222 protein-coding genes, 2 tRNA genes and 1 riboswitch (2 of these 225 only partly in view) are annotated in these 223,876 nt (G+C 63.1%); of the genes, 117 read left to right on the top strand and 107 right to left on the bottom strand.

The window, feature by feature from the left end; genetic code table 11:
• The 3 genes from EN807_RS02120 to EN807_RS02130 all read left to right on the top strand — a co-directional run.
• Window positions 1-638: the 3' portion of a LysR family transcriptional regulator gene (locus EN807_RS02120; protein ID WP_135933700.1), read on the top strand. It extends 283 nt beyond the left edge of the window; the window shows 638 of its 921 coding nt (coding positions 284-921); the start codon falls outside the window, past its left edge; its stop codon occupies window positions 636-638.
• Between the two features lie 75 nt (window positions 639-713).
• Window positions 714-1,736, top strand: coding sequence for an LLM class flavin-dependent oxidoreductase (locus EN807_RS02125; protein ID WP_135933701.1), 1,023 nt, complete (start codon window positions 714-716; stop codon window positions 1,734-1,736).
• On the top strand, window positions 1,733-3,004 hold the full coding sequence (locus tag EN807_RS02130; RefSeq protein WP_135933702.1) for an LLM class flavin-dependent oxidoreductase: 1,272 nt from the start codon (window positions 1,733-1,735) through the stop codon (window positions 3,002-3,004). Before EN807_RS02125 ends, EN807_RS02130 begins: the two co-directional genes overlap by 4 nt.
• Window positions 3,005-3,029: 25 nt before the next feature.
• On the opposite strand, the gene xdhC is transcribed toward EN807_RS02130, so the two are convergent.
• The 4 genes from xdhC to uraH form a co-directional block, all read right to left on the bottom strand.
• A complete protein-coding gene (xdhC, locus tag EN807_RS02135; protein ID WP_135935753.1) occupies window positions 3,030-4,100 on the bottom strand; it encodes a xanthine dehydrogenase accessory protein XdhC in 1,071 nt (356 codons plus the stop codon).
• A gap of 74 nt (window positions 4,101-4,174) precedes the next feature.
• Window positions 4,175-6,523, bottom strand: coding sequence for a xanthine dehydrogenase molybdopterin binding subunit (xdhB, locus tag EN807_RS02140; RefSeq protein ID WP_135933703.1), 2,349 nt, complete (start codon window positions 6,521-6,523; stop codon window positions 4,175-4,177).
• Complete coding sequence (gene xdhA / locus EN807_RS02145; RefSeq protein WP_135933704.1) at window positions 6,523-8,004, bottom strand: xanthine dehydrogenase small subunit; 1,482 nt, start codon at window positions 8,002-8,004, stop codon at window positions 6,523-6,525. Before xdhA ends, xdhB begins: the two co-directional genes overlap by 1 nt.
• A 3-nt stretch (window positions 8,005-8,007) precedes the next feature.
• A complete protein-coding gene (uraH, locus tag EN807_RS02150; RefSeq protein ID WP_135933705.1) occupies window positions 8,008-8,382 on the bottom strand; it encodes a hydroxyisourate hydrolase in 375 nt (124 codons plus the stop codon).
• A 193-nt stretch (window positions 8,383-8,575) separates the two neighbouring features.
• Here uraH and puuE point away from each other — a divergent pair, with 193 nt between their 5' ends.
• The 13 genes from puuE (at window position 8,576) to EN807_RS02215 (ending at window position 23,105) form a co-directional block, all read left to right on the top strand.
• The gene (gene puuE, locus EN807_RS02155; protein WP_135933706.1) at window positions 8,576-10,009 is read left to right on the top strand and encodes an allantoinase PuuE; all 1,434 of its coding nucleotides are present in this window, start codon (window positions 8,576-8,578) and stop codon (window positions 10,007-10,009) included.
• A 46-nt stretch (window positions 10,010-10,055) separates the two neighbouring features.
• Complete coding sequence (locus EN807_RS02160) at window positions 10,056-10,919, top strand: bifunctional allantoicase/(S)-ureidoglycine aminohydrolase (protein WP_135933707.1); 864 nt, start codon at window positions 10,056-10,058, stop codon at window positions 10,917-10,919.
• On the top strand, window positions 10,916-11,419 hold the full coding sequence (locus tag EN807_RS02165; protein ID WP_135933708.1) for an ureidoglycolate lyase: 504 nt from the start codon (window positions 10,916-10,918) through the stop codon (window positions 11,417-11,419). The genes EN807_RS02160 and EN807_RS02165 overlap by 4 nt, the downstream gene beginning before the upstream one ends.
• Window positions 11,419-12,012 (top strand): nucleoside deaminase, encoded by a 594-nt coding sequence (locus EN807_RS02170; protein ID WP_135933709.1) that lies wholly within the window; start codon window positions 11,419-11,421, stop codon window positions 12,010-12,012. The genes EN807_RS02165 and EN807_RS02170 overlap by 1 nt, the downstream gene beginning before the upstream one ends.
• Before the next feature lie 83 nt (window positions 12,013-12,095).
• The gene (locus EN807_RS02175; RefSeq protein WP_135933710.1) at window positions 12,096-14,081 is read left to right on the top strand and encodes a CocE/NonD family hydrolase; all 1,986 of its coding nucleotides are present in this window, start codon (window positions 12,096-12,098) and stop codon (window positions 14,079-14,081) included.
• A gap of 155 nt (window positions 14,082-14,236) precedes the next feature.
• Window positions 14,237-15,823 (top strand): ABC transporter substrate-binding protein, encoded by a 1,587-nt coding sequence (locus EN807_RS02180; RefSeq protein ID WP_127316980.1) that lies wholly within the window; start codon window positions 14,237-14,239, stop codon window positions 15,821-15,823.
• Between the two features lie 16 nt (window positions 15,824-15,839).
• The gene (locus tag EN807_RS02185; protein ID WP_127316981.1) at window positions 15,840-16,799 is read left to right on the top strand and encodes an ABC transporter permease; all 960 of its coding nucleotides are present in this window, start codon (window positions 15,840-15,842) and stop codon (window positions 16,797-16,799) included.
• 10 nt (window positions 16,800-16,809) lie between these two features.
• Window positions 16,810-17,634 carry an ABC transporter permease gene (locus tag EN807_RS02190; RefSeq protein ID WP_127316982.1) on the top strand — a complete coding sequence of 275 codons (825 nt, stop codon included), beginning with the start codon at window positions 16,810-16,812 and terminating at the stop codon, window positions 17,632-17,634.
• Window positions 17,634-19,286 (top strand): ABC transporter ATP-binding protein, encoded by a 1,653-nt coding sequence (locus EN807_RS02195; protein WP_189522324.1) that lies wholly within the window; start codon window positions 17,634-17,636, stop codon window positions 19,284-19,286. The genes EN807_RS02190 and EN807_RS02195 overlap by 1 nt, the downstream gene beginning before the upstream one ends.
• 7 nt (window positions 19,287-19,293) lie before the next feature.
• Complete coding sequence (locus EN807_RS02200; protein WP_135933711.1) at window positions 19,294-20,133, top strand: alkaline phosphatase family protein; 840 nt, start codon at window positions 19,294-19,296, stop codon at window positions 20,131-20,133.
• A 278-nt stretch (window positions 20,134-20,411) separates the two neighbouring features.
• Window positions 20,412-20,978: a sigma-70 family RNA polymerase sigma factor gene (locus tag EN807_RS02205; RefSeq protein ID WP_127316985.1), complete on the top strand. Its 567-nt coding sequence runs from the start codon at window positions 20,412-20,414 to the stop codon at window positions 20,976-20,978.
• The gene (locus EN807_RS02210; protein ID WP_135933712.1) at window positions 20,975-21,643 is read left to right on the top strand and encodes an anti-sigma factor; all 669 of its coding nucleotides are present in this window, start codon (window positions 20,975-20,977) and stop codon (window positions 21,641-21,643) included. Before EN807_RS02205 ends, EN807_RS02210 begins: the two co-directional genes overlap by 4 nt.
• Window positions 21,633-23,105, top strand: a complete 1,473-nt coding sequence (locus tag EN807_RS02215) for a S8 family serine peptidase (protein WP_135933713.1) — start codon at window positions 21,633-21,635, stop codon at window positions 23,103-23,105. Before EN807_RS02210 ends, EN807_RS02215 begins: the two co-directional genes overlap by 11 nt.
• A gap of 274 nt (window positions 23,106-23,379) precedes the next feature.
• On the opposite strand, the gene EN807_RS02220 is transcribed toward EN807_RS02215, so the two are convergent.
• Together EN807_RS02220 and EN807_RS02225 are read right to left on the bottom strand one after the other, a co-directional pair.
• Entirely contained in the window at window positions 23,380-24,333 is a 954-nt protein-coding gene (locus EN807_RS02220; RefSeq protein WP_135933714.1) for an alpha/beta hydrolase, read from the bottom strand.
• A gap of 109 nt (window positions 24,334-24,442) precedes the next feature.
• A complete protein-coding gene (locus EN807_RS02225) occupies window positions 24,443-25,285 on the bottom strand; it encodes a CPBP family intramembrane glutamic endopeptidase (RefSeq protein ID WP_135933715.1) in 843 nt (280 codons plus the stop codon).
• 206 nt (window positions 25,286-25,491) lie between these two features.
• On the opposite strand from EN807_RS02225, the gene EN807_RS02230 reads away from it, so the two are divergent.
• The 3 genes from EN807_RS02230 to EN807_RS02240 all read left to right on the top strand — a co-directional run bounded on the left by EN807_RS02230 (window position 25,492) and on the right by EN807_RS02240 (window position 27,774).
• Window positions 25,492-26,286, top strand: a complete 795-nt coding sequence (locus EN807_RS02230; RefSeq protein WP_135933716.1) for a CPBP family glutamic-type intramembrane protease — start codon at window positions 25,492-25,494, stop codon at window positions 26,284-26,286.
• A 100-nt stretch (window positions 26,287-26,386) separates the two neighbouring features.
• Complete coding sequence (locus EN807_RS02235; protein ID WP_246684002.1) at window positions 26,387-27,400, top strand: Tat pathway signal protein; 1,014 nt, start codon at window positions 26,387-26,389, stop codon at window positions 27,398-27,400.
• The gene (locus EN807_RS02240) at window positions 27,397-27,774 is read left to right on the top strand and encodes a hypothetical protein (protein WP_065006780.1); all 378 of its coding nucleotides are present in this window, start codon (window positions 27,397-27,399) and stop codon (window positions 27,772-27,774) included. The genes EN807_RS02235 and EN807_RS02240 overlap by 4 nt, the downstream gene beginning before the upstream one ends.
• A 199-nt stretch (window positions 27,775-27,973) precedes the next feature.
• Here EN807_RS02240 and EN807_RS02245 read toward each other — a convergent pair whose 3' ends face one another.
• Window positions 27,974-28,996 (bottom strand): substrate-binding domain-containing protein, encoded by a 1,023-nt coding sequence (locus tag EN807_RS02245; RefSeq protein ID WP_135933717.1) that lies wholly within the window; start codon window positions 28,994-28,996, stop codon window positions 27,974-27,976.
• A gap of 363 nt (window positions 28,997-29,359) precedes the next feature.
• Between EN807_RS02245 and EN807_RS02250 the strand changes: the two genes are divergently transcribed.
• From EN807_RS02250 to ugpC, 5 genes are all read left to right on the top strand, one after another.
• On the top strand, window positions 29,360-30,715 hold the full coding sequence (locus EN807_RS02250) for an ABC transporter substrate-binding protein (protein ID WP_135933718.1): 1,356 nt from the start codon (window positions 29,360-29,362) through the stop codon (window positions 30,713-30,715).
• 235 nt (window positions 30,716-30,950) lie between these two features.
• Complete coding sequence (locus tag EN807_RS02255) at window positions 30,951-31,964, top strand: sugar ABC transporter permease (RefSeq protein ID WP_127206654.1); 1,014 nt, start codon at window positions 30,951-30,953, stop codon at window positions 31,962-31,964.
• Window position 31,965: 1 nt separating this feature from the next.
• The gene (locus tag EN807_RS02260) at window positions 31,966-33,120 is read left to right on the top strand and encodes a carbohydrate ABC transporter permease (RefSeq protein ID WP_127316995.1); all 1,155 of its coding nucleotides are present in this window, start codon (window positions 31,966-31,968) and stop codon (window positions 33,118-33,120) included.
• A 4-nt stretch (window positions 33,121-33,124) separates the two neighbouring features.
• The gene (locus EN807_RS02265; RefSeq protein ID WP_135933719.1) at window positions 33,125-34,789 is read left to right on the top strand and encodes an alpha-glucosidase; all 1,665 of its coding nucleotides are present in this window, start codon (window positions 33,125-33,127) and stop codon (window positions 34,787-34,789) included.
• 24 nt (window positions 34,790-34,813) lie between these two features.
• Entirely contained in the window at window positions 34,814-35,926 is a 1,113-nt protein-coding gene (gene ugpC, locus EN807_RS02270) for a sn-glycerol-3-phosphate ABC transporter ATP-binding protein UgpC (RefSeq protein ID WP_135933720.1), read from the top strand.
• A 95-nt stretch (window positions 35,927-36,021) separates the two neighbouring features.
• On the opposite strand, the gene EN807_RS02275 is transcribed toward ugpC, so the two are convergent.
• The 3 genes from EN807_RS02275 to EN807_RS02285 form a co-directional block, all read right to left on the bottom strand.
• Entirely contained in the window at window positions 36,022-36,240 is a 219-nt protein-coding gene (locus tag EN807_RS02275; protein ID WP_135933721.1) for a DUF680 domain-containing protein, read from the bottom strand.
• A 72-nt stretch (window positions 36,241-36,312) separates the two neighbouring features.
• Window positions 36,313-36,534 carry a DUF680 domain-containing protein gene (locus EN807_RS02280; protein ID WP_135933722.1) on the bottom strand — a complete coding sequence of 74 codons (222 nt, stop codon included), beginning with the start codon at window positions 36,532-36,534 and terminating at the stop codon, window positions 36,313-36,315.
• An 88-nt stretch (window positions 36,535-36,622) separates the two neighbouring features.
• Window positions 36,623-36,826: a DUF680 domain-containing protein gene (locus EN807_RS02285; protein ID WP_135933723.1), complete on the bottom strand. Its 204-nt coding sequence runs from the start codon at window positions 36,824-36,826 to the stop codon at window positions 36,623-36,625.
• 524 nt (window positions 36,827-37,350) lie between these two features.
• A riboswitch (cobalamin riboswitch) is annotated at window positions 37,351-37,554 on the top strand.
• Window positions 37,555-37,766: 212 nt separating this feature from the next.
• Here EN807_RS02285 and EN807_RS02290 point away from each other — a divergent pair.
• Together EN807_RS02290 and EN807_RS02295 are read left to right on the top strand one after the other, a co-directional pair.
• Window positions 37,767-39,014, top strand: coding sequence for an aromatic ring-hydroxylating dioxygenase subunit alpha (locus EN807_RS02290; protein WP_135933724.1), 1,248 nt, complete (start codon window positions 37,767-37,769; stop codon window positions 39,012-39,014).
• A gap of 23 nt (window positions 39,015-39,037) precedes the next feature.
• On the top strand, window positions 39,038-40,168 hold the full coding sequence (locus EN807_RS02295; RefSeq protein ID WP_135935755.1) for a hybrid-cluster NAD(P)-dependent oxidoreductase: 1,131 nt from the start codon (window positions 39,038-39,040) through the stop codon (window positions 40,166-40,168).
• 117 nt (window positions 40,169-40,285) lie between these two features.
• Here the strand turns inward: EN807_RS02295 and EN807_RS02300 are convergent, their stop codons facing one another.
• The 5 genes from EN807_RS02300 to EN807_RS02320 all read right to left on the bottom strand — a co-directional run bounded on the left by EN807_RS02300 (window position 40,286) and on the right by EN807_RS02320 (window position 44,814).
• Window positions 40,286-41,032, bottom strand: a complete 747-nt coding sequence (locus EN807_RS02300; RefSeq protein WP_135933725.1) for an FAD-binding oxidoreductase — start codon at window positions 41,030-41,032, stop codon at window positions 40,286-40,288.
• Window positions 41,029-41,640: a molybdopterin-dependent oxidoreductase gene (locus EN807_RS02305; RefSeq protein ID WP_135933726.1), complete on the bottom strand. Its 612-nt coding sequence runs from the start codon at window positions 41,638-41,640 to the stop codon at window positions 41,029-41,031. The genes EN807_RS02300 and EN807_RS02305 overlap by 4 nt, the downstream gene beginning before the upstream one ends.
• Window positions 41,641-42,065: 425 nt before the next feature.
• Entirely contained in the window at window positions 42,066-42,797 is a 732-nt protein-coding gene (locus tag EN807_RS02310) for an MBL fold metallo-hydrolase (protein ID WP_135933727.1), read from the bottom strand.
• A 16-nt stretch (window positions 42,798-42,813) separates the two neighbouring features.
• On the bottom strand, window positions 42,814-43,980 hold the full coding sequence (locus EN807_RS02315; protein ID WP_135933728.1) for a diphosphate--fructose-6-phosphate 1-phosphotransferase: 1,167 nt from the start codon (window positions 43,978-43,980) through the stop codon (window positions 42,814-42,816).
• A 120-nt stretch (window positions 43,981-44,100) separates the two neighbouring features.
• Entirely contained in the window at window positions 44,101-44,814 is a 714-nt protein-coding gene (locus EN807_RS02320) for a L,D-transpeptidase (RefSeq protein WP_189522442.1), read from the bottom strand.
• A gap of 267 nt (window positions 44,815-45,081) precedes the next feature.
• Here EN807_RS02320 and EN807_RS02325 point away from each other — a divergent pair, with 267 nt between their 5' ends.
• The 3 genes from EN807_RS02325 (at window position 45,082) to xylB (ending at window position 48,573) form a co-directional block, all read left to right on the top strand.
• Complete coding sequence (locus EN807_RS02325; RefSeq protein WP_135933730.1) at window positions 45,082-45,705, top strand: LysE family translocator; 624 nt, start codon at window positions 45,082-45,084, stop codon at window positions 45,703-45,705.
• Window positions 45,706-45,714: 9 nt separating this feature from the next.
• A complete protein-coding gene (locus EN807_RS02330) occupies window positions 45,715-47,037 on the top strand; it encodes a tetratricopeptide repeat protein (RefSeq protein WP_135933731.1) in 1,323 nt (440 codons plus the stop codon).
• Window positions 47,038-47,118: 81 nt separating this feature from the next.
• Window positions 47,119-48,573, top strand: a complete 1,455-nt coding sequence (gene xylB, locus EN807_RS02335) for a xylulokinase (protein ID WP_135933732.1) — start codon at window positions 47,119-47,121, stop codon at window positions 48,571-48,573.
• A gap of 35 nt (window positions 48,574-48,608) precedes the next feature.
• Here xylB and EN807_RS02340 read toward each other — a convergent pair whose 3' ends face one another.
• Window positions 48,609-48,971, bottom strand: a complete 363-nt coding sequence (locus EN807_RS02340) for a nuclear transport factor 2 family protein (protein WP_135933733.1) — start codon at window positions 48,969-48,971, stop codon at window positions 48,609-48,611.
• Between the two features lie 113 nt (window positions 48,972-49,084).
• Between EN807_RS02340 and xylA the strand changes: the two genes are divergently transcribed.
• Entirely contained in the window at window positions 49,085-50,410 is a 1,326-nt protein-coding gene (gene xylA / locus EN807_RS02345) for a xylose isomerase (RefSeq protein ID WP_135933734.1), read from the top strand.
• A gap of 185 nt (window positions 50,411-50,595) precedes the next feature.
• Complete coding sequence (locus EN807_RS02350) at window positions 50,596-50,805, top strand: hypothetical protein (RefSeq protein ID WP_135933735.1); 210 nt, start codon at window positions 50,596-50,598, stop codon at window positions 50,803-50,805.
• A 6-nt stretch (window positions 50,806-50,811) separates the two neighbouring features.
• Here EN807_RS02350 and EN807_RS02355 read toward each other — a convergent pair whose 3' ends face one another.
• The gene (locus tag EN807_RS02355; protein WP_135933736.1) at window positions 50,812-51,792 is read right to left on the bottom strand and encodes a GlxA family transcriptional regulator; all 981 of its coding nucleotides are present in this window, start codon (window positions 51,790-51,792) and stop codon (window positions 50,812-50,814) included.
• 110 nt (window positions 51,793-51,902) lie between these two features.
• Here EN807_RS02355 and EN807_RS02360 point away from each other — a divergent pair, with 110 nt between their 5' ends.
• From EN807_RS02360 to EN807_RS02390, 7 genes are read left to right on the top strand one after another with little or no spacing between them, the layout of a single operon-like run.
• Entirely contained in the window at window positions 51,903-52,814 is a 912-nt protein-coding gene (locus tag EN807_RS02360; protein WP_135933737.1) for a 3-keto-5-aminohexanoate cleavage protein, read from the top strand.
• Between the two features lie 28 nt (window positions 52,815-52,842).
• Complete coding sequence (locus EN807_RS02365; protein ID WP_135933738.1) at window positions 52,843-53,472, top strand: HD domain-containing protein; 630 nt, start codon at window positions 52,843-52,845, stop codon at window positions 53,470-53,472.
• Window positions 53,469-54,542 carry a 3-hydroxyacyl-CoA dehydrogenase NAD-binding domain-containing protein gene (locus EN807_RS02370; RefSeq protein ID WP_135933739.1) on the top strand — a complete coding sequence of 358 codons (1,074 nt, stop codon included), beginning with the start codon at window positions 53,469-53,471 and terminating at the stop codon, window positions 54,540-54,542. Before EN807_RS02365 ends, EN807_RS02370 begins: the two co-directional genes overlap by 4 nt.
• A gap of 4 nt (window positions 54,543-54,546) precedes the next feature.
• A complete protein-coding gene (locus tag EN807_RS02375; protein WP_135933740.1) occupies window positions 54,547-55,710 on the top strand; it encodes an acyl-CoA dehydrogenase in 1,164 nt (387 codons plus the stop codon).
• 3 nt (window positions 55,711-55,713) lie between these two features.
• Window positions 55,714-57,792 carry an acetate--CoA ligase family protein gene (locus EN807_RS02380; protein WP_135933741.1) on the top strand — a complete coding sequence of 693 codons (2,079 nt, stop codon included), beginning with the start codon at window positions 55,714-55,716 and terminating at the stop codon, window positions 57,790-57,792.
• Window positions 57,785-58,567 (top strand): carnitinyl-CoA dehydratase, encoded by a 783-nt coding sequence (locus EN807_RS02385; RefSeq protein WP_135933742.1) that lies wholly within the window; start codon window positions 57,785-57,787, stop codon window positions 58,565-58,567. Before EN807_RS02380 ends, EN807_RS02385 begins: the two co-directional genes overlap by 8 nt.
• Before the next feature lie 46 nt (window positions 58,568-58,613).
• Complete coding sequence (locus EN807_RS02390; RefSeq protein ID WP_135933743.1) at window positions 58,614-59,555, top strand: alpha/beta hydrolase; 942 nt, start codon at window positions 58,614-58,616, stop codon at window positions 59,553-59,555.
• A 301-nt stretch (window positions 59,556-59,856) separates the two neighbouring features.
• Here the strand turns inward: EN807_RS02390 and EN807_RS02400 are convergent, their stop codons facing one another.
• The 5 genes from EN807_RS02400 to EN807_RS02420 form a co-directional block, all read right to left on the bottom strand.
• The gene (locus EN807_RS02400; protein ID WP_135933744.1) at window positions 59,857-61,515 is read right to left on the bottom strand and encodes an FAD-binding dehydrogenase; all 1,659 of its coding nucleotides are present in this window, start codon (window positions 61,513-61,515) and stop codon (window positions 59,857-59,859) included.
• A 40-nt stretch (window positions 61,516-61,555) separates the two neighbouring features.
• A complete protein-coding gene (locus tag EN807_RS02405; protein WP_135933745.1) occupies window positions 61,556-62,542 on the bottom strand; it encodes a Gfo/Idh/MocA family oxidoreductase in 987 nt (328 codons plus the stop codon).
• A gap of 147 nt (window positions 62,543-62,689) precedes the next feature.
• Window positions 62,690-63,265: a YceI family protein gene (locus tag EN807_RS02410; RefSeq protein ID WP_135933746.1), complete on the bottom strand. Its 576-nt coding sequence runs from the start codon at window positions 63,263-63,265 to the stop codon at window positions 62,690-62,692.
• Between the two features lie 69 nt (window positions 63,266-63,334).
• On the bottom strand, window positions 63,335-63,913 hold the full coding sequence (locus EN807_RS02415) for a cytochrome b (protein ID WP_135933747.1): 579 nt from the start codon (window positions 63,911-63,913) through the stop codon (window positions 63,335-63,337).
• Between the two features lie 46 nt (window positions 63,914-63,959).
• Entirely contained in the window at window positions 63,960-64,850 is an 891-nt protein-coding gene (locus EN807_RS02420) for a LysR family transcriptional regulator (protein ID WP_135933748.1), read from the bottom strand.
• Window positions 64,851-64,946: 96 nt separating this feature from the next.
• Between EN807_RS02420 and EN807_RS02425 the strand changes: the two genes are divergently transcribed.
• On the top strand, window positions 64,947-65,942 hold the full coding sequence (locus EN807_RS02425; protein ID WP_065009193.1) for an aldo/keto reductase: 996 nt from the start codon (window positions 64,947-64,949) through the stop codon (window positions 65,940-65,942).
• A gap of 64 nt (window positions 65,943-66,006) precedes the next feature.
• Here EN807_RS02425 and pheT read toward each other — a convergent pair whose 3' ends face one another.
• The 8 genes from pheT to infC form a co-directional block, all read right to left on the bottom strand.
• Window positions 66,007-68,415 (bottom strand): phenylalanine--tRNA ligase subunit beta, encoded by a 2,409-nt coding sequence (gene pheT / locus EN807_RS02430; protein ID WP_135933749.1) that lies wholly within the window; start codon window positions 68,413-68,415, stop codon window positions 66,007-66,009.
• A complete protein-coding gene (locus EN807_RS02435; protein WP_135933750.1) occupies window positions 68,412-68,837 on the bottom strand; it encodes a GFA family protein in 426 nt (141 codons plus the stop codon). The genes pheT and EN807_RS02435 overlap by 4 nt, the downstream gene beginning before the upstream one ends.
• Entirely contained in the window at window positions 68,834-69,919 is a 1,086-nt protein-coding gene (gene pheS, locus EN807_RS02440; protein WP_135933751.1) for a phenylalanine--tRNA ligase subunit alpha, read from the bottom strand. Before pheS ends, EN807_RS02435 begins: the two co-directional genes overlap by 4 nt.
• A 95-nt stretch (window positions 69,920-70,014) precedes the next feature.
• On the bottom strand, window positions 70,015-70,416 hold the full coding sequence (gene rplT, locus EN807_RS02445) for a 50S ribosomal protein L20 (RefSeq protein ID WP_006201247.1): 402 nt from the start codon (window positions 70,414-70,416) through the stop codon (window positions 70,015-70,017).
• A 38-nt stretch (window positions 70,417-70,454) separates the two neighbouring features.
• The gene (gene rpmI, locus EN807_RS02450; protein WP_135933752.1) at window positions 70,455-70,658 is read right to left on the bottom strand and encodes a 50S ribosomal protein L35; all 204 of its coding nucleotides are present in this window, start codon (window positions 70,656-70,658) and stop codon (window positions 70,455-70,457) included.
• A gap of 160 nt (window positions 70,659-70,818) precedes the next feature.
• Complete coding sequence (locus EN807_RS02455; protein ID WP_135933753.1) at window positions 70,819-71,475, bottom strand: isoprenylcysteine carboxylmethyltransferase family protein; 657 nt, start codon at window positions 71,473-71,475, stop codon at window positions 70,819-70,821.
• 145 nt (window positions 71,476-71,620) lie between these two features.
• Window positions 71,621-72,265 carry an isoprenylcysteine carboxylmethyltransferase family protein gene (locus tag EN807_RS02460; RefSeq protein WP_135933754.1) on the bottom strand — a complete coding sequence of 215 codons (645 nt, stop codon included), beginning with the start codon at window positions 72,263-72,265 and terminating at the stop codon, window positions 71,621-71,623.
• Window positions 72,266-72,392: 127 nt separating this feature from the next.
• Window positions 72,393-72,929, bottom strand: coding sequence for a translation initiation factor IF-3 (gene infC, locus EN807_RS02465; RefSeq protein ID WP_077374810.1), 537 nt, complete (start codon window positions 72,927-72,929; stop codon window positions 72,393-72,395).
• A 234-nt stretch (window positions 72,930-73,163) separates the two neighbouring features.
• Between infC and EN807_RS02470 the strand changes: the two genes are divergently transcribed.
• Entirely contained in the window at window positions 73,164-73,940 is a 777-nt protein-coding gene (locus tag EN807_RS02470) for an alpha/beta hydrolase (RefSeq protein WP_135933755.1), read from the top strand.
• 2 nt (window positions 73,941-73,942) lie between these two features.
• Here the strand turns inward: EN807_RS02470 and EN807_RS02475 are convergent, their stop codons facing one another.
• Complete coding sequence (locus tag EN807_RS02475; RefSeq protein WP_135933756.1) at window positions 73,943-74,956, bottom strand: 1-aminocyclopropane-1-carboxylate deaminase; 1,014 nt, start codon at window positions 74,954-74,956, stop codon at window positions 73,943-73,945.
• 170 nt (window positions 74,957-75,126) lie between these two features.
• On the opposite strand from EN807_RS02475, the gene EN807_RS02480 reads away from it, so the two are divergent.
• The 3 genes from EN807_RS02480 to EN807_RS02490 all read left to right on the top strand — a co-directional run bounded on the left by EN807_RS02480 (window position 75,127) and on the right by EN807_RS02490 (window position 77,179).
• Window positions 75,127-75,591 carry an Lrp/AsnC ligand binding domain-containing protein gene (locus EN807_RS02480; RefSeq protein WP_065009192.1) on the top strand — a complete coding sequence of 155 codons (465 nt, stop codon included), beginning with the start codon at window positions 75,127-75,129 and terminating at the stop codon, window positions 75,589-75,591.
• A 242-nt stretch (window positions 75,592-75,833) separates the two neighbouring features.
• The gene (locus EN807_RS02485; RefSeq protein ID WP_135933757.1) at window positions 75,834-76,319 is read left to right on the top strand and encodes a DUF2852 domain-containing protein; all 486 of its coding nucleotides are present in this window, start codon (window positions 75,834-75,836) and stop codon (window positions 76,317-76,319) included.
• A 101-nt stretch (window positions 76,320-76,420) separates the two neighbouring features.
• Window positions 76,421-77,179, top strand: coding sequence for a M48 family metallopeptidase (locus tag EN807_RS02490; RefSeq protein WP_135933758.1), 759 nt, complete (start codon window positions 76,421-76,423; stop codon window positions 77,177-77,179).
• Window positions 77,180-77,188: 9 nt separating this feature from the next.
• Here the strand turns inward: EN807_RS02490 and EN807_RS02495 are convergent, their stop codons facing one another.
• A complete protein-coding gene (locus EN807_RS02495) occupies window positions 77,189-77,407 on the bottom strand; it encodes a hypothetical protein (protein WP_135933759.1) in 219 nt (72 codons plus the stop codon).
• Window positions 77,408-77,518: 111 nt separating this feature from the next.
• Between EN807_RS02495 and EN807_RS02500 the strand changes: the two genes are divergently transcribed.
• The 5 genes from EN807_RS02500 (at window position 77,519) to EN807_RS02520 (ending at window position 82,761) form a co-directional block, all read left to right on the top strand.
• The gene (locus EN807_RS02500) at window positions 77,519-78,178 is read left to right on the top strand and encodes a phosphoribosylanthranilate isomerase (protein WP_135933760.1); all 660 of its coding nucleotides are present in this window, start codon (window positions 77,519-77,521) and stop codon (window positions 78,176-78,178) included.
• A gap of 85 nt (window positions 78,179-78,263) precedes the next feature.
• Window positions 78,264-79,514 carry a tryptophan synthase subunit beta gene (trpB, locus tag EN807_RS02505; protein WP_135933761.1) on the top strand — a complete coding sequence of 417 codons (1,251 nt, stop codon included), beginning with the start codon at window positions 78,264-78,266 and terminating at the stop codon, window positions 79,512-79,514.
• A 2-nt stretch (window positions 79,515-79,516) separates the two neighbouring features.
• A complete protein-coding gene (gene trpA / locus EN807_RS02510; protein WP_135933762.1) occupies window positions 79,517-80,356 on the top strand; it encodes a tryptophan synthase subunit alpha in 840 nt (279 codons plus the stop codon).
• Window positions 80,357-80,392: 36 nt separating this feature from the next.
• Window positions 80,393-81,319: an acetyl-CoA carboxylase, carboxyltransferase subunit beta gene (accD, locus tag EN807_RS02515; protein ID WP_135933763.1), complete on the top strand. Its 927-nt coding sequence runs from the start codon at window positions 80,393-80,395 to the stop codon at window positions 81,317-81,319.
• A 116-nt stretch (window positions 81,320-81,435) separates the two neighbouring features.
• Window positions 81,436-82,761 (top strand): folylpolyglutamate synthase/dihydrofolate synthase family protein, encoded by a 1,326-nt coding sequence (locus tag EN807_RS02520; RefSeq protein ID WP_127314562.1) that lies wholly within the window; start codon window positions 81,436-81,438, stop codon window positions 82,759-82,761.
• Between the two features lie 193 nt (window positions 82,762-82,954).
• Here the strand turns inward: EN807_RS02520 and EN807_RS02525 are convergent, their stop codons facing one another.
• The 15 genes from EN807_RS02525 to EN807_RS02600 all read right to left on the bottom strand — a co-directional run bounded on the left by EN807_RS02525 (window position 82,955) and on the right by EN807_RS02600 (window position 101,910).
• The gene (locus tag EN807_RS02525; RefSeq protein ID WP_135933764.1) at window positions 82,955-83,449 is read right to left on the bottom strand and encodes an RES family NAD+ phosphorylase; all 495 of its coding nucleotides are present in this window, start codon (window positions 83,447-83,449) and stop codon (window positions 82,955-82,957) included.
• Between the two features lie 8 nt (window positions 83,450-83,457).
• Window positions 83,458-83,808, bottom strand: a complete 351-nt coding sequence (locus tag EN807_RS02530; RefSeq protein ID WP_135933765.1) for an MbcA/ParS/Xre antitoxin family protein — start codon at window positions 83,806-83,808, stop codon at window positions 83,458-83,460.
• Window positions 83,809-83,933: 125 nt separating this feature from the next.
• Window positions 83,934-84,215: a cupin domain-containing protein gene (locus EN807_RS02535; RefSeq protein WP_135933766.1), complete on the bottom strand. Its 282-nt coding sequence runs from the start codon at window positions 84,213-84,215 to the stop codon at window positions 83,934-83,936.
• A gap of 130 nt (window positions 84,216-84,345) precedes the next feature.
• A complete protein-coding gene (trxA, locus tag EN807_RS02540) occupies window positions 84,346-84,669 on the bottom strand; it encodes a thioredoxin (protein ID WP_027152031.1) in 324 nt (107 codons plus the stop codon).
• Window positions 84,670-84,743: 74 nt separating this feature from the next.
• Window positions 84,744-88,256, bottom strand: coding sequence for a double-strand break repair helicase AddA (addA, locus tag EN807_RS02545; protein ID WP_135933767.1), 3,513 nt, complete (start codon window positions 88,254-88,256; stop codon window positions 84,744-84,746).
• Window positions 88,253-91,372 carry a double-strand break repair protein AddB gene (gene addB, locus EN807_RS02550; RefSeq protein WP_135933768.1) on the bottom strand — a complete coding sequence of 1,040 codons (3,120 nt, stop codon included), beginning with the start codon at window positions 91,370-91,372 and terminating at the stop codon, window positions 88,253-88,255. The genes addA and addB overlap by 4 nt, the downstream gene beginning before the upstream one ends.
• Window positions 91,369-92,118, bottom strand: a complete 750-nt coding sequence (locus EN807_RS02555; RefSeq protein ID WP_135933769.1) for a nucleotidyltransferase family protein — start codon at window positions 92,116-92,118, stop codon at window positions 91,369-91,371. Before EN807_RS02555 ends, addB begins: the two co-directional genes overlap by 4 nt.
• Window positions 92,115-93,626, bottom strand: a complete 1,512-nt coding sequence (tsaE, locus tag EN807_RS02560) for a tRNA (adenosine(37)-N6)-threonylcarbamoyltransferase complex ATPase subunit type 1 TsaE (protein ID WP_135933770.1) — start codon at window positions 93,624-93,626, stop codon at window positions 92,115-92,117. The genes EN807_RS02555 and tsaE overlap by 4 nt, the downstream gene beginning before the upstream one ends.
• An 8-nt stretch (window positions 93,627-93,634) precedes the next feature.
• On the bottom strand, window positions 93,635-96,199 hold the full coding sequence (locus EN807_RS02565; protein ID WP_135933771.1) for a PAS domain-containing sensor histidine kinase: 2,565 nt from the start codon (window positions 96,197-96,199) through the stop codon (window positions 93,635-93,637).
• Window positions 96,200-96,387: 188 nt separating this feature from the next.
• Window positions 96,388-97,788 carry an adenosylhomocysteinase gene (gene ahcY / locus EN807_RS02570; RefSeq protein WP_135933772.1) on the bottom strand — a complete coding sequence of 467 codons (1,401 nt, stop codon included), beginning with the start codon at window positions 97,786-97,788 and terminating at the stop codon, window positions 96,388-96,390.
• Window positions 97,789-98,035: 247 nt separating this feature from the next.
• Window positions 98,036-98,332, bottom strand: a complete 297-nt coding sequence (locus EN807_RS02575; RefSeq protein ID WP_128342085.1) for an HPr family phosphocarrier protein — start codon at window positions 98,330-98,332, stop codon at window positions 98,036-98,038.
• The gene (locus EN807_RS02580; RefSeq protein WP_029347440.1) at window positions 98,329-98,730 is read right to left on the bottom strand and encodes a PTS sugar transporter subunit IIA; all 402 of its coding nucleotides are present in this window, start codon (window positions 98,728-98,730) and stop codon (window positions 98,329-98,331) included. The genes EN807_RS02575 and EN807_RS02580 overlap by 4 nt, the downstream gene beginning before the upstream one ends.
• Window positions 98,731-98,892: 162 nt before the next feature.
• Window positions 98,893-99,339: a serine kinase gene (locus EN807_RS02585; RefSeq protein WP_095484473.1), complete on the bottom strand. Its 447-nt coding sequence runs from the start codon at window positions 99,337-99,339 to the stop codon at window positions 98,893-98,895.
• A 3-nt stretch (window positions 99,340-99,342) separates the two neighbouring features.
• A complete protein-coding gene (locus EN807_RS02590; protein ID WP_135933773.1) occupies window positions 99,343-101,124 on the bottom strand; it encodes a sensor histidine kinase in 1,782 nt (593 codons plus the stop codon).
• An 84-nt stretch (window positions 101,125-101,208) separates the two neighbouring features.
• Window positions 101,209-101,910: a response regulator transcription factor gene (locus EN807_RS02600; protein ID WP_127314573.1), complete on the bottom strand. Its 702-nt coding sequence runs from the start codon at window positions 101,908-101,910 to the stop codon at window positions 101,209-101,211.
• Between the two features lie 344 nt (window positions 101,911-102,254).
• Here EN807_RS02600 and EN807_RS02605 point away from each other — a divergent pair, with 344 nt between their 5' ends.
• From EN807_RS02605 to EN807_RS02620, 4 genes are all read left to right on the top strand, one after another.
• Window positions 102,255-103,865, top strand: a complete 1,611-nt coding sequence (locus EN807_RS02605; protein ID WP_135933774.1) for a phosphoenolpyruvate carboxykinase — start codon at window positions 102,255-102,257, stop codon at window positions 103,863-103,865.
• Window positions 103,866-103,969: 104 nt separating this feature from the next.
• The gene (gene arfB / locus EN807_RS02610; protein WP_135933775.1) at window positions 103,970-104,407 is read left to right on the top strand and encodes an alternative ribosome rescue aminoacyl-tRNA hydrolase ArfB; all 438 of its coding nucleotides are present in this window, start codon (window positions 103,970-103,972) and stop codon (window positions 104,405-104,407) included.
• 169 nt (window positions 104,408-104,576) lie between these two features.
• A complete protein-coding gene (gene lysM / locus EN807_RS02615) occupies window positions 104,577-105,056 on the top strand; it encodes a peptidoglycan-binding protein LysM (protein WP_135933776.1) in 480 nt (159 codons plus the stop codon).
• A 130-nt stretch (window positions 105,057-105,186) separates the two neighbouring features.
• Window positions 105,187-105,804: an alpha-ketoglutarate-dependent dioxygenase AlkB gene (locus EN807_RS02620; protein ID WP_135933777.1), complete on the top strand. Its 618-nt coding sequence runs from the start codon at window positions 105,187-105,189 to the stop codon at window positions 105,802-105,804.
• Window positions 105,805-105,849: 45 nt separating this feature from the next.
• On the opposite strand, the gene EN807_RS02625 is transcribed toward EN807_RS02620, so the two are convergent.
• The 10 genes from EN807_RS02625 to hisB form a co-directional block, all read right to left on the bottom strand.
• Window positions 105,850-106,338 carry a GtrA family protein gene (locus EN807_RS02625; protein WP_189522325.1) on the bottom strand — a complete coding sequence of 163 codons (489 nt, stop codon included), beginning with the start codon at window positions 106,336-106,338 and terminating at the stop codon, window positions 105,850-105,852.
• 85 nt (window positions 106,339-106,423) lie between these two features.
• A complete protein-coding gene (coaA, locus tag EN807_RS02630) occupies window positions 106,424-107,383 on the bottom strand; it encodes a type I pantothenate kinase (RefSeq protein WP_135933778.1) in 960 nt (319 codons plus the stop codon).
• Window positions 107,384-107,407: 24 nt separating this feature from the next.
• Window positions 107,408-107,734, bottom strand: a complete 327-nt coding sequence (locus tag EN807_RS02635) for a phosphoribosyl-ATP diphosphatase (RefSeq protein WP_135933779.1) — start codon at window positions 107,732-107,734, stop codon at window positions 107,408-107,410.
• Window positions 107,735-107,824: 90 nt separating this feature from the next.
• Window positions 107,825-108,616 (bottom strand): imidazole glycerol phosphate synthase subunit HisF, encoded by a 792-nt coding sequence (gene hisF, locus EN807_RS02640; protein ID WP_135933780.1) that lies wholly within the window; start codon window positions 108,614-108,616, stop codon window positions 107,825-107,827.
• Window positions 108,616-109,452, bottom strand: a complete 837-nt coding sequence (locus EN807_RS02645) for an arginase family protein (RefSeq protein WP_135933781.1) — start codon at window positions 109,450-109,452, stop codon at window positions 108,616-108,618. Before EN807_RS02645 ends, hisF begins: the two co-directional genes overlap by 1 nt.
• The gene (hisA, locus tag EN807_RS02650) at window positions 109,449-110,198 is read right to left on the bottom strand and encodes a 1-(5-phosphoribosyl)-5-[(5-phosphoribosylamino)methylideneamino]imidazole-4-carboxamide isomerase (protein ID WP_095517448.1); all 750 of its coding nucleotides are present in this window, start codon (window positions 110,196-110,198) and stop codon (window positions 109,449-109,451) included. Before hisA ends, EN807_RS02645 begins: the two co-directional genes overlap by 4 nt.
• A gap of 2 nt (window positions 110,199-110,200) precedes the next feature.
• The gene (locus tag EN807_RS02655; RefSeq protein WP_127314582.1) at window positions 110,201-110,491 is read right to left on the bottom strand and encodes a DUF1330 domain-containing protein; all 291 of its coding nucleotides are present in this window, start codon (window positions 110,489-110,491) and stop codon (window positions 110,201-110,203) included.
• A 4-nt stretch (window positions 110,492-110,495) separates the two neighbouring features.
• Window positions 110,496-111,146, bottom strand: coding sequence for an imidazole glycerol phosphate synthase subunit HisH (gene hisH, locus EN807_RS02660; protein ID WP_127314583.1), 651 nt, complete (start codon window positions 111,144-111,146; stop codon window positions 110,496-110,498).
• A gap of 1 nt (window position 111,147) precedes the next feature.
• Window positions 111,148-111,621 (bottom strand): DUF2628 domain-containing protein, encoded by a 474-nt coding sequence (locus tag EN807_RS02665; protein ID WP_135933782.1) that lies wholly within the window; start codon window positions 111,619-111,621, stop codon window positions 111,148-111,150.
• A 3-nt stretch (window positions 111,622-111,624) separates the two neighbouring features.
• Window positions 111,625-112,224, bottom strand: a complete 600-nt coding sequence (gene hisB, locus EN807_RS02670) for an imidazoleglycerol-phosphate dehydratase HisB (protein ID WP_065011535.1) — start codon at window positions 112,222-112,224, stop codon at window positions 111,625-111,627.
• A gap of 224 nt (window positions 112,225-112,448) precedes the next feature.
• On the opposite strand from hisB, the gene hslV reads away from it, so the two are divergent.
• The 7 genes from hslV (at window position 112,449) to EN807_RS37355 (ending at window position 118,027) form a co-directional block, all read left to right on the top strand.
• Window positions 112,449-113,000, top strand: coding sequence for an ATP-dependent protease subunit HslV (gene hslV / locus EN807_RS02675; protein ID WP_135933783.1), 552 nt, complete (start codon window positions 112,449-112,451; stop codon window positions 112,998-113,000).
• Between the two features lie 73 nt (window positions 113,001-113,073).
• Window positions 113,074-113,589, top strand: coding sequence for a GNAT family N-acetyltransferase (locus EN807_RS02680; protein WP_135933784.1), 516 nt, complete (start codon window positions 113,074-113,076; stop codon window positions 113,587-113,589).
• Window positions 113,590-113,627: 38 nt separating this feature from the next.
• Window positions 113,628-114,227, top strand: coding sequence for a DUF2585 domain-containing protein (locus EN807_RS02685; RefSeq protein ID WP_135933785.1), 600 nt, complete (start codon window positions 113,628-113,630; stop codon window positions 114,225-114,227).
• A gap of 4 nt (window positions 114,228-114,231) precedes the next feature.
• Window positions 114,232-115,545 (top strand): ATP-dependent protease ATPase subunit HslU, encoded by a 1,314-nt coding sequence (hslU, locus tag EN807_RS02690; RefSeq protein ID WP_135933786.1) that lies wholly within the window; start codon window positions 114,232-114,234, stop codon window positions 115,543-115,545.
• A 255-nt stretch (window positions 115,546-115,800) separates the two neighbouring features.
• A complete protein-coding gene (locus EN807_RS02695) occupies window positions 115,801-116,760 on the top strand; it encodes a DUF1402 family protein (protein WP_135933787.1) in 960 nt (319 codons plus the stop codon).
• Between the two features lie 566 nt (window positions 116,761-117,326).
• A complete protein-coding gene (locus EN807_RS02705) occupies window positions 117,327-117,587 on the top strand; it encodes a DUF4437 domain-containing protein (protein WP_348640240.1) in 261 nt (86 codons plus the stop codon).
• Between the two features lie 62 nt (window positions 117,588-117,649).
• Window positions 117,650-118,027, top strand: coding sequence for an SDR family NAD(P)-dependent oxidoreductase (locus tag EN807_RS37355; RefSeq protein WP_135933789.1), 378 nt, complete (start codon window positions 117,650-117,652; stop codon window positions 118,025-118,027).
• Window positions 118,028-118,427: 400 nt separating this feature from the next.
• Here the strand turns inward: EN807_RS37355 and EN807_RS02720 are convergent, their stop codons facing one another.
• From EN807_RS02720 to EN807_RS02730, 3 genes are all read right to left on the bottom strand, one after another.
• Window positions 118,428-119,657, bottom strand: a complete 1,230-nt coding sequence (locus EN807_RS02720) for an FAD-dependent oxidoreductase (RefSeq protein WP_135933790.1) — start codon at window positions 119,655-119,657, stop codon at window positions 118,428-118,430.
• A 5-nt stretch (window positions 119,658-119,662) separates the two neighbouring features.
• Window positions 119,663-119,977, bottom strand: coding sequence for a MocE family 2Fe-2S type ferredoxin (locus tag EN807_RS02725; RefSeq protein ID WP_135933791.1), 315 nt, complete (start codon window positions 119,975-119,977; stop codon window positions 119,663-119,665).
• Window positions 119,978-120,040: 63 nt separating this feature from the next.
• Complete coding sequence (locus EN807_RS02730) at window positions 120,041-121,150, bottom strand: fatty acid desaturase family protein (RefSeq protein WP_189522327.1); 1,110 nt, start codon at window positions 121,148-121,150, stop codon at window positions 120,041-120,043.
• Window positions 121,151-121,322: 172 nt separating this feature from the next.
• Between EN807_RS02730 and EN807_RS02735 the strand changes: the two genes are divergently transcribed.
• Window positions 121,323-122,354, top strand: a complete 1,032-nt coding sequence (locus EN807_RS02735; protein WP_135933792.1) for a LacI family DNA-binding transcriptional regulator — start codon at window positions 121,323-121,325, stop codon at window positions 122,352-122,354.
• An 81-nt stretch (window positions 122,355-122,435) separates the two neighbouring features.
• On the opposite strand, the gene EN807_RS02740 is transcribed toward EN807_RS02735, so the two are convergent.
• The gene (locus tag EN807_RS02740; protein ID WP_135933793.1) at window positions 122,436-122,729 is read right to left on the bottom strand and encodes a hypothetical protein; all 294 of its coding nucleotides are present in this window, start codon (window positions 122,727-122,729) and stop codon (window positions 122,436-122,438) included.
• On the opposite strand from EN807_RS02740, the gene EN807_RS02745 reads away from it, so the two are divergent.
• From EN807_RS02745 to EN807_RS02770, 6 genes are all read left to right on the top strand, one after another.
• Window positions 122,729-123,670: a sugar ABC transporter substrate-binding protein gene (locus tag EN807_RS02745; protein ID WP_135933794.1), complete on the top strand. Its 942-nt coding sequence runs from the start codon at window positions 122,729-122,731 to the stop codon at window positions 123,668-123,670. The genes EN807_RS02740 and EN807_RS02745 overlap by 1 nt on opposite strands.
• A 162-nt stretch (window positions 123,671-123,832) precedes the next feature.
• Window positions 123,833-124,909: an ABC transporter permease gene (locus EN807_RS02750; protein WP_065011676.1), complete on the top strand. Its 1,077-nt coding sequence runs from the start codon at window positions 123,833-123,835 to the stop codon at window positions 124,907-124,909.
• Window positions 124,910-124,911: 2 nt separating this feature from the next.
• The gene (locus tag EN807_RS02755) at window positions 124,912-125,679 is read left to right on the top strand and encodes an ATP-binding cassette domain-containing protein (protein WP_135933795.1); all 768 of its coding nucleotides are present in this window, start codon (window positions 124,912-124,914) and stop codon (window positions 125,677-125,679) included.
• A 129-nt stretch (window positions 125,680-125,808) separates the two neighbouring features.
• On the top strand, window positions 125,809-126,810 hold the full coding sequence (gene iolG / locus EN807_RS02760) for an inositol 2-dehydrogenase (protein ID WP_135933796.1): 1,002 nt from the start codon (window positions 125,809-125,811) through the stop codon (window positions 126,808-126,810).
• A gap of 26 nt (window positions 126,811-126,836) precedes the next feature.
• On the top strand, window positions 126,837-127,631 hold the full coding sequence (locus EN807_RS02765) for an SDR family oxidoreductase (protein ID WP_127314598.1): 795 nt from the start codon (window positions 126,837-126,839) through the stop codon (window positions 127,629-127,631).
• Window positions 127,632-127,832: 201 nt separating this feature from the next.
• Window positions 127,833-128,924, top strand: coding sequence for a 3-deoxy-7-phosphoheptulonate synthase (locus EN807_RS02770; protein WP_135933797.1), 1,092 nt, complete (start codon window positions 127,833-127,835; stop codon window positions 128,922-128,924).
• Between the two features lie 209 nt (window positions 128,925-129,133).
• Here EN807_RS02770 and EN807_RS02775 read toward each other — a convergent pair whose 3' ends face one another.
• The gene (locus EN807_RS02775; protein WP_135933798.1) at window positions 129,134-130,243 is read right to left on the bottom strand and encodes a Gfo/Idh/MocA family oxidoreductase; all 1,110 of its coding nucleotides are present in this window, start codon (window positions 130,241-130,243) and stop codon (window positions 129,134-129,136) included.
• 155 nt (window positions 130,244-130,398) lie between these two features.
• Here EN807_RS02775 and EN807_RS02780 point away from each other — a divergent pair, with 155 nt between their 5' ends.
• The 9 genes from EN807_RS02780 (at window position 130,399) to phnN (ending at window position 140,036) form a co-directional block, all read left to right on the top strand.
• Window positions 130,399-131,244, top strand: coding sequence for a MurR/RpiR family transcriptional regulator (locus EN807_RS02780; protein ID WP_189522328.1), 846 nt, complete (start codon window positions 130,399-130,401; stop codon window positions 131,242-131,244).
• Between the two features lie 130 nt (window positions 131,245-131,374).
• Window positions 131,375-133,309, top strand: a complete 1,935-nt coding sequence (iolC, locus tag EN807_RS02785) for a 5-dehydro-2-deoxygluconokinase (RefSeq protein ID WP_135933800.1) — start codon at window positions 131,375-131,377, stop codon at window positions 133,307-133,309.
• Between the two features lie 35 nt (window positions 133,310-133,344).
• A complete protein-coding gene (gene iolD, locus EN807_RS02790) occupies window positions 133,345-135,195 on the top strand; it encodes a 3D-(3,5/4)-trihydroxycyclohexane-1,2-dione acylhydrolase (decyclizing) (RefSeq protein WP_135933801.1) in 1,851 nt (616 codons plus the stop codon).
• A 150-nt stretch (window positions 135,196-135,345) separates the two neighbouring features.
• On the top strand, window positions 135,346-136,263 hold the full coding sequence (gene iolE / locus EN807_RS02795) for a myo-inosose-2 dehydratase (protein ID WP_135933802.1): 918 nt from the start codon (window positions 135,346-135,348) through the stop codon (window positions 136,261-136,263).
• A gap of 30 nt (window positions 136,264-136,293) precedes the next feature.
• Entirely contained in the window at window positions 136,294-136,512 is a 219-nt protein-coding gene (locus EN807_RS02800) for a DUF3329 domain-containing protein (protein ID WP_029347375.1), read from the top strand.
• 6 nt (window positions 136,513-136,518) lie between these two features.
• The gene (gene iolB, locus EN807_RS02805) at window positions 136,519-137,331 is read left to right on the top strand and encodes a 5-deoxy-glucuronate isomerase (protein ID WP_135933803.1); all 813 of its coding nucleotides are present in this window, start codon (window positions 136,519-136,521) and stop codon (window positions 137,329-137,331) included.
• Between the two features lie 151 nt (window positions 137,332-137,482).
• Window positions 137,483-138,190, top strand: a complete 708-nt coding sequence (locus EN807_RS02810) for a DUF1045 domain-containing protein (RefSeq protein WP_135933804.1) — start codon at window positions 137,483-137,485, stop codon at window positions 138,188-138,190.
• A gap of 80 nt (window positions 138,191-138,270) precedes the next feature.
• The gene (locus EN807_RS02815) at window positions 138,271-139,410 is read left to right on the top strand and encodes an alpha-D-ribose 1-methylphosphonate 5-triphosphate diphosphatase (RefSeq protein WP_135933805.1); all 1,140 of its coding nucleotides are present in this window, start codon (window positions 138,271-138,273) and stop codon (window positions 139,408-139,410) included.
• Complete coding sequence (gene phnN, locus EN807_RS02820) at window positions 139,407-140,036, top strand: phosphonate metabolism protein/1,5-bisphosphokinase (PRPP-forming) PhnN (RefSeq protein ID WP_189522329.1); 630 nt, start codon at window positions 139,407-139,409, stop codon at window positions 140,034-140,036. The genes EN807_RS02815 and phnN overlap by 4 nt, the downstream gene beginning before the upstream one ends.
• Window positions 140,037-140,244: 208 nt before the next feature.
• On the opposite strand, the gene EN807_RS02825 is transcribed toward phnN, so the two are convergent.
• The 3 genes from EN807_RS02825 to EN807_RS02835 all read right to left on the bottom strand — a co-directional run bounded on the left by EN807_RS02825 (window position 140,245) and on the right by EN807_RS02835 (window position 143,954).
• Window positions 140,245-141,240, bottom strand: coding sequence for an ABC transporter permease (locus EN807_RS02825; RefSeq protein ID WP_135933806.1), 996 nt, complete (start codon window positions 141,238-141,240; stop codon window positions 140,245-140,247).
• A gap of 84 nt (window positions 141,241-141,324) precedes the next feature.
• Window positions 141,325-142,869, bottom strand: coding sequence for a sugar ABC transporter ATP-binding protein (locus tag EN807_RS02830; RefSeq protein ID WP_135933807.1), 1,545 nt, complete (start codon window positions 142,867-142,869; stop codon window positions 141,325-141,327).
• 122 nt (window positions 142,870-142,991) lie between these two features.
• Window positions 142,992-143,954 (bottom strand): sugar-binding protein, encoded by a 963-nt coding sequence (locus EN807_RS02835; RefSeq protein ID WP_127319143.1) that lies wholly within the window; start codon window positions 143,952-143,954, stop codon window positions 142,992-142,994.
• 594 nt (window positions 143,955-144,548) lie between these two features.
• Between EN807_RS02835 and EN807_RS02840 the strand changes: the two genes are divergently transcribed.
• The gene (locus EN807_RS02840; RefSeq protein ID WP_189522330.1) at window positions 144,549-145,688 is read left to right on the top strand and encodes a LacI family DNA-binding transcriptional regulator; all 1,140 of its coding nucleotides are present in this window, start codon (window positions 144,549-144,551) and stop codon (window positions 145,686-145,688) included.
• Window positions 145,689-145,981: 293 nt separating this feature from the next.
• Complete coding sequence (locus EN807_RS02845) at window positions 145,982-146,914, top strand: polysaccharide deacetylase family protein (protein ID WP_135933808.1); 933 nt, start codon at window positions 145,982-145,984, stop codon at window positions 146,912-146,914.
• 175 nt (window positions 146,915-147,089) lie between these two features.
• Here the strand turns inward: EN807_RS02845 and EN807_RS36335 are convergent, their stop codons facing one another.
• A complete protein-coding gene (locus EN807_RS36335; protein ID WP_246684003.1) occupies window positions 147,090-147,260 on the bottom strand; it encodes a winged helix-turn-helix transcriptional regulator in 171 nt (56 codons plus the stop codon).
• Window positions 147,261-147,400: 140 nt separating this feature from the next.
• Between EN807_RS36335 and EN807_RS36070 the strand changes: the two genes are divergently transcribed.
• On the top strand, window positions 147,401-147,805 hold the full coding sequence (locus EN807_RS36070; RefSeq protein WP_210239965.1) for an NAD(P)-binding domain-containing protein: 405 nt from the start codon (window positions 147,401-147,403) through the stop codon (window positions 147,803-147,805).
• A gap of 50 nt (window positions 147,806-147,855) precedes the next feature.
• On the top strand, window positions 147,856-148,284 hold the full coding sequence (locus EN807_RS36075; protein WP_210239966.1) for a hypothetical protein: 429 nt from the start codon (window positions 147,856-147,858) through the stop codon (window positions 148,282-148,284).
• A 398-nt stretch (window positions 148,285-148,682) separates the two neighbouring features.
• Here EN807_RS36075 and EN807_RS02860 read toward each other — a convergent pair whose 3' ends face one another.
• On the bottom strand, window positions 148,683-148,892 hold the full coding sequence (locus EN807_RS02860; RefSeq protein ID WP_065009132.1) for a hypothetical protein: 210 nt from the start codon (window positions 148,890-148,892) through the stop codon (window positions 148,683-148,685).
• Window positions 148,893-149,330: 438 nt separating this feature from the next.
• Here EN807_RS02860 and EN807_RS02865 point away from each other — a divergent pair, with 438 nt between their 5' ends.
• Complete coding sequence (locus tag EN807_RS02865) at window positions 149,331-149,693, top strand: hypothetical protein (protein ID WP_135933809.1); 363 nt, start codon at window positions 149,331-149,333, stop codon at window positions 149,691-149,693.
• Window positions 149,694-149,835: 142 nt separating this feature from the next.
• Window positions 149,836-152,391: a protein translocase subunit SecDF gene (gene secDF, locus EN807_RS02870; protein ID WP_135933810.1), complete on the top strand. Its 2,556-nt coding sequence runs from the start codon at window positions 149,836-149,838 to the stop codon at window positions 152,389-152,391.
• Window positions 152,392-152,541: 150 nt separating this feature from the next.
• Here the strand turns inward: secDF and EN807_RS02875 are convergent, their stop codons facing one another.
• Together EN807_RS02875 and EN807_RS02880 are read right to left on the bottom strand one after the other, a co-directional pair.
• Window positions 152,542-153,792 carry an MFS transporter gene (locus tag EN807_RS02875; protein ID WP_135933811.1) on the bottom strand — a complete coding sequence of 417 codons (1,251 nt, stop codon included), beginning with the start codon at window positions 153,790-153,792 and terminating at the stop codon, window positions 152,542-152,544.
• A 3-nt stretch (window positions 153,793-153,795) separates the two neighbouring features.
• The gene (locus tag EN807_RS02880; protein WP_210239967.1) at window positions 153,796-153,984 is read right to left on the bottom strand and encodes a hypothetical protein; all 189 of its coding nucleotides are present in this window, start codon (window positions 153,982-153,984) and stop codon (window positions 153,796-153,798) included.
• A 72-nt stretch (window positions 153,985-154,056) separates the two neighbouring features.
• Between EN807_RS02880 and EN807_RS02885 the strand changes: the two genes are divergently transcribed.
• Window positions 154,057-154,725: a metalloregulator ArsR/SmtB family transcription factor gene (locus EN807_RS02885; RefSeq protein WP_135933812.1), complete on the top strand. Its 669-nt coding sequence runs from the start codon at window positions 154,057-154,059 to the stop codon at window positions 154,723-154,725.
• Here EN807_RS02885 and EN807_RS02890 read toward each other — a convergent pair.
• Complete coding sequence (locus EN807_RS02890; protein ID WP_246684004.1) at window positions 154,677-155,210, bottom strand: DUF4440 domain-containing protein; 534 nt, start codon at window positions 155,208-155,210, stop codon at window positions 154,677-154,679. The two genes, EN807_RS02885 and EN807_RS02890, sit on opposite strands and share 49 nt — an antisense overlap.
• Window positions 155,211-155,433: 223 nt before the next feature.
• Window positions 155,434-155,580, bottom strand: a complete 147-nt coding sequence (locus EN807_RS35385; RefSeq protein ID WP_189522331.1) for a hypothetical protein — start codon at window positions 155,578-155,580, stop codon at window positions 155,434-155,436.
• 228 nt (window positions 155,581-155,808) lie between these two features.
• On the opposite strand from EN807_RS35385, the gene EN807_RS02895 reads away from it, so the two are divergent.
• Entirely contained in the window at window positions 155,809-156,783 is a 975-nt protein-coding gene (locus EN807_RS02895; protein WP_135933813.1) for a LysR family transcriptional regulator, read from the top strand.
• A 90-nt stretch (window positions 156,784-156,873) separates the two neighbouring features.
• On the opposite strand, the gene EN807_RS02900 is transcribed toward EN807_RS02895, so the two are convergent.
• On the bottom strand, window positions 156,874-157,671 hold the full coding sequence (locus tag EN807_RS02900) for an SRPBCC domain-containing protein (RefSeq protein ID WP_135933814.1): 798 nt from the start codon (window positions 157,669-157,671) through the stop codon (window positions 156,874-156,876).
• Window positions 157,662-158,270, bottom strand: coding sequence for a helix-turn-helix domain-containing protein (locus EN807_RS02905; RefSeq protein WP_135933815.1), 609 nt, complete (start codon window positions 158,268-158,270; stop codon window positions 157,662-157,664). Before EN807_RS02905 ends, EN807_RS02900 begins: the two co-directional genes overlap by 10 nt.
• A 213-nt stretch (window positions 158,271-158,483) precedes the next feature.
• On the opposite strand from EN807_RS02905, the gene EN807_RS02910 reads away from it, so the two are divergent.
• A complete protein-coding gene (locus EN807_RS02910) occupies window positions 158,484-158,876 on the top strand; it encodes a GFA family protein (RefSeq protein ID WP_065011571.1) in 393 nt (130 codons plus the stop codon).
• 105 nt (window positions 158,877-158,981) lie between these two features.
• Here the strand turns inward: EN807_RS02910 and EN807_RS02915 are convergent, their stop codons facing one another.
• Complete coding sequence (locus EN807_RS02915) at window positions 158,982-160,490, bottom strand: winged helix-turn-helix domain-containing tetratricopeptide repeat protein (RefSeq protein WP_135933816.1); 1,509 nt, start codon at window positions 160,488-160,490, stop codon at window positions 158,982-158,984.
• A gap of 205 nt (window positions 160,491-160,695) precedes the next feature.
• Between EN807_RS02915 and EN807_RS35390 the strand changes: the two genes are divergently transcribed.
• Both EN807_RS35390 and EN807_RS02925 read left to right on the top strand, forming a co-directional pair.
• Complete coding sequence (locus EN807_RS35390) at window positions 160,696-160,878, top strand: DUF1127 domain-containing protein (RefSeq protein WP_189522445.1); 183 nt, start codon at window positions 160,696-160,698, stop codon at window positions 160,876-160,878.
• 325 nt (window positions 160,879-161,203) lie between these two features.
• The gene (locus EN807_RS02925) at window positions 161,204-162,139 is read left to right on the top strand and encodes an alpha/beta hydrolase (protein WP_135933817.1); all 936 of its coding nucleotides are present in this window, start codon (window positions 161,204-161,206) and stop codon (window positions 162,137-162,139) included.
• On the opposite strand, the gene EN807_RS02930 is transcribed toward EN807_RS02925, so the two are convergent.
• Complete coding sequence (locus tag EN807_RS02930) at window positions 162,136-162,666, bottom strand: dihydrofolate reductase family protein (protein ID WP_135933818.1); 531 nt, start codon at window positions 162,664-162,666, stop codon at window positions 162,136-162,138. The two genes, EN807_RS02925 and EN807_RS02930, sit on opposite strands and share 4 nt — an antisense overlap.
• 118 nt (window positions 162,667-162,784) lie before the next feature.
• Window positions 162,785-163,744, bottom strand: coding sequence for a LysR family transcriptional regulator (locus EN807_RS02935; protein WP_135933819.1), 960 nt, complete (start codon window positions 163,742-163,744; stop codon window positions 162,785-162,787).
• 97 nt (window positions 163,745-163,841) lie between these two features.
• Here EN807_RS02935 and EN807_RS02940 point away from each other — a divergent pair, with 97 nt between their 5' ends.
• From EN807_RS02940 to EN807_RS02950, 3 genes are all read left to right on the top strand, one after another.
• A complete protein-coding gene (locus tag EN807_RS02940; RefSeq protein ID WP_135933820.1) occupies window positions 163,842-164,690 on the top strand; it encodes an SDR family oxidoreductase in 849 nt (282 codons plus the stop codon).
• A gap of 119 nt (window positions 164,691-164,809) precedes the next feature.
• Complete coding sequence (locus EN807_RS02945) at window positions 164,810-165,232, top strand: RidA family protein (RefSeq protein ID WP_135933821.1); 423 nt, start codon at window positions 164,810-164,812, stop codon at window positions 165,230-165,232.
• A 419-nt stretch (window positions 165,233-165,651) separates the two neighbouring features.
• Window positions 165,652-166,944, top strand: a complete 1,293-nt coding sequence (locus EN807_RS02950; protein ID WP_135935762.1) for an NAD(P)/FAD-dependent oxidoreductase — start codon at window positions 165,652-165,654, stop codon at window positions 166,942-166,944.
• Window positions 166,945-167,114: 170 nt separating this feature from the next.
• Here EN807_RS02950 and EN807_RS02955 read toward each other — a convergent pair whose 3' ends face one another.
• Window positions 167,115-168,986, bottom strand: a complete 1,872-nt coding sequence (locus EN807_RS02955) for an adenylate/guanylate cyclase domain-containing protein (protein WP_135933822.1) — start codon at window positions 168,984-168,986, stop codon at window positions 167,115-167,117.
• Window positions 168,987-169,111: 125 nt separating this feature from the next.
• On the opposite strand from EN807_RS02955, the gene EN807_RS37585 reads away from it, so the two are divergent.
• Window positions 169,112-169,378 carry a hypothetical protein gene (locus EN807_RS37585; RefSeq protein WP_189522332.1) on the top strand — a complete coding sequence of 89 codons (267 nt, stop codon included), beginning with the start codon at window positions 169,112-169,114 and terminating at the stop codon, window positions 169,376-169,378.
• 62 nt (window positions 169,379-169,440) lie between these two features.
• Here the strand turns inward: EN807_RS37585 and EN807_RS02965 are convergent, their stop codons facing one another.
• The 4 genes from EN807_RS02965 to EN807_RS02980 form a co-directional block, all read right to left on the bottom strand.
• Entirely contained in the window at window positions 169,441-171,330 is a 1,890-nt protein-coding gene (locus tag EN807_RS02965; RefSeq protein ID WP_065006810.1) for an adenylate/guanylate cyclase domain-containing protein, read from the bottom strand.
• 484 nt (window positions 171,331-171,814) lie between these two features.
• Window positions 171,815-171,891, bottom strand: a tRNA-Arg gene (locus tag EN807_RS02970).
• Window positions 171,869-172,774: an alpha/beta fold hydrolase gene (locus EN807_RS02975; protein WP_281405188.1), complete on the bottom strand. Its 906-nt coding sequence runs from the start codon at window positions 172,772-172,774 to the stop codon at window positions 171,869-171,871. Before EN807_RS02975 ends, EN807_RS02970 begins: the two co-directional genes overlap by 23 nt.
• Window positions 172,771-173,667: an NAD(P)/FAD-dependent oxidoreductase gene (locus EN807_RS02980; protein WP_135933825.1), complete on the bottom strand. Its 897-nt coding sequence runs from the start codon at window positions 173,665-173,667 to the stop codon at window positions 172,771-172,773. The genes EN807_RS02975 and EN807_RS02980 overlap by 4 nt, the downstream gene beginning before the upstream one ends.
• 117 nt (window positions 173,668-173,784) lie before the next feature.
• Here EN807_RS02980 and EN807_RS02985 point away from each other — a divergent pair, with 117 nt between their 5' ends.
• Window positions 173,785-174,432: a TetR/AcrR family transcriptional regulator gene (locus EN807_RS02985; RefSeq protein ID WP_135933826.1), complete on the top strand. Its 648-nt coding sequence runs from the start codon at window positions 173,785-173,787 to the stop codon at window positions 174,430-174,432.
• Window positions 174,433-174,620: 188 nt separating this feature from the next.
• On the opposite strand, the gene EN807_RS02990 is transcribed toward EN807_RS02985, so the two are convergent.
• Together EN807_RS02990 and EN807_RS02995 are read right to left on the bottom strand one after the other, a co-directional pair.
• Window positions 174,621-174,697: transfer RNA gene (locus tag EN807_RS02990), tRNA-Arg, on the bottom strand.
• A 151-nt stretch (window positions 174,698-174,848) separates the two neighbouring features.
• Entirely contained in the window at window positions 174,849-176,336 is a 1,488-nt protein-coding gene (locus EN807_RS02995) for a HAMP domain-containing sensor histidine kinase (protein ID WP_127315450.1), read from the bottom strand.
• A 305-nt stretch (window positions 176,337-176,641) separates the two neighbouring features.
• Here EN807_RS02995 and rpmH point away from each other — a divergent pair, with 305 nt between their 5' ends.
• The 5 genes from rpmH (at window position 176,642) to yihA (ending at window position 180,536) form a co-directional block, all read left to right on the top strand.
• A complete protein-coding gene (gene rpmH / locus EN807_RS03000) occupies window positions 176,642-176,776 on the top strand; it encodes a 50S ribosomal protein L34 (protein ID WP_008833937.1) in 135 nt (44 codons plus the stop codon).
• Between the two features lie 16 nt (window positions 176,777-176,792).
• A complete protein-coding gene (gene rnpA / locus EN807_RS03005) occupies window positions 176,793-177,146 on the top strand; it encodes a ribonuclease P protein component (RefSeq protein WP_135933827.1) in 354 nt (117 codons plus the stop codon).
• Between the two features lie 13 nt (window positions 177,147-177,159).
• Window positions 177,160-178,983 carry a membrane protein insertase YidC gene (gene yidC, locus EN807_RS03010; RefSeq protein ID WP_135933828.1) on the top strand — a complete coding sequence of 608 codons (1,824 nt, stop codon included), beginning with the start codon at window positions 177,160-177,162 and terminating at the stop codon, window positions 178,981-178,983.
• A gap of 258 nt (window positions 178,984-179,241) precedes the next feature.
• The gene (locus EN807_RS03015; RefSeq protein WP_135933829.1) at window positions 179,242-179,880 is read left to right on the top strand and encodes a CatB-related O-acetyltransferase; all 639 of its coding nucleotides are present in this window, start codon (window positions 179,242-179,244) and stop codon (window positions 179,878-179,880) included.
• A complete protein-coding gene (gene yihA / locus EN807_RS03020) occupies window positions 179,877-180,536 on the top strand; it encodes a ribosome biogenesis GTP-binding protein YihA/YsxC (RefSeq protein ID WP_135933830.1) in 660 nt (219 codons plus the stop codon). The genes EN807_RS03015 and yihA overlap by 4 nt, the downstream gene beginning before the upstream one ends.
• A gap of 34 nt (window positions 180,537-180,570) precedes the next feature.
• Here yihA and EN807_RS03025 read toward each other — a convergent pair whose 3' ends face one another.
• The gene (locus EN807_RS03025; protein WP_135933831.1) at window positions 180,571-181,275 is read right to left on the bottom strand and encodes a TetR/AcrR family transcriptional regulator; all 705 of its coding nucleotides are present in this window, start codon (window positions 181,273-181,275) and stop codon (window positions 180,571-180,573) included.
• 161 nt (window positions 181,276-181,436) lie between these two features.
• Between EN807_RS03025 and EN807_RS03030 the strand changes: the two genes are divergently transcribed.
• Both EN807_RS03030 and EN807_RS03035 read left to right on the top strand, forming a co-directional pair.
• Complete coding sequence (locus EN807_RS03030) at window positions 181,437-182,618, top strand: HlyD family secretion protein (RefSeq protein WP_135933832.1); 1,182 nt, start codon at window positions 181,437-181,439, stop codon at window positions 182,616-182,618.
• Window positions 182,619-182,640: 22 nt separating this feature from the next.
• On the top strand, window positions 182,641-184,233 hold the full coding sequence (locus EN807_RS03035) for a DHA2 family efflux MFS transporter permease subunit (RefSeq protein WP_135933833.1): 1,593 nt from the start codon (window positions 182,641-182,643) through the stop codon (window positions 184,231-184,233).
• A 44-nt stretch (window positions 184,234-184,277) separates the two neighbouring features.
• Here EN807_RS03035 and msrB read toward each other — a convergent pair whose 3' ends face one another.
• The 4 genes from msrB to EN807_RS03055 form a co-directional block, all read right to left on the bottom strand.
• Window positions 184,278-184,781 carry a peptide-methionine (R)-S-oxide reductase MsrB gene (msrB, locus tag EN807_RS03040; protein ID WP_135933834.1) on the bottom strand — a complete coding sequence of 168 codons (504 nt, stop codon included), beginning with the start codon at window positions 184,779-184,781 and terminating at the stop codon, window positions 184,278-184,280.
• Between the two features lie 215 nt (window positions 184,782-184,996).
• Window positions 184,997-185,554 carry a fasciclin domain-containing protein gene (locus EN807_RS03045; protein WP_135933835.1) on the bottom strand — a complete coding sequence of 186 codons (558 nt, stop codon included), beginning with the start codon at window positions 185,552-185,554 and terminating at the stop codon, window positions 184,997-184,999.
• Between the two features lie 214 nt (window positions 185,555-185,768).
• On the bottom strand, window positions 185,769-186,467 hold the full coding sequence (locus EN807_RS03050; protein ID WP_135935763.1) for an anti-sigma factor: 699 nt from the start codon (window positions 186,465-186,467) through the stop codon (window positions 185,769-185,771).
• Window positions 186,464-187,003 carry a sigma-70 family RNA polymerase sigma factor gene (locus EN807_RS03055; protein WP_135933836.1) on the bottom strand — a complete coding sequence of 180 codons (540 nt, stop codon included), beginning with the start codon at window positions 187,001-187,003 and terminating at the stop codon, window positions 186,464-186,466. The genes EN807_RS03050 and EN807_RS03055 overlap by 4 nt, the downstream gene beginning before the upstream one ends.
• A gap of 129 nt (window positions 187,004-187,132) precedes the next feature.
• Here EN807_RS03055 and EN807_RS03060 point away from each other — a divergent pair, with 129 nt between their 5' ends.
• Together EN807_RS03060 and argB are read left to right on the top strand one after the other, a co-directional pair.
• Window positions 187,133-188,629, top strand: a complete 1,497-nt coding sequence (locus tag EN807_RS03060; protein ID WP_135933837.1) for an amidase — start codon at window positions 187,133-187,135, stop codon at window positions 188,627-188,629.
• Window positions 188,630-188,728: 99 nt separating this feature from the next.
• Window positions 188,729-189,622 carry an acetylglutamate kinase gene (gene argB, locus EN807_RS03065; protein ID WP_135933838.1) on the top strand — a complete coding sequence of 298 codons (894 nt, stop codon included), beginning with the start codon at window positions 188,729-188,731 and terminating at the stop codon, window positions 189,620-189,622.
• Window positions 189,623-189,680: 58 nt separating this feature from the next.
• On the opposite strand, the gene EN807_RS03070 is transcribed toward argB, so the two are convergent.
• Window positions 189,681-190,157, bottom strand: a complete 477-nt coding sequence (locus EN807_RS03070; RefSeq protein WP_029347288.1) for an Lrp/AsnC family transcriptional regulator — start codon at window positions 190,155-190,157, stop codon at window positions 189,681-189,683.
• A gap of 133 nt (window positions 190,158-190,290) precedes the next feature.
• Here EN807_RS03070 and phhA point away from each other — a divergent pair, with 133 nt between their 5' ends.
• Window positions 190,291-191,127, top strand: coding sequence for a phenylalanine 4-monooxygenase (gene phhA, locus EN807_RS03075; protein WP_135933839.1), 837 nt, complete (start codon window positions 190,291-190,293; stop codon window positions 191,125-191,127).
• Between the two features lie 28 nt (window positions 191,128-191,155).
• Here the strand turns inward: phhA and EN807_RS03080 are convergent, their stop codons facing one another.
• The 3 genes from EN807_RS03080 to EN807_RS03090 all read right to left on the bottom strand — a co-directional run bounded on the left by EN807_RS03080 (window position 191,156) and on the right by EN807_RS03090 (window position 193,672).
• The gene (locus tag EN807_RS03080; protein WP_135933840.1) at window positions 191,156-192,595 is read right to left on the bottom strand and encodes a GMC family oxidoreductase; all 1,440 of its coding nucleotides are present in this window, start codon (window positions 192,593-192,595) and stop codon (window positions 191,156-191,158) included.
• Window positions 192,592-192,747, bottom strand: coding sequence for a hypothetical protein (locus tag EN807_RS03085; RefSeq protein WP_135933841.1), 156 nt, complete (start codon window positions 192,745-192,747; stop codon window positions 192,592-192,594). The genes EN807_RS03080 and EN807_RS03085 overlap by 4 nt, the downstream gene beginning before the upstream one ends.
• A 163-nt stretch (window positions 192,748-192,910) precedes the next feature.
• Entirely contained in the window at window positions 192,911-193,672 is a 762-nt protein-coding gene (locus tag EN807_RS03090) for a GGDEF domain-containing protein (RefSeq protein WP_135933842.1), read from the bottom strand.
• A 160-nt stretch (window positions 193,673-193,832) separates the two neighbouring features.
• Between EN807_RS03090 and EN807_RS03095 the strand changes: the two genes are divergently transcribed.
• The gene (locus EN807_RS03095) at window positions 193,833-194,540 is read left to right on the top strand and encodes a pyrimidine 5'-nucleotidase (protein ID WP_127315467.1); all 708 of its coding nucleotides are present in this window, start codon (window positions 193,833-193,835) and stop codon (window positions 194,538-194,540) included.
• 46 nt (window positions 194,541-194,586) lie between these two features.
• On the opposite strand, the gene EN807_RS03100 is transcribed toward EN807_RS03095, so the two are convergent.
• A complete protein-coding gene (locus EN807_RS03100; protein WP_127315468.1) occupies window positions 194,587-195,426 on the bottom strand; it encodes an LOG family protein in 840 nt (279 codons plus the stop codon).
• Between the two features lie 143 nt (window positions 195,427-195,569).
• Between EN807_RS03100 and dapD the strand changes: the two genes are divergently transcribed.
• From dapD to EN807_RS03130, 6 genes are all read left to right on the top strand, one after another.
• Window positions 195,570-196,424 (top strand): 2,3,4,5-tetrahydropyridine-2,6-dicarboxylate N-succinyltransferase, encoded by an 855-nt coding sequence (dapD, locus tag EN807_RS03105; protein ID WP_135933843.1) that lies wholly within the window; start codon window positions 195,570-195,572, stop codon window positions 196,422-196,424.
• Window positions 196,425-196,451: 27 nt separating this feature from the next.
• Window positions 196,452-196,823, top strand: coding sequence for a DUF805 domain-containing protein (locus tag EN807_RS03110; protein ID WP_029347278.1), 372 nt, complete (start codon window positions 196,452-196,454; stop codon window positions 196,821-196,823).
• Window positions 196,824-196,844: 21 nt separating this feature from the next.
• On the top strand, window positions 196,845-197,567 hold the full coding sequence (locus EN807_RS03115) for a hypothetical protein (protein ID WP_127315470.1): 723 nt from the start codon (window positions 196,845-196,847) through the stop codon (window positions 197,565-197,567).
• Window positions 197,568-197,992: 425 nt separating this feature from the next.
• Window positions 197,993-198,823 carry a GGDEF domain-containing protein gene (locus tag EN807_RS03120; protein ID WP_135933844.1) on the top strand — a complete coding sequence of 277 codons (831 nt, stop codon included), beginning with the start codon at window positions 197,993-197,995 and terminating at the stop codon, window positions 198,821-198,823.
• 280 nt (window positions 198,824-199,103) lie between these two features.
• On the top strand, window positions 199,104-200,303 hold the full coding sequence (dapE, locus tag EN807_RS03125) for a succinyl-diaminopimelate desuccinylase (protein ID WP_135933845.1): 1,200 nt from the start codon (window positions 199,104-199,106) through the stop codon (window positions 200,301-200,303).
• 2 nt (window positions 200,304-200,305) lie between these two features.
• Window positions 200,306-200,911: a transporter gene (locus EN807_RS03130; protein ID WP_135933846.1), complete on the top strand. Its 606-nt coding sequence runs from the start codon at window positions 200,306-200,308 to the stop codon at window positions 200,909-200,911.
• A gap of 142 nt (window positions 200,912-201,053) precedes the next feature.
• On the opposite strand, the gene truA is transcribed toward EN807_RS03130, so the two are convergent.
• Genes truA through def form a run of 4 tightly spaced genes read right to left on the bottom strand, consistent with a single transcriptional unit; the run spans window position 201,054 to window position 203,824 of the window.
• Window positions 201,054-201,812 carry a tRNA pseudouridine(38-40) synthase TruA gene (truA, locus tag EN807_RS03135; RefSeq protein ID WP_127315474.1) on the bottom strand — a complete coding sequence of 253 codons (759 nt, stop codon included), beginning with the start codon at window positions 201,810-201,812 and terminating at the stop codon, window positions 201,054-201,056.
• A gap of 18 nt (window positions 201,813-201,830) precedes the next feature.
• A complete protein-coding gene (locus EN807_RS03140; protein ID WP_127315475.1) occupies window positions 201,831-202,340 on the bottom strand; it encodes an N-acetyltransferase in 510 nt (169 codons plus the stop codon).
• Entirely contained in the window at window positions 202,337-203,266 is a 930-nt protein-coding gene (fmt, locus tag EN807_RS03145) for a methionyl-tRNA formyltransferase (RefSeq protein ID WP_189522446.1), read from the bottom strand. Before fmt ends, EN807_RS03140 begins: the two co-directional genes overlap by 4 nt.
• 15 nt (window positions 203,267-203,281) lie before the next feature.
• Window positions 203,282-203,824, bottom strand: coding sequence for a peptide deformylase (gene def, locus EN807_RS03150; RefSeq protein WP_135933848.1), 543 nt, complete (start codon window positions 203,822-203,824; stop codon window positions 203,282-203,284).
• A 105-nt stretch (window positions 203,825-203,929) separates the two neighbouring features.
• On the opposite strand from def, the gene EN807_RS03155 reads away from it, so the two are divergent.
• On the top strand, window positions 203,930-205,204 hold the full coding sequence (locus EN807_RS03155; protein WP_135933849.1) for a DNA recombination protein RmuC: 1,275 nt from the start codon (window positions 203,930-203,932) through the stop codon (window positions 205,202-205,204).
• A 4-nt stretch (window positions 205,205-205,208) separates the two neighbouring features.
• Here the strand turns inward: EN807_RS03155 and EN807_RS03160 are convergent, their stop codons facing one another.
• The gene (locus EN807_RS03160) at window positions 205,209-205,613 is read right to left on the bottom strand and encodes a GFA family protein (protein ID WP_127315479.1); all 405 of its coding nucleotides are present in this window, start codon (window positions 205,611-205,613) and stop codon (window positions 205,209-205,211) included.
• 127 nt (window positions 205,614-205,740) lie between these two features.
• Here EN807_RS03160 and EN807_RS03165 point away from each other — a divergent pair, with 127 nt between their 5' ends.
• From EN807_RS03165 to sugE, 3 genes are all read left to right on the top strand, one after another.
• Window positions 205,741-207,327 carry an adenylate/guanylate cyclase domain-containing protein gene (locus tag EN807_RS03165; protein ID WP_135933850.1) on the top strand — a complete coding sequence of 529 codons (1,587 nt, stop codon included), beginning with the start codon at window positions 205,741-205,743 and terminating at the stop codon, window positions 207,325-207,327.
• Window positions 207,328-207,587: 260 nt separating this feature from the next.
• Window positions 207,588-207,713, top strand: a complete 126-nt coding sequence (locus EN807_RS37360) for a hypothetical protein (protein ID WP_082982715.1) — start codon at window positions 207,588-207,590, stop codon at window positions 207,711-207,713.
• Window positions 207,714-207,904: 191 nt separating this feature from the next.
• Complete coding sequence (gene sugE, locus EN807_RS03175) at window positions 207,905-208,219, top strand: quaternary ammonium compound efflux SMR transporter SugE (protein WP_135933851.1); 315 nt, start codon at window positions 207,905-207,907, stop codon at window positions 208,217-208,219.
• A 184-nt stretch (window positions 208,220-208,403) separates the two neighbouring features.
• On the opposite strand, the gene EN807_RS03180 is transcribed toward sugE, so the two are convergent.
• The gene (locus EN807_RS03180) at window positions 208,404-208,832 is read right to left on the bottom strand and encodes a DUF6481 family protein (RefSeq protein ID WP_065011625.1); all 429 of its coding nucleotides are present in this window, start codon (window positions 208,830-208,832) and stop codon (window positions 208,404-208,406) included.
• Between the two features lie 231 nt (window positions 208,833-209,063).
• On the opposite strand from EN807_RS03180, the gene EN807_RS03185 reads away from it, so the two are divergent.
• The 3 genes from EN807_RS03185 (at window position 209,064) to EN807_RS03195 (ending at window position 212,589) form a co-directional block, all read left to right on the top strand.
• Window positions 209,064-210,125 carry an LLM class flavin-dependent oxidoreductase gene (locus EN807_RS03185; protein ID WP_135935764.1) on the top strand — a complete coding sequence of 354 codons (1,062 nt, stop codon included), beginning with the start codon at window positions 209,064-209,066 and terminating at the stop codon, window positions 210,123-210,125.
• A 137-nt stretch (window positions 210,126-210,262) separates the two neighbouring features.
• Window positions 210,263-211,432, top strand: a complete 1,170-nt coding sequence (locus EN807_RS03190) for an AI-2E family transporter (protein WP_135933852.1) — start codon at window positions 210,263-210,265, stop codon at window positions 211,430-211,432.
• A gap of 155 nt (window positions 211,433-211,587) precedes the next feature.
• On the top strand, window positions 211,588-212,589 hold the full coding sequence (locus tag EN807_RS03195; protein ID WP_135933853.1) for an LLM class flavin-dependent oxidoreductase: 1,002 nt from the start codon (window positions 211,588-211,590) through the stop codon (window positions 212,587-212,589).
• A gap of 312 nt (window positions 212,590-212,901) precedes the next feature.
• Here EN807_RS03195 and EN807_RS03200 read toward each other — a convergent pair whose 3' ends face one another.
• The 6 genes from EN807_RS03200 to EN807_RS03225 all read right to left on the bottom strand — a co-directional run bounded on the left by EN807_RS03200 (window position 212,902) and on the right by EN807_RS03225 (window position 220,074).
• On the bottom strand, window positions 212,902-213,363 hold the full coding sequence (locus EN807_RS03200) for a MarR family transcriptional regulator (RefSeq protein WP_135933854.1): 462 nt from the start codon (window positions 213,361-213,363) through the stop codon (window positions 212,902-212,904).
• Window positions 213,360-213,944 carry an amino acid synthesis family protein gene (locus tag EN807_RS03205; RefSeq protein ID WP_135933855.1) on the bottom strand — a complete coding sequence of 195 codons (585 nt, stop codon included), beginning with the start codon at window positions 213,942-213,944 and terminating at the stop codon, window positions 213,360-213,362. Before EN807_RS03205 ends, EN807_RS03200 begins: the two co-directional genes overlap by 4 nt.
• Window positions 213,937-214,818, bottom strand: a complete 882-nt coding sequence (locus EN807_RS03210) for a UPF0280 family protein (RefSeq protein ID WP_135933856.1) — start codon at window positions 214,816-214,818, stop codon at window positions 213,937-213,939. Before EN807_RS03210 ends, EN807_RS03205 begins: the two co-directional genes overlap by 8 nt.
• Window positions 214,818-216,359 (bottom strand): 6-hydroxynicotinate reductase, encoded by a 1,542-nt coding sequence (locus tag EN807_RS03215; RefSeq protein ID WP_135933857.1) that lies wholly within the window; start codon window positions 216,357-216,359, stop codon window positions 214,818-214,820. Before EN807_RS03215 ends, EN807_RS03210 begins: the two co-directional genes overlap by 1 nt.
• Window positions 216,356-219,130: a molybdopterin-dependent oxidoreductase gene (locus EN807_RS03220; protein ID WP_246684005.1), complete on the bottom strand. Its 2,775-nt coding sequence runs from the start codon at window positions 219,128-219,130 to the stop codon at window positions 216,356-216,358. The genes EN807_RS03215 and EN807_RS03220 overlap by 4 nt, the downstream gene beginning before the upstream one ends.
• Before the next feature lie 80 nt (window positions 219,131-219,210).
• On the bottom strand, window positions 219,211-220,074 hold the full coding sequence (locus tag EN807_RS03225; protein WP_135933858.1) for a xanthine dehydrogenase family protein subunit M: 864 nt from the start codon (window positions 220,072-220,074) through the stop codon (window positions 219,211-219,213).
• A 304-nt stretch (window positions 220,075-220,378) separates the two neighbouring features.
• Here EN807_RS03225 and pncA point away from each other — a divergent pair, with 304 nt between their 5' ends.
• On the top strand, window positions 220,379-220,978 hold the full coding sequence (pncA, locus tag EN807_RS03230; protein WP_135933859.1) for a bifunctional nicotinamidase/pyrazinamidase: 600 nt from the start codon (window positions 220,379-220,381) through the stop codon (window positions 220,976-220,978).
• A gap of 41 nt (window positions 220,979-221,019) precedes the next feature.
• Window positions 221,020-222,450, top strand: coding sequence for a sodium:proton antiporter (locus tag EN807_RS03235; RefSeq protein WP_135933860.1), 1,431 nt, complete (start codon window positions 221,020-221,022; stop codon window positions 222,448-222,450).
• Here the strand turns inward: EN807_RS03235 and EN807_RS03240 are convergent, their stop codons facing one another.
• Together EN807_RS03240 and EN807_RS03245 are read right to left on the bottom strand one after the other, a co-directional pair.
• On the bottom strand, window positions 222,451-223,170 hold the full coding sequence (locus EN807_RS03240; RefSeq protein ID WP_135933861.1) for an ABC transporter ATP-binding protein: 720 nt from the start codon (window positions 223,168-223,170) through the stop codon (window positions 222,451-222,453).
• Window positions 223,167-223,876, bottom strand: partial view of an ABC transporter ATP-binding protein gene (locus tag EN807_RS03245; protein WP_135933862.1) — the 3' portion only. It continues 16 nt past the right edge of the window; only the last 710 of its 726 coding nucleotides appear in the window; its start codon lies beyond the right edge, outside the window; it ends in the stop codon at window positions 223,167-223,169. Before EN807_RS03245 ends, EN807_RS03240 begins: the two co-directional genes overlap by 4 nt.

Below are 223,876 nucleotides of genomic sequence, written 5' to 3' on the forward strand. Positions count from 1 at the left end.
AGGTGACAGCGCCGCTCGGCCTCGGCCGGCGGCTGGTGGCCTCGGGCATCCCCGATTTCCACGACAAATACCCTGATATCGAGGTGCGGCTGAGGCTTTCAGACCACAATGTCGACATCATGAAGGAGGGCATCGACGTTGCCTTCCGGCTGGGCATTATCGAGGATTCCAGCCTCAGGATGCGCGGCATCATGGAATGCGAGCGGGTGCTGGTGGCGGCGCCGAAATATCTTGAGGCGCGCGGTGAGCCGACCGAGCCGCAGGAATTGATCGGCAAGAAGCACGACTGCCTGATGCTTCGCTATTCGGGTTCGCGCGAATACGTCTGGACGCTGCAGACGGCCGACGGCCCGCGGAAATTCGAAGTGCATGGGCCTTATGACACCGATGATGGCGACGTGCTGACCGGCTGGGCGCTGTCCGGCCGCGGCATCATCAACAAGCCGCGCTTCGAGGTCGAGCCGTTCATCCGCGACCGGCGGCTGAAGGTGATCCTGCCCGACACGCCGCCGACACCGGTGCAGTTCGCCGCCGTCTACCCGCACAAGAAGCTGCAGGACCCGAAGGTGCGGCTGCTGCTCGATTTCATGGCCGAGCGCTGCCAACGGCTGATCAAGGACATTCTGGCAGGCAAATGATCGCCGGCTGGCCGGTTGCGTCCCGTCAAGCCGGCGAAGATAGTCCCAGCGGAATTCACTCACCAGGGAAGACCGATGGCCAGCGGTGCCAAAATGCATCTCGCCGTTTCACTGTTTCCGGAAAGCGCTCTTTCCCCTCCATCCGACGCCGGTCCGGATTTCACTCTTCTGGCCCGGTTTGTGCAAAAGGCCGAGACGGCCGGGCTGGATATGGTGCTGCTTGCCGATTCCGCGCCGGCTGCAGGCGGCGACGCACCGAACCGCCAAGTGCCCTTCGAAGCGACGACCCTGCTGGCAGCGCTTGCGACGATTACCAGCAGGATCGGCCTCGTCGCCGCGGCGTCGACGGTCGCCCACCAGCCCTACAACCTCGCGCGCCGTTTCGCATCGCTCGACGTCATCAGCCATGGCCGTGCCGGGTGGCACGCGAGCATGGTCCCCGATCCGCGCGAGGCGACCAATTTCAGCCGTCCGGAAGGGTTTTCCAGCGACGATTTCCGCCGACGCGCGGAAGAATTCATCGGGATCGTGCGGGGCTTGTGGAGAGGCTGGGATGCGGATGCCCTGCTGTTCGACCAGCGCGGCGGCCGCTTCTTCGATCCCGAAAAGATGCACCTGCTCGACTACAAGGGCGAGTTTTTCTCTGTGCGCGGGCCACTGAACGTTGCACGCTCGCCGCAGGATACCCCGGTGCTCGTCATGTCAGTCCTGTCGGAGCCTGACATGGAGATCGCCCCCCGCTTCGCCGATGTCATCCTGCTGGACGAGCCATCGATCGCGGGCGCGAAGCCCGACGATCTGAAGCGCCACGCGCTTGCGTTCGGGCGCAGTCCTGGCGCGACAAAGGTGCTGATGACCGTCGCGCCGGGTGCTGACATGGCCGCCAGGCCGGACCTGATCGCGGACAGGCTCGAAGAGCCCTTCCGATCGAAAAGCTGCGATGGCTTCAACATACTCATTCCACCGACGCTATCTGTGCTCGACGATTTCGTCGACCTCGTGCTGCCGGAGCTTCGCCGTCGCGGCCTCCTCCGGTCGGATTATCCCAGCGCGACGCTGCGCTCCCATCTCGGACTTGCTGGGAGAGATGAACGATGACCGCCCATCGACGTCAGATGAAGCTCGGGGCGTTCCTGTGGGCAACAGGCCACCACATTGCCGCCTGGCGCCACCCAAAAGCGCATGTGACGGCAGGCGTCGAGATCGAGCACTACATCCAGCTGGCGCGAACGGCGGAGGCGGCGAAATTCGACATGATCTTCTGCGAGGACGCCGCCGGCGTGCGCGAGGCCGATATCAACATCGCCAGCCAGACGTCACGCTCGATCGGCTTCGAACCGATCAGCCTGCTTTCGGCTCTTGCGGTCCAGACCAGCCGCATCGGCCTCGTCTGCACGGCGTCGACGAGCTACAACGAGCCTTACGGGCTGGCGCGGACCTTCTTGTCGCTCGACCATCTGAGCAGCGGCCGCGCCGGCTGGAACCTCGTCACCTCGGCCAGCCACATCGAGGCCGCCAATTTCGGCTCGACCGGCCTGCGCCCGCATGCCCACCGCTACGAGCGCGCCCGTGAATTCGCTGCCGTGGTTGCCGCACTCTGGCGAGGCAAGCTTGACGGGGTTTCCGGACCGGGTCACGACGGCAGAAGCTTTTCGGTGCGCGACCCACTCGACCTGCCGCGCTCGCCGCAAGGCGCACCAGTCATGGTTCAGGCCGGAGCATCGGACGAGGGCCGGGATCTTGCCGCCCGGACCGCCGACGTCGTGTTCACGGCGGCGCAGACATTCGAGGAAGCGAAGGCCTTCTACGATGATCTCATGGGGCGTCTGGCGACCTATGGGCGCGAGCCGGACGACATCAAGATCATGCCGGGCGTCGCGCCGGTCGTGGCGGCAACCGAGGCTGAAGCCCAGGAAAAATACGAGGAATTGCAGGAGCTGATCCCTGACGATGTCGGCGTCGCGCTGCTTTCCAGCTATCTCAGTATCTCAGATCTGTGGCGCTATCCCATCGATGGGCCGTTGCCGGAGCTGCCGCCCAGCGAAGGCATGCAGAGCCGGCAAGCGCTCGTCATTGAGCAGTCGCGCCGGGACAACCTCTCCATTCGGCAGCTTGCGCGCCATTTCGCCGGCGCTCGCGGCCACTGGCGCGTCGTCGGAACGCCGGCCCAGATCGCCGACGAGCTCGAGGCACGCTTCGAGGGCGGCGCGGCCGACGGGTTCAACGTCATGCCCTCCTATTTTCCCGGCGAACTCGACGCCTTTGCCGCGCTCGTCGTGCCGGAGCTGCAGCGGCGCGGCCTGTTCCGCACCGACTATGAAGGCAGCACGCTACGCGACCATCTGGGTTTGAGACGGCCGGAGTGAGCAGCACGCTGTGGGCGCTTGGCCGTCAGCCGGCCATCGCTTTGCCACGAGAGGCGGGGTGCGGAGCTGCTGATGCCATGGCATGCGCGGCCAGCGCCATCATGATCTCGGCTGCGGCCAGTGCCGCGATCACTTGCGGGCGCTTGTCCTTAACCGCATCACCGCCGATCGGCGAGACCAGGCGGGCAAATTCCGCCTCGCTGCCGTCCGCCGACTTCAGGAACCAGCTCCTGAACGTCGCCTTTTTGGTCTTCGAGCCGATCATGCCGACATAGGCGGCATCCCGGCGTTTCAGCGCCTCGGTGGCGATCAGGAAATCCAGCGCGTGGTCGTGTGTGAGGATCACAAAGGCGGCCCCGGCCGGGGCCTTGCGCACCATCGTCTCGGGCATAGGCGTCAGGCTGGTTTCGACGGTGTCCGGCATGCCCTCCAGCGCCTCGACCCGCGTCTCGACAACGACGACACGGACCGGCAGCAAGGCCACTGCCGAGGCCAACGCCTGGCCGACATGACCACCACCGAAGATATAGACATGCGGCAGCTGCGCCGCCTCGGCATCCGCCGCAGTAACCAGCTCTCGCGCCAGCGCGGCATCGACCAGCCGGATCAACACCTCGACCCTGCCGCCGCAGCACTGGCCGATCTCCGGCCCGAGCGGGATGTCGAGCATGGCGCTGACATCCCTTCCCCTTGAGGGGAGGGTGGCGGCGCAGCCGTCGGGTGGGGCTGCCGCGGCAGTGCTTGACGCTCTGGCGGTGCCTTCTGAGACGACCCCCTCTGGCCGCTTCGCGGCCTGCCCTTCGCTATGGCTCCGGGCGTTCGTCGCTGAAAAAGCCAAATCGTTGGCTTTTTCTCGGCCATTGGCCGACCTCTCCTCACCCCCCTCAAGGAGGGAGAAGAGCAGCTGCCGCGCCTTGTCGATTGCCATGTATTCGAGTTGGCCGCCGCCGATCGTGCCAAAACTTGCCGCGCCCGAGACGAGCATGAAGGCGCCCTTCTCGCGCGGCGTCGAACCTTTTGTCCCGGCCACCTCGACCAGGGCGACCCGGCCGGCGTCGGCAAGAAAGGCTTTCAAGCTTTGCACTTTCGAGGTCATCATTCGCATTCCCTATCGGGAAATATAGAGTTTTTCGGCCTGAATTGCACGCTTTCTGGGTTCGGAGGCCGAGTTCACGTGCCGGTCTTGGCTTCCCTCTTCAGCCGTTCGATCGCCATCAGCACACGCTCCGGCGTCGCCGGTGGATCGAGGCGCGGGCAGATCCGGTGGTCGGCAACGCTCGCCACCGCATCCGACAGAGCATGCAGCACCGACATGCCGAGCGGGAGCGGCGGCTCGCCGACCGCCTTGGAGCGGTGCACCGTCGGCTCGCTCGCTTCCGGCCAATCGGCCAAAGTCACGTTGAAGATCTTCGGCCGGTCCGAGGCCAAGGGGATTTTGTAGGTCGAGGGCGCATGGGTGCGCAGCCGGCCATTGTCGTCCCACCAAAGTTCCTCCGTCGTCAGCCAGCCCATGCCCTGGATGAAACCGCCCTCGACCTGGCCGAGGTCGATGGCGCGGTTCAGCGAGCGGCCGGTCTCGTGGAGGATGTCGGTGCGCTCGACCATGTATTCGCCGGTCAGCGTGTCGACCGAGACTTCCGAGCAGGAGGCGCCATAGGCGAAATAGTAGAAGGGACGGCCCTCCCCCTTGTCGCGATCCCAGTGGATTTTCGGCGTCTTGTAGAAGCCCGCCGCCGAAAGCTGGATGCGGGCCATGTAGGCCTGCCTGACGAGATCGGCGAAGGCGATCTCCTGGTTGCCGATGCGCACCCGGTTGGGCAGGAAAAGCACTTGGTCCCGCGGCAGCTGGTATTTTTCGGCGGCGAAATTGGTCAGCCGCTCCTTGATCTGCCGGGTTGCATTCTGCGCCGCCATGCCGTTGAGATCGGAGCCGGACGATGCGGCGGTCGCCGAGGTGTTCGGCACCTTGCCGGTCGTCGTCGCGGTGATCTTGACCTGGTCGAGGTCGATCTGGAACTCTTCCGCCACAACCTGCGCCACCTTTACGTAGAGGCCCTGCCCCATTTCGGTGCCGCCATGGTTCAGATGCACCGAACCGTCGGTGTAGACATGCACCAGCGCGCCGGCCTGGTTGTAATGCGTAGCGGTGAACGAGATGCCGAACTTGACCGGCGTTAGCGCCAATCCGCGCTTGATAAAGCGGCTGTTGGCGTTGAAGGCTTCAATGGTGCGGCGACGCCGCACATAGTCGCAACTCGCCTCCAGTTCGGCGACGATGCGGTGGATGATGTTGTCCTCGACCGTCTGGTGATAGGGCGTGATGTTGCGGTCTGAGGTGCCGTAAAAGTTCTTCTTGCGGATCTCGAGCGGGTCCTTGCCAAGGGCAAAGGCGACCTCCTCGATGACACGCTCGGCCCCGACCATGCCTTGCGGCCCGCCGAAGCCGCGGAAGGCGGTGTTCGACACGGTGTTGGTGTAGAGCGGCGCCGATTGAGCATGAACCGCCGGCCAGAAATAGGTATTGTCGCAGTGGAACAGCGCGCGATCGGTGACCGGGCCTGAAAGGTCCGCCGAGAAGCCGCAGCGCGCCGCGAACATGAAATCGACGCCGAGAATATTGCCCTCGTCGTCGAAGCCAACCTCGTAATCAACGAGGAAGTCGTGGCGCTTGCCGGTGGCGATCATGTCGTCGTCGCGGTCGGGCCGGATTTTCACCGCGCGGTGGTGTTTTTTCGCAGCAATCGCCGCGAGCGCGGCAAATTGGTTGCCTTGCGTTTCCTTGCCGCCAAAGCCGCCGCCCATACGGCGGATCTCGACCGTGACGGCATGGCTTGGCACGCCGAGCGCATGGCTGACCATGTGCTGGACTTCGCTCGGATGCTGGGTCGAGGAATAAATCGAGACGTCCTGATCCTCGCCGGGAATGGCCATGGCGATCTGGCCTTCGAGATAAAAATGGTCCTGGCCGCCGACCCGCATCTGCCCTTTGACTCGGTGCGGCGCCGCCTTGATCGCAGCCGCTGCATCGCCGCGCCTCAGGGTCAGCGGCGGCGTGACCAGCTTGTCCTTGCGGGGATCAAGCACGCCGATGTCGGTGACGAAAGGCAACTCCTTGTATTCGACCTTGGCCAGCCTTGTGGCGCGGCGCGCCTGCTCCCGGGTTTCGGCTATGACGCAGAAGATCGGCTGGCCGAAGAACTGCACCTTGCCGGCGGCCAGCACCGGCTCGTCGTGACGGCCGGTCGGCGAAATATCGTTTTCGCCCGGCACGTCGCTTGCCGTCAGCACGTCGACGACGCCGGGCGCGGCGCGCACCTCCGACAGGTCCATGCTGGCGATGGTGGCGTGCGTGGCCGTCGAAAGCCCAAGGCAGCCGTGCAGCGTGCCTGCCGGTTCCGGCATGTCGTCGATATAGATGGCGGTGCCGCGGACATGCTTGTGCGCGGAATCATGGCGCTGGTCGGTGGCAACGCCGCCGGAGATCTTTTGCGCCTTGAGGTTGGGAGCGTGCGTGGTCATTACGCCGCCTCGTACCGCGATATTTGGATCGGCGCCTTGGTGCCGCTGGTCTCGGCGAAGAAGCGCAACAGCAGGTTCCGCGCCGCCAAAGCCCGGTATTCGGCGCTCGCCCGCATGTCTGTCAGCGGGGTGAAGTCCCTGGCGTACTCGGCCATCGCCTGCTCGACCGTCGCCTCCGTCCAGGGATTGCCGAGCAGCGCCTTTTCCACGCCAAAAGCCCGCTTCGGCGTTGCCGCCATGCCGCCATAGGCGATGCGAATATCCGTCACCATGCCGTCGCTGGCCAGGGTCAGCAGGAACGCGCCAAGTGCTGAGGTGATGTCCTCGTCGCGACGCTTGGTGATCTTGTAGACGGCAAACTTCGTGCCTTTCGCGGGTACCGGGACATGCACGGCCTCGACGAACTCGCCCGGCTGCCGGTCCTGCTTGCCATAGCCGATGAAGAAGTCTTCGAGCGGGATCGTCCGCCGCGTGTTGCCCCGGCGCAGCGTCAGCTGCGCGCCCAAAGCGATCAGCGGCGGCGGCGTGTCGCCGATCGGCGAGCCATTGGCGATGTTGCCGCCGATCGTACCCATATTGCGCACCTGATCGCCGCCGATGCGATCGAACAGCGGCCCGAGCGCCGGGATGCGTTTCGCCAGCGTCGAAAACGCCTCCGTATAGGTGACTCCGGCGCCGATCGAGATGACGCCCTTGTCTTCGGAAATCGCGCTGAGCCCGTCGAGATTGCCGATGAAGATCGCCGGCGAAATCTCGCGCATATGCTTGGTCACCCACAGGCCGACATCGGTCGAACCGGCAACGACGGTGGCGCCCGGCTCCTTGGCGAGCGCGGCGGCAAGGTCGTCGGCATTGGCCGGCACGACCAGCCGCTGCTTACCGGCGCCGATCTCGATGCGCGCACCGTCTTTCATGGCCGCAAGCTTCTCGGCGATCGCCTTGCGCTCTGCCGCCAGCGGGTCCTTCGCCACCTTGCCGTAACTGGAAATGGCGCGCGCCGCCCGCACGACCGCCTCGTAGCCGGTGCAGCGGCAGAGATTACCCTGCAGCGCCTTTTCGATGGCCGCATCCGACGGCTCCGGCGACCGCATCCACAGAGCGTAAAGCGACATGACGAAGCCCGGCGTACAGAAGCCGCATTGCGAGCCGTGGAAATCGACCATCGCCTGCTGCACCGGATGCAGCCTATCGCCGTCGCCACGCAGATGCTCGACGGTCACGACATGCGTGCCATCGAGCGAACCGAGGAAGCGGATGCAGCCATTGACGCTTTCATAGACCAGTCGGCCGGCTGAGAGCCTTCCGACCAACACGGTGCAAGCACCGCAATCGCCTTCGGCGCAGCCTTCCTTGGTGCCGCGCAGCGTGCGCTCGAGCCGCAGCCAGTCTAGCAAGGTCTCCTCAGGCGCAACCCTGGCCAGCGCAACATGCTCGCCATTGAAGATGAAGCGTATCTCATTGCGTGTCTTGAGCCCGGCCATGTGTCAGCTCCCTCGATAAGTCGAATAGCCATAGGGCGATATAAGCAGCGGCACATGATAGTGCACCGGCTCGGCCATGCCGAAGCGGATCGGCACGCTGTCGAGGAAGGCCGGTTCCGGCAGCCTCAATCCCTGCCGGCGCAGATAGTCGCCGGCCGCGAAGACCAGCTCGTATTCGCCGGTGCGGAATTCCGCGTCGGCAAGCAGCGGCGCGTCACAGCGGCCGTCGGCATTGGTGACCGTCGTCTTCAGATGCGTCCGCATATCGTCGTTGATGCGGTAAAGCTCGATCGACAGGCCTGCCGCCGGCCGGCCGGTCGCGGTGTCGAGGACATGGGTCGTCAGACGTCCGCCTTCGGCTTTCGACGTTTCCGCCACTGGCTGCTCCCATTCCAGGTACAGTCGAACATGCCCGATACAGACGAACATGTTTGACGAATTGTGCGCCAATTAAAGGCGATGCATAAGTCCCGGTCGAGCGGAGTGCTGCAAAAACACTTTCAAAATTTTCGGGGGAATGCGCAAGCGGCGCTTTCGACTATCCTGATCACACAACCCGGCAGGAGCAACGATGCGGTACGAACGAGACATGCGCGGCTACGGCGCCAATCCGCCGGATCCGAAGTGGCCCGGCGGGGCGCATGTCGCAGTGCAGTTCGTCGTCAATTACGAGGAAGGCGGCGAGAACTGCGTCCTGCATGGCGACAAGGCTTCGGAAGCCTTCCTGTCCGAGATCGTCGGCGCCGCGCCATGGCCTGGGCAGCGTCACCGGAACATGGAATCGATCTACGAATATGGCGCCCGCGCCGGCTTCTGGCGATTGCTGCGCCTGTTCACCAAGGCTGAGGTGCCGGTCACCTGCTATGGCGTCGCCACAGCGCTGGCGCGCTCGCCCGACCAGGTCGCAGCGATGCAGGAGGCCGGTTGGGAAATCGCCTCGCACGGGCTGAGATGGATCGACTACCGCGACCATGCGCCGGAGGACGAGCGCCGCGACATGGAAGCGGCGATCCAGCTGCACTACGAGGTCACTGGGGCGCGGCCGGCAGGCTGGTACACCGGCCGCACGTCGATCAACACCGTGCGGCTGGCGGCGGAAGAAGGCGGCTTCGACTATGTGTCGGACACCTATGACGACGAGTTGCCCTACTGGTTCGAGCATGACGGGCCGGACGGGTCGGCAAAGCCGCAGCTCATCATCCCCTACACGCTCGACGCCAACGACATGCGTTTCGCCACGCCGCAGGGCTTCAACTCGGGCGACCAGTTCTTTGCCTATCTCAGAGATAGTTTCGACACGCTCTATGCCGAGGGCAAGGAGGGGCGGCCGCGCATGATGAACATTGGTCTGCACTGCCGCCTCGTCGGCCGGCCGGGCCGGATCGCGGCGCTGAAGCGCTTCGTCGACTACGTCAGATCGCACGACAGGGTCTGGCTGGCGCGGCGCATCGATATCGCCAGGCACTGGAAAGAGACCCATCCGTTCCGGCGGCCGGCGCTGCGCCCGTCGAAAATGGAGTTCGAGGCCTTCGTCCATGCATTCGGTGGCGTATTCGAGCATTCGCCGTGGATCGCCGAGCGCGCCTACGAGTTGGAACTCGGCCCAGCGCATGACAGCGCCGGCGGTCTCCATAATGCGTTGTGCCGTGTCTTTCGCGGCGCCAGCGAGGCCGAGCGGCTCTCAGTGCTCAATGCTCATCCCGACCTCGCCGGCAAACTGGCGCAGGCCAAGCGGCTGTCGGCGGAATCGACGAGGGAACAGGCTTCCGCCGGGCTCGACGCGCTGACCGACAAAGAGCGCGAGTTGTTCTCCAAACTCAATGCCGCCTACGTCACTTCCTTTGGCTTTCCCTTCATTATCGCGGTGAAAGGCAAGACCAAGGCGGAAATCCTGGCGGAGTTCGAGGCGCGCAGCGGCAACAGCCACGACGTTGAATTCGACACCGCCTGCAAACAGGTCGAGCGTATCGCGCTGCTCCGCCTCCAGGACATGCTCCCACAATAGGCTTGGCTTCCGCATAGGCTTTGGCTTCGCAATAGGCTTTGAACTCATGGACACGATCAAGATGGCCGACCGATTCTACTACGCGCCGCAGGGCGGCCACCCAGGCCAGAGTGAGCTGCTGACCGGCCGGGCTATCTTCTCCGAGGCCTATGCCGTCATTCCAAGGGGAGTGATGCAGGACATCGTCACCAGCGCCCTGCCGTTCTGGGAAAAGACCCGCGTCTGGGTGCTGTCGCGCCCGCTGTCCGGCTTCGCCGAGACGTTTTCGCAATATATCGTCGAGGTCGCGCCCGGCGGCGGCAGCGACCGGCCTGAACCGGATGCCGGCGCCGAGGGTGCCTTTTTCGTGGTCGAGGGCGAGCTGACCGTTTTGCTGGCTGGCGAGAAACATGTCCTGCAGCCGGGTGGCTTTGCTTTCCTGCCGCCGGCCAGCGGATGGACCGTTCGCAACGAGAGCGGCGCTGTTGTCCGCTTTCACTGGATCCGCAAGGCTTACGACGCCGTCGAAGGCATCGATGTTCCGCAAGCCTTGTTCGCCAACGAACGGGACATTGCGCCCACGCCGATGCCGGGCACCGAAGGCAGATGGGCGACGACGCGCTTCGTCGATCCGGCCGACATGCGCCACGACATGCATGTCACCATCGTCACGCTTGAGCCGGGCGCCGTCATCCCGTTCGCCGAGACTCATGTGATGGAACACGGGCTCTACGTGCTGGAGGGCAAGGCGGTCTATCGCCTCAACCAGGACTGGGTCGAGGTCGAGGCCGGCGACTATATGTGGCTGCGCGCCTTCTGCCCGCAGGCCTGCTATGCCGGCGGTCCGGGCCAGTTCCGTTACCTGCTTTACAAGGACGTCAACCGGCAAGCCAACCTTGGCGGCGCCGGCGTCGCGAGGCGCGCGCCATGACCCGCATCTTCGCCCGGCCGCTGACCCGCGAGACCTTCGCCGAATTCGGCGACGTCATCGATATGGGCGGCGACAATCACTACCCGATCAATGGCGGCAAGGCCGAGCGCTTCCACGACCTCGCCACCGCGCAAGCGTTGGGGCCGAATGCGTGTGTACTGATCTCCATGGTGCGCGGCACGCCTTACGATTTTCCGCTGAAGCTCACCATGGTCGAGCGACACCCGTTCGGTAGCCAGGCTTTCATCCCGCTGTCGCCACGGCCGTTCCTGGTCGTCGTTTGCCATGATGGCGAGGACGGCCCGGGCGAGCCGCACGCCTTCATCACCGCGCCCGGGCAGGGTGTCAATTACCCGCGCAATCGGTGGCACGGCGTGCTGACGCCGATCGGCGAGGCCCAGGACTTTCTCGTCGTCGACCGCGGTGGCGACGGCTCCAACCTCGAAGAGTGTCATTTCTCGCACGCCTATGAGATCGATCTCCCTGACGGGACCGCCTGATGGCCGACGTCTCGCTGATCGATCGCCTGCTCGACGTCATCGAGCACGACATCGTGCCGAAGACGGCGGAAGGCGTCACCCACGGCAATAAGCTGTTCGGCGCGGCAATCCTGAGAAAGGACGACCGCTCGCTGGTGCTCGCCGAGACCAACAACGAGACGGAAAACCCGCTCTGGCACGGCGAGGTGCACTGCCTGAAGCGGTTCTACGAAATGCCGAAGGCCGAGCGCGTCGATACCAAGGACGCTATTTTTCTGGCCACGCATGAACCCTGCTCGCTCTGCTTGTCGGCGATTACCTGGACCGGCTTCGACAATTTCTACTATCTGTTTTCGCACGAGGATTCGCGCGACAGCTTTGCCATCCCGCACGACCTGAATATCCTGAAGGAGGTCTTCACCCTCGACCCCGGCGGCTACAATGCCGAGAACGCCTACTGGAAGAGCTTTTCGATCCGCAGAATGGTGCGATCGCTGCCCGAGGCCGAGCGCCAGCGGCTGGAAACGCGGATCGGCAAAATCTCCACACGCTATGACGAATTGTCCGGCGCCTATCAGGCGAGCAAGGCCGACAACGACATTCCGCTGAGCTGACGCGGATTGACCAGCCGAATTCGTTGGCTGGCCCACGACGCGGCAGGCCTGGGCTCCATCATGCGGCCTGCCAGGAGCGCCGCATGAAAACCGTCACTGAATTTCCCCGCAAGGTCGTCGAATTTCCGGACATGGGCATCGTCATGCCGGATGGCTGCCGGCTGTCGGCGCGGGTGTGGATGCCGGCCGATGCCGGCGACGATCCGGTGCCGGCGATCCTCGAGCACCTGCCTTACCGCAAGCGCGACGGCACGATCTTTCGGGATCAGCTGACGCATCCCTATTTCGCCGGCCACGGCTACGCCTCGATCCGCGTCGACATGCGCGGCAATGGCGATTCCGAAGGGCTTATGGACGACGAATATTCCGAGCAGGAATTGCAGGACGCCTGCGACGTGATCGCCTGGGCGGCTTCCCAGCCCTGGTGCAACGGCAATGTCGGCATGATGGGCATCTCCTGGGGCGGTTTCAACTGCCTGCAGACTGCAGCCAAGCAGCCGCCGGCGCTGAAGGCGGTGATCAGCCTGTGCTCGACCGTCGACCGCTATGCGGACGACATCCACTACAAGGGCGGCTGCCTGCTGATCGAGAATTTCGGCTGGGCCTCGACCATGCTGTCCTATTCCTCGCGGCCGCCGGATCCGTTGCTGGCCGGCGACAATCGCTGGCGCGACCTGTGGCTGACCCGGCTGGAGAACCAGCCCTTCCTGGCGCCGCTATGGCTGAAGCATCAGCACCGCGACGCCTATTGGAAGCGCGGCTCTATCTGCGAGGACTATTCCGCCATCCAAGCCGCGGTGCTGTCGATCGGCGGCTGGCATGACGGCTATCGAAATACCATTTCCCATCTCGCCGCCAATATCGAGGCGCCGGTCAAAGGGATCGTCGGTCCCTGGATCCACAAATACCCTCACTATGCCGCACCCGAACCGCGCATCGGCTTCCTGCAGGAGGCCTTGCGCTGGTGGGACCGCTGGCTGAAGGACATCGACACGGGCGTCGAAGCCGACCCGGCCTACCGCGCCTATGTCATGGACAGCGTCCGCCCGGCACGCTGGCATCCCGAGCGGCCGGGCCGCTGGGTCGCGGAACAAGAATGGCCGTCGTCCCGTATCGAGGCGCAAGCGATCGAGCTGATCCCAGAAGGCAGTGAGCCGGCCATCGTCGCTTCGCCGCAAAGCTGCGGCCTTGCCGGCGGCGAATATTTTCCCTTCACCTTCGGCCCGGAACTGCCCGGCGACCAGCGCCCCGACGATGCGCTGTCGGTATGTTTCGACCAGCCGGTGCTGACTGAGGCGATCGACATTGTCGGTGCGCCGGAAGTGCTGGTCAGGGTTTCGTCGGACCGGCCTCAAGCGAACATCGCGATCCGGCTGTGCGACGTGCATCCCGACGGCGCGTCGGAGCTGATCTCCTATGGCGTGCTCAACCTGACGCACCACAACTCGCACGAATTCCCGCAAGCGCTGGTGCCAGGCGAAACCGTCAGCGCCCGGGTGGTGCTCGACCAATGCGCCTATCGCGTGCCATCAGGCCATCGCCTGCGTATTGCCGTTTCGAACGCCTACTGGCCGATGATCTGGCCATCGCCGGATCCGGTCCGGCTCAACCTGTCGGCGGCAACGCTGAAGCTGCCGCTGCGCCCGCTTGCGCAAGGCGATGAAGTCGGTTTCCCCTCACCAGAAGCAGCCTCGCCCTGGGCAACCGAAACGGTCCGCGCCGCCAATTCCGAGCGTCATATCGATCGCGACGAAAAGACCGGAATCATTACGCTTTCGATCGTCGACGATTTCGGCGAGGTGCGCGATCTGGAGCATGGCCTCGCCAATGGCAGCATTGCCCGTGAGACATGGGCGATCCATCCCGACAATCCGCTGTCGGCGTCGGGCAAGACGCATTGGACGCAGACGCTGTCGCGAAATGGATGGTCGGTGCGCACCGAAACATCAGCCGAGATGCGGTCCGACGCGCAAAACTTCATGGTTAGCGCCAGAATCGAAGCCTATGAAGGTGAGGAACTGGTTTTCGAGCGAAATTTCGAAGAGAAAATCCCGCGCGCAATGCTTTGAGCGCTTATGCGGATTGGTCCAATTGCGACGTACGATTTACGCCACGGCATGTCGCATTCGGTCTTGCTTACGGCCTTCCCTTGCGGTCATTATTCTCTTCACAAGAAACCATAAAAACGACCATAAGGTCGAACCAACAGAGTGAGGAACTCAACATGTCGAACGAACTGGAATTTCTAAGCCGGCGCGTCGCATCCGGCAAACTGAGCCGTCGTGACTTTCTCGGCCGCGCCGCCGCGCTCGGCGTCACCGCGACCTTTGCCAATTCGCTGCTTTCAAGTGCAGCGCGCGCCGCGGGTCCGGTCAAGGGCGGCACGCTGAAGGCCGGCCTGGTCGGCGGCGAGTCCACCAACAGCCTTGATCCGGCCCTGTTCATGACGCAGGTGCCGTTCGCCTTCGGCAAGATGTGGGGCGAACTGATCGTCGAGCTGTCTCCGGAAGGCAGTCTTGAGAACCGCATCGCCGAGGAGATCGGCTCGTCGGACGACGCCAAGGTCTGGACGCTGAAGATCCGCGACGGCATCGAATTCCACAATGGCAAGACGGTGACCGCCGAGGACGTGGCGGCCACGCTCGAACGCCATTCGGACGAGAAATCGAAGTCGGGCGCGCTCGGCTACATGAAGGGCATCGAGAGCATCAAGGCCAGCGGCAAGGAAGTCGTGCTGACGCTGAAGGAAGCCAATGCGGACCTGCCCTATCTGCTCAGCGACTACCATTTGATCGTCCAGCCCAATGGCGGCAAGGACAAGGCCGATGCTGGCATCGGCGCCGGGCCTTACAAGATCACCACCAACGAGCCCGGCGTGCGCCATGGCGGCGAGCGCTTTGCCAATTACTGGCAGGGCGACAAGATGGGCCATGCCGACCAGATCGAGATCATCGTCATCAACGATGCCACCGCGCGCACCTCGGCCCTGCAGGGCGGCCAGGTCAACATGATCAACCGCGTCGAGCCGAAGATCGTCGACCTGATCAAGCGCCTGCCCGGCGTCACCATCCGCAACCATGCGGGGCCGGGTCACTACGTCTTCATTATGCATTGCAACACGGCGCCGTTCGACAACAACGACCTGCGCATGGCGCTAAAGCTGGCGATCGACCGCGAGGAGATGCTTGACAAGGTTCTCAGAGGCTATGGTTCGCTCGGCAACGACTTCCCGATCAATGCGTCCTATCCGTTGTTCACCGAAATCGAGCAGCGCAAGTATGATCCCGACAAGGCCAAGTTCCACTTCAAGAAGTCGGGGCACGACGGGGCGGTGCTGCTCAGGACCTCGGACGTCGCCTTCCCCGGCGCCGTCGACGCCTCCCAGCTTTTCCAGCAGAGCGCCGCCAAGGCCGGCATCCAGATCGAGCTCAAGCGTGAACCGGGCGACGGCTATTGGAACGAAGTCTGGAACAAGCAGCCCTTCTGCGCCTCCTACTGGGGCGGCCGCTCGACGCAGGACCAGATGTATTCGACCGCCTATCTGTCGACGGCCGACTGGAACGATACCCGTTTCCTGCGCCCGGATTTCGACAAGATGGTGCTGGCGGCCCGCGCCGAGCTCGACGAGAACAAGCGCAAAGCGATGTACCACGACATGGCTGTCCTTGTGCGCGACGAGGGCGGCCTGATCCTGCCGATGTTCAACCAGTTCATCGACGCGACGGGCGCCAAGGTCGCCGGCTGGGTCGACGATCCGCATCAGGAGCTGATGAACGGCTACGCACTGGCAAAGTGCTGGCTCGAAGCCTGAGCCCGGCCTTGCGGATATGTCCTCACCCATCGTGAAACTGGTGGCCCAGCGCATTGCGCTGGGCATCCTCTTGCTGTTGGCCGTATCGGTCCTGATCTTCGCCGGCACCCAAATCCTGCCCGGCGATGTCGCGCAAGCCATCCTTGGGCAGTCGGCGACACCGGAATCGCTCGCCAATCTGCGCGAGCAACTCGGCCTCAACGATCCCGCCTTTATCCGCTATTTCCGCTGGCTCGGCGGCGTCGTGACCGGCGACCTCGGCACGGCGATGTCGAGCGGTCAGGATATTGCGACGTCGATCCAGGGGCGGTTATGGAACACGCTGTTCCTCGCCTTCTGGGCGGCGGTCGTGGCCGTGCCGCTGGCGATCATCCTCGGCCTGATTGCAGTGCGCTACCGCAATGGCTGGGTCGACAAGCTGATCTCCGGATTGGCGCTTGCCTCGACGTCGTTTCCCGAATTCTTCATCGGCTACGTGCTGGTTTATTTCTTTGCCGTGAAATACCAGATCTTCCCCGGCATTTCGACCGTCTATGACGGAATGCCTTTCGGCGAGCGCATGCAGGCGATCATGCTGCCGGCGGCGGCACTGACGCTGGTGGTGCTCGCCCACATGATGCGCATGACGCGCGCCGCGATCCTCAATGTCATGCAGTCGGCTTATGTGGAAACCGCCGAGCTCAAGGGGCTTTCGGCATTTTCCGTCATCCGCAGGCATGCCTTCCCCAATGCGATTGCGCCGATCATCAACGTTGTCATGCTCAACCTCGCCTATCTGATCGTCGGCGTCGTCGTGGTCGAAGTGATCTTCGTCTATCCGGGCATGGGGCAATACCTCGTCGACCATGTCACCAAGCGCGACGTGCCGGTGGTGCAGGCGGTCGGCCTGATCTTCGCCGCCGTCTACATCAGCCTGAACATCATTGCGGACATAGCGGCGATCGTCGCCAATCCGCGTCTCAGACATCCGAAATAGGGGAGCGGGCATGCTCGACATAAAACGCATCCCCATCCCTGCGCTGATCGGCCTGCTGCTGACGGCACTGTTCGTGCTGGCAGCGATCTTCGCGCCCTGGATCGCGCCGTACGGCAATGGCGAGATCGTCGGCGACGTCTGGGGACCGATGTCGGCGACACATTGGCTGGGCACCGACAATCTCGGCCGCGACCTCCTTTCGCGCATGATCTACGGCGCCCGCGTCACGCTGTTCATCGCGGTGCTGGCCACCGCGCTGTCCTTCTCGCTTGGCGCCATCCTCGGCTTCTCCGCGGCGGTTTTCGGCGGCTGGTTCGACACGCTTATGTCGCGTCTCGTCGATCTCCTGATGTCGATCCCGACGCTGATCATGGGCCTCGTCGTGCTGTCGGTGCTGCCAACCAATCTGGTGACGCTAATCTTGGTCATGGGTATCCTGGACTCGACCCGCGTCTACCGCCTGTCGCGAGCGGTCGCCGTCGACATAAACGTCATGGATTTCGTCGAGGCGGCCAAGCTGCGCGGCGAAGGCAGCATGTGGATCATCTTCCGCGAGATCCTGCCCAATGCGTTGTCGCCGCTGGTTTCGGAACTCGGCCTGCGCTTCATCTATGCGGTGCTGTTCCTGTCGACGCTGTCCTTCCTCGGCCTTGGCGTGCAACCGCCTAGCGCCGATTGGGGCGGCATGGTCAAGGAAAACAAGGACGGCATCGTCTTCGGCATAGCGGCGGCACTCATCCCTGCGGCGGCGATCGCGATGCTGGCGATTTCCGTCAACCTTGTCGCCGACTGGGTGCTCAACCGCACGACAAGCCTCAAGGGAGGGCGCGGGTAGTGGCCGACCAGCGACCAAAGTCCATGCTGCTCGACATCCGCAATCTGCGCATCGAGGCCACGGTGTTCCCGCCGGGTGAGGCGCCCAAGAATATCGTGCTTGTCCACGACGTCTCGCTGACGCTCGAGAAGGGCAAGGTGCTCGGCCTGATCGGCGAGTCCGGCGCCGGCAAGTCGACCATCGGCCTGGCGTCGATGGGCTATGGCCGCGGCGGCGTGCGTATCACCGGCGGCGAGGTCATCCTCAACGGCCGCGACATCCTCAAGGGCGGCAAGGAGGGCTTTCGCAAGCTGCGCGGCCGCGAGGTCTGCTATGTCGCGCAATCGGCTGCCGCCGCCTTCAACCCGGCGCACAGACTGATGGACCAGGTGGTCGAGGCGACGCTGCTGCATGGCACGGCGACACGGGCGGCGGCCGAAAAACGCGCCATCGCGCTGTTCAAGAAGCTCAGCCTGCCGAACCCCGAAAGCATCGGTGAGCGCTTTCCGCACCAGGTGTCGGGCGGCCAGCTGCAGCGCGTGATGACGGCGATGGCGCTGTGCTCCGAGCCCGACCTGATCGTCTTCGACGAGCCGACCACGGCGCTCGACGTGACGACGCAGATCGACGTGCTGGCGGCGATCAAGGACGCCATCCGCGACACCCATGTCGCGGCGCTCTACATCACCCACGACCTCGCCGTAGTCGCCCAGGTCTCGGACGAGATCATGGTGCTGCGTCACGGCCGGCTGGTCGAATGGGGCGGCACCCGCCAGATCATCAAGGAACCGCGCCAGGAATACACCAATGCGCTGGTCTCGGTGCATGAGATCGAGCACCAGGAGCAGAGGCCCGGCACGACGCCGTTCCTGTCTGTCAAGAACATCACCGCCGCCTATGGCCGCAGCCATATCAAGGTGCTGAAGAACGTCTCGGTCGACATCTATCCGGGCCAGACGCTGGCTGTCGTCGGCGAGTCCGGTTCGGGCAAGTCGACACTGGCGCGCGCCATCACCGGCCTTCTGCCGCCCGAAGAGGGCACCGTCACCTTCGATGGACGTCCGCTCGCCAACCGGCTCGCCGACCGGCCCAAGGAGGATCTGCGGCAATTGCAGATGATCTACCAGATGGCCGACGTGGCGATGAACCCACGCCAGACCGTCGGCACCATCATCGGCCGGCCGCTCGAATTCTATTTCGGTCTGCGTGGAAGACAGCGTGACGCCCGCGTCGCCGAGCTGCTCGACAAAATCGAGATGGGCAAGGGTTTCATCGACCGCTACCCGGCCGAGCTTTCCGGGGGGCAGAAGCAGCGCGTCTGCATCGCCCGCTCGCTCGCCGCCAAGCCGAAGCTGATCATCTGCGACGAGGTGACCTCGGCGCTCGACCCGCTGGTGGCCAACGGCATCCTGAAGCTGCTGCTCGAGCTGCAGAAAGAGGAAAACGTCGCCTATCTGTTCATCACCCACGACCTCGCCACGGTGAAGTCGATCGCCGATTCGATCGCGGTGATGTATCGCGGCGAGGTGGTGCGCTACGGCGCTAAGAGCCAGGTGCTGGCGCCGCCCTTCGATGCCTACACCGACCTTCTCTTGTCCTCGGTCCCCGAAATGGAGATCGGCTGGCTGGAAAAGGCGATCAAGGGACGGCGCATGGCCAGCGCGGGGAACTAGCACCCCGGTGGCGCTGACGACAAAACTTCTGCTGATCATCCTCGACGGCGTGCCTTACCGCAACTGGCGCCGGCTGATGGGCAATCTCGAAGGCTGGGTGCAATCGGGCGAAGCGCGCATCTGGAAGATGCGTTCCGTGCTGCCGTCGACCTCGGCCTGCTGCTATGCCTCGATCCACACCGGCGTGGCGCCGCAGGTGCATGGTATCCTGACCAACGAGAACCGGTTTCGCGTCGAGCAACCGGATATCTTCTCCGAGGTGAGCAAGGCCGGTGGCAAGACCGGCGCGGTCACCCATTCCTACTGGTCCGAATTCTTCCGGGCCTATCCTTTCGATCTGGTCGAGGATATGGAATTCGACGAGCCGGGCGGGCCGATCACGTATGGCCGTTTCCACACGATGACCGGCTACAACGCCCGCAACCAGATGACGCCGAGCGACATCGACCTGTTCGCGACGCTGACCATGCTGACCAGGCGCCACGGCATCGACTACGGCATCCTGCATACCTGCACACTGGACTCGATGGGCCACCGCTTCGGCCACGACTGCCACGAGATGGACCATGCCGTTTATGCGATGGACGGCATGCTGGCCACCTTCCTGCCGCGCTGGCGGGAAGCCGGCTACGAGGTGATCGTCACCGCCGATCACGGCCAGACCGATCGCGGCCATCATGGCGGCCATGACAACGAGATGCAGGATTTTGCTCTGTATTATTTCGGACAGGGCAAGGGTCCGGAGGCCGATACGCTGCTCGATCAGCTGCAGCTTGCGCCGACGGTGCTTGCGCGCCTTGGCGTGCCGGTCCCCGCGACAATGAAGGCACGGCCGTTTTTGAGCTGATGGAGGCGACCACCAACGTTCGCGTCCCCTCTCCCCGTCGCTTACGGGGAGAGGGTAAGGGTGAGGGGCAGCGCGAACGCTCAGTGTGAACAGCGAGCGCTGGCGCCGCCCCTCATCCCCCTGCCGGGACCTTCTCCCCGTATAGAGACGGAGAGAAGGAGATCTCTGGCAACGTGGCCGCTCTTCGGCTAGCTTTCAGAGAATCCGGGCGGAAAGCGGTGAACCTTTTTGGGCCGATCGGCGACAGAGCAGACAGGAGCCAGGCGGCTCGACCGGCCATGATGGCAGCGACGGAGACCGATCGCGCGCTTGTCGGCCGGGTCGCGCAGGGCGACCGTGCCGCCGTGCGGCTCCTGTTCATGCGCCACCACGCGCGGGTCTATCGCTTCGTGGTGCGCCAGACGGGATCGGAAATGATGGCCGACGATATCGCCAACGAGGTGTTTCTCGAACTCTGGCGCCAGGCGCCCGGCTTTGAGGGTCGCTCGGAAGTCTCGACATGGCTGCTCGGCATCGCCCGCTTCAAGGCGCTGTCGTCGCTGCGCAAGAAAAAGGAAGACTGGATCGACGACGATGACGCGGCCCAGATCGCCGACGGCGCCGACACGCCGGAAGTCGTCACCATGAAGGAAGACAAGGGCGCCGCCTTGCGGCGCTTTGTCGATGCCTTGCCGGAAGAGCACCGCACGGTGATCGACCTTGCCTATTACCATGGACAGTCGGTGAGCGAGATCGGCGAGGTGCTCGGCATTCCGGTCGCCACCGTCAAGACCAGGATGTTCTACGCCCGCAAGAAACTCGGCGAGGCCCTCAAGGCCGCCGGTTACGACAGGGGGTGGCCATGAGCGCCGCTGAAAAGATGTCGCGCCGCGATGAAATGGAAACGCTGCTGCCGTTTTATCTGAACGGCTCGCTTGAAGGTGCGGAGCTCGAAGCCGTCGAGGAATGGCTGGCGACCGACCCGGCAGCGCTTGCCGCACTCGGCGAGGCCGAAGCCGAATTCTCCAGCACCGCTGCATCCAATGAGGCGATCCGTCCGCCGACCGATGCGCTCAGCCGCTTCGCCCGGGCGCTCGACGCCGAGGCCGGCCCGGTGCGCGCGCCGGCGGCATCCTCCTGGCTGGCGCAGATGTGGGGCCGCTTCACCGCGGTGCCGGCCGGTTTCGCCTGGGCTGCAGCCGCGGCTCTGCTGGCGCTTGTTGTCGTGCAGTCGTTTGAGCAGCCCGGCGGCATGGACAGCGATTTCGAAATTGCCGGCCAGCAAGGCGATCTGGCGAAAATGCCGTTCGCGCTGGTGAAGTTCAAGCTGGATGCGAAGATGGCCGACATTGTCGCTTTTCTTGGCGAACACCAGCTGAAGATTGCCGGCGGGCCGACCGCCGACGGCGTGTTCCGCCTTGGCATCCCGGCCACGACTGCAGCAGACTATGAAAAAGTGCTCGGCCTTGTTGCCGCCCAGCCTTTTGCGGAGGCTGTGGTCGAGGGAAGGAAACCGGTCGATGGTGGCTAGGGCGGTCGTCCGATTTGCGGCGCTCCTGGTGGCGGCGGCAACAATCGCCGCAGCGCCTGCCTTGGCGCAGACAAATGACCCGAACCTCACGCAGACGGAAATCGACTGCCTCAACCGAGGGACGGCGGCGGCCGACTGCGTCGACGACGACACAAAGGATGGCGGCGGCGAAAAGCCTGGCGCCGGCCCCACAGGTGCTGTCTTTCTTCCCGCGCTGATCGTCGACCTGTTCCCCAATCCGGTCGGCGGCGGCCAGGCTCCGCTGCCGACGCCCGATCCGCGCCGCGATCCGGCCAGCGGTGCGCTGCCGCAGCCGGTCCCGCCCGCCGGTGCGACAGCGATACAAGCCGCGGCAGCGGGCGGGCCGATCGTTTCGCCCACCGATCTCGTCGCGGCCGAGCCGCCGCGCGCCGTCATCGGTGATTTCGTGCCCGACGAGGTGCTGGTGACGGTGGTTGGCGATGCCGTCCAGCAGATCGCAGCTTCCTTTGGCCTCGAGGTGCGCTCGCAGCGCCAGTCTCAGCTGCTTGGCACCACGCTGGTGCGCTTCGGTATTCCCGATGGCCGGCCGGTCGGCGTCGTGCTGGCGCAGCTTGCCGCCGACGGCCGCACCTTGCGGCGCGAGCCCAACCATATCTACGCGCTGCAGCAGGCAGCCACCGTCGTCAATTATGCCTTCGAACGCATCGCGCTCGATTCGAGAGAGGCCAGTGGCGAGAATGTACGCATCGCCGTCATCGATACCGCCATCGACGATACCAATCCGGCGCTGTCCGGCGTCATCGCCGATCAGTTCGACGCCATGCCCGACGTGCCGATCGAGGCGCGCGATCACGGCACCTCGATCGACGGCCTGATCGCCGGCGTCGGCGCACTCAAAGGCATGGCGCCGGGCGCCAGGATCTATCACGCCCGCGCCTTCGAGGGCGGCAAATCGACCATGGACATCATCCTGGCGGCGCTCGACTGGGCGGCGGAGCAGGATGTCCGCATCATCAATATGAGCTTCGTCGGCCCGAAGAACGATCTGCTCGGCGTCGCCTGCCGCAATGCCCGGGCGCTCGGCATCGTGCTGGTCGCCGCCGCCGGCAACAATGGACCGAAGGCGCCCTACGGCTACCCGGCCGCCTTCGACGGCGTCATCGCGGTGACCGCCACCGATGCCAAGGACGGGCTGATGCAGCAGGCCAATCGCGGCGCCTACGTCTTCCTCTCCGCTCCCGGCGTCGAGATGGTGGCGCCGAGCGGCGCCGGTTCGGATGTGGTCACCGGCACCTCGTTTGCCGCAGCCATCGTGACCGGCGCCATCGCCAACCTGTTGCATGCTGCGCCGGACCGTTCCGCCGACTGGGTCGAGAAGGCGCTGGCCGCCACCGCCAGGGATCTCGGCCCCAAGGGACGGGACAATGATTTCGGCTATGGCCTGTTGGACACAAAGGCGGCCGAGGCAGCGAAGGAATAGGCGTAGGCTTAAACGCTTCTGCTTTTATGCATGTCGAAACTCAATCAACTGGCTGCCGCCAACGACCGAAATGGGTGGAACTTTGTCGTTCGCCCGATCCGCCTCAACGGGCAGGGTGCCCAATTAGCGGTCCTTCGCACATCGCGTCTGACAATCAAACACATCCAGGTGCGGCTGATCCGGGAAACTTCCACCGAAGGTCTCGGAATGCGCTCGGGACGGCAGACAAGCTGGTCGCCAGTCATGAGGGATCCCCCTGCAACATTCACATCGGTCAATACCTCCGCATGAAAGACGCGACGGAGCGCCAGACTTGTTCGCTGTGACCGACGAGGAGATGGCCGCCTCGCGGGTACAGGAGCAGTTTTCCGGCTGGGACATTCGCTACCACATAGCGGGCGGAGGCCGCGGTTCCGTAAAGATCGTCCTCGGCGCTGATGGCCAGCACGGGACAGGCGATCTTCTCCAACTCCATCGGCGGCGGATTGCCGGCCGTGCGGGAATCGAACAAGAGCCCCTCGGCCCGCCGGCTCACCGGCAGGACGTGTTTAAGAGCGGCGCGCACGCGCGCCTGTTCCTTTTGGCTGGCGGCATGGACCAGAGCCGGCTCTGTGGCGAGAATGAGGCGCGTCATCGCATCAGGCGCAAGCCGGATGGCGCTCCAGAAAAGGAAATCGGAGCGCAACGCGGTCATCATGACGGTCTCCGCGAAACGGCTTTCGGCCCCCGACTCGTTCGGCCGCCGGTCGGGCGCATAGGATGCGGGAACGAGAAGCACCAGCGCCTCGCAGCGCTCGGGGTGCCGGATCGCGAATTGCATCGCCGACAGCGCACCCGCCGACCCGCCGAAGACGACAACTTTGTCGAGACCCAGATGGTCCAGGAGATCGACAAAGGCGTCCGCCTGCTGTTCCAGCGTGAAGTCCGCGGGGGCCGGCGTGCGCAGATAGCCGAAGCGCGAGGGCGCGATCAGGCGAAAGCCATGGTCCGCGAGGGGGCCGACAAACTCCAGCCCCTGATCGAAGCCGCCGCCGCTGCCATGGATGGCGAGGACCGGATGGCCGTTGCCAAGGGAGGCATACTCTATGGATCCGAAGGACGTTTCGACCAACTGGCTTCGCCCCAGCAGGCGAGCCTCGAGCTCCCTCATGTCGCGGTCGAACAGGAACCAGATCGCCGCCGCAGACGCGACCAGCACGATCAAGAGGGCCAGGAGCAGGCTGCGCATTCGATGTGACCCCGACGGCAAGAACAAGGCGCGGCTCACCGGCTCGCAACAGCGACCGGCGGCACCCGCCGAAGCGTAGCCTGCTTGATTCGACGCGACGCGCCTTGATCTACCGCAACGGTTTGTCGCTTCCGGGAATCACATCGGTCGCCGCTCCTGCGCGGCTGAACATCCGCTTGCGGTCGATCCACACGACAGCCGCGGCGACGGCGGCGAAGAGATACATATCCCAGGGCCGCCCGTCCGGCCAAAGGGGATTGTTGAGCTGGAAGTGGAACAGCGCGGCGAGCAGGATGGAGCCCCGTGCGGCATTGAACATTGCCGTGAGGATGAGGCTGACGGCGACGGAGCCTATGAGGAAGGGCATGAAGCTCCACTCGCTCTGCACCAGCCCCGACAGATAAAATGCCGGCAGGTGCCAGACGCCCCAGATCAGCCCGAGGACGAGTCCGGCCCGGACCGGCGCCATCCTGCGCTGGAGGAGCGGCTGGGCAAATCCACGCCAGCCGAATTCCTCCGCCGGGCCGAGGACCAGCATGAAGGCGGTTGCCGCCAACAACGGGCCCGCCTCCGGCAGGCTTCCGGCCCAGCCCGCCAGCGTGCCGCCCAGGGCCGCGCCAAGGAAAGAGACGGCTGGAATGCCGAGGAGGAGAAAGGCCCACCAACCCGCCGCCATTCGCCACAGCAACAGGCGCGAAAGAAACGCCTTCAGCCCGGCTATCCCGCCGTGGTGGAGCACCAGAACCACCGCCGCGATGGCCGGGGCGTAGACGGCCAGGATGAACAACGGATGGCTGCCGCTAACCGGACCGAAGTTAGCTTCGATCCGGTCGGGCATGGCCAGGTAGAGCCCCATCAGCCCCCAGGCCATTCCAAAGGTGATCAGCAGGAACGGCAGGATGGCGCTCGCATCCTGACTGGCTGCCGCGCGACGGGATGCGGCGTGGGACATGGCATGCTCCGCAGATCGATCGCCGACAATCTACCTGTCCGTTTTCCCGAGGCCATTGACCTGGCTCAACTGCGCGTATCCCGACCGGGCGGGAAGCCAGACGGCAGCGCGGAGTCCGGCTGTCTGTGGGTCTTGATGGAAATCAACGCAAGGCCGCTCATCCATTGATAGTCACTGGCGGCAGTTGTTCAGCCGGGAGACTCGGAATGCCGGTCAAGGTGCGAAACGCAATAATCCTGGCGCTTGCCTTCTATGTCGTCTGGACGGCCGCGACCTTCTTTCTCGAAGGGCGTATCCAAACGCTGCTGAGGCCCGAGGCCGTTTTTGACCGGCTCGCCTATGTGGTGGTCGCCAATCTTGCGATCGGCATCGTAGGCGCGCTTCTCATGCTGAGGTTCGTGATCTCCTCCGGCGGCGTGAACCAGGAGCATACGGGTTTCGGTCGGCGCTCACCTTCGATTCCGTGGATCGCGATGGGCGCTGCCCTTGGGCTCGGCCTTTATTTCATTCAGGGAGCGCCTTCCACGAACCCGATGGTGATCCTCAACGCCTATGCCCAGGTGTTTGTCGTTTCCGTCGCCGAGGTGCTCGTGTGCTGGGCACTGGTGGGCGGCGTTCTCAAGGGGGTTTTCGGCGGCTCCCGCTGGGTCGCTGCTGCAGGTGCCGCGGTGGTCGCAAGCTTGCTCTTCGGTGTCTACCACTTCGCCCACAGTCCTCCGTTCGACACGATCGGCATGGTCGTGCTTCTCACAGTTGTGGGCCTCGCGACGAGCGCGTTCTTCTTCGCCTCGCGAGATGTCTACGCGACCATTGCCTTCCACAATTTCCTGGGCGTCTACGGTGTCGTGCAGGCGCTTGCTGCAGCCGATAAGCTCGGCGGCTATGCAGTCCCGCAGGTGCCGCTTCTTGCCACAGCGATCTTCTCGCTCCTCATCCTGGTCGCCGCCGACGCGCTGATTGTCCGCCGGTTGCAACTGCCGCAGGCGGGTGCTCTCCGGTGACGGCGTCGGTCAACCATAGCCAAATGGGGGCTCCATGATTTCGCGCCGATCTATCCTGATTGCCGGGGGAGCTGCCGCAATTGCCGGAGGAGGCGCTCTCATGCTGAACCGAGGACCTGATTACGACGCCGCCACCGCTGCGCTTTGGTCACACCGAGACCCGGCCGAGTTCATGGGGCTCGTGCACTACACCACACTCGCCGCCAACAGCCACAATGCGCAGGCTTGGCGCTTCCGCCGGACGACCGAGGGGGTTGCGATCCTACCCGACATGGCACGCGCCCTGCCAGTGGCCGATTCCGATCACCACCACCTCTACGCTTCGCTGGGTTGCGCAGCAGAGAACCTGATGCTGGCGGCGGGCGCTGCGGGGCGGTCCTCGGCGATGGAATTCGCTACCGATGGCGAGGCGCGCATCGAGATCGCGCTCGGGCAGGTGGGAAACCGCGACGGGCTGTTCGACGCGATCCTCGAACGCCAGTGCACGCGGTCGGATTTCAGCGGGCGCCCGGTACCCCGCAGCGATCTCAGCGCAATGCAAGTTGCGGCGCGCGTTGCCGGGTGCGAATTGCTGCTGATCGAGGATCGCGCGAAGATCGAACAGGTTCTGGAACTGATCCTTGCAGCAAACGCTACCCAAGTCTCGGACCCGGCCTTTGCCGAGGAGCTGGGATCCTGGTTGCGCTTTAACGCCCGCGCGGCAATCGAGATGGGTGACGGGCTCTATTCCGGCTGCTCGGGAAACCCGTCGCTGCCGACCTTCCTCGGCCGGATCATGTTCGGTGTTTTCTTCAAACCCGATGCGGAGAACGACCGGTACGCAAGACAGGTACGGTCGAGCAGCGGGCTTGCCGTGTTCGTTTCGGAGCGCGACGATCCCGCACACTGGGTTCGGGCGGGGCGCAGCTACCAGCGATTTGCCTTGCAGGCGACCGCTCTCGGCATCCGGCACGCGCATCTGAACCAGCCGGTCGAAGTGCCGTCTGTCCGCCGGGAACTGCAGTCCCTTCTCGGGCTTGGCAACCGCCGGCCCGATCTCGTGCTGCGATTCGGCTACGCGCAGCCGATGCCGCGCTCGCTGCGGCGTCCTGTTCGGTCGGTGATCGCCCCATGAGGGCCATTCGTCTCGGCGCGCTCTACTTCGCCTCTGTCTTCGCAGTCGGCTTCGCGCTCGGCACGATCCGCATGCTGGTCCTGGTTCCGCAGCTGGATGAACTCGGCGCCGTGGCGGTCGAGCTGCCGGTGATCCTGACCGCCGCATGGATCATCTGCGGTTGGCTGCTCCGTGGCCGCAAACTATCGCTATCCGAAGCCGCGGGCACGGGCGCGGTGGCCTTCGTGCTGCTGATGCTGACCGAAGCGGCGCTATCGGTGGTGCTTTCGGGGCGCACGGTCATCGGGCATATGGCGCTCTATGCGGAGCCCGCCCATCTGCTCGGCCTTGCTGGACAGATCGCTTTTGCGCTTTTCCCTGTGATACGCAGCTGACAGTGCGGCCTCGAATACCAGTGGCCGGAAGGGAGCTCGCGGAGGCCCGCGAAACGCCATGGCGGTGAGGTCCGCTATCTGGAAGCAAATAAGAGCCCGGAATGTCCGACTTTGGGTCGTAAGGCGTGAGTTCGGCCAAAGCCAGCGAACTTCCGCAGAGGGTCGAACTCCGTCGTTCAGAGCGATTAGGATTTGACCCTTACGTCGGCGCGCCGGCGACCGATCCCCTTACCACCAGATCGACCGGCCAGACTTCGCCGCGGGCGCCCTCCTCCAATCCGGAAATCCGCGCCGCCAGCCGCTCGGCGACGCGCGCGCCGGCCAAACGGATCGACGAACGCGTCGTCGACAACGGCACCGAAAAATTCTCCGGCTTCAGCCAGGGGAAAACGTCGTCATGGGCGATCAGCGACAGGTCGCCGGGGATGGTCAGGCCGAGATCGCGCGCCGCGCGCACGACGCCTAGCGCCATGATCAGGCTGGAGCAGGCGATCGCCGTCGGCGCATCGCTCCGCTCGAGCAGCCGTCTGGCGGCGCGGTAGCCGTTCTCCTCGGTCATGGCGAGGGAACAGACATGGCCTTCGCCAAGCGCCAGACCGCTCGCCGCCAGCGCCCGGCGCACGCCACGCTCGCGGTGAATGGCGAAGGTCTCGCGGTCGTCACCGTTGATCAGCGCCAGCCGCCGGTGACCGAGTTGGACGAGTAGCCGTGTCGCTTCGTGGAAGGCGCCCTCATTGTCGATGTCGGTGAAGGGGTAGTCGAAATCCAGGCCCTCGCTGCGGCCATGGACGATGAAGGGGATGCCGAGCGTGCTGACCAGCGCCACTCGCCGGTCGGCCGGCCTCGGCGAGGAGATGTAGACGGCGTCGACCTGCCGGTTGGCGACGATACGCCGGTAGGTCGTCTCCTGGTCGTCGGCATCGGCCGGTGACAGAACCAGGTCGAGTTCGTGCGAACGGGCGTAGTCGCCGAGACCCGACAGGAATTCGACGAAATGCGGGTCGATGTCGACGGTTGTCCCGGTCGGCAAGACATAACCGATCATCCCGGTCTTGCCGGTCGCCAGCCGGCGCGCGCTCGGGTTGGGGCGGTAGCCGTGGCGCTTGGCGGCGTCGATCACCCGCCGGCGCGTTTCCTCGTTGACTTCCGGGTAGCCGTTGAGCGCACGGCTTACCGTTGTCTGCGAAAGCGCCAGCATGTGGGAAAGCTGTTTGAGGTTCACCGGAGGCCTCCAAGCCTCAAAGCGCTTTTAACAATGGATTGTCGGCCCCGCCACGGCAGCGCTGCTGCATCTAAGACCATAAGCACTGTTTCTGACCGGTTTGAAGCAAAATTTGCTGCTGCAGCGCCAAAAAACCATACTGCATCGCAATTTAGTTGCTCCTTATGTCGGCAGAATTAAATCGATTAGCTTATCTCCCTCTTGACTCCTGATCCATTCAGTGGCGTGATCGAAATGACCAAAGCGCTTTGGAAGGCTCTTCGAAAGGTTGCGGTTCCTTTCCGACTGAGTCACAGTCCTGCGGCGTCGGCGGACGGAATGGAGGTTCCGTCCGGTGTTTGTCACCACTGGGAGGGAATACCTATGACGAAAATGCTTCTGCTGAGCGCCGCTTTTGTCACGCTCGCCCTGGGCGCACCGGCGCAAGCCGAACTGAAGTTCAAGCCGGGTGAGGACCCCCGCTTCAACTGGGCGAACTACGAAGAGCTCAAGAAGGTCGACCTCAAGGGCGAGACGCTATCGATCTTCGGGCCATGGCGCGGCGAGGACGAGGGCCTTGTGCGCACCGTTCTCGACTATTTCTCGGAGGCCACCGGCGCTGAGATCAAATACTCGTCGTCGGAAAATTACGAGCAGCAGATCGTCATCGACACGCAGGCCGGCAGCCCGCCCAACATCGCGGTGCTGCCGCAGCCGGGCCTGATCCAGGATCTGGCGTCCAAGGGCCTGCTGACGCCGCTCGGCGACGACACCGCCAACTGGATCAAGGACAATTACGGCGCCGGCCAGTCATGGGTCGATCTCGGCACCTTCAACGACAAGGACGGCAAGCCGGGCTTCTTCGCCTTCCCCTACAAGGCCGACGTGAAATCGCTGGTCTGGTACTCGCCGGACAATTTCGAGGAAGCCGATTACGAGGTGCCGAAGACGCAGGAAGAGCTCGCCGAGCTTGAAAAGAAGATCATCGCCGACGGCGGCACGCCATGGTGCATCGGGCTCGGTTCGGGCGGCGCCACCGGCTGGCCGGCGACCGACTGGGTCGAGGACATCATGCTGCGCACGCAGACGCCCGAGACCTACGACAAGTGGGTGAAGAACGAGATCCCATTCAGCGATCCCGCGGTGGTCAACGCCATCGACATTTTCGGCAAGATCGCGACCGACGACAAGATGGTCGACGGCGGCGCCAAGGCGGTGGCGGCGACCGACTTCCGCGACAGCCCGAAAGGCCTGTTCTCGGTGCCGCCGAAATGCTATTTGCACCATCAGGCGTCGTTCATCCCGACCTTCTTCCCGGAAGGCACTGAGATCGGCCAGGACGCCGACTTCTTCTACTTCCCACCTTATGCTTCCAAGCCCGACCTCGGCACCCCGGTGCTCGGCGCCGGCACGCTGGCCATGATCACCAAGGATAGCAAGAGTGCCCGCGCGTTCATCGAATTCCTGAAGATGCCGCTCGCCCATGAGATCTGGATGGCCCAAGGCGGCTTCGTGACGCCATTCAAGTCGGTCAACAAGGACGCCTATGCCAGCGACGCGCTGAAGAAGCAGGGCGAAATCCTTGCCGAAGCCTCGACCTTCCGCTTCGACGGGTCCGACCTTATGCCGGGCAAGATCGGCGCCGGCGCCTTCTGGACCGGCATGATCGATCTCGTCGGCGGCAAGTCCGCCCAGGATGTCGCCACTGACATCCAGAAGAGCTGGGACGCGATCAAGTAGGCGGTCCCAGCTGAACGTGCGGACTGCCGATCCTGAATGGATCCGGGCCTCAGTGGCCCGGATCCGACCGGCGGCCCGCGCCGCAGCAATCTTTGTTTATGAGCACATTCCGGCATGACGCGCGACCAGCAAGACCCCGCCTTGCATCCGGTCGCGTTCCAAACAACTGAATCGGCGCATGATCCGTCGCCAAAGCCATTCTCGACTGGCGGATCATGCGCAGAGGGAGGGACCCGTGGCGGCTCAGATTTTCTCGGCCATATTCGTCATCATCGTCGGCGTCGGCGGCTGCGTCGCCTACTTCTGGGGCGCCAACAAGCTGGTGGACATCATCTTCCCGTCGCGCGGCGTTGCAGGTGCTGCAGCCATCGACAATCTGCGCCGGCAGGGGATGATCCGGCCGTGGCTGTTCGTCGGCCCGGCCATGATCATCCTAACCATCTACCTGATCTACCCGGTCGTGGAGACGCTCAGGCTGTCGTTCCTCGATCGCGGTGGCGCCAACTTCGTCGGCTTCGCCAATTATGAATGGGCGTTCGGCGACCGCGAGTTCCGCACTTCCATCCTCAACAACATCATCTGGCTGGCGGTCGTGCCTGCCGCCTGCACTTTCCTCGGGCTGATCATCGCTGTCCTCACCGACAAGATCTGGTGGGGCACTATCGCCAAGAGCCTCATCTTCCTGCCGTTGGCCATCTCGTTTGTCGGCGCCAGCGTCATCTGGAAATTCATCTACGAGTATCGCGGCGCGGGCCAGACGCAGATCGGCCTGCTCAACGCCATCATCCAGTATTTCGGCGGCCAGCCGCAGGTCTGGATATCGCTGCCGTTCTGGAACAATTTCTTCCTGATGATCATCCTGATCTGGATACAGACCGGCTTTGCCATGGTCATCCTGTCCTCTGCCTTGCGGGGTATCCCCGAAGAGACGCTGGAAGCGGCCGTCATCGACGGCGCCAATCCGTTCCAGATCTTCTGGAAGATCATGGTGCCGCAGATCTGGGGCACGATCGCCGTCGTCTGGACCACCATCACCATCCTGGTGCTGAAGGTTTTCGACATCGTGCTGACCATGACCAATGGCCAATGGAACAGCCAGGTGCTGGCCAATCTGATGTTCGACTGGATGTTCCGCGGCGGCGGCGATTTCGGCCGCGGCGCCACCATCGCCATCATCATCATGATCGCGGTCATTCCGATCATGGTCTGGAACATCCGCCAGGCCAACAAAGAAACGGGAGGACATTGAGATGGCCGTGGCGACCGGAAAGTCCTTTGCCAGCCGTTTCGGCGTCCATATCGCTGTCTTCATCTTCGTCGCGATCTGGACCGTGCCGACGCTCGGCATTCTCGTCTCATCGCTTCGCGACAAGGATCAGATCATCGCCTCGGGCTGGTGGAACTCGTTCGCCAGTTCCACCCAGACGGAAGCGGGCCGGCTGCCACCCGCCTCGGCGCAAGTCGAGAAGGACGGCAAGTTCGTCCTCGAGGGCAACATCTTCGGCGACGATCCGGCCCGCGACATCAGCGCCTTCGGCGTCAAGTCGGCGGCGCCGACGCAATATCCCGCCGGCACGACAGCCGATCTTGGCGACGGCGAGACCTTGCAGCTCAACGCCGACGGCAGTTTCGTCATGACCTCACCGAAGCCCTTTGAGGGCGAGCGCGGCCAGCGCGTCTACTACGCCTCGTCGGCGCCGCCGAAATTCACCACCGACAATTACAATACGGTGCTGTTTTCGGAAGGCATCGGCCGCTCCTTCATGAATTCGCTGACCGTCACCATTCCGGCGACGGTCATCCCGATCCTGATCGCGGCGTTCGCGGCCTATGCGCTGGCCTGGATGCGCTTTCCTGGCCGGGCGTTGCTCATCGCGGTGATCATCGGCCTCTTGGTCGTGCCGCTGCAGATGTCGCTGATCCCGCTGCTGAAGCTCTACAACGGCGTCGGCAGCTTCTTCGGCGTGCCGTCGAAAACCTATCTCGGCATCTGGCTGGCGCATACCGGCTTCGGCCTGCCCTTCGCCATCTATCTCCTCAGAAGCTACATTGCCGGCCTGCCGCGCGAAATCATGGAATCGGCGCGCATCGACGGCGCCAGTGATTTCGAGATCTTCGTCAAGATCGTGCTGCCGCTGTCGTTTCCGGTGCTGGCCTCCTTCGCCATATTCCAGTTCCTGTGGGTGTGGAACGACCTGCTGGTCGCGATGGTTTTCCTCGGCACCGAGGGCGACCAGATCGTGCTGACCGCCAAGCTCAACGCATTGCTCGGCTCGCGCGGCGGCGACTGGGAGATCCTGACGACATCGGCTTTCATCACGATCGTCGTGCCGCTGATCGTGTTCTTCTCGCTGCAGCGCTATTTCGTCCGCGGGCTGCTTGCCGGCTCGGTGAAGGGAGGTTGAGCTCATGCAATCCGCTGTGAAAGCGACGTTGAGACCCGACCTCGCAGTCGACCGCGACTGGTGGCGAGGCGCCGTGATCTACCAGATCTATCCGCGCAGCTACCAGGACTCGGACGGCGACGGCATCGGCGACCTCAAGGGCATCATCGGCAGGCTGCCCTACATCGCGGCGCTCGGCGTCGATGCCATCTGGATCTCGCCGTTCTTCAAGTCGCCGATGAAGGATTTCGGCTACGACGTATCAGACTATTGCGACGTCGATCCGATGTTCGGCACGCTGGCCGATTTCGATGCCCTGACCGCCGAGGCGCACAGGGTCGGGCTCAAGGTGATGGTCGACGAGGTGCTGTCGCATACCGCCGACATCCATCCGTGGTTTAGGGAAAGCCGCTCGAGCCGAACCAATCCGAAGGCGGACTGGTATGTCTGGGCCGACGCCAGGCCCGACGGCACGCCACCCAACAACTGGCTGTCGATCTTCGGCGGCTCGGCCTGGCAGTGGGACACCAGCCGCCAGCAATATTACCTGCATAATTTCCTGGCCGAGCAGCCCGATCTCAACTTCCACAGCCGCGCGGTCCAGGATGCGCTGCTCGATGTCACCCGCTTCTGGCTGGAGCGCGGCGTCGACGGCTTCCGCCTCGATACCATCAACTTCTACTTCCACAGCCAGGGCCTGGAGGACAATCCGCCGCTGCCGCCCGAAGAGCGCAACGACCAGACCGCTCCTTCCGTCAACCCTTACAACTACCAGGACCATCTCTACGACAAGAGCCGCCCCGAAAATCTCGGCTTCCTAGAACGCTTCCGCGCGCTGCTCGACGAATATCCGGCGACGGCGGCGGTCGGCGAAGTCGGCGATTCGCAGCGCGGGCTCGAGGTGGTGGCGGCCTATACCGCCGGCAGCAAGCGCGTGCACATGTGCTATTCGTTCGACTTCCTGGCGCCCGAAAAGATCAGCGCGGCAAAGGTGCGTTCGGTGCTGGAAGCCTTCGGCAAGGTTGCGAGCGACGGCTGGTCGTGCTGGGCCTTCTCCAACCATGACGTGATGCGCACTGCCTCGCGCTGGGCGGCGGGCGAGGCCGACCAGACCGCTTATCTCAAGGTGATCTCGGCGCTGCTGATGTCGCTGCGCGGTTCGGTCTGCATCTATCAGGGCGAGGAACTTGGCCTTGGCGAAGCGGAATTGCAATTCGAGGACCTGCAGGACCCCTACGGCATCCGCTTCTGGCCGGAGTTCAAGGGCCGCGACGGCTGCCGCACGCCGATGGTCTGGAATGGCGCCGACGGCAATGGCGGCTTCTCCAAGGTAAAGCCCTGGCTCCCCGTGCCCGCCAAGCACCTATCGCAAGCGGTCGATGTGCAGCAGGGCGACGACAGCTCGCTGCTCGAACACTACCGGCGCTTTCTCGCTTTCCGCCGTTCGCATCCGGCGCTGGCCAAGGGCGAAATAGACTTCATCGAAAGCCAGGGCGATACGGTCGCCTTCACGCGCCGCGAGGGCAACGAGCAGATCGTCTGCGCCTTCAATCTTGGCAGCCGACCGGCCGAAATCGATCTCGGCGGACGCTCGCTGCAACCCTTGCCGGGGCACGGGTTTTCGGGACAGACTGGCGTCGGCTCTATCCGCCTCGGCGGCTACGGCGCCTGGTTGGGGCGTGTCAACTGAATTTGCAATTCACTGGAGGGAATCATGGCCGATGTCACGCTAAGGCAAGTGAAGAAATCATATGGCAATCTCAACATTCTCCACGGCATCGACCTCGACATAAAGTCGGGCGAGTTCATCGTCTTCGTCGGCCCTTCCGGCTGTGGCAAGTCGACCTTGCTGCGGTCCATCGCCGGGCTTGAGGAAATCACCTCCGGGGAGCTCCGGATCGACGGCGAGGTGGTCAACGACGTGCCGCCGTCGAAGCGGGGCATCGCCATGGTGTTCCAGTCCTATGCGCTCTATCCGCACATGACCGTCTACGACAACATGGCGTTCTCGATGAAGATCGGCAAGGAGAGCAAGGCAGAGATCGACAAGCGGGTGCGCCAGGCCGCGGAAATCCTGCAGCTGACAAAATATCTCGACCGCCTGCCCAAGGCGATGTCGGGCGGCCAGCGCCAGCGCGTCGCCATCGGCCGCGCCATCGTGCGCAACCCGAAGGTTTTCCTGTTCGACGAGCCGCTGTCGAACCTCGACGCGGCACTGCGCGTCGCCACCCGCATCGAGATCGCCAAGCTCAAGGAGTCGATGCCGGCTACAACGATGATCTACGTCACCCACGACCAGGTCGAGGCGATGACGCTGGCGGACCGCATCGTTGTGCTCAAGGAGGGCCATATCGAGCAGGTCGGCACGCCGATGGATCTCTACAAGAAACCCGGCAATCTGTTCGTTGCCCAGTTCATCGGCTCGCCGGCAATGAACATCCTGCCGGCGACAATCGACAAATCAGGCGACCCGACCGTCGTCAGTCATGTCGGCGGGCGCAAGGCGACGGTGCCGATCGCCACGCCGGCGTCGGCGAAGGGCGCTTCGGTCAGCTTCGGCGTGCGGCCGGAGGATCTGATGATCGCCACCGGCGCGGATTATCTTTTCGAGGGAACGGTGGATTATGTCGAGCAGCTCGGCGAGGTTCAGCTCGTCTATGTCGACATCGGCCGCGCCGACCTGCCGCTGGTGACCAAGCTGCCCGGCAATGTCGAGGTCAAGCGGGGTGCTGCGCTGCGGTTGAATGCCGATGCAGGAGACCTGCACATTTTCGACGCCGACGGACATTCCTTCACGCTCCACAAGGCGGAAGCAAAGGCGGCCTAACTGCTGGATACAGGCAGTTTGGCGAAGGCAAAAAAAAAGGCAAAAAAACAAGAGCGGCGGGCAAAGCCCGCCGCTCTTGTGCGTTCAGGTCAATGTTAGCGGCCGAACAGGTTGCGGTCGCTGCCGTGGACAGGCTTCTCGTCAGCCGGAACCGGATTCTGCGCCGGGGCCGAATTCTGGATCGAAGCCGTGTACGAGCTGTCGACCGCAACGGCCGGTTGGTTGGCGCCGTTCGATCCATAATTGTCGCTACCGGCAAATGCGCTGCCGACGACGGCCAGAACGGCGGCGGTCGCAAGAACGATCTTCTTCATTTCAGTACTCCTGGATTTTTCGTGTTCCACCAGCGCGGCGGGCAAATGCCGCCGCTGCTGTTAGGATCGACATTAGTTGTTGCCGAAGAGGTTACGGTCGCTGCCGTGGACGGGCTTCTCGTCAGCCGGAACCGGTTTTTGCGCCGAAGCCGAATTCTGAATCGAAGCCGTGTACGAGCTGTTGTCGACCGCAGCGGCCGGCTGGTTGGCGCCGTTCGATCCAAAATTGTCGCTGCCGGCAAAAGCGCTGCCGGAGACGGCCAGAATGGCGGCGGCAAGAATGATCATTTTCATTTCTAGTACTCCTGGATTCGTATCCCCTCAGCGCGGCGGCCGCAGTCGTTATGAAAGACAACGCCGTGCTGCTGTTTGGGATCAGCTGTTAATTGTTGCCGAAAAGGTTGCGATCGGCGCCCTGGACAACGGGCTTTTCAGCGTGAGCCGGCTTCTGAATGGAAGCCGTGTACGAGCTGTCGACCGCAGCGGTCGGCTGGTTGGCGCCGTTGGACCCATAATGGTCGCTGCCAGCAAAGGCGCTGCCGGTGATGGCCAGAACGGCGACGGCAGTAAGAGCAATCTTTTTCATTTTTAGTACTCCAGTATCTTTAGTTTTCCGTCCGTCTAGCGGCGTGTCTTGGGAGGAATTCGCGTCGTTCGGACAGCCCCCGATGTGGGAAGGCCCTTCGGCGGATTCCAATCACTAAGTTGTTCCGTGTGGACCAAGAATCTACATCTTGAAATTGTACCAGATGCTTCTAATAGTGTTATTTTACGTTTAGTTTTCAGAGGCTTATGCCAAAGGCGCCATTCGACCATTTGACGGATTGCCGGACCTGCGTTCACAGCGTCATGCACGCATTGTCAACAGAAACGAACCGTTCGGTTCGATTTTAGAAGCGGCTTAAAAGCCGGTGCCGAGTTGTTGTCGAATCGTTAACCATTAGGCGCCCTCAATGGTTAACATCCTGCGTGCTTTCAGAACCGGCAGCGCTCGCAGCCCGGGTGCAATTTCATCCCCCTCAAACCCCGGCCCACAGGTTTATGGCCGGCCGTGTCGCGCCGCATGGATACGATGTCGCTTTCATGCCGACAGTCAGCCAGCCCTCATGATTAGATCACGCCAACTCAGGTGCCGCTTGGTGACGACGAAGCGGAGAATTGGGAAGCCGGTCAGAACCCGGCGCTGCCCCCGCAACGGTGGTGGAGTTCAAGTCGCAACGGGAGACCACTGGGCCACAAGCCCGGGAAGGTGTCGCGATGAGCCCGCAAGGACACTCCAGAGCCCGGAAACCAGCCCGAGATTTCTAGACTCGACTGATCGCGGTGGGCGGTCAAGAGGTGGATAATGCATGTCTGGCCTGTCGCCGGCCTGCTAGCGATCCTTCCTCCATCACCACCAGTTCAGTCTTTGGAGCGACGTGCGTCCATTTGGACGCACAAAGTACGCTCCAACGCTATGAATTGCGCATCGTGCTTTCCGAATCGATTCCGATTTCGGGCCGATGCGACGGCTATGAGGACAGGACATGGATGCGCGCAACGATATGCTGAGGCTCCTGCACGGCCGCAGGGAAGGCTATTCGCTCGAGCAGCCCTTCTATACCGATGCCGATTTCTTCAAGCTCGACATGGAGCTGATCTGGTATCGCGACTGGCTGTTCATCGGCCACGATTGCGAGTTGCCGAAGCCGGGCAGCTACATCACTGCCCAGATCGGCGACTATCCGGTCGTGCTGGTCCGCGACCAGCAAGGCAGGATCAATGCCTTCCACAATTCCTGTCGGCATCGCGGCAGCCGCGTCTGCAACGCTGACAAAGGCACGGCGGCGAAGCTCGTCTGCCCCTATCACCAGTGGACCTACGAGCTGGATGGCCGGCTTTTGTTCGCAAGGCAGATGGCGGACGGCTTCGACAAGAGTCAGTTCAGCCTGAAGCCGGTGGCTTGCGAAAGCGTTGGCGGCTACATCTTCATCTGCCTGGCCAAGGAGCCCGCCGATTTCGCGCCGATGCGCGCCATGATCGAGCCTTACCTCCTGCCGCACCGGCTGCGGGAGGCAAAAATCGCCTTCGAATCGACCATCGTCGAGAAGGGCAACTGGAAGCTCGTCTGGGAAAACAACCGCGAGTGCTACCATTGCGCCGGCAACCATCCGGAACTGTGCAAGACATTCCCGGAAGCGCCGACCGTGACTGGCGTGCAGGGCGCCGATAGCGATCCGGAGATGCTCGCGCACTGGGCGAGATGCGAGGCGGCGGGCTTGCCAAGCAAGTTCCGCATCGATCCGGCCGGGCAGTATCGCGCCACCCGCGCGCCGCTGCTGCGCGATGCCGTCAGCTACACGATGACGGGAAGACGCGCGGTGAAGAAGAACCTTTCCGACAGCGTTTCGACCGAGCGCATCGGCTCGCTGCTGCTCTATCACTATCCGACGACCTGGAACCACATCCTCGGCGACCATGCCGTCACCTTCCGCGTGCTGCCGATCAGCGCCACGGAAACGGCCGTCACCACCAAATGGCTCGTCCACAAGGACGCGGTCGAAGGCGTCGATTACGATCTCGCCGAACTCACCCATGTCTGGACCGAGACCAACGATCAGGACCGCCGCATCGTCGAGGAAAACGCCTTCGGCATCCTGTCGCCGGCCTATGAGCCCGGCCCCTATTCTGAACTGCATGAGGGCGGCGTCATCCAGTTCGTCGAATGGTACGCCTCCTTCATCGGGCCGCGCCTTGCCGAGGACGGCCGGCCGGCGTTGCGCAGCGTCGCCTGAGAAAGGTCAAGGGTATGAATGCGATGACGGATCTCGGGCTCTACCGCCATCTCGACGAAATGGCGCCCTGGAACGACAGGCTTCAGGTGCTGGAAGTGATCGGCGTCAGCGACGAGGCGCCTGACGTGAAGACCTTCACCTTCCGCTCCGACAACCAGACCTGGTTCCGCTACAGACCGGGGCAGTTCGTGACGCTTGAACTGCCGACCACTGAGGGCCCGCTGATGCGGACCTATACGCTGTCGTCCTCGCCGTCGCGGCCGTTCTCGATCGCGGTGACGGTGAAAGCGCAGGCCGGCAGCCTCGGCACACGCTGGATGTTCGACAATCTGAAACCCGGCGTTCACGTGAAAGCCTATGGGCCGACCGGCGACTTTTCGCTGCACAGCCACCCCGCGGCCAAGTATCTGTTCATTTCGGCCGGCTCCGGCGTGACACCGATGATGTCAATGCTTCGCTGGCTGAACGACTGCGCGCCATGGACAGATGTCGGCTTCGTCAACTGCGCACGAAAGCCCGAGGAGATCATCTTCCGCAAGGAGCTCGAACTGCTCGGCAGCCGCATGCCGGGCCTAACGCTTGGCTTCATGATCGAGGAGCGCTCCAGCCGCGAGGGCTGGTTCGGCCATATGGGCCGGATCGACGCGATACGGCTGCCGCTGCTGGCGCCCGATTTTCGCGAGCGCGAAATTTTCTGCTGTGGTCCCGACCCGTTCATGCGCGCCGTGCAGCAGATGCTTGAGGCGGCCGGATTCGACCTGGCCAACTATCATCAGGAGAGCTTTGCGGCCCCAGTGGTGGAGGAAAAACTGGCCCCGTTCACATCACTGGCAAAGGGTGGGCCGGCAGAGGGTGGGCCGGCAGAGGGCGGGGTCGAGGCACCTGCCGAGGCCGCAACGCCGATCCGCTTCTCGCTTTCGGATGTCGATGCCGACTGCGTTGCCGGCCAGACCGTGCTGCAGACGGCGCGCGCTTCGGGCGTGCGCATCCCAGCGGCTTGCGAGTTCGGCCTGTGTGGAACCTGCAAGGTGAAAAAGGTCTCGGGCACAGTCGAGATGAGCCACAATGGCGGCATCCTCGATCACGAGATCGATGATGGCTTCATCCTTGCCTGCTGTACGAAGCCACTGACGGCGCTCGAAATCGACGCCTGACCGGCGAGGCGGCTAAAGCGCGTCGCGTTTGGCCGGCCTTATGCGACGCGCTTTACGTTGTCGTTTTCTATGCATGTCGTTATCGCAAAACCGCTGCACACTTTTGCGCGACATGCATTAAACCCCATAGCGCTCGGTGCGGATGAGGCCTGCCGGAACGCCGGCATCGATCAGCGCCTGAGCGGCGGCCGACACGAAAGCATTCGAGCCGCAGACAAAAGCGAATCTTGGCGGCGCGGAGAGCCGCACCATCGATTGCTCTATCATCGCGGCATCGACCCGCCGCGAATAGTCCGCCGGGCGCCGGGCGGCCTCGCGGGTCAGCGTCAGCACCAGATCGAAGCCGTCCCGACGATCGTGGAAGTCGATCAGTTCGTCGCGAAAGATCACCTCGCCCCAGACCCGTGCGGAAAACACCAGTGCCACGGGCACCGCCGATCTGCGCGCCGCGCGATGGCGGATCATCGCCATAAGCGGAACCACGCCGGACCCGCCGCCGACCAGCAGAAGCGGGCCGCCGTCGCCGTCGGACCAGACGAAGTGGCCGCCGAGCGGTCCGCGCAATTCGACCTCGTCGCCAACAGCCGCGATATCGTGGAAGAACGGCGAGACCTCGCCATCATCGAGCCTTTCGATCGCCAGTTCGATCGTCTCGCCGGCTTCCGGTGCCGAGGCGATCGAGTAGGAGCGACCCGCCTGATAGCCGTCCGGCGCCGTCAGCCTGACATCGACATGCTGCCCGGCACGATAGGCGAAGGGCCGCGACGGCTCGAGGAAAAAGCTGGTGACGCGCGGCGTGCGCTTTTCGATGCGTCGGATGGTGACGGTCTGCCAGGGCGACTGCGCCGCCGGCCCGTCGCTCATGGATCGCCCGTATAGCGCTGCTCGCGCCACGGGTCGCCATAGATGTGATAGCCGCGCAACTCCCAGAACCCGGGCTCGTCGCGCTCGGTGAACTGCAGCCCGTTCAGCCATTTGGCCGATTTCCAGAAATAGAGATGCGGAACCAGCAGCCGCGCCGGGCCGCCATGGTCCGGCGTGATCGGCTTGCCTTCGTAAAGCAGCGCCACCATCGCCTTGCCGGCGGTGAGATCTTTCGTCGGCACGTTGGTGGTGTAGCCGTCGAAGGACAGCGCCAGCGTGAAGGGGCTCAGTGGATCAATGCCGGCATCCGCCAGAATATCGTCGACCAGCACGCCCTGCCACGCCGTGTCGAACCTGGTCCACGCGGTGACACAATGGATATCGCGCGTCATCTTGGTCAAAGGCAGTGCGTTGAACTCTGTCCAGTTCCACCTCTTGATCGGCCGCGGTCCGTGCTTGAGCGTGAACGACCAGTCCTCGGTGCGCACGCGCGGCGTCGGCCCGGCCGACAGCACCGGGAATCCTTGCTCGAGATACTGCCCGGGCGGGATGCGCGCATCCGCATCCGTAGGGGGCTTTCGTCCTGAAGAGAAGCCGCGGGTGACCATCGAGACAATCCGTTTGCTTGAGGCCGTCTGTCGGCCTTCACCAGTCTTCTCGAAGATGCTCTGCCGGGCAACCAGAATCTTGACGGACGTGTCGAGGGTCGTCTTGCCTGTCTCGCCTGGAGGCAGCCGACCGGATCGACAGCCCCCGTATCTAGGGCGGCGATCGCGGTTACCAGATGATATTACGAAGATTTAATTTATCGGGTCGGTGTCGCCCGCTCGCCAGATGCATGGCTGGAGTCGAACCCTTGATGAAGAGGAGTAGCGCCGACCTGAAACAAGAAACCCGCCTGGCGGCGGGTTGTTGGCGCGATCAGCACTATGCGGAAATCGATAACATAATGCACAAAGCAAGAACAAATTGCCGACAGGGATCACGAGCTCGCATCTCTTCCCGGCTCTGTCCTGCCGGCCATCGAAGCCTCTTATGCGCCGATCCCGTCTGTCCGCCTGAGATAGCCGTTGGCGATCTCGCGCATCCGTTTGGCGTCGAAGCTCGGGCCGTGGCCGCCATGCCCGATGCGGATCGGCAGATCGAGCAGCCGCTGCATCGTCCGGCGATAGGCTGATCGGTCGGAGTCCGGCAGGTCGTCGATCAGCATCGCGTCGTAGATGGCTTCGCCGGCGAAGAACAGGCCGTCGGCCTCGTCGAACAACGCGATCGAATCGGGCGAATGGCCGGGCAGGTGCAGCACGCGGAATTGCCGGTCGCCGAGATCGACCGTGTCGCCCTCGTCAAGTGTTCGCGTCAGCGGCGCCGGCGGAATTTTGTAATCGGCAGCTTTCCAGCCGGGCGCCGGCAGCTTCGAGACGGCGCCGTCGAGATCGTGGAACATGTGGGCGTAGGTGACGGCGTCATCCATGCTGTTGAAATACGCGGCGCTGTGTCTCGGCCCGGCCCGCAGCGGGAATTCGTGCAGCGAGCCGACATGGTCGAGATGGATATGGGTGGCGACGACGAGCAGCGGCTTACCCGCCGGCGTGTCGATCTCCGGCGCCAGCGGGCGGATGCCCATGCCGGTGTCGACAAGCAGGTCGACGTCGCGGCCGCGAAGATGCCAGATGTTGGCGCGCACGAAATCATGCACGAACGGCTCGGTCAGCATGGTTGTAACGGCGTCGATCTTCGTCTTGCTGAACCAGTCAATATCCGGCATCAGAAGCGAGCCGGCATCAGACGAACGGTTTTCCAACCTTGTATTTTTCGGGAACCAGTCGCTTCAGATAGGCCATGCCGGCATCGGAGAGCTGGTTGACCTGCGGCAGCATGAAATCGTCGGGCATGTGGCGGGTCTTGCCGGCGACGTTTTGCAGCGGCACCTTCTTCAGCACGGTTTTCTTGCCGTCATATTGCAGCGCCACCGAGCCGCCGCCCTGTTCGGCGACAGCGACCGCAAAAACGCCGGCCTCGAAGGCTTCCTGCGCATCGACGGCGTTGATGGCGCCGACATAGCCGCGCGGCATGTAGCCGAGCGCATCGACACGCGCCCGCTTGCCCGGCAATCCTTCGGCCAGCGCGCGCTCGAGGGCGGCCGGCAGGTCGCTGCCCGACAACTTGACGTTGCCATGCGCATCGCGCTCCAGTTTCTCCGCCGGCACAAGGCTTTCGACCAGTGCCTTGCCGTCGGCGGTGCTGACGCCTTCGGACACGGCAACGATGCAGCGCTTGTGGCGGTCGAGCGTAGCGCGCACGTCGTCGATGAAGGCCGCAGCCGAGAACGGCCGCTCCGGCACATAGATGAGATGCGGGCCGCTGTCGGGGTCAAGCTGCCATGCGGCAGCGGCGGCGGTGAGGAAGCCGGCATGCCGCCCCATGACTATGCCGACATAGATACCCGGCAGAGCACGGAAGTCGAGGTCGACCGAGAGGAAGGCGCCGGCGACGAACTCGGCTGCCGAAATGAAGCCGGGCGTGTGGTCGTTCTCCTCGAGATCGTTGTCGATGGTTTTCGGCGCATGGACGAAAGCCATCTTGCCGCCGGCGGCATCGGTCAGGATCTGCTGCGTGCCCGACGTGTCGTTGCCGCCGATATAGATGAACGCGTCGGCGCCGGCCTTCTTCAGACCATTGAGGATGATCTCGCAATAGGCGTCATCCGGCTTGTCGCGCGTCGATCCAAGCGCGGCGCTCGGCGTTGCCGCAATCAGCCGCAGCCGATCCTCTGGAATGGCTGAGAGATCGACATAGTTGCCGTCACGAATGCCGCGCACGCCATGGATCGAGCCCAGGACCTTAGCGCCGGGATGCCGCTTGCGGATTTCGAGCGCGGCGCCCACCATCGTCTGGTTGATGACGGCGGTCGGGCCGCCGCCTTGCGCGATCACAAAAGTTCCGGACATGCTTCACGTCTCCCGAGCAGTGGCTTTGCAGGCACATTCGCCTGTCTTGCGAGATCACGCAACGGGAGAGTCGAGCGGCCGCGCCGGCCACGCTATCAGATCAGACGACAACCGGGAGGGTCAGACGACGACGACCGGGTTCTTGCTGGAGACGCGGCTGTAGAGGTCGATGATGTCCTGGTTGATCAGGCGAACGCAGCCCGACGACATCGCCTGGCCGATGCTCCACCATTCGGGCGAGCCGTGGATGCGGTAGCCGGTGTCGTGGCCGTTCTGGTAGATGTAGAGGGCGCGCGCGCCGAGCGGGTTGTCGAGGCCGCCGGGTTGCCCGGCCTGCCATTTCACCAGTTCCGGCTTGCGGGCGATCATCTCGGCCGGCGGCGTCCAGGTCGGCCATTCCTTGCCGTACTGGATGTTGGCGCGGCCGGACCAGCGGAAGCCTTCCTTGCCGATGCCGACGCCGTAGCGGATCGCATCACCGCCGGGCTGCACCAGGTAGAGCAGCCGCTCCTGCGAATGGACGACGATGGTGCCGGGCTGCTCGCCGGTCGGGTCGACGACGATCTGGCGACGGAACTCCGGCTTGACTTTGAGGTAGGGCACTTCCGGCAGCGTGAAGCCGCCGTCGGTGACGGAGGCATACATCACATCGGGACTGGTGATGTTCTTGTCGACGCTGATGCTTGGGCGGATGGGGGTGATCGCGCCGGTGGTGACGCCGTCGAGTTGCAGCGCCGACAAATCGAGCGTCTGGCTGCAGCCGGCGACGCCGAGCAGCGCCAGTGCACCGGCGCCGGACAACACTGCGCGGCGGGAAAGCTGGATTTCGGAAATATCGATTTCGATTTCGTCGCCATTGTACGGCGGCGTCAGACCTTGCGGCAACTCACGCATCTACCCAAACCCTACGCTGTCGGCGGGAAACACGGTCCGGCCGGATAGAGTGCATTTTCACCAATCATGGTTGAAAAAGCGTGAAGACGTCTTGCCCTTCCTTAACCTCCCGGGCCGAGCCGTCGCGCCGCACATTTTCGATGCTGCCCCTTTACATCTTTGCGAGTCCAAGGATTTATCCTTTTCTTTGAGCTCAAGGAGACGAACATGTCCTTCGAAAACTGGGCCGCCTTTGCCGCCGCCTCGACGATCCTTCTTGTCATTCCCGGCCCGACCATCCTTCTGGTCGTGTCCTATGCTCTCGGCCAGGGCTGGCGCAGCGCGCTGCCGATGGCGGTCGGCGTGGCGCTCGGCGACTTCACGGCGATGACGCTGTCGATGCTGGGCATCGGCGCGCTGCTGGCGGCGTCGGCCACCGTATTCACGCTGCTTAAGGTGATCGGCGCCGGTTATCTGATCTATCTCGGCGTAAAGCTGTTTCGCGCCGGTGGCACGCTCAAGGCCGAGCCGCGCCTAGACGCGGTGTCGTCGGCCAAGATGATGGCGCATGCCTGGCTGGTCACCGCGCTCAACCCGAAAAGCATCACCTTCTTCGTCGCCTTCCTGCCGCAGTTTCTCGACCGGCACGCCGACTTCTGGACGCAGATGCTGATCTTCGAAACGACCTTCCTGGCGCTCGCCTTCGCCAATGCCTTCGGCTACGCGTTGATCGCGGCAAGGGCGCGCAACGTCGTGCGTAATCCCCTGGCGATCCGCATCTTCAACCGCACCGGCGGCACGCTGCTGGTCGGCGCCGGCATCGCGACGGTGGCGATGCGCTCGGGCAATTGAGGACATGAAATGCCAGTCAGGGACGCATTCGGCCTGACATTTTCGGGTGCAACCGAGGCCGGGTTCTCGTCCTACAGCCAGGCTGTCCGCGAACTGCAATGCTTCATCGGCGATCCGGTCGGCTCGGTCGATCGCGCCATCGCCGAGGATCCCGACTTGGTCATGGCGCATGTGTTCAAGGGCTATCTCTTCGGCCTCGCCACCGAGCGTGAGGCGACAGCCGTGGCCGGGACTTGCTATGAGGCGTCGCTGCCGCTTGCGGCGACGCCGCGTGAGCAGGCGCATGTCGCTGCGCTCGGCCGTCTTGCCGCAGGACGCTGGCATGAAGCCGCCCGTCTGCTCGAGGATATCGCCATCGAGTTTCCGCTCGATGCGCTGGCGCTGCAGACCGGGCACCAGATCGATTTCTTCACCGGCAATGCCCGCATGCTGCGCGACCGCATCGGCCGCGCGCTGCCGTCGTGGCAAAGCGGCATGCCAGGCTACCACGCCATACTCGGCATGCAGGCGTTCGGGCTGGAGGAAATGGGCGACTTTGCGCGCGCCGAAAGGCTTGGCCGCATGGCAGTCGACATCGAGCCGCGCGACGGCTGGGCACAGCACGCCGTCGCCCATGTCATGGAAATGCAGAGCCGGCAAAAGGACGGCATCGCTTGGATGCGAGCCAACCCCGAAGCGTGGACAAAGGAAAGCTTCCTGCAAGTGCACAATTGGTGGCATCTGGCGCTGTTTCACTACGATCTCGGCGAGACCGAACAGGTGCTGGCGCTCTATGACGGGCCGATCTACGGCGAGCGCTCGACGCTGGCGCTCAACATGGTCGACGCTTCGGCGATCCTGTGGCGGCTGCATCTCGGCGGCGTCGATGTCGGCGCCCGCTGGGCGGCGCTCGCCGCCAACTGGGCCAAGGCCAGCGCCGGCAATTATGCCTTCAACGATGCCCACGCGATGATGGCGTTCATCGGCGCCGGCCAAGAAGCGCCGGTTCGCGCCTTGCTCGAGGCGCAGAGCGAGGCCATGCACGGCAACGACGACAACGCCGCCTTCACCCGCGACGTCGGCCATCCCTTGACGCTCGCCATCAAAGCATTCGGCGACGGCAACTACATCGAGACGGTGCGCCTGATCCGGCCAATCCGGGCGATCGCTCACCGGTTCGGCGGCAGCCACGCGCAACGCGACGTCATCGACCTGACGCTGATCGAAGCGGCGTTGCGTTCCGGCGATCATGCGCTGGCGAGTGCGCTTGCCGCGGAACGCGCGCTGGCACGGCCGGACAGTCCGCTCTCGGCGCTGTTCTCGCGGCGGGCCGCCGATTTGTCGGAGAATTGACCGGAGGTGGATCTTGTCTTAAAAACTGCGAAGTCAGATTTTTTCGAGATCCGAAAAAATTAATGGCAGTGGGAGGACACCATGTATCTCGGCCTCGATCTTGGCACGTCGGGCGTCAAGGCGCTTTTGATCGACGCCGGGCAGAGCGTCATCGGCTCCGGCCATGCGTCGCTCGACGTTTCGCGGCCGCATCCCGGCTGGTCGGAGCAGAACCCCGCTGACTGGATTCGCGCCTGCGAGGAGGCGATCGCCGAGCTGAAGGCTTCCCATCCGGAGCAGCTCGCTGCCATCAGAGGCATCGGCCTCTCCGGCCAGATGCACGGCGCTACATTGCTCGATGCCGGCGACCAGGTGCTGCGCCCCTGCATCCTGTGGAACGACACGCGCAGCCATGCCGAGGCGGCCAAGCTCGACGCCGATCCGCGCTTTCGCAATCTGACCGGCAACATTGTCTTCCCCGGTTTCACCGCGCCAAAGCTGGTCTGGGTGAAAAACAACGAGCCGGATGTTTTCGCCAAAGTGGCAAAGGTCTTGTTGCCGAAGGATTTCCTGCGGCTCTGGCTCACCGGCGAACATATTTCGGAGATGTCGGACTCGGCAGGCACGTCCTGGCTCGATGTCGGCAAGCGAGGCTGGTCATCCGACCTGCTTTCCGCCACATCGCTCGACGAGAAGCAGATGCCGTCACTGGTCGATGGCACTGAGAAGGCCGGCGCCCTGCGCAGCGAACTGGCCTCGAAATGGGGAATGCAGGCCGGCATCCCGATCGCCGGCGGCGCCGGCGACAATGCGGCGTCGGCCTGCGGCATGGGCACGGTCGCCGCCGGCCAGGCCTTCGTCTCGCTTGGCACGTCAGGCGTGCTGTTTGCCGCCAACGCCGCCTATCTGCCAAACCCGGAAAGCGCGGTGCATACGTTCTGCCACGCGCTGCCCGACACCTGGCACCAGATGGGCGTCATCCTGTCGGCAACCGATTCGCTCAACTGGCTGTCGGAGATATCGGGGAAAGGCGCTGGCGAGCTGACCGCGGAACTCGGCGATACGCTGAAAGCGCCGACCGGCGTGTCCTTCCTGCCCTATCTCTCCGGCGAGCGTACGCCGCACAATGACTCGGCCATCCGCGGCGCGTTCACCGGGCTTGCGCATGAATCGAGCCGCGCTGTGCTGACCCGGGCGGTAGTCGAAGGTGTGGCTTTCGCCTTCCGCGACAGTCTCGAGGCCCTGGCCACGGCCGGCACGACGCTGACGCGGGTGACGGCGATCGGCGGCGGCTCGCGCTCGCGCTATTGGCTGAAGGCAGTCGCCACCGCGCTCGGCCTGCCCGTCGACATTCCGGCCGATGGCGATTTCGGCGCTGCCTTCGGTGCGGCGCGACTCGGCATGATCGCGGCGACGGGCGCCGATCCGCTCACAGTGTGCACGGCGCCGGCCACCGATGCCACCATCGAACCGGTCGCCGCACTAAGCAATGCCTATGCGGATGCCTATCAACGCTACCGCTTGCTTTACCCAGCCATCAAGGCCGCCACGGCGTGAGTGGTTTCCCACCCCCGCCGAGGCCTGAGATGACGTCACTGTGCCGGAACCTTGTCGAGAAAGCCGGTGACGCTTTTAAGGCGGCCATTCTCGATGACGCCGATGTCGGTGCCTTCGATGACGGAATCCGTGCCTTCCGGCCCGAGATTCCACGAGAAGCGGATCGTGTCGCCAAACCCGTCCGGCTTGCCCTTCAGCGAAAACCGGAAGCCGGAAAAACGCTGCTGGACGCCTTCGATCAGTGCGGCGACGCCGTCATGGCCGTCGCCCTGCATGATCGGATCGCGGTAGCTGATGTCCTCGGTGAAGGCCGCCTTGAGCAAGGCTTGCCGTCGCATGGCGTCGCTCTCGTTCCAGGCAGTGATGTAATTTTCGGCGATCGTGTTGAGGTCGGTCATGGTCTGTCTCCTTTGTTGAGTGGCTTTGACCTGACCGTTTTCATCCAAGGCCCACGCGAAACCAATTACGCCTGAGGTAATCAGGACAGAACCATGCGAGAGGACAGACAATCATGACCAGCGGCTTTTTCGGCGACATCCAGAAGATCAAATACGAGGGGCCGGATTCGACCAATCCGCTGGCCTACCGGTTCTACAATCCCGACGAGATTGTCGCCGGCAAGCGGCTGGAAGACCATCTGCGATTTGCCGTCGCCTACTGGCATTCGTTCGCCTGGCCGGGCGGCGATCCGTTCGGCGGCCAGACTTTTGAGCGGCCGTGGTTTGCCAAGGCCGGCGGCACCGACACGATGGAGCTGGCCAAGCTCAAGGCCGATGTCGCGTTCGAGATGTTTGCGCTGCTCGGTGCCCCCTACTTCTGCTTCCACGATGCCGATGTGCGGCCGGAAGGAAAAGATTTTTCCGAAAGTGCCGCGCGCCTCGATGAGATCGCCGATCACTTTGCGGCGAAGATGAAGCAGACTGGGGTCAAGCTGCTTTGGGGGACGGCCAACCTGTTCTCCAACCGCCGCTTCATGTCGGGTGCCGCCACCAATCCCGACCCGGATGTCTTTGCCTATGCGGCAGCGACGGTGAAACACTGCATCGATGTCACCAAGCGGCTGAAAGGCGAGAACTATGTGCTGTGGGGCGGCCGCGAGGGCTATGAGACGCTGCTCAACACCGACCTTGCCCGCGAACAGGAACAGGCCGGCCGCTTCCTCAACCTGGTCGTCGATTACAAGCACCGCATCGGCTTCAAGGGCACCATTCTGATCGAGCCGAAGCCGCAGGAGCCGACAAAACACCAGTACGACTATGACGTCGCCACGGTCTACGGCTTCCTGAAACGCTTCGGGTTGGAGAAGGAGGTCAAGCTCAACATCGAGCAGGGCCATGCCATCCTGGCCGGCCATTCCTTCGAGCATGAACTGGCGCTGGCCAGTGCGCTCGGCATCTTCGGCTCGATCGACATGAACCGCAACGACTACCAGTCGGGCTGGGACACCGACCAGTTCCCCAACAATGTGCCGGAAATGGCGCTGGCCTATTACCAGGTCTTGGAGGCCGGCGGCTTCAAGTCCGGCGGCACCAATTTCGACGCCAAGTTGCGGCGACAGTCGCTCGATCCGCAGGATCTGCTGATTGGCCATATCGGCGGCATGGATTGCTGCGCACGCGGCCTCAAGGCCGCCGCGCGCATGGTCGAGGACAAGGCGCTGTCGGGACCGCTGGCCGAGCGCTATGCCGGCTGGAACTCGGCCGAGGCCAAGGCGATGCTTGCCGGCAAGCGGACGCTGGAGGAGATCACCGAACGCGTCGTCAAGAAGAAGATCGAGCCGCAGCCCAGATCCGGCCGCCAGGAACTGCTCGAGAATGTCGTCAACCGGTACGTCTGAGGTGTCGCACCGGCGGGTCTCTTGCCGATCCGCCGGCGCGAAACAGCTTTGCGCGAGGGCGGAACCGACGACAAGGTTTTGCCTCGCACCGCCCCTCAATCGCCTCGCTCTTGCCTTCAAACAGCCGTCACGAATCTCGTATAGTGTGGTTTGTGGCGGGAACGGAAAGAAGGAGGCGAAACGATATGCAGCACGAACGCGAAATCGACGCCCTGCTCTCATCTGGCGAGGCCGGATCGATTATCGACCGGCTGATGGCGCTGCCGCATCCGAAGCACGGTGCGCGCAGTGCAAACGAATGGGATCGCGCGGTCGCCAGCCGCTTTGAGACCCATCTTGCGAGACAGATGCGCTCGCGCATCGACGGCAAAAGCGACCGCCAGGACGCTGCCTAATCCCGACTATCCCCTACGCAGCCTGACCGGCGCTTCGCCGAAAGCTCTTGAAAACGCCCTGGAAAATGCCGCGGCGGACGAGAACCCTGTCCGCCCGGCAATATCGGCCATGGCCACGCGCGTGTCGACCACCAGCCGGCGCGCGGCACCCAGCCGCAGCCTGAGATAATAGGCGCCCGGCGTCTCGCCGATCGACTTGCGAAAGATGCTTTCCAGCGTTCTTGCCGTCACCCCGGCGCGCTTTGCCACAGCAGCGATGGTCAAGGGTTGGTCGACATGGGCTTCCATCAGCCGGATGGCTTGCGCCAGCCGCGGATCGTAGCCGTCGAGGCGGCCGAGCGAGACCAGCGGCTGCGCGTCGGTCGCGGCGCGCGCCTGGTCGTAGATGAAGACACTTGCCACATCGAGCGCGACGGCCATACCGAGCCGCGTGCGGATCAGATGCAGCATCAGGTCGAAGGTCGGCGAAGCACCGCCCGAGGTGAAGACCGGCCCGTCGATGACGTAGCGGTCGGGGCGGACATCGACGCCGGGAAAGGCCGACGAGAAATCTTCCATGTCCTCCCAATGCGTGGTGGCGCTGCGCCCTTCCAGCAGGCCGGCGCGGGCGACCAGCCAGGTGCCGGCTTCGACACCGCCGCAGGCGCGTGCGGCGCGCGCCGCCCGGCGCAGGCCGGCAAGCAGGGCCGACGTGGCATAGTTCTGCGTGCCGAAACCGGCAACGACGACGAGCACATCGGTCGTGTCCGCCGCATCGAAGCGGCCGCTGACCGCAACCGGCAGGCCGCACGTGGTGACCGGCGCTTCGCCGGTCACCGAAACCAGCCTGAAATCGAACAGCGTCTCGCCGGCAATACGGTTGGCGGCGCGCAGCGGATCGACCGCCGATGCCACGCACATGATCGACGACCCGGAAAATATCAGAAGCGTTACCTTGAGCGGCGAGCGTTCGGCGCGAAAGATCGAAGGCTTTTCGTTTTTCATCATGCGATCTTCGTAAAACGCAAAACAGTTTCCGGCAAGTCAGGCATTGTTGCCGTCTGTTCGATCAGGCCCATGTTTGATTGGGCCGTCTGTGCTGGTTGGGAGGAAAGTCCATGCCGCTAACGATGAACCGTGAGGTTTTCATTACCTGTGCCGTGACCGGGTCCGGCAGCTCGCAGGAGCGTAGTCCGCATGTGCCGCGTTCGCCCAAGCAGATTGCCGATTCGGCCATCGATGCGGCAAAGGCGGGTGCGGCGATCGTCCACTGCCATGTGCGCGACCCCGAAACCGGCAAGCCACGGCGCGACGTGCAGCTCTATCGCGAAGTAACCGAGCGCATCCGTGCTGCAGAGGTCGACGTGGTGCTGAACCTGACCGCCGGCATGGGCGGCGACATGGTGTTCGGTTCGCCGGAAAATCCGCTGCCGCTCAACGAGAAAGGCACCGATATGGGCGGCGCGACCAACCGCGTGGAACATGTGCGCCAGTGCCTGCCGGAAATCTGCACGCTCGACTGCGGGACGATGAACTTCGCCGAAGCCGACTATGTCATGACCAACACGCCCGGCATGCTGCGCGCCATGGGCGGCATGATGACGGCGCTCGGCGTCAAGCCGGAGATCGAGGCCTTCGACACCGGGCATCTCTGGTTTGCCAAGCAGCTTGTCGAGGAAAAGGTGCTGGATCCGGATGCTCTCGTGCAATTGTGCATGGGCGTGCCATGGGGCGCGCCGGATGATCTCAACACCTTCATGGCGATGGTGAACAATGTGCCGTCGAGCTGGAATTGGTCGGCGTTTTCCATCGGCCGCAACCAGATGGCCTATGCCGCCGCCGCGGTGCTGGCCGGCGGCAATGTCCGCGTCGGGCTCGAGGACAATCTCTGGCTCGACAAGGGCGTGCTGGCGACCAACGCGCAGCTGGTCGAGCGGGCGGTCAGCATCGTGTCGAACATGGGCGCAAGGGTCATCGGCCCGGACGAGGTGCGCAAGAAGCTCAATCTGACGAAGCGCGCGCCGCTTTGAAAAGGGAATCGGTAGGGAGGAGCCGCCGATGAAGACCGTGAAATTCACCGCCATGAAGGACGGCGACCGCGACGATTACGCCTTCCTCACCGAGCACGAGATCGACTATGCGGCGAAGACCGGCGAACGGCTGCTTGATGCGCTTGTCCAGCTCGACGAGGGCCTGTCCGGCTACAAGATCACCCGGCTCGGCCATTCGCTGCAGGCGGCGACGCGCGCATGGCGCGACGGCGCCGACACCGACTGGATCGCCTGCGCGCTGCTGCACGACATCGGCGACATCTACGCACCCTACAATCACGACGAATATGCAGCTTCGATCCTAAAACCTTTCGTGCGCGAGCAGTGCACCTGGGTGGTGGAAAAGCACGGTGACTTCCAGCGCCTCTATTACGCCCACCATCTCGGCGGCAATCCCCATGCGCGCGACCGTTTCGCAGGCCATCACTATTTCGACGATTGCGACCAGTTCTGCGAGCGCTGGGATCAGTCGAGCTTCGATCCGGATTACGACACGTTCCCGACCGATTTCTTCCGGCCCTTCGTGCTCGAAGTGTTTGCGCGCAGGGCCTATGACCCCACCGTGATCCGCGCCGGCGAGCGCGTGCCTCTCATCGACCTGGAAATAGCCAGGACAAGAACCGGAGCCTCCGCATGAGCATCATCACCAAGGCGGCTGCCATCGGCGGCGGCGTCATCGGCGCCGGCTGGGTGGCGCGGCTGCTCTTGAACGGCATCGACGTGTCGATTTTCGATCCCGACCCCGAAGCCGCGCGCAAGGTCGGCGAAGTGATGAAAGGCGCGCGCCGCGCCTACAAGCAGATGCTGCCCGACGGCCTCCCAAAAGAGGGCAAACTGACCTTTGCCAAGACCATCGCCGATGCCGTCGCCGATGCCGATTTCATCCAGGAAAGCGTACCGGAACGGCTCGACCTGAAACACCGCGTGCTGGCCGAGATCGACCTTTATGCGCCGGCCAACGCCATCGTCGGCTCCTCGACCTCCGGCATCAAGCCGACCGACATGCAGGTGGCGATGAAGAAGCATCCGGAGCGGCTGGTCGTCGGCCATCCGTTCAACCCGGTCTACCTCCTGCCGCTGGTCGAGATCGTCGGCGGCGAACAGACCTTTCCCGAGGCGATCGAAGTCGCCAAGGAGATGTACGCCTCGATCGGCATGAAGCCGGTGGTGATCCGCAAGGAGATCGAGGCGTTTGTCGGCGACCGCCTGCTGGAGGCGGCATGGCGCGAGGCGCTGTGGCTGATCAAGGACGGCATCTGCACGGTCGAGGAACTCGACGACATCATGCGCTATGGCTTCGGCCTGCGCTGGGCGCAGATGGGCATGTTCCAGGTCTACCGCGTCGCCGGCGGCGAAGCCGGCATGCGCCACTTCATGGCGCAGTTCGGACCGTGCCTGAAATGGCCATGGACCAAGCTGATGGATGTGCCGGAGTTCAACGACGAACTGGTCGACCTCATCGCCACCCAGTCGGACGACCAGGCGCATGGCCTGTCGATCCGTGAGCTCGAAAATATCCGCGACGACAATCTGGTCGCGATCATGGAGGCGCTGTCGAAACAGAACAAGGGCAAGGGCTGGGGCGCCGGCGCCTTGCACAAGGACTATACCAAGCAGCTCGCCAAGCTTGCGGCGAAGAAGCCCACCGCTTCCAAGGCGGCCGAAAAAGCCAAGGCTGAAAAGCCGAAGAAAAAGAAGAAAGGCTAATACTATGGAATTTGGCCTCTCCGAAGAACAGAAACTGATCGTCGAGACCACGCGCGCCTTCGTCGAGAATGAACTCTACCCGCATGAGCGCGAAGTCGAGCGCACCGGCGTGCTGCGCCGTGAGCTGATCGAGGAGATCAAGGCCAAGGCAATCGAAGCCGGGCTCTATGCCGCCAACATGCCAACGGAAGTCGGCGGCGCCGGGCTCGACACGGTGACCTGGCTGCTTTACGAAAAAGAGCTCGGCCGCGCCAATTACGCGCTGCACTGGACCTGCGTGGCGCGGCCTTCCAACATCCTTCTGGCCGGCACGCCGGAGCAGCGCGAGAAATACCTTTATCCCTGCATTCGCGGCGAGAAATGGGACTGCCTGGCGATGACCGAGCCGGGTGCCGGCTCCGACCTGCGCGGCATGAAGGCGACCGCCGTTCAGGACGGCGACGACTGGGTGCTGAACGGCACCAAGCATTTCATCAGCCATGCCGACCTTGCCGACTTTGCCATCGTCTTCATGGCCTCGGGCGAAGAGGAGACGCCGCGCGGCAAGCGCAAGAAGATCACCGCCTTTTTCGTCGACAAGGGCACCAAGGGCTTTTCGGTGCGCGACGGCTATCGCAATGTCTCGCATCGCGGCTACACCAACGCCATCCTCGAATTCGACGATTGCCGGCTGCCCGGCGCCCAAGTTCTCGGCGAGGTCCACAAGGGTTTCGACGTCGCCAATTCGTGGCTTGGCGCAACCCGCCTGCAGGTCGGCGCCACCTGTCTCGGCCGGGCCGAGCGGGCGCTTGGCCATGCCGTCGAATACGCCGCGCAGCGCCAGCAATTCGGCCAGCAGATCGGCAAGTTCCAGGGCGTATCGTTCAAGCTCGCCGACATGGCGACCGAACTGAAGGCGGCCGACCTGATGGTGTTCGAAGCCGGCTGGAAGTACGATCAGGGCACCGTCACTGATCAGGACATGGCCATGGCCAAGCTGAAGGCCACCGAAATGCTCGCCTTCGTCGCCGATGAAGCAATCCAGATCCATGGCGGCATGGGGCTGATGGACGACCTGCCGCTGGAGCGCATCTGGCGCGACGCCCGCGTCGAGCGCATCTGGGAAGGCACTTCGGAAATCCAGCGCCACATTATCTCGCGGGCGCTGCTGCGCCCGTTCGGGGGCTGATCGATGCACAAACTTGAGCGCCTTTTGCGCCCGCGAACGATTGCCGTCTTCGGCGGCGCGCAGGCTGCCGCCGTCGTCGCGCAGTCGATCAAGATGGGCTTTGCCGGCGAGATCTGGCCGGTGCACCCGACCAAGGAGAAGGTCGCCGGCCGCAAGGCCTATCGCTCGGTGGCCGACCTGCCTGCAGCGCCGGACGCTGCCTTTGTCGGCGTCAACCGGCATTTGACCATCGAAGTGGTCAAGGCGTTGGCCGAGCGCGGTGCCGGCGGCGCCGTTTGCTTTGCCGCCGGTTTTCTCGAGACCGAGGCCTATGACGAGGACGGCGAGCGGCTGCAGGCCGAACTGGTCGCAGCGGCCGGCCAGATGCCGATCATCGGGCCGAACTGCTACGGCCTGATCAATTATGCCGACGGCGCGCTTTTATGGCCCGACCAGCATGGCGGTATCAGGCTGGCCGAGGGTGGCCGCGGGGTCGCCATCATCACCCAATCGTCGAACATCGCCATCAACATGACTATGCAGAAGCGCGGCCTGCCGATCGCCTTTCTGATGACCGCCGGCAACCAGGCACAGACCGGCCTTTCCGAAATGGCGCTCGGCCTGATCGAGGACGATCGCGTCACTTCGCTCGGCCTGCATATCGAGGCCTTCGATTCAGTAGCCGGCTTCGAAAGGCTGGCCGCGCGGGCGCGAGAGCTGAAGAAACCGATCATCGCCATGAAGGTCGGCCGCTCCGAGCAGGCGCGGCAAGCGACCGTCTCGCATACCGCGTCGCTGGCCGGCTCGGACGCTGCCTCGGGCGCCTTCCTAAAGCGGCTCGGCATCGCCCGCGTCGATTCCATCCCTGCCTTCATCGAGGCGCTCAAGCTCCTGCACGTCACCGGCCCCCTGCCCGGCTATCGGCTGTCGTCGATGAGCTGTTCGGGTGGCGAAGCGTCTGTCATGGCCGACAGCGCAGAAGGCCGCTGGGTGAATTTCCCGGCGCTGACCGACACGCATCGCGCCCACGTCAAATCGACGCTCGGGCCGCTGGTTGCGGTGGCCAACCCGCTCGACTACCACACCTTCATCTGGAACAACGAGCCGGCGATGACCGCCACCTTCACCGCCATGGTGTCGGGCGGCTTCGACCTCAACATGCTGGTGCTCGATTTCCCGCGCCCCGACCGCTGCTCCGATACCGACTGGTGGACGACGCTGCGCGCCTTCGAGTCGGCGCTGAAGACCAACAAGGCGCAGGGCGCGATCGTCTCCTCGCTGCCGGAGAACCTGCCCGAGGAATACACCGCCGGGCTGATGGCACGCGGCATGGTGCCGTTGTTCGGCATTTCCGAGGCAATGGACGCCGCCCACGCGGCCGCCTTCATCGGCTGGGCCTGGCGCGAGCCGCAGGCGCAGCCGATCGACACCTCCGCGTCAGGTGCGCTGGCCAGCGACCATGTCACGCCTGATGAGGCCGAGGCGAAAGCGCGGCTGATCGAGGCCGGGCTTCCCGTGCCCAGGGGCGAGTGCGCCGGCAATGCGGTCGAAGCGGTGATCTCCTCGATGGCGCTCGGTTTTCCGGTTGCGCTGAAGGCTTTGGGCGTCACCCATAAATCCGAGCTTGGCGCGGTGCGGCTTAACCTCAGGGATGCCGAATCCGTCAGCACGGCCGCCCATGATCTCGACGCACTCGGCACCGGCCTCTATGTCGAGCGCATGGTGCGCGACGGCGTCGCCGAACTGCTCGTCGGCTTCACCCGCGACCCGATGTTCGGCGCGGTTATGACGCTCGGCACCGGTGGTGTGCTCGTCGAACTGCTGCGCGACAGCGTCACGCTGATGCTGCCGGCGACACGCGACGACATCGAGGCGGCATTGCGCGGGCTCAAATTGTTCCCGCTGCTCGAAGGCTATCGCGGCCGGCCCAAGGCCGATGTCGCGGCCGCGATCGATGCGATATCAGGCATCGCCGCCTTCGTGCAGGAAAATGCCGGCGAGATCGAGGAACTCGACATCAATCCGCTGATCGTCTGCGCGCAAGGCAAAGGCGCCTGGATCGCCGACGCGCTGCTGGTGCTTGGAGAGAAAAAGAATGTCTGACGTCATCACCACCCGCCGCGAGGGCACCATCCTCGAAGTCACGCTCGACCGGCCCAAGGCCAATGCCATCGACCTGAAGACCTCGCGCCTGATGGGCGAAACGTTCAAGGCGTTCCGCGACGATCCGGGTCTGCGGGTCGCCATTATCAAGACCGCCGGCGACAAGTTCTTCTGCGTCGGCTGGGACCTGAAGGCCGCGGTCGGCGGCGATGCGGTCGACGGCGACTATGGCGTTGGCGGGTTCGGCGGGCTGCAGGAATTGCGCGACCTCAACAAGCCGGTCATCGCCTGCGTCAACGGCATGGCGGTCGGCGGCGGTTTCGAGCTGGCGCTATCCTGCGACCTCATCTACGCGTCGGATCATTCCTCCTTTGCGCTGCCCGAAATCCGTGCCGGCACTTTGGCCGACGCAGCGACGATCAAGCTGCCGAAGCGCATTCCCTATCACGTCGCCATGGATCTTTTGCTCACCGGCCGCTGGATGGATGTCGCCGAGGCGCATGGCTGGGGCCTGGTCAATGAGGTGCTGCCCAAGGACAGGCTGGAGGACCGGGTTTGGGAGGTCGCCCGGCTGCTGGCCAGCGGGCCGCCGCTGGTCTTTGCCGCGATCAAGGAGACGGCGCGGGTCGCCGAATCGCTCACCTTCCAGGACGCGATGAACCGGGTGACGCGCCGCCAATTGCCGGCGGTTGACGCACTGTACGGCTCGGAGGACAATCTCGAGGGTTTTCGCGCATTTGCCGAAAAGCGCGACCCGGTGTGGAAGGGGAAGTAGTGGCTCCACTTTTACGCTCTCCTCGATGGAGAGGTACGGAGTTCCCATGACCGACTACAAAAAGCTGATCGACGCCGAAACCTGGGCCTTCATCGAGCGGACCAATTCCTATTATCCGCCAGACACGATCGACTACACGATCGACCATCAACGCGACATCTACGACCGCATGTGCCGGGAGTTCTCTGCCGGCCATCCGCAAGGGGTTACGGCGGAGACCACCGCCATTGTCACGCCCTCGCATCCGATCCCGATCCGCATCTATCGCACCCCGGCGCCGGAAGCGGCGGCGATGGTGCTTTATTTCCACGGCGGCGGTTTTATTCTCGGCGGGCTCGACAGCCATGACGATATCTGCGCCGAGCTTTGCGGCCGCACCGGGTATGAAGTGGTTTCGGTCGACTACCGGCTGGCGCCGGAACATCTTCATCCGGCCGCCTTCGACGATGCCATCAGCGCCTTCGAATGGGCGGCGACGATTTACAAGCGTCCGATCCTGCTTTGCGGCGACAGCGCCGGCGGCAATCTCGCCGCTGCGGTCAGCCACGCAACACGCGGCCATGCGCGAAGGCCGATCGGCCAGGTACTGATCTATCCCGGCCTTGGCGGCGACCGCTCGCAAGGCTCTTACGTGACCCATGCCGAGGCGCCGATGCTGACGGTGCGCGACCTCGATTTCTACACGAATATCAGGACCGGCGGCGAAGACCGCACCGGCGATCTCACGCTGTCGCCGCTGGCCGACGCCGATTTTGCCAATCTGCCGCCGACCGTGCTGATCACCGCGCAATGCGACCCGCTGTCGTCGGACGGCGAGGCCTATCGCGATCGCATCGTCGCGGCGGAGGGATACGCCTTCTGGTTGGAGGAGCCGGGTCTGGTGCATGGCTATCTCAGAGCCAGGCATACGGTCGGCCGCGCCCGCTCGAGCTTTACCCGGATCGTCGACGCCGTGGCGGTTCTGGGCCGGGGTGAATGGATCTGGTGAGAGATAGCCGCCATTGTAGCCGGGACCACGGCTGGCGCGGCGTTCCTCTCAGGAAGATCGCTCAGGGCTTATTGCCGATCCTGGCGCTGCCCCTCATCGCCCTGCCGGGCACTTCTCCCCGTATAGCGACGGGGAGAAGGGGGTGGCCGCAATCTTGGCGCACATTCTACAATGTTGGATATTGGCGAAACCTCTGATGAGAGCGCCCCTCTCCCCGTCACTATACGGGGAGAGGATGCCGGCAGGCAGGTGAGGGGCAGCGCCGACGTCCAGAATTGCTCAGAAGCGATTGCTCTGCCTCTCACCCTACCCCGCGTGACGCGGCGCGGCCGGCGCTGCGGCTGGAAAAAATGCAGCCGCCGAGAAACGTGCCTTCCAGCGCGGCATAGCCGTGCATGCCGCCGCCGCCGAAACCGGCGGCTTCGCCGACGGCATACAGTCCTTCAACCGGATGGCCCTCGGCGTCCAGCACGCGGCTGTCGAGATCGGTCTGCAAGCCGCCCAGCGTTTTGCGGGTCAGGATATTGAGCCTGACTGCGATCAGCGGGCCATTGGCAGGATCGAGCATCTTGTGCGGCTTGGCCGTGCGGATCAGCCGGTCGCCCAGATAGGCGCGGGCGCCGCGCAAGGCGGTGATCTGCATGTCCTTGGAGAACGGATTGTCGAGCTGCCGGTCGCGGGCGCGGATTTCGCGCTCGACCTGCGCCAGCTCAAGCAGCGGCTCGCCGCCGACAAGTGCGTTCATGCGGGCGACCAATGCCGGCAAATCAGGCTCGACGATGAAATCCTCGCCCTTTTCCATGAACGCCCTCACCGGACCAGGAACGCCTGACGTGGCGCGGCCGAGTACCTGGCGCCAGCTTTTTCCGGTGAGATCGGGATTCTGCTCGGAGCCCGACAGCGCGAACTCCTTCTGGATGATTTTTCGGGTCAGGATGAACCAGGAATAGTCGAAGCCGGTGCTCATGATGTGGCTGAGCGTGCCCAGCGTGTCGAAGCCGGGATAGAGCGGCACCGGCAGGCGCTTGCCGCGGGCGTCGAGCCACAGCGACGATGGGCCGGGCAGGATGCGGATTGCATGGTCGGTCCAGAGTGGCGCCCAGTTCCTGACGCCTTCGACATAGTGCCACATGCGGTCGCGGTTGATGATGCTGCCGCCGGCCGCCTCGGTGATCGCCAGCATGCGGCCGTCCACATGGTCGGGAACGCCGGAGATCATGCGCCTGGGCGGCGCGCCGAGCCGCTGCGGCCAGTTTTTCCGGACAAGCTCGGGATTGCCGCCGATGCCGCCGGAAGCGACGATGACCGCTTGCGCCTTGAGCTCGAAATCGCCAGCGATATCGCGTGAGCTCTTGCGGCCGCGCTCGACATCGCTCGGCACCAGAATGTCGCCGCGCACGCCGTTTACGACAGCGCCTGTCCGCATCAGTTCGTCGACCCGGTGGCGGAACTTGAAGCGGATCAGCCCGCTTTTCTCGGCCTCGCGCACGCGCTGAACGAACGGGTCGAGCACGCCGGGTCCAGTGCCCCAGGTGACATGGAAGCGCGGCACCGAATTGCCGTGGCCGACGGCATTGCCGCCGCCGCGCTCGGCCCAGCCGACCACCGGAAAGAACTTTATGCCGCGCTGCATGAGCCATGAACGCTTCTCGCCAGCGGCGAAGCCGACATAGGCTTCGGCCCAGCGGCGCGGCCAGAGATCTTCCGGGCGGTCGAAGGCGGCGGTGCCCAGCCAGTCCTCGAGCGCCAGATCATGCGAATCGCGGATGCGCATGCGCCGCTGTTCGGGCGAATCGACGAGGAAGATGCCGCCAAGCGACCAGAACGCCTGGCCGCCGAGCGACTGTTCCGGCTCCTGGTCGACGATGATGGTCTTCTTGCCGGCCTCGGCCAGTTCCGCCGCGGCGACGAGGCCGGCGAGGCCAGCGCCGACAATGATCACATCGGCATCGTCAGCCATTCCCTCCTCCCCCGGCTCTCCTCCCGGCTTTGACGGATCGTCAGACCGTCTCCCAGCCTTCCTTCTCGCCGGCGCGGAAGATGGCGTCGATGACCTTCTGGTTGAGCACCGACTCTTCCAGCGTAAAGACGCGGTCGGTGCCGCCCTGTGCCGCCCGCGCGAAGGCCTCGACCTCCAGCCGGTATTGCTGCATGCCGGGGAAGCGGAACACTTGCGCCTCGCTGTGGTTCTGGTTGTGCAGCTCGATGCGATGATGGTCGTAGATCCCGGCGTTGAACGGCGAAAGCACCTCGATGAAGCCCTTCTCGCCGTGGAACACCATCACCTGCCGCGCCGCCATCTGCGTCGACAGGTAGAACGACAGTTCGAAGTCGCCGAAATCGGCGCGGATCGAAGAGTAGATGTCGGTGCCGAACGTCTTGTCGCGCTCGATCGTCGCCTGGACGCGCAGCGGCTCCTTGCCCGTCGAAAAACGCGTCGATACCGTCGGGTAAACGCCGATGTCGGGCAGCGCGCCGCCGCCGAGATCGAGCTGGTTGCGCATGTTCTTTGGATCGACATTGTAGTAGGAGAACGCGCCCTGCACATGGCGCAGCCGGCCGATGGCGCCGTTGGCGATCAGCTCGCGCACCTTGATCCATTGCAGGTGGTAGACGACCATGAAGGCTTCGCAGACGAGCACGTTCTTGGCGTCGCGCAGCTTGATCAGCGGCGGAATGTCCTTGGCATCGAGGGCCAGCGGCTTTTCGACCAGAACATGCTTGCCGGCCTCGATCGCCTTGGCGGTCCATTCGACATGCTGCGCGGTCGGCAGCGGGATGTAGACGCCGTCGACGTCCTTGGATGCGAGCAGCTCGTCATAGGAACCGAAGGCATGGGGCGCACCGAAACGATCGCCCAGGGCACGGGCCCTCGAAATGTCGCGGCTGGCGATCGCGGACAGCACGCCGTTCTCCGCCTCGACTATTGCGGGCAAAAGATGCTCGCGGCCGATCTTGGCCGTCGACAAAACACCCCATCGGAACATCAGGCTTCTCCATCTTTAATGCAGACGTCGAGCTTTGCCTGAAATCGGCGGAAAAGCCAATGCGAAGCATGGCAGGGAGCAAGGCGATCGTCTGCGGCTTGTTCGGGTGCCGGCGCTGCCCTCCGCAGAGCTTGGGTCCTGCAAAGGCTATCCCCTTCTACCTGTAAGCGTCATGTCGAAGTCGACAACGTTCGAATAGATCGGCGTGCCGACATCCATGCCGTAGCGTGACCGCAGCACCTGGCCGGTGACATGGAATCTGATCGTGCCTGCCTTGAGGCCGGCGAGCTCGGCGGTGAACTTTTCCGGAAAAGTCTTGCCGCGCGCCGTCAGCCGGCCGGTGACAAGGGCTGACGTGTCGCCGGTGCGTTTCACGCTGATCGAGCGGAACTGGATTTCCGGGTTGTTAGCTGCGTCGAATACCGCGTCGGAGCGAAGGAAGGCGTCGACGCGGCGCTGGCCGGTGCCGACGCTTTCGGGAAAGATCGTGATATTGACCTGGGAGCGCCCGATATTGCTGTTGTCGATGCGGATGCTGCCCTTGAAGCGGGCGAAGGCGCCGGCGAGCCCGCCGCCGCCGGCCTTGCCTACGGAGAAACGGATGCTGGAACCGGCCGGGCTGATCGTGTAGCTGCCGGCAGCGTCGCTGAGCGCCACCGCCGCGAAAACAGGCAGGGCAAGGCAAGCGGCGACCGCCGCAAATCCGAAGATGCGCGCAACCATGGGCGTGATCCTTTTTTGGAGGCAACGCTTTTTAGCGCCCTCGCCCCACCAACGAATGAGCCGCCCACTCTATTCCGCGTTGTGATCCGACGAAGGCGTGATCATGCGCGTCAGCACCGTGTCCTTCAGCCAAAAATGATGGCGCAGCGCCGCGGCGAAATGCAGGGCGACAAGTCCGATGCCGGCATAGGCGAGATACCAATGCGCCGACGTCCAGAAGCTTTCCGCCGGGTCCGATTCCGCGAGTGGCAGGTCCGGCATGACGAACAGGTTGAACGGCACGCTCGGGATCTCCAGCATCGACACCGACACCAGCGCCCAGCCGGACAGGGGCAGCGCGAGCTGAAACGCGTAGAGCGCGAAGTGGACGAGCGCCGCCGTCCGGCGCTCAAAGCGCCCGACCGAGCGCGGCAGCGCCGGCACCGCATTGCCGAGCCGCCAGGCGATGCGCAGGATCACCAGGCCGAGCAGCAGAAAGCCCAGGGATTTGTGCAGCTGGATCAGCTCGAAGGCGGTGCGCTGGCTAGATACCCGCACCATGACGACGCCGAGCACGAACTGGCCGATGAAGAGCGCCGCGATCAGCCAGTGAAGGACGATTGCCGCCCAGCCATAGCGGGTGGTGTCGTTTGTGATCAATACGGGCATGGCCAGCAAACGCCGGCGGCCCCGGCTTTCTTCCACTGCCAACAGTCTATCCCGCCGTCTTGAAGAAATCGACAAACGCCCTGAGCGACGGCCGCATCTGGCGGCGGCTCGGATAGTAGACGAAGAAACCGTCGAAGGGCGGGCACCAGTCCTCCAGCACGCGAATGAGCTTGCCGTCGGCAATGCCATCGCGAACATAATCCTCGAACACGAAGGCAAGGCCGGCGCCGTCGATCGCCGCATTGGCGATCAGATGGTCCTCGTCGAGAATCAGCGGCCCTTGCACCGCCAGCTCGATCTCCTCGCCGTCCTTCTCGAATTCCCAGCGGTAGAGGATGCCGCTGGAGAAGCGGAAGCGGAGGCAGCGGTGACCGGCAAGATCGTACGGATGGCGCGGCCTGGGCATGGTCGCGAAATAGGATGGCGCGCCGACGACGGCGCCGCGAAGGTTGGGCCCGATGCGCACCGCGATCATGTCGCGCTGCAGGCTCTCGCCGAGCCGCACACCGGCATCGAAGCCGCCCTCGACCACATCGGTGAAGCGATCCTCGATGACGATCTCCAGCACGATGTCGGGATAGGCCGATGTAAAGGCACCGAGCCGCGGCGTCAGCGCCAGGTGGGCAGCGGTGCGCGGCACAGTCAGCCTTAGATTGCCAGCCGGCCGGTCGCGCGCCTCGACCGCCGATTCCAGCGCGAGATCGATTTCCGACAGCGCCGGCCTCAACCGCTCGAGCAGCTGCGCGCCTGCCTCGGTCGGGGCGACGCTGCGCGTGCTGCGCGCCAGCAGCCGGACGCCGAGGCGCGCTTCCAGGCTGGAAACCGTATGGCTGACTGCGGAGGGCGCAATGGCCAGTTCCCTGGCCGCGCCACGAAAGCTGCCGCACTGGGCGACGGTTGCCAACACTGCAAGCTGTGAGAGGTGAGTTCGGTTCATTGATCTGTTTTTTAGAACAGCCCGTGCGAATGAGAGCTGATTATCGAACGCGATGCAAGACGCTATTTCCGTCGCATCACAACAAGGAGACGCGTAATGCAAACCCGCCAGCTTGGAAATGAACTTGATGTCTATCCGGTCGGCCTCGGCTGCATGGGGATGAGCTTCGTCTATGGCGGCCAGGCGGAGGCCGACGCGATCGCCACGCTGCGCCGCGCCGTCGAGATTGGCGTCAATTTCTTTGACACGGCCGAAGTCTATGGCCCCTACGAGAACGAGATCCTGCTGGGAAAGGCGTTGAAGCCGGTGCGCGATCAGGTGACGATCGCGACAAAATTCGGCTTCAAGATCCTGGAAGAAGGCAATGGCGTCGAGCGCATGGCAGGCGTTGACAGCCGCCCCGAACACGTCAAGGCGGTCGCCGAAGCCTCATTGAAGCGGCTGGGCACCGAGGTGATCGACCTGTACTACCAGCATCGCGTCGATCCCAATGTGCCGATCGAGGATACGGTCGGCGCCATGGCCGAGCTGGTGCGCGAGGGCAAGGTGCGCGCGCTCGGCCTGTCGGAAGCGAGTGCGGCGACCATTCGCCGGGCGCATGCCGTGCATCCGATATCAGCCGTGCAGAGCGAATATTCGCTGTGGAGCCGCGATCCGGAAGAAGAGGTGTTTGCCGTCTGCCGTGAACTCGACATCGGCTTTGTTCCCTACAGCCCGCTCGGTCGCGGCCTGCTGACCGGGACGATCGCCAAGCCAGAGGCTCTCGGCGCCGGCGATTGGCGCCTCACTCTGCCGCGCTTCCAGGCCGACGCCATGGCAGCCAATGCGGCTGTTATCGCCACGCTGGAGACGATGGCGGCCCAGAAGGGCGTGACGTCGGCGCAGCTGGCGCTCGCCTGGGTGCTGCATCAGGGCGATTTCATCGTGCCGATCCCCGGCGCTCGCAAGATCCGCCATCTGGAGCAGAACGCGGCAGCGGCACAGATCGCGCTGAGCCAAGCCGAGGTGGCGGCCATCGGCGACGCGCTGTCGCCGGAGAAGGTCACCGGCAAGCGCTACACCGAAGAGATGCTGGCGCTGGTCAACGGATAGACAGCGGCTGGATGAAAATTCGAAGGGGCGCTCCGGCGCCCCTTTCTTTGTTTCCAATCCAAATTTATGCCCGCAGCACGCCGCCGGTCTGCTTGTGCACATTCTCGACGATGCGCTTTGCCAGCGCTTCGAAATCCTCATCGGTCAGCGTTTTTTCGATCGGCTGGATTGACACTTCGATGGCGATCGATTTCTTGGCCGCGCCGAGCGACGCACCTTCAAAAACGTCGAAGACCGAGACGTTGGTGATCAGCTTCTTATCGGCGGCAAGGGCGGCACGGGTCAGCGTGCCGGCTTCGACAGCCTTATCGACGACAAAGGCGAAATCGCGCTTGACCGCCTGGAAGGCGGACAGTTCCAGTCTCGGCTTTGTCCGCGTCGGCCTGGCCTTCGGCTCGGGCACGGCGTCCACGAAAACTTCGAAGCCGCAAAGCGGGCCGGAAACGTCAAGCCCCTCCAGCGTCTTCGGGTGGAATTCACCGAACGTGCCCAAAATGACTTTCGGTCCGAGCTTGATCGTGCCGGAACGGCCTGGGTGATACCAGGCCGGCCCGCCGGCCTCGATCTGCAGCCGTTCGACCGGCGCGCCGCAGGCTTCGAGCGCTGCGATCGCGTCGGCCTTGGCGTCGAACACGCCGACGGAACCGGCATTGCCGGCCCAGTGGCGGCCTGAACCATCGAGCTTGGCCGTGCCGCGCCGCACGCCGGCGGCGACGCGCCGCTGCTGGTCGGCCGCATCACCCTCATAGGTGCCCGACACCTCGAACAGCGCGACATCGCCGATGCCCTTGTCGGCATTGCGCTGCGCGGCGGCGATCAGGCCCGGCAGCAGCGACGGCCGCATGTCGGACATGTCGGCGGCGATCGGATTGGCGAGCTTCAGTGCGGTCTGGTCGCCGCCGAACAGTTCGGCATGTTTTGCCGGAATGAACGACCAGGTGACGGCTTCCATCATGCCGCGCACGGCCAGCGCCCGCTTGGCTGCACGGGTGCGGACCTGCAGCACAGTCAGGATTTTTGCGTTAACGGCATCATGCGCGCCGAGCGGCTGCGGGGCGATGTTGTCGACGCCATGGATGCGCATGACTTCCTCGACCAAGTCGGCCTTGCCGTCGACATCCGGCCGCCAGGATGGCACGGCGACATTGATGACATCACCCACGCCTTCCGGTTTGAAGCCGAGGCGCGAAAGGATGGCGAGACTCCCGTCCCTGGGCACCTCGATGCCGGTCAGCCGCTTCACTTCCGACAACGGGAAGGAAACGATCTTCTCGACATGGCCGGCATAGCCGACGACTTCGGTTTCGGTCGGCGTCCCGCCGCAGAAATCCAGCACCAGCTTGGTGGCCAGTTCCACCCCGGGCACCATGAATTCAGGGTCGACGCCGCGCTCGAACCGGTAACGCGCATCGCTGATGATGCCTAGCGTCCTGCCGGTGCGCGCCGTGGTGATCGGATCCCATAGTGCGGATTCGATCAGCACGTCGGTGGTGTTCTCGTCGCAGCCGGAATGCTCGCCGCCCATGATGCCGGCGATCGATTCGACGCCGTCCTCGTCTGCTATGACGCACATGTCAGGCGTCAGCGTGTATTCGCGGCCGTCGAGCGCCAGCACCTTTTCACCGTCACGCGCCCGGCGCACGGTAAGATTGCCGGCGACCTTGTTGGCGTCGAACACATGCAGCGGCCGGCCGCGGTCGAAGGTGACGTAGTTGGTGATGTCGACCAGCGCGCTGATCGGTCTCAGCCCAATGGCGATCAGCCGCTGCTGCAGCCATTTCGGCGACGGGCCGTTTTTCACGCCGCGCACCAGCCTGAGCGCGAAGCCCGGGCAGAGCTCCGGTGCTTCGATCTTCACCTTGACCGGGCACATGCCGTCGCCGGCATGCGGCTTGATCGCGCCGCCGACGAGGCGGCCGAGTCCGCTCGCCGCCAGATCGCGGGCGATGCCATAGACGCTGGTCGCGTCCGGACGGTTCGGCGTCAAATTGATCTCTATGACCGGATCGTCGAGATGCGCGTAGGCGGCGTAGCTGGTGCCGACAGGCGCATCGGCGGGCAGGTCGATGATGCCGTCATGCTCTTCGGAAAGCTCCAGCTCGCGCTCGGAGCACATCATGCCATGACTTTCGACACCCCTGATCTTGCCGACCGCCAGCGTCACGTCGATCCCGGGAATATACGTGCCGGGTGCTGCAAAGGCGCCGATCAGGCCAGCGCGGGCGTTGGGCGCACCGCAGACGACCTGCACCGGGGCCTTGCCGTCGCCGGTGTCGACCGTCAGCACGCGCAGCCGGTCGGCGTCGGGATGCTGCACCGCCGTCAGCACCTTGGCGATGACGAACGGCTTCAGGCTCGACCTGTCGTCGACATGCTCGACTTCGAGACCGATCGAGGTCAACCGCTCGACGATCTCGGCCAGCGAGGCGTCGGTCTCGAGATGATCCTTGAGCCAGGAGAGGGTGAGTTTCATGACTGTGTTCCGTCTGATGGTCTGGGCACGCTGGTCTTCAAATGGCGCGGCAAGTCGTCCGGCATGTGCAGGAAGGGCAGTTGCTCGCGCACATGGGCATGGTGCGTCGGTTTGAAATAGGCCGGCATGTCCATGGCGCCGAGCACGAAATAGATATGGTCGGCCAGCCGCTCGTCGACATAGGCGATCGGCGAGCCGTAGACGCCGCAAAAGGAGCGCGTCACCGACCCGTTCTCGAACATCTTCAGCGCCTTGCCCGTGAAGGCGACCTGCTCGGTCATGAAGCCGACGAAAGCCGATACCGGCGCGCCGCTGGCCCGCCGGCAATCGCCGCAATGGCAATAGCTGACATGGTGCGGTTCGGCCGAAGCCTCGAACCGCACGGCGCCGCAACGGCAGCCGCCGGTGTGGGCCGCCGTCATGCGCTCAAGCCCCCGAATAGCGTCGGCATGTCGAGCGGCCGGAAGCCGTAATGCGACAGCCAGCGCACATCGGCGTCGAAGAAGGCGCGCAGGTCCGGCATGCCGTATTTCAGCATGGCGATGCGGTCGATGCCCATGCCCCAGGCAAAGCCCTGATACTCGTCGGGATCGAGCCCGCCGTAGCGGAGCACGTTGGGGTGGACCATGCCGCAGCCGAGGATCTCCATCCAGTCGGAGCCTTCGCCGAAGCGCACCTCGCCCGGCCGCGAACGGTCGCACTGGATGTCCACCTCCATGCTGGGTTCGGTGAACGGGAAGAAGGACGGCCGGAAGCGCATCTTGACCTGCGGTACCTCGAAGAAGGCCTTGCAGAACTCCTCCAGCACCCATTTCATGTTGGCGACATTGGCCGTCTTGTCGATCACCAGTCCCTCGACCTGATGGAACATCGGCGAATGGGTGGCATCGGAGTCCTGCCGGTAGGTTTTTCCGGGGATGACGATGCGGATCGGAGGCTTCTGCACCTCCATGGTGCGGATCTGCACCGGAGAGGTGTGGGTGCGCAAAAGCTTGCGCTCGCCCTTCTCGTCCGGCTGGAAGAAGAAGGTGTCGTGCATCTCGCGCGCCGGATGGCCTTCCGGGAAATTCAGCGCGGTGAAATTGTAATAGTCGGTCTCGATATCGGGACCTTCGGCGATGGCAAAGCCGAGGTCGCCGAAGATCGCGGCAATCTCGTCGCTGACCTGACTGATCGGATGGATGCGACCGCGCTCGGCCGGCGATTGCCGCACAGGCAATGTGACGTCGACCTTTTCCGCCGCGAGCCGTGCCGCGATCGCCACGTCCTTCAGCTCGGCGCGGCGCGCGGTAAGCGCCTCGGTGATGCGGTTCTTGAGGCCGTTGATAGCCGGGCCTTTTATCTGGCGCTCTTCTGCGCTCATCGAGCCGAGCGTCTTCAGCATGTCTGAGACCGAGCCCTTCTTGCCGAGCGCTGCAACGCGAACTGCTTCGATCGCGGCCTCGTCGGCGGCCGACGCGATGTCGGTCATCAGGGAATTTTCGAGGGTTTCCATGTCACTCATGTTTCAGGCCCGATTGGAGGCAAAGAAAAACCCGCGCCAGCCCTGCCAGCGCGGGTTTCCCAAATCAAGTGTCGAAGTGCTTGGGAAGGCGCTGGTTAGGCTACAGCGCTTTCAAAAGCGTTCGGCGTGGTGTTCTTGAGGTATTCGAGCGCGACCTTGGCCTTGGCCACAAGTGCGGCAAATGCCTGCGGCTCGTGGATGGCCATGTCCGACAGGATCTTGCGATCGATCTCGATGCCGGCCTTGTTGAGACCGTCGATAAAGCGGCCATAGGTCAGGCCATGCTCGTGGGTCGCGGCATTGATGCGCTGGATCCAGAGAGCGCGGAACGAACGCTTGCGGTTCTTGCGGTCGCGGTAGGCGTACTGCAGCGACTTTTCCACCGCCTGCTTGGCGATGCGAATCGTGTTCTTGCGGCGGCCATAAAAACCCTTGGCGGCTTTCAGGACCTTCTTGTGCTTGGCGTGCGAAGTGACGCCTCTTTTTACGCGTGCCATGTCATGATCTCCTTAAAACGTTGTCCAGACCGAATGCCCTAGAGGCCGTTCGGCAGAAAATTCTTGACGACCTTCTTGCCATCCGGTTCAGCCAGAACCATCGTGCCGCGGGCATTTCGAATGAACTTGTTGGAACGCTTGATCATGCCGTGACGCTTGCCGGCCGCAGCCGACAGGACTTTACCCGTACCTGTGATCTTGAACCGCTTCTTAGCGGCTGACTTGGTCTTCATCTTGGGCATTTTGCTACTCCGTTTATGTGCGCATCATCGCGCTTTTTGTTCGCTTCAGGCCGACCAAAGCCCGAAAAGCAAATGAAACCGCCACGGCATGCCCTGCCGGGCGGTTTTTGGGAACGGCGGTGCTATACGTCAAAGCGGGCCGGCGCGCAACACCCTGTGCCTATGGGAAACGGAACAGCACCGGCAGTATGCCCGATTGCTGGGCGCCGTCGATCGATTCGAAAAACGGCAGGGCAACGAGGAATACCAGTCCGTCCAGCAGCGTCGTCCGCAGCAGGCGCGGCTTGAAGCTGCCGGTGTCGCCTTCCTGATACAGCGAAAGTTTCGGGAAGAAGCGCGGCACCCGCGCCATATACGCCTGGAATGGAGTACCGAAGGCTTCCTTCAGGAACTTCTCTTCGCGCCCGATGACGACATGAAAGGCGGCGGCGCAAATCACCGCGAAGCCGATCGCCGCAGTGATCGAGCCCATCTGCGCGCCGACGCCGGCGGCAGCTATCGAGGAGAAGACATAGAGCGGATTGCGGGTGATCGAATAGGGTCCGCCGGTAACCACCTCGGAGGATTTGCGTCCGCCGATATAGAGCGTTGACCACAAGCGCCCGACAATGCCGAGAAAGATCAGCAGGACGCCGACCATTTCGATCGTTTCGTGCGGCACGCTTTCGGGAGGAAAAGCAGACTGGCCAAACAGCAGCGCTGCGAACATGACGACCACGAGGGCGGCAAGCACCATCCTGCGTGCGTGCTGATACCTGCCCAGCGCACGCTTGGCCTGCGCTTGTTCGGCCCGCGCCGATTTAACTTCATTAAGCATGTCGGGAATCCGATCGTCGAGGAACTTCGCCAGCGATCGCAGCGTCTGGCCAAGAAAACAGGCGCGCCGCCGATCGCCGGGACGCCTTTGCAGGATGATTCAGGCGTATTTAATGCATGTCGCTTCTTTTGCTGGCATCCGCAACTCAATACAGCCAGAAGAGGACGGGAATTACACCGCTTTCCTGTCCGGACTCGATGAGTTCGAAAAACGGTATGGAAGCCAGGAACATCAAGCCGTCGCGCAGCGTGTGATTGAAGATGCGTGGTGGGAAGGTGACCTCAGGCTGATCGCGATAAAGCCGGGGATTGGGAAAAAACCGCGGCACCCGTGCGATGTAGTCCTTGTACGGCGCCCCGAGCACAGTCGTCAAATGCCGTTCCTCGCGCAGCGTGACGATGTAGAACGCGGCCCCGCACAAAACCGCCGACGCCACCGAGACGATCACGCTGCCGGTCTGGGCGCCGATGCCGGCGGCCGCTACGGTGGAGAAGAAATACAGCGGGTTGCGCATCACCGAATATGGGCCGGTGGCAACCACTTCGGCCGACTTGCGGCCGCCGATATAGAGGATCGACCAGAGCCGCCCGCCGATCCCGATCAATATCAGGGCGATCCCGTACTGCCCCTCTATGCGTTCGTGGCCTAGTTCATCGTGCGTGGAGCCGCCGAAGATCAGCAAAGCGCAAAAAGCACCGATCAGCAGCGCCAGCAGGACGCGCCGGCGCCGCTGATAGCGGCCCATTTCGTCGAACGACTGTTCAATCGGAGAACGTGCCGCAGCGGCCATGGGACAAACCTTTCGCCGCGAGGACCGGCAACCCGAATCCTTGTCGATGCAACTTGCGGAGAAATCATGGCGAAGACAAAACAAAACAAAAGGCCGCCGAAGCGGCCTTTGCTTTCGACGGGAACGCTTAGCGGGGCGCCAGCACCATCATCATCTGGCGGCCTTCGAGTTTCGGTTCGGCTTCGACCTTGGCGATGGGCGCCACTTCCTCACGAACTTTATTCAGAAGCTGCATGCCGAGTTCCATATGCGCCATCTCGCGGCCGCGAAAGCGCAATGTCAGCTTGACCTTGTCACCTTCCTCGAAAAACCGCCGGACCGCTTTCATCTTGGTCTCGTAGTCATGGCTGTCGATGTTCGGGCGCATCTTGATCTCCTTGATCTCGATGACCTTCTGGTTCTTGCGCGCCTCGGCCGCCTTCTTCTGGTTGGCGTATTTCAACTTGCCGAGATCGAGAATTTTTACGACGGGCGGCACTGCGTTGGGCGATATCTCGACCAGATCGAGCCCAGCCTCTTCGGCGAGCAGCAATGCGTCATTGATGGAGACATCGCCATGGTTGTGGCCTTCGGCGTCGATAAGTTGGACCCGGGGAACCCGGATGTCACGGTTGGAGCGCGGGCCCTCCTTGGTGGGCGCCGTTGCTTTGAAAGGTCTGCGAATGGTCGTGGTCTCCTTGAGCCGTTTCGTTCGGGATTTTCAAATCAGATTGCGAACGCGCCAATGTGGTGAGCGCGCGGCCGGAGTCAATAGCACAGCGTTCACAGGAAATCACCTGTTCCCTGACTTCTGCCTGTACCAAACGAAGAAACTTGCCGAGCACTTTTCGTTGAACCGCCTGCTGTGTCAAAAGACTTGCGTGAGGAGTTCGCCGCAGACTTGCGTGAGGAGTTCGCCGTGACCGCACCGGTTTTTCTCGATGTCGACGGAACCAGCATCGCTGTCAGGCGCGCTGCGGGTGCCGCGCCAGGCATTGTCTGGCTCGGCGGCTATAAGTCGGACATGCTGGGCACCAAAGCCGAGAAGCTGGCGGAATGGGCGAGCGGGCAAGCCCGGGCATTCCTGCGCCACGACTATTCCGGTCATGGCGAATCGGGCGGCGCCTTTACCGACGGCACCGTCTCGAAATGGCTTTCGCAAAGCCTCGCTGTCTTCCGCCATTTCACGCAAGGCAGGCAAATCCTGGTCGGCTCGTCGATGGGCGCATGGATCGCGCTGCGCATGATCCAGGAATTGCGCCAAGAATTGCACAAGGAAGGCCAGAACCGCATCGCCGGCCTGGTGCTGCTGGCGCCGGCGACGGATTTCACCGCAGAGCTGGTCGAGCCGGCGCTGACCAAAGCGCAGAAGCGCGATCTTGCCAAGAAGGGCTTTTTCGCGGAGCCGTCGGACTATTCGGCCGAGCCTTACATCTACACCCGAGCGCTGATCGAGGATGGCCGCAACAACCTGACAATGACCGGGCCGATCGACACCCATTGCCCCGTCCACATATTGCAAGGGCTGGCCGATGCCGACGTGCCGCCGAGCCATGCGCTGAAACTCGTCGGCCTGCTGCCGGCCGACGACGTCACGCTGTCGCTGATCCCCGAGGGCGACCACCGCCTGTCGCGGCCTCAGGATCTCGACATGCTGGTGCGGGCGGTCGACGCCATGGCGCGGCAGGCGGGGTAGATTCAGCCGTTGCGGAATGTGTAGGCATATCCGTTGAGGGCTGGAGCACCGCCGAGGTGGGCGTAGAGCACCTTCGATCCCTTGGGGAAATAACCCTTCTTCACGAGATCGATCATGCCCTGCATGGATTTTCCCTCATAGACCGGATCCGTGATCATGCCTTCAAGGCGCGCGCAGAGACGGATCGCCTCCTTCGTCTCCTGCGAGGGGACGCCGTAGACCGGGTAGGCATAATCCTCGATCAGAACGACATCGTCCTCATCGAGCTCCTTACCGAGTTCGACCAACGTCGCGGTGTTCTGCGCGATCTTGAGCACTTGCGCCCTGGTCTGCGCCGGGGTGCCAGATGCGTCGATGCCGATCACCTTGCGCTCGCGGCCGTCCTTGGCGAAGCCGACCAGCATGCCAGCGTGAGTCGAGCCGGTGACGGTACAAACGACGATGTAGTCGAAGGTAAAGCCGAGCTCCTTCTCCTGGGCGCGCACCTCCTCGGCGAAGCCGACATAGCCCAGGCCGCCATACTTATGCACCGAAGCCCCGGCCGGAATCGGATAGGGCTTGCCACCCTTGGCCTTCACATCCGCGATCGCCTGTTCCCAGCTTTCCCTGATTCCGATATCGAAGCCCTCATCGACCATCTGGACATCCGCGCCCATGATCCGGCTCAAAAGGATGTTGCCGACGCGATCGTAGACGGCGTCCTCATGGGGTACCCAGCTTTCCTGCACGAGACGGCATTTCATGCCGATCTTCGCCGCGACGGCCGCCACCATGCGCGTATGGTTGGATTGAACGCCGCCGATCGACACCAGCGTGTCGGCGTTTGAGGCGATCGCGTCCGGGACGATGTATTCAAGCTTGCGCAGTTTGTTGCCGCCGAAGGCGAGGCCGGAATTGCAATCCTCTCGCTTGGCATAGAGATCGACCTTCCCGCCGAGATGAGCGCCGAGCCGCTCCAGTTTCTCGATATGGGTCGGTCCGAAGGTGAGCGGATAGCGTTCGAATTTCTCGAGCATGAGAGTGCCTCCCTTGTTCCAATTCGCTGCGGTGTGATGGGATGAACGCTATCAGCTTTGCCTTGAAAGGTGCTCTCAAAATTCGAGCCTAAAATATCCCAGATTTCGTTTCATGGCGTTGAAAAGTCATATAGTTTCGATCCTAAATCCGAATAATGGAAGAATCTTCCATGCACGCACCGCTCGACCGAATCGACCTGAAAATGTTGCGCCTGCTTCAGGGCAATGGACGACTGACCAATGCGGAGCTGGCGCAGTCGGTCGCTGTCAGCCCGGCGACGTGCCACCGCCGCACGCAACGCCTGTTCGATGAAGGCTATATCAGCCATGTCAGGGCGGTAGTGACACCGCAAAAGGTCGACAGAGGCGCGCTGGTGATGGTGGGCGTCGTCCTCGACCGCTCGACCCCGGAGAGTTTCGCGGACTTCGAAAAGGCCGTCGCCAAACTGAAATTCATCCTCGACTGCCATCTGGTGGCAGGCGACTTCGATTACTTTCTGAAGATCAGGGTTGGTGACATGGCGGATTTCAACCGAATCCACGGGGACCAGTTGATCGCACTGCCCGGCGTTCGCCAGACGAGAACGTTCTTCGTGATGAAAGAGGTCGTCGACAACGCACCCCTGGATTTTTGAAATGGACATCCGAAGCATCAGCCATTGCACCGGCGCCGGGTTTCGCTGCAGAACCGTCGGCGGCAACGCCACCCTGATCGCGGGCCTGGTCGTTCTTTTCCTTGAAACGCTCAAAAAGCGATAATCATTTTCAAATGCTTGTCCAGTTTTGGCTGTGGCTGTCTTGAATCGCCGTTTTTCCCATCCCATTTCGATTCCACGCAGCCGGGATTGGCTGTCTCCAACTGAAGGATTGGGAGAAAATGAACACATCTGCATTGATCCGTCCGGCCTGGACGCCGGCGACCATCGCACTGATGGTGATCGGCTTCATGGTGTTCTGGCCGCTCGGCCTCGCCATGCTCGCCTACATCATCTGGGGCGACCGGCTTGACGGCTTCAAGCGCGACGTCAACCGCGCGACCGACGGCATCTTCGCCGGCTGCCGCCGCGGTTCCGACAGAGCGGCGCGCTGGGGCCACGGCTCCGCCCGCACCGGCAACGTCGCTTTCGACGACTGGCGCGAAAAAGAACTCGAGCGGCTCAATGAAGAGCGCCGCAAGCTCGACGAGATGCTGAGCGAGTTCGACGAATATGCCAGGGAATTGCGTCGCGCCAAAGACCAGGAAGAGTTCGATCGCTTCATGGCGAACCGCAACAAGCCGACATCTCCTACAACTGGTGGATCGACCGGCTCGTCGGGGACTGGCAACGGTGGCAAATCCACGCCAGGCCTACTGGACGAGTAACGCACTTGGCCTGACATAAATAATCAAAAACGGCGTCGCGTCAGCGGCGCCGTTTCTTTTTTGTTCTATTCGTTTTCCTCGAATCACGTATCGTCCCGCCCATGTCATTCGGCATCTTCCGCAACCTGACCAAACCCAGGCCCGCCCCCGTCGTGGAGCGGGAGCATTGTGTCGCCGGCCGCACGCTGCCGCTCAAGATCGTCGAGAGCGACCGGGCACGGCGCCTGACGCTGCGCATCGATTCCGGCGGCCGTGGTCTGCGCATCACCGTGCCGCCGGGCCTGCGCCGAGGCGAAGTGGAAAAATTTCTCGATCGCCATCAGGACTGGCTGGAGCAGCGGCTGGCCAAGGTGCCCAACCGGCCGCAGGTGCGGCCGGGCATCAAGATACCGGTGCGCGGCGTGCCGCATCGCATCGTTCATGAGCCTTCAAAACGCGGGACCGTGACGCTGTCGCGCGACGAACGCGGTCCGCTGATGATCGTGCATGGCGATCGCGTGCACCTGCCGCGCCGCATCGCCGATTTTCTCAAGCGCGAAGCCAAGCGCGAGATCGAAGCGCTGGTGGTCAAGCATACCGGGGCGGTCGGCAAGCGGGCCAAGGCAATCCGCTTCAAGGACACGTCGAGCCGCTGGGGATCGTGCACCTCGGAGGGCAACTTGTCGTTCTCCTGGCGCATCATGATGGCGCCGCGACCGGTCATAAACTACCTCGTCGCGCATGAGGTGGCGCATCTCAAGGAGATGAACCACGGCCCGAAATTCTGGAAATTGTGCGAGCAGCTCTGCCCCGACACCGAGCGCTGCAAGGATTGGCTCAAGCGCAATGGCGGCGTGCTGCAAGCGATCATGTTCGAGTAGATCGCCCGATCAGTCGTCGTTGGCGGCGTTGAGCTCTTCAGGACGCAAGCCCTCGTCGGTATGGCGCGGCCATGGCAAGAAATTCTTCTCGACGGCATCGTTGCTGAAATAGTCGAGCGCGCGGTGTGCCTCGGCGCCATTGAAGGCGGCCTTGTCCATCAGATGCGCGATGACCTCGCGGGCCTGCGCGAGCTTTTGCCTGAGTTGGGCGACGGTTTGGTCTGCCATGCTTGTTTGCTCCCGCCTGTGCTGTCTGAAGTAAGGTAGCGCGTTCAGCGCTGGTGGCAAACATGGCGCTTTTTCTCGACTCTTTTGCCGTTTCGTGCCAATCCCCGCGTCATGGCGCTTGACATCAAGATATGCGGATTGAAGTCCGACAAGGCGTTGGCCGCGGCATTGGCCGGCGGCGCCAGCCATGTTGGCTTTATTTTCTTTGCCAAAAGCCCGCGCTATGTCGAGCCGGCGGAGGCCGGCCACTTGCGCGAAGCGGCAATCGGCAAGGCCAAGGCGGTTGCCGTGACGGTCGACGCCGGCGATGCGTTTCTGGATGAAATCGTCGAGAAAATGCGCCCGGACATGCTGCAGCTGCATGGCTCGGAAACACCCGAGCGGGTGGCCGAGATCAAGGCCCGCTATGGCCTGCAGGTGATGAAGGCGCTGCCGGTCAGCGAGGCTGCCGATCTGGAGCGGATAACACCCTTCGTCGGCATTGCCGACCGTTTCCTGTTCGACGCCAAGCCGCCGAAAGGTTCGGACCTGCCGGGCGGCAACGGCATTGCCTTCGACTGGCGCGTTCTGGCCGGCCTTGACGCAGGCGTCGATTACATGCTTTCCGGTGGACTCAACGCCACCAATATCGGCGACGCTTTTCGGCTTGCCAACCCGCCCGGATTAGACATTTCCTCGGGCGTGGAAAGCGCGCCGGGCGTCAAGGATCCGACGCTGATCGAACAGTTTTTCCGGGCCGTCAGAGCCGTGCGGGACACACGCGCAGCCTGAAGGATAGAACCCAGAGCATGTCCCGGAAAAGTGGAAACCGTTTTCCGACAAGGACATGCTCCAAACAAGAAGTAGGAGATCGGCGATGAACAAGCCGGCGATACCCAATTCCTTCCGCACCGGACCCGACGAACAGGGCATGTTCGGCATCTTCGGCGGTCGTTTCGTTGCCGAAACGCTGATGCCGCTGATCCTCGACCTGGAGCGGCACTGGAACGAGGTTAAGGACGACCCGGATTTCAAGGCCGAGCTGACGGACCTTTCGACCCACTATGCCGGAAGGCCGTCGAAGCTTTATTTCGCCGAAGGCCTGACCAGGCATCTTCGTGAGGTTTCCTCGGCGAAGGGCCTGGGCGGCGGCGCGAAGGTCTACTTCAAGCGCGAGGATTTGAACCACACCGGCTCGCACAAGATCAACAACTGCCTCGGCCAAATCCTGCTGGCCAAGCGCATGGGCAAGAAGCGTATCATCGCCGAGACCGGCGCCGGCCAGCATGGCGTGGCGTCGGCCACCGTTGCGGCGCGTTTCGACTTTCCGTGTGTCGTCTATATGGGCGCTACCGACGTCGCCCGGCAAAGTCCGAACGTCTTCCGCATGAAGCTGCTCGGTGCCGAGGTGCGGCCGGTGACCGCCGGTCACGGTACGCTCAAGGACGCCATGAACGAAGCTCTCCGGGATTGGGTGACCAATGTCGAGGACACCTATTACCTGATCGGTACCGCCGCCGGCCCGCACCCCTATCCGGAGCTGGTGCGCGACTTCCAGTCGGTGATCGGCACCGAGGCGCGCGCCCAGATCCTGGAGCAGGAAGGCCGGTTGCCGGACACGATCATCGCCGCCGTCGGCGGCGGCTCGAACGCCATCGGCTTGTTCCATCCCTTCCTCGACGACAAAGAGGTTCGCATCATCGGCATCGAGGCCGGCGGCCGCGGCCTCGATGGCATCGAGCATTGCGCCTCGATGAGCGCTGGCGCGCCCGGCGTGCTGCACGGCAACCGCACCTACCTCCTGCAGAACGGCGACGGGCAGATCATGGACGGGCATTCGATCTCGGCCGGCCTCGATTATCCCGGCGTCGGACCGGAGCATTCCTGGCTGCGCGACAGTGGCCGCGTCGACTATGTGCCGATCCTCGATGACGAGGCGCTGGAGGCATTCCAGCTGACGACACGCGTCGAAGGCATCATCCCGGCGCTCGAATCCGCCCATGCCATCGCGCATGCGGTGAAGATCGTACCCGGCATGGACAAGGACCAGATCGTCATCGTCAATTTGTCCGGCCGCGGCGACAAGGACGTACATACGGTGGCCAATATGCTGGGCATGGAGATCTGATCATGACCACCCGCATCGACCGCCGCATGGCCAAGCTGAAGGCCGAGGGCCGCCCGGCGCTCGTCACCTATTTCATGAGCGGCGACCCGGACTACGACACCGCCTTGTCGATCATGAAGGCGCTGCCCAAGGCAGGCGCCGATATCATCGAAATGGGCATGCCGTTTTCCGATCCGATGGCCGACGGCCCGGCGATCCAGGCGGCCGCCCTGCGCGCGCTGAAAGGCGGCCAGACGCTGGTCAAGACGTTGAAGATGGCGTCGGAATTCCGCGCCGCCGACAATGAAACGCCGATCGTACTGATGGGCTACTACAATCCGATCTACATCTACGGCGTCGACCGCTTCCTCAGGGATGCGCTGGCCAGTGGTATCGACGGGCTGATCGTCGTCGACCTGCCACCGGAAATGGACGAGGAGCTTTGCATTCCGGCACTGAAGGCCGGCATCAATTTCATCCGCCTGGCGACGCCGACCACCGACGACAGGCGCCTGCCCAAGGTGCTGCAGAACACCTCCGGCTTTGTCTATTACGTGTCGATGACCGGCATCACCGGCTCGGCGCTTGCCGACACCGGCAAGGTCGCCGCGGCAGTCAGACGCATCAAAGGCCATACCGACCTGCCGGTCTGCGTCGGTTTCGGCGTCAAGACCGCCGAGCAGGCACGCATCATCGGGGCGTCGGCCGACGGCGTCGTCGTCGGCACCGCGATCGTCAATGCGGTCGCCAATGTTCTGGGGCCGAAGGGCGAAAAGACCGCCGACCCGGCCGAGGCGGTCGCCACGCTGGTCAGCGGGCTTTCGCAAGGCGTGCGCGCGGCCCGCCTTGCTGCCGCCGAATAGTCTTCCTACGTCTTCGTCAGGACAGGAGCCGAAGCGATGAACTGGATCACCAACTACGTTCGCCCGAAGATCAATTCGATGCTCGGCCGGCGCACCGACATGCCTGAGAACCTCTGGATCAAGGATCCGGAGACCGGCGAGATGGTCTTCCATAAGGACCTGGAGCAGAACCAGTTCGTCATCCCGTCCTCCGGCCATCACATGAAGATCTCGGCCAAGGAGCGGCTGAGATTCTTCTTCGACGACGGCAATTACGAGATGCTCGAAAACCCCAAGGTGGTGCAGGATCCGCTGAAATTCCGCGACGAGAAGCGCTACACCGACCGGCTGAAGGAGGCCAAGGCCAAGACCGGGCTGGAGGACGCCATCATCAATGCGGTGGGGACCGTCGAGGGCCTGCCGGTGGTGGTGACCGTGCAGGACTTCGCCTTCATGGGCGGCTCGCTCGGCATGGCAGCCGGCGATGCCATCGTTCGTGGCTTTGAGATCGCTGTGCAACGCAAGCGGCCGCTGATCCTGTTCGCGGCCTCCGGCGGCGCCCGCATGCAGGAAGGCATCCTGTCGCTCATGCAATTGCCGAGAACCACGATCGGCGTCGATCGGCTGAAGGAAGCCGGTCTCCCCTATATTGTCGTCCTGACCAACCCGACCACCGGCGGCGTCACCGCCTCTTACGCCATGCTGGGCGACGTGCACATCGCCGAGCCCGGCGCGCTGATCGGTTTTGCCGGGCCGCGCGTCATCGAGCAGACCATCAGGGAAAAACTGCCCGACGGCTTCCAGCGCGCCGAGTATCTGATGGAGCACGGCATGGTCGACATGGTGGTGTCGCGGCTGGAGATGCGCCAGACGATCGCGCGGCTCCTGAAAATGCTGCTCAAGCTGCCGGAAGAAGAAAAGCCGCTGGAACCGGAAATTCTGCCGCCGGTGGCGCTCCCGGCGGAAGCACGCCCGCAAGCCTGACGCGACATCCGTCGTCGCGAACCGCGATTGCGCGCCATCTGTGGCGCTGTAGCATCTTGATTCGCGCATGATGCTTTCCGATTTCGATTTTCGGGGTCATGCGCTAGGATTCTCCCATGACCACGCTTGCAGCCGACCGCGAAATCGAAAGCCTGATGTCGCTTCATCCGAAGGGCTTCGATCTTTCGCTCGACCGCATTTCGCGGCTGCTGGAGCGGCTGGGCAATCCGCAGGACCATCTGCCGCCGGTCATCCACATCGCCGGCACCAACGGCAAGGGCTCCTGCGCCGCGTTTTCGCGGGCGCTGCTGGAAGCATCCGGCCACCGCGTCCATGTCCACACATCGCCGCATCTGGTGAACTGGCATGAGCGCTACCGGCTGGCCGCCGACGGCGGCGGCAGGCTGGTCGAGGATAAGGTCTTCGCCGACGCCATCGCCCGCGTCGCCAAAGCCAATGAAGGCCAGAAGATCACCGTCTTCGAAATCCTCACCGCCGTCACCTTCCTGCTGTTTTCCGAATATCCGGCAGATGCCGTCATCATCGAGGTCGGCCTTGGAGGCCGCTTCGATGCCACCAATGTCATCAGCGAGCCGGCGGTGTCGGTGATCATGCCGGTCTCGCTCGACCACGAATCCTTTCTCGGCGACCGTGTCGAACTGATCGCCGCCGAAAAAGCCGGCATCATCAAGGGCGGTTGCCCGGTGGTCATCGGCGCGCAGGAAAGCGAAACGGCGTTGCAGGTGCTTATCGAAACCGCCGAGCGGCTCGGCTGTCCCGCCTTCGTCTATGGCCAGGATTTCCTCGCCTTCGAGGAAAACGGCCGGATGGTCTATCAGGACGAAGACGGGCTGATGGACCTGTCGCCGCCGCGGCTGCCAGGGCGCCACCAGTTCGCCAATGCGGCGGCGGCAATTGCGGCGGTCAAGGCGGCGGGCTTCGAGATCAGCCATCGCGTCGCCGACAAGGCGATGGCCAATGTCACCTGGCCGGGGCGGATGCAGAAATTGCCGCAAGGCAGGCTGACGGAACTGGCGCCGAAGGGCGCCGACATCTGGCTCGACGGCGGCCACAATCCGGGCGCCGGCGTGGTCGTCGCCGAAGCACTTGCCGAGCAGGAGGAAAAGAACCCGCGGCCGCTGTTCCTGATTTCCGGCATGATCAACACCAAAGACCAGAGCGGCTATTTCAGCGCCTTCAAGGGTCTGGTGCGGCATGTCTACACGGTGCCGGTGAGCCTCAGCGAGGCCAGCGTGCCGAATGACGAACTGGCGATCCGCGCCGTCGAGGCCGGCCTGTCGGCCGAACCGGTGAGCTCCGTCGCCAATGCGCTGATGCTGCTGCGCGACACATGGGACGGACCGCCGCCGCGCATCCTGATCAGCGGCTCGCTCTATCTGGCCGGCGCGGTGCTGGCCGAAAACGGCACACCGCCGACCTGATCTATTCTGCCGGACCTCCGGTACCAAAGAGGCCAGAACAATTCCAGGAAAAGTGCGTCGCGGTTTTCCTGGGAAAAGCGCGTCGCGCTTTCCCTAGGGAATTGCGTAAAACAAATACTTAGAGCGGTTCGGCGGTTCTATCGAAAGCTGAACGCTCTCGAACGCGGGAGCGATTGCCAAGTCATTGCGCTTCTCACGACAGTCTGCCTTCGTCGTCGATCAGCGCGAGCCGCCACGGAGGATCATCGCCCCATTTCCATAGAACGAGGTTGAGATCCGTCTCGACAGCGCCGGCCGCAAAGCTGCGAACAAGCATGGCTGGATAGCCCTTCGCAATCAATCGGCGCGTTAAAGCCTGCGTTCTTGATTCTCCGCTTGCCTGCATCTGATCCCGCCATGCGCTGTCGGCAAGAGCTGTTGCATCCAACCCTTCTTCCTTGAGCGCGGCCTCGTCCCGGCTGTCGAAAACACTTGCGATTTCGGCGTCATAGGAAACGAGCGTCGTCGGCTGGAGATTGCCGACCTGGTTGGCCTCGCGCAGAGCGGTTATGACGGTCAGCGACGTGTAGAGCGCCGGCGTGCCCTTCGGGTTGAACCGCCCGCCAAACAATGCGGCGCCGCGCCCCGAGAGCGGTTCACGTGCGTAGATTGGGTTGATCGCCCGAAACAGTTTGCCGCGGTAGTGCATCAGCTGTGTCAGGCGTGAACGCCGGCATCGATCGCATCGACATATTCAAGCACCTCAGCGGCCCGCCCGCCGCGCACAAGCTGCATGGCCGTCTGTCCCGAAAAGCCGGGCAGAGGCTCGGAACGGTACCAGGCATACGCCATCAGCGCCGAGCCAAAGCGCGGTTCGACCTTGTTGATGATTTCAATCATCTCGCGCAGGCGGCGCTGCGTTCTGTCGGAACGGATGCGTTCCTTGCGCTGAACGGCGTCGCGACCGAGCCCGGCAGTCCGGGCCACTTCCTCGCTGGTAGTGCGTAGCGCCTCGGCGATTTTTCTTGGGGCAAAGAACCCACCGTCCGCGTACTGGGCCAGAGCCATCTCAGCCTTCCTTCAATCCACACATTTTGTGACGTAATGTAGCGTCAATATGAGTGGCATTCAAGCGAACTCTTCCCAATACCGTCCTGCCTCAACCGGCGATGTTGCGAGGGCCTGCTCCCGCGTTACTTCAGCTCGATCTCGATGAAGGCGTACTCGCCCTCATTGGCATTGATGACGTCATGCTCCACGCCCTCCTTGCGGAAATAGGGCGCCCCCTTCTTCATTTCGGCGAAGGATTCGCCGTCCTTGGTCTGGAGCTTGAGCTTGCCGTCCATCAGCGGCACGATGACGTAATCATGGGCATGACGGTGCCAGCCGGTGTTGTCGCCCGGCGCGAAGCGGTATTCGGTGACGATAACCCGCTCATTGTCGATGAAGACGGTGGCCTTGGCGGATCCGCTCATATCGTTCTCCTGCTTTAAGCCAGACAAGAACATGAGGCGGCAAGTGGCGAGTGCCAGATCGGCAGATCGGTGACGCCAACAAAAAAGCCCGGCGCGAGGGCCGGGCTTGTCTGCGAAATTCTCAGTCGGGTCAGGCGAGATTGCCGTTGATCCAGTGCGACAGCGCCGTCTTCGGCGCGGCGCCGACCTTCATGTCGGCCATTTCGCCGCCCTTGAAAATCATCAGCGTCGGGATCGAGCGCACGCCGAACTGCGCCGCAAGCTCGGGATTTTCGTCAATGTTGAGCTTGGCGATCTTGACCTTGCTGCCGAGTTCAATGGCGATGTCTTCCAGCGCCGGCGCGATCATCTTGCAGGGGCCGCACCACTCCGCCCAGAAATCGACGACGACAGGCTCCTTGGCGTCAAGCACATCGGTCTGGAAATTGCTCTTGTCGACCTTGACGGTGGCCATGCGAAAATCCTTTCGAGAGTTATTGGCGCACCAAATGTGGTGGTGATGGCGCCCTTCTTCAAGCAGCTGTTGTGTCACGCTCCCGTGAGTCGGGCAAGAGCGTTGTCCATGACCGCCGGCGGCAGCTCGATCAGCCGTGGTGCTTCAGTGAACAGCAGCGCCGCCGAGACCTCATGCTCGGGATAAAGCGGCTGGAGCAGCGCGCGATAAAGTGCGAGCTGCAGGACATAGGCCGGTGGAACGTCCGCCAGGGTTGCAGGCGCCGGCCGGTTGGTCTTGTAATCGACGATCGACACCTTGCCTGATGTGACCGCCAGCCGGTCGATCTTGCCGGAGATCGAGCGCAGCTTCCCCTTGACCTCCAGGCTGCCCATGACCGCGACTTCAGCGCGTGAATTCGACGCGAACAGCTGATCGAAGTGGCTGTCGGCAAGGATCGTCGCCACCGAGGCCAAGGCCTTGTCGCGCTCGGTTTCAGGCCATTGCGCCCCGGCGCGCTTGAGGTAGCGTGCCGCGGCATCGCGGCGTTCGGCCTCCGCAATGCCCGGCAGCATCTGCAGCAACTTGTGCAGCGCCAGCCCCCGCATCACGGCAAAGCCAGGCTCCGCCTCGGTGTCCAGCACCGGCGAGCCGGTGTCGATCACCGCTTGCTTGGCCTCGTCGATCAGCGCCGAGGCGCCGGACGGCGACAGCGGCCGCGGCAGATCCTCGAAGGGCGGCAAGGGCTGGAACAGGCTCTTCGGCAACGGCTCGAACTGTGTCGTCTGCCGCGCCTCTTCGGCAGCCGCATGTCCGACCGGCGGCAATTTTGTCACGTGAAACCGATGCACGGTCTCGCCGGTGGCGGGGTGCTGCCGCTCAGCACTTTCGGGTGCGCCGACCAGCGCGCGGCTGACGATCGAATGCCAGGTGCCGGCGTTCGGCGGCCGCTTGCCATGATAGCCGCAGACGATCAGCCGGTCCTCGGCCCGGGTCATGCCGACATAGAGCAGCCGGCGGTATTCGTCGTCGGCCAGCTCGCGAGCGCGGACCGAAGCGGCCCGCGAAAATCCATTGGCGACATCGCTCGCCGAGCGCCAGAGATAGCCCTTGCCGTCCCAATGGTCGCCCGAGCCTTCGAACGGCATCAGTCGCGGCAGATGCTGGTCGCTGAACGGGGCGGAACCGCCATCGACCAGGAACACGACAGGCGCCTCCAGGCCCTTGGCGGCATGCACGGTCATGACGCGAACCTCGTCGCGGGTCTGGTCCATTTCACGCTTGATCTCGGGGCCGGCATTTTCCAGCGTCGACAGGAAGGATTCCAGTCCCGGCAGGCCGGTCCGTTCCTCGGCCAGGCAGAAGCTCAGGAACTCGTCGAGGATGTCGCCGGCTTCCGGCCCGAGCCGCGCTATCATCTTCTTGCGCAGGCCGTCGCGGGCGAGAGCCCCGGCATAGAATTCAAACACCGGCTTGAATGCGGCTTCATCGGACCAAGTGTCGAGTTGGGCAGCGATTGCGGCCAAGGCAGCGCTTTCACCGGCATGCTGCCTGAACGAGGCGATCAACGAGAGGCCGGACGGCCGCTCGCCGGCAAGCGCGAAAAGCGTCTCTTCCGAAACATCGAAAATCGGGCTGCGCAGCACGGCGGCAAGCGACAGATCGTCCTCAGGCTGGACGAGGAAGTGGCCGAGCGCGATCAGGTCCTTTACCGCAATATGGCCGGGCAGGCTGAGCCGGTCGGCGCCGGCGACAGGGATGTCGCGGCGCTTCAGTGCGCGCGTCAGCGCATGGACGAAGCGATCGCGCTTGCGCACCAGCACCAGCACGTCGCCTGGCCGAAGCTTCTTGCCGCGGCCTTCGATGATTTCGTCGGCGCCGATCCAGCCGGCAATGGTTGCCGCGACGTTCTCGGCGACACGCACCGCCGGCGCATGGGCGTGGTCGACGGCTTGCGTCCAGTCGTCGGGCTCGTCAACGACGTCGGCACCGATCGACGGCCAGACCTCGACATAGCCCGGCGCATCGGTGCGAATCGCCTTGTGGTTCAGCGGGTCGGGATCGTGGCTGATGCCGCGCCGCACGACCGGGTCGGCAAAGACACGGTCCACCGCCGCAAGCACGTCGTCGGTCGAGCGGAACGACCAGGTCAGCTTGAGATCGGCGAAGGCGGCGTTGGCGTCGCGCACCTTTCCGGCAAACAGCAGCCTTGAGTCGGCAAAGGAGTCGGGCGCCGCTCCTTGAAAGGAATAGATCGACTGTTTTTCGTCGCCGACGGCAAAGACCGTGCGGTGAACCGTGTCGCGCGCGCCGAGCCCGGCAAAGAATTCCTCCGCCAGCCGCTTCACCACCTCCCATTGGTCGGGACTGGTGTCCTGCGCCTCGTCGAGCAGGATATGGTCGATGCCTTGGTCGAGCTTGTATTGCACCCAAGGACCGGCGTCGGGCCGCGCCAGAAGATTGACCGTTCGGGTGATGAGATCGTTGAAGTCGAGAAAGCCGCGGGCGCGCTTCAAGTGCTCGTAGCGGGCGATCAGCCAGTCGGCGATGGTCAGCGCGGCACGTGTGCCCTCGACCATCCTGAACAAGGCCAATCGATCGGAGATTTCGAGAATGGCATCGGCCGCTGAGAGATAGCGCTCGGCAAGATCCGGCAATCGGTCGAGCAACGCCTTCTTGAACGTCTTTGCCGGCTCGTAAGGCTCGCCATCGGCTCGCAGGAAGGCTTTTGCCAACAATTGCAGCCGGCGAACCGGATCATTCTCGGCGAAGGCAAGATGGGCGTAGGGCAGCAAATTGTTCAGCACGATGCGGGCATCGGCGGCTTCGGCAGCGCGGGCAAAGGTGACGAAATAGTCCGGCAGGAAGCCCGGCAGCGGCCAGACGGACGCCGCCAGGCCTTCGGCGGTCTGGCCGGCGCGAAACCTAAACTCGTCGAACAGCGCCCGGAAGCTATCACCGCCGGCAGCGCTGATGAAGGCGCGCAAGCCGTCGCGCTTGCGCACGATCTCGGCCAGCAAGGCGTCGAGCCCATGTTCGCCGCCGCGTTCCAGAATGGCGGCGAAAGCCTCGGCCAGCCCCGCATCGCCGGCGGCAGTGCCCGAGATCATGTCGCGGCGGGCGGCGGCGAAGAGCGACGCCTCCATCTGGGAATCGAGCATTTCGAAATGGGCCGGTATGTTGGCCTCCAGCGGAAACTGGTGCAGCACCGATTCGCAGAAGGCGTGGATGGTCTGGATCTTCAGCCCGCCCGGTGTCTCGAGCGCCTCGGCGAACAGCCGGCGCGCGCGGCGCACGGTTTCGCGATCGGGCTGGCGACCGTCCAGCGCCGCTATCCTTGCCGCCAGTTCGACGTCGCCAAGCGCCGTCCATTCCGACAAAGTCGAAAACACCCGGTTCGACATGTTGGCGGCGGCGGCGCGGGTGTAGGTCAGGCACAGGATCTTCGACGGATCGGTGCCGCGCAGCAAGAGCCGGATAACACGCTGAGCCAGCACATGGGTCTTGCCCGATCCGGCATTGGCCGACACCCAGGCGGAGTTTTGCGGGTCGGAGGCGCTTGCCTGGCTGGCGGCGGTGTCGGTCGGGATGGGATAGGCCTTCTTCATGCCTCCCCTCCCTCGTCGTCGGCGTCGCCGCCGGCAGACCATTCGAGCACGCGGGCGAGATGGTCGTAGTCGCCATCGGTCTCGCCCTCGCGGAACGGCAGCGCGCGCGACAGATAGAAGGTCGCCGGGTCGGCATAGTGGATCAGCAGTTTTTCAAGCCGCACCCAGGCCTCCTCGGCGAGATCGGCGGCGGTTCGCGGCTTGCGGTTGTATTCGAGGATGGATTCCTCGAACACCTCGCCGTTCGGTTTCAGCCTGATGAAGGCCAGCTGCGACGGCTCGCGCGCGCCAAGCCCCTTGAAGGCGCCGCGCCTGAGCAGCGCGCCTTCGAGCGCCAGTTGCGGCGAAAGGAGCGTATGAGCCTGCGCCTTGGACGGCGAGGAGCCGGTCTTGTAATCCAGGATGTCGGCCATGCCGCCGGCCAGGAGATCGACACGATCGGCATAGCCGGACAGCGTCACGCCGGACTGGCCGACGCCGGTTTTCTCGGCGCGCTCCTCGGCGTGCCGCATTGTCACGGCGAAGGCGCGGCCGCGCTCCCATTCGATGATGCCGGCGGCGAGCTTTTCGAAGCGCGGCCACCACACCGCCTCGACATCGGGAGGAAGGGCGGCCTCGGTAAAACATTCGCGGCCGGCGGCGATAAGACCATCCAGCGCCTCCGGCACAAGCGGGTCGGCGACCCTGGCCGTGAAGAGGTGCAGGATGGCGTGAAACAGCGTGCCGCGCTCGGCGGCGCCCGGGTCGCGGATGACCGGATCGAGCGGCATCAGGCCGAGAATCCTCCTGGCATAGATCGCGTAAGGGTCGCGGCGCAGCGTCTCGATTTCGGTGACGGAGAAATGCTGCGGCCGCACAGTCAGCGGCGGCTTCGGCTGCGGCCGCGGCGCGAAATCTCTCCTTTCCGCGGCATCGAGCGCCCGTGCCCAGGACAGGAATTCATCACCACGCCGGCGAAGCACCGCCGCATGGTCCTTACCGATCAACGTCAGGAGGCGCTGTAGCCAGCGCGACGGCACTGCCGGCGCGTCGCCGGAGCGGGCGGAGCGCGCCAACACCACTTTCTTCGCTCCCATGGCCATCTGGAAATCATGGGCGGCCAAGCCGATGCGCCGTTCGGGCGGTTCGAGATCGATGCCGGTCTTCATCAGACGCGACATGAAGCGGTCGCTTTCCGGCTTGCGCGGCCACACGCCTTCGTTGAGCCCGCCGACGACCAGTGTGTCGACGTTCTGCAACCGGGCTTCCAGTGCACCCCAGATGGCGATGTTCCGGTCGGTGCCTTGTGCCGGTTTGACGGTTTCGGGCGCGATCAGCGCCTCCATTACATCGGGCCATTCGTCAGCCGCGAAGGACAACGGCGACGAGGCGGCGACCAGCCCGCGCAAAAGCTCGGCAAGCTTCTCGCCGGCGTCGCCGGCATAGAGTTCGCTCAGGCTGCCGTCCGCGGTGCGGCCCAAACTTTCGAGCGCGACGACACTGGCCCGGGTCAATTCGGCAAGATCGGCTTCGGCTTGACTGCGAAAGGCGGTCAGCGGCGCCAGAGCATCGGCAAGGCGAACGAGCAATTCGCGGGCGCGCTCGATGTTTCGCACAGTCAGGCGGGAAAACCAGAAGGGCGGCCGGGTGCTGCCCAGGCCGGTGAGGCGGGCCTCGAATAGCTCCGGCAGCGAGGCGACGTCGGGGCGGCCGGTGCCGCCGCGCAGCGCCACCAGTTCGACGATCTCCGCCGCGTGACGGACGCTTGTGCGTTCCAGGCCGAGGCCAAGCAGCGGGTGCTTGAGCAGCGACAGCAGAGCGACCGGGTCGCCGGGCCGGAACGCGGCCTGAAGCGCCAGCCTGAGCAGGCCGGCGGCTGGCGTGTTGATGAGCGGCGCGCCGCCCGAATCGTCGGCGACGACACCAAACCGCAAGAGCTCGACCGAGACGCGCCGCGCCAAGGCGCGGTCGCCGGTGACGAGTGCGGCGCGCTGGCCGGGCTGTTCGACGGCGCGTTTGAGCGCGACGGCGATCGCCACCGCTTCGTCGCGCTCGCCGGCGGCTTCGAGAAGCGTCACGTCGGCGAAGGCCTCGGTGATATCGCCGGCCGTAAAGCGGGCGCGCGTCTGCGCCCACAGCTCGGTGGTCTCGGCCGGCCGCAGCGCTTCGCCGACAAGAGCGGCGCGCAGCGCGAGCGGCCTTTCGGCAACGGCGATCTCCCCGACATCGCCGCGCAGCACGCCGATCTTGCCGATCAGTTTTGCCAGGCCGTATTGCGGGTGGCCAAGCAAGGCCGGCCGGGCGCCAGGTGCGGCGATCGCCGCGAAAGACGGCTCATCCAGCATCAGGTCGAGGCCGGGCAGCACGACGGCGCCGCTGGGCAGGCCGGCGATCACCGCAAGCAGTTCGGCCGTGGCGGGAATGGAACCCGTGGAGCCGGCGGCGATCACCGGTCCGGCCGGCGGATTGCGCTTCAGCCGTGCTGCTTCCAGCCTTATCAGCGCATTGCGATGCGCGGCCGGGTTGGAGCGGTTGCGTTCTTCGAGGAGATTCGGCCAGTTTTCTGTGACGATGCTCAGGAAGTCGAGCGTCACTTGCCACCAGCCGGCGAGGTTGCCGGTCACCAGATCGGCGAGCCTGGTCCAGTCCGTACCTTCCGTCTCGATTTCGTCCATCAGCCGGGCCAGGTCGCGCGCCAGCCAGATGGCGTCGGCGGCGGAGGCCGGCACGACGATCTCCTCGTCGAAAAGTGCCGCGACATGCGCCGGCAGGCGGCGTTTCCAGGCGCGAACCAGCGGCGCCAGCAGCAGCAGCCGCTCGGCAGCAGTGATCGGCGGCGCGAGGTCGATTGCCGCCGATGCGTCGGCCTCGAACGCGGCCTCGTCCTCGTCGAACTCGCCGAGCGGGCGGATGACCGGCAGGATAGCCGAGCGGCTGCCCAGACGGTCGACGAAAACGCCGCGCAGCGCCCGCGCGGCGCGGCGCGTCGGCACGTAAATGGTGGCGTCGGCCAGCGCCAGCGGGTCGCCGTCGAAGCGGAAATCGGGAACGAGCCGCCCTGACAGCAGAGCCTCGGCCAGCGTCGGCAGAAACGGCGCTCCGGGCGGGATTGAGAAAACGCGGCGGGAGCCGCTCATTTCAACTCGGTGAAAGCGCTGGGCGACTCAGCAAGAGCGGCGGCAACCGCCGCTTCCGCAAGCGGAATGGCGTCGGGCGTGCCAACGGTGATCCAATGGCCGTGCATCACCATACCGAACAGGCGACCGGCAGCGATGGCCGCATCGAAATAGGCGTTGAGCGAATGCGGCCCGGCCGGCGCATCCTTGAAAAGCCTGGGATGGACGATCGCCGCACCGGCATAGATCAGGCCTGTCGGGTCGCCTTTCGAACGCCGCAAGGCGCCGTCCGGCGACATCAGGAAATCCGTGCCGCCGCTGTGTCCGGTTGCTGACTGGGGATCCGCGAGCATCAGCAGAATATCCATTTTCGCCGCGTCCCACGCAAGGGCGAGGCGGGCAAGCTTGGGCACGCCGCTGTCGATCCAGAAGGTGTCGGCGTTGACGATGTAAAAAGGAGCCCCTCCCAGTTCCGGCAAAGCATGGACGATGCCGCCGGCGGAATCGAGCAGTCTTTCGCTTTCATCGGAAATGACGACCCGCGGGGCGCGGCGCGCGGCGACATGGGCGACGATCTGTTCCGGAAAATAATGGACGTTGACCACGGCCTTGTCGACGCCGGCGTGGGCCAGGCTGTCCAGGCTCCAGTCGAGCAATGTCTTGCCTGATATCTTGACCAGCGGCTTCGGCATCGTGTCGGTGATTGGCCGCATGCGCTTTCCCAGCCCGGCGGCAAGCACCATTGCGGTCTTGAGGCGCGCCGTCACAACGACCGTTCCTCCAGCAAGCCGTGGGCGGCGTAGAAATCCCGCAAGTTGGCCAGCCCGGGATGCGCCAGCGCTCGCCGGAGATAGTCGCGAATGCGCGGCAGGTGTTTTAGATAATAGGGCTTGCCGTCGCGCTTTTCGAGCCGGACGAAAATGCCGAGTATCTTCGAATTGCGCTGCGCCGCCATGATCGCATAGGTCTCGACGAATTCGTCTTCGTTGAAAGCGCCAGACTTATGGCGCGCAGCGATATAGGCGTCGAGCGTCCGCCGCTCGATCTCAGGCGAAAGGGTAACGCGCGCATCCATGGCCAGCGAGGCGAGATCGTAAGCGGACGGGCCGATCAGCGCGTCCTGGACATCGACGATGCCGAGGCGATCGTGGCCGGTACGGTCGCCGCGCCAGATGATGTTCGGCGAATGAAAGTCGCGCAGCATAAGCGTGTATTCGCGCCCTTCCAGCCGGTTGAGGACCGCATCCCATTCCCTGTTATAGCCGGCGCGCAAAGCATCGCTTGCCGGGCCGCCTGATATCGCCGGCACATACCAGTCGACCAGCAATTCGGCTTCGATCATCATGGCGTCGCGATCGAAAGGCGGCACGTCGTGAAAGACGCCGGGCGCGACCTCGATGCGATCGGGCCATGCCTTGCCATGCATCATGGCGAGCAGTTCGGCCGCCGCCGCGTAGCGCTCCGCCACCGGCTGACCGTGCTGGCCGAGAAATCCCTCCGAGCCGAGATGCTCGAGCAGAAGAAAGCCCTGGTCCAGGTCCTGCGCGTGGATCTCCGGGGCGCTGATGCCGCCGGCCCGCAACGCCCGGTCGATAGCGACGAAAGCCGAGACCGATTGCGCGGTGTGGGCGATCACCGCATAGGGCCTGCCGTCGCGGACCGGCGGCCCGAGCACCAGCCGCGGCGAGTTCATCAACACGCGCGGCGGCAGGCCGGCCAGCGAGACGATCTCATAGGAGCGGGCCGAGGCGTCGCCGATAAAATAGCGTCTCTGCGCTTCGCCCCAGCCAGCTCTTTCGAGAAAATCGCGCATGGCCAGCGATCGCGCCGCGCGCTCGAATGCAGCGCCTTGTCCCGACAATCTCGCCAGGCGCCCGTCGTCCTGATGGACCAGTTCGATCAGAACCGAAGTCTCTGGCAAATAGTCCTCTGCCCGTTCAGGCCATTCGACCAGGGCAGCGCCTTGCGCCAGTGCTTCGTCGAAACCCAGTTCATCCAGTTCGGACGCCGAGGACAGGCGATAGAGGTCGAAATGATGGACTGGAATGCGCGCCTCATAGCTCTGGACCAGCGTGAAGGTCGGGCTCGGCACGTCGAGACCGGAATCGTCGGTCATTGCCCTGATCAGGGCCCGCGCCAAACTCGACTTGCCGGCGCCGAGATCGCCTTTGAGCGCAAGCACGTCGCCGGGTCGAAGCGACATGGCCAGATCCTCGCCCAGCCTTGCGGTCGCGGCCTCGTCGGCGAGAAAACGCTCCAGCACCACGCTTGCCATCGAGCGCGCTACTCGGCCGCCGCGCGGATGCCGGACGGCGTGTCGGGAAAGGCACAAATGACGGTTGTGCCCATGCCCTTGCCGGTCTCGATGCGGACGCTGCCGCCGTGCAGCTCGACAAAGCTCTTGACGATCGACAGGCCGAGGCCGGCGCCGCGCCGGCGGCCGCCATTGGTGCGCGGTTCGAAACGCCGGAACACCGAATCGAGCAGGTCCGGCGGCATGCCGGGACCGTCGTCGTGAACGGAGAATTCCACGCCTTCGGCAAGCGAGCGGCAGGCGAGCGTGATGGTGCTCGCTTCCGGAGCGTAGTTCGCGGCATTGCTCAGCAGATTGTAGAGGATCTGGCGGATGCGGGTTTCGTCGCCGTGGAACGTCTTCGGCGCGGTGGCCACATCGACCTTGAGCCTGATCGCATGCTCCTCCAGCCGTTCGGAGACAAGCTCGGCAGCGGCAGCGATGGTCCGGTCGACGTGAACTTCGGAGATATCGAGCTCCATGATCCCGGCATCCACGGTCGCCAGGTCGAGGATATCGTTGACGATGGTGAGCAGGACCGAGGAAGACGATCCGACATGCTCAACATATTCGCGCTGCTTCTGGCTCAATGGCCCGGTCGACGGCAGCGAAAGAAGCTCGGTGAAGCCGATGATGTTGGTCAGCGGCGAGCGCAATTCGTAGGAGACGTGCTGCACGAACTCGTTCTTGAGCTGGTCGGATTTTTCCAGCGCCTCGTTCTTGTCCTTCAGCGCACGCTCTACATTGACGCTGTCGGTGACGTCGACGAAGGTCATCATCACCTGCCCGTTGGGCAGCGGGATCATCGCGTAGCGCAGCACGGTGCCGTTGTTCAGCTCGGTCTGGCCGTGGCGGTCGCGGCGCTCGTCGTCGAAACCGGTGATGGCGGCAACGAACCCGCGCCAGGGGCTGTCCGGCGCGCGCCGGTCGCACAGATCGCGGATGGTGGAGACGTGAACGTTGGGCTTGGCTGCGTCGGCGTCCAGCCCCCAAAGTGCTGCGAATGCCGGGTTCGACAATCTGAGCCTTCCGTCCGGGCCGAACACGGCCACGCCTTCGGCAAGATTGTCGAGCGTCTCGCCCTGAACCCGCACCGCGGTCTGGTAGCGGCTTTCGAGGTCCATCTTCTCGGTCAGGTTCTCGAACACCCAGGTCACGCCGCCCTTAGGCTGCGGATTGGCGACGACGCGGATGGTCTTGCCGTCCGGCAGATGCCACCAATGTTCCTGCGACTCGACCGCGCGATAGGCGCCAAGCAGGCTTTCCTTCCAGCGCCGCCATTCGGGCTGCTCGGCGATCTTGCCTTCGCTGCGCAGCCGGTCGAGCAACAAGGCGTTGTCGGGAGCACTGTGCAGGAAGCCGCTGTCGAGACCCCATAATTTCTGGAACGCCTGGTTGAAAAACCGCAGCTTTTCGTCGGTATCGAAAATCGCCACGGCGGTGTTGAGCTGATCGAGCGTGTCGGCGTGGCTCCGCACGGTCCGCTCATATTCGTTACGGATGGTTTCGATGGCGCTGGTGTCGCAGGCAAGACCCGCCGAACCGTCCGCGCCGGCGAAGTCGGTCACGGCGAACATGCGGCGGTCGCCTTCGATCACAGTGGAAAGCGCCTGCTCGAAGACGGCATGCGACTTGTGCTGTGCAGCGATCGCATCGCGCGCCTGGCTACCCAAGAATTCCTTCGCATCGCGAACCGCCGCTTCGGCGTTTTCCGCCTCGACCGCCTTGGCATAGGCGCGGTTGACCCATTTCAGCCGCCCGTTCGCCATGCGCAGCCATGCTGGCATGCTGAGTGCGTTGAGAAGGCCGAGCATGGTGTCATAGTCGGCGGCGAGACGCTGGTTCTCGATTTTCAGCCTGGCCTCGCTTCGCTGCGTTTCTGAAAGCGAGACGAAACGGACGACCACGTGTGCTGCGCCCTTGCGCCCGTGCACTTCGAGCGGCGCACCGGCCTGCGATTCAAGGACGAGATCGAACGGCTTCGCCTTTTCCCGCAGTCCCGCCACGGCATTTTCGAGCGCCGCCGCCGAGCGCGGCATCAGCCAACGGCCGAAGGCGAGGAAGGCGGCACGGTCTTCCGGAGCGCCGCTTTCAACCGGCAATGTCCCGACGAGCTCGGGCTTCTTGTTTTCCGAGGCCCATACGACGACACGCTGGCCGCGCAGATTGAGCAGCGCCTCGGAGCGTTGCAGCGCAGCGTTGACGTCGGCCAAGCGGGCTCTGAGTTCGACATTCTGCGCCGAGGTACGCGCTCGTTCGCGGATCAGGAAAATGGCTGAGACAAGTGCCGCGCCCATGACGCCGACAAACATCGCGAGTTGCATGACCTCGACGGTGCTGACCGACAGCCCGGCTTTGGACGCAGCAGCGGGTCCAGCATGTGCCGAAAGGCCAAGCAGCGGACCGGCGAGCGCGGAAGAAGCAAGCAATTTTCCGACGCGGCTGCCAGCGCGCCATAAGAGGCTCCCGCCTCTGGCAGCGGAACCCGTGGTCACCGAATCGTTGTGGCCGCCGGAAACGGCCTGTCCCGCGCAAGGCGGGTAATCCCCCGGCATGTCCTGGTCCTCTTCGCCGCCTGAATACAAGACCGCCCTGATGCGGGGTCGGCCCTCGTCCCCCGGCCCCGCGAATCAGCACCATAGCGCTTGCGCGAATCGGCGTGAAGAATCAATCAGCGCAAAAATAAAGCCGGGCGAAAAGTCAATCGCCCGGCCTCAATATCTAGTGGTAATTTCCGCTGTGGTTAATAGCGGTAGTGTTCCGGCTTGAACGGTCCCTGCGGGGTCACGCCGATATAGGCGGCCTGTTCGCCGGACAGCTCGGTGAGCCGGGCGCCGAGCTTGTCGAGATGAAGGCGCGCGACCTTTTCATCGAGATGCTTCGGCAGGACATAGACCTGGTTCTGATACTGGCCGGGCTTGGTGTACAGCTCGATCTGGGCCAGCACCTGGTTGGTGAAGGACGCCGACATGACGAAGCTCGGGTGGCCGGTGGCGTTGCCGAGATTGAGCAGGCGGCCTTCCGACAAAAGGATCATCCGCTTGCCGTCCGGGAAGGTGATCATGTCGACCTGCGGCTTGATGTTGGTCCACTTCAGATTGCGCAGCGACGCCACCTGGATCTCGTTGTCGAAGTGACCGATATTGCCGACGATCACCATGTCCTTCATCGCCCGCATGTGGTCGAGGGTGACGACATCCTTGTTACCGGTGGTGGTGATGATGATGTCGGCGGTCGGGGCGGCATCCTCGAGCGTGACGACTTCGAAGCCGTCCATCGCCGCCTGCAACGCGCAGATCGGATCGACCTCGGTGACCTTGACGCGGGCGCCGGCGCCCTTGAGCGACGCCGAAGAGCCCTTGCCGACGTCGCCATAGCCGCAGACGACCGCAACCTTGCCGGCCATCATCGTGTCGGTGCCGCGACGAATGCCGTCGACCAGCGATTCCTTGCAGCCATATTTGTTGTCGAATTTCGACTTGGTCACGCTATCGTTGACGTTGATCGCCGGGAACGGCAGCAGGCCCTTCTTCTGCAACTGATAGAGCCGGTTGACGCCGGTCGTCGTCTCTTCGGTGACGCCGCGGATCGCATCCTTCTGCTTGGTGAAGAAACCGGGCGATGCCGCCATACGCTTCTTGATCTGGGCAAACAGGATTTCTTCCTCCTCGCTGCCCGGATCGGAGAGCACATCCTCGCCGGCTTCGGCGCGCGCGCCGATCAGGATGTACATGGTGGCGTCGCCGCCATCGTCGAGGATCATGTTGGAGGTGCCGCCATCGGCCCACTGGAAGATCTTGTCGGTGTAGACCCAGTAGTCCTCGAGCGTCTCGCCCTTGACGGCGAAGACCGGAATGCCGGCCTCGGCGATGGCCGCGGCCGCATGGTCCTGGGTCGAGAAGATGTTGCAGGAGGCCCAGCGGATATCGGCGCCGAGCGCCTTCAGCGTTTCGATCAGCACGGCCGTCTGGATGGTCATGTGCAGGGAGCCGGTGATGCGCGCGCCCTTGAGCGGCTGCGCCTTACCGAATTCTTCGCGGCAGGCCATCAGGCCCGGCATTTCAGTTTCGGCGATCTCGATCTCCTTGCGGCCCCAGCCGGCAAGCGAGATGTCGGCGACCACATAGTCATTGCTACCCGTCATGGCAGTGCTCCGATCAAGTATGTCTTCGGGATGCGCCCACGCCGGAGGGCGTGTCGAAGGGCGCGAGTTGCTGGCCTGACTAGCAGATCGTCGGTCTGACGACAATGGATATAAAGAAATCTTTATCCGTGCATGTCTTCGGAGGCGCCTCGGTGCGAAATCGGAATCGGTTTCCGGAAGCCTATGCGCAAATTCAAAGTGCCATAGCGTCCTTTGCGCGTCCAAATGAGGGGCGGCGCTCTGGGCGTCAGGACTCCTCGCCGAAGCGGGAGGCGACCAGTTGCTCCAGCGCGTCGATCACCTGCTCGGCCTCCGGGCCGCTGGCGGTGACGCGGATCGAATAGCCGGGGCTCGCCGCCAGCATCATGAGGCCCATGATCGAGGTGCCGCCAACCGTGACGCCGTCCTTCTCGACCTGGACGGAGGCGTCGAAGCCGCTTGCGACCTGAACGAACTTCGCCGAGGCGCGGGCATGCAGGCCACGCTGGTTGACGATTGGAAATTCCCGGACGATGTCACCCTTCTTGGCCAACAGCGCGTTCATTTGCTGCTCAGAAGCTGGCTGGCGACATTGATGTATTTGCGGCCGGCCGCCTGCGCCTCGTCCAGCGCTGCGCTCATATTGTCGCCCTTGCGAATGCTGGACAGCTTGATCAGCATCGGCAGGTTCATGCCGGCAATGACTTCGGTACGACCGGATTCCATCACCGAAATGGCGAGATTGGAGGGCGTACCGCCGAACATGTCGGTCAAGACGATGACGCCCGCCCCCGTGTCGACACGAGCAACGGCGTCGACGATGTCGCTGCGGCGCTGCTCCATATCGTCGTCGGCGCCGATCGCCACGGTCTCGAAACTGTCTTGTGGCCCGACGACATGTTCCACGGCATGGCGGAATTCGGCGGCCAGTTGACCGTGCGTTACAAGCACGAGTCCGATCATTCTTTGGTGGCTCCCGTCATCGCCGGTTCATAGGCGTTTCATGCTCGCCGGCCATTCCAGGCGGCGGGAGCGCTATCTTGTCGACGCGAGAGGCGTTGACAAGCCCAAAATTGCACAGGCCCAGGCCATTTTGACGCATTGCAGCAAAAAACCGGAACCGAATCATAAAAAGGGCGCGATCGACAGCCGCGCCATCACCGCCGGCAGGGCCGTGGCGGCGTTGCGCTCGGCAAGGTCGATACGCGGCACCGGACAGCCTGCCACCGGCTCGCTGATTTCCTCCTGGAAACGGGCCATTTCTGCCTTCGGTACCAGCCGGACATGCAGGTCGATCACTCCACCCGGCTCGAACGGCAGCGGGCGCGGCATGAACCCAGGCACTTCGGCGAGACCGGCGATGGTCGCCGGCACGCGACAGACCAGCCGCCCCGCGTGGGCCACGGCGAGCAGCCTGTCGTCGCCGATAAGCCGCGAAAACAGCCCGCGCGCGCGGCAATGATCCAGGAGTGTCAGCGCCAGCGTCGTCTTGCCGGCGCCGGACGGTCCGGTGATGAGGACGCCGCGCTCGCCGATCAGCAGAGCCGTTCCGTGAATGTTTTCAGCGCGCACAGATCAGCCTTCCGCTGGCAGTGTCACGATGAAGCGCGCGCCCTTGATCTCGCCGGGTTTGGTGCCCGGGATGTTCTCGGCGGTCAGCGTGCCGCCATGGGCTTCGACGATCTGCCTGCTGATCGACAGGCCGAGGCCTGAGTTCTGGCCGAACGCCTCGCCGGCCGGCCGGTCGGTGTAGAAGCGTTCGAAAATGCGGTCGATGTTGTCGGCCCTGATACCGGGACCATTGTCGTCGACGGTGATGATGTTGACCTTGCCGGCGCGCGCCAGAGATATGGCGATGTGGCCGCGCTCTTCAGGAACGAAGGAGCGGGCATTCTCGATCAGATTGGTGATGACCTGGCCGATCCTCAGATCATGGCCGGCGACGAAATAGCCTTTGACGCCCTGCGGCAGTTTGGCGACCTTGAATTCGATGTCAACCGTCTTCTTGTTGCGCGTCGCAGTGCGCGAAACGTCGACCAGATCAGTGATGAATTTCTTGAGATCCACGGTTCCTGCGTCTTCCCGCGCGAGTTCGGCGTCAAGACGGGAGGCGTCGGAAATGTCGGTGATGAGACGGTCCAGCCGCCTGACGTCGTGCTGGATGATCTCCATCAGCCGGCCGCGCGACGTGTCGTTCTTGGCCAGCGGCAGGGTCTCCACCGCGCTGCGCAGCGAGGTCAGCGGGTTCTTCAATTCGTGCGAGACGTCAGCCGCGAAACTTTCGATCGCCTCGATGCGGGCGTAGAGCGCATTGGTCATGTCGCGCACGGCAATCGACAGATTGCCGATCTCGTCCTGCCGGTCGGAGAAATCCGGGATTTCCTCGCGATTCTTGACGCCGCGCCGCACCCTGACCGCCGCCGCCGACAACCGGCGCAGCGGGTTGGCGATGGTCGAGGCGAGCAGCATCGACAGGATCGCGGTGACAAGGGCGGCGATGCCGAAGACGCGCAGGATCGCCTTGCGCTCGGCCGCGACGATCTTGTCGATGTCGCCGCCTTCCGTCGACAGCATCAGCACGCCGAGGACGGCGCGGAAGCGCTGGATCGGCACGGCGACCGAAACAATCTGCTCGCCCTGTTCGGAGATCCGCACGATGGTCGACGGGCTGCCGGTAAGCGCCTTGACCACCTCCGGAAATGCTGCGCCATTGCCGCCCGGCTGTTCATGGTAGACCGGCAGCGCGGTGTTGCGGAAGAAGTCGAAGACGAACTTCTGGATGCGTTCCAGAAGGTCGGGCTCTTCCGCGTCGACCGGCGGCAGGTCGTAGCGAAGGATCTGGCCACGCGAATAGAGATGACGGGAATCGAGCAACAGATTGGCCTCGCGATCATAGATGCGGGCGCGCGTCCGTGTCGGCGAAATCAAGCGCCTAAGCACCGGCGCGACGCGCTCCGGATTGATCGGAAAATCGAGATTGTCGAGCTGATCGGAGCCGGGGCCCAGGCTTTCGCCGGCCTGCAGTTCAAGCAGCTTTTCCGGATCGATGCTGATCGAATCGGTCTCGACCGTCGCCGATGCCGCGATCGCCCCGGCGATGATCTCGCCCTGGGTCATCAGGCTTTCGACGCGGGCATCGATCAGCCCGTCGCGAAACGTGTTGAGGTAGAGAATGCCGGTGACCAGGACGGCCAGGCCGGCGAGGTTGAGGAAGAGAATGCGCCGCGTCAGGCTGGAAAAGATATGGTGGCCGAGGAAGCGGCGCATCGGCACCGTGATTCTCGACAGGAATGCCGGCAGAATCCGCGACGGGCGCCGGGCGCCCGTCCGTCTCACTCGCTCTACGTCCACTGCCATCGAATAGCAGCCCCCGCTCAGTCTTTAGTTTTGAGCATGTCGTTGTCGCAAAACCGGGACCACTTTTGGGCGACATGCATCAATTCATGCTTCGCGGAACCGATATCCGACTCCGTAAAGGGTTTCGATCATCTCGAAGTCATCATCGACGGCCTTGAACTTCTTGCGAAGCCGCTTGATGTGACTGTCGATGGTGCGGTCATCGACATAGACCTGCTCATCATAGGCCGAATCCATCAGCGCATCACGGCTTTTTACCACACCGGGGCGCTGGGCCAGAGAATGCAGGATCAGGAACTCGGTGACGGTAAGCGTCACCGGCTCGCCCTTCCAGGTGCAGGTGTGACGCTCCTGATCCATGACAAGCTGGCCGCGCTCGAGCGAACGGGCCTGCTGGCTGGGCGTCTTGGCCGATGCCTCGCGGGCGCCGGCACGGCGCAGCACGGCGCGAACCCGCTCGACCAGAAGACGCTGCGAGAAGGGTTTGCGGATGAAGTCGTCGGCGCCCATCTTGAGGCCGAAAAGCTCATCGATCTCGTCGTCCTTGGACGTCAGGAAGATCACCGGCAGGTCGGATTTCTGGCGCATCCGGCGCAGAAGCTCCATGCCATCCATGCGCGGCATCTTGATGTCAAGGATGGCGAGATTCGGCGGGCGCGCCGCCAGGCCTTCCAGCGCCGACGCCCCATCCGTGTAGGTTTCGACGCGATACCCCTCCGATTCGAGGGCGATCGACACCGACGTCAGAATGTTGCGGTCGTCGTCGACAAGCGCGATTGTTGCCATTTCAAGTGGCTCCCTCATGAGCTGTCCCTTCTTTGGTCGAGAAGGGGCTTTTGCAGGACAAATTAGGTACAAAATGTGGCACAGGCTTCGTACGCTGTCACGAGCGGCATGCCGGCGGCCACAATCTCACCTCAACATGGATTGGACTGTTAAAGACCGCCAATCCTTTGGGCAACCGCCTGATTTTTTGCACATATAAACGATTTAAACAACTTTCAAAATATTTAAATCGATTAATTATTTGATATCATTTGGCTTTTCTGGTTCTCACCGTTACAGTCTCCTTCGTGGGGGCTCCGGAAATTCGCCGGCCAGGATGCTGCAAATCGAAGAAGGAACCCCTCATGTCGGAAGCCGGCAAACGCAATCCCGCATGGGCGATCGATCGGATCGGCCTAAAGACCACGGGCGCGGTGCGCTATAATTTCGGCGAAGCCGTCCTTTACGAGGAAGCGGTCCGCCGCGGCGAGGCCCGGCTCACCGCGCATGGCGCGCTGGTCGCCGAGACCGGGCAGCACACCGGCCGCTCGCCCAAGGACAAATTCGTCGTGCGTGACGAGACCACCGGGCCGCGTGTATGGTGGGACAACAATAAGGCGATGTCGCCGGCCCAGTTCGAAACGCTGCTCGCCGATTTTCGCGCCCATGCAGCAGACAAGGATCTTTATGTGCAGGACCTGGTCGGCGGCGCCGATGAGGACTTGAAACTGACGACCAGGGTCGTCACGGAGCTTGCCTGGCACTCGTTGTTCATCCGCAATCTGCTCATTCGTCCGGAAGCCGCCGAGCTCGAGCATTTCGTGCCTGACATGACGATCATCGACCTGCCGTCGTTCCGCGCCGATCCGGTTCGCCACGGCACCCGCACCGAAACGGTGATCGCCGTCGATCTCTCGCGCATGATCGTGCTGATCGGCGGCACCTCCTATGCCGGCGAAATGAAGAAGTCGGTCTTCACCGTGCTCAACTATCTGTTGCCGGCCAAGGGCGTGATGCCGATGCATTGTTCGGCCAATGAAGGCGCCGACGGAGACGCGGCCATCTTCTTCGGCCTCTCGGGAACCGGCAAGACGACGCTGTCGGCCGATCCGTCGCGCACGCTGATCGGCGACGACGAGCACGGCTGGGGTCCGCATGGCATCTTCAATTTCGAAGGCGGCTGTTATGCCAAGACGATAAAGCTTTCGGCCGAAGCCGAGCCGGAGATCTTCGCCACCACGCAACGCTTCGGCACGGTGCTGGAGAATGTGGTGCTCGATGCGGGCCGCGTGCCGGATTTCGACGACGGCAGTCTCACTGAAAACACGCGCTGCGCCTATCCGCTCCACTTCATCCCCAACGCCAGCAAGACGGGCCGCGCCGGTCACCCGAAAAACATCATCATGCTGACCGCCGACGCATTCGGCGTGATGCCGCCGATCGCACGGCTGACCCCTGCGCAGGCGATGTACCATTTCCTCTCCGGCTACACCGCCAAGGTGGCTGGGACCGAAAAGGGCGTCACCGAACCCGAAGCGACGTTTTCGACCTGTTTCGGCGCACCGTTCATGCCGCGCCATCCGTCGGAATACGGCAATCTGCTGCGCGAACTGATCGCCCATCACGGTGTCGATTGCTGGCTGGTCAACACCGGCTGGACCGGCGGCGCGTACGGCACCGGCAAGCGGATGCCGATCAAGGCGACGCGAGCGCTGCTTGCCGCGGCACTCGACGGCTCGCTGAAAGGGGCCGATTTCCGGACCGACGCCAATTTTGGTTTCGATGTGCCGGTGGCGGTTGCCGGCGTCGACCGCGCCATTCTCGATCCGAGATCGACCTGGGCCGATACATCAGCCTACGACCTGCAGGCGGCGAGGCTGGTCGGGATGTTCGCCGTCAATTTCGAAAAATTCGAACCTCATGTCGACGCCATTGTGCTCGGCGCCGCGCCGCGCATGCGCGAAGCCGCGGAATAATCGCCGGCTGGATATCTGCACCTCAAGGCCCGGACCGGGATCGGGAAGGCCCGACCCGGGGATCGGGCCTTTTCTTTTTTCGCCTGCCGCGCCATGACTGCGGCATGAGCGCCGACGACAAGATCATCATTGCCGACGATGCGGTGATCCATCCGGATGACCTGCACGAGGACTTCATCCGTTCGTCCGGCCCTGGCGGTCAGAACGTCAACAAGGTGGCGACGGCGGTGCAATTACGCTTCGATGCGGCGAATGCACCGGGCCTGTCGGAGCGCGTCCGCGAGCGAACCATAAAGCTGGCGGGCCAACGCGCCACCAAGGACGGCGTCATCGTCATCGAGGCCGGACGCTTCCGCACGCAAGAGCAGAACCGGGCGGACGCCCGGGCGCGGCTTGCGGAACTGGTCGCCAAGGCCGCCGAACCGCCGCCGCCGCCGCGCAAGAAGACGAGGCCGTCGAAAGGCGCGGTCGAAAGGCGGCTGAAGACCAAGGCTGGACGCGGAACAATCAAGAAACTGCGTGGCCGGGTGGACGACGATTAGAGCGACGTACGTCCACTTGGACGCACAAAATACGCCTGACATTTTGTATCCACATCGTGCTTTTCGAAAATCGATGCGGCAGGCGCGACATCGATCGCGCGGTCGACGGCTTCCAATTCAAGGTTGCAGGTGGCAAGTTTGGTATTCGCCACAGCAAGGGAGACCACAGATGGGCATGTTTGATTTCGTCAAGGGCGTCGGCAAGAAGCTCGGCTTCGGCGACGATGAGCCGGAGCCGACCGCCGATACGCTCAAGAAGGAACTCGATTCGCACGCGCTCGGCACCGACAATGTCGAAGTCGTCGTCAAAGGCGATACGGCTGTCCTGAAAGGCGTAGTCAAGGATCAATCGATCTTCGAAAAGGCGGTCATCGCCGTTGGCAACACGCTCGGCGTGTCCAAGGTGCAGGCGGATGAATTGCAAGTCGCCGCACCCGAATCCGGCACACCCGCTGCCCCGGCCAAGGAACCGACCTTCTACACGGTCAAGAAAGGCGACAACCTCTGGAAGATCGCCGAAAAGAGCTACGGCAAGGGCAAGGGTGCGAAGAACACGATCATTTTCGAGGCCAACAAGCCGATGCTGACCCACCCGGACAAGATCTATCCGGGGCAGGTCCTGCGCGTACCGGATCTCGACCAGGCCTGACCAGATCGGGCCTGACCAGATCGGGCCTGACCAGATCGGCGACGGCCAATCGACAACGGCGGCTTTCGGGTCGCCGTTTTCATTTGATGGTGGCATTCTGGTTGTTTGCAGACCAACGGATCAAGCGACCATGCTCGTTCTGCCCAAAGGCGTCCGCCACATGCCCGGCTATCTGTCCCGTGCGGTGCAGGAAGCGCTGGTCGAGGATGTGAGACGGGTCGTGCAGGAGGCTCCCCTGTTCGTGCCGGCCATGCCGCGCACCGGCAAGGAGATGAGCGTGCGCATGACCAATTGCGGTTCGCTCGGCTGGGTCACCGATAAGGAGGGCGGCTATCGCTACCAGCCGACGCACCCGGTGTCCGGAACGCCCTGGCCGCCGATCCCGGACGTGCTGCTGGAGCTGTGGCGGGACGTGTCCGCCTATCCCCATCCCCCGGAGGCCTGCCTGGTCAATTTCTATTCGCCGGACGCGAAAATGGGCCTCCATCAAGACCGCGACGAGATTGATTTCTCCGCGCCGGTCGTCTCCGTTTCACTGGGCGACGATTGCCTGTTCAGGGTCGGCCAGAGCACGCGCGAAGGCGGCACCAAATCGTTCAGGCTGAAAAGCGGCGATGTCGTCGTGCTTGGCGGCGAAGGCCGCCTCTGTTTTCACGGCGTCGACCGCATCTATGCGTCGACCTCGGCACTGCTCAGGAATGGCGGGCGGATCAACCTGACGCTGAGACGGGTGACCTATCCTGGCTAGAGCGGCGGACTTTCAAGTCGAGGCGTATCGCCGCTCTGTCTCTTTTCAAGTATCGGATTTCCCCAAGACCGGCACCCGCTCCGGATCACCGTCCAGGCCCGCCGCTGATCGGCCGGAAAAGATCCAGCGTTCGAGAACAACAAAGTTGACCACCGGAATGAGAACACAGGTGAGCAGTATCGGAATCGCGACCGGCAGGCCGAACTGCCCGACGAGGAGCAGCGGAAGAAGATAGGCGATGGCAAGGCCGAATCCGGTCAGCACGGCGAAACGCGGCGCTTCGAATTGATGCGAGCCGGCCGACATGAAGGTGAAGAACTTGTGGCCGAGATAGGAGAATATTGCCGCGACCGCATAGGCGGCGACGGAGGCTGTGGCCGGCGGCAGGTATGTTGACCCGGCACTGGTGAAGAGGCTGGCACAAAGCGCGAAGAGCACTGTGGCCGCGAGCCCCACCGAGGCGAATTTGAGAAACCGGCGCGGAGCAAGTGTTCCGCGCCAGGCGGAAATGTCAGGCCGGCGCAATGCAGGCATATTGGTGACCGGCTCCCGACAAAATGCTCCGGAATTGGCAATCGAACGATAGCGGGCACTGCCTAAGGCGCCGTTAACCGCTTCGTTACAGCTTCCTGAGCGCCACTTCCTCGACCAGATGATTGGCGCCCTTGCGCAGAATGAGATCGGCGCGGGCTCGCGTCGGCAGGATGTTCTCGCGCAAATTCTTCAGATTGATGTTGGCCCACAGGCCTTCCGCGATGGCGCGGGCCGCTGCTTGCGAAAGTTGCGAATAGCGGTGGAAGAAGGAGTCCGGATCGCGGAAGGCGGTCTCGCGCAGCCGCATGAAGCGGGCGATGTACCATTGATGGATCAGCTCCTCTTCGGCATCGATATAGATGGCGAAGTCGAAGAAATCCGACAGGAAAGGCACAATCTTGCCGTCCTTCGGCAGCTTGCCCGGCTGCAGCACGTTGATGCCTTCGAAGATCAATATATCGGGCCGGTCGATGGTCTGGAACTCGCCGGGAACGACGTCGTAGGTCAGGTGCGAATAGACCGGCGCGCGGACATTGCGCAGCGCCGATTTGATGCCCGACAGGAAACGCAGCAATGCGCCGACGTCATAGCTGTCGGGAAAGCCCTTGCGTTCCATCAGATTGTTGCGGCGCAGGATTTCGTTGGGAAGCAGGAAGCCGTCTGTGGTGATCAGATCGACCTTGGGGCTCGACGGCCAGCGCGCCAGCAATTCCTTGAGCACGCGCGCCGTGGTCGATTTGCCGACCGCGACAGAGCCGGCGATGCCGATGATGAAGGGCGTCTTGACGACATCCACCGCGTTGAAGAAGGCCTGGCGCTGCCTGAACAGAAGTTGGCTCGCCTCGACATGTGCCGACAACAGCCGGGACAGCGAAAGATAGATGCGCTTGACCTCTTCGAGGTCGACCGGGTCGTCGAGCGAACGCAGGCGACGGACCTCGTCCTCGCCGAGCGTCATCGGCGTGTCGGCGCGGAACTGCGACCATTGCTCCGCCGAGAAAAAACGAAAGGGCGAATATTTCTCGGTGGGGGCGAGCTGGTCCATCGAGTTTCCTACCCTCCGCAGCGATCAGCCCCGGTCCTGCCGAGACGCCTTTTCGGCGATGCCCGAACGACCGGTGCGGCGTTCGAGTTCGGTCAGGACATCGGCAAGCGGAATGCCGGCGACGCCCAGAACGACGAGCCAATGATAGATGAGATCGGCGCTTTCCGAAACGAGGGCTTGTCTGTCACCGCCAACGGCCGCGATCACCGTTTCGACCGCCTCTTCGCCGAGCTTCTGCGCCGCCTTGTCCATGCCGCGTGCGAACAGCTTTGCCGTCCACGAATCCGGATCGCCGGAATGCGCGCGTTCCCTGATGATTGTCTCCAGATCGGAGAGCGAAAAGTCAGCCATGGCGCCATCTATCTGCTTGTTTAAGCGTATCTTTTCCGAAAAGCGGTAGCCATTTTTCGCTGGCGCGGACCTTCGGTTCGGGATCATGCTTTAGAGCCGATCACCCGGGGAGTCCAGTCGCATCGGCAGGCCGGCGCGGGCCATATGCGCCTTGGCTTCGGCAATGCTGTAGGTGCCGAAATGGAAGATCGATGCCGCCAGCACCGCGCCGGCATGGCCGTCGCGAATGCCCTCGACCATGTGATCGAGCGTGCCGACGCCGCCGGAGGCGATGACCGGCGCACGCACGGCGTCGGCTACCGCGCGGGTGAGCGCGATGTCATAGCCGGCCTTGGTGCCGTCGCGGTCCATCGACGTCAGCAGGATCTCGCCGGCGCCGCGATCGACCATCTGCTGAGCGAATTCGACCGCGTCGATGCCGGTCTTTTCGCGGCCGCCATGGGTAAAAATCTCCCAGCGGTCGGCCTCGCCTTCGCCCGATATTTTCTTGGCATCGATGGCGATGACGATGCACTGGTTGCCGAATTTGTCAGCCGCCTCGGCGACGAAATCGGGATTCTTCACCGCCGCCGTATTGATCGATACCTTGTCGGCGCCGGCCAAAAGCAGCTTTCTTATGTCGGCGACCTGTCGCACGCCGCCGCCGACGGTCAGCGGCATGAAGCATTGCTCGGCGGTGCGGGCGACGATGTCGAAGATGGTTTCGCGATTTTCGGACGAAGCGGTGATGTCGAGGAAGCAGAGTTCGTCGGCGCCGGCGGCGTCATAGGCCTTGGCCGCCTCGACCGGATCGCCGGCATCGACCAAGTCGACGAAGTTGACGCCCTTGACGACGCGGCCGTTCTTGACGTCGAGACAGGGGATGACGCGGGCTTTCAGCATCAGATCCTCGCAAGCGCGGCAAGAAAATCGCCAAGCAATTGCCCAACGACAGGCGGAACCTCGCCCTTGGCGTCAAAGGCAGGATCGTAGGCGGACAGAGTGACGCCGACGATCGGGATCGACTTGGCCAGCCCGCAAACCAGTTGCCGCAGCTGCTCCGGATTTGGACCTCCCGGCCGTGCATAGCGGTTCACTTGCAGCACATCGGGATCGTGAACATCCAGATCCAGATGCAAATGCACTTGGGCCGCGCCGGCCGCCTTGAGCTTTCCGACATTGTCGAGTGCATCGGCCCAATGGGCGCGAATGATCGGCAACGTCTCCAGAAGCCGCCTTTCATCGGGATCGAGGTCGCGTGCATCGACCAGTACGCACCGCGACGGGTCGATCGCCTGGAAGCCGGGAATCGCTGACGTCATAGGGCGCCAGCAGAGCCCCAGCGTCGTCGCCAGCGCCATGCCGTCGAGAAAGCCGTAGGCGGACGTCTCGGGCGTGTTGAGATCGCCATGCTGATCGATCCAGATGATCGAATCAGCGGTATCGCCAGCCACCGCACCGGCGGCGGTCAGGCAATTTCCGGTGAGCACAATGGGAAAACGCTCATCGTCGCGCGCCATGTCGACCTTTGTGGCGACTGCCCGACAAACCGCGAAACCTGTCGCGATTTCGCGTTTCTGGGCATCGCCGACCTCGCCGATGTCCTCGACGACGACATCGTGGCCGCGAAAGGCAAGTTCATCGACGAGGCCGCCGGCAATGATGGCGTCGGGGCCCTGGCCACAGCCGGCATGATAAAGGCCGCTGTCATAGGGTGCGAGGATGATCGAGAGTTTCATCGCGCCCTCGCCTTCTCCGGTCCTGCCGCCAGGATCGCCAGTGCCTCGGCCGGATCGATACGCCCGTCATAAAGCGCGCGGCCGGAGATGGCACCTTCGAGTTTTTGCGCATCGGGCATGGTCATGCGCACGATGTCGGCGATCGAGGCAAGCCCCCCGGAGGCGATGACCGGGATTGAAACTGCTTCGGCGAGATCGATGGTGGCATCCCAGTTGATGCCGGTCAGCACACCGTCGCGGTCGATGTCGGTGTAGATGATGGCGGCGACGCCGGCACCCTCGAACTTCCTCGCCAGTTCGATGACGCCGAGGCTCGAGGCCTCGGCCCAGCCCTCGACCGCCACCTTGCCGCCCTTGGCGTCGATGCCGACGGCGATCTTGCCCGGGAACGCCTTGCAGGCCTGCCTGACCAGATCCGGATCGCGCACGGCCACCGTGCCGAGAATGATCCGGGCCAGCCCGCGATCGAGCCAGTCCTCGACCTGCGCCAGGGTGCGGATGCCGCCGCCGAGTTGCACCGGGTTTTTCGTCGCCTTGAGGATGGCGCCGACCGCCGCGCTGTTGACGCTCTGGCCTTTGAAGGCGCCGTTGAGGTCAACGACATGCAGCCATTCAAAGCCCTGTTGCTCGAAGGCCCTGGCCTGCGCGGCCGGGTCGTCATTGTAGATCGTCGCGGTCGCCATATCGCCGTGCTTCAGGCGCACGCACTTGCCGTCCTTGAGGTCGATGGCCGGGAACAGGATCACTTTCAGGCGCCCTCGACAATCGCGAAATGGCCGGTCGAAGCCGCCAGTCGATTCCGTAGTGCGGTCTGATAGGCCGGCGACTGGTAACAGTTCAGCGCTGTCTGATAAGAGTCGAACTCGACCACAACATGCCTGTCAAATTCCGATCCTTCTGGGTTTGTGACCTGTCCGCCGCGCACGAGATAGCGGCCGTCGTAGCGCGAAATGGCGTCACCGATGGCGTCACGGTAGCGCTGATAACCGTCGGGGTCAGTCACCGTGAGCATGACCACCCAGTAGCCTTTCCTATTCATGATCCTAGGGCCTCCAGCGCAGAAAATTAGTGATCAGCGCCAGGCCAAGCGCCTGGCTCTTTTCGGGATGAAACTGCGTGCCGGCGAGATTGCCGCTGACAACAGCGGCCGTCACCGGACCACCGTAGTCGGCAATCGCCAGCACCTCCTCCGGCTTCTGCGCGTCGAGATGGTAGGAATGAACGAAATAGGCGTGCAGTCCCTTGGCGCCGGTCGGAATGCCGGAAAACAGCGGATGCTTGCGCGTGAGCTCGATCGTGTTCCAGCCGATCTGCGGGATCTTCAGCGCAGGATCGGCCGGGGTGATCTCCTTGACGTCGCCGGCGATCCATCCAAAACCTTTTGTCACGGTCTTTTCCAGGCCCCGCTCCGACATCAGCTGCATGCCGACGCAGATGCCGAGGAATGGCCGCCCCTTGACGATCGCGACCTCCTCGACCGCTTCCCACATCCCGGCCACAGCGCGCAGCCCGGCCGCGCAATCGGCATAGGCGCCGACGCCGGGCAGGACGATGCGATCGGCGGTCCTGACACGCTCGGCATCGGCGGTCAGGTCGATCGCGGCGGCGATACCGGCTTCATGCGCGGCGCGCTCGAAGGCCTTGGTGGCTGAGCGCAGGTTGCCCGAGCCGTAGTCGATGATCGCGACCCGCATGTCAGGGTCGTCCCGGAGTGTGGTTCAACCCCAGCGCGATGCCCATATGCGTCGGCCGGGCATGGGCGGCGTCCGGAACGATGTGCGGCACTGGCGCTTGCTCGTCCGCTTGCGCTTCGGCTTCCAGCACATAGCGCGTATCGGCATCGTCGAGCCTGTTGGCTTCGACGACGCCCCATTCATGCCAGCCACGACGGCGCAGTGCGGCGATCCGCAAGGCCTGACCTTCCAGCCCGACATAGAGCGATACAAGCAGCGACAGCAGCGGGCCGGCCAGCCCAAGACTCAGCCCTTCGGCAATCATCGAAAGGAGAGCCATGGCGACAAACGCCAGTGCTGCCTCGATCCACAACCGGTGCCAGAGCAACCACAGCGGCGACACGAGGAAGCCGAGCCAGGAAAACCCATCCCGGACAAAGGTTACATCAGGCTTTTCGCCGCCGCCCGGCGGTTCCATCACGACATAGACGGCCATGGCCTATCCCTTCAGAGATCCCTTGGTGGAAGGAACCGCATCCGGCTGGCGCGGGTCGCTTTCAAGCGCGAAACGCAGCGCGCGCGCCACCGCCTTGAAGCAGGTCTCGGCGATGTGATGATTGTTGGCGCCGTAGTGGTTGGCGACATGCAGCGTGATGCCGGCATTCTGCGCCAGGGCCTGGAAGAATTCGCGCACCAGTTCGGTGTCGAACGTGCCGATCTTCGGCGACGAGAACGCAACGTTCCAGACAAGGAAAGGACGGCCGGAAACGTCGATCGCCGCGCGCGTCAGCGTCTCGTCCATGGCGAGATCGACCGAGGCATAGCGCATGATGCCACGCCGCTCGCCCAACGCCTTGGCCAGCGCCTGGCCGAGCGCGATGCCGGTGTCCTCGACCGTGTGGTGGTCGTCTATGTGCAGATCGCCCTTGGCCTTGACTGTCATGTCGATCAGCGAATGGCGCGACAGCTGGTCCAGCATGTGGTCGAAGAAGCCAACGCCCGTCGAAATATCGGATTTTCCCGAGCCGTCGACCTGGACCGACACGGATATGTCGGTCTCCCCAGTCTTGCGGCTGGCGTTGGCGGAACGGGGCGGCATGACCTCATCCTTGTCCAGAGTTCAGACGTTCCAAGCGTCCACGTGCTTGAAAACGAGAGCCTTCTAGCAGCATGATCCGGCGATTGCCAGTTGCCATGCCAGGGGATATCGAGCCTGGCGGGTGGCTGGTTTGCAATCATCGGACCTATGCATACATATGGTCGATCAAGTCACTCGTAACGCGCCAATCGCCTTTTGCGGACCGGTGCTGATCGGAGCAGAAGATGTCGAATGAACTGACCATGCACGCCACGACTATCGTGACGGTGCGCAAGGGCGGCAAGGTGGTGATTGCCGGCGACGGCCAGGTCAGTCTCGGCCAGACCATCATGAAGGGCAATGCCAAGAAGGTGCGCCGCATCGGCAAAAGCGGCAATGTCATTGCCGGTTTCGCCGGCGCCACCGCTGACGCCTTCACGCTTCTGGAGCGGCTGGAAGCCAAGCTCGAACAATATCCGGAGCAATTGACGCGGGCCTGCGTCGAACTCGCCAAGGATTGGCGCACCGACCGCTATCTGCGCCGGCTTGAAGCGATGATGCTGGTTGCGGACAAATCGGTTTCGCTGGCGCTGACCGGCACCGGCGACGTGCTCGAACCCGAACATGGCGTCATGGCCATCGGTTCGGGCGGCAATTACGCGCTGGCCGCGGCGCGCGCACTGATGGATTCCGACAAGGATGCCGAAGAAATCGCGCGAAAGGCGATGCAGATCGCATCCGACATTTGCGTCTACACCAACAATAGCTTCGTCATCGAAACGCTCGATGCCGGCTGAGCCGGCCGCTGGCCATGATCCCGAAAAGTGGAAACCGGTTTTTGCTTCGCTGACCTTCGGTTCGGAGAAGATCATGGCCAAACAAGAAAATAGATACGATTTTCGGCCGGTGACGGAGGCGGACCTGCCGATGATTGCGGCATGGCTGGCCGAGCCGCATGTCGCGGAGTGGTGGGATGATCCCGAGACGGAGATCGCCCAGATCCGCGAACACATCGACAGCATTTCCGTCGAACCGCTGATCATCGAGCTCGATGGCGAGCCGATCGGCTACATGCAGAGCTACGACCCGCATCTGGAGGAAGGCCATCCCTATAGCGACCAGCCGTTCGGTACGCTCGGCATAGATCTGTCGATCGGCAGGCCTGAGCTTATCGGATGCGGCCACGGCTCGGCAATTGTCCGGCAGTTCGTGGAACAGCTGTTCGAGGAAGGGGCGCCGCGTGTCATCATCGACCCGGATCCATCCAACGGACGAGCGATCCGCGCCTATGAAAAGGCCGGTTTCAGAGCTATCGATCGAAGGCAATCGGAATATGGCGACGCCGTGCTGATGGCAATCGACGCCGAAGAGGACGATATCGAATAAGGCGACGCCGAATAAAGCCGAAGAGGGGCAGTAACAGCATGAGCACAACCGGCGCCGACAAACCCGTCTCGGCCTACGAAGACAGCTGGCGGATGGGACTTCTGCTCGTCCTCGGCCTGATCATATTCCAGGCCGGAGTCCTTTCCGGCATGGGCCGAACCCCGATCTGCACGTGCGGCTATGTCAAGCTGTGGCACGGCATCGTGCAGAGTTCGGAGAATTCCCAGCATATTTCCGACTGGTACACATTCTCGCACCTCATCCACGGCTTCCTGTTCTATGCGCTGGCGTGGGCTCTGTTCCCGCGCTCGCCGATCGGGCTCAGGCTGGCGCTTGCGGTCGTCATTGAGGGCGGTTGGGAACTTCTCGAGAACAGCCCGGTGATCATCGAGCGCTATCGAGCCGGCACGATCTCGCTCGACTACTATGGCGACAGTATCATCAATTCGGTGGCGGACACACTGGCGATGGTGCTGGGATTTGTGATGGCGCGCAGGCTTCCTATATGGGTGATCGTGACCCTGGCCGTCATCTTCGAATTCGGTGTCGGCTACCTCATCCGGGACAATCTGACACTCAACGTGATCATGCTGCTGCATCCGTTCGAGTCCATCCGGCAGTGGCAAAGTGGAATTTAGGAATATGAGCACATTCTCGCCGCGCGAAATCGTTTCGGAACTCGATCGCTTCATCATCGGCCAGAAGGACGCCAAGCGCGCCGTGGCCATCGCCCTGCGCAACCGCTGGCGCCGCCAGCAGCTCGAAGGCCAGATGCGTGAAGAGGTGATGCCGAAGAACATCCTGATGATCGGCCCGACCGGCGTCGGCAAGACCGAGATCTCGCGCCGCCTGGCACGCCTTGCCGGTGCGCCGTTCGTCAAGGTCGAGGCGACCAAGTTCACCGAGGTCGGCTATGTCGGCCGCGACGTCGAGCAGATCATCCGCGATCTGGTCGAGATCGCCATCGGCCTGGTGCGCGAGAAGATGCGCGAGGATGTCAAGGCGCGGGCCCATATCAATGCCGAGGAACGTGTGCTGGAAGCGCTCGTCGGCAAGACGGCGAGCCCGGCCACGCGCGACAGTTTCCGCAAGAAGCTGCGCGACGGCGAGCTCGACGACAAGGAGATCGAGATCGAAGTGAGCGACACCGGCACTGGCGGCATGCCCGGCTTCGAGATCCCCGGCATGCCGGGCGCCAATATCGGCGTGTTGAACATCAACGACATGCTGTCGAAAGCGATGGGCGGCCAGAAGACCAAGACGCGCAAGACGACGGTGAAGGAATCGTACACGGTGCTGGTCGGCGACGAGTCCGACAAGCTGCTCGACCAGGACGAGGTGGTGCGTAGCGCGCTCGAATCGACCGAAAACGACGGCATCGTCTTCCTCGACGAGATCGACAAGATCGCCTCGCGGGAAGGCGGCATGGGCGCGGGTGTTTCCCGCGAAGGCGTGCAGCGCGACCTGCTGCCGCTTGTCGAAGGCACCACGGTGGCGACCAAATACGGACCGGTGAAGACCGACCACATCCTGTTCATCGCATCGGGTGCGTTTCACGTGGCCAAGCCGTCGGACCTGCTGCCGGAACTGCAGGGCCGACTGCCGATCCGCGTCGAGCTGCGTGCACTGGAGAAGGACGATTTCGTCCGCATCCTGACCGAGACCGAGGCCAGCCTGATCAAGCAGTACATCGCGCTGATGAAGACCGAGGGCGTCGATCTCGTCTTCACGGACGATGCCATCGATTCGCTGGCCGGCATTGCGGTCGATCTCAACGCCAGCGTCGAGAACATCGGCGCCAGGCGGCTGCAGACGGTCATGGAGCGGGTGCTGGACGAGATCTCCTATGACGCGCCGGACCGCCACGGCACGGCGGTGACCGTCGACGCCGCCTATGTGGAGAAGCACGTCGGCGACCTGTCCAGAAACACGGATTTGTCGCGTTTCATCCTGTAGCAGGCAATCCATCCCACAAGAAATGGGCCGGGGGAGCCGGCAAGTTCTGAAATGTGTGGCCAAATGGAAGCATCTGGCCAGCTTTTGTCTTGCCCGGCGCAGGGGCCCTCGACTCCACTTCCAGCTTTACCTAGTTTGCCCGGCAACTACAGCGCCGCGCATCAGTTGGGCGTGCAACGGGCGCTATACAGTTGGTTTTGCGCATGACCCCGAAAATCGATTCTGGGGGTCATGCGCTGTTGCAGGCGGCGGCGCATGAAAAAACTGATCCTCGTCATTCTCGGGCTGACGCTGGCGACAGCCATGTTCGCCGCCGAAGCGGCGACGATGGTGCCGCCGGGCAACAGTCATGCCCAGCAGCCCAACATACCGGGCGCCTCGAGCCGGCGCACCCAAGCCACCAACACCACCTTCCAGGCAAAATACAGCAAGGTCTATGCGCTGCTGCAGCACGACGCCGGTCTTCGCGGCAAGATCAGCCAGGCTGCGGCGACCTATGGCATCGACCCGATGCATATCGTCGGCGCCATCGTCGGCGAGCACACCTACAATGTCGACGCCTACGACCGGCTGCAGACCTACTACGTCAAGGCGATCTCCTATCTGTCGAGCAAGCTGTCCTTCGCCTATGAGGGCGAGGACATCACCGATTTCGTGCAGCGGCCGCAATTCCAGGAATGCGCCGGCAAATCGGACAGTTACGCGCTCTGGGAATGCCGCGAGCAGGTGTGGAACCAGTCTTTTCGCGGCAAGACTGTCGGCGGTGAGAGCTTCCCCGACGACCGCTTCGGCGCCACTTTCTTCCAGCCCTATTATGCCGGCCAGACTTTTGGCCTCGGTCAGCTCAATCCGCTGACGGCGTTGCAGATGAGCGATCTCGTGCACCAGGTTTCCGGTCTGCCGAAGCTCGACGTCGGCGATCCGAACGCGGTCTACAAGACCATCATGGATCCGGACCTGACATTGGATTATGTCGCAGCGACGATCCGGAAATCGATCGATGCCTACCAGAGCATTGCCGGCTTCGACATATCGGGCAATCCCGGCATCACATCGACGCTCTACAATGTCGGCAATCCGGAACAGCGTGCCCATGCGCTGAAGGCCGAGAACGACAGGCGCCGCGACGCGGGCGAACCGGAGAAGCTGCCCGAGGAAAATTACTATGGCTGGCTGGTCAACGACAAATTACCGGAGCTGAAGGCGCTGTTTTAGTTGTTAAATCCGACGCTTGGTACCTGACGACCACAGCCGCCCTGGGGTGGAGCCGCTGTTGGTGAGAGCCGATACGAGAGCGCAAATGCGCCAATAAGCGGACGACGCACTCGGCCAAGGAGCCTATTGCCCTTGATGCAATGCCCTTCATCCGCGCACTTAGGCTCGGGGTTCGCCCATCAGGTGCCTTCGGCGACGAAATGGAAGCGAATTCCTTTTTGGAATTGCAGGTCGATGCCCCAAGGCCGCGTTACCTCGGCGCGGCAGTAACTCGCCTCCGCCGGCCTGAGATCACGCAGAAATTGTCCAAGAAGGTCAATGACGGGATCGGCAGAATTGGATGATCGAGCATGCATCTCGGACGCAGTATCATTGTTGGTCCGGCATTCCACAACAGGCTTCTTCCTGCCACCAGTAGATTCGTGGCAACGTGGCAACGTTGAGGGAGATGTCAGTGCTTTTCCAAAGCTTGTGCGGCGATAGCGGCAGTTGTTATCCCGCCGTCTCAAACTTACGCCCTGGAGAATACATACTTGCCCGTTGAGAAGGTACCCTATTATGAGGAAATGCCTGACCAGCCCCACCGGCTGGGCCCCTTATGGGGCAAGCGCGATGTGGGTCCGGCCGGAACGCTGCTGAAAGTCCCGCGGGGATGGCAAGCACCCATACATGCACATTCGGCAGACTATCAGGGCGTTGTCATTGAGGGCACCTGGAGCCACTGGGTGCCGGAGACGGGTGAGGGCCGAGGCGTCGAACTGCAGCCCGGATCATATTGGACCCAGAAGGCAGACCAGATGCATGCCTGTCGGAAAAGCAGTGCGTGATCGTTCTTATCAACACTGAGCATTATTCCACTCTTTTCAAGAGCCGGTAGCTGGACATCAACATGGAGCGTGACCTGGACGGACAGAGGGTGGTTGTCGTCGGCGCGAGCTCGGGAATCGGGCATGCCGTCGCTTGGGAGGTGGCGGCCCGCGGCGCAGAGGTCGTTATTATGTCCCGCTCCATGGAGAAGCTCCAACGCGCGTCAGAAGGCATGCCGGGACATGTGCGGCTTCATGCAGCCGATATGCGCGATGCGGTTGGCGTCGCCAATGCCCTTGCCGATTACGACACAATTGACCATCTGGTCCTCACTGCAGTCGCCGACGAACTGGCGCGGGCAAAGCCGCTCGCCGATCTGACGGAAGAGGATGTCGAACGCAGCTGCGACAAGATGCGAGGTTACTTCACAGTCGTGCAGGCCGCAGCGCATCGCCTTTAGCCCACTGGCTCGATCGTGATGATGTGCGGCGCGGCGGCGGTCCGTCCTCCCGCTATGGGTCCTCCCTTCTTGCCGCTGAAGGTGCTTCCATTCCGGGTTTCGGCAAGGCGCTTGCCAGGGAGCTTTCACCCGTTCGCGTGACCGTGGTCATGGCAGGGCTCGTGGATACGCCTATAAAAAGCGCACGCCGTGAGCAAAGTGCCAAGTGGGCTGAAACCTCGCTGCCCGCTCGCCGCTTTGGACAGCCGGAAGATTTGGCAGATGCGATTATCTTCGCAATGCGACAGGTGGGATTCTGGTGGTGGATGGAGGCCTGCTGATTGCCTGACAAAGACCAGAGCGTGCCTTCGTCCGGGCGCGTTCCGTCATTCTTCCAGTAGCTCCGGGAATCCGCGGCGGCTCACGCCGCCAGCAGCGACTTCAGCTTGACTGTTTGCGAACCGAGCGCCTCAGGCGCCGGTTTTGCCCTTTTTGCGATCAGCATCTCGGCCAACCTTATGTCGCGGGCCACTGAATTGCCTGGGCCGATGCCGCTCGCAGCGACCAGCCTGCCGTCCTGCGCCAAATGGAACAGGATGAAGGCGCCATCGTCGAGGTCGCGGCGCACGACCTTGCTGCCCTCGTCCGACAGGCCTGATATCTGCAAGCTCAGGCCGTACTGATCCGACCAGAACCATGGCACCGCCGCGTGGGCCTCACCGGCGCCAAGCATGTTCCTGGCCGCAAGCGCGCCCTGCTCCTGCGCGTTGCGCCAGGCCTCCAGCCGCACGCGCCTGCCGCCATAGATGGCAAGCGGAAACGAGCAGCAATCGCCGGCGGCGAAAATGTCCGGATCGCTGGTACGAAGCTCGGCATCGGCTGCTATGCCGTTGTCGATCGTCAGCCCCGCTTCGGCGGCAAGTCCGGTCACCGGCACAGCGCCGATGCCGATCACTGCCAGGTCGGCGAGGATTTCCTGTCCGCCGGCAAGCGCGATGCGCACCTCGGCGCCGTCGTCGGCGATCGCCGCGATGCCGTCGCCGCACAGGATCTTGACGCCTTCGGCTTCATGCGCCTCTTGGATGATTTTGGCGATCTCGGCCGGCACGCCGCGCATCAGGATCCGCGGCTGCGCCTCGATGACGGTAACCGTGGCCCCCAGCCTGCGTGCCGCGGCGGCGAGCTCAAGACCGATGAAGCCGCCGCCGACGATGGCGATGCGGTTTCCTGCGCTGAGATGCGCGCGAATGGCCAACGCGTCGTTGAAGGTCCGGAGGTAGACGCAGCGCGCGCCAAGCCCCGGCATCGGCAGCTTACGCGGGGTTGAGCCGGTCGCCAGCAAGAGTTTGTCGTAAGGCAGGACCGAACCGTCCGACAGGTGCACGACGTGCGCCGCGCGGTCGATCGCCATCGCCTGAACCGAATGGATATGCCTGATCGATCTTTCGGACAAGATCTCATCGCTGGCGATCGCCTTGATTGAGGGCGCATCGCTGGCCATCGCGTCTTTCGACAGCGGCGGCCGCTCATAGGGCAGATGCGGCTCGTCGCCGACCAGCGTCACCGGCCCGTCATAGCCGAGATCGCGCAGCGCCAAGGCAGCCCGTCCACCGCATTCGCCGGCACCGATGATGACCATCCCCTTCGTCATCACCGTCACCCGATCTGAATGAGGATTTTGCCGGCGTCGACCTTGACCCGATAAGTCCTGAGATTGACGCAGACCGGCGCGCCCCTGGCGGCCCCGGTCTTGTAGTTGAAGCGGCCATTGTGCTTCGGGCATTCGATGATGTCGTCCATCACCAGCCCGTCGGCCAGATGCACCTTCTCATGTGTGCAAAGACCATCCGTCGCGAAATATTCGTCGTCGGGGCTGCGATAGATGGCGAAGGTGCGGCCGTCATGGTCGAACCGCATCACGTCCTCTTCGTCGATGTCTCCGGCATCACAGGCCTCGACCCAGTCGCTCATCAGTCCTCCCGGCGGTTTTTGCTTGGTCACTTTGCCCGGCATGTTGCCTGGCATGGGCGCATATCATTCCGCTGCTGCCGCGACAGCATCGTTGTCGTTGTGGAATTCCTCGCGATAAGGCTTCGCAGTCGGCGGCAGCGCGCGCTTGAGGAAATAGTCGTCATTGCGCAGCTGGCGCAGGAAGGCCGGGACCATCTCGCGATAGCCGGCAAGGATCGACGGCGTCGGCGCCGGCAGATCGTGCTTGATCAGCTCGTGCAGCCTGGGCAGCGCGTGATAAGGCACCATCGGGAACATGTGGTGCTCCACATGGTAGTTCATGTTCCAGTAGATGAAGCGGCTGATCGGGTTCATGTAGACGGTGCGGCTGTTGAGACGATGGTCGATGACATTTTCGGCAAGGCCGCCATGCTGCAGCAGGCCGGTCATGACATGATGCCAGGCGCCGTAAAGCCGGGGCAGACTGACCAGCATCAAGGGCAGGAACGACCCGCTATAAAGCGCCAGCGCGATGGTCGCGGCATAGATCGTCGTCCAGATGCGGGCAATGCGGATCGCCTTTGGCTGCTCCTGCTCGGGGATGAAGGTCTTTTCCGCCGGGCTGATGATGCCGGCCGCATTGCGCACCATGTCGCTCATGGCATGCCAGGCATCGACAATGCCGAAGAAATTGAGCACGACGCGCAACAGGTCCGGTGGGCGCATCACCGCGATCTCCGGATCGCGGCCGACAATGATCGTATCGGTGTGGTGCCGCGTGTGGCTCCAGCGCCAGGTCACCGGGTTGCGCATGATCATGAAGCAGGCGATCTGATAGATCACGTCATTCATCCACTGCGTCCTGAACGCGGTGCCGTGACCGCATTCGTGCCAGCGTGAATCGGTGGAAGAGCCGTAAAGGACGCCATAGACGAAGAAGAACGGGACGCACCACCACGTGCCCCAGAACCAGGCGCCGCCCGCGCCGCTCAGGATCAGGGCGCCAAGCCAGATGATGGTGTCGCGGATCGCCGGCCCGTCAGAGCGTTGCATCAGCTCCTTCATCTGCTTGCGGGGTACGTCGGTATGATACCATTCAGCCGCCGCCAGCCCGGTCTCGACGGCGAGCTTCGCGTCGCGGCCGAGTATGCTGTAATCACGCCGGGACGGTGCTGCGTCCAACATTGCGTCCATGAGAGTGCCTCCACCAGCGTCCTGCAATCCGCCCGGTCGATGACCAGGCCGTGGTCGCAGGCCTCGAAGCTTAGAAGTAACGCCAAGCCATGATAGGCTCAATATCACAAAGATGGTTTCTATCATTTCCCATCAGAATGATGTAAGCTGATTTGGAAGCGGAGAGACAGCCATGGCAAAACGGCCGACCATCACCGATCTGGCGCGCACCTCCGGCGTCAGCGTCGCCACCGTCGACCGGGTGCTGAACAACCGCCTGCCGGTGCGCGAGGAAACCGCGCGCCGCGTCTATGAGGCCGCCACCAGCATCGGCTACCACGCCGCCGGGCTGATCAAGCAGCGGATGCGCCAGGAACTGCCGGAATATCGGCTCGGCTTTCTGCTGCTGAGGGGCAATGATGTTTTCTACAGTGATTTCGCGCGGGAACTCGAACTGGCGGTGTCGCAATCGCAGCGCTTCCGCGGCGTCGCAACCATCGATTTCGCCAGTTCTCTGGCCCCCGACGAGATCGCCGCCCAGATGCGCAAGCTGGCGGCGAAATCCAGGGCGGTCGCCCTTGTCGGTCCGGACCATCCGACGCTGACGGCAGCCGTCGAGACCCTGAAGGCAAGGGGGCAACCCGTCTTCTCCCTGCTATCCGACTTTGCCGCCGGCATCCGCGAGGGCTATGTCGGCCTCGACAACCGCAAGGTCGGTCGTACCGCGGCCTGGATGATCGCCAGGGCGGCGAGGAAGCCTGGCAAGGTAGCGCTTTTTGTCGGCAGCCATCGCTTCCATGGCCATGAGCTACGCGAGATCGGCTTCAGATCATTTTTCCGCGAGCATGCGCCGGAATTCACGGTGATGGAGACGCTGGTCAACCTGGAAGCCAACCAGGTGACCCATGATGCGATGATCGATCTTCTGGCGCGGTATGCGGATCTTGCCGGCTGCTACGTCGCCGGCGGCGGTATGGAAGGCGCGGTTTCCGCGCTCAGGGCAGCGAGGCCCGAAAATATGCCGGTGGTCGTTTGCAATGAGATCAACGCCGAGTCGCGCGCGGCGCTCGCCGACAACATCCTGACCATGGTGATTTCGACGCCGCTGGCAGCACTATGCCGCGAGCTTGTCGATCTGATGGCGCACGCCATCGAGGCAGGCGCTGCCAACGCGCCGGGCCAGACCTTCCTGCCCTTCGACATCTATCTGCCGGAAAACATCTAGATACGGGCAAATCATCTGGGCTCAGCCAATGGATCCAGGTTCAGATCGGGCACCACGATGCATCGGCAATGATGTGAACCATCAGCCTGATGGATTCTTGCAGAAGATTTGCCGGCCCTCAGCCGCGTTGAAAATCCGCCATCCGCTTTCGGAATCTCCTTGACGCCCGCAGGCGGAATGGAATAAATATTTCACCAGATAGGTATTTTGGTTCTTTCGTTCCGGAACATCTGTTTCAACGGAGGGCTTGGCGTTCCAGCCAACGCGGAAATCGCCATCGGGAACGGAGTGGCAATCGGGAGAGATTCCCTGGGCGATCGGGGATTCCGGGTAGATCGGTGCAGCCGGACACCAATTCTGGGAGGAGAAATGCAATGAAGAAACTGCTGTTGGGCGCCGCATTCCTGGCGCTGATGAGCTCGTCCGCCCTCGCTGCCAAAATCGGCGTGTCGATGGCGCTGTTCGACGACAATTTTCTTACCGTGCTGCGCAACGGCATGATCGAGCAGGCCAAGGGCATGGACGGCGTGGAGCTGCAGGTCGAGGACGCGCAGAACGACGTCGCCAAGCAGCTCGACCAGATCAAGAACTTCGTCGCCTCGGGCGTCGACGCAATCATCGTCAATCCGGTCGACACCTCGGCCACCCAGGCAATGTCTGACGCCGCGGCTGCGGCCAATGTTCCGCTGGTCTATGTCAACCGCGAGCCGGTCAATGTCGACACGCTGCCCGACAACCAGGCCTTCGTCGCCTCGAACGAGGTCGAGTCAGGCACTCTCGAAACCCAGGAAGTCTGCCGCCTGTTCAAGGAAGCCGGCAAGACCGAAGCCAATGTCTACGTGATCATGGGCGAGCTGTCGAACCAGGCCGCGGTGCAGCGCACCAAGGACATTGACGATGTAATCGCCACTCCGGAATGCAGCTTCATCAAGATCATCGACAAGCAGACGTCGAACTGGAAACGCGAGGAAGCGCAGAACCTGATGACCAACTGGCTGTCGACCGGCACGCAGTTCGATGGCGTCATCGCCAACAATGACGAAAGCGCCATCGGTGCGATCCAGGCGATGAAGGCTGCCAACATCGACATGAAGTCGGTTGTCGTCGGCGGCGTGGACGCCACTCAGGACGCGCTTGCCGCGATGCAGGCGGGCGACCTCGACGTCACCGTGTTCCAGGATGCGGCCGGCCAGGGTGCCGGGGCGCTGGACGCGGCACTCAAGCTTTCCAACGGCGAGGCGGTTGAACAGAAGGTCTACATCCCGTTCCAGCTGGTCACGCCGGCAAACATCGACAAGTTCCTGCAGAAGAACTGAGGCAGAGGACCGTTTTTTCGATAGGGAGCGGCGGCAGAGCATCGGACCGGTTTTGGGAAGTCCGATGTTCGAAGAACAAAAAAAGCAGCGCCGCTCCTCTTTCCGCTCATCGCCGTAGACAGGCGGCGGGAGGGCGACTGCGGCTGATGGAGGAATCAAAGTTTGGCACAGACAACCCATGGCGTCGGCGGACTCAGCTATGATGCGAAGAAGCGCACATGGCCTGCCGAATTCAACGTTTTCCTGGCGCTCATCATCCTGGTCGGCGCCTTCGAGCTGATAGGCCGCGTCTTTCTTGGCGACAGCTTCCTGTTCAACACCCGCGCCAATGTCGATACGATCTTCAACGAGGCGCGCCTGCAGATCATCATCCTGCAGGTGTCGATCGTCGGCATCATCGCCATCGGCGTGACGCAGGTGATCATTTCCGGCGGCATCGATCTTTCCTCTGGTTCGGTCGTCGGCGCCACGGCGATGATCGCGATGAGCTTCGCCCAGGTGGCGACGGTCAACGGCAACCCTAACCCCAAGGCGATGTTCATCGAGCAGGGCTGGACGGACCTGCCGGTGATCGTGCCGGTGCTCGTCGCGATCGGCTGCGGCCTGCTGGCGGGCCTGATCAACGGCACGCTGGTCGCCTACACCCGCATTCCGCCGTTCATCGCCACCCTCGGCATGATGGTCACCGCGCGCGGCGTCGCCAAATGGTGGTCCAAGGGGCAGCCGATCTCGTTTCCCACCGAAAGTTTCGCCGCCATCGGCAAGGGGCTGATGCCGGTCATCATCTTCATATCGCTGGCGATTTTGTTCCAGCTGATCCTGTCGTACACCAGGTACGGCAAGCACTGTTATGCCATCGGCTCCAACGAGGACGCCGCCCGCATGTCCGGCATAAATGTCCAGAACCACAAGATCCTCGTCTTCGTCATTGCCGGCATCCTCGCCTCGCTCGCCGCCGTGGTGCTGAGCTCCAAGAACCTCACCGCTCAGGCCGGCATGGGCGTGATGTACGAACTGGACGCGATCGCCATGGCGGTCATCGGCGGCGTATCGCTGTCTGGCGGCCGAGGCTCGATCATCGGAACGGTGATCGGTGCGCTGATCTTCGGCGTCATCATCTCCGGCTTCACCTTCCTGCGCCTCGACGCCTACTACCAGGAGATGGTCAAGGGTGTGATCATCATCGGCGCAGTCGTTCTCGACCAGTGGCGCCAGCGCCTGCGGGCAATGAGGGCTTGACCATGTCAGACATCGTCCTGAAGACCGAAAACCTGACCAAATACTATGGCGGCGTGCATGCGCTCGAAGGCGCGAACTTCGAACTGCGCAAGGGCGAGCATGTCGCCATCATGGGCGACAACGGCGCCGGCAAATCGACCTTCGTGCGCCAGATCACGGCCGTCGAGCAGCGCACCAGCGGCAAGGTCTGGTTCGACGGCAAGGAAGTGAACTTCGCCGGCCCGATCGCAGCGCGCGAGGCGGGCATCGAAACAGTGTTCCAGAACCTTGCGCTCGCCGACGATCTCGACGTGCCGTCGAACCTGTTTCTCGGCCGCGAAAAGGTGCTTTTCAATCTCGGGCCTTTCTCGATCCTCGATCGCAAGTTCATGCGTAAGGCGACCGAGGCAGCGCTGATCCGCACGGCGGTCAAGATTCCCAACCTTTCCAACACCATCCGCCACATGTCGGGCGGCCAGCGCCAGTGCGTGGCAATCGCCAGAACCGCGACTTTTGCGTCCAAGCTCATCATCATGGACGAGCCGACGGCAGCACTTGGCGTGCAGGAGACGCTGCAGGTCGAAAACATCATCCGCACGCTGAAAGCCAATGGCGAGCCGCTGATCCTGATCAGTCACAACATGCGCCAGGTGTTTGATCTGGTCGACCGCATCGTCGTCTTCCGACGCGGCCGCATCGTCGCCAATCTGCGCAAGCGGGACACCGATGGCAACGACGTCGTCTCATACATCACCGGCGCCAAGACCGGGGAGGCAGAACTTGCGGCTTAAGGCGAATGCCGGCGCGGCGGGTCATCGGCCCGTCGCCGAGCAACCGCAATAAGAAAATCTACTGCGCCTTGCCGTGAACGGTGCAGTAAAGACGCACTTCCATTTCGAACAATCCTAAAAGGAAATCCCATGTCTCTCCGCTTCGCTCTTCTCGGTGCAGGCCGCATCGGCAAGGTCCACGCCCGTGCCGTCGGTTCCAATCCGCAGGCCAGACTGGTCGCAGTTGCCGATGCCTTCGAGAAGGCGGCGACGGAGCTGGCGTCGGCCTATGGCGCGGAAGTACGCACTATCGAGGCCATCGAAAAAGCCGGGGATATTGATGCGGTCATCATCTGCACGCCGACCGACACCCATGCCGATCTGATTGAGCGGTTCGCCAAGGCCGGCAAGGCGATCTTCTGCGAGAAGCCGATCGACCTCGACGCCGGCAGAGTGGAAGAATGCCTGGCCGTGGTCGACAAGGCCGGCGCCACTTTGATGGTCGGCTTCAACCGCCGCTTCGATCCGCATTTCGCCGCCGTGCGCAAGGCGATCGACGACGGCGCCATCGGCACCGTCGAGATGGTGACCATCACGTCGCGCGATCCCGGCCCGCCGCCGCTCGACTATATCGGCCGCTCGGGCGGCATCTTCCGCGACATGACCATTCATGATTTCGACATGGCGCGCTTCATGCTCGGCGAGGAGCCGGTGGCGGTCAGCGCCCATGCCTCGGTGCTGGTCGACAGACAAATCGGCGAGGCCGGCGATTTCGACAGTGTCAGCGTCATCCTCGAAACCGCCTCCGGCAAGCAGTGCATCATCTCAAATTCGCGGCGCGCCACTTATGGCTACGACCAGCGCATTGAGGTGCATGGCTCGAAAGGCATGGTTGCGGCCGAGAACCAGCGGCCGGTGTCGATCGAACTGGCTAATGAGAAGGGCTATACGCGCCCGCCGCTGCACGACTTCTTCATGACCCGCTATCTCGACGCCTACGCCAACGAAGTCGCCGCCTTCATCGCGGCGGCGACGTCAGGCAAGAAGGCGGCGCCGAGCGGCAAGGACGGGCTCGTCGCGCTGAGGCTGGCGGACGCGGCGCTGAAATCGGCCAAAGAAGGCAAGACCGTCCGCCTCGACAAAACCAACTGAGCAACACCAGGCACAGGAGCAAGGCGATGAACGGTTCAGCCGGTCGCAATTCCGAAACACGCGCCATCGTCACCGGCGGCGCGCAAGGCATCGGCTTCGCCGTCGCCGAGGCGCTGGCCGACGAGGGCTGTCGCGCCCTGGCGCTGGTCGGCCGTTCCAAGGAGAAAGGCGACAAAGCGGTCGCCGTACTTGGGAAAAGCGGCGTCGACGCCATCTTCATCAGCGCCGATGTCTCAGAGGTGGCCGACTGCAAGCGGGCCGTCGAAACGGCGATCACTCATTTCGGCACCGTCAACGCGCTGGTCAATGCCGCCGCCACTTCGGCGCGCGGCTCGCTGGTCGAGACGTCGGAGGAGCTTTTCGACCAAATCTTCGACACCAATGTGCGCGGCCCCTTCTTCCTGATGCAGGGTCTCGTCGCGCACCTGCTGGAGCGCAACGCGCCGGGTTCGATCGTCAACGTGCTGTCGATGTCGGCGCATGCCGGTCAGTCCTTCCTGACTCCCTATTCGACCAGCAAGGGCGCGCTGATGACGCTGACCAAGAATGTCGCCAGTTCCTATCGAAAGCACCGCATCCGCTGCAATGCCGTGCTGCCGGGCTGGATGGATACGGAAGGCGAGGCGATCGTGCAGAAGAAGTGGCACGATGCGCCCGACGATTGGCTGGAAAAGGCCGAGGCCGCGCAGCCGATGGGCCAGTTGGTGAAGCCGGCGCAGCTTGCCAGGCTGATCACCTATATGATCAGCCCCCAGTCCGGCGTCATGACCGGCTCACTGGTCGACTACGATCAGAACATCGCCGGGGTGATCGGCGAGTAGTGACAAGTGCTTCGGCTTCGACTATATGAGCCGCATGATCCACCTGACCGCCTCGTTCTGGTACTTTAGCTACGGCAGCTCGCTGGCGGCGGGAGGATTGCGCTCGATCTGAAGATTGCAGCATCAAAATCCGAACAGCCGCCAGACCTGGCGGCTTTTTTTGTTTCAGCCGGCAGGTCTCCCAACCAGGAGCAGAAAGCCGTGTTGACCACCACCGACGATCTTCGGGTCAAGGAAATAAGGGAATTGAGTACGCCGGACCAGGTGATGCGGGAGATACCGCGCACGCTGACGGCGACGCGCACCGTTGCCACGTCACGCAACGCCATCCATTCCATCCTGACGGGGACCGACGATCGACTTGTTGTCGTCGTCGGCCCCTGTTCGATCCACGACCCGGCCGCCGCCGTAGACTACGCCAGCCGTCTGGCGGCTCTGCGCGAGAGCCTGTCGGACCGGCTGGAGATCGTGATGCGCGTGTATTTCGAGAAGCCGCGCACGACGGTCGGCTGGAAGGGCCTGATCAACGATCCCGACCTGGACGGCAGCTTCAACATCGACAAAGGACTGAGGCTGGCCCGCAACGTGCTCTCCGCCGTCAACAATCTCGGCCTTCCGGCGGCGACTGAATTCCTCGACATGGCCACCCCGCAATACATTGCCGACCTCGTCGCCTGGGGCGCGATCGGCGCGCGTACGACCGAGAGCCAGATCCATCGCGAACTCGCATCCGGCTTGTCCTGCCCGGTCGGCTTCAAGAATGGCACCGACGGCAGCCTGCGGATCGCCGCCGAGGCGGTGAAATCCGCCGCCCAGCCGCATCATTTTATGGCGGTGACGAAGGGCGGACGCAGCGCCATCGCGACGACCACCGGCAACGAGGACTGCCACGTCATCCTGCGCGGCGGCATTGTGCCGAATTACGACGCAACGAGCGTCGCGGCTGCCTGCAAGGAACTCGGCCGCGCCGGCATCCCGCCACGGTTGATGATCGATGTCAGCCACGCCAACAGCAACAAGCGGCCGGAGAACCAGCCGATGGTGGCGGCCGACGTGGCGGATCAGGTCGCGGCAGGCGACGAGCGCATCATCGGCGTCATGATCGAGAGCCACCTCATCGCCGGCCGCCAGGACGTCACGCCCGGCAAGCCGCTCGTCCATGGCCAGAGCATCACCGATGGCTGCATCGACTGGACAACCACCGAGACGGTGCTGCACGGTCTTGCCGACGCCGTCGAGCGGCGCCGGTCAGCGCGACGCGCCATGATCGACAGCCGTCCGGGAGCCGCCTGAAGCTTTCACCTTCTCCCCTTGTGGGAGACGGTGGATCGGCGCGTAGCGCCGAGACGGATGAGGGGTGCTGGAAGACACGATGCGCTGAAATATCAGATGAATTGAAGCCCTTACGACTTCAAGTCACGATCCGTCCAACACCCCTCATCCGACCGAGCTTCGCTCGGCCACCTTCTCCCACAAGGGGAGAAGGGGAGCCAACGCCAGCGTTACCTCACATCCACCCAGCGCTGCTCCTCGAACGAGCGCGCCATGGCATGCACGGTGCGCTCGATCTCAAGTCCTTCGTCGAAATCGATGATCCGCGCCGGCTTGCCGGCCAGCCGCGTCAAAAGTTCCCGGCATTCGATGATCTTGAGGTCGTTGAAGCCGAGACCGTGGCCGGGCGCCGGCAGGAAGGCATCGTAGGGCTTGTGATGCGGCGCCACCAGGATGGTGCGATAGCCTTGCTCGGTCGGCCGGTCTGATGTGAGGTAGAGCTGGAACTCGTTCATCCGCTCCTGATCGTACAGGATCGAGCCCTTCGAGCCGAAGATCTGGATGGCGATCCGGCCCTTGCGGCCCCAGGCCGAACGATTGACCAGCAGCGTGCCGGCAATGCCGTTTTCGAGATGCATCAGCACGCTGGCGATGTCGTAGGTCTCGACCTCGCGGCGCCCGCCCGAGGCGACCTGCCGATCGGCATAGGGTTTTGCCATGTCGCACATGACGCGGGCGACGCGGCCGAACAGCACGGCGACCAGCGACAGCGGATGTACGGCGAAATCGTCGAGCGCGCCGTAACCGGACGCCGCCTCGTGTTTCCAGAAGAACGGCGCCTCCGGATCGGCCATGAAGTCCTCGTCCATCTCGATACGCAGGTGATTTACCTCGCCGATGATCTTCTCGTCGAGCAGCGCACCGATATGGCGGATCGCAGGATTCTGGATGTAGTTGTAGCCGAGAGCGGCCACCTTGCCGGCCTTTTGCGCCGCCGCCGCCATGGCTTGCGCCTCCGCAAAACTCGGCGCCATCGGTTTTTCGCACCACAGATGCTTGCCGGCTTCGAGGATGGCGATGGCCATTTCCGGATGGAACTGGTTGGGCGTGGTCAGCGAGACGATATCGACATCCGGATCATCGACGACGGCACGCCAGTCGCCGGAGGCCTTGGCGAAGCCGAATTCGCTGGCACGACGTTTGGCAAGATCCTTATTGACCTCGCCGAGATGGACCAGCCTTGGCTTGGCCACGTCGGGAAAGACGGTGCCGACCGCGTTCCAGGCGATGGCGTGACACTTGCCCATGAAGCCTGTGCCGATAAGACCGACTCCGACCATTTCCCTTGTCTCCGCTGTCAGCAAGATTTGCGTGGATGAATTAGTCCATTTTATCCAGAAATGGAACGCATGCCTCATTTTTTATGGCCTTCTTGCACAGGCTCGCTATGATGGGGCACACACGGCATCGACTGATGAGCCTAGGCGGAGCGACGATGGACGAACGGGTGCCCCGCGATTTCGAGACGCTGCGGACGACGATCCTGGAACGGCGCCATAGCCTGCCCAAGCGTATCGCGCAGATCGCCGCCTATGCGCTCGACAATCCTGACGACATTGCCTTCGGCACGGCCGCCAGCATCGCCGCCTCCGCCGGCGTCCAGCCTTCGACCTTGATCCGCTTCGCCCAGCAGCTCGGCTTTGACGGCTTCACCAGTCTGCAGCTGGTGTTTCGCGAGCGCCTGCGTGAGCGCAATTCGTCTTATGACGAAAGGCTGGCGGCATTGCGCGCCAAGGCCGAGGAAGGCGCCGGTCACCGGGCGATCTTCGACGGCTTCGTCGCTGCGGCCAGCACCTCGCTCAACGATATTTCAGGCAGGTTGAACGAAGACCATTTCGAAGATGCGATCGCCTTGCTGGCAAAGGCGGAGACCATCTATGTGCTGGCCAAGCGCCGCTCGTATCCGGTCGCCTCCTACATCGCCTATGCGCTCGGCAAGCTCAAGATCCGCAACCAGCTGATCGAATCGGCCGCCGGCCTCAACGCCGAGATGATCAGCTTTGCCTCGCCCAGGGATGCCGTCATCGCCATCAGTTTCTCACCCTATGCCCCGGCGGCCATCGAGGACGCGCGCGTCATTTCCGAGCAAGGCGTTCCGATCGTGGCGATCACAGACAGTTCCTTTTCGCCGCTCGCCCAGTTCGCCAAGGTCTGGTTCGAGGTCGCCGAGGCCGATTTCGCCGGCTTCCGCTCGCTGTCGGCGACAATGGCGCTGGCCATGGCGCTGACCGTTGCGGTTGGCGAGAAGCGCCGCGATGCCGGCCGCAAGCGCAAGGCCTGACAGGCTACTTTTCAGCAAAGGAATGCGCGTTCCATATTGACTATGGATTGGAATTATTATTTCATATTGCCGGCGCCACGCTGCCGCTCGCGCGTGTACCCCAAGACAACAAGGCTGATGGGAGGTTCGAATGGGCGAAGCCATGGACGCGAAACTTGCGCCGCTCGACATCATCACCATTGGCCGCGCCTCCGTTGACCTCTACGGCCAGCAGATCGGCTCGCGCCTGGAGGATATCACCTCCTTTGCCAAGTCGGTCGGCGGCTGTCCGGCCAACATTTCGGTCGGCACGGCGAGGCTCGGTCTGCGCTCGGCGCTGCTCACCCGCGTCGGCGACGAGCAGATGGGCCGCTTCATCCGCGAGCAGCTGACGCGCGAAGGGGTTTCCGTCGACGGCCTCAGGACCGACCCGGACCGGCTGACCGCGCTTGTGCTGCTGTCGGTCGAGGACGAAGGCGTCTCGCCGATGATCTTCTATCGCAGCGACTGCGCCGACATGGCGCTGGCGGAGGAAGACATAGATGAGGCGTTCATCGCTTCGGCACGCGCCATCGTCGTCACCGGGACGCATTTTTCGCGGCCCAACAGCGACGCCGCGCAGCGCAAGGCGATCCGCGCCATCAAGGCCAAGGGCGGCAAGGTGGTGTTCGACATCGACTACCGCCCCAATCTCTGGGGCCTTGCCGGCCATGCCGAAGGGTTCGAGCGCTATGTGAAATCCGACCGGGTCTCCGCGCAGCTGAAGACGGTGCTGCCCGACTGCGATCTCATCGTCGGCACCGAAGAAGAGATCATGATCGCCTCCGGCACTGACGATTGCCTCAGCGCGTTGAAGACGATCCGCTCGCTGTCCAACGCCACGATCGTCTTGAAGCGCGGCGCCATGGGCTGCATCGTCTATGACGGGCCGATCAGCGACGACCTCGAAGACGGCATTGTCGGCAAGGGTTTTCCGATCGAGGTCTACAATGTGCTCGGCGCCGGCGATGCCTTCATGTCGGGCTTCCTGCGCGGCTGGCTCGGCGGCGAAAGCCTTGAGACGGCGGCGACCTGGGCCAATGCCTGCGGTGCCTTCGCCGTGTCGCGGCTGCTCTGTGCGCCGGAATATCCGACCTTCGAGGAATTGCAATTCTTCCTGAAGAACGGCAGCAGGCACCTGGCGTTGCGCAAGGACGAGGCGATCAACCATATCCATTGGGCGACGACGCGCCGGCGCGACATTCCCTCGCTGATGGCGCTGGCCTGCGACCACCGTATCCAGCTTGACGATGTCGCCGCGAAAGCCGGCGCCGATCCGTCGCGCATCCATGATTTCAAGGTGCTGACGGTCAAGGCGGCGGCAAGGGTGGCCGCCGGCCGAGCCGGCTACGGCATGCTGCTCGACGAGAAATACGGCCGCGAGGCAATGTTCGAATTTGCCCGCCATTCCTTCGCCTGGCTCGGCCGGCCGGTCGAGCTGCCGGGATCGCGGCCGCTTCGTTTCGAATTCTCGCAGGACATCGGCTCGCAATTGATCGAGTGGCCGGTCGACCATTGCATCAAGTGCCTGTGCTTCTATCACCCCGACGACCCGGAGCCGCTGAAGACCGAGCAGCAGCAGAAGCTCAAAAGCCTGTTCGAGGCCGCGCGGAAAATGGGAAGAGAACTTCTCATCGAGATCATCGCCGGCAAGCACGGCAAGCTCGACGACACGACGATCCCGCGCGCGCTTGAGGAACTCTATGCGCTCGATATCAAGCCCGACTGGTGGAAGCTCGAACCGCAGGCTTCGGCCGGGGCTTGGGCAAAGATCGAGGCGGTGATCCTGAAGAACGATCCGTGGTGCCGTGGGGTTGTGCTGCTCGGCCTCGAAGCGCCGCAGGACGAGCTGGAAGCGGCCTTCGCCGCCACCGCCAAAGCGCCCATCGTCAAGGGCTTCGCCGTCGGACGCACCATCTTCATCAACGCGGCCGAACAGTGGCTTGCGGGCAAGATGTCGGACGACGAGGCAGTGACCGACATGGCGTCGCGCTTCGAGAGACTAACCGAGGCATGGCTTGCCGCGCGCGGCCGCAAAGCAGCATAAGAAGGCGCGGCATTAGGACTGCGGAGGAAGACAACATGACCAAGACAATCCGCCTGACGATGGCGCAGGCGCTGACCCGCTTTCTTGCCCGCCAGATGACCGAGATCGACGGCAAAAAAATGCCGATCTTCGGCGGCGTCTGGGCGATCTTCGGCCATGGCAATGTCGCCGGTGTCGGCGAGGCGCTCTACCAGGTGCGTGACGAATTGCCGACCTTCCGCGCCCACAACGAACAGGCGATGGCGCATGCGGCGATCGCCTACGCCAAGGCCAATTTCCGTCGCCGCTTCATGGCCACGACAAGTTCGATCGGCCCCGGCGCGCTCAACATGGTGACGGCGGCAGCACTTGCGCATGTAAACAGGTTGCCTGTCCTGTTTCTGCCCGGCGACGTCTTCGCCAATCGCATCCCCGACCCTGTCCTGCAGCAGGCCGAGGATTTCTCCGACGGCACGGCGACGGTCAACGACTGCTTTAAGCCCGTGTCGCGCTATTTCGACCGCATCACCCGGCCCGAGCAGATCATCCCGGCGCTCAATCGCGCCATGCAGGTGCTGACCGATCCGGCCGAATGCGGACCGGTGACGCTGGCGCTCTGCCAGGACGTGCAGGCCGAGGCCTATGATTACCCCGAGAGCTTCTTTGCCGAACGGGTCTGGACCCAGCGCCGACCGCGTCCGGACCGCCAGGAGCTGGCGGCCGCAGTGGCAGCACTGAAGGGCGCGAAAAAGCCATTGGTGATTGCCGGCGGCGGCGTGCTTTATTCGCAGGCTTCCGGTGAATTGGCGAAGCTGGTGCAAGGCGCCGGCATTCCGGTCTGCGAGACGCAAGGCGGTAAATCCTCGCTGCCGGACGATCATCCGCTCAACATGGCGGCGGTCGGCGTCACCGGAACTTCGGCTGCCAACCGGCTGGCTGAAGAAGCCGATGTCGTGCTTGCCGTCGGCACCAGATTGCAGGATTTCACGACCGGCTCGTGGGCGCTGTTCAAGAATTCCGGCAAGACCATTATCGGACTGAATACGCAGTCTCTCGATGCGGGAAAGCACCAGGCGCTGCCGCTGGTCACCGATGCGGCGGAGGGGCTCGCCGAGCTTGGCGCGGCGCTGAACGGCTGGAAGGCGCCGGCTGCCTGGACCGACGATGCGGCCAGGGGCAAGAAGAACTGGCAAGCCGAAGCCGGCAAGGTAACGGCGTCGACCAATGCTGCCTACCCGTCGGATGCGCAAGTGATTGGCGCCGTGCAGCGCGCCGTGGGCTCCGACGTGATATTGCTTCATGCTGCTGGCGGCCTGCCCGGCGAGTTGCACAAGCTCTGGCAGGCGGGCGCGCCCGGCTCCTACCACGCCGAATACGGCTTCTCGACCATGGGCTACGAGATCGCTGGCGGGCTCGGCGTCAAGATGGCCAAGCCCGACGAGGAGGTCGTCGTGATGATCGGCGACGGCTCCTATCTGATGCTCAATTCCGAGATCGCGACCTCGGTCATGCTCGGCCTCAAGCTGACCATCGTGCTGCTCGATAACAGAGGCTATGGCTGCATCAACCGGCTGCAGATGGCGACCGGCGGCGCCAACTTCAACAATCTGCTGAAGGACGCACGCCACGAGATTGTGCCTGATATCGACTTTGCCGCGCATGCGGCAAGCCTGGGTGCCATCGCCGAGAAGGTTTCGTCGATCGCCGGGCTGGAAACGGCGCTGGCGCAAGCGAAGAAGAATACAAGGACCACCGTGCTGGTCATCGATACCGATCCGCTGGTTTCGACCGAAGCCGGTGGAAGCTGGTGGGATGTCGCCGTGCCGGAAGTCTCGACACGGCCGCAAGTGAATGCGGCGCGCAGAGCCTATGATGAAAAGCGGCAGATGCAGAAGATTGGAGATTGATGTCGGGCGCTGCCAAGCCCCTATCTCCCCCTTGTGGGGAGGTCGGACCGAAGGTCCGGGTGGGGGTCCGGCGCCGCACCGCCACCCCGCTGCTTCGCAGCGACCCTCCCCACGGGGAGGGTGGACACGAACTGACATTGGAGTGACGACTTGAAAGCCAAACTGGGTATGTCCCCCATTGCATGGTGGAACGACGATCTTGTGGAGCTCAGCGATGACGTGTCGCTGGAGGAGTGCTTACGCCAGTCGCGCTCGGCAGGCTTCACCGGCATGGAAATGGGCCGCCGTTTTCCCAGTGACCCGAAAATCATGCTGCCCATTCTGAAAGAGGCCGACGTCACGCTCTGCGGCGGCTGGTTCTCCGGGACGCTGGTCGACGAAGACATGGCGAAGAACAAGGACCGCATCCAGCCGATGATCGATCTGTTCAAGGCCGTGAACGCGCCTTGCATCGTTTATGGCGAGGTCGGCCGCTCCATCCAGGGTGATCGCTCGAAGCCGCTCGCCACCAAGCCCAGGCTTTCGGACGACCAGATGAAAGCCTATGCGAGGCGCCTCACGCAGTTCGGCGAATGGTGCGCCGAGCAAGGCATGCCGCTCTCCTATCACCATCACATGGCGGCGGTCGTCGAGACCGAGCCCGAACTCGACGCCTTCATGCGCTACTCGGGAGAAGGCATTCCCTTGCTGCTCGACGCCGGTCACTTGGCCTTTGCCGGCGGCGACGTGCTGCGCGCCATCGACAATCATCACCGGCGCATCAACCATGTGCATGTGAAGGACGTACGCATGGAGGTTATCCAGAAACTCGACCGCCAGAAGCAATCCTTCCTCGACGCTGTGGCGCTCGGCGCCTTCACGGTGCCGGGAGACGGCTCGCTGGATTTTGGCGCCATTGTGGAAAGGCTGGCGAACTACGGCTATGAAGGCTGGTTCGTCGTCGAGGCCGAGCAGGACCCGAAGACGAATCCGCCGCTCAAGATGGCGCAAGTCGGCTACAAGGAGTTGATGCGGGTGATGACGGCTGCCGGCTACACCGTTGAAACGCAGGGCTTCCCCAATGCTTGAATGCAGTATTCCCGGCGAAGGGCTGATCCGATGAAGGACTCCGAGCATCCGTTCTTCCGGCCCTTGTGGCGGCGCGTTGCCATCGTCGCGGTCTGCCTGGGCTGGGCCGTGGTCGAGTTTGCCACCGGCGCGCCGTTCTGGGGCATGATCGCGCTCGGCTTCGCCGGCTATGCCGTCTGGCAGTTCTTCTATCTCTATAAGCCGGCCGACGGCGGCAAGGCTTCGGCCGATACCGAACCAAAGGAATGAAGCGCGATGTCGAAACTGCTGGTTAAGGCCGATAAGGGCCATGGCCGCGTCGCCCATGTGACGCCGCAAAACGCCGGCTGGACCTATGTCGGTTTCGATCTGCATCGATTGCGGCCAGGCGGAACAGCCTCCGGGCAAACCGCGAACCGTGAAGTCTGCCTGGTGTTCGTCACCGGCAAGGGCAAGGCGACGGCCGGCGGCAAGGATCTCGGCCTGCTCGGCGAACGCATGTCGCCCTTCGAAGGCAAGCCGTGGTCGGTCTATGTGCCGCAAGGCTCTGACTGGTCGGTGACCGCCGACACCGATCTCGAACTCGCGGTCTGCTCGGCGCCAGGGCTTGGCGGCGGCGTGCCGGTCCGCGTCATTGCGCCGAAGGATCTCGGCCAGGAGGTTCGCGGCAAGGGCACCAACACGCGCTATGTCACCAACATCCTGCCGGAGGGCAAGCCGGCCGACTCATTGCTGGTGGTCGAGGTCATCACGCCGGGCGGCCACACCTCGAGCTATCCGCCGCACAAGCATGACCAGGACAATCTGCCGGCCGAGTCCTATCTCGAGGAGACCTACTACCACCGCCTCAACCCACCGCAAGGCTTCGCCTTTCAGCGCGTCTACACCGATGCCGACCGGACAGGCGCTCGTTCGCTCGATGAGACGATGGCGATCGAGGACGGCGATGTCGTGCTGGTGCCCAAGGGCTATCATCCTTGCGCCGCCTGCCATGGCTATGACCTCTACTACCTCAACGTCATGGCGGGGCCGAAGCGGACGTGGAAATTTCACAACGCGCCCGAGCACGAATGGCTGATGAAGGCCTGATCGCGCACCCTTGCGGTCGGCAACTGGCCCAAGGCGAAAAAATCGTCGGCTAATGACCCGCCTGAACAACTTTGTTATCAGGAGCGATCATCAGCTTCGTCATTTCGTCATGCAAATCGCCTATGGCAGCGGGAGTTGACGAGGACTTTCGATGCGCTACGCCATCTATTTCACCCCCCGGCAGGACGAACCGCTGGCGCGGATCGCCGCCAATTGGCTCGGCCGCGACCCGTTCGGCGCCGCCACGAGGCCGGTCGAGGCGGTGGGCGAGCTGTCGGCGGCGGAAGTCGCCTTCCACACCGCTTCGGCGCGCCGCTACGGTTTTCATGCGACGCTGAAGGCGCCCTTCCGGCTGGCTTCGAACGAAACGGAAGCCGCGCTTCGCGCGGCACTCGACGATTTCGCCGAGACGACGCCGGTGGTGACGATCCCGCGGTTGGTCGTCAGCCAGATCGACGGCTTCTTCGCCCTGGTGCCGGAAGGACCGCTGCCGGCGCTCAACCGCTTCGCCGACGACGTTGTGCGCGACTTCGACCGTTTTCGCGCGCCGCTGAGCGAGGCTGAGATCGAACGGCGCAGCCCCGATTCGCTGAAGCCGGATGAATTCCGCAATCTCTGCCAGTGGGGCTACCCCTATGTCTTTGAGACCTTCCGGTTCCATATGACGCTATCCGGCCGTGCCTCGTCACAGGAAAGCCCTCGTCTTCGCGCAGCAATCGACAGCCTGTTTGCCCAGGTTCTGCAACGGCCGGTGCCGGTGGACGCACTGACCCTGTTTGTCGAAACTGAACCTGGCGCCCCGTTCATGGTGCTTTCCCATCACGCGCTCGGGCGCCGCCCGGCCAGAAGAACTGCCTGAGATGACTATTTGTTTTAACCGCCTTTTTGCGAGCCAATTGGTTTCAATTGGCTGCAAAAATGCTCCAAGGATTGCCTGAAATGACCGCCGAGACCGTTCTCAACAATGCCCGCATCGTGCTTGCCGACGAGATCGTCGAAGGCTCGATCGTGCTGCGCGACGGCTTGATCGCCGGGATCGATGCCGGCGCCGGCCGGACCGGCGAAGACATGGGCGGCGATTTCATCATTCCCGGGCTGGTCGAGCTTCATACCGACCACCTCGAGGGCCACTACGCGCCGCGGCCGAAGGTGCGCTGGAACCCGATCGCCGCCGTTCTCGCCCATGACGCGCAGGTGGCGACCGCTGGCATCACCACCGTGCTCGACGCCCTGCGCGTCGGCATGGACGACGACGCCGACATGAATTCGGCCGACATGCGCAAGCTGGCCGATGCGATCGAGGACAGCGTCCAGCAGGACCGGCTGCGGGCCGACCATTTCATCCATCTGCGCTGCGAGGTTTCGGCGCCGGATTGCCTCGCCGCCTTCGCCCACTTCGATGGCGATGACAGGATCAAGCTGGCGTCGCTGATGGACCATGCGCCGGGACAGCGCCAGTTCGTCGACTTGGAAACCTATGCCTACTACTACCAGCGCAAGCTGAAGCTGACGGATCGCGAATTCCAGCAATTTTGCGAGAAGCGGATGGCGGAGTCGGCGACGAATTCGGGGCCGAACCGCGCCTTCATCGCTGCCGCCTGCCATCAGCGCGGCATCGTGCTGGCCAGCCATGACGACGCCACGGCAGGCCATGTCGACGAGGCGATCGAACAGGGTGTCCGCGTCGCCGAGTTCCCGACCACAAAGGAGGCCGCAAAAGCTTCGAAGGAGGCAGGGCTCGGGGTGCTGATGGGCGCGCCGAACGTCATGCGCGGTGCTTCGCATTCGGGTAATGTTTCGGCCCGCACGCTCGCCGGCGAAGGCTTGCTCGATATATTGTCGTCCGACTACATTCCCTTCAGCCTGATCCAGTCGGCCTTTTTCCTCGGCGACGTAGTCGGCGGCATTTCCCTGCCTCAGGCGGTGGCCATGGTTTCGAAGAACCCGGCCGAGGCGGTCGGCCTCGCCGACCGTGGCGTCATCGAGCAGGGCCGGCGGGCCGACCTGGTTCGCGTCCGTCTCGACGATCACGTCCCGGTGATCCGCACGGTGTGGCGGCAGGGACGGCGGGTCGCGTGATGGTGTCGGCGTCGATCGAGCGTGAATTGTCCGCCGCTGCGTTTCCGATCCGCGACGGCGTCTTCGTCGCCGTTGTCGGCCCGAGCGGCGCCGGCAAGGATACAGTGATTGGCTATGCGCGGGCACTGTTTGCCGACGAGACCCGGCTGGAGTTCGTGCGCCGGGTCATCACCCGGCCGAGCGACACGACCAGCGAGGATCACGATACGCTCGCCGACGCGGCCTTTGTCGAGGCCCAAGCGGACGGCGCCTTTGCCATCTCGTGGGAGGCGCATGGCCTGCGTTACGGCATCCCGGCTGAAGTCGACTGGTCGGTCGCCAATGGCCGCGTCGCCATCGCCAATGTCTCCCGCACCATCATCCCGGCGCTGCGCGATCGCTATGCCAATCTGGCTGTCGTCGAGATCACCGCATCGCCGGAAATCCTGGCCGAGCGACTGGCGATGCGCGGCCGCGAGTCGCGCGGCGAAGTGCTGGCGCGCCTGGCGCGCAGCGCCAATGTCGCGTTGTCCGGGCCAGGCGTCACCTCGATCGACAATAGCGGCCTGCGCGAGGCGGCCGGCGAGCGCTTTGCCGATGTGCTGCGCAAGGCCATGGCATTCTCCGATATGTCGGGCTTAATTTAAGGCTGCGTCTTCCCTTCTCCCCTTGTGGGAGAAGGTGGATTGGCGCATAGCGCCAAGACGGTTGAGGGATGCTGGCCGGAGCTCGGTCGGCGTCAAGCTGGAACACCCCTCATCCGGCCGATCGGAGCCTGTCCTCGGGCTTGCCGGAGGCAAGGCCCGTGGGCTCGGCCACCTTCTCCCACAGGGGGAGAAGGGAGAGGCGGAGCCGCTATTCCGCGGACGCACCAGCCATGCCCTTGCGGGTCGCCTCGAGCATCAGCCGCCGCTCCCGGAACACGCCCCATTGCTGATCGACCAGGACGCCGATGAGGATCACCCCGCCCATCACCGCGAAGTTGAGCGAGGAGGGGATGCCGAGCAGGTTGACGAGGTTTTGGAGTTCCTGCAGCAGAACCGTGCCGAGGATGACGCCGATCAGCGAGCCCTCGCCGCCGCGCAGCGAGAAGCCGCCGAGCACTGCCGCGGCAATGGCATAGAGTTCGTAGAACTGGCCGTGGCTCGCCGGCGAGATCGAGCGCGTGTACATGGCGAAATAGATCGCCGATAGCGCCGTCAGCACACCGCAGATGACATAGGCCGCCATGACGACGCGGCCGGTGCGTATCCCGGAATATTTCGCCGCCTCCTCATTCTTGCCGATGGCGTAGAGATAGCGGCCGAACACCGAACGATGCAGCACCACCCACATCACGATGGCGATGACGATCAGCGCTATGAAGCTGTTCGGCACGCCATAGGATCGCCCCGCCGTCAGGAATTCGAGCTCCGGAAAGTTCTGTCCGAAAGCAAAACCCGCCGTGCCGTCGGCTGTGTAGAACCGCGCGGCGCCGCGATAGATCAAAAGGCCGCACAGCGTCACCACGAAAGGCTGCAATTTGAGCCGCGTGATCAGCCAGCCATGTGCCAGCCCGATCATGCCACCGAGCACGAGGATCAGCGGCAGCGCGACCGGCCATGCCATGCCGCGCGTGGCGATGAAATCGACGAACAGGACGCCGAGCAGCGCAACCACCGAGCCGACCGACAATTCGATACCGCCGGTGATGATGACGAAGGCCTGGCCGATAGCCAGGATGCCGAACAGCCCGATCAGGTTCGACGTGTTGGCGAGGTTGATCGGCAGCAGAAAGCGCGGATTGATGATCGCCACCACCGCTCCCACCACAAGGATCAGGATCAGCAGGCCGAGATCTTTCTTGCTCATCGTCTTCTCCCCAATCCCTGCCCAGGCAGGCTCCGCAAAAGTGTTCTACGGTTTTGCGACCAGAACCTGCACCAAAACAAAAAACTATCTCGGCTGCTTGCCCACGGCCAGCAGCAGCACGTTTTCCTGGCTGAACTGTTCCTTGTCGAGAATGCCTGAGATCTGGCCCTCATGCATGACGGCGATGCGGTCGGAGACGCCAATCACCTCCTCCATGTCGCTGGATATCATCAGCACGGCGACACCGGCATCGGCCAGTGCGCGCATCAGCCCGTAGATCTCGGCCTTGGCGCCGATGTCGATGCCGCGCGTCGGCTCGTCGAGGATCATCACCTTGGGGTTCATGGCAAGCCACTTGGCCAGCACGACCTTTTGCTGGTTGCCGCCTGACAGGGTGCCGGTGCGCGTCGCCACCGACGGTGCCTTGATGCCGAGATTGCGTTTCTGCTTCTCGGCGGTGACGGCTTCGGCGCCGGCAGAAACCAGGAACCGGCGGGCATGCGCCGGCAGATTGGGAAGCGAAATATTCTGGGCAATCGACAGATCGAGCAGGATGCCGGTCAGCTTGCGGTCTTCCGGGACGAGGAAGATCCCGTTGGCCACAGCCTCGGCGGCCGAACCGAGAACCAGGTCTTTTCCATCAAGCTGGAGCGCGCCGCCAAGGCTCGTCTCAATGCCGAAAAGCACGCGCGCAAGCTCGGTGCGGCCGGAGCCGACTAAGCCCGCCAGCCCTAGGATTTCGCCTTGCCTGACGCCGAGATCGACCGGCCGGTCTGGATAGGCGCTGGTGCGAATGGCCTTGGCCGACAGGGCGACGGTGCCGGGCGGGCGCGCCGATTCTGCGGCCTTCTCCCGCTCCTTCAGCATGCGGCCGATCATCAGCTTGACCATCTGGTCGTGGTTGACGGCGCTCTTCGGCAGCGTGCCGGCAAGCTTGCCGTCCCTCAGCACGACGACGCGATCGGCGACCCGCTCGACTTCGTGAAGACGATGCGAGATGAAGATGACGCTGATTCCCTCAGCCTTCAGCGCCCTGATGACATCGAGCAGCTTGTCGGTTTCGGCAAGGGGCAGGCTCGATGTCGGCTCGTCGAGGATCACCAGCCTTGCCTCGATCGACAGCGCCTTGGCGATTTCGACCATCTGCTGCTGGGCAAGCGACAGCGTCGATACCGGCGTATCGGCCGAGAAATTGGCGCCCACGCGTTTGAGCAGCGGCGCCGACAGCGCGCGCAGCCTGGCGCGGTCGACCAGCCTGAGCGGACCGGCGCGCAACGGCTCGCGGCCGAAAAAGATGTTGGCGGCAACGTCGAGGTTTTCGAACAGGTTGAGTTCCTGATGAACGAAGGCAATGCCGGAACCGATGCTGGCTTCGACGGTCAGCCTGTCATGGGCGACGCCGTCGACGGTGATCGTGCCGGTGTCGGGGGTGGTCACGCCGCCGAGGATCTTCATCAGCGTCGACTTGCCGGCGCCGTTTTCGCCGACGAGGCCGATGACCTCGCCAGGCCCGACCTCCATCGAGAATCCATCCAGCGCGACCACGCCGGGATAGGTCTTGCGCACGCCCTCGAGACTGAGGAACGAGGCAGTCGTGGATACGCCGATGGATGCGTCGGAATAATTCATCACGCCTGACAGCAGCTGGTGGGCCGTTCTAGCCACATCTGCAGACTGACGACCCTCGCAGGGTTCGTCAATGCGAGCCGCCGACCCGAAGCGAACCTCGAGCCGGCGCAACTGCTTTCGTCCTAATTGCCGGACATCGCCTTCAGATTGGCGGCATAGGCGTCGACGTCGTCCTTGCCGATGATCTTGGTCGGGATGATGATCAGGCCGTTCTCCGGAATGCCCGATTTGTCGCCCTCGAGATAGGCGGCCATCAGCTTCATGCCCTGGTAGGCCCATTCGAAGGGCTGCTGCACCACGGTGGCGGCAACCGTGCCTTCCTTGACGCCGCCCAGCGTGATCGGATCGTCGTCGAAGCCGACGACCGTGATCTGGCCGAGCTTGCCGGCGTCGCGCAGCGCTTCATAGATGCGCGGCGTGTTGTAGGAATAGAAGCCAACCATGCAGGTGACGTCGGGGCTGGCGACCAGCGCGTCCTCGACGTTCTTCTTGGCGCGGGCCTGGTCGATGTCGTCGCCACGCACGTCGATCAGCTCGATCTTGGTGCCGGCGAGCCCTTCCTTCATGCCCTCGATGCGCTCCTTCGCATTATCGGCGCCGAGCAAGCCGACGAAGCCGAGGCATTTGCCGCCGTCGGGCATCGCCTTCTTGGCGATCTCGGCGGCCTGTTTGCCGGCATCGATGTTGGATGAGCCGATATAGGCGATACGTTTGGTCTGCGGCGCGTCGCTGTCGGTGGTGAACAGCGCCGTCTCCGAGGCGATCTTGTTGAGCCCCTCGGTCGAGGTCTTGGGATCGACGGCCGATACCATGATTGCCTTGACGCCGGCCGTCACCAGATCGTCCATCAGCCGCTGCTGGATGGCAACCGACGACTGCTCCGGATATTTGAGCTCCAGATTGTAGCCGGGCAGTTCGGCCTGCGCCTTCTTGACTCCGGCTTCGGCCGCCTTCCAGAAATCGGAGGCGCCGTTGACGACGAAGGCCAGCGTCGGTTTATCCTGGGCACGAGCAATTGCAGTGATGGACAGACCGAGGGCCAAGGCCGCGGCGGCGATGGACGCATTTCGTATCGCAGATTTCATGTTCAACCTCCCATTTGATTCAGTCATTTTTGCTGATCTGAACTTGTCGAATGCGGCTTGGACGCCTCCTCCTCAAGGGGTGCTGGCAGCGAAAGAACGGCGCCATTCCAGCCGCGATTTGAACTCTAGAGACTCATTGGCAGTTCGTAAATAGTCGGATTTGTCTGACATTTAAGTATTTGCGCGGCGTTGCTCTGCGGCCCGAGTGCTACCGATCCCGCGCAGCACGCTTGCTTGCCGCCATGGCCCGTTCGGTCCCGAGCCGGGCATGACAAATTGACATTAGAACGCTTACGCCTATTAGTAAATAGTATTAGTTCCTGGTTGGAAACCTGGTGCCGGCGGCTGCCTGCCGTGTGGTGAGAAAGGGAGGCTTCCGTCTAAGGGCTTGAAATTGGTCCCCGATTCCGAGAAACCGATCTTTCAGGACCGCATATCGCTCTCTCCGCGCCGCTAGCCATTCGGCAACCAGAATGATAATAATGATTAATCGAGTGCTTGTTTATAAACGAAGCCTCGCCGGACGTCCTGCCGTCTTTTATGACGTCCAGGACGACCTCAGGTTAGACAAGCTGGAATTTGGAACACAATGCCATGAGCGAACCGACGGATCTGCGCGATCCTCCCCTTGAAGCCTCCCGGCGCCGAAAGCCATCGGCCAAGAATCCCAAGGGTCGCGTTACCATGACCGATATCGCCAGGGCCGCCGGCTGCTCGCAGGCAACGGTTTCGTTCGTCCTCAACAACACGCCGGGCATAAGGCTCTCGCAGCAGACCCGCGAACGGGTGATCGAGGCCGCGCGGGGCCTCGGCTATGCGCCACCAGCCTTCTCTGCTCTTCGTAGCCCTATCGCCTCGTTCGAGGGGCTGGACGGGGTGATCGGCTTCGCGGTCGATCAACTGGCGACCAGTCCCGAAGCGGTCGTCGCCATCGAAGGAGCGCGCCAGGCCTCGTGGAATGCCGGCAATGTCGTGCTGGTCGCGCAGACTTTGGGTGATACCGTCATGGAGCCGCGCGCGATTGCGGCACTGACCAAGCGGGGTATTTCGGCGCTGATCTACATGACCATCTTCACACGCGAGATCACCGCGCCCGACTATCTCTACGGCCTCGATATCCCGGTCATCCTGCTCAATTGCTATACCGCCGACTACGCCTTCCCCGCCGTGGTGCCGAGCGAAATCGCCGGCGGGCAGAGTTCCACCCGCCACTTGATCAGCCATGGCCATCGCCGCATCGCAACCATCACCGGCGAACCATGGATGCAGGCGGCGCAGGATCGGCTGAAGGGCTACCGCCGGGCACTGGCGACGGCCGACATCCCGTTCGATGTGGAACTGGTGGTCGAGGGCGACTGGTCGGCGAGCGCCGGCTACGCCGCGACAGTCAAGCTTCTGGCACTCAAGGATCGGCCGACCGCAATCTTCTGCCAGAACGACCGCACCGCAATCGGCTGCTACGAAGCGTTGAAGGAAGCCGGCCTGCACATCCCCGGGGATATTTCGGTGATCGGCTATGACGACGAGGAAATCGCCCGGCATCTGTTCCCGCCTTTGACGACGTCGATCCTGCCGCATATGGCGATGGGGCAATGGGCGATCGAGCAATTGGACGTTCCTGCACCGCCCGGCCGCGGCCGCTACCCCATCACCAAGCTTGAATGCCCGCTGGTCGAGCGGGCATCGGTCAGTGCTGTGGCGCCTGGGCGCACACACGGACTGACAGCCGGCTGAGGATCGCCAGACGTCCGTCAATGCAAACGCCGTACTGATGCCGCTCCAGGCCAGCCAAGCGCCCCGCAAAGGCATCAGTGGCTGGCCCGAAATTGTCGCCTGGCATGGGGGATCGGGATTCTTGTATCAAGATTTCTGCGGACTGACGTACGGTTTGCTGCAGTCTGGTTGTGGCGAAATCCTGGATCCAAGGGTAAATCTGATCGGGCTCGCCGTTCCGCGCCAGCCTTCGAGCCCGATCTCCTCGCTGACCCGTACATGCGGATCGGCAACCCGCCAGGAATTGTACTGTCATGAAGCTCCAGCATCGCCACGGCCCGCCGCGCGATTTCGTCGGTTACGGCCGGCGGCCGCCGCAGATCATCTGGCCGGACGAACGTCTGGTCGCAGTCAATCTCGTGGTCTGCTACGAGGAAGGGTCGGAGTATTCGCTGTTCGAGGGCGACAGCCATAGCGATGGTTGGGGCGAATATCCGTTGTCGGCGCCCGACGGCATCCGCGACCTCGGCACCGAAACACATTTCGAGTATGGCAGCCGCGTCGGTATCTGGCGCATCGCCAGACTGCTCGAGCGACACGGCGTCCACGCCACGATCTCGAGCTGTGCCGAGGCGCTGCGGCGCAACCCGGAGGCGACGGCATGGCTGCGCCAATCGGGTCACGATCTGCTCGGCCATGGCCTGCGCTGGACCGAACAATGGACCCTGAGCCGCGACGAGGAGCGCGACCATCTGCAGCGCGCCGTTGCGCTGTTCATCGAGCTGCTCGGCGAGCGCCCGATCGGCTGGAACAGCCGTTCCTTTCCCAGCGTCAACACCCGCGATCTCCTGATCGAGGAAGGCGGCTTCCTGTACGATTCGGATCCGTGCAACGACGACCTGCCCTATTTCGTGCCGGCACAGAACAGGCGCCTTCTGATCGTCCCCTATTCCAAGACCCTGAACGACAGCCGCTATCTGGTCAGCCCCGGCTATGTGACGCCCAAGGACTTCGTCGACAACGTTAAAGCCTATCTGGACTTCCTGATCAGGGAAGCCAGGGAAGACGGCGGGCGCATGATGACGATAGCCGTCCATGCGCGATGGACCGGCCAACCCAACCGGGCCGCGGCATTGGAAGGCATAATCGAGACGGTTCTGTCCAGGCCGGAGGCCGCCTTCATGCGCCGCAACGACATCGCCCGGTATTGGCTGTCGTTGTTTCCGGCCGAGGGCGAAGCTCCATGAAGCCGACGTCCAACTCGCGTGCGAACAGCATCCTTAAGCATCGGTGCGGGAAGGGAATTGCTCACCCCAGCGGCATAACGCCTCTGCTCCAGCATTGAGCGCCGCTCCGCCTTCTGTCAACGAATAGACGACCTAAGTCGGCGATCCCGGATAGACTTCTCGGTTCACAAGCCCGTCAGCCTCCAGTTCGCGTCAGCATCTTTTCACTGATCGCCGGAATCGACTGCCTCAACCGGCCGAACCTGCGAGATGCCGTTCCAAGCTCGCAAAGAGTATCCACTTTCCACTTCCCTTCGATCGCCTTGATCGCGGTTGCGAAGCCGCAATTGCCCGTCGGCGTATTCATGATGCTCTCCTTACCGTTGGGTAACCACTTGCCTCCAGGTGCGTATTGTGCGCGCCACTCACTCCAACATACCTCTGCCCTTGACGGCAAAACCATGGCGCGGCGCGCCTATTGGCATCTAATTGGTGGAGAGTGTTGCAATGAAGCTTTCAATCAGCGTTGTGGGGACGGGTCGTATGGGATCGGCGCTCGCCCGGGCCCTGCTCCGGTCGGGATATCGGACGACGGTCTGGAACAGGACGAAACAGAAGGCCGAACCGCTGGCCGCGCTCGGCGCCACTGTCGCGGGGTCCGTCCTGGAAGCTGTCAAGGCGGCTGAAATTATCATTGTGAACGTAAGCGACTACCAGGCAACCGCTGCAGTTCTGCACGACGATGCTGTTGCTTCAGCCCTTCGCGGCAAGCTGGTCGTGGAACTCACTTCGGGAACGCCGCATGGCGCACGCGAAGCCGCTGAATGGTTTGCCGAGCACGGAGCCAGCTATCTCGATGGCGCAATCATGGCACACGCCGGATTTCATCGGACAGATGCCGGGACGATCTGATCTCGGGGCCAAGGCAGGCTTTCGACGCGAACGAGGAGATGTTTCGTGCCTTGGGCGGCAATGTCCAGGATATCGGGGAAGAGCCGGGACGTGCGAACGCAGTTGATAGCGCGCTGCTTGCTGTCATGTGGGGCGCGCTGTTCGGCACGCTCCATGCCATCGCCGTGTGTCAGGCCGAAGAGATCGACCTCGGCGAGTTGGCTCGGCAGTGGACCGCATTAGCGCCTGTCGTTGACGGGCTTGTCGCCGACCTCATCAACCGGACGAATGCTGGCCGTTTTGCCAGCGACGACGAGACGCTCTCGTCGATCTCCCCGCACTACGGCGCATTCCAGCATCTCCTGGAGCTGATGGAGGCGCGCAAGATCGACCGCTCTGTGGTCGACGGTTACGACGCGATCTTCCAACGGGCGATTGCAGCTGGCCACCTACATGATGATTTTGCAGCGTTATCGCAATTTCTGGGAAAATCCAGATGAGATCTATCCGACCTGGATTGCGGGAAGGGTGACTGGCTGAGCGGATTTTCACTATGCAGTTTTCGGCCTTAGGCGCCTTGTCGTCAGCCAGCGGGCCTTTAACGATGAGCTGGTTGCGGCAAAGAAGAAGGCGAGTGTGAGCCGAGTCAGACCCGTGATCTACAACAGGGGAATAGAATGCCTTTGACGCTTCTCATCGATTCGTATTGTGCTGCTTGGTCCGATGAGAACGCCGAGCGACGGCGGGCGTTGCTGTTACCGATCTGGAGCGATGGCGCGACATACACGGATCCTGCAGTCCATGCGACTGGCGCGGAAGAACTGCTCGCGCACATCGCAAGAGTTCTGGCCAAGCATCCCGGTGCCCGCATCCTACGGACAAGTGACGTGGATGTTCATCATGGGATCGCACGCTTTGCGTGGAAGTTTGCGATGCCTGATGGATCGTCCTTCCCTGAGGGTTTGGACATAGCCATCCTCGGCCCTGGCCAGAAGCGAATAACACGTATCATCGGCTTTTTTGGGCCGTTGGTAAGATCCTCGGTGTCATAAGCCTTCGCCGTCAAGCCGATCGCGTGCCAGCCCGTGCGCCACCAGGTGTCGGCCATGAGCGTCTCCAAAATGGTCTGGCAGGAATACTGGCTTGGCACGTTGGGCCGCGTCCCGGCGCGCAGCCTGAACGTTCCCCCGAGAAAGCCAGGAAAGCAGGCAGATGAGCCCTGTTCGAGGCATTCGTCTCGTTGGTTATTCGTATACGAGTATACGCGTATGCGCTCAAGTTACATCGAGAAGGGTGGTGCTCTGGAGCGGCCGCCTCCTTGGTGCTCCTCGTCGAAAAGGAAGCGCATCGGCCAACACTTGACCTTTGAGTCGGTGAAAGGTGCGCTTCAATTCGCAACGCAAGTGCTGTAGTTAGACAAAGAGTGCGGCCTGCCGCTTACTGAGGCAACGAAGGCGAAAGCGTATCAAACGCAGTGTATGAGAGCCATACCGATGAGATGAGACGAAGCGGCCGAAGACGGGCCAGGCCCGGCGTTCTGCTCAGTGTGAGCGCTGGTCTGCGGCTGATCGCGTCGTTGCTCTTTTTGGTCTGGACCATTCCTGCGGCAACAGCCGACCAGGTCGGACAGGATGTAGCTAAAGAGCAAATGAGGCTCGCTGCGTCCAAACCGGTCGCGACCATCCTTGTCCGCGACATTGCGCGCCGTGTTGCAGCTGAGGCGTCCCGTTTCAAGACGGGAACGCCTGCCATTGCGGGAAACGGCAAGCCCTTTTGCATTATCCCGGATTTGCGCCTGCCGCTCGAAACCGCGTCAGCCGCACCGATTGGTATCGGGTCTGAGGACCGGGCGAAACTGTCGCCGATCCGCGCCTTTGATGCGCGCGCGCCTCCGTTTCTCCCGGCATGATCCTGGCCGCGCGACCGCGGCCCCCGACTCCCAAAACTTTCACATCGCGTTCCCGGGCTCTCGTCGAGTTGCTCGCCGATCGGAACGCCAAAGCTCTTGTCGGAGGTGGTTTCCGCCCGATATGGGCTGAACGGACAAGAACATGCTGCATTTTTCGCGCTGGAAGACCATTCTCATCTGGCTGACGGTCCTGGCCGGTATCCTGTACGCAGCTCCAAACCTGGTTCCCGCCTCCACCCTGGCATCGCTGCCGAATTGGCTGCCAAAGCGGCAGCTGACGCTGGGCCTCGACCTGCAGGGCGGCTCGCACATCCTGCTCCAGATCGATCGGCAGGACCTCGCCAACGAACGCCTCGAATCGGCCCGCGACGAGGTCCGCACATCGCTGCGCGATGCCCAGATCGGCTATACCGGGCTTACCGGCACCGCCAATTCCATCCAGGTCCGCATTCGCGACCAAGGCCAGATCGAAGCTGCGAAGACCGCGCTCGAAAGATTGACGCAGCCGATCTCGACCGGCCTTTTCATGAGCGGCTCGGTGACCGAGATGGAGATGGCCGAGCCGGAACCGGGCCTGCTGCGCTTTACGCTGACCGAAGCCGGGATCGACTACCGGATCGCCGCGGCGCTCACTCAATCGATCGAGGTAGTGGGCCGGCGCGTCAATGAGCTCGGCACGACCGAGCCGATCATCCAGCGCCAGGGATCGGAACGCATCATGGTCCAGGTGCCGGGCCTGCAGGATCCGCAGCGGCTGAAGGATATTCTCGGACAGACCGCCAAGCTGACCTTCCAGATGGTCGACCAGTCGGTTCCCGTCGAGGAGGCGATCTCCGGCCGCCCGCCTGCGGGTTCGACGGTGATGTATTCGACGGACGAGCCGCGGGTTCCCCATCTGATCGAGAACCGGATCATCGTCTCCGGCGAAAACCTCGTCGATGCGCAGGCAACCTTTGACCAGCGCACCAACGAGCCGGTGGTCTCGTTTCGCTTCGACAGCCGCGGCGCAACCCGCTTCGGCCAGGCTACTCAGGCCAATGTCGGGCGCCTGTTCGCGATCATCCTCGACGACGAGGTCATCTCCGCGCCCCAGATCCGCGAACCGATCCTGGGCGGCACCGGGCAGATATCCGGCAGTTTCACGGTGGAAAGCGCGAACGACCTTGCGGTCCTGCTGCGCGCCGGCGCACTGCCTGCCGACCTCACCATCGTCGAGGAACGCACCGTCGGTCCGAGCCTCGGCAGCGATTCGATCGAGGCGGGCCAGTTCGCGTCGATCATCGCCTTGTTCCTCGTTGTCGGCTTCATGCTGTTCGCCTATGGGCGACTGGGACTGATCGCGAACATCGCGCTCCTGGCCAACGTCGCACTGATCATCGCCGTCCTGTCCGTGCTCGGCGCAACGCTGACGCTGCCTGGCATCGCCGGCATCGTGCTGACGATGGGCATGGCGGTTGATTCGAACGTCATCATCTTTGAGCGCGTCCGCGAAGAGAACCGCCAAGGGCGCTCGATCGTGCAGTCGATGGATTCCGGGTTCAGACAGGCGCTGGCGACCGTCGTCGACGCCAATGTGACGACGCTGATTGCCGCCGTCATCCTGTTCTTCCTTGGCTCGGGGCCGATCAAGGGGTTCGCCGTCACCCTCGCCATCGGCATCGTCACCACCGTGTTCACGGCCTTCACGCTGACGCGCTGGCTGGTCGCGTTCTGGCTTCGCCGGCAGCGGCCGAAAACGATGCCCAGCGGTGTCATGCGGCTGGTGCCCGACGACACCCGCGTGCCGTTCATGGCATTCCGAAAATACGCTTTCACGCTGTCCTTGCTATTTTCGATCACATCGGCCGTGCTGTTCTTCACGGTCGGCATGAACTACGGCATCGACTTCCGCGGCGGTTCGAGCATCGAGGTGCAGGCGAAGGGCCAGCAGGCCGACATCGGCGACATCCGTGAGCGGCTGACGGGCCTCGAACTGGGTGAGGTGCAGGTGCAGGAGTTCGGGTCGGCCCGGGACGTGCTGATCCGCATCGGCACCCAGGGGGGCGGCGACATTGCCGAACAGTCCGCCGTGCAAAAAGTCAGAAGCGCGCTTGAAACCGATTACGACTTCCGCCGCATCGAGGTTGTCGGTCCGACGGTGTCCTCCGAACTCGCGTTCAACGGCACAATGGGCGTGCTCGCCTCGCTGCTGGCGATGCTCGTCTACATCTGGATCAGGTTCGAATGGCAGTTCGGGCTCGGCGCAATCATTTCGACGTTCCACGACGTGATCCTGATGATCGGCTTCTATGTCGTCGCCGGCATAGAGTTCAATTTGACCTCGATAGCCGCGATCCTGACCATTGTCGGCTACTCCATCAACGATACGGTTGTCGTCTATGACCGGATCCGCGAGAACCTGCGCCGCTATAAAAGGATGCCGATTGCCGAGCTGCTCGACCTGTCGATGAACCAGACGCTGGCGCGAACGGTCCTGACCGGCGTGACCACGCTGTTCGCGCTGGCGGCGCTTTCGATCTGGGGCGGCGAAGTCATCCAGTCCTTCACGGTCGCGATGATCTTCGGCATCCTCGCCGGCACCTATTCCTCCATCTTCGTCGCCGGGCCGCTGCTGATTCTGTTCAAGCTCCGGCCGGGCGCCCTCAGTCCAGAGGAAGTCGCAGCGGCGAAAGAGCCGCCGGCGCAGCAAGCCTTATGATCCAACGATCGACGCCATCTTTTTGGCTCGCTGCAGCACTTTGATCTGGCTAGAGCGGTTCATCGTTTCACAGAAACGCCGAACCGCTCTATCTCTTTGTTTTTGCGCAATTCCGGACGGAAAACCGTTCACACTTTTCCTGAAATTGCTCTAGACCGTCTCTCGCATCACGACAGCGACGACTACCCCTGAGAGAAACGTCAGCGCGGCGATCGATGCGATCGCCCATGACAGCCCGAAGCTGTCGGCGATGAGGCCGGCGCAGAGAGCACCGATCGCGTAGCCGAGATCCCGCCAGAATCGGTAGACGCTGAGCGAGCGGGCGCGCCAGGTCGGATGCGAGGCATCGGAGACGGCTGCGATCAAGCTCGGGTAGACCATCGCTGTGCCGAGGCCGAGCAGAAGGCTGCCGACGATCCACCACTCGAACTGACGCATCGCCGCGGTGAGAAACAGACCGGCGGCCTGAACCCACATGCCGGCTACGATCAGGCCTTTGCGCCCCCAGCGATCGCTCAAGGGACCCGTGACGATCTGCAGGACACCCCATGTCGCGGGGTAGATCGCCTTGAGGATGCCGATGCGCTCGACGCCGAGGCCGAAGGAAGCGAAGAACAATGGGAAGATGCCCCAGCTCATGCCGTCGTTGAGATTGTTGACCAGTCCGGCCTGGGAGGCGGCGAACAGGTTGCGATCCCCGAAGGAAGTGAGCGCGAAGACCTGCCGAAAGCTGATCGGCGCGGCCTGCTGCGCGTGGGATGAAGCCTCCAGCCGAACATGGTCGCGCGTGTCGCGCACGAGCAGGATCGACAGTGCGGCACCGACGACCGCATAGCCGATGCCGAGATAGATCGGCACTGGCCGAAGTCCGTATTGCGCGGCGAGATAGCCGGTCAGCAACGCCGTCACCCCGACGGCGAGATAGCCGGCGAACTCGTTGAGGCCGACGGCAAGGCCGCGCGATTTCGGCCCGACGAGATCGACTTTCATGATCACGGTCATCGACCAGGCGAGTCCCTGGTTGATGCCGAGCAATGCGTTGGCCGCAATCACCCATTCCCAGCTCGGCGCCCAGATGATCATCAACGGCACCGGCAGGCCGACCAGCCATCCCAAAACGAGTACGCGCTTGCGGCCCCACGCGTCGGCAAGCTGGCCCGAGACCAGATTGGCGAGGGCCTTGACGACGCCGAAGCTGACGATGAAGGAGACGATGAGCGTCGTTGATGTGACGTGGAACTCCTCCGATCCGATCAGCGGCACCACCGTCCGTTCTATCCCGACCATGCCGCCGACAAAGGCGTTGATCACGACGAGCAGCGCGAATTGCGGCCAGTTCTCCCTGAGGCCGAGCCTGACGGATGAACCCGTCTCGCCTGGAACCGATGCCGCTTCCTCCATGGGTCAGGCCGCCGCAGCCAAGCCGGAATTGGCGGCCCGGAGTGCCGCGGCCTCGGGCGGTACCGGCGGAATCTCGGCGAGCATGAAGCGGATGAACGCGGCTTCGTCCTCGATCCGGAGGGCCTCGTTGTGGCAACCGAACGGATAGGAGACGCCGACTGGATGGCCGTGAAGGAATTGGCGAAGGAACATGGTCTTGCGCGCCTTGCTACGAAGGGCTAGAACATTCAATCATTCCGCTGAATGTTTCACTGAGGAGAAGCGGTGTCAAGCACCGGACCGAAACAGGCGATCTACGCAAGCCTTGCCGAAGTGGCTCAGGCGCTCGGCCATCCGCATCGGCTCGAGCTGCTGGAGCATCTGGCGCAAGGGGTACGCAGCGTCGAGGACCTCTCCGCGCTAGCCCATCTCAGTTTCGCCAACACGTCGCGCCACCTGCAGATCCTGCGGCGGGCGCGCCTCGTCGAGACGGAGCGCCGCGGCAAGCACGTGCTCTATAGTCTTACGGGCGATGCCGAAGTGGTGGCGCTGATCAAGGCGCTCGGCCGGGTCGGCGAGCAAAACGTGGCCGAAATCGGCCGCGTCATGGCCGACTACTTCCGCGCTCGCGATGCGATGGAACCGGTGTCGCGAGACGACCTCGTCTCGAGGCTGCATGACGGCATGGTCACGGTTCTCGACGTGCGGCCAGAGGACGAGTTTGCGGTCGGACATCTTCCAGGCGCCCTCAACATCCCCCTGGCCGAACTGGAGCGTCGCTTAGAAGAGCTACCGGCGGATCGGGAAGTGATCGCCTATTGCCGCGGCCCCTATTGCGTTCTGTCGTTCGAAGCGGTCGCCGCCTTGCGGGAGCGGGGCTACCTCGTCCGTCGGCTCGAGGACGGCTATCCCGAATGGAAGGCCGCCGGCCTGCCGGTCGAAACGGCAGCCTGAAACAGAACGCGCGGAGCTGTCACAGCGTTGGGAGATTGCAACGTTGGTCTGGCGTGGACCCTCAGCGGCGGGTCAGCGGGCCAGCGCGGCCGCCTGCTCCAGGCTGATACCCGGGCGAGCGGGTCAGCGTGCTGGTGCGCGAGCCGCCATTCGGATCCTTCGCGGCGATAGACCAAAGTAACGCGCAGCGGCCAGTCCTGGGCCGGCAGACCGCCGACTTCGCCGCGGCCGCGCTCGATGACCGCGAGAACCACCATGTCGGCCGCGGCATAGGCTTGGACCAGCTCTTGTTCCAGCGTGCCGTTCTTGAAGAAACGCCCCATTGCCTCCCAGTGTTCGCTCGTCATCTCCACGCCGCGTGTCGGCTTTCCGCCGAAAGGCGACATAAGCGTGAGGTCATCGGTGAGCGCAATCAACGCACGGTATCGGGCGATGTCGCCGCGCATCAGCGCCGCGTTGGCTTTGGCGGTCTGCCTGATGAGCATGGCAATCTCCTCGTCAGGGATAGAGACCTGATGGGCAACGGCAGAGGCGCTTGTAGCTTTCGTGATCCCAAGCGACGCAAGACCGGCGCCCGCTGCAGCGATTGCTGAACGTCGTGAAACTGGCATGAGAAATTTCTCCTATGTTTGTACCGATCCGCAGGCGCAGCCCCCTGGCATCGGTCGAGCCGATGCAATCTCACATCTTTCACCGCCGGCATTTCCGTCAGGGCTTCAAAAGACCGTGCAGCGGCTGGAAGGACAGCTTCGGGCGGATGCCGTCCGGCAGATTCGGCGCGATTTGAGCAGCGAAGAAGCGCGTCGCCTCTTCCTCCGAGTTCCACACCTCGACGATCCGCCAGCCGACTGCCACCGGGTGAGCGATATGTGCATGATGAAGCCCGGCACCTGCCTCAAAACGTCACCCACGAGGGCGAGCATACCATCATACCCTTGCGGCGACTGTCCGCCGACCTCGGAAATCATCATCACCGACATGGCTGTTTCCCGCTCAAGGCTCCGTTCGTCCGAGCGATGCACCGCTCAGCCGGTAAAATTGCATGTTTGATCTTGATGAAGCCAATGATATGATTTCAGTAATATGCTGAACGGAATTGATCTTTCACGCGCCGATCTCAATCTCCTCGTCCTCTTCGAGGCCGTGCTCGAAGAGGGGCACGTGGGCCGGGCGGCGGACCGGCTTAATCTGACTCCATCGGCCGTCAGTCACGGGCTTGGCCGGTTGCGCCGGCTCCTCAATGATCCCCTGTTCCTAAGAACACCCAAGGGCGTGGTGCCGACGGCGCGTGCGACGGAACTCGCCGCGCCGATCACCGATATTCTGGCGCGCGTGCGCAGCGTCATGGCGACTGCCGCACCCTTCGACCCCGCTACGGCCATGCGCCGGTTCGCAATCGGCGCACCGGACGGTGTCTCAGCCGTGATCCTGCGCCCGCTTCTCGCCGAACTCAGCCGGATTGCGCCACGAATCGACGTTGGCGTGCGTCAGATCTTGCCCTCTCCGGCCCGCGTCTGGCGAAGCGCGATTGTCGATCTCGAGGCGCACGCCATCGATATCGCGATCATTCCGTCCGATGACATCCCGCCTCGCTTCGAAAAGCGCTGCATCTACGAAGAAGACTTTGTAATTGCCATGCGCCTTGGACATCCGTTCGCGCGTGATCCGACCCTGGACCGATACTGCGACATGCAGCATCTGGTCGTCTCGCACAGTGGCGATCCTTATGGCTTCGTGGATGAACAACTGGCCAAGCAAGGCCGGGCGCGACGGATTGCGTTGACTGTTCCCAACTTCATGTTCGCGCTTGCGGTCATCGCCGAGACCGATCTCATTTCGGCCCTGCCGCGGCGGTTCGTTACCATGCATGCGGCGCGTTTCGGCGTCCTGAACCTCGATGCCCCGTTGCCGTTGCCCGGCTTCCGGCTCAACGCCGTCGCTCCCAAGGTCGCGATGATGGATGCGGGTGTGGCATGGCTCTTCGATCTGCTTGCAGGAGTGGAGCATACTGCGCAGAAGCACCGCGGCGGCCTGCCCGCGCGAAGACGGCAGGCGTAGCCGGAAACCTTCGGCTGCCATGGCGGGCGTGCTGTAGGTAGATTAATGGCGCGCAGCGTTGAAACTGACAACTGCGTTTCCGCTGAAGCGCTACTCGCCGGGAGTCGGGAAATGTTTTCCAAGCCAGGTTCGCCACCTTGGCTCCTCCCGTTTTGCAATGCTCGCTGCATCGTCGCCAAAGAGGAAAAACCGCACGGACAGGTATGTCATCCCGCCCATCGGCAAGGCGAAGAGGTGCGCGAAGCCCGGCGCGGGCTGGTCCAGCCGGACCACCAGCTCGGGATGGTCTTGCGGCCCTGTTCGTTCGACGACGCCCTCGAATGCCAGCGCGTCCGAGGCCACGCGCCGTTGTTCAGTCGCATTCGCCAGGCCCAAGGGTTCAACCAGCTTTCGCCACGCATCGGCTAAAGGTTCAGAGGACGGGACCAAGAGCTGAAAAGCCGATCCGTGCTGCCCGGGAAAGTGCGTGAGGTAGAGGCGGAGCAGGCGGAAGAAGGCGATCCATCCGTAGCTGTGGCCTTCGAACTGATCATCCCAATCATCAGAAGTCGCGAACCACCGATGGACAACGCGAACGGTGCAAAGCCCGCCGGACTTTGCCTCGACAATCCATTCCGTCGCTACCGTTCCCGGCTGACCCGGTGCTTCTGCGACAAACCGCTTGGGCGGCTCCCAAGCCGTGATGGTGGCGACGGCATCCATGCTTCCATCGGCAGCGAAATGCGAAACGGTGGTTCCTCCGATGCGGCCTTCGAGTTCGCTCGGCACGAACCATTGAGATATTCCAGGTCCCGTTGCGATCGCGTTCCAGACGTCCTCCGATGTACCGGGGACATCCACTTGCGCCTCGACCGAGCGATTGCCGGCAGAATCTTTTTTTACTGGCATTGAACGTCCTTTCCTTGCGGATTGGCTGGTGAAGGATGCGCCGTCACGACAAGGCGATGGGACCGTCCCTGCGGCGCGGTTTCGTCGTGATAGCGTGCCGCCAGCGTGGTGATGGCCTCAGCCAGTTCACGCGTGAACGAGGCGCGGTCGGCGGCGGAGCGGAAGCGGATTTCGGTGTCGATCGCCAAGGTCGCTAGGCGCTTGCCGGCATCGGTGGCAGCGCGCTGGAGGGCCCCGATCTCCCGCACTAGCCGAGCGCCGAGCGCGATGAGGTAGCTTGCCGACAGGCGGTCGACGGTGCGGTCCGGATCGGCGCCGACCGGACCCAGCGCGCTCGTCGAGACGACATAGCTTGTGGCGCTCGCCACCATGAGCCGCTCGGTCAAGCCACCCCACTTGCGCGTGTCTGCAACTTGGACAAGCCCGTGCTCCTCCAGAGCATGCAGGTGGTAATTGACTTTCTGCCGCTTGAGACCGAGGCGCGTGGCGAGGGCGGCGGCCGAGGCGGGCTCCCGCAGTTCTGAGAGGAGCTGACTCCGAACCGGCTCCAACGCGGCGGCGGCCGCGCTCGGCCGATCTATGACCTCGATATCGAGCATGCAGGCCTCACATTGACAAGCTTTCCTGTCAATGCCGTTGACGAGTATATTTGTCAAGAGCGAAAGCACCGCTTCGTTCCAAATAAGAGGGCGGCAAGGGTGGGCGAGGCCCGCTACGGAAGGCGACGCGTCCCCGCCCGCAGCGGGGCAATTGCAATGACAGTGCCGTTCGTTGTAGCCATTCCGACCGCTTGATTTTGGAGGAGATGCAGCATGGACCGATTCACCGGCGGTTGCCTGTGCGGCAACGTCCGAATAGTGGCGTCGGGACTCCCATACAGGGTCGGCATTTGTCATTGTCTCGACTGCCGCAAGCATCATGGGGCCCTTTTCCACGCTTCCGCGGTGTTCCCCCAGGATGCGGTGACGGTCGAAGGCGAGACGCGCGACTACGCCGGGCGGTTTTTCTGTCCCCGCTGCGGCTCGACAATTTTCGGTCGCACCGCGGACGAAATCGAAGTGAACCTGGGATCCCTGGATGCCCCTGACCAACTGATGCCAACCTACGAAAGCTGGACCATCCGTCGCGAGTCCTGGTTGCCGCCGTTTCCGCTCACGAGACGATACGAGCGTGATCGTGACGCCACGAGTCGCTTTGAGGAATAGGTCGCACGAACGCTGCGAAGGCGCCGTTACGAGACAGAGATGTATGCTTTGATCGACATCTCGAACCAGCTGCTCGAGGGCAGCGCCTTCGGTCACGCCGGCGCGTCACTCCGGAAGACCGGCCTTGCGGAAGCCATCAACGAAATGCTCGAGCGTCGCAGCGTCGCGGAATGGCTCCGTCGTGGCCCAGTGGCGGGTTGTGAAATGCGGGTTGCCAACGAGGAACAGTTCGACCTCCGCGCGCGCCTCGTCGAGCCGGCCCAATTGGGCAAGGCTTGCCGCCAGGAAACGGCGTGAGCTCGTACGATAAGTCTCGTCCCTGCGCAGTGTCTCGACAGCGGCTTCGTATGCGCCGGCCGCATATTGCGCCTGACCGAGCGCCAGATAGTACCAACTTGCCGGAAACGGGTTCAGCCGGAATGCCTTGCGAATGTGCTCAAGGCCCTCCTCGACCCGTCCGGCCAGGACCGCGATGTCGGATAATGCCGCCCAGGCATCGGCCTCGTTCGGGTCGAGCTCGATCGCCTTGGCGAATTCCGCATCCGCCCCGGCGAAGTTGCGCTCATAGGCAAGCAGGTAAGCCAAAACCCAGCGGCAGCCGGCATCGTTGGGGTCGATCGCTACGGCTTTGCGCGCCAGTTCCAAAGCAACGCTACGGGATGTTTCGGTTGGTCCGCCGGAATGCACCCACCCCATCCAGTGGTTCATGGCAAGCCAGCGATAGGCCTCGGCATATTCCGGATCGAGCGAAACCGCGCGGGTGAGCATCAGATGCGCTTCGCGCGCCGTCTGCGGCGAATCATCCATCAGCTTGCGCGCCCGCACGCAGAGATCGTAAGCCTCGAGATTTTTGGGCCGATTGCGCGGCGGCGGTGCGCGCAGCCTGCCGAGCAACGCCTCCACGATCTTGCCGGTGACCTCGTCCTGAACGGCAAAGATGTCTTCCAAGCCGCGATCGAAGCGTTCCGCCCATAGATGGTCGCCACTCACCGCGTCGACCAGCTGGGCGTTGATGCGCACGCGCCCTGCAGCGCGTCTTGCGCTCCCCTCCAGCAGATAGCGCACGCCAAGGTCCTCAGCGATCTCGCGCACGGCCATCGGCTTTCGTTTGTAGGCAAAGGCCGAGTTGCGTGCGATGACGAACAGGCCGGAGATCCTGGACAGGTCGGTGATCAGGTCTTCGGTCAACCCATCCGCGAAGGATTCCTGCTCGGGATCGTTGCTGACATTGACGAACGGCAGCACGGCTATCGATGGCTTGCCGGGCAGCGTCAAAGGCTTTCGCTTCGCGCCATCGAGCTGTTCGACGGCCCCCGTGAAGCGGTAGCCGACGCGCGGAACCGTGGCGATCCATTCGCCGCCGTCGGCGGCCGGACCAAGCAGCTTGCGCAGCTGCGCGATCTGGACAGTGAGATTGCCTTCCTCGACGGCCGTGCCCGGCCACGCCGCGTCCATCAACTCGGCCTTGGCCAGGATTTCGCCGGGCCGTCCAACGAGCGCCGCAAGCAGATTTAACCCACGGTAGCCAACGGCAACAGGAACATCGTTGCGAAGCAGCGTTCCCGCACCGGAATCAAGCACGAACGGACCAAAGGCAAAGCGCGATCCCTGCATGCGGCGTATCTATAGCCCGTTTGGAAGTTTTGAGAACTATTTGGGAGAGCTTAATTACGACGCTGTTCGTATCCTGCAGAATTCAGCCTCTTTCAGGTCGAGGGTCCCCGGACCTTCAAACCATATGGAGGTTGCTATGAACGTTACTCTTGCATCGGCCCGGCATCAGGCAGCGCGGCCGGGAACGCCCTTGCGGCCAGTGGAAATGTCGCGTCGGCACTACAGCCTGGCGACCCTGCGAAGCATTGTCGCGGCCTGGGACGAGCGGAAGCGCTTTCGCTGGGAACTTGAGCAAATGTTGAAGGACAATCCTCATTTGATCGGCGATATCGGTCTGACGAGACGGCAGGTCGAGGCAGAGATCGCCAAGCCCTTCTGGCGGCGATAATCCTCGTCGGCTCAAGGCCGCGAAGCCGATACCGTCATCGTCGTCCTTGAGGTTGCGGCAGATTGCGAAATCGCACTACGCAAATGAATCAGGCCCAGTCAAAGCCTAAACTAGGCGCCAATGCGCTGGCCGACTCGACGGGGCGCTTAAGAGCTTGGCCCGTTCGGGCTGATCTCGGCCAGCTCGCTCGCGCCCGCCGGCGCGTGGACACTACGAATAGCCCGACCATGAGGAAGTCCGGCCACAGGCTCTTCGGCAACATCCGGAACTCGTGCCGCTCGTTTGAGTTGAACTCCAGTTCTAGACAGCAAAACGGAACCTTACCATGAGCCTGCCTGCTCAACGCCGAATGCGTCTCTCCGGTGGAACCGAGCTTGCTTACGTCACTGGGGGCGATCCATCCAACCCCGCTTTGCTCCTCCTGCATGGCTTCCCGAGCTCATCGCGAACATTTCGCGATGTAATCCCTGGCTTGGCGCGCGTCGCCTATGTGATCGCGCCCGACCTCCCGGGCTATGGCCAGTCCGACGTTCCGCCGACACCCTCCTTCGCCGCGATCAGCGAGGCAATTTCCGAATTGCTGGCCCACCTCGTGATCGGGCGTCGCTTCATCTACCTGCATGACTGGGGCACCGCTGTGGGCCTGCAGATCGCCATGCAAGCGCCCGAGCTGGTTTCGGGCCTCATCATCCAGAACGCAAACGCACATCGTACCGGCTTCGGGCCCCTGTGGGACGCCGCATTGAAGTTCTGGTCAGAACCGACAAAGGAGATCGAAGCGGCCGCAACCCCCAACCTGACCTTTGAATTCACGCGCGAGCAATATACGGGCGGTCTGCCGGAGGAGGTCGCCGCCACGATCAAAGGCGAACCCTGGGTCGAGGACTGGAGGGTGATGAATCTTCCCGGCCGCATGGAGACCCACCGCGCGCTCATCGCCGATTATAAGAACCACGCCGCGCGTTTCGATGCGATCGCCGGCTATCTAGAAAAATGGCAACCGCCGGCGCTCATGCTGTGGGGCCGTCACGAGCCCTATTTCGATATCGCCGAAACGCTGTCCTGGATGCAGGATCTGCCACGTATGGAGGCTCATATTTTCGACGGCGGGCATTTCCTGTTCGAGACGCATGCCGAACCGGCACTCTCCCTCATGATGGACTTCATCAAGCGAACACAGGAGAGACTCACACAATTCCCGTCGCTTTTGGCCCAAACCAGACTTCAGCGGCGATTTCCATCCGGCGAGTCGCGGGATTAAGCAGGGACGTAGGTCAACCTGATCACATCCTCGCCTATCCGGTCATTAGTCATAAGGCGGAGCGGCGGCCGGGGTCCCGCGAAATATGGCTTGCCGCGACCAAGCACGACGGGGTGCAGGTAGATTCGATACTCATCGATCAGGCCAAGTTCGGTGAGGCTTTGCGCCAAGTCCGGGCCAGCAACTTCGATCTCCCCGTCGCGCTCGGCCTTCAGCTCGCGGATTGCGCCCTCGAGATCATCCTCGACGAGCGTGGCGTTGGGGCCAACCGACTTCAACGAGCGCGAGACGACCCATTTCGGCTGGTTCCGCCACGCCGCCGCGAAGGCGTGTCGCTCTGCATCCCATTCAGGATGATCGTCGTCCCAGTAACGCATGATCTCATACATTTGGCGACCGTACACACTGCCCGCCTGCCCCTGAGCCTCCTCAATGAAGTGGCGGAAGAGCGTGCGGCTTGGCGCAAACGCCATATGGTCGACGTAGCCGTCCAGGGACTGATTCATTCCGAACACGAGCTTAGCCATATCCACCTCCTTTTCCTTACGCGGCACATCCGCGCGGTTCTGATTGCAATATGCGAATTGCATTATGCAATCGGTTGTAAGCTACATCGACTGATGGCCGATCGGCAGAAGCGTGAAATCATGCCGGACCTCCTTCTGCACTACGATTGCGTGGATCGCTGCTTCTTTGATCCAGTTGAGGTTCTTTCTTTCGCAAGTCCTTCACGACATCGAGAAAAGCCCGCAGTGCCGGCGGCACGGTTCGGTTTCCGGGATAGTAGACCGCGACCCCTTCCGGAGCGGGCATCCATGCGGTCAGGACCCTACGCAGCCGGCCATCGGATATGGCCCCTTCCGCGGCCCAATCCGCCACATAGGCAATGCCCAGACCCTTTATTGCTGCTTCGACCATCAGTTCCTCGTCATCGAGGACGATGGAGCCGTTAGCGGCGATCACGAGTTCCTGGCCGGCGCGTTCGAACTCCCATCGATAGAATTTGCCGCTGGGCATACGATGGCCGATGCAATGGTGGCGTTGCAATTCCTCGGGCGTTCCCGGGTCGCCGAAGCAATCGAGATAGCCGGGCGAGGCGACACAGATGAACGTCAACGGGCGTGCAAACGGCACGGCGATCATGTCCTTGGGGACCGATGCGAGGAGGCGCACGCCGGCATCGAACCCGCTGGACACGATATCGATGAGCCGCCCCTCGACGACGATGTCCACGGTCACGTCCGGGTGGCGCTCCGCCATCTGCGGAAGAACCCAGCGAACGAGAAGCCCGGCTACCAATCGCGGTGCGTTGATGCGGACCGTGCCCGCGACATTGCCCCGGAACCCCGCGACGCTGTCGAGCGCCTCGTCCAGCGAGACGAGCGCCGGCTGAAGGCGATCGAGCAACCGGAACCCGGCTTCTGTCGGGGAGACGCTGCGTGTGGTGCGGTTCAGAAGGCGCACCCCCATGCGTTCCTCGAGCGCACGCATCGCATGGCTCAATGTGGAAGGTGCCGTGCCGATCTCGTCCGCTGCGCGGCGGAAGCTGCGGTGTGTGGCAACGGCCACGAAGGCGGTGAGATCGTTGAGCGACGGGCGGGGCATTGATGGGGATTTTGCATCATCTCATGCCGATTTCAACGGCTAATGCGCGCAATGCGATTGCCCTATCTCCTGCCGAGATCAATTGGAGGTATGAGAAATGACAAAGACCTGGCTCATAACGGGTGTGTCGTCCGGTCTAGGCCGGCTGCTGGCGGAGAAGGCTCTGATCAGGGGAGACCGCGTCGTCGGCGCCAGCCGCAGCGAGGACGCACTTCCCGACCTGCGTGCAGGCTACCCAGAACGGCTCCGCATCGTCGCAATGGACCTCAAGGACCAAAGCTCGGTCCGCGCCGCGGTCGACCGTGCCTTTGCCGCATCCGGTCGGATCGACATCGTCGTCAGCAATGCTGGCTATGGCCTGCTCGGCGCGGCGGAAGAGGCTGGCGATGTGCAGGTTCGGGACATCATCGACACCAATCTCATCGGCTCGATCGCACTCATCCGGGCGGCGTTGCCGCATCTGCGCAGCCAGGGTGGCGGCCGGATTCTACAGGTATCGAGCGAGGGAGGCCAGGTCGCTTATCCGGCTTTCAGCCTCTATCACGCGACCAAGTGGGGTATCGAGGGGTTCGTCGAGTCCGTGGCGCAGGAGGCTGCTCCCTTCGGCGTCGAGTTCACCCTTGTGGAACCTGGGCCGGCGCGGACCGGGTTCGGCGGCAATCTCGCGCGGACCAAGCCGCTCGCGGCCTATGAGGGAACACCCGCCGATCAGATCCGCGAGGCGCTCCGTGGCTCTTGGGTGATCAAGGGCAACCCCGAGCGCATGACGGACGCAATGATCACGCTTGCCGATCAGGATGGCCCGCTTCCGAAGCGGCTGGTGCTCGGTGCCGAGGCTTATGCCGGCATCCGCAAGGCTCTCGGCGGGCGCATCGAGGAGCTCGACCGGCAGAAGGACGTCGCCGTCGCGGCGGATTTCACCGACGAGGAGCTGGCGCAGCTATGACCCACCCTGTCCCGCCAATCCACAGCCGCATGGCACCGTCGTGCAACTCAGCCCGTTGATCCCGATAGATTCCCCCGGCTCCGGTCCGCTCCCGCTATCAAGACAGAAAGGAACACGAAATGCCTGTACGTGACGCCATCTATCCGGCCAAACGCCACGCGTTATACGATATTCATCGATATTCCGCGGCCATTCGCTCCGGCGATCTTCTCTTTGTGTCGGGTCAGGTCGGGAGCCGTGAGGACGGCTCGCCCGAGCCGGTATTCGAGGATCAGGTTCGGCGGGCCTTCGCCAATCTGCGCGCGGTCTTGGCCGCCGCCGGGTGCAGCTTCGATGACGTTGTCGACGTCACCACCTTCCACACCAACCCGGACGAACAGATCGAGACAGTTCTGGCCGTCAGAGCGGAAGAGATCGGCGCACCTCCCTACCCGAACTGGACGGCAGTGGGCGTCAATTGGCTTGCCGGCTTCGATTTCGAGATCAAGGTCATCGCCCGCATCCCTTCGACGACCAGCAGTCATCCGGCGGACAAGCGCTGATCGCTCGCCCTGCAGTTCTGTATTGGCGATTAGCACCCGACGACGGAAACGGCAGCGCGGCGCGCCCCAGCACGGGCTCGCGATGTCCATCCAACGATGAACATGCGAGCTTTGCCTTGGGCCAAAATACGTCATTCGGCCGCAAACGATTCCGATCACCGCCGTTACTACGCTTTCTCGCCTCTTGGCTATTTCGCGCTCCGCGCGCGGACGTAGCTCCAGCGGCAAATGGGCGGCAATTTCGGTGTTGGCGTCGTGGAAACGACAAAATTGGCCCGCCGGAAAGGATGAACCTGGGCACCGCTATGTCGTTGCGGGGACTTTAAACGCTTGTCATGCGTGAGATCAACGCCGTGCTGGAAAACCGACCATTTACTGATTTCACAACGTACAATAGTGTGACATCAGAGGGGAGCGTGATGACGAGCGGAACGGACATTCTTGATGCCGTCGTCATCGGTGCCGGTTGGGCGGGACTAGGTGTCAGTCATGCGCTGACGCAGCGTGGCTTGCGTCATCGAGTGTTGGAGCGGGGTCGCATCGGTGAGACTTGGCGGACCCAGCGCTGGGACTCCTTTCGGGTAAACACACCCAACATCCAGACGGTCATGCCTGGGGATACCTATGACGGCCCCGATCCCGACGGTGCGATGACAAGCGGCGAGTTAGTCGCGCTGTTGGAGGACTATGCCGACCGGTATGGCCTCCCGGTGGAGACCGGTACGCCGGTGACCGACCTTGTTGCGAGCGATGACCTGTACCGGCTGGCCGTTCCGCGCGGCGCCCTGTGGGCGAGGAATGTGGTGATCGCCAGCAGTAACCAGAATTGCCCGGCGCGCCCGCCTTTCTCTGCTTTGTTGCCGCCCGAAGTCCAACAGATAGATGCATCGGCCTACCGTAACGCATCTGGTCTCGACAATGGAGCCGTGTTGGTGGTCGGAAGCGCCCAGTCGGGTGGCCAAATCGCCGAGGACTTGGTCCAGGCGGGGCGAACCGTGTTTCTTGCAACGAGCCGAGTCGGCCGGCTGCCCCGAATGTATCGAGGTCGTCACATCTCGGTCTGGATGGTTCTCAGCGGGCTGATAGATGTGACCCGCAGGGAATTGCTCCAACAGGGGCCTATTCCTGGAAGGCCGCTGACAGGGGCGCTCCATACGATCAGCCTGCAGTCCCTCAGTGCGCAAGGCGTTGTCTTGCTGGGTCGGCTCACGGGCGTCGACGACGGCAGTCTCTCGTTCAGTGACGATGCAGAAGAGCATGTTCGCCTTGGAGACGAGGGCTCCGCCAGAGTTCGAAGCCAGATCGACGAGTTTATCGCGCGCAACGGGATCGATGCCCCCGAGGCTGAGCCGGACCCGGCGGAGGTGATAGGCGCGCTTCTGCCGAATCCACCCGTCCGGTCAATTGATCTTGCCGCGCGGGGGATCACAACGGTGATCTGGTGCACCGGGTTCAGAGGGGATTTCGGGTGGGTGTGTGTTCCCAATGTGCTCGATGCACAAGGCCAGCCATTGCACGAGAAGGGGTTCGCTAGCGTCCCTGGCGTGTATTTTGCCGGCCTGCCTTTTTCGATCTCGCGGCGGTCGGGCACAATATTGGCAATCGCGGAGGAGGCAGCCCTGCTGGTCGAAGATATCCAGCGTCGTTTAGAGCAATTCCAGGAAAATTGTGAACGGTTTTCCGTCCGGAATTGCGCAAAAACAAAGAGATAGAGCGGTTCGGCGTTTCCGTGAAACGATAAACCGCTCTAGACAACCTGCATCTGACGTCCCGACCCAGTGATGCCGAATCCCAGCGAATAATCATTCGTTAGACGGCTTCCACCCCTCGCAATGGCGCGCCCGAAGAGATGAAACTGATTGAACTCGCTCCGTAAAAACTATCAGGCGGTTTCAGGAGCCTTGGCCTGTGCGAGGTCCTGCAGGAACTCTTGCATCAGCGGCCTGTCACCGAACCGGCGGTAGGCGCGCTCTGCTTCCAGCGAGAATTCCGGATGCGCCTCGATCAGCTTTGCCATCGTCTGCTGGGCTGCCTCGACCTCTCCGCCCCCGCCCTGCAAAGCGGCCTGAATCAGAAGGCAGTTTGCATCGCGCGGCGCCCGGATCAGGCATTCCTCTATGACGGCGGAAGCCTCATCGCGGCGGTCAGCCGCGTAGAGCGCCTGCCCGTGCACATAGGCATAGTACTCGGGCGCCATAGGATGAAGGCGGCGGGCCCGCTCTGCGTTGGCGACGGCATCATCATATTCCCCGAAGCGAACCTGCGCCTTTGCAAGCGCCATCATGCTGTCGGGATCGTTAGGGTTGAGCTCCACAGCGCGCCGTGCAGCCTGCAAGCCGCCTGAATAGTCGCCCTGGACGGCAAGCCCGAAGCTGATGACCTGATAGCCAAGGCCAAGATTGGGATCGAGACGGACCGCCTGCCGGGCTTCGCTAAGCCCAAGATGGAGCTCCGGCGCGTTTGCCCGGCCGTCACCGCTCTGCGCCACGCTGGCGATATAGGTCAGCGCGAGGCCTGCGCGGGCGGCCGCATAGGACGGGTCCATTTCAAGGGCGCGCTGGTAGAGGCCCCGCGCTTCCAGAATGTCCTGCCGGTCATTGGCGCCGTGCCGGTAGCGGTTGCGGGCCTGCAGCACGAGATCATAGGCCTGCAGATTGTCGGTCGGGCGCTCCGCTGCCGCCGCCGCCTCGCTCCTGCCGATATAGGGCGCGATCTGCGCGACGATTTCGGTGGTCAGCTCGCTCTGGACGGTGAACACGTCGGCGACCTGCCGGTCAAAACTGCGCGACCACAGATGCGCGCCTGTCTTTACATCGATCAGCTGCGCCGACACGCGAAGCTGGTCGCCTTCACGGCGGGCGCTGCCTTCAACCACATAATCAACGCCGAGCTTCGCCCCGAGCTTGCGCACGTCCATATCCTGCCCGTGCACGGCGTAGGTGGAATCGCGCGCGATTACCTGCAGCTCTGAATTGCGGGCAAGGGCTGTCGTCACATCCTCGGTCAGTCCGTCCGCGAAATACGATTGCTCGCCGCTGCCGCTCATCGCCGCAAAAGGCATGACCGCCACTGACGGCCTGGGGTCGGCGCGGCTCTGGTCCATCGACAAGGCCGCCGGGATGCGGCTGACCATGGCTGCCAGGGAGAGCGGCTGGATTTGGGTGCCGATGAGGATGAGGGCTATGGCGGCCGCGCCATAAGACCAGCGGGCGGCGGTGCTGCGCAGCACCTGCGGCACCTGCCGCCAAGGCGACCACGGAGAGCCCGCCCGCCTTACGCGGTAGACGTTGAGAAGTTCGGGAATGTTCTTGGCCCGCCTGCGGCCGATGCGGACGAACCTGTCCGCGCTGTTGCGGGCGGCCGCCATCACCACGGCGCCGCTGACGAATATCTGCCCCGGATCGCACATGGCCTCAAGACGGGCGGCCACATTGACGCCATCGCCGTATACGTCGCCGTCATCTTCGATGACATCGCCAAGATTGATGCCGATGCGCAGCTCGAACGGGCCCTTGTCGAAGCCTGCCTGTATGGCCAGCGCCGCATCAACCGCTTCGTTGACGCTGGGAAACATGGCGAGAAAGCCGTCTCCCGTCGTCTTGACGATGCGCCCGCCATGGCTGGCAATGGTCGGGTCAATGAGCTCATCAAAAACAGCGCGCAGCTTCACGTAGGTGGAAGCCTCGTTTTCAGCCATCAGCAGGCTGTAGCCGACGATATCGGCGGCCATGATTGCCGCGAGCTTGCGTTCCATCAGCATTATTCCTGAGCAGGGCCATGCGCGGACTGTTACTACTGACACTTAGGGCGACGCACGGCCCAAGATTAGACCCATAATCCCGGATAGACTTATACACAGCTCACAAATGCGTGACGATTGTGGCCTATACCGTTCTGACCTTCGTCAGCCATCATCTGCTTCGTCCGGAGCCGTCCGTCGCCGCACTGGCGGAGGGCGACGCCGCATTGAACGGCCTGGGCCTTGCCTGCCTGCCCGACCACGCGCTGCGCCCCTTCCTTGCAGAAGGACGGCTTCAGCAGGTGCTGGAGGACTGGTGCCTGCTATCCCGTCCGGGAACGTTCGGTTTGGATTTAAAGCCGAACGCTCAGCGACGAGCGCCACGTCTGGGCTTTCGCGGTCAGTGAAACGAAGGTCGCGTCTCGGACCCTTCGAGACGTTTGTCATCCGTGGCTGCCATTCAATGCGATTATGGCGAAGCACACTGCGGCAGGCGCAGCGGCTTCTTTACCTTCGCGAGTTCTTCCGCCCTGGCGCAATCAGGAAAGCCGACGAGCCGCATGGTTTGGATCAACCGCTGGCGCTCCGCTTCGCTGAATCCAGGAATATTGATAAATCCCTCGACGGTCAAATTGGGAAACCGCCTGAGTGCGTCCGTTACTGAGACCTTCGCCTCTTCAGTTCGGCCGAGTGCCGCAAGCGCGCCAGAACGTATCACCCAGTGTTTCCTTCCATAGTTTTCCGGCGTCAAGCGGTCCAGCATCCGCAGGGCATCCTCATACCGGCCCGCCATGAAGTAGGCATGAGTGAAAATCCTGGCACTCCACATCGGGAAACCGGGGTTGAGACTGACCGCCTTGTCGACCAGTTCCGCGGTGCGCTCAGGCTCGCCGAAGGTCGAGGCCCAATCGATATAGAAAGTCAGAACTTCGAACTGGCCGGGAGCGAGGCGCAGTGCGGTATCGAACTCTGCCTTGGCGCGTTCGAATTCGCCTCTGTCACCTAAAGTCATGGCATAAACAGCATGCGCCTCAGCATCGCTCGGGTCGAGCAGGACGGCGCGCTCGGCAGCCTCGGCAGAGAGAGCCCGGTTCTTGTCGGGTTCAACCCCAAAACCGGTCAAGACACCATGGGAATGGCTAAGTTCGACCCAGGCGCGGGCTAGGCCGGGGTCCAGTTCGACCGCGCGGGTGAGCAGCCTGACGGCCTCCTCGACATCCGCCTGATTGACTTGCTCGAGTTTTTCGGTGCCGAGCAGATAAAGTTCGTAGGCGTTGAGATTCTCGGGCGGCTTTCGGTGGGCGGTAATGCGGCCCGCCTCCTGGACCAAACCTGCGCCGCCGCCGAGGCGGTTCGAAATCTGCTCGGAAATTTCGATCTGGATTGCGAACAAGTCCTCGTCCGGCCGGTCCCAGCGCTGCGACCAAATGTGTTTGCCCGTTTTGGCGTCGATGAGCTGCGCCGTAATTCTTACGCGGTCAGACTGACGCTGGATGGAACCCGCGACCACAAATCCTGCGCCAAGCGCCTTACCCACTTCACTCGGCACCGCTGGTTTGTCCCGGTATTGTTCAGTCGAGTTACGGGCGATCACCTGGAATTCAGGGAACCCCGCCAGATCGGTGATTATGTCCTCAGTGAGGCCATCGGCGAGGCGTCCGGTCGCCTCGTCGCCGCCATAGTTGTCGAACGGCAGCACCGCTACCGACGGTTTGCCGTTTACTGTCGCAGTCGGCCAGAATTGCCAGACCGTCCCGGCTAAAACCAGAATAAGGATTGGCACGGCTGCTGCTGCCCAAACCCAGCGCGGAGGCGATGACCGCGCTGGTTGGCGTCTGGCTTGTCCCTCAAGGATTACGCGGAAGGCCTGCACCGGTTCGGCGATATTCTTCACCTTCTGCTCGCCCAGCGGCTCGAAGCCGAAAGCCAGCTTCTTCTCAACCTCCCTGGCGACCTTTGCCGAGACACAGATGCCGCCCGGGTCTGCCAGCTGCTGAAGCCTGGCCGCAACATTGACGCCCTCGCCATATCGGTCCTCGCCGTCGACGATCACCTCGCCGAGATTGATCCCGATCCTGACCTGGATCCGCTGGTCCTCGGGAACGGCGGCGTTCCGTTCGGCCAGCCCGCGCTGCAGCGCGACGGCGCATTCCACGGCGTCCACCACGCTGCCAAATTCGGCGAGCATCCCGTCGCCCATAAGTTTGAAAATCTGGCCGTGATGGCGGGCAATCTCCGGCTCATACAGTTCCTTGCGTCCCGCACGAAGGCGCTCGAATGTACCAGCCTCGTCGCGTTCCATCAGCGCGGAATAGCCCACGACATCAGCAGCAAGAATGGCTGAAAGCTTGCGGTCCATTGGTTCGGCCTAACCTCACCGGATTATAGGACTGGTCGCACTTAAATGAAACGACCGACCTCAACAGCGCTTCAGGGGAACCCGCGTTTCATCCAACACTTCTACTGAACGCCGCAGGCAGTCCCTCGGTGCCCATGTGAGCCCGATTGTTCGTGTGCCTCCCGCAGGTCGTTTGCAATGTGAGGATCGTCGTCGAACGCAGCCCCACGGATCGGTGTGGGTGGCGAAGCGGCGTCCATTTCCGCAAGTTTCGAGACATTCGAGCTGGCCTCCCGGAATGGCCGACTTGGGTCCAGACTGTGTAAAAAACGCTGTTTTATGATAGGTTTAAAGACGCTCGAAAAGACGCGTCATGTCGCGGAGCTTCGTGTCGCGCATCGAGGCGGCAAGAACGCTTCGGAAACATAATCCGGGAACGTGCCGGGAATGCGGGGAACGGCGTTTATGGAAGCCTTAGATAATTGCCTGAATTTTAAGGGGAAAATGGCGCGCCCGAAGAGATTCGAACTCCTGACCCCCAGATTCGTAGTCTGGTGCTCTATCCAGCTGAGCTACGGGCGCGCTCCGCCTCCAGAAAGAGAACGGGCATGTCGAGATGGTGGTCATTCAATGCCTCGAGTGCATAGCGAGCGTTGGCTGCATGATTCGTGTACAGCGAGGCCGTGCCGTAAAAGCTCGTTCGCTCGTAGGCGGAGACATAGGCATGCAGGTCGATCTCGGTGATGACCCGCTCATCACGAGGAAGGTTCGGAGCGGCGCCCTTTCCGCCGAACCAGCCTCCATCACGGCGAATCTGAGACGACGGCGCCGGCTTGCCTTTCCCATCGGGATCGCCCGCGCGAAACAGCGTCTTGAAGGTTCCTGCGACGTTCGCCTCCATGGCGCTGGTGGCCTTCTCGAAATGCTCTTCGTAGAAGCGCTGGTACTCCCAGTTGCCGAACGGATATTCGCTTTGCGGGTACAGCTCGCGGTTGACCAGCCCGACGAGCACATCAAGTCCCCGCTCGAACGTGGCATAGGGTATGCACAGGTTGGCGACCGCGAGGCAACGGTCCGGATGGTGGCTGGCGATGTTCCAGACGACCACCGCTCCCCAATCGTGCCCTACCCAGACCGCCTTTTCCTCACCGAGGGAGTCGAGCAGCTCGATCATGTCCGCGACGATTTCGCGCTGGGCGTAGGCGTCGTGCGTGCTGTAGAGCGAGGACCTTCCATGCCCCCGCAAGTCCGGTGCGATCGCCCGGAAGCCGAGCGCACCGAAGATCGGAAGCTGATGCCGCCAGCTCAATGCAAGTTCTGGCCAGCCATGGACGAAGATGACCGGCGTGCCTTGGCTTGGGCCGCTTGCAAAATAGAAAGTGCCGTTGCGTGAACTGTGGAAAGTGTTCTCTGTAAACTTGAACCGGCGACATCGGCGACGCTCCTCTCCAATCTCTGCTCTCAAACCAGCATCGACTGCTGGGCGAAGATACCCGCCATCGCGCCGTGCGATGATGCCAGGGTGACCGATGGCGGCGTAACGGGGTTGGCGAGGTCGCCGGCGGCGTAGATGCCGGGCGTGCTGGTTTCGCGGCGCTCGTCGACCTTGAGGATGATGCCGAGTGGCGTATCGACCGTGGCGAGGCCCAGTGATTCATGGAGGTTTGCGGACGGCTTGTTGCGCGGATGCGCGAACAGGATGTCGACCGCGACATTTGGGCCGGTATCGAGCTTGACGGTGGCGTTATGGCCCTCGTGATGGGCGATCTCGATGATCCGGCCATCGACGACAGGCGTGTTGCGGCGCGTCAGATCGGCCCGGATATCGGACGGAATGTCATGACCATCGGCGAAGACCGTCAACCTGTCGGTCCAATCGTGGAACAGCTTGACCTGATTGTGTGACTGCCGACCGGACCAGACGAGGCCCCAATGCTGGCCGGCGACTTCAAAGCCGTCGCAATAGGGGCAGGGCACGATGGACTTGCCCCAGCCTTCGGCAAAGCCCGGAACATCAGGCATCTGGTCGATGACGCCATAGCTCAGGATCAGGCGGCGCGCCCTAAGGGTTTCGCCATCGTCAGTGACGACTGAGAAATCGTCGATGGCGCCGGAGACGCTTTCGGCCCGGCCATTGACCAGCCTGATCGTGGGATACCGTTCCAGCTGCTGCCGCGCCTCAGCCAGGATTGCCAACGGTGGCTTGTGATCGTGGCCGAGCAAACCATGCGAGTGACCGGCGAAGCGGTTGCGCGGCAGGCCGGTATCGAGAACGGTGACCTTGCGGCGGGCACGGCCGAGCTGCAGGGCGGCGGCGAGGCCGGCAAAGCTTCCGCCGATGATGATGACGTCATCCATGGAAATGGGCTCCGTGTTGTAGATGAAGCGCTGGGCCAGGGCACAACGACTTGCATTTCAGATACTACCTGGTATCATAATGCAAGAATTAGGATACTGTCAAGGACTGGAATTGTCGTGACTGAAAATAGCCAGGGCCGGCGCGGCCGGCCCGCCAACGAGGCGCTTGGCCAAACCATAGTCGACGCCGCGGGCGAACTCTTTGCGGAACTGGGTTTTCAAGCGACGACATTGGACATGGTCGCTCAGCGGGCGAAGATATCCAAGCTCAGCATCTACAGGCACTTCGAGAACAAGGAGGCCCTGTTCAGCGCGGCCTTTGCGGCTCGCTGCCATCAGTTAATACCGCAGGCCCTTTTTGAAGACGTCGACGGTTCGGCCGAAGATCAGCTCATGGCGGTGGGATCATCCCTGCTTCGCACGCTGTTGCGCCCGGGCGTCCGAAGTGTCGAAGCCATGGTCATGACCGACAGCACGAATCAACAGGCGTTGAGCAAGCTCCATTACGAAGCCGGCCCCGCCCACATCATCGCTCAAATCGAGGCATTGCTGCGTCAGTTGCACGCGAAGGCGGTTCTGAACGTGCCCGATCCTCTCCGGTCCGCCCGCTTGTTTGCCGCGCTTTTCAAAGGATGCGATCTCCTGATTATCGCACGCTTCGACGAGGCGAGAGCAGAGGACGACAACGAAATCGAATCCTATTGCCGGTCGGCCGTCGCCATGTTCATCGCCGCCCACGGTGGCAACGACCACGCGGGCGGATAGCCTACTGCCACAACCGGCTCGCTAAGCGAGAGACCGCTTTGGGCCATAAGCGGACCGTGGCCACGCCCGATCAGGCGCGGTCGGAACGGAAACCACATGGCCGCCAGTTGCAGCGCGATCTCCGCAGACTAAATCGCAGACTAATTTCTCCTTCTAGTCTGCGGCGTCCTGCTAAGTCCTTGAAATGATGGCGCGCCCGAAGAGATTCGAACTCCTGACCCCCAGATTCGTAGTCTGGTGCTCTATCCAGCTGAGCTACGGGCGCGCAACAGGCCATACTTTGCATGGCCCGCGATCCGATCCTTAACGACCGGCCGCGATGTGACGTGTTCCCTAGCGACTGAATTTCCGAAAAGCAAGCCGATCCGGCAAAAGTTTTGTTGTTCGTGCCTTGACGACGATCGGGTGGGCAAGGATCAGGCCGGGCGGCGCAGGCCGTTGCGGGCCTGGTCGAGCCGGACCGGCTGGTCGGGAATGGTTACCGCGAAGGTGGTGCGTCCGCCTCTGCTTTCGACAAGCTCCACCGTACCGCCATGGGCGCGGATCAATTCATAGGCGATTGCCAGGCCGAGCCCGGTGCCGCCGCTGCGGGCCGAGCCGCGGAACGCCGCAAACAGGTTCTCGCGCGCTTTCGGCGGCAGGCCGGGGCCGGTGTCGGTGACGGTGATGCGGCTGACGCTGCCGACGCGCTCGGCCGACACTGCCAACCGGCGCACCACCGCACTTTCCGCGTCCGCCGCCATCGCCTGCACGGCGTTGCGGCAAAGATTGGTGAGCACGCGAAAAAGCTGATCGGAATCGGCATCCACCTCGAAAGCCAGATCGACGGCATTGACGAATTCGATGCCGCCTTCGGTGTCGAGCAGGCCGTGGACGTCGTCGACCAGTTGGCGCAGCCTGAGCCTGCGGCGCGAGGGCGGCGGCTCCTGGGTGCGGCCATAGGCGAGCACACCTTCCGAATAGGATACGGCACGATCGAGCGCCCGCAGCAGTTTCGGCGCGAAGGCCTGCACGGTCGGGTCCTTGACCTGGCGCAGACGATCCGACATCAGCTGCGCCGACGCCAGGATGTTGCGCATATCATGGTTGATCTTCGAAACGGCGAGGCCAAGGTCGGCGAGATGCTTCTGCTCGGAGAGCATTTTTTGCAGCCGCTCCTGCATCTGCGAGAGCTCGCGCTCTGCAACGCCGATCTCGTCGGCGCGGGCAGCAGGGCGGATGATCCGCCCGGGGTCGTCGGGCGCCTCGGAGAAGGCCAGCATCGAGCGCGTCATCGTCCGGATCGGGCCGATCATGATCAGGTCTATTGCGGCATAGACGAGCATGGCGGTGAACAGCGAGATCAGCAGCGAGACGAAGGCGACGTTGCGCGAATAGATGAGCATGGCATCGCGCAGGCTGTAGTCGGGCATGATCAACTCGAATTCCTTGTCGCTGTCGCCGACCGGGCCGAAAACGCGCAGCATCCGCTCGCCGCCGAAAAACAGCGTGTCCAAAGCGCCGGTCATGCCCTCGACCAGGCCGATATTGGCGATGTCGATATGCTCATCGACGTGCGGCGGCATCTCAGCCACGACCAGAAGCCGCGAGACGCCGCCGTCGCGCACGGCGATCGCCTTGGCGCCGATCGCCATCAGCACGTCGTTCTGGGCGGCGCGGGACAGCGAGGCGGGCTCTCCCTGCACCAGCACGATCGAGACGGCCGCAGCGGTGCTCAGCCTCTCCTTCAGCCAACTCAGCCGGTAGCTGGCGATCCAGGGCAGAAAGATAAGGACCTCGGCCAGGAGCACGAAGACGATGGTGAGCAGCAGGAGCTTTGTCGACAATCCACGCGACAAAGGCACCCTCCGGGCGGCCGCGGTCGCCCGATCGGTCCTTTCATCCGCGGATGGGATTTCACTCATGCTGCTTTTTCTTCACGATCACTTGATCGAACGAGATTAGGCCATTGCGGCTTTTTTGCCAATTTCATCCTTCGTCCCAATACGGGATGATACCGCCCAGACTTCGGCCATCACACTTCAGCCAATCGGCTGAGGCGCCGGATGTCGGCGCCGGATTGACTTCCAATACCCTTCTTTCTATAAGCCCGCTCACGCTCGGGCCATTCGTCCCGGCGCGGTTTCGATCGCGCCAAAGCCGGCCCGGCAAAGCTCCTGTTACAGAGTGACAGAATCAAGAAGGGCCGCACCCCGCGGTATTAAAACAAATGAAGCGTACCTACCAACCGTCCAAACTCGTCCGCAAACGCCGGCACGGTTTCCGTGCCCGCATGGCCACCAAGGGTGGTCGTGGCGTCGTCGCAGCCCGCCGCAACCGCGGTCGCAAGCGGCTCAGCGCCTGAACGGAAGACGAGATCGTTGCCCGCAACCGGCAAGCCAGTGGGGGCACATCCCAAGCGGCTTCTGAAACGCGCGGAATTCCTGGCTGTCCAGCGTGGCGAGAAGCGCCGCGGGCGGCTTTTTCTCGTCGAGGTTCTGGACCGCAGCGACGCAGAGGCGCCTCGCGTCGGCTACACGGTCACCAAGAAGGTCGGCAATGCAGTCGTCCGCAACCGCATCCGGCGGCGGCTGAGAGAAGCCGTGCGCACGCATGCCGCGGGTGACATGGAGCCTGGCAATGACTATGTCATCGTCGGGCGCGAAGATGTGCTTACCATTCCGTTCGGCCAGTTGAAGGCCGAACTCTCCCGCAGACTGCGCGGAACACGATAGGCCAAGGCTTTCGATGGAAAACAACCGGAACTTCTTTATCACCATCGCGCTGTCGGTGCTGATCCTGTCGCTTTGGCAGTATTTTTACGTGATGCCTTACAGCGAGGCGCAACGCGAGGCGGCCCGTATACAAGAGCAGCGGATAGCGGAGCAGAAGAAGGCGGCCGAAGGCGCAAGTCCGGGCGGCAGCGAAACGCCGGTTCCGCAGCAAGGCGCCATTCCTAATGCACCCAATGCACCGGGGACCGACGGCGCGACGCCTGCCGGCCGCGAGCAGGCGCTGGCGTCGACGAAGCGCGTCAGGATCGACACGCCGAGCCTGGAGGGCTCGATCAATCTCACCGGCGCCCGTCTCGACGACCTCAAGCTCAAGCACTACACGCTGACGGTCGACAAGAACTCGCCCGAGATCGAACTGCTCAACCCGGCAGCGCTGCCCACTGGCTACTATGCCGAGATCGGATTTGTCGGCAGCGACAAGACCGGCACGGTGCCGGGCCCGGAAACCGTGTGGACCGTCGATGGCAATGCGACGCTGACGCCGGCGACCCCGGTTACGCTGAGCTTCACCAACGACAAGGGCCTGACCTTCAAGCGCACCTTCTCCGTCGACAGCGACTATATGTTCACGGTCTCGGATACGGTGCAGAATTCAGGCTCAACCCCCATCACTCTGTCGAATTACGGCCGCGTCACCCGGTTCGACAAGCCTGCCGTTGCCAGCATCTATGTGCTGCATGAAGGGCTGATCGGCGTCACCGGCACGGAAGGCCTGCAGGAACACAAATACGCGGCAGTCGAGGAGGACAAGCAGTACACGCCGGGCAAGTCGACCGATGGCTGGCTGGGCATCACCGACAAATACTGGGCGGTGACGCTGGTGCCGACCGAGAAGCAGCCGTTCCAGCCGCGTTACGCTTATTTCGACGACGGCCGCCCGCGCTACCAAGCCGACTTCCTCACCGACCCGATCACCGTCGATGCCGGCCAGTCGGCGACGGTCGAGACCGAAATCTTCGCCGGCGCCAAGGAAGTCGCCAAGGTCAACGCCTATGCGGAAGATCGCCATATCAGGCTGTTCGACCGTTTGATCGACTGGGGATGGTTCATCTGGATCACCAAGCCGATGTTCTACCTGATCGACACGATGTACAAATTCTTCGGCAATTTCGGCCTGGCGATCCTGGCCACCACCGTCGTCGTCAAGGCCGTCTTCTACCCACTCGCCAACAAGTCCTACGCGTCGATGGCGAACATGAAGAAGGTGCAGCCCAAGATGCTCGAGATCCGCGAGAAATACGCGGACGACAAGATGAAGCAGCAACAGGCGATGATGGAGCTCTACAAGACCGAGAAGATCAATCCGCTCGCCGGCTGCTGGCCGGTGGCGCTGCAGATTCCGGTCTTCTTCGCGCTCTACAAGGTGCTCTACATCACCATCGAGATGCGGCACGCACCGTTCTTCGGCTGGATCCAGGATCTGGCGGCGCCCGACCCGACCTCGATCTTCAACCTGTTCGGCCTCATTCCGATCGCTCTGCCGGACATGTTGATGATCGGCGTTTGGCCGCTGATCATGGGCCTGACGATGTTCCTGCAGATGCGCATGAATCCGACGCCGCCGGATCCGACACAGGCCATGATCTTCACCTGGATGCCGGTGGTCTTCACGTTCATGATGGCCGGTTTTCCGGCCGGGCTCGTCATCTACTGGGCTTGGAACAATCTGCTTTCGATCATCCAGCAAGGCGTGATCATGAAGCGGCAGGGCGCCAAGATCGAATTGTGGGACAATCTGGTCGCGCTGTTCCGGAAGAAACCGTCGCCGGCGGAATAGAAGGCGCTCGCTTTTTGTGAATTCAGAAAAGCCCCGGACCGGGGCTTTTTTTGGGACGAGCCGAGCCGCCGGCCAGCGGCGAAACCCGTCGGCGCGGCGGTAGACGCCGCCGCGACACATCCCTATAAGCTCGCTGTCGTTTCAGGAGCGCTCCGTCGATGAACAGGTAAGGATGATCCGCTGCGCACGCGGTTGGTGCTGCCGGGCGGATCACGCTATTTTGACCATTGCCTGTTATTTCGTCGATGGAGGCAGACCATGATCGGACCCAACCCCAACATCAAGCATCCGATCCCGATGCATAGCCGCGTCGGTTTCCTGAAGGCACTGGTCACGGCGCCGAACATCGAGATCGGTGACTTCACCTATTATGACGATCCGGACGGGCCGGACAAATTCGCCGAGCGATGCGTGCTGCATCATTATCCATTCATCGGCGATCGGCTGATCATCGGCAAGTTCTGCGCCATCGCCGAGGGCGCGCGCTTCATCATGAACGGCGCCAATCATGCCATGTCCGGCTTTTCGACCTATCCGTTCAACATCTTCGGTCATGGCTGGGAAGAGGGTTTCGACCCGGCTACCTGGTCGAAGGAATTGCGCGGCGACACAGTGCTCGGCAATGATGTATGGATCGGGATGGAAGCGGTGATCCTGCCCGGCGTGACGATCGGCCATGGCGCCATCGTTGCGGCAAAATCGGTGGTGACGCATGACGTGCCACCCTATGCGATCGTCGCTGGCAATGCGGCCAAGGTGGTGAAGATGCGCTTCGACGACAGGATCATCTGGCGGCTTTTGGCGGTGGCGTGGTGGGATTGGCCGGTGGAAAAGATCAGCCGCAACCTCAATGCCATTCGTGGCGCCGATATTTCTCTTCTGGAGGCAGCGGTTTGAACGCGTTGAACAAGACCGTGATCGGCATCGAGCTGTTCACGCGGCCGTGGATCTTCATCCGCGGCGTGCCGGCAATGAAGTTCCTGCCGCCTGAGGGGCCGCCGGAGATCGCCTTTGCCGGCCGCTCGAATGTCGGCAAATCGTCGCTGATCAACGCCCTGGTCAATCAGAAAGGGCTGGCGCGCACGTCCAACACGCCGGGGCGGACGCAGGAACTCAATTATTTCGTTCCGGGTGGATTTTCCGGCGAAGGCGCCGACCTGCCGCCGATGGCGCTGGTCGACATGCCGGGCTACGGCTACGCCACCGCGCCCAAGGAGAAGGTCGACGACTGGACGAAACTCGTCTTCGACTATCTCAAGGGCCGGGTCACGCTGAAGCGGGTCTATGTGCTGATCGACGCCCGCCACGGCATCAAGGCCAAGGATGATGAAGTGCTGTCGCTGCTCGACAAGGCGGCGGTCTCCTACCAGATCGTGCTGACCAAGACCGACAAGATCAAGGCGGCCGGCGTGCCGCGATTGATCGAAGAGACACTGCAGAAGATCAAGAAGCGGCCGGCCGCGTTTCCGTTCGTTCTCGCCACGTCGTCGGAAAAGAGCGAGGGCCTTGAGGAATTGCGCGCGGCGATCGTGCTGGCGACCAATGGCGGCTAGACTTGAAAGCCCGCTCTAAACGTGGCGTCCCAGGTCAGCCGGAATTCGAGCCGCGCTCTTCCGCGGCAAGCTGCTCGGTGCCGTAGGCTTTCAGGAACATGTCGACGCCCGACCTGACGACATTTTCGATCTCAGCGGGGCTTGGCGCCTTGGTGCGATAGGCAAATATGCACTGACGGAAGAGACCGGCCAGGCACAGTTCGGTGAACTGATAGGCGGCAAGGTCGACATCGTCGATCTTGAGCAGGCCGCGTTCGATGGCGGCGTTGAGAAAATCGACAACCTTGTCATGGCCGCGCTTCGGGCCGCGTTCGTAGAACCGCGCGCCAAGTTCGGGAATTCGCTCCGACGCGCCGATCACCGTGCGTTGCGCCAGGATGACCTTGGCCGAGGTGATCTTGGCGGACAGCACCATGCCGAATCGTTCCAGCGTGCCCCTGATATGATCGGTCCGCTCGAGCACGTCGTACATGTTCTTGAAAATCGTGCCGCGCTCTTCCTCGATCAGCGCCTCGAACAGTTCTTCCTTGTTGGCGAAATAGACATAGATCGTGCCCTTGGAGACGCCGGCCTCGCGGGTGATGTCGTTCATCGACGCCGCTTCGAAGCCCTTGTCGATGAAGACACGGCGCGCGCCCTCGATGATCTGGCTGCGCTTGACCGGGTCCTGTCCCGCCGCGGGGCGGCCGCGACGCAGGCCATCCAGCAGATCGCACTGGTCCTTGTCGGGTTCGGTCATAGTGTCACACCTAAAAATATTCGAACCGATCGGTTCGATCACCCTTGATATGGGCCTCTCTTCGCGCTAAGTCAATGTTCGCATCGAACCGAACGGTTCAGTCTTACTGATTGTTTGCAGAGAGATGCCCAGTTTCCAGAGAGATGCCAAGAGAGATCCCCATGTCCTCGAACGCGACCCCCACCGCCGAAGTCCGTCCCTTCCCCAACGCCAAGATCGCGCCAGCAACCGAAGCGCCGAACGCACCGACTGAGCCGGCAATAAGTCCTCCGGCCGAGGCGCCGACGAAAAAGAAACGTTCGGCACGCTCCCTTCTGTTGCCGATCATCGCGCTTGGCTTGCTGGGCGCAGCTGCCTGGTATGGCCACGATTACTGGACTGACGGGCGCTTCATGATCTCAACCGACGACGCCTATGTCCAGGCCGACATGGCATTCATTTCGCCGAAAATTTCCGGCTATGTCGATCAGGTCAAGGTGACCGAGAACCAGCAGGTCAAGGCAGGCGACCCGCTGCTGGTCGTCGACAATGGCGACTACAAAATAGCGGTCGCCCAGGCCGAGGCGCAGATCGCCACCTTGAGCAAGACGCTCGACCGTATCGACGCCCAGACCGAGGCGGCGCGTGCATCGCTCGAGCAGGCGCAGGCGCAGAAGACCGCCGACCAGGCCGCCGCCGCCAATGCGGCGCGTGTTCAAACGCGCGCCGCCCAATTGCTCAAGACACATGTCGGCACCCAGGCCCAGCTGGATGATGCCCAGACCGCGGTCGAGCAGGCCAATGCCGCCCTTGTAGGTGCCGACGCCCAGATCGCCGCGGCGCAGGCCAATATCGGTGTGCTTCAGGCGCAGCGCGCGGAGACGGCGAGCACGCTGGCGTCGCTGCAGCTTGCCCGGGACAAGGCCGCGCGGGACCTGTCCTTCACCGTGCTGCGCGCGCCATATGACGGTGTGGTCGGCAACCGCTCGGTCGAGCAGGGAGACCTGATCAGCCCCGGACAGAAGCTCGCCGTCATCGTGCCGATGGACAAGCTCTATATCGTCGCCAATTTCAAGGAGACCCAGCTTGCCCAGCTGGTGCCCGGCGAAAAGGTCAGGATTTCGGTCGATGCGATCGACGGCCAGGATTTCGAAGGCATCGTCTCGTCCCTGGCCCCGGCATCCGGCGCGGTGTTCTCGCTGCTGCCACCCGAAAACGCCACCGGCAATTTCACCAAGGTCGTGCAGCGCGTCCCGGTTCGCATCGACGTGCCGGCGGTTGTGCTGAAGACAGGCAAGCTGCGCGCCGGCCTCAGCGTCGTCGTGGCCGTCGACAGCCGCACCGCGCCGGCCGCGTCGAACTGAGCGGCCGCTTGGGAGCACTGCCATGGCAACCGCGACCTTGACAGCAGGATCGCCGCCGGCGAGGCCGGCTACGCCTGACACCATTTCCACGCGCCGCATCATCGCCTTCCTGGCGATGGTGTTCGGCATGTTCATGGCGATCCTCGACATCCAGATCGTTTCGGCCTCGCTGGCCGAGATCCAGGCGGGCTTGAGCGCCAGCTCCGACGAAATCCCGTGGGTGCAGACTGCCTATCTGATCGCCGAAGTCATCATGATCCCGCTGTCCGGTTTTCTCAGCCGGATGCTGTCGACGCGCGTGCTGTTCACCGTCTCCGCAGCCGGCTTCACCGCGGCCAGCGCACTGGCGGCGACCGCCACCAACATCGACCAGATGATCGTCTACCGCGCCATCCAGGGCTTCATCGGCGGCGGCATGATTCCGAGCGTGTTCGCTGCCGCCTTCACCATCTTCCCGCCGTCGCGCCGCGCCATGGTGTCGCCGATGATCGGCCTGGTGGCGACGCTGGCGCCGACCATCGGCCCGACCGTCGGCGGCTATATAAGCCATGCCACGTCATGGCACTGGCTGTTCCTGATCAATGTGGTGCCCGGCATCCTAGTGACCGCCGCGGCGTGGTCGCTGATCGACTTCGACAAGCCCAATCTCAGCCTGTTCCGCAAGTTCGACTGGTGGGGCCTTGCCGGCATGGCGGCTTTCCTCGGCTCGCTGGAATACGTGCTCGAGGAAGGTCCTAACAACGACTGGCTTCAGGACCAGGCCGTGTTCATCTGCGCCATCCTGATGACGGCCGGCGCGGTGCTGTTCTTCTGGCGCGCCTTCACCGCCGAGGAGCCGATCGTCGATTTGAAAGCCTTCACCAACGTCAACTTCGCTTTCGGCTCGCTGTTCTCCTTCGTCATCGGCATCGGCCTCTACGGCCTGACCTATCTCTATCCGGTGTATCTCGGGCGTATCCGCGGCTACGATTCCCTGATGATCGGCGAGGCTCTGTTCGTCAGCGGCCTGGCGATGTTCGCCACCGCGCCGGTGTCCGGCATCCTGTCGCGCAAGATGGATCCGCGGCTGATGATGATGATCGGCTTCTTCGGCTTCGCTGCCGGCACCTGGCGCATGACCTATCTGACCGCCGACTGGGATTTCTGGGAGCTTTTGGCGCCGCAGATCCTGCGCGGCGCCTCGATGATGCTGTGCATGGTGCCGATCAACAACATCGCACTGGGAACACTGCCGCCTGACCGGCTTAAGAATGCATCCGGCCTGTTCAACCTCACCCGCAACCTCGGTGGCGCCGTCGGCCTTGCCGTCATCAACACCGTGCTGATCGACCGCAACGCCTTCCACTACGCAAGGCTGGCCGAGCATGTCCAGTGGGGCAGTGCCGAGGCGCAGATCAAGCTGCAGAACATGACGCTCGACTTCCAGCAGAATGCCGGCCTGGACGCGTCCAAGGCGGCGATTTCCAAACTGTCAGGCATGGTCCAGCAGCAGGCGTCGCTGCTGTCCTTCATGGACGTATTCTATCTCTTGACGGCGCTGTTCGCCACGCTGGCGATCTTCACCATGGTCATCCGCAAGCCGGCAGAGCAGGCTGGCGGAGGTGGCGGACATTGATCGTGCAACTTTGCGCGTCCAAAAAGGACGCGCGGCGCTGTAGGTCAGGCTGTGGCCGGCTTGAAGGTCAGGGCGACGCCGTTGATGCAATGACGCAAGCCGGTCGGCGGCGGACCGTCCTCGAAGACATGGCCGAGATGGCCGCCGCAGCGGCTGCAGTGGACTTCGGTACGGGTCATGCCCAGGGATCTGTCCACGGTCATGCCGACGGCGTTGGGAATCTCCTGCCAGAAGCTCGGCCAGCCGGTGCCGGAATCGAACTTGGTTTCGGAGGAATAGAGCGGCAGGTCGCAGCCGGCGCAGGCGAAGATGCCCTTGCGGTGTTCGTTGAGCAACGGGCTGGTGCCGGGATATTCGGTGCCTTCCTTGCGCAGCACATTGAAGGCCGCATCGGACAGGATGGCGCGCCACTCGGCCTCGGTCTTGGTGACCTCGAAGGTTTCGGCGGCGTGCGCATCCAGCGGCCGGCCCATGCGCAATGTTGCTGCCGTGCCTACCAACGATGCCACGGCAGCAGCACCGCTCCAAAGAAAGTCGCGCCGGATCATCACCATTCCTCCTCTGTCCATTTGCCAAATTCGACCGTCATATGGAATCAAAAGCTAGTGACGGCCAGCTCCTGACAACGGGCACTCCGCACCTGCCCCACGCCTACAGCCGACGGCGCGGAGTGTACGCTTGTCGATTGCGCGGGTCACGCAAGCGGAACCCGCGCACTCGGCATGGAACCTCAGCCATATCTTCGCTGGCGACGAGCCCTTCGTTACATCTTCGGCAGGAGAACCTTGTCAATGACGTGGATAACGCCGTTCGACTGCTCGACATCGGCGACTGTCACATTGGCGACATTGCCGTTCTCGTCGGTCGCGGTGACCTTGCCGCCGTCGGCCTTGAGCGTCAGTTCGCAGCCGCCAACCGTCTTGACCTTATGCGCGCCACCATCGTCTATGGCCATCCTGGCGACGTCGGCGGCCATCGCCTTGGCACCGATGACGTGGCAGGTCAGGATCTTGACCAGCTTGTCCTTGTTTTCGGGCTTGAGCAGCGTGTCGACGGTGCCGGCCGGAAGGGCGGCAAAGGCCTCGTTGGTCGGCGCGAACACGGTGAAGGGACCGGCACTCTGCAGCGTGTCGACGAGACCGCCGGCCTTGACGGCCGCAACCAGCGTCGTGTGATCCTTCGAGTTGACGGCGTTCTCGACGATGTTCTTGGTGGCATACATGGCGGCGCCGCCGACCACCGGATTCTGGGCATAGGCGAAGGGAGCAAGCGCGGAGACGGCGACGGTTCCGGCAAGCAAAAGGATGGCGAATTTACGCATTATTTCTATCTCCTCAGTTTATCTTTCCCCTCTTTGGGGGCGCAAGGAGATACGGGAGAATAATTCGTGAGTTTCGTCGTTCAGGAGAAAATTTTATTTTTTATAACGGCGAGCATAATTTTTAGGCCAAGAATCTCACAGCCTGCATGCTTCCAAGCTAATTCACCACAGGCGATAGATTTAAAATCTTCTCGAAGTGGGCAGACAGGAGCGATCAGACGCTTTTCAAATCGCCCGCAGCGACCACAGGGCCGGTCGGCTGACCGGTCGGCGAGCCGCCGGCCGGCTCGACGCTGACCGCAAGAACGGCACCCTGCGCAAGCTTTTCCTGCACGGACGGGGAGATAGTCATATGCGCGGTCTGACCGGCCGGGATGACGCCCATCGAGACCGGCGGGTCCTTGCCCTCGATCATCCACAGTTCGAAATCCTTGCCGGCGGCGCGCTCGCCGGAGACATGCGACAGGCCGACCTCGCGACGGGCGGCATCATAGACGGCGAGGTATCTGACGTCGCTGCCATCGGCAGCCAGCGAGGCGACGAGCCGCGGCTTCTCGGCCGGCGGGTTGAGGTACGGCACGGCGATATAGATCGCCAGCGCCGCGACAGAAGCGGCGGCAAGACCGCGCCAGAAGGCAAGGCTCGACCAGAGGCCGGCGCGAGGCGCTGCGACGAACAGCCGGCGATCCAATGCCTCCTTGACCCTGATCGGCGGCTCTGTCTCCGGATAGGCGGCGGCCATCGGCGAAAGATGCGCCTCCCAGGCATCGACAAGGCGCGCGAAAGCGGCGTCCGCATCGATACGGCGTGACGCGATCTCGCGTTCGTCCGCGTCCAGCACACCGAGAACGTACTCGGCGGCGAACAGGTCGTCGCTCCCTGGTTCTGATCCGTCATCCTGCGCCAGCGTCATCTTTCCAGACACTCTCTGAGCTTCAACAGGCTGCGCCGCAGCCAGGTTCGCATCGTGTTCAGCGGCACGCCATGGCGTACGGCCAGTTCGGCATAGCTTTCGCCATTCAGATAGGCGCCCCGGACGGCCGCCGCCCGGTCCTTTTCCAATTCATCGAGACAACGATAGATGCGCTCCGATTCACCGCTCGCAACAACCGCAGCCTCCGGTCCCGGTGCCGGATCGGCCACCTCGAGCGCAGCATCGATATAGGTGGCAGGCTCTCGCCGCGCCCTTATCCGATCGATCGCGTGATTGCGGGCAATGGCCACCAGCCAGGAAATCGGGCTTAGCTCCGAGACGGCGAAACGGTCCGCCTTCGTCCATATCTTGACGAAGACCTCCTGCAGCGCCTCTTCTGCCTCTCCCCGGTCCTTCAATACACGAAGGCAGATGCCGAAAAGTTTCGCGCTGGTCTGCCGGTAGAGCAGATCGAACGCAGCCCGGTCCTTCATCGAAGTCCGGACGATCAGGTTGCTGATGTCCTGCGGCGTCATCGGCTGCCAAATTAGGCAATTGCAATGTATTTGCAACGGCCGAAGCGTTCTTGTGCACCGGGAGCGTCGTTGACTTCGATTGCCAAGAAAATCCGCAACCGCTAGCCTTCTCATAGCGGGAGAGCGGCAATGTCGGTTGAACGGGTCTTGTGGGAGCACGACGCAACCGGGCTTGCCAGCTTGGTGCGCAAGGGCGAGATCGCGCCGCAGGAGCTCGTCGATGCGGCGATTGCGCGGGCCGAGGCCACCCGCCCGGACATCAACGCCATCGCCGAGCCGCTTTACGAGGCGGCGCGGACGCGGGCGAAAACCATCGACCGCAAGCTGCCGCTGGCCGGTGTGCCCTTTGCACTGAAGGATCTCGGCATCGCCATGAAAGGCGTGCCTACGCATGGCGGCAGCCGCATTCCGGCTTTCGTTGCCGATTTCGATTCGGTGATGACCGAACGCCATCTGGCCGCCGGCCTTGTCCCGATCGCCACCAGCACCTCGCCCGAACATGGGCTGAGGCTGATGACCGAATCCGCCGCTTTCGGCATCACCCGCAATCCGTGGAATACGGCGCATACCAGCGGCGGCTCGTCTGGAGGTGCGGCGGCGCTGGTCGCGGCCGGCGTCGTGCCGGTGGCACATGCTTCGGATGGCGGTGGCTCGATCCGCGTTCCCGCCGCCTGCACCGGGCTGGTCGGACTGAAAACCTCGCGCGGCCGCGTGCCGCTGTCGCCGCTCGTCACCGAAAGCTGGTACGGTCTGGTCGTCGACCACGCCGTTGCCCGCTCGGTCCGGGATTCGGCCTTGCTGCTCGACCTGACCCATGGACCCGATCCGCTGTCACCGTATGCGGCGCCGCCGCCGAGGGGAACTTTTGCCGCCGCAGCAGTGCGCGATCCCGGCAAGCTGAAACTGGCCGTCTACCGGAAATCGCCGCTCGGCCTGCCGATATCGGCCGAGACGCTGACGGCGCTGGACACCGCTGTGGCATTGGCGCGCGAAGGTGGCCACACGATCGAGGAGATCGATCTGCCCTATATCGGTCGCGACTTCATCGCCGATTTCGCCAGGACGGTGGCTGCGGCAGTCGCCGGCGCGATGCGCATTGAGGTCTTGCGTGTCGGCCGCTCCGTTTCGGGCGACGTCGAGCGCGCCACCCGTCTGATGAGCCGCTTCGGCGAGATCGTCTCGGCCGGCGAGATCTATGCCGGCCTGCAGCGGCTGCATGCCACGTCGCGGCGTCTGATCACCGAGACCGCGCCGTACGATGCCGTGCTGATGCCGGTTATCGCCCATCCGCCGCTCGCGTGCGGGGCCATGGACCCGAAGGGCGCCGACGCGTTCATAGAGGACGTCCTCGACAGACTGCGCCTCGCCCGTCTGCTGAAATTCAAGCCGCTGTTCGGCCAGTTGATGGACAAAAGCCTGTGGTTCACGCACTGGCCGGCGATCCAGAACGTCAGCGGCCAGCCATCGATCGCGCTGCCTGTCCACGTCACCGATGCCGGCCTGCCGCTCGGCATCCAGGCCGCCGGCCGACCCGGCGATGAGGAGACCTTGTTGTCCTTCGCCGCGCAAATGGAGAAGATTTCCGGATGGCAGGCGCGGCGGGCGCCGCTGCGGATGCCGGCATAAAGCGGGCCGATTTCACCTGATGTGACAGCAAAGCCGTTTGCCCCCTGCTCCAATTCCCGCTAAGACGCCGCCGTTCATGCCAAGCTGGGAACCATGCCGATGACGGACGTCGCCGCCACCGCCGAAATGCAGGCCGCGCTGCTTTCGAGGGCACTGCCCTACATGCAGCGCTACGAAAACAAGACGGTCGTGGTGAAATATGGCGGCCACGCCATGGGCGATATTGCGCTCGGCAAGGCCTTCGCCCGCGACATCGCGCTGCTGAAGCAATCCGGCGTCAACCCGATCGTCGTCCATGGCGGCGGGCCGCAGATCGGCGCCATGCTGAGCAAGATGGGCATCGAATCGAAGTTCGAGGGCGGCCTGCGCGTCACCGACCAGAAGACGGTCGAGATCGTCGAGATGGTGCTGGCCGGCTCGATCAACAAGGAGATCGTGGCGCTGATCAATGCCGAGGGCGAATGGGCGATCGGCCTGTGCGGCAAGGACGGCAACATGGTTTTCGCCGAAAAGGCACGCAAGACCTTGATCGACCCGGACTCCAATATCGAGCGCGTGCTCGATCTCGGCTTTGTCGGCGAGCCAGTCGAGGTCGACCGCACGTTGCTCGACCTTCTGGCGCGCTCCGAAATGATCCCGGTGCTGGCGCCTGTGGCGCCCGGCCGCGACGGCCATACCTACAACATCAATGCCGACACCTTTGCCGGCGCCATCGCCGGCGCCTGCCAGGCGACACGCCTTCTGTTCCTCACCGACGTGCCCGGCGTGCTCGACAAGAACAAGAAGCTGATCGATGAGCTGACCGTGGCCGAGGCCAAGGCCTTGATCAAGGACGGCACGGTGTCGGGCGGCATGATCCCCAAGGTCGAGACCTGCATCGAGGCGATCGATCGCGGCGTCGAAGGGGTCGTCATCCTCAACGGCAAAACGCCGCATTCGGTGCTGCTCGAACTGTTTACCGAACACGGCGCCGGCACGCTGATCGTGCCGTGAGCGCAGGCTGACAGCTTGTCGGCCACAAATCCAGGGCGGCGCAGGCGCCAGGGCGAACTCATCGCCTGAGGTGCCCAAGCGGCACGTGGCCCGGCCCCTTGATGTTCTGCAGCACGAGCTGCGTGTGGACATCGCGCACGCCGTCGAGCCGCATCAGCCGGTGCATAACGAACGCGTTGAGCTCGTCGACCGACGGCACCATCACATGCAGCAGGAAATCGTAATCGCCGGTCATCGTCCAGCACGACGACACCTCGTCCATGCGCTGCACGGCGGCGATGAAGGTTTCGGGCGAACCATCGCTGTGGGTTACGAGGCGCACCTGAATGAACACTTCGACCATCAGGCCGATGGCGCGGCGGCTGAGCACAGCGGCAAAGCCCTTGATGATGCCGGCGCTCTGAAGAGCTTCGAAGCGGCGCGCGCATGGCGTCGTCGAAAGGCCGATCTCCTGGGCCAATTCGGACACAGGCTTGCGTCCGTCACGTTGCAAGATATCGAGCATCTTGATCTCAAAATCGTCAAACTGAGGCACTTTCACTCTCCTACAGCTTTGCTGTGGTGGCTTTTACCTCAAATCGCGTATTCGAGCCATCATCAAAGCGGATTTGCCTCACCGGACCCGGCTAAACTTTTATGATTAGTCGTGATTTCCAGGGAGAACAGCCATGACGATGAGCGTTGCCGATTATGCCCGCGAATGCGCGGCGCAAGGCCTTCGCGGCGACTATTCGGTCTGCCGTGCCGACTTCACCGTGGAGCAGAGCTACAACTACACCGCCGACGAGCAGGCGGTGTGGCGTACACTGTGCGACCGCCAGACGAAGCTGACGCAAAAGCTGGCACACCAGTCCTATCTCGACGGCGTCGCCACGCTGGGCCTGCTCGACAGGATTCCGGATTTCGGTGTCGTCAGCGAAAAGCTGCGCCAGCTTACCGGTTGGGAAATCGTCGCCGTGCCGGGCCTCATTCCCGCACCAGCCTTCTTTGTCCACCTCGCCAATAGGCGCTTCCCGGTGACCAACTGGCTGCGGACGAAACAAGAGCTCGACTACATCGTCGAGCCGGACATGTTCCACGACTTCTTCGGCCATGTGCCGGCGCTGACGCAGCCGGTCTTTGCCGATTTCATGCAGATGTATGGCGAGAAGGCCGAGCATCTGATCGCGCTCGGCGGCGACGAGATGATCAGCCGCCTCTACTGGTACACTGTCGAATACGGGCTGATCCAGGAAGCCGGCCAACCGCTGAAAGCTTTCGGCGCCGGGCTGATGTCGTCCTTTGCGGAACTTCAATTCGCGATTGAAAGCAAGGACGCGCACCATGTCCCCTTCGATCTGGAAACGGTGATGCGCACCAGCTACGAGATCGACAAGTTCCAGCGCGCCTATTTCGTGCTGTCGTCCTTCGACGTTTTGCGCGATGCCTTCCAGAACGTCGCCGACATGGCAGCGATCATCGGACGCTACAAGGGCAAGCCGGCGCTCGACCCGGCGAAACTTTAGACGCTGGCCGGCCCGGCTGGGCCGGCTTTTATACGCCGATGAGCTTGCCGAGGTGGTCGCCAAGCCGGCAGGCCAATGCGACGATTGTCGTCGTCGGGTTGCATTCGCCGGACGTGCAGAACACGGAGGAACCGCCGACATAGAGATTGTCCATGCCGTGCACCTTCGAGTTGGCGTCCACCACGCTCTTGGTCACATCCGTGCCCATTCGCGTGCCGCCCATATGGTGGTGACCGGCCAGTTCCTCATTAGTCGGATAGTCCCCGCCGCTGGCGAGCCAGTCGGCGATGCGCACCCGGCCGAGATCCTTCCGGACGAGCGTCTTGCCGAACAGCCTCAAGCCCTCGAGGAGCGTGCGGCGCTCCAGCTCCGACTTTTTCCAGTGCAGCTCGATGCGCGGCACGCCGGCATGGTCGACATCGGTCTTCGACAACCGGATCTGGTTCGAGGCCAGCGGCGCCTGTTCCCAGGCGACATAGAGCTGGGCGGCGCAGCGCAAGTTCTGGCTGAGCTGATAGGATACCCATTCCGCCATCTCGGGCACCGTGCAGGCGAGGTCGGCGATGACGCTTTTGATGCCGGGGTACGGCGTCTCGATCAGCCTGATGCCGAAATTCATGATCTCGAGGCGCTCCATGGCCGCCGGCGTCGGCGAGAAGAAAGCCTCGTTGGTGGCGTCGACCTCGAACTCGCTATAGTCGGCGAGGATGGCATTGCCGCCCTCGAAGGTCGGATGCTCCATCCAATAGCGGCCGAGCGCTGTCGCCTTCGGCACCACGCCGCCGTTCGAGCGCTGGTTCGACCACAGAAGCAGCCGCGAGTTTTCCAAGCCGCCGGTGCATACGATGAAATAGTCGGCGGTGAAAGAGCCGGCATTCTGGCCGTTCGACCACAGTTTGGCGCCGGTCACCCTCTTGCCGTCGCCGGTAAGCTCGGTGGCATAGGTGCTGAGCACCACGGCCACGTTCCTGCTCCTGTCGAGTTCGTCGGCGAATTTTTCACCGAAGCGTACGGCCGGGCTCTTGATCAGCTGTACCCAGCGAATATCGTCCGAGATCGGCACATCCGGCCGGAAGTCGGGAAGTTCCAGGATGTCCTGGACTTCGGGCAGATAGGGCTCGATTTCGGCGCGGCTGATCGGCCAGCCGGTATCCGGCGCCCAGGCCTTGGGCTCGAAGTCCTGGCTGTCGAGCACCCGGCACCAGCCGGCCCAGTGATTGGAACTGCCGCCCATGAAGCGCAACCGGGTGATGTCGAGATCGAAATAGGGGTCGCCGACCGTGACGCCGCGGTAGAAATCCTGCGAATCGTCGCTGAACTCGCGGGAGCCGGCCTCCAGCACCACAACCGGAATGCCGGCCGCGCCAAGCTTCCTGGCAATCGTGGTGCCGGCTGGCCCGGAGCCGAGTATGCAGACCTTGGCGGCGAAGTTCGCAGCGCGAAATGCCTCGTAGCTGTCGAAGATCAAGTGAGGTCGCTCCTTTTGAGGATCCAACCATTGACCTCGACGATCGCGTCCGGATCGATATCGGGCAGCTTGCGGAACAGCGACAGGGCCGGCAATGCGATCAGCGCCTGCACGATCGTGCGGCGCGATATTTTCTTGGTGAAGAAACTCATGGCACGTCTCTCGATGGCTCCGATCCACGCATGGCGTTCCCTGAACGTACTCGCCAGGAGAAGCCAATTCCGTGCCAAACCTAGCGGCACACTTTGCTTAAGCCGTGTAAGCGGCCTGGCTGAGTCCAAACAGCGTTAGGATCTCCTTAATGAGCGAGACCGCTCAGGCCGCTTCGGAAATGTCCCTGTCCAGGATGGTCAGATTACGGCCGCGATGCTTGGCCAGGTAAAGGCGATGGTCGGCGGCACGCATCAGATCCGATACGCCGGCATCCTCGCCGCAGGTGACACCGCCGATGCTGACGGTGAGGGGTATGACCCGCTCATCGACGGGACGGAAGCGGATCAGTTCGACTTCACGGCGAATGCGTTCGGCGACGCGTTTGGCTTCCTGTTCGGTGGCGCCGACCAGAAACGCACCGAATTCCTCGCCGCCGATGCGGCCGATCACGTCGCCGCTGCGCACGCCGCGCTCGATCGCGCTTGCAATAAGGAGCAACGCCTCGTCGCCGGTCAGGTGGCCGTAGCTGTCGTTGATGATCTTGAAGTGGTCGGCATCGATGATCAGCAAAGCACCGCGATCGGATTTACGCCGGGAGGCGTCGAGCGCCGCAAAGAAGCTCTCGCGGTTGAGCATGCCGGTCATGTCGTCGCGGCTCGCTTTTTCCGACAGGCGCCGATGCGCTGCGGCGAGCTGGGCATGAGCGCGGGCGAGGTCGCGATGGGCGCTTTTCAACCTCTCGCCCTGCCAGAACGTGTAGGCGCCGGCGATCCAGGCGAGCGCCAGCGGACAGACCGTGGATGTCAGCCAGATCGTGCGGTTGATCGGAAAGCCAATTGCCGGGACGACGATGAGCGTCAACAAAAGCGAGACCGCGAGGGAGGCGAAAGCGACGGCGGCAGACTTCAGAAATATGCGGCTCATCGCTGGCTCCCCTGAACCGTTTCTGTGCCAGCAAGCCCTGAATGCCACCTTTCGGCGATGCCTAAAATTTGAATCATCGCGCCATTTCCGCCACTCGCAACGCGCATAAGTTGTGGATAAAGCCTCTGCCAAAAGTATGGTTTCGTGCCATAAGGATTGCATGACGACGCTCCCGGATCCCGCCCGCTTTGCCCATGTCACCGACTGGGTGTTCGACCTCGACAACACGCTCTATCCGCACCATTCGAACCTGTTCTCGCAGATCGACGTAAAGATGACTGCCTATGTCGGAGAACTGCTGACGCTGCCACGCGACGATGCCCGCAAGCTGCAGAAGGAACTCTACCGGGAATACGGCACGACGCTGAACGGTCTGATGGCGCGCCACGGCATCGATCCCGACGACTTTCTCGAGAAGGTTCATGACATCGACTATTCCTGGCTGGTTCCCGATCCCGTTCTCGGCACCGCCATCCGCCAGCTTCCCGGCCGCAAGTTCATCTTCACCAATGGCGACCGCAGGCATGCCGAACGCACCGCGCGCCAACTCGGCATCCTCGACCATTTCGACGACATCTTCGATATCGTCGCTGCCGGGCTGAACCCCAAGCCGGCGCGCCAGACCTACGAGAAATTTGCGGAACTTCACGCCGTCACCGGCCACAATGCGGTGATGTTCGAGGATCTGGCCCGCAACCTGTCCGTGCCGAAATCGCTGGGCATGACCACGGTGCTGGTCGTGCCGCGCAACTTCGAGCCGACCTTCTCGGAGATTTGGGAACGTGACCCGGCCAATGAAGATGATGTGGATTTCGTCACCGACGATCTTGCCGAATTCCTCACCGCGATCGTCGACGTCACTGCTTGAGGCACTTGCTTCGTGCAAAGCCGGATCGATACCGCAGCCCCGCGGCCTAAAGCGTGTAGAAACGGCTGATAATCCCCCAGGCCTCGTCGGCGGTGTCGACGAAATCGATGATGTCCTGGTCGCCGGGGGTGATTGTGCCTTGCTCCGCGAGGAAATCGAGGTCGATCGCCCTTTTCCAGAACGCCTTGCCGAACAGGATCACCGGCACGCGCTCCATGCGGCCGGTCTGGATCAGGGTCAGCGTCTCGAAGAATTCGTCCATCGTGCCGAAGCCGCCCGGAAACACCGCGACAGCCTTGGCGCGCATGACGAAATGCATCTTGCGGACAGCGAAATAGTGGAAGTTGAAACAGAGCTCCGGCGTCACATAAGCATTCGGCGCCTGCTCGTGCGGCAACACGATGTTGAGGCCGATCGACGGTGCGCCAACATCGTCGGCGCCGCGGTTGCCGGCTTCCATGACGCCGGGTCCGCCGCCTGTCACCACGACGAATTCGCGATAATAAGAGGTGGCCGACTGCTGCGAGCAGAGGCGGGCGAATTTTCGCGCTTCCTCGTAATATTTACTGTTTTTCTCGAGGTTCTTCTTCTGCGTCTCGTTTTTGGCCGCCCAGGCTTCGCCGTCCGGCTCGGGGATGCGCGCCCCGCCGAACAGGATGACGGTCGAGCGGATGCCGCGCTCGGCCAGGATCATCTCCGGCTTCAACAATTCGAGCTGCAGCCTGACCGCGCGCAACTCGCGCCGCGTCATGAAGTCGGGATCGTTCCAGGCCAGCCGGTAGGTCTCGGCACGCGTCTGCGGCGTGTCCGGCACGCTTTTCGACCGCTCCAGATCCTCGTCCGAATGCGGCAGCGGCGTCCACCCCGCCTTTTCCATAGGAGTCATATTACCTGCCCGTCCAATTATTCACTTGCGCCGTCCCGTGACGCAGCCGCGATTGACCCTCACCAAGCCTTCACATAGGGTCCGGCGACTTTCAAAACAGGTTAAGGTGCGGCCCCTTAACAGCTTGGTAATGGAGCGAATTCATGTCGAAGACCGATCTGGCGAGCCTCGAAAAGACTATCGAAACCGCCTTCGAGGAACGCGAGACGATTTCGACGGCAACCCGCGGCGCGACGCGCGACGCCATCCAGTCAGCGCTGGACCTGCTCGACCGGGGTATCGCCCGCGTTGCCGAGCGCCAGGCCGACGGCAAATGGCATGTCAACCAGTGGCTGAAGAAAGCGGTGCTGCTGTCGTTCCGGCTCAACCCGATGGAGATCATCAAGGGTGGTCCGGGCCAGGCCGTGTGGTGGGACAAGGTGCCGTCGAAATTCGACGGCTGGAGTGCCATCGATTTCGAGAAGGCAGGTTTCCGCGCCGTGCCGTCGTCGATCGTGCGGCGCTCCGCCTTTGTCGCGCCAGGTGCCGTGCTGATGCCGTCCTTCGTCAATGTCGGCGCCTATGTCGACAGCGGCACCATGGTCGACACATGGGCCTCGGTCGGCTCCTGCGCCCAGATCGGCAAGAATGTGCATCTGTCGGGCGGCGTCGGCATCGGCGGCGTGCTGGAGCCGATGCAGGCCGGCCCCACCATCATCGAGGACAATTGCTTCATCGGCGCACGCTCCGAGGTGGTCGAAGGCTGCATTGTGCGCGAGGGCTCGGTGCTCGGCATGGGCGTCTTCATCGGCCAGTCGACCAAGATTGTCGACCGCGCCACCGGCGAGGTCTTCTACGGCGAAGTGCCGGCCAATTCCGTCGTCGTCGCCGGCTCGATACCCGGCAAGCCGTTGCCCAATGGCGAGCCCGGTCCGAGCCTTTACTGCGCCGTCATCGTCAAGCGGGTCGATGCCAAGACCCGTTCCAAAACCTCGATCAATGAACTGCTTCGCGATTGATCCTTCGCAAAAAACGGACGCACCCGCTTGCTCGACAGACCTCGATTTCTATGGCTTTTCTTCAGCCTTTCCGGGCGAGTGAACCCCAGTGCCTATGTTTTGGCGGGTCTTTTGCCGCTCCTGGTTCAGCTTTTTCTGCTCTACCAGTTCTCGCGAACGCCGCTAGGCACCGCCGCAAGTCAGTACTGGGCGCTCGCCTGGTGGATCGCTGTGGTTGTCTCGACATGGTCGACCTTCGCGCTAACGGCGAAGCGGTTCCACGATTTCGGCAAGCCTACCTACTACGCATTGATCTCTCTCATCGTCGGCGCCATTCTCCTTATCATTTTGGCGTTTTTCAAAAGTGATCCCGGACCCAACCGCTACGGCAAACGCACCAATGCGCCGGCCGAATCCTGAGCGCCGATCGGGTATCCAGCCATGCGCTACCGTACGCTTGATTCGAAACTGATCATCGAAACCGCCGAACGACTGGAAAAACGCGTCGCCGAGCGGTTTCCCGATGCAGGCTTGCGGGGCGTCGCCATAGAACTTGTGTCGCTGTCGCGTGATCTGGCCAAGGCGGCGAAGGCGCTGGAGGCGCCGATCTGGTGGCTGCGCGGCGTCGTCGTCGCCGCCATTGCCGCCGGTGCGCTGATGTTCCTGTTCGTCGGCACCATCCTGCCGCTCGGCCGTATCTCGGGAACCGACGATGCCGTCCAGTCGGTGCAAGGCATCGAATCGTTGATCAACATGATCATCCTCGCGGTGCTCGGCTTCCTGGCCTTGATCCGAACCGAGGAGCGCATCAAGCGCAAGCAGGTGTTTCGCAAGCTTCACGGCTTGAGATCGCTGATCCATGTCATCGACATGCATCAGCTGACCAAGGATCCGGCAGCGCTTTCAACCGATTTCAAGCCGACATCGCATTCACCGGCACGCATAACCGACCGTGCCGATCTCGCCCGCTATCTCGACTATTGCTCCGAAATGCTGTCGATTACCGGCAAGATCGCCGCGCTGTTCGCCCAGTCGGTCAACGACAATGTGGTCGTCGATGGTGTCAACGACATCGAGTCCTTGAGTTCCAACCTGTCGCGGAAGATCTGGCAAAAGATCACGCTGATCGACGGTCCCTTGCGGTCGGCTCGTCCAAGTACCTAAGCTAATCTTAATCACCTTGGTCCAGCATGCCCCGTGGAGACTGTGTCGACCGGCACGGAGCACTCGACTGGCACACGACGAACCCCTGGCCAACCCGAAAGCGCGCGGAAAGCGAAGCGCCGGCGCGCGGCTGTTCGCCTGGTTTTCTTCACCGATCAGAGCGGAGCCGGAAGCTGTCCGCGCGCGGCTTCTCGATACCACTTTCGACCGCAAATTCGCTGTCCTGTTCGGCACCATCAGCGTCTTGGTGCTGGCAGTTAGCGCCGCGGTCGTCACCGGCGACCCGTGGCCTTACGCCTGGATCGCGGCCGACCTCATCCTGTTTGCCGTCCGCTTCCTGCTGATGCGGGAATGTGAGCGGGCCCGCAAGCGCGGGGGAACGGGGCCGCTGGCAGGCCTCATGGCCGCCGGGGGGGCCATGGTCGGTGATTTTCGGCCTCGGCTGTTATGGCTGCGTCGTCAGCGGGCATATGGCGCTCGCCGTGCTGGCTGCCCTGAATGTCGCAGGCGTCGTCGGCGTGGTGTCGTCCCGCAACGCAGCGACCCCGCGCTACGCCATATTCGTCATGCTGGCCGTAAGCCTGCCTTTCCTGGTTGGCGTGCTGTTTTCTCCGGCGCCCGGAATGTCTGTCGTCGGATTTCAAGTGCCGTTCTATGTGGCCGGCGTCATCATCGTGCTGCTTCAAAATCATGCGATCAACGCCCGCATGATTCGCGCCGAACTGGACAATCGCGATCTGGCGATCAAGGACGCGCTGACCGGCCTGCCAAACCGCATCTTCCTTCAGGAGAAACTGCGCGGCATGTGCAGCGAGCTTGCGGCGCCGGCAGCAAATGGCGGCAGGCCGTTTGCCGTTCTCAGCATGGACCTCGACGGCTTCAAACACGTCAATGACCGCTTCGGCCACGCGGTCGGCGACATGCTGCTGCGCACGGTGGCCGAACGATTGAAACGCGCTTTCCGACCGGGGGATGTGGTCTTTCGCATCGGCGGTGACGAATTCGTCATCCTGCTGCCCGGCACGTCCGAGATCGAAGCCACCTACCTGGCAAAGCGGGCCATTGAGAAGATTTCGGTACCTTTCGACCTTGGCCTGGGCACCGCAATACCCATCGGGTTGAGCATTGGAAGCGCCTTCGCGCCTGCCGACGGCGGCGAGCCGGATATTCTTCTCACCTGTTCCGATCACGCGCTCTATGAAGCCAAGCGCACCGGCAAGGGCCGTTACTGGGCACATGTGCGGGCCGCGAACTGACGATCACAGCGATCATTGGGGCCTTTTGTCGCCCCGTCCATCCAACATCCTGCCTAAAGCGCCGCGTATGACGCGATCCATGCGACGCGCTTTAAGTCTTCGTTCTTACGCGTGTCGTTGTCCCCAAACCGCTGTGCACCCACGGGTTAAGCCCGAGGGCATGCTTTTGGGCGGCACTAGGCCTGCGGCTGTACGGCATGAAAACCATAATCTTGGCGGGATGGCTGGCCCTTATGTCTGGCCGTGACAGGCCTTGCGCTTTCGACTATCGCTTTTGCCCATGACGTTGCCGACCGATCCCGCTGCAAATCTCGCCGCCCTTATCCGCTGCCCCTCGGTGACGCCGATTGAGGGCGGGGCACTGAGCATGCTGGAAAAAATGCTGAAACCACTCGGCTTTTCCGTCGAGCGCCCGGTTTTTTCGGACGACGGCACGCCCGATATCGAAAATCTCTATGCGCGGCGATCCGGCAACGGTCCGCGCCTGATGTTCGCCGGGCATACCGACGTGGTGCCGGTCGGCGACGAGACCTCATGGACGCATCCGCCTTTCGCCGCCGAGATCGCCAAAGGGGAGATGTTCGGCCGCGGTGCCGTCGACATGAAGGGGGGCATCGCCTGTTTCATCGCCGCGGTGGCGCGCCATCTCGGTTCGAAAGGCGGCCTGAAAGGCTCGGTCTCGCTGCTGATCACCGGCGACGAAGAAGGGCCGGCCATCAACGGCACGACAAAGCTGCTCGAATGGGCGGCCGCCAAGGGCGAGAAATGGGATGCGTCTATCGTCGGCGAGCCGACCAATCCCGACGCGCTGGGCGACATGATCAAGATCGGCCGGCGCGGCTCTTTGTCCGGCACCATCATCGTCAACGGCCGCCAGGGCCACGCGGCCTATCCGCAGCTTGCCGACAACCCGGTGCGCGGGCTGATGACGCTGGTCGACGCCTTGCTGCACCCCGTCTTCGACAAGGGCACCAAGGACTTCCAGCCGACCAATCTGGAGGTGACCTCGATCGATGTCGGCAACCCAGCCACCAATGTCATTCCGGCAAAGGCGACCGCCACCTTCAACATCCGCTTCAACGACACATGGACCGCCGAGACCATCCAGGCGGAAATCCACAACCGTCTCGACAAGGCGGCGAAGCGCAAGAAATACCGGGCCGGCAAGACGACGCCGGTCGATTACGAGCTTGTCTGGCGCGACCGGCCGAGCCACGTCTTCCTCACCCGCGACGACCGGCTGATCGAAGCGCTCAGCGGTTCGGTCAAGGCGGTGATCGGCAGGAAGCCGGCGCTTTCCACCTCCGGCGGCACCTCCGACGCGCGCTTCATCAAGGAGTATTGTCCGGTGGTCGAGTTCGGGCTGGTCGGCAAGACCATGCACATGGTCGATGAACGCGTCGCGCTTGCCGACCTCGAGACGCTGACGCAGATCTATCAGCGCTTCATCGAAGACTGGTTCGCGCAAGGCGCATCGTAATCATGCTTTCGGCCGATGAAACCTATGCTTCGCTGACCGGCGCCTGGCGACTGATGCTCGGCAAGGCCGACGGGCTGCGCCAGCTCGACCTTTCGGCCGACGGTTTCTGGAATTCCTTCTTCGCCATCGTTGTCGCGGCACCGGCGCTGATCGTCGGCTGGGTCGGCCTTGCCAATGAGATCGGCGATCCGAATGCATTCGCGGGGCGCTTCAGCATGCTGATCCGGCTGGCGACGGTCGACATCGGCGCCTGGGTGTTGCCGCTCGTCGGCCTTGCCCTGGTCGCGCCGCGCGCCGGCATTGGCGGGCGCTTCGTCCACTATGTCGTCGCCAGCAACTGGGCGTCTGCGATCATCGCCTGGATAATGCTGCCAGCAGCGCTGATCAGGCTTTTCCTGCCGTCCGCCAACGAGTTCGCCGTACTGGCGTCGCTGCTTTTGTTTGCGCTGTCGATGATCCTGACCTGGCGGATGACAAACGCCGCCATCGGCAGGGGCGCAGCTGTCGGCAGCGCTATCTTCGCCGGCATGTTCGTGGCGTCGCTGGTCGTTCTGTTCGGCCTGGAGGCGCTGCTCGGCATCGGTGTACCGAGCGAGACCGGGACTTGAAGCATCTACAAGGCCCGCTTGCAGAGAAATGCGTGAAAAGTCGGGCTGTCATTTATGCGCTGGAGCGCGTGTTCTACGGCGGGGCCGATTGGCAGAACGATCTGGCCTAGGTGACGCTGTCTGATCGGCACATCTAGCGGCGTCATCCGAACGGCTGCGAATAGTCGACGCCGATAAGAAAAAGCCCATCGGGCGGCGCCACCTGGCCACAGGCGGCACGGTCGCGCGCATCGAGCGCCGCCTTCAGGTCGGCACTTGTCCAGCCGCCTTCGCCGACGCGCTTCAGCGAACCGACCATGGAGCGCACCTGATTGTGCAGGAACGAGCGCGCCGAGGCTCGCACTTCGATCACGTCACCCAAACGACTGACATCCAGTCGGTCGAGCGTGCGCATCGGGCTGTCGGCCTGGCACTGGGTCGAGCGAAACGTGGTGAAATCATGCCGCCCCAGCAGCACCTTTGCCGCCTCGTGCATGGCCTCGGCGTCGAGCCGCTTCGGCACCCACCAGATCTTGCCCTTGTCGAGTGCCGCCGGCGCGCGTCGGTTGACGATGCGGTAAAGATAGTGGCGGCCGATCGCCGAGAAACGGGCGTCGAAGCTATCGGGCACGACAGCCGCCTTGAGAATGGCGATGCGCGCCTTGGCCGTTTGCAGGTGGGCATTGACGGCATCGCGCACCTTGTCATCAGGCCATGCCTTGACGAGATCGACATGCGCCACCTGAGCGGTCGCATGGACGCCGGCATCGGTGCGGCCGGCGCTGCGCAGCGAGACCTGTTCGCCGCAGAATTTCTCGATCGCCTGCTCGATCGCCTGCTGCACCGAAGGCTGGTCTGCCTGACGCTGCCAGCCGGCATAGAGGCTGCCGTCATATTCGATGTCGAGGCGAAAACGCGGCATTCCTAAGCAGGATTGAGGTTAGGCGGCGAGCGCGGAGCTAAAGGCCGAAGCGTAGACCAGCCTGCCGGTCTCAGGCGCCTCGCCCCAGGCCAGCGCCTGCAGCGCTTCGCCCTGGTACTCGCTTTCGAACTTTTCGGCGCGCGCATGGCTGTAGCCGAAGCGGCCATAATAGGCAGGATCGCCAAGCACTACCGCCAGCGCCTCGCCGGCTTCCTTCAGGCGGATATGCGCCTCGCGGATCAGCGCGCCGCCGATGCCGGTGCCATGGAATGACGGCTCGACCGCCAGGGGCGCCAGCGCCACCGCGGGAAAGCTCTGGCCGCCGTTCTGCACGAAAAGCCGCGAAAACAGGATATGGCCGACCACCTGTCCATCTTCTTCCGCCACCAGTTCGACAACGGCGTCGCCGCCGCTGACCAGCGCATCGACCAATCCGGCCTCCGCCTGCTGGCCGAATGCGTGTTCCTCGACAAGGCGGATCGCCTCGCGGTCTCGCGGCGTCGCCGCGCGTATCGACATCATGCTCATGAGAACTTCATTCCTTTTTCGAGCTTGGCCCCGCGCAGAAACTCCTGCGCGGCAATGGGCCTTCCGCCCGCACGTTGAACTTCGACCAACCTGATCGCGCCTGACCCGCAGGCGACCGTCAGCCGGTCGTCGAGAATTCCTCCCGGCTCGCCGGCGCCTTGCGAAAGCGTCGAGCGAAGCAGTTTCAGCCGTTCCAGGCGGCCGCCGATTTCGGTCTCGCACCATGCGCCGGGAAAGGGCGACAGGCCGCGAATCTGATTGTGGACTTCGCCAGCAGGCCGCGTCCAGTCCACGCGCGTCTCCGCTTTATCGATTTTTTTGGCGTAGGTCACCCCCACCGTCGTTTGAGTCGTAAATGTCAGGGCGTCCCGTTCCAGCCGTGCCAGCGCTTCCGCCATCAGCGCGGCGCCAATGAGCATCAACCGATCGTGCAGATCGCCGGCCGTCGTATCGGGTCCGACGGCGCATTTTTCGACCATCGCCACCGGGCCGGTGTCCAGGCCTTCTTCCATCCGCATGACCATCATGCCTGTCTCGGTATCGCCGGCCATGATGGCGCGCTGGATGGGGGCGGCGCCGCGCCAGCGCGGCAACAGCGACGCGTGACCATTGAGGCAGCCGAGCCGCGGCGCCTCGAGAATGGGTTTGGGCAACAGCAATCCATAGGCGACGACCACGGCGACATCGGCCCGCAAGGCGCGGAACACCTGCTGCTCGACCTCGCTTTTCAGCGACACCGGCGTCCGCACCTCGACGCCCAGTTGCTCCGCCTCGCGCTGAACCGGCGACGGCGTCAGTTCCAGCCCGCGGCGACCGGCGGCGCGCGGCGGCTGCGTGTAGACGGCTTCTATCTCATGTCCGGCTTCCGCGATCGCCCGCAGCGTCGGCACGGAGAATTCGGGCGTACCCATGAAGATGACGCGCAGGGGCATCTTTGAGCCCTATCCCACCAACTTGCCCGGCGCCTTGTTGCCTGCCTTGTCCCTGGCGAGCTTCTTGAACTTCTTCACCACCATGTCGCGCTTCAGCTTCGAAATGTGGTCGATGAACAGAACGCCGTTGAGATGGTCGATCTCATGCTGCAGGCAAGTCGCCATCAGCCCTTCGGCTTCGATCTCCTGCAGCTTGCCGTCGCGATCGAGATATTTGACCCGCACGGCGGCGGGACGCTCGACCTCGGCATAGTAATCCGGGATCGACAGGCAACCCTCCTCGTAGACCGAGCGCTGATCGGCGCTCTCGAGGATTTCGGGATTGATGAAGACATGCGGCGCCGGCGTCTCGTCTTCCTTGGCGAGGTCGATCACCAGCATGCGCAGCGGTTCGCCGACCTGGATCGCCGCCAGACCGATGCCCGGCGCATCATACATGGTGTCCAGCATGTCGCCGGCCAGTTTGCGCAAGGCGCCGTCGACACGCTCGACGGGTTTTGAAACCTGGCGCAGGACGGGATCGGGAAGGATGATGAGCGGCTTGATCGACATGGCGTCTCACCTAAGACCTCGCACGAAAAGCGTCAACCGGGGCATTTGCAGCGCCGTTCACGTTTTGATCTGTGCCGTCAGGCCGAATCATCTATGCTCTCCAGTATGAACGAGTTGACAACCATCCTGTCCGAACCGATCGCCCGGCTCGGCGCCACGACGATCACGCTCGGCCACGCATTGGCATTCGGCGCGATCCTGTTCCTGGGTCTGTTCGTGGCGCTCGTCGCCGCGCTCTGGCGCTCGGCGAAGGCGCGTGCGGTGGCTGCCGCTGAAGCCGCCGACCACGCCCGCGACGCCGAGGCGCGGATGGCCGGCATCTTGGCAAGCCAGGCCGAGATGCAGGGCCGCATGGGCGCCATCGCCGAAGTGTTCGGGGCCCGGCAGGCCGAACTCACACAGTCGATCGGCCAACGTCTCGACGCGATGACCGGCCGTCTCGGCCAGACCATGACCGAGCAGACGAAATCGACGCATGAGAGCCTCGCCAAACTGCAGGAGCGGCTGGCGGTCATCGATACCGCGCAAGGCAATATCCAGTCGCTCGCCAGCCAGGTCGTTCAGCTTCAGGCAATCCTCTCCAACAAACAGACGCGCGGCGCCTTCGGCCAGTCGCGCATGGAGGCGATCGTCGCCGATGGCCTGCCGCACGGCGCCTACGAATTTCAGGCGACCCTGTCGAACGGCAGCCGACCCGATTGCCTGGTGAAGATGCCGAACGGCGCGCCCGCACTTGCCATCGACGCCAAGTTTCCGCTGGAAGCGTGGAACGCCATCCGTGCCGCCGAAGGCGTCGATTTGCAGAAGGTCGCCGCACAAGCGTTTCGGCGTGATATCGAGGTGCATGTCCGCGATATTTCCGAAAAATACCTGATCCAGGGCGAGACGCAGGACACCGCCTTCATGTTCGTGCCGTCGGAATCGGTGTTCGCCGAGATCCACGAGAATTTCGAGGGGATTGTGCACAAGGCGCACCGCGCCCGCGTCGTCATCGTCTCGCCGTCGCTGCTGATGCTGTCGATCCAGGTCATCCAGGCGATTCTCAAGGACGCCCGCATGCGCGAGCAGGCGCATCTGATCCAGGGCGAAGTCATCCGGCTGATGGAGGACGTCTCGCGCCTCGACGAGCGGGTGCGCAAGCTGCAGAGCCATTTCGGCCAATCGGCGAAGGATATCGACGACATCCTCGTCTCGACGTCGAAGGTGACCAAGCGCGGCCACAAGATCGAGGCGCTGGAGTTCGGCGCGCAGCCGACGGAGGAAGACGCCGGATCGGCCGGGACGACACATGGGACCGCCGCGAGGGCCGAAGCAGGCGCGCGCGTCGCCGACTCCAAGACCGGCCAGCTGAGGCTAAGGGTGGTCGAAGGCGACGACTGAGAGGCTATTGCTCCTCGATGATCGTCGTGCCTTCGAACTCCGGCAGCCAGTGCAGCGCCGAGCGGTGCCAGATCTGTTTTCTCGGGATCAGTTGTTCGCGCTGCCGCGCCGTGCCGACCCTGATGCCGTAGACTTTCGGCCCGTCGCCAACCGACGTGGCGTAGAGATGCGAACCGCACTCGCCGCAAAAGGCCTGGGCGCGCCTGGCGCCGCTCGGTGCGGTCTTGATGTAGATCTTCGGCGTGCCCTTGGTGATCCGGTAGTGGTCCTCCGGCGCCGGCACGGTCACGCGGAAGGCCGTGCCCGTCAGTTGCTGGCAATCGGTGCAGTGGCAGATACTGGTCTTTTCCGGATCGACTTCCGCCTCGTAAGTGATGGCGCCGCAATGGCACCCGCCGTCGATCTTCATCTTCATTCCTCCCAAAATCCGTTCGGCAACAACCGCTCAAGGTTTTTCATCGAGCCAAGACTGACGCTAGTACCGTGCCGGGAATAAGCTATAGTTCAGATGCTAATTACTGCCGGGCGCTTGCACAATGGCTGGACTGGGTGAACAGATTGCGCGTCAGCAGCGCACCATGGGACCTCTCCTGGTGGCGGCAGTGGTCATCGGCCTTATAGGTCTGCCCGTCGCAGCCTGGCTCGATCTCCGAGACCTATCGGAACGGATGCTGCGCACGCAAGCCAGCGAAATCAGCCGGATCATCGACGAAATGCGCGGATTCTACGGCAGCGAAGTCGTGGGACGCGTGCTGAAAGCAGACGACGCCGTGACCGCGACGCACAACTACCGGGACGTGCCAGGTGCGATCCCTATTCCAGCAACCCTCTCAATCGAACTCGGCAAGCGCATCAGCGCTCACGACGGGTCCGTCAAATATCGGTTCGTCTCGGATCTACCTTTCAAAGGTCGCGACCCCCACCAGCTCGATGTATTCGAGCGGAATGCAATCTTTGCTTTGCGCGCCAACCCGAGGGAGCCGATCATCGAAGTCTCGGGTTCGCTGTTTGACCGGCACGTCCGCGCCGCGGCCCCGGTTGTAATGGGACAAGTCTGCGTGACCTGCCATAACTCACACCCGGACAGCCCCAAGACGGACTGGAAGGTAGGGGATGTCCGAGGGATCCAGGAGATATCAGTCAATCAGCCCATCGCTGCGAACGTCCTCGCTTTCAAATATCTGCTCCTATATTTCGGTTTCGCGGCGGCGGCGGGCCTGACCTTCATTCTCCTGCAGCGTCGGCAGTCCGCCTTGGTTCAGGGCATCAATAAGGAGCTTTCCGAGGCAAACGACTTCCTAGCCGCGATTTCATTGAAGATCGCCAAATACCTCTCGCCTCAAATTTACAAAAGCATCTTCAGCGGCCAGAAGGACGTCACCATCGCGACCGAGCGCAAGAAGCTCACGATCTTTTTTTCCGACGTCAAGGATTTCACCGCGATCGTGGAACGGCTCCAGCCCGAGGACCTGACGGTTCTCCTCAACGAGTATTTCACCGAGATGTCGACGATCGCGCTCAGACACGGCGCCACCGTCGACAAGTTCATCGGCGACGCGCTTCTTGTGTTCTTCGGAGACCCCGAGACGCAAGGCGTCGAGGAAGACGCGAGAGCCTGCTTGCGCATGGCTGTCGACATGCAGCGTCGGCTGGAGCAGTTGAACAGGGTGTGGCGTGACCGCGGAGTCGAACGGCCCTTCCAAGCTCGCATGGGCATCAACACGGGCTATTGTAATGTTGGAAACTTCGGTTCCGATGATCGGATGGACTACACGATCATCGGAGCCGAAGCGAACTTGGCGGCCCGTCTGCAGTCGATTGCCAAGCCCGGCGGCATCTGCCTCAGCTATGAGGCTTACGCGCTCGTCCGCGACCTTGTCCGGGCGCGCCCGTTAGCACCGATTGCCATGAAGGGGATCAGCCGGGAGGTTGTCCCCTACGAAGTCGAGGGCCTCCTGGGTGAACTGGCCCAGCGCCCTCAGGTCATCAGCGAGCACGCGACTGGCCTCGACTTGTTCCTCGATGTTGAGGCAATCGACGAGAACGGGGTCGAGCGGGCGAAGAAACGACTTTCGGAGGCGCTCCTGGCCTTAACCATCCGAAGCAAGCCCGCCGCTTTTTAGGTTCTTGAACGTCTGACCGCATTTGAGACTTCAACGAAGTGATCTCCATGCCGTGTGGATCTACAGAGCACATTGGCAAGCGCCACTAGACCGGCCGTTCGAGAACGGACGCGCGGGACTAGTGCATGGACCAGCGCGGTTTACGAGCGAATTAGAAATCGGTTGACGTCAGCCGGCTGGCGCCAGCGCCAGATTATGCCTCTTGCGGTCGGGCGTTTCTCTTGGTTCATTTCGCTTGCCACAATCGGAGGAAACGAATCATGGCTAAAGGTGCGATGAAGGCGGGCAAAGAAGCCCGCAAGCCGAAAAAGGACGCGAAGAAACCCGCCGCTGCCCCGACCCTGAAAGCGCCGCCCGTCAAAGCGACCAAACTCAAGGACAGGTAACTCTCGGCGTTTCGACGCGAGGTCATGACCGGCGGCATTTCAGGACCAATCGACATTCAGCGATTGGTCCTGAAATGCCGCCGGCGTTGCTGTTGATTGGGCACCCGAAATTTTTAAATCAATGCAGTGAGACGGCTTCGCGCTTTCCCCGAAATCGGCCGGGACGACCCGCAATCCAATGGAGCGAGCCGATGTCATGGATTCTTCTCTTCTTCGCTGGCCTGTTCGAGATCGGCTGGGCGATCGGCCTCAAATACACTGATGGCTTTTCGAGGCCGCTGCCGACGGTCCTGACGATAGTCTCGATGGTCGTCAGTCTCGCCTTGCTCGGACTGGCACTGAAGACGCTGCCGGTCGGCACGGCTTATGCGGTGTGGACCGGCATCGGCACCGTCGGCACGGCGCTGCTTGGCATCTGGCTGCTCGGCGAGCCTGCGACCGCGATCAGGCTGGCCTGCATCGCACTCATCGTCTGCGGCATCATGGGATTGAAACTCGCGGCCTAAAGCGCGTCGCGTCTGAAGAGATTCATGCGGCGCGCTTTAGTTCTTTTTTTTGCATGTCGTCCCAAAACCGCTGCGCACTTTTGGGCGACATGCATAGGTTTTGCTGCAAGGCCGCAGCACAAACGCCTTCAGGGCCGCTGCAAGGCGGCCCTGAATTTGATTCGTGAATCGCGCTTTAGGAGCGCTAGCGAGCGGAAAAGCCCGGAGGCGTCCTGCCGGTGCGCTGCTTGCGCGCCGCATAGCGCGCGTCGCGCTTGGCCTTGCGCTCGGCCTCGTCGGCAAGCAAACGAGCGATGCGCTCGTTCTCTTCGGCTTCCCGGATCTTCGCTTCCGCCTGCGCCGCTTCTTCCGCAGCAATACGCGCTGCTTCGGCAGCAGCTTCGCGCTCGGCCTTTTCGGCCGCTTCGCGCGCCAGCTTTTCCTGCTTCAGCCTGGCCTTTTCGGCCTCGCGTATCGCACGAGCTTCGAGGATTGCCTTGCGTTCGGCCTGTCGTGCCAGCACCGCTGGATCGTCTGCTGCCGGCCTTGCCTTGAAGCGCTCGAGAAGCGCCTTCTTTGCTTCGTTTGCGGCATTGCGCCGCTCGAAAACGTCTTTTTCCCTATAGATAGCCAAGTCCACTTCCCTGGAGTCAATTTGCGAGGCTTACATACGCGTGAAAACCCAGAGTTCAAGCGCCAAAACGGTATGCCAGCCATGAAATTCTGAGCTGTTGCAGTCGGGAGACGCCTCTTCGGCTGAATTCGGCTGAAACGGACATGCACTGTTCACCATCCGCCCCTCTGGTGGCGCGGCGGACTGGTCGCTACCTGTAGCGCGAAGAACAAAACACTGGGATGACACATGATGGAACTCGGTCTCTATACCTTCGCCGACGTCAGCCCGGAACCGGGCCCTGGTGCCATCGGTGCGCATGAGCGGCTGCGCAACCTGATCGAGGAGATCGAGCTGGCCGACCAGGTCGGCCTCGACGTGTTTGGGCTGGGCGAGCATCACCGTCCCGATTATGCGGCTTCAGCGCCGGTCGTAGCCCTGGCCGCGGCGGCCGAACGCACCCGGCGCATAAAGCTGACCAGCGCGGTCACCGTGCTATCCTCCGACGATCCGGTTCGCGTCTTCCAGCAGTTTGCGACGCTCGACCTTCTATCCGGCGGCCGGGCCGAGATCATGGCCGGGCGCGGCTCGTTCATCGAATCCTTTCCGCTGTTCGGCTACAATCTCGAAGACTACGACGAGCTCTTTGCCGAAAAGCTCGACCTGCTGCTTGCCATCCGCGATCATGTCAAGGTGACCTGGTCGGGCAGGCTGCGCGCTCCGATCAACGATCGCGGCGTCTACCCCCGCCCGTTCCAAGACAGATTGCCGATCTGGATCGCGATCGGCGGCACGCCGCAATCCGCCGCGCGGGCCGGGGCGCTCGGCCTGCCGTTGGCGCTGGCCATCATCGGCGGCGCGCCGGCGCGGTTCGCGCCGCTGTTCGATATTTATAGGGAAGCGGCCAAACGGGCGGGCAACGATCCGGCTGATCTCGCTACCAGCCTCAACGTCCACGGCTTCATCGCCGAGACCACCGATCAGGCGGCTGACGATTTTTATGGGCCGCAGGCTGAGGTGATGAACCGCATCGGCCGCGAGCGTGGCTGGGGTCCGACGACGAGGGCACATTTCGACCAGTCGCGCGGCCCGAACGGCGCGCTGTTTGTCGGCAATCCCGAACAGGTGGCCGAGAAGATCGTTGCCCAGCACAGGATATTCGGCAACGATCGCTTCCTGCTGCAAATGGCGATCGGCACCATGGCGCACGCCAAGGTCATGAAGGCGATCGAACTCTACGGCACCAAGGTCGCGCCGATCGTGCGGAAGGAAACGGCGAACGCCGGCCCCGCCGTGGCAGCGCCGGCCGCCTGATTCCCAGTGACCTGATTCACAGCAAGGCCGGTACGGCCTTGCGTCAATGCGTCAACGCCGGCTAACGGAACTTTGAAGCCGCAAAGGCGTTTCCGCCCACGGTCTACGCCAATCGCGGTGTGCCGCCGAGGGCCAGAATGAAAGCCGAACCCGCCGCTTCGGGCGCAGGCGCTGCCGATAGCCCGGATTCGCGCGCCGAGGCGCGTGCGGATACCCATCTGATGCGTTCGCTGCTCGTTGGCATCTTCATCCTTATGGCGATCTTCGCGCTCTACTTCGCCCGTGCCTTCTTCATGCCGGTCATTCTGGCTTTCCTGCTGGCACTGACGCTGACGCCGATCGTCCGCTTCCTGCGCAAGCACGGCTTGCCCGATGCCATATCGGCGACATTGCTGGTGCTGCTGTCGTTCTGCGTCATCGCCGTCGCAGGCTATCTGCTCAGCGGCCCGGTCATCGACCTCATCAACAACACCTCGTCGATCGGCCAGCAGCTTGCGGAACGTCTGGCGCAACTGCGCCGTCCGTTCGAAAGGATCGTGGAGATCTCGCGTCAGATAGAGGGACTAACGCAGACCTCCCAGGAGCCCGGAGTTCAGAGGGTGGCCATGGCGCCATCGGGCATTCTCTCGCAAGCCGCCGGCAATGTGCTGTCGGCCGGCACCAGCGTCACCATTGTCTTCGTCCTGTCGCTGTTCCTGCTCGCCTCCGGCACGATGTTCTATGAGAAGATTGTCCAGTCCTTCCCCAATCTCAGCGAAAAGAAGCGGGCGCTGCGCGTCGTCTACGACGTTGAACGTGAAATCTCGCACTATCTGCTCACCGTCACGGTCATCAACGCGGGCCTCGGCACGGTCATCGGGCTCGGCCTGTGGGGCCTCGGCGTGCCCAACGCTCAGGTCTGGGGCGCGGCAGCGGCTCTGCTCAATTTCCTGCCCTATATCGGTGCGCTGATTACGATCACGCTGGTTACCGTCATCTCGCTGATCAGCTTCGAGACGATCTCCTATGCGCTGCTGGCGCCAGCATTCGTCATTTTGTGCGACGTCATCGAAGGCCAGTTCGTGACGCCGACTGTGGTTGGCCGCCGCCTCGAGATCAACGCCGTGGCGATCCTCATCGCCATTGCCTTCTGGTCCTGGTTGTGGGGCTTCGTCGGCGCTCTGATGGCCGTGCCGCTGCTGGTCGTCATCAAGGTGTTCTGCGATCATTTCGACGGCCTCAGCCATGTCGGCAATTTCCTGGCGGCGCAGCATACGGCGGTTGAGGACGAACAGATTTCAGAGACCGAGAAGGCGGCGGGCGTATGATCCGGGAACCGAGATAAGTTCCGGAGGGAATCCCTCGGACTCAAATGCCAGAGCGTCCTTTGCGGCTGCTTGGACGCGCGGCGTCTGTTCAATTTTTTGAATTTGCGGCCGTGGCGGTCGCTTCCTACATCCCTCCCGTCCACAGGATCCCCGCCATGCCCGTCCTTTCCGTCCTCGACCTGTCGCCGATCATCGAAGGCAGCAACGCTTCGCAATCGCTCGCCAATTCACTCGATCTCGCCCGCCATGCCGAGCGGCTGGGATACAGGCGCTATTGGCTGGCCGAGCATCACAACATGCCGGGCATCGCCAGCGCCGCCACCTCCGTCGTCATTGCCCACGTCGCCGGCGGCACCACGACAATACGCGTCGGCGCCGGCGGCATCATGCTGCCCAACCATTCGCCGCTGGTCATCGCCGAGCAGTTCGGCACGCTTAACGCATTGCATCCCGGCCGCATCGACCTCGGCCTCGGCCGGGCGCCGGGCACCGACATGGGCACGGCGCGCGCGCTGCGCCGCAATCTCGAGGCCGGCGCCGACAGTTTCCCGCAGGATGTCGTCGAGCTGATGGACTATTTCCAGCCGGCCGAAGACGGTCAGCGTATCCGCGCCGTGCCCGGCGAGGGCCAGCAGGTGCCGATCTGGATCCTTGGCTCAAGCCTCTATGGCGCACAGCTCGCAGCCATGCTCGGCCTGCCCTACGCCTTCGCCTCGCATTTCGCACCGGCCGAACTCGACCACGCACTGGAGATCTACCGCTCGCGCTTCCAGCCATCGAAGCAGCTTGACAAGCCCCATGTTATGCTCGGCCTCAATGTGTTCGCTGCGCCCTCCGATGCCGAGGCGCGGCTGCTGTTCACTTCGCTGCAGCAGGCCTTCGTCAATCTGCGCACCGGCCGGCCCGGCCGATTGCCGCCGCCGGTCGAGGGATATGAGCGCGACCTCGATCCGATGGCCAAAACCATGCTTGGCCAGGCGCTGTCCTGCGCCGTCGTCGGCGCCCCGGAAACGGTCAGGCAAGGCATAGAAGCCTTTATCCGTCGCACCGGTGCCGACGAGCTGATGGTCACCGCGCAGATTTTCGATCACGCAGCGCGGGTGCGATCCTTCGAGATCCTGAGCGACGCCCACAAATCGCTGTCGGAAGCGGCCTGACAGCGGCACGGCTGGAAAGCCGTTCTGTAGCGATGCCTCGCGCCCGCTCTGGCCTGCCGGACACCTCCCGGATGGGATTGCCGTCATCACGGCTTTCGCCAGTCGCCAACGTCGCGGGAGTGCGTGGGCGCGGTGCTGACGCTGCCGATCTCCCGGTCCAAACACCCCCAAACTGGGGGAGATGGCCGGAGCCCCAACGAGGAGACCTCGTCGACGGTCACAAGCTACGGCGCTTACCTTGCCGCCATGGATGCCGGTCGCGAGCAAGGATGCCGGCAGGCAGGTGAGGGGTAGCGATGGCCGAGGCCGTGCTCAAGCCAGCTTGGCCAAAAGCTTCATGAAAATGGCGGCCTCCTTGGCGGAAAGCGGCGCCAGCGTTTCCTCCGTGATGTCGCGGGCGATCGGGATCAGCCGCTCGACGGCATCGCGGCCCTCAGCGGTCAAACTGACCAGCAGGCGCCTTTTGTCGACCTCATGCTTGGAAAGCTCGACCAGGCCGCGCGCCTTGAGCCGGTCGATGACGCCTTTCACCGTCGCCGCATCCATGGCGATCAGGCTGCCAAGCTGGTTCTGCGAGGTCTCGCCGACATCGTGCAATTTGGCCAGGGCGGCGAACTGCGGCGGTGTCAGGTCGGCGATGTGCGCGGCGAAGATCGAGACATGGCGCTGGTGCGCCTTGCGCAGGATGAAGCCGACCTGTTCCTGCAAGCGGTAATCGTTTTCGTCGGGCTCCTCGGCCTCGACCAGCTTGAGCTTGACGTCTTCGGCGCTCACCGCAGTCCGTCCCAAGCTTTGATGTCTGTTGCCGCGAGGCCGCCCATGCGGTCGTGCACGCGCGGGCCGCAGGTCATGGCGAGGCAGAACAGGATCTCATTGGGACGAGGCCCGTCGCTGATGCCGACCTCCATGGCATCGAAATGGCTGCGCACATAGGCGGCGTTGATATGGCCGAGCGGTACGTCGAGCCGCGAGCCGAAGGCACCGACCTTCTTTGCCGATGGCACGATCGCCTTGGCGTCGCCGAGCCGCTCGCGCATCGCATAGCCCCCAGGCACATGCCACAGCGCGCCATGCTCCAGCTCACCCGCGATACCGACGATGGCGCCTTTGCCGTAGCCGTCGATCTGCTTCACGTCGCCGCCCAATGCGGCGATCAGCTTGTCGGAAAGCAGCAGCCCGAGCGGCTTCAGATCGTCCATGGCGCTCTGCAGGTCCTCCACGTAGCGGCCGGCGAACGGGTTGTTCACCACCGCCATGGCGGCGGCACGGCGGCGCGGCACCTTTGCCACCGGCCCGCCGTCGTGAAATATCTCCTCGGTCAGCACGGCAACCTTGCGGATCGCAAACTCAGACATGGGCAATTTCCTTCCTTGGTTTCTCACTGGGCGCAGTGAGCGCCATGGGACCGGCGATCCGTGCCTGACCGGCAAGGAACAGCGCTGAAGCGGCAATCAGGTCGTGTCGCCGAAACTCTTCGGCGACCGCGAGTCCGCTGTCCAGCGCGGCGGCTATTTCGCCTGATGAAAGCACGCCGACGGCTTGGGTGACCAGGCGATCGCCAAGGTCGCTGTCGGGCGCCAGATCGCACGCCGGCACGCGCTCGATAGCGGGATGACCGGGCAGGTCGACGGCGTTGGCGATCAGGGTCGCGGCGGCATCGGCTTCAGCACCCGTCCGCGCCAGCACGGTCACGGCGTCGGCGATGCCGAGCGAAAAGGAACGGCCGCGCCAGCCGCTGGTCGCGACGCCGCTGATCCCGTCTTCGGCGCGGATCGTGATCCGGTCCGCCAGTCCATGACCTGTCCCGGCAATGGCGAGGGTCATGGACCGGCCGTTGCCGAGATGGATCGCGCTGTCGCCGCCATTGTTGACGTAGGCGCGATCGAGCCGGCGCCCGGCCAGCAACGCGCCAAGCATTTCGTCGGCTACCGAACCGGCGACGGCGGCCATGGGTGTGATGAATTGTTCCGCCAGCGGATTGACCGCCGCTTCCATGCGCCGTGCCGTCGGGCCAGCGAAAGCATGTGGCCGCAAGGAGGCTGGCCGGCGCAGTTCTGGCAGCTCTTCGACGAGTTCCGACAGGATTGTTTGAAACCGCGCCACCGCCTGGCCATAGGCGGCGCGGCATTCGCTCGCATCGCCAAATGCCTCGATGATCAGGTCGATCGGGCCATGATTGAGATGCAGCCGCCTGCCGTCCTCAAGCCAATGCGCCTGCGGGCCGTTCATCACTTGACCCCGTTGCCCGCTGCGCGCCGCAACTGCGCCAGCGGCGGCCACGGATTGGTGGCCGGCGCAGCCGTGCCGCGGCGCGGATTGAGATACTCGCCGCCTTTGGCGAGAATGTCATCGACGCTGCGGATCTCGGCTTCGTAGCCGCCGAGCCTGACATAGTCGTCGCGGCGCAGGGTGAACTCGATCGGCGCGACCAGCGCCGGTGTCGGCACATAGCCGAAGGCGTTTTCCGGCACGCGGGTGACGTCGACCATCAGCGTGATGCCGCCGCCCGGCCAGACATAGACCGGCGCGCCGCCAACGGTCACATAAGTCGTTAGGCCCTGCACCGAGCGGGTCAGATTGACCGGGTTCTCGGTGACGCCAGCGCGCAGCGAACCGCCGGCACCGCCGACGAACAGCACGGTGCACAGCGCCGGCTCGCAATTGTCCTCGATCAGGCCGACGGACTTCTGCAGCCGCTCCGGGAACGGTTTTTGCACCGGCTTCAAATCGGCGTCGAGCTCGTAATAGGCGAACTGCTCGCCGGTCGTCGAGACCATCAGCAGCGACAGGCCCGGACACGCGCCCTTTTTCGCATTCCACTCGCCAAGGATCGACAGCGGATCGGAAATGCTGGTGCCGCCCCAGCCGAGACCCGGCTCCGAGACCTTGAAATAGCGGCCCGGGGTCGAGCGGCGGCCGATGATCTTGATGCCGGTATCCTGCCAGCCCAGCACCTTGCCTGCCTGATGCTCGGAGACGACGCCGGTGATGTGGTCGTCGACCACCACCACCTCGTCGACCAGACCGCGCCACTGGGTGGCGAACATGCCGATTGTGGCAGAGCCGCAGCCGACGCGCATGCGGTGTTCGAGCTTGCCGTCGATGACCGGCGGCTTGCCGGCTTCGACGATGACCGCAGCACCGTCGTCGATGGTGAGTTCGACCGGCTTGCGGTTGCACAGATTGAGCAGCGCATCGCAGGTGGCGCGGCCTTCGGCTTTCGAGCCGCCGGTCAAGTGGTGCACGCCGCCCAGCGACAGCATCTGCGAACCATATTCGCCTGTCGTGACATGGCCGATTGCCTCGCCTCCGGCGCGGACCGTCGCCGTTTCGGGGCCGATATGACGGTCAGTATCGATCTTCACCTTGACGCCGCAGTAGGAGAAGATGCCCTCGGTGACCACGGTAACGAGATCGACGCCTTCGACCTCCTGGCTGACGATGAAAGGGGCCGGCTTGTAGTCGGGGTAGGTGGTGCCGGCGCCGATCGCGGTGACGAAGCCGCGGCCGGTGTTGACCAGTTCGCCGTCCCAGGCCTCGCCCTCGGCAACGAACGGCACGACCGCGCCACCGGTCTCTGTCGCGTGGTCGAGGATGGTCAGCGGATCCATCCGCACGATCCTGCCGTCGACATTGCCATAGCGATCACAGGCGCCGGTACGGCCGTCTGATATGTAGCACATGACCGGGCAGGCATCGCAGCGTATCTTCTCCGCCACCTGCTTCTCGCCGGGATCATGCGTCTCGAAGCGCTCGGCAAGCTCGCTCATCGGCGCGCCTCCTTTTCCCGGATCGCGGCGCGGATGCGGCTCGGTGTCGCTGGGATTTTGGTGACCAGGACGCCGGTGGCATGCCGTATGGCATTGAGGATCGCGGGCGCGGTCGGGATCAGCACGTGTTCGCCCAGACCCTTGGCGCCAAAGGGTCCTTCCGGATCCGGAACTTCGATCAGGATGGTCTCGATCGGCGGTACGTCACCGATCGTCGGGATGAGATAGTCGTGCAGATTCTCGGTGCGGCCGGGGATGTATTCCTCCATCAGCGCCATGCCGATGCCTTGTGCGATGCCGCCCTCGATCTGGCCTTCGGCGAGCAGCGGATTGATTGCCTTGCCGACATCATGCGCAGCGGTGATCTTGATCAGCTTCGCCGTGCCGAGCTTGAGGTCGACCTCCAGCTCGGCGATCTGCGCGCCGTAGCCGTAGACCGCGTAAGGCTTGCCCTGGCCCTTGGCGTCGAGCGGCAATGTCGGCGGGTCGTAGCTTTCCTCGGCGCGGAAGACGAAGCCATCGGCATCGGCCTTCATCGCGGACAAATCGACATGCCGTGTCGCTTCGCCCTCGCGGATGATCAGGCTTGTGCCATCCAGAGCGATCGCCGCCTTCTCCGACACATTGGCAAAGCGCAGCATGGTCTCGCGCAAGGCTCGGCCAGCCTTTTCGGCGGCCTTGCCGGACACGAAGGTCTGGCGCGAGGCGGACGTCTTGCCGGCGTCCGGCGTGATCGCCGTGTCGGCGCTTTTCAGCGTGAATCTTTCCAGCGGCAGGCCGAGCGCGTCGGCGCAGATCTGGGCAATGACCGTGTTCGAGCCTTGCCCGATGTCAACCGCACCCTGATGCAGGACGACATCGCCGGAGGCGGAGATGCCGACCTTGATGGTCGACGGATTGGGCAGCGAGGTGTTGCCGCAGCCATACCAGCAGGAGGCGACACCGACGCCGCGTTTTTTTGTGCTGCTGCCGGCGTTGAACAACTCGGCATCGACAAGCGCGCGCATCCAATGCGGCCGCAGCGCTTCAAGGCACTCGGCGATGCCGACGCCCGATTCCAGCCTCTGCCCAGTAACCGTTTCGGAGCCGTTACGAAGGCAGCTTTTCAGCCGAAAATCGAGCCGATCCAGTCCAAGCTTTTCGGCCAGCTCGTCATAGAGCGTCTCCTGCATGATCGTCGCCTGCGGCACGCCGAAGCCGCGGAAGGCGCCGGAGATCGGGCCGTTTGTGTGGATGGCGCGGCCTTCGGCGCGATAGTTCGGCGTTGCATAGGGACCGGAGGCATGCACCGGCACGCGGTTGGCGACGGTCGGACCCCAGCTGGCATAGGCGCCGGTGTTGAAATCGCCTGCAAAGACCATGCCGATGATGCGGCCATCGGCATCGGCGCCGATGGTCGCCTTCATCTCAGCGGGATGGCGCTTGGTGGTCGAGATCATTGATTCATTGCGGGTGTAGGCGAGTGCGGCCGGCCGCCCGGTCTTCATGGCGACTAGGCCGATGAGAGGCTGCAACGAGACATCGAGCTTGGAGCCGAAGCCGCCGCCGGTGGCGGTCGGCACGATGCGCACCTTGTCGACGGCAAGGCCAAGCACCTTTGCCACGTCGTCGCGGTCCATGTAGGGCGCCTGCGTGCAGGCGACGACGACGAGGGTTTCGCCATCCATGTAGGAATAGCCGGCTTCCGGCTCGATATAGGCGTGCTCGACATAGGACGTGTCGATGGCGCCGGAAACGGTGAAGGCAGCGCCGGCAAGCGCGGCTTCGGGGTCGCCGCGCTCGACAAAGCCAGTAGTGAGCAGGTTTGCCGGCCGATTTTCGTGGATCAGTTGTGCGCCGCCGGCTTGCGCCTCACAAGTCTGCAGAACGTGCGGCAACTCAGTCCAACGAACAGGGAAATCCGAAAGGTCGAGATCGAGCATGGCCTCGCGCTCACCGGCAACCAGCGCCACCGCCTCGCCGCGAAAACGCGAAAAACCTTCGGCCAGCGCCGGCTGATCGGCAAAAGGCGCAATCACGCCGAAGCTGTTCTTTCCAGGAATGTCGGCAGCGGTGTAGACGCCGACGGCGCCGGGATGAGCTTTTATCCAGGCGTCGAGATCGCCGAAAGCGAAGCGGGCATGATAATGCGGCGAGCGGACCACCAGCACCGCCAGCGCATCGGCCGGAAAGGAATCGCCGCCGAATTTTTCGCCACCAGTGACTTTCGGCAGGCCGTCGAGCCTGATCGGCGACGAACCGACGGCGTGGCCGGACTGCGGCATGCGGCGGTCGACGCCATAGGCATGGCGCGACGCATCCATCACCGCTGCGATGATCTTTCGATAGCCGGTGCAGCGGCACAGGACGCCGCCCAGTGCATCCTGGGTTTCAGCCTCGGTTGGATTGGGTTTGCTGTCGAGAAGTGCGGTCGCCGCGACCAGCAGGCCGGGTGTGCAGATGCCACACTGCGCTGCGCCATGATCGAGGAACGAGGCCTGCAGCGCTGATAATCTGCCGTTGGCGAGACCCTCGACGGTCGTCACCACGGTGCCAGCGGCAGAAGCCACTGACATGAGGCAGGCGCAGACCGGTTCGCCATCGACAAGCACCGTGCAAGCGCCGCAGTCGCCGGCGTCGCAGCCGACCTTGGTGCCGGTCAGGTGCAACTCGTCGCGCAGCACCGAAGAGAGACGGCGAACCGGCGGCACGCAGACAGAAACGGCGGCGCCGTTGATCTTGAAAGCGATGTCGGCGCGTTCCATGCTCATGCCAGGCTGAGCCATGCTCATGCCAGGCTGAGCTCCGGTCATGCCAGGCTGAGCTCCGGTCATGCCGGGCTGAGCTTCGCTGATGCTAGGTTGAGCTTTGCTCATGCCGCCACCGCTTTGTCGCTCGACGGGTAACCCGCGGCATCCAGTACGGCGCGGACGACGATCTCACGCGCGGCGTCCAGCCGGTATTCGGCGCTGCCGCGCACATCGCCGATCGGCGACAGCTCGTCCATCGGTGCGGACTGGATCGCGGTGGCGAGAGCTTGGTCGACCGGGAGCCCCCGCAAGGCTGCTTCGACGCCCGAGAGACGCTTGGCGACAACCGAGCAGGAGCCGACGGCGACGGCAGCATTGCCGATGATGCCGTCCTCAACGGTCAGGCGGGCCGCCGCCATGGCTATGGAAATCACCAGATAGCGACGCGCGCCGAGTTTTACGAAAGCCGACGCCCCGGTGGCCGCGTTTTTCGGCACGCGGATGGCGGTCACCATTTCGCCCGGCTGCAGTTCCGTGCGGCGGTTTCCCAGGATGAAGTTTTGCAGCGGCAGATGGCGGACCATCGCCACCGAGCGCAGTTCGACCTCGGCGTCGAGAATGAGCAGCGCCGGCACGCCATCGGCGGCCGGGGAGGCATTGCAGAGATTGCCGGCGATGGAGGCGACGTTCTGAATCTGCACGGACCCGACTTCGCGCGCCGCCTGCTTCAGCGCATCGAAAGCCGCCGGCAGCGGATTACAGACAAGATCGGTCCAGGTCGTGCGCGCGCCGATGACCCAATGGTCCTCGGTCTGGGCGATACCACGCAGCGCCGCCAGACCGTTGATGTCGAGGACATTTTCGCGGAAAGGCTTGGCTCCTTGTGCCGGGTAGAAATCGGTGCCGCCGGCAAGAATGCGCCACGAAGCCTCGCCAAGCAAAGCGAGCGCCTCGTCTATGGTGGTGGGTTTCGCGTAACGGATCACGCCTTGCCTCCCCGAAATAGGGATCCTTCCGGCATCCGAAACCGGTCAATTTCATTCGTATGCAAATGATATCAAGCCGGCAGAAATTGTCAAAGCCAGAGTTTTGCGCCGGCGCCGGCATCGGCGCGACGGCACGCATTTGTTACGCCCTTGGAGTTGACGCAGCCGGCCATCTGGTCGAGTTTCTGCATCCGGTCGCGTCAGCGGCATTTTTCGGTGGAGCCTGGGTGAGAATACCGGATTCCACGTTGCGGCAGACTTCCGGTTCGGGTCATGCCTCCGCGACAAACAAGAGGAAGGCTCCATGGCCGACGAAGCGCTTGTCATCATCGACCTGCAGAACGATTTCTGCCCGGGCGGCGCGCTGGCGGTGGCCGGCGGCGACGAGATCGTGCCGCTGGTCAACGACCTGATCCGGCGGACCGAACATGTCGTGCTGACGCAGGACTGGCATCCCGCCGGCCATTCGAGTTTTGCCTCCAGTCATCCCGGCAAGCAGCCGTTCGAGACGATCGAGATGCCTTACGGCCAGCAGACGCTGTGGCCGGACCACTGCATCCAGGGCAGCCTAGGCTCCGACTTTCACTCCGGCCTCGCCTGGACCAAGGCCGAACTGGTCATCCGCAAGGGCTTCCGGCCGGCGATCGACAGCTATTCGGCCTTCTTCGAGAACGACCATACGACGCCGACCGGTCTTGCCGGGTATCTAAGGGAGCGCGGCATCGACACGCTGACCCTGGTTGGTCTTGCGACCGATTTCTGTGTCGCCTTTTCGGCGCTCGATGCGGTCAAGCAGGGCTTCCACACAACAGTGCGGCTCGACGGCTGCCGCGGCATCAATCTCAACCGGTCCGTCGAGACGATGCTGAATCGGATGCGCGATGCCGGCGTGACGCTGGCTTGAACATCACCAATCGCATCCGACACAATTCCAGAGGGGGCTTTATGCGGTTTGCGGCGGCTTTGACGGCGGGCGCAGTGGTGGCAGCCGCAACCCTGTTTCCGGGAATAGCGCTCGCAGCCGAGGCCCACGAGTTGCCGGGCCAAACAATGTCGTTGTGGTGGGCGCTGCCCTTTGCCGGCCTGCTGCTGTCGATCGCCACCGGACCATTGCTCTTCCACCATGTCTGGGAGCATCACTACGGCAAGATCACCTTCTTCTGGGCGGCGCTCGCGGTCGTGCCGCTGGCGGTGGCGTTCGGCATGCCTTCGGCCACAGACGCGGTATTGCACGCGCTGCTCACCGAATACATGTCGTTCATCATTCTTCTGTTTGCGCTGTTCACCATTTCAGGCGGCATCCTCGTCGCCGGCAACATCCATGGCACGCCGCTGGTGAATGCCGGATTGCTGCTGATCGGGGCGATGCTCGCCTCAGTCATCGGCACGACCGGCGCCTCGATGATCCTGATCCGGCCGATCCTGCGCGCCAACGACAACCGGCCGTTCAATGCCCATGTCGTCATCTTCTTCATTTTCCTGGTGTCCAACATCGGCGGGTCGCTGACGCCGCTCGGCGACCCGCCGCTGTTCGTCGGCTTTCTGCGCGGCGTCGATTTCTTCTGGACCACCACCAACCTCTATCAGGAGACACTCTTCGTCGGCGGCCTGGTGCTGGCCGTCTTCCTGGCCATGGACATCATCCTGCATCGCCGCGAGGCCGGCGCGCCAAAGATCAAGGATCCAACACCGGACACGAAGGTGCGCATCCGCGGCCTGCCCAACGTCCCGCTGCTGGCCGGGGTGATCGGCGCGATCCTGCTTTCCGCGACCTGGAAGCCGGGCGTGGCTTTCTCCGTCCAGGGCGTGAGCCTTGAACTGCAGAACCTCGTGCGCGACGCCATCATCCTGGCGCTTGCCTTCCTTTCGCTCGGCGTCTCCCAGAAAAGCCACAGGCAGGCGAACAACTTCCACTGGGAGCCGATCGCCGAGGTGGCGAAATTGTTTGCCGGCATCTTCATCTGCATCGTGCCGGTCATCGCCATTCTCAGGGCCGGCCCCGACGGCGCGCTGGCACCGCTGGTCTCGCTTGTCAGCTCGCCGACGGGCGAGCCAATCGACCTCGCTTATTTCTGGATGACTGGAGCGCTGTCATCCTTCCTCGACAATGCGCCGACCTATCTGGTGTTCTTCGAGCTCGCCGGCGGCGATCCGCAACATCTGATGACCACCCTCGCCTCGACGCTCGCGGCGATCTCGGCCAGCGCGGTGTTCATGGGCGCCAACACCTATATCGGCAATGCGCCGAACTTCATGGTCTACGCCATTGCCAGACATCGCGGCGTGAAAATGCCGGGCTTCTTCGGCTACATGGCATGGTCGGGCGCGGTGCTGATCCCGATATTCCTGATCGCGGGTTTTCTATTCTTTGGCTGATCAGCCGACGCCGACATAGCGGCGGACCGCCGACGGATCGGCGCGGAGCTCCTCGACATCGACGGTCTCGCGGTTGCGGCCGTTTTCGATGAACGAGACCCGGTCGGCGACGGACAGCACGGCATCGACGCGCTGCTCGACCAGGATCGTCGAGACGCCAAGGTCGCGCAGCTTCGCTACCGTCTCGCGAATCCTGGCGATCATTGACGGCATCAGCCCTTCGGTCGGCTCGTCGAGCAGAAGCACCTGCGGTTCGAGACACAGGGCCCGTGCCATCGCCAGCATCTGCTGCTCGCCGCCCGACAGCGTGCCGGAGCGTTGTCTCAGTCGCTGGCGCAGCAGCGGGAAAAGGTCGAGCACGTTTTCGCGCGTCGTCTTGCCCTTGCCGCGGGCCAACAGGCCGACCTCGATGTTTTCCGCCACCGTCATCTCGGCGAACAGCCGCCGGCCCTGCGGCACATAAGCGACGCCGGCCTTCGGCACGTCATGCGCCGACAGGCCGGTCAGCTCCTTGCCGTCTAGCCTGATCGAGCCGGCGCGTGAGGGAACGAGGCCCATGATCGCCTTCAGCGTCGTCGTCTTGCCGGCGCCGTTGCGGCCAAACAGGCAAAGCACCTCGCCCTTGTTCAACACGAGGTCGAGGCCGTAGAGCACCTGGACCTCGCCGTAGAAGCAGTCGAGCCCGGAGATGGTCAGTGCTTCAGACCGTTTTTCAGTCATGGGGCGGTCCCCAAATAGGCGTCCTGCACTTCGGCATTGGCACGGACCTGCTCGGGCGTGCCTTCGGCCAGGATCTTGCCGGCGTTGAAGACGGTGATGCGGTCGGCAAGCTGCATGACCACCGGCATGTTGTGTTCTATCAGAAGCACGGTGGCGCTTTTGGCGATCCCGCGCACCAGCCCGATAAAATTGTCGATCTCGCTGTCGGCCAGCCCCTGCGTCGGCTCGTCGAGAATCAGCAGGCGCGGTTTTAGCGCCAGCCCCATCGCCACTTCGAGCAGGCGCTGATGGCCATAGGACAATTGCCCGGCCGGCATGTGAGAGCGGTCGGCGAGGCCGGTGCGCTCCAGCGCCGCCATGGCGCCGGCATGCACGGCGCCTTTCGAGCGGCCGTCGGTCAGCGTGCGCTGCACCGGCAGTGCGACGTTGTCGTAAGCGGTGAGATTGGCAAAGACGCTGGTGATCTGGAAGGTGTAGGCGATGCCAAGGCGGACCCTGGCGTAGGCTGGCAGGCTGGTGATGTCGGCCCCGTCGAAGACGATCATGCCCGACGACGGCTGGATGCGGCCGCTGACCAGGCTGACAAAGGTGGTCTTGCCGGCGCCGTTGGGGCCGATGACGGCACGAATCTCGCCCGGCATGAGGGCGAAGTCGACGCCGTCAACGGCGCGCAGGCCGCCGAAATTGCGGGACAGGCCCTTGGTCG

The organism is Mesorhizobium sp. M5C.F.Ca.ET.164.01.1.1 (assembly GCF_004792125.1).
Classification (GTDB): Bacteria; Pseudomonadota; Alphaproteobacteria; order Rhizobiales; family Rhizobiaceae; genus Mesorhizobium; species Mesorhizobium wenxiniae.

Excerpts from the sequence above, each read along its gene's own strand:
- EN807_RS02125 (WP_135933701.1), top strand. The coding sequence starts at position 714 with ATGGCCAGCGGTGCCAAAATGCATCTCGCCGTTTCACTGTTTCCGGAA.
- EN807_RS02130 (WP_135933702.1), top strand. The coding sequence starts at position 1,733 with ATGACCGCCCATCGACGTCAGATGAAGCTCGGGGCGTTCCTGTGGGCA.
- xdhC (WP_135935753.1), bottom strand. The coding sequence starts at position 4,100 with ATGACCTCGAAAGTGCAAAGCTTGAAAGCCTTTCTTGCCGACGCCGGC.
- xdhB (WP_135933703.1), bottom strand. The coding sequence starts at position 6,523 with ATGACCACGCACGCTCCCAACCTCAAGGCGCAAAAGATCTCCGGCGGC.
- xdhA (WP_135933704.1), bottom strand. The coding sequence starts at position 8,004 with ATGGCCGGGCTCAAGACACGCAATGAGATACGCTTCATCTTCAATGGC.
- puuE (WP_135933706.1), top strand. The coding sequence starts at position 8,576 with ATGCGGTACGAACGAGACATGCGCGGCTACGGCGCCAATCCGCCGGAT.
- EN807_RS02160 (WP_135933707.1), top strand. The coding sequence starts at position 10,056 with ATGGACACGATCAAGATGGCCGACCGATTCTACTACGCGCCGCAGGGC.
- EN807_RS02165 (WP_135933708.1), top strand. The coding sequence starts at position 10,916 with ATGACCCGCATCTTCGCCCGGCCGCTGACCCGCGAGACCTTCGCCGAA.
- EN807_RS02170 (WP_135933709.1), top strand. The coding sequence starts at position 11,419 with ATGGCCGACGTCTCGCTGATCGATCGCCTGCTCGACGTCATCGAGCAC.
- EN807_RS02175 (WP_135933710.1), top strand. The coding sequence starts at position 12,096 with ATGAAAACCGTCACTGAATTTCCCCGCAAGGTCGTCGAATTTCCGGAC.
- EN807_RS02180 (WP_127316980.1), top strand. The coding sequence starts at position 14,237 with ATGTCGAACGAACTGGAATTTCTAAGCCGGCGCGTCGCATCCGGCAAA.
- EN807_RS02185 (WP_127316981.1), top strand. The coding sequence starts at position 15,840 with ATGTCCTCACCCATCGTGAAACTGGTGGCCCAGCGCATTGCGCTGGGC.
- EN807_RS02190 (WP_127316982.1), top strand. The coding sequence starts at position 16,810 with ATGCTCGACATAAAACGCATCCCCATCCCTGCGCTGATCGGCCTGCTG.
- EN807_RS02205 (WP_127316985.1), top strand. The coding sequence starts at position 20,412 with ATGATGGCAGCGACGGAGACCGATCGCGCGCTTGTCGGCCGGGTCGCG.
- EN807_RS02210 (WP_135933712.1), top strand. The coding sequence starts at position 20,975 with ATGAGCGCCGCTGAAAAGATGTCGCGCCGCGATGAAATGGAAACGCTG.
- EN807_RS02215 (WP_135933713.1), top strand. The coding sequence starts at position 21,633 with ATGGTGGCTAGGGCGGTCGTCCGATTTGCGGCGCTCCTGGTGGCGGCG.
- EN807_RS02220 (WP_135933714.1), bottom strand. The coding sequence starts at position 24,333 with ATGCGCAGCCTGCTCCTGGCCCTCTTGATCGTGCTGGTCGCGTCTGCG.
- EN807_RS02225 (WP_135933715.1), bottom strand. The coding sequence starts at position 25,285 with ATGTCCCACGCCGCATCCCGTCGCGCGGCAGCCAGTCAGGATGCGAGC.
- EN807_RS02230 (WP_135933716.1), top strand. The coding sequence starts at position 25,492 with ATGCCGGTCAAGGTGCGAAACGCAATAATCCTGGCGCTTGCCTTCTAT.
- EN807_RS02235 (WP_246684002.1), top strand. The coding sequence starts at position 26,387 with ATGCTGAACCGAGGACCTGATTACGACGCCGCCACCGCTGCGCTTTGG.
- EN807_RS02240 (WP_065006780.1), top strand. The coding sequence starts at position 27,397 with ATGAGGGCCATTCGTCTCGGCGCGCTCTACTTCGCCTCTGTCTTCGCA.
- EN807_RS02250 (WP_135933718.1), top strand. The coding sequence starts at position 29,360 with ATGACGAAAATGCTTCTGCTGAGCGCCGCTTTTGTCACGCTCGCCCTG.
- EN807_RS02260 (WP_127316995.1), top strand. The coding sequence starts at position 31,966 with ATGGCCGTGGCGACCGGAAAGTCCTTTGCCAGCCGTTTCGGCGTCCAT.
- EN807_RS02265 (WP_135933719.1), top strand. The coding sequence starts at position 33,125 with ATGCAATCCGCTGTGAAAGCGACGTTGAGACCCGACCTCGCAGTCGAC.
- ugpC (WP_135933720.1), top strand. The coding sequence starts at position 34,814 with ATGGCCGATGTCACGCTAAGGCAAGTGAAGAAATCATATGGCAATCTC.
- EN807_RS02275 (WP_135933721.1), bottom strand. The coding sequence starts at position 36,240 with ATGAAGAAGATCGTTCTTGCGACCGCCGCCGTTCTGGCCGTCGTCGGC.
- EN807_RS02280 (WP_135933722.1), bottom strand. The coding sequence starts at position 36,534 with ATGAAAATGATCATTCTTGCCGCCGCCATTCTGGCCGTCTCCGGCAGC.
- EN807_RS02285 (WP_135933723.1), bottom strand. The coding sequence starts at position 36,826 with ATGAAAAAGATTGCTCTTACTGCCGTCGCCGTTCTGGCCATCACCGGC.
- EN807_RS02290 (WP_135933724.1), top strand. The coding sequence starts at position 37,767 with ATGGATGCGCGCAACGATATGCTGAGGCTCCTGCACGGCCGCAGGGAA.
- EN807_RS02295 (WP_135935755.1), top strand. The coding sequence starts at position 39,038 with ATGACGGATCTCGGGCTCTACCGCCATCTCGACGAAATGGCGCCCTGG.
- EN807_RS02300 (WP_135933725.1), bottom strand. The coding sequence starts at position 41,032 with ATGAGCGACGGGCCGGCGGCGCAGTCGCCCTGGCAGACCGTCACCATC.
- EN807_RS02305 (WP_135933726.1), bottom strand. The coding sequence starts at position 41,640 with ATGGTCACCCGCGGCTTCTCTTCAGGACGAAAGCCCCCTACGGATGCG.
- EN807_RS02310 (WP_135933727.1), bottom strand. The coding sequence starts at position 42,797 with ATGCCGGATATTGACTGGTTCAGCAAGACGAAGATCGACGCCGTTACA.
- EN807_RS02315 (WP_135933728.1), bottom strand. The coding sequence starts at position 43,980 with ATGTCCGGAACTTTTGTGATCGCGCAAGGCGGCGGCCCGACCGCCGTC.
- EN807_RS02325 (WP_135933730.1), top strand. The coding sequence starts at position 45,082 with ATGTCCTTCGAAAACTGGGCCGCCTTTGCCGCCGCCTCGACGATCCTT.
- EN807_RS02330 (WP_135933731.1), top strand. The coding sequence starts at position 45,715 with ATGCCAGTCAGGGACGCATTCGGCCTGACATTTTCGGGTGCAACCGAG.
- xylB (WP_135933732.1), top strand. The coding sequence starts at position 47,119 with ATGTATCTCGGCCTCGATCTTGGCACGTCGGGCGTCAAGGCGCTTTTG.
- EN807_RS02340 (WP_135933733.1), bottom strand. The coding sequence starts at position 48,971 with ATGACCGACCTCAACACGATCGCCGAAAATTACATCACTGCCTGGAAC.
- xylA (WP_135933734.1), top strand. The coding sequence starts at position 49,085 with ATGACCAGCGGCTTTTTCGGCGACATCCAGAAGATCAAATACGAGGGG.
- EN807_RS02350 (WP_135933735.1), top strand. The coding sequence starts at position 50,596 with ATGCAGCACGAACGCGAAATCGACGCCCTGCTCTCATCTGGCGAGGCC.
- EN807_RS02355 (WP_135933736.1), bottom strand. The coding sequence starts at position 51,792 with ATGATGAAAAACGAAAAGCCTTCGATCTTTCGCGCCGAACGCTCGCCG.
- EN807_RS02360 (WP_135933737.1), top strand. The coding sequence starts at position 51,903 with ATGCCGCTAACGATGAACCGTGAGGTTTTCATTACCTGTGCCGTGACC.
- EN807_RS02365 (WP_135933738.1), top strand. The coding sequence starts at position 52,843 with ATGAAGACCGTGAAATTCACCGCCATGAAGGACGGCGACCGCGACGAT.
- EN807_RS02370 (WP_135933739.1), top strand. The coding sequence starts at position 53,469 with ATGAGCATCATCACCAAGGCGGCTGCCATCGGCGGCGGCGTCATCGGC.
- EN807_RS02375 (WP_135933740.1), top strand. The coding sequence starts at position 54,547 with ATGGAATTTGGCCTCTCCGAAGAACAGAAACTGATCGTCGAGACCACG.
- EN807_RS02380 (WP_135933741.1), top strand. The coding sequence starts at position 55,714 with ATGCACAAACTTGAGCGCCTTTTGCGCCCGCGAACGATTGCCGTCTTC.
- EN807_RS02385 (WP_135933742.1), top strand. The coding sequence starts at position 57,785 with ATGTCTGACGTCATCACCACCCGCCGCGAGGGCACCATCCTCGAAGTC.
- EN807_RS02390 (WP_135933743.1), top strand. The coding sequence starts at position 58,614 with ATGACCGACTACAAAAAGCTGATCGACGCCGAAACCTGGGCCTTCATC.
- EN807_RS02400 (WP_135933744.1), bottom strand. The coding sequence starts at position 61,515 with ATGGCTGACGATGCCGATGTGATCATTGTCGGCGCTGGCCTCGCCGGC.
- EN807_RS02405 (WP_135933745.1), bottom strand. The coding sequence starts at position 62,542 with ATGTTCCGATGGGGTGTTTTGTCGACGGCCAAGATCGGCCGCGAGCAT.
- EN807_RS02410 (WP_135933746.1), bottom strand. The coding sequence starts at position 63,265 with ATGGTTGCGCGCATCTTCGGATTTGCGGCGGTCGCCGCTTGCCTTGCC.
- EN807_RS02415 (WP_135933747.1), bottom strand. The coding sequence starts at position 63,913 with ATGCCCGTATTGATCACAAACGACACCACCCGCTATGGCTGGGCGGCA.
- EN807_RS02420 (WP_135933748.1), bottom strand. The coding sequence starts at position 64,850 with ATGAACCGAACTCACCTCTCACAGCTTGCAGTGTTGGCAACCGTCGCC.
- EN807_RS02425 (WP_065009193.1), top strand. The coding sequence starts at position 64,947 with ATGCAAACCCGCCAGCTTGGAAATGAACTTGATGTCTATCCGGTCGGC.
- pheT (WP_135933749.1), bottom strand. The coding sequence starts at position 68,415 with ATGAAACTCACCCTCTCCTGGCTCAAGGATCATCTCGAGACCGACGCC.
- EN807_RS02435 (WP_135933750.1), bottom strand. The coding sequence starts at position 68,837 with ATGACGGCGGCCCACACCGGCGGCTGCCGTTGCGGCGCCGTGCGGTTC.
- pheS (WP_135933751.1), bottom strand. The coding sequence starts at position 69,919 with ATGAGTGACATGGAAACCCTCGAAAATTCCCTGATGACCGACATCGCG.
- rplT (WP_006201247.1), bottom strand. The coding sequence starts at position 70,416 with ATGGCACGCGTAAAAAGAGGCGTCACTTCGCACGCCAAGCACAAGAAG.
- rpmI (WP_135933752.1), bottom strand. The coding sequence starts at position 70,658 with ATGCCCAAGATGAAGACCAAGTCAGCCGCTAAGAAGCGGTTCAAGATC.
- EN807_RS02455 (WP_135933753.1), bottom strand. The coding sequence starts at position 71,475 with ATGCTTAATGAAGTTAAATCGGCGCGGGCCGAACAAGCGCAGGCCAAG.
- EN807_RS02460 (WP_135933754.1), bottom strand. The coding sequence starts at position 72,265 with ATGGCCGCTGCGGCACGTTCTCCGATTGAACAGTCGTTCGACGAAATG.
- EN807_RS02475 (WP_135933756.1), bottom strand. The coding sequence starts at position 74,956 with ATGCTCGAGAAATTCGAACGCTATCCGCTCACCTTCGGACCGACCCAT.
- EN807_RS02480 (WP_065009192.1), top strand. The coding sequence starts at position 75,127 with ATGCACGCACCGCTCGACCGAATCGACCTGAAAATGTTGCGCCTGCTT.
- EN807_RS02485 (WP_135933757.1), top strand. The coding sequence starts at position 75,834 with ATGAACACATCTGCATTGATCCGTCCGGCCTGGACGCCGGCGACCATC.
- EN807_RS02490 (WP_135933758.1), top strand. The coding sequence starts at position 76,421 with ATGTCATTCGGCATCTTCCGCAACCTGACCAAACCCAGGCCCGCCCCC.
- EN807_RS02495 (WP_135933759.1), bottom strand. The coding sequence starts at position 77,407 with ATGGCAGACCAAACCGTCGCCCAACTCAGGCAAAAGCTCGCGCAGGCC.
- EN807_RS02500 (WP_135933760.1), top strand. The coding sequence starts at position 77,519 with ATGGCGCTTGACATCAAGATATGCGGATTGAAGTCCGACAAGGCGTTG.
- trpB (WP_135933761.1), top strand. The coding sequence starts at position 78,264 with ATGAACAAGCCGGCGATACCCAATTCCTTCCGCACCGGACCCGACGAA.
- trpA (WP_135933762.1), top strand. The coding sequence starts at position 79,517 with ATGACCACCCGCATCGACCGCCGCATGGCCAAGCTGAAGGCCGAGGGC.
- accD (WP_135933763.1), top strand. The coding sequence starts at position 80,393 with ATGAACTGGATCACCAACTACGTTCGCCCGAAGATCAATTCGATGCTC.
- EN807_RS02520 (WP_127314562.1), top strand. The coding sequence starts at position 81,436 with ATGACCACGCTTGCAGCCGACCGCGAAATCGAAAGCCTGATGTCGCTT.
- EN807_RS02525 (WP_135933764.1), bottom strand. The coding sequence starts at position 83,449 with ATGCACTACCGCGGCAAACTGTTTCGGGCGATCAACCCAATCTACGCA.
- EN807_RS02530 (WP_135933765.1), bottom strand. The coding sequence starts at position 83,808 with ATGGCTCTGGCCCAGTACGCGGACGGTGGGTTCTTTGCCCCAAGAAAA.
- EN807_RS02535 (WP_135933766.1), bottom strand. The coding sequence starts at position 84,215 with ATGAGCGGATCCGCCAAGGCCACCGTCTTCATCGACAATGAGCGGGTT.
- trxA (WP_027152031.1), bottom strand. The coding sequence starts at position 84,669 with ATGGCCACCGTCAAGGTCGACAAGAGCAATTTCCAGACCGATGTGCTT.
- addA (WP_135933767.1), bottom strand. The coding sequence starts at position 88,256 with ATGAAGAAGGCCTATCCCATCCCGACCGACACCGCCGCCAGCCAGGCA.
- addB (WP_135933768.1), bottom strand. The coding sequence starts at position 91,372 with ATGAGCGGCTCCCGCCGCGTTTTCTCAATCCCGCCCGGAGCGCCGTTT.
- tsaE (WP_135933770.1), bottom strand. The coding sequence starts at position 93,626 with ATGGCAAGCGTGGTGCTGGAGCGTTTTCTCGCCGACGAGGCCGCGACC.
- EN807_RS02565 (WP_135933771.1), bottom strand. The coding sequence starts at position 96,199 with ATGCCGGGGGATTACCCGCCTTGCGCGGGACAGGCCGTTTCCGGCGGC.
- ahcY (WP_135933772.1), bottom strand. The coding sequence starts at position 97,788 with ATGACGGGTAGCAATGACTATGTGGTCGCCGACATCTCGCTTGCCGGC.
- EN807_RS02575 (WP_128342085.1), bottom strand. The coding sequence starts at position 98,332 with ATGAACGCGCTGTTGGCCAAGAAGGGTGACATCGTCCGGGAATTTCCA.
- EN807_RS02580 (WP_029347440.1), bottom strand. The coding sequence starts at position 98,730 with ATGATCGGACTCGTGCTTGTAACGCACGGTCAACTGGCCGCCGAATTC.
- EN807_RS02590 (WP_135933773.1), bottom strand. The coding sequence starts at position 101,124 with ATGGCAGTGGACGTAGAGCGAGTGAGACGGACGGGCGCCCGGCGCCCG.
- EN807_RS02600 (WP_127314573.1), bottom strand. The coding sequence starts at position 101,910 with ATGGCAACAATCGCGCTTGTCGACGACGACCGCAACATTCTGACGTCG.
- EN807_RS02605 (WP_135933774.1), top strand. The coding sequence starts at position 102,255 with ATGTCGGAAGCCGGCAAACGCAATCCCGCATGGGCGATCGATCGGATC.
- arfB (WP_135933775.1), top strand. The coding sequence starts at position 103,970 with ATGAGCGCCGACGACAAGATCATCATTGCCGACGATGCGGTGATCCAT.
- lysM (WP_135933776.1), top strand. The coding sequence starts at position 104,577 with ATGGGCATGTTTGATTTCGTCAAGGGCGTCGGCAAGAAGCTCGGCTTC.
- EN807_RS02620 (WP_135933777.1), top strand. The coding sequence starts at position 105,187 with ATGCTCGTTCTGCCCAAAGGCGTCCGCCACATGCCCGGCTATCTGTCC.
- EN807_RS02625 (WP_189522325.1), bottom strand. The coding sequence starts at position 106,338 with ATGCCTGCATTGCGCCGGCCTGACATTTCCGCCTGGCGCGGAACACTT.
- coaA (WP_135933778.1), bottom strand. The coding sequence starts at position 107,383 with ATGGACCAGCTCGCCCCCACCGAGAAATATTCGCCCTTTCGTTTTTTC.
- EN807_RS02635 (WP_135933779.1), bottom strand. The coding sequence starts at position 107,734 with ATGGCTGACTTTTCGCTCTCCGATCTGGAGACAATCATCAGGGAACGC.
- hisF (WP_135933780.1), bottom strand. The coding sequence starts at position 108,616 with ATGCTGAAAGCCCGCGTCATCCCCTGTCTCGACGTCAAGAACGGCCGC.
- EN807_RS02645 (WP_135933781.1), bottom strand. The coding sequence starts at position 109,452 with ATGAAACTCTCGATCATCCTCGCACCCTATGACAGCGGCCTTTATCAT.
- EN807_RS02655 (WP_127314582.1), bottom strand. The coding sequence starts at position 110,491 with ATGAATAGGAAAGGCTACTGGGTGGTCATGCTCACGGTGACTGACCCC.
- hisH (WP_127314583.1), bottom strand. The coding sequence starts at position 111,146 with ATGCGGGTCGCGATCATCGACTACGGCTCGGGCAACCTGCGCTCAGCC.
- EN807_RS02665 (WP_135933782.1), bottom strand. The coding sequence starts at position 111,621 with ATGGCCGTCTATGTCGTGATGGAACCGCCGGGCGGCGGCGAAAAGCCT.
- hisB (WP_065011535.1), bottom strand. The coding sequence starts at position 112,224 with ATGCCGCCCCGTTCCGCCAACGCCAGCCGCAAGACTGGGGAGACCGAC.
- hslV (WP_135933783.1), top strand. The coding sequence starts at position 112,449 with ATGTCGAATGAACTGACCATGCACGCCACGACTATCGTGACGGTGCGC.
- EN807_RS02680 (WP_135933784.1), top strand. The coding sequence starts at position 113,074 with ATGGCCAAACAAGAAAATAGATACGATTTTCGGCCGGTGACGGAGGCG.
- EN807_RS02685 (WP_135933785.1), top strand. The coding sequence starts at position 113,628 with ATGAGCACAACCGGCGCCGACAAACCCGTCTCGGCCTACGAAGACAGC.
- hslU (WP_135933786.1), top strand. The coding sequence starts at position 114,232 with ATGAGCACATTCTCGCCGCGCGAAATCGTTTCGGAACTCGATCGCTTC.
- EN807_RS02695 (WP_135933787.1), top strand. The coding sequence starts at position 115,801 with ATGAAAAAACTGATCCTCGTCATTCTCGGGCTGACGCTGGCGACAGCC.
- EN807_RS02705 (WP_348640240.1), top strand. The coding sequence starts at position 117,327 with ATGCCTGACCAGCCCCACCGGCTGGGCCCCTTATGGGGCAAGCGCGAT.
- EN807_RS37355 (WP_135933789.1), top strand. The coding sequence starts at position 117,650 with ATGGAGCGTGACCTGGACGGACAGAGGGTGGTTGTCGTCGGCGCGAGC.
- EN807_RS02720 (WP_135933790.1), bottom strand. The coding sequence starts at position 119,657 with ATGACGAAGGGGATGGTCATCATCGGTGCCGGCGAATGCGGTGGACGG.
- EN807_RS02725 (WP_135933791.1), bottom strand. The coding sequence starts at position 119,977 with ATGAGCGACTGGGTCGAGGCCTGTGATGCCGGAGACATCGACGAAGAG.
- EN807_RS02730 (WP_189522327.1), bottom strand. The coding sequence starts at position 121,150 with ATGGACGCAATGTTGGACGCAGCACCGTCCCGGCGTGATTACAGCATA.
- EN807_RS02735 (WP_135933792.1), top strand. The coding sequence starts at position 121,323 with ATGGCAAAACGGCCGACCATCACCGATCTGGCGCGCACCTCCGGCGTC.
- EN807_RS02745 (WP_135933794.1), top strand. The coding sequence starts at position 122,729 with ATGAAGAAACTGCTGTTGGGCGCCGCATTCCTGGCGCTGATGAGCTCG.
- EN807_RS02755 (WP_135933795.1), top strand. The coding sequence starts at position 124,912 with ATGTCAGACATCGTCCTGAAGACCGAAAACCTGACCAAATACTATGGC.
- iolG (WP_135933796.1), top strand. The coding sequence starts at position 125,809 with ATGTCTCTCCGCTTCGCTCTTCTCGGTGCAGGCCGCATCGGCAAGGTC.
- EN807_RS02765 (WP_127314598.1), top strand. The coding sequence starts at position 126,837 with ATGAACGGTTCAGCCGGTCGCAATTCCGAAACACGCGCCATCGTCACC.
- EN807_RS02775 (WP_135933798.1), bottom strand. The coding sequence starts at position 130,243 with ATGGTCGGAGTCGGTCTTATCGGCACAGGCTTCATGGGCAAGTGTCAC.
- EN807_RS02780 (WP_189522328.1), top strand. The coding sequence starts at position 130,399 with ATGGACGAACGGGTGCCCCGCGATTTCGAGACGCTGCGGACGACGATC.
- iolC (WP_135933800.1), top strand. The coding sequence starts at position 131,375 with ATGGGCGAAGCCATGGACGCGAAACTTGCGCCGCTCGACATCATCACC.
- iolD (WP_135933801.1), top strand. The coding sequence starts at position 133,345 with ATGACCAAGACAATCCGCCTGACGATGGCGCAGGCGCTGACCCGCTTT.
- EN807_RS02800 (WP_029347375.1), top strand. The coding sequence starts at position 136,294 with ATGAAGGACTCCGAGCATCCGTTCTTCCGGCCCTTGTGGCGGCGCGTT.
- iolB (WP_135933803.1), top strand. The coding sequence starts at position 136,519 with ATGTCGAAACTGCTGGTTAAGGCCGATAAGGGCCATGGCCGCGTCGCC.
- EN807_RS02810 (WP_135933804.1), top strand. The coding sequence starts at position 137,483 with ATGCGCTACGCCATCTATTTCACCCCCCGGCAGGACGAACCGCTGGCG.
- EN807_RS02815 (WP_135933805.1), top strand. The coding sequence starts at position 138,271 with ATGACCGCCGAGACCGTTCTCAACAATGCCCGCATCGTGCTTGCCGAC.
- EN807_RS02825 (WP_135933806.1), bottom strand. The coding sequence starts at position 141,240 with ATGAGCAAGAAAGATCTCGGCCTGCTGATCCTGATCCTTGTGGTGGGA.
- EN807_RS02830 (WP_135933807.1), bottom strand. The coding sequence starts at position 142,869 with ATGAATTATTCCGACGCATCCATCGGCGTATCCACGACTGCCTCGTTC.
- EN807_RS02835 (WP_127319143.1), bottom strand. The coding sequence starts at position 143,954 with ATGAAATCTGCGATACGAAATGCGTCCATCGCCGCCGCGGCCTTGGCC.
- EN807_RS02840 (WP_189522330.1), top strand. The coding sequence starts at position 144,549 with ATGAGCGAACCGACGGATCTGCGCGATCCTCCCCTTGAAGCCTCCCGG.
- EN807_RS02845 (WP_135933808.1), top strand. The coding sequence starts at position 145,982 with ATGAAGCTCCAGCATCGCCACGGCCCGCCGCGCGATTTCGTCGGTTAC.
- EN807_RS36335 (WP_246684003.1), bottom strand. The coding sequence starts at position 147,260 with ATGAATACGCCGACGGGCAATTGCGGCTTCGCAACCGCGATCAAGGCG.
- EN807_RS36070 (WP_210239965.1), top strand. The coding sequence starts at position 147,401 with ATGAAGCTTTCAATCAGCGTTGTGGGGACGGGTCGTATGGGATCGGCG.
- EN807_RS02860 (WP_065009132.1), bottom strand. The coding sequence starts at position 148,892 with ATGGCCGACACCTGGTGGCGCACGGGCTGGCACGCGATCGGCTTGACG.
- secDF (WP_135933810.1), top strand. The coding sequence starts at position 149,836 with ATGCTGCATTTTTCGCGCTGGAAGACCATTCTCATCTGGCTGACGGTC.
- EN807_RS02875 (WP_135933811.1), bottom strand. The coding sequence starts at position 153,792 with ATGGAGGAAGCGGCATCGGTTCCAGGCGAGACGGGTTCATCCGTCAGG.
- EN807_RS02880 (WP_210239967.1), bottom strand. The coding sequence starts at position 153,984 with ATGTTCCTTCGCCAATTCCTTCACGGCCATCCAGTCGGCGTCTCCTAT.
- EN807_RS02890 (WP_246684004.1), bottom strand. The coding sequence starts at position 155,210 with ATGCTCATCAGGCAGACCGCCAAAGCCAACGCGGCGCTGATGCGCGGC.
- EN807_RS02895 (WP_135933813.1), top strand. The coding sequence starts at position 155,809 with ATGCTGAACGGAATTGATCTTTCACGCGCCGATCTCAATCTCCTCGTC.
- EN807_RS02900 (WP_135933814.1), bottom strand. The coding sequence starts at position 157,671 with ATGCCAGTAAAAAAAGATTCTGCCGGCAATCGCTCGGTCGAGGCGCAA.
- EN807_RS02905 (WP_135933815.1), bottom strand. The coding sequence starts at position 158,270 with ATGCTCGATATCGAGGTCATAGATCGGCCGAGCGCGGCCGCCGCCGCG.
- EN807_RS02910 (WP_065011571.1), top strand. The coding sequence starts at position 158,484 with ATGGACCGATTCACCGGCGGTTGCCTGTGCGGCAACGTCCGAATAGTG.
- EN807_RS02915 (WP_135933816.1), bottom strand. The coding sequence starts at position 160,490 with ATGCAGGGATCGCGCTTTGCCTTTGGTCCGTTCGTGCTTGATTCCGGT.
- EN807_RS35390 (WP_189522445.1), top strand. The coding sequence starts at position 160,696 with ATGTCGCGTCGGCACTACAGCCTGGCGACCCTGCGAAGCATTGTCGCG.
- EN807_RS02925 (WP_135933817.1), top strand. The coding sequence starts at position 161,204 with ATGAGCCTGCCTGCTCAACGCCGAATGCGTCTCTCCGGTGGAACCGAG.
- EN807_RS02930 (WP_135933818.1), bottom strand. The coding sequence starts at position 162,666 with ATGGCTAAGCTCGTGTTCGGAATGAATCAGTCCCTGGACGGCTACGTC.
- EN807_RS02935 (WP_135933819.1), bottom strand. The coding sequence starts at position 163,744 with ATGCCCCGCCCGTCGCTCAACGATCTCACCGCCTTCGTGGCCGTTGCC.
- EN807_RS02940 (WP_135933820.1), top strand. The coding sequence starts at position 163,842 with ATGACAAAGACCTGGCTCATAACGGGTGTGTCGTCCGGTCTAGGCCGG.
- EN807_RS02945 (WP_135933821.1), top strand. The coding sequence starts at position 164,810 with ATGCCTGTACGTGACGCCATCTATCCGGCCAAACGCCACGCGTTATAC.
- EN807_RS02950 (WP_135935762.1), top strand. The coding sequence starts at position 165,652 with ATGACGAGCGGAACGGACATTCTTGATGCCGTCGTCATCGGTGCCGGT.
- EN807_RS02955 (WP_135933822.1), bottom strand. The coding sequence starts at position 168,986 with ATGGAACGCAAGCTCGCGGCAATCATGGCCGCCGATATCGTCGGCTAC.
- EN807_RS02965 (WP_065006810.1), bottom strand. The coding sequence starts at position 171,330 with ATGGACCGCAAGCTTTCAGCCATTCTTGCTGCTGATGTCGTGGGCTAT.
- EN807_RS02980 (WP_135933825.1), bottom strand. The coding sequence starts at position 173,667 with ATGGATGACGTCATCATCATCGGCGGAAGCTTTGCCGGCCTCGCCGCC.
- EN807_RS02995 (WP_127315450.1), bottom strand. The coding sequence starts at position 176,336 with ATGAGTGAAATCCCATCCGCGGATGAAAGGACCGATCGGGCGACCGCG.
- rpmH (WP_008833937.1), top strand. The coding sequence starts at position 176,642 with ATGAAGCGTACCTACCAACCGTCCAAACTCGTCCGCAAACGCCGGCAC.
- yidC (WP_135933828.1), top strand. The coding sequence starts at position 177,160 with ATGGAAAACAACCGGAACTTCTTTATCACCATCGCGCTGTCGGTGCTG.
- EN807_RS03015 (WP_135933829.1), top strand. The coding sequence starts at position 179,242 with ATGATCGGACCCAACCCCAACATCAAGCATCCGATCCCGATGCATAGC.
- EN807_RS03025 (WP_135933831.1), bottom strand. The coding sequence starts at position 181,275 with ATGACCGAACCCGACAAGGACCAGTGCGATCTGCTGGATGGCCTGCGT.
- EN807_RS03030 (WP_135933832.1), top strand. The coding sequence starts at position 181,437 with ATGTCCTCGAACGCGACCCCCACCGCCGAAGTCCGTCCCTTCCCCAAC.
- EN807_RS03035 (WP_135933833.1), top strand. The coding sequence starts at position 182,641 with ATGGCAACCGCGACCTTGACAGCAGGATCGCCGCCGGCGAGGCCGGCT.
- msrB (WP_135933834.1), bottom strand. The coding sequence starts at position 184,781 with ATGATCCGGCGCGACTTTCTTTGGAGCGGTGCTGCTGCCGTGGCATCG.
- EN807_RS03045 (WP_135933835.1), bottom strand. The coding sequence starts at position 185,554 with ATGCGTAAATTCGCCATCCTTTTGCTTGCCGGAACCGTCGCCGTCTCC.
- EN807_RS03050 (WP_135935763.1), bottom strand. The coding sequence starts at position 186,467 with ATGACGCTGGCGCAGGATGACGGATCAGAACCAGGGAGCGACGACCTG.
- EN807_RS03055 (WP_135933836.1), bottom strand. The coding sequence starts at position 187,003 with ATGACGCCGCAGGACATCAGCAACCTGATCGTCCGGACTTCGATGAAG.
- EN807_RS03060 (WP_135933837.1), top strand. The coding sequence starts at position 187,133 with ATGTCGGTTGAACGGGTCTTGTGGGAGCACGACGCAACCGGGCTTGCC.
- argB (WP_135933838.1), top strand. The coding sequence starts at position 188,729 with ATGACGGACGTCGCCGCCACCGCCGAAATGCAGGCCGCGCTGCTTTCG.
- phhA (WP_135933839.1), top strand. The coding sequence starts at position 190,291 with ATGACGATGAGCGTTGCCGATTATGCCCGCGAATGCGCGGCGCAAGGC.
- EN807_RS03085 (WP_135933841.1), bottom strand. The coding sequence starts at position 192,747 with ATGAGTTTCTTCACCAAGAAAATATCGCGCCGCACGATCGTGCAGGCG.
- EN807_RS03090 (WP_135933842.1), bottom strand. The coding sequence starts at position 193,672 with ATGAGCCGCATATTTCTGAAGTCTGCCGCCGTCGCTTTCGCCTCCCTC.
- EN807_RS03095 (WP_127315467.1), top strand. The coding sequence starts at position 193,833 with ATGACGACGCTCCCGGATCCCGCCCGCTTTGCCCATGTCACCGACTGG.
- EN807_RS03100 (WP_127315468.1), bottom strand. The coding sequence starts at position 195,426 with ATGACTCCTATGGAAAAGGCGGGGTGGACGCCGCTGCCGCATTCGGAC.
- dapD (WP_135933843.1), top strand. The coding sequence starts at position 195,570 with ATGTCGAAGACCGATCTGGCGAGCCTCGAAAAGACTATCGAAACCGCC.
- EN807_RS03115 (WP_127315470.1), top strand. The coding sequence starts at position 196,845 with ATGCGCTACCGTACGCTTGATTCGAAACTGATCATCGAAACCGCCGAA.
- dapE (WP_135933845.1), top strand. The coding sequence starts at position 199,104 with ATGACGTTGCCGACCGATCCCGCTGCAAATCTCGCCGCCCTTATCCGC.
- EN807_RS03130 (WP_135933846.1), top strand. The coding sequence starts at position 200,306 with ATGCTTTCGGCCGATGAAACCTATGCTTCGCTGACCGGCGCCTGGCGA.
- truA (WP_127315474.1), bottom strand. The coding sequence starts at position 201,812 with ATGCCGCGTTTTCGCCTCGACATCGAATATGACGGCAGCCTCTATGCC.
- EN807_RS03140 (WP_127315475.1), bottom strand. The coding sequence starts at position 202,340 with ATGAGCATGATGTCGATACGCGCGGCGACGCCGCGAGACCGCGAGGCG.
- def (WP_135933848.1), bottom strand. The coding sequence starts at position 203,824 with ATGTCGATCAAGCCGCTCATCATCCTTCCCGATCCCGTCCTGCGCCAG.
- EN807_RS03155 (WP_135933849.1), top strand. The coding sequence starts at position 203,930 with ATGAACGAGTTGACAACCATCCTGTCCGAACCGATCGCCCGGCTCGGC.
- EN807_RS03160 (WP_127315479.1), bottom strand. The coding sequence starts at position 205,613 with ATGAAGATCGACGGCGGGTGCCATTGCGGCGCCATCACTTACGAGGCG.
- EN807_RS03165 (WP_135933850.1), top strand. The coding sequence starts at position 205,741 with ATGGCTGGACTGGGTGAACAGATTGCGCGTCAGCAGCGCACCATGGGA.
- EN807_RS37360 (WP_082982715.1), top strand. The coding sequence starts at position 207,588 with ATGGCTAAAGGTGCGATGAAGGCGGGCAAAGAAGCCCGCAAGCCGAAA.
- sugE (WP_135933851.1), top strand. The coding sequence starts at position 207,905 with ATGTCATGGATTCTTCTCTTCTTCGCTGGCCTGTTCGAGATCGGCTGG.
- EN807_RS03185 (WP_135935764.1), top strand. The coding sequence starts at position 209,064 with ATGGAACTCGGTCTCTATACCTTCGCCGACGTCAGCCCGGAACCGGGC.
- EN807_RS03190 (WP_135933852.1), top strand. The coding sequence starts at position 210,263 with ATGAAAGCCGAACCCGCCGCTTCGGGCGCAGGCGCTGCCGATAGCCCG.
- EN807_RS03195 (WP_135933853.1), top strand. The coding sequence starts at position 211,588 with ATGCCCGTCCTTTCCGTCCTCGACCTGTCGCCGATCATCGAAGGCAGC.
- EN807_RS03205 (WP_135933855.1), bottom strand. The coding sequence starts at position 213,944 with ATGTCTGAGTTTGCGATCCGCAAGGTTGCCGTGCTGACCGAGGAGATA.
- EN807_RS03210 (WP_135933856.1), bottom strand. The coding sequence starts at position 214,818 with ATGAACGGCCCGCAGGCGCATTGGCTTGAGGACGGCAGGCGGCTGCAT.
- EN807_RS03215 (WP_135933857.1), bottom strand. The coding sequence starts at position 216,359 with ATGAGCGAGCTTGCCGAGCGCTTCGAGACGCATGATCCCGGCGAGAAG.
- EN807_RS03220 (WP_246684005.1), bottom strand. The coding sequence starts at position 219,130 with ATGAGCATGGCTCAGCCTGGCATGAGCATGGAACGCGCCGACATCGCT.
- pncA (WP_135933859.1), top strand. The coding sequence starts at position 220,379 with ATGGCCGACGAAGCGCTTGTCATCATCGACCTGCAGAACGATTTCTGC.
- EN807_RS03235 (WP_135933860.1), top strand. The coding sequence starts at position 221,020 with ATGCGGTTTGCGGCGGCTTTGACGGCGGGCGCAGTGGTGGCAGCCGCA.
- EN807_RS03240 (WP_135933861.1), bottom strand. The coding sequence starts at position 223,170 with ATGACTGAAAAACGGTCTGAAGCACTGACCATCTCCGGGCTCGACTGC.